This is a genomic window from Streptomyces griseoflavus (genome assembly GCF_014649995.1).
GTDB classification, from domain to species: Bacteria; Actinomycetota; Actinomycetes; order Streptomycetales; family Streptomycetaceae; genus Streptomyces; species Streptomyces griseoflavus.
This window is the reverse complement of sequence record NZ_BMUC01000011.1, coordinates 56,582-233,915: the sequence shown is the minus strand read 5'-3', so window position 1 is coordinate 233,915 and position 177,334 is coordinate 56,582. Positions and strand designations below refer to the sequence as shown.

At 73.6% G+C, this 177,334-nt stretch carries 165 protein-coding genes and 3 pseudogenes (1 of these 168 only partly in view); 93 read left to right on the top strand and 75 right to left on the bottom strand.

Going from position 1 to position 177,334, the window contains the following annotated elements; genetic code table 11:
- Together IE172_RS23545 and IE172_RS23540 are read right to left on the bottom strand one after the other, a co-directional pair.
- On the bottom strand, positions 1-555 hold a 555-nt coding region (locus IE172_RS23545), incomplete at its 3' end, for a maltotransferase domain-containing protein (protein ID WP_190099283.1).
- Positions 556-628: 73 nt separating this feature from the next.
- Positions 629-931 carry a DUF5133 domain-containing protein gene (locus IE172_RS23540; RefSeq protein WP_190099282.1) on the bottom strand — a complete coding sequence of 101 codons (303 nt, stop codon included), beginning with the start codon at positions 929-931 and terminating at the stop codon, positions 629-631.
- A gap of 371 nt (positions 932-1,302) precedes the next feature.
- Here IE172_RS23540 and IE172_RS23535 point away from each other — a divergent pair, with 371 nt between their 5' ends.
- On the top strand, positions 1,303-1,815 hold the full coding sequence (locus IE172_RS23535) for a pep a2 (RefSeq protein WP_190099281.1): 513 nt from the start codon (positions 1,303-1,305) through the stop codon (positions 1,813-1,815).
- Complete coding sequence (gene glgX / locus IE172_RS23530; protein ID WP_190099280.1) at positions 1,812-3,956, top strand: glycogen debranching protein GlgX; 2,145 nt, start codon at positions 1,812-1,814, stop codon at positions 3,954-3,956. The genes IE172_RS23535 and glgX overlap by 4 nt, the downstream gene beginning before the upstream one ends.
- Positions 3,957-3,974: 18 nt before the next feature.
- Here glgX and IE172_RS23525 read toward each other — a convergent pair whose 3' ends face one another.
- Complete coding sequence (locus tag IE172_RS23525; protein WP_190099279.1) at positions 3,975-4,775, bottom strand: VOC family protein; 801 nt, start codon at positions 4,773-4,775, stop codon at positions 3,975-3,977.
- A 246-nt stretch (positions 4,776-5,021) separates the two neighbouring features.
- Here IE172_RS23525 and IE172_RS23520 point away from each other — a divergent pair, with 246 nt between their 5' ends.
- On the top strand, positions 5,022-5,342 hold the full coding sequence (locus IE172_RS23520; protein ID WP_435808671.1) for an ANTAR domain-containing protein: 321 nt from the start codon (positions 5,022-5,024) through the stop codon (positions 5,340-5,342).
- 45 nt (positions 5,343-5,387) lie between these two features.
- Here IE172_RS23520 and IE172_RS23515 read toward each other — a convergent pair whose 3' ends face one another.
- A complete protein-coding gene (locus tag IE172_RS23515) occupies positions 5,388-6,179 on the bottom strand; it encodes an RNA polymerase sigma factor SigF (RefSeq protein ID WP_190099277.1) in 792 nt (263 codons plus the stop codon).
- Between the two features lie 507 nt (positions 6,180-6,686).
- Here IE172_RS23515 and IE172_RS23510 point away from each other — a divergent pair.
- Positions 6,687-7,208 carry a hypothetical protein gene (locus IE172_RS23510; protein WP_190099276.1) on the top strand — a complete coding sequence of 174 codons (522 nt, stop codon included), beginning with the start codon at positions 6,687-6,689 and terminating at the stop codon, positions 7,206-7,208.
- A 7-nt stretch (positions 7,209-7,215) separates the two neighbouring features.
- Here IE172_RS23510 and hemC read toward each other — a convergent pair whose 3' ends face one another.
- The 3 genes from hemC to ligD all read right to left on the bottom strand — a co-directional run bounded on the left by hemC (position 7,216) and on the right by ligD (position 10,110).
- The gene (gene hemC, locus IE172_RS23505) at positions 7,216-8,151 is read right to left on the bottom strand and encodes a hydroxymethylbilane synthase (protein WP_190099275.1); all 936 of its coding nucleotides are present in this window, start codon (positions 8,149-8,151) and stop codon (positions 7,216-7,218) included.
- Positions 8,152-8,231: 80 nt separating this feature from the next.
- On the bottom strand, positions 8,232-9,008 hold the full coding sequence (locus IE172_RS23500) for an NPP1 family protein (protein ID WP_190099274.1): 777 nt from the start codon (positions 9,006-9,008) through the stop codon (positions 8,232-8,234).
- Positions 9,009-9,153: 145 nt separating this feature from the next.
- A complete protein-coding gene (gene ligD, locus IE172_RS23495) occupies positions 9,154-10,110 on the bottom strand; it encodes a non-homologous end-joining DNA ligase (RefSeq protein WP_190099302.1) in 957 nt (318 codons plus the stop codon).
- Between the two features lie 166 nt (positions 10,111-10,276).
- Here ligD and IE172_RS23490 point away from each other — a divergent pair, with 166 nt between their 5' ends.
- The 4 genes from IE172_RS23490 (at position 10,277) to IE172_RS23475 (ending at position 14,102) form a co-directional block, all read left to right on the top strand.
- Positions 10,277-10,783, top strand: a complete 507-nt coding sequence (locus IE172_RS23490; protein ID WP_190099273.1) for a MarR family winged helix-turn-helix transcriptional regulator — start codon at positions 10,277-10,279, stop codon at positions 10,781-10,783.
- 77 nt (positions 10,784-10,860) lie between these two features.
- Positions 10,861-11,241 carry a DoxX family protein gene (locus tag IE172_RS23485; protein ID WP_190099272.1) on the top strand — a complete coding sequence of 127 codons (381 nt, stop codon included), beginning with the start codon at positions 10,861-10,863 and terminating at the stop codon, positions 11,239-11,241.
- Entirely contained in the window at positions 11,238-11,705 is a 468-nt protein-coding gene (locus IE172_RS23480; protein WP_190099271.1) for a peroxiredoxin, read from the top strand. Before IE172_RS23485 ends, IE172_RS23480 begins: the two co-directional genes overlap by 4 nt.
- Before the next feature lie 60 nt (positions 11,706-11,765).
- On the top strand, positions 11,766-14,102 hold the full coding sequence (locus IE172_RS23475) for a SpoIIE family protein phosphatase (protein ID WP_190099270.1): 2,337 nt from the start codon (positions 11,766-11,768) through the stop codon (positions 14,100-14,102).
- Between the two features lie 60 nt (positions 14,103-14,162).
- On the opposite strand, the gene IE172_RS23470 is transcribed toward IE172_RS23475, so the two are convergent.
- Positions 14,163-14,993, bottom strand: a complete 831-nt coding sequence (locus tag IE172_RS23470) for an aldo/keto reductase (protein ID WP_190099269.1) — start codon at positions 14,991-14,993, stop codon at positions 14,163-14,165.
- A 181-nt stretch (positions 14,994-15,174) separates the two neighbouring features.
- On the opposite strand from IE172_RS23470, the gene IE172_RS23465 reads away from it, so the two are divergent.
- On the top strand, positions 15,175-16,149 hold the full coding sequence (locus IE172_RS23465; RefSeq protein WP_190099268.1) for a TauD/TfdA dioxygenase family protein: 975 nt from the start codon (positions 15,175-15,177) through the stop codon (positions 16,147-16,149).
- Between the two features lie 11 nt (positions 16,150-16,160).
- Here the strand turns inward: IE172_RS23465 and IE172_RS23460 are convergent, their stop codons facing one another.
- The 3 genes from IE172_RS23460 to IE172_RS34690 form a co-directional block, all read right to left on the bottom strand.
- Entirely contained in the window at positions 16,161-17,669 is a 1,509-nt protein-coding gene (locus tag IE172_RS23460; protein ID WP_190099267.1) for a metallophosphoesterase family protein, read from the bottom strand.
- Positions 17,670-17,832: 163 nt separating this feature from the next.
- The gene (locus IE172_RS23455) at positions 17,833-18,606 is read right to left on the bottom strand and encodes a dienelactone hydrolase family protein (protein ID WP_229886303.1); all 774 of its coding nucleotides are present in this window, start codon (positions 18,604-18,606) and stop codon (positions 17,833-17,835) included.
- Complete coding sequence (locus IE172_RS34690; RefSeq protein WP_229886302.1) at positions 18,603-19,223, bottom strand: L-threonylcarbamoyladenylate synthase; 621 nt, start codon at positions 19,221-19,223, stop codon at positions 18,603-18,605. The genes IE172_RS23455 and IE172_RS34690 overlap by 4 nt, the downstream gene beginning before the upstream one ends.
- Before the next feature lie 159 nt (positions 19,224-19,382).
- On the opposite strand from IE172_RS34690, the gene IE172_RS23450 reads away from it, so the two are divergent.
- From IE172_RS23450 to IE172_RS23415, 7 genes are all read left to right on the top strand, one after another.
- Positions 19,383-20,873, top strand: coding sequence for a helix-turn-helix domain-containing protein (locus IE172_RS23450; RefSeq protein WP_229886300.1), 1,491 nt, complete (start codon positions 19,383-19,385; stop codon positions 20,871-20,873).
- 342 nt (positions 20,874-21,215) lie between these two features.
- The gene (locus tag IE172_RS23445; protein WP_190099264.1) at positions 21,216-21,452 is read left to right on the top strand and encodes a hypothetical protein; all 237 of its coding nucleotides are present in this window, start codon (positions 21,216-21,218) and stop codon (positions 21,450-21,452) included.
- A gap of 332 nt (positions 21,453-21,784) precedes the next feature.
- Positions 21,785-23,443, top strand: coding sequence for a catalase (locus IE172_RS23440; protein WP_190099263.1), 1,659 nt, complete (start codon positions 21,785-21,787; stop codon positions 23,441-23,443).
- 340 nt (positions 23,444-23,783) lie between these two features.
- Positions 23,784-24,107, top strand: a complete 324-nt coding sequence (locus tag IE172_RS23430) for a hypothetical protein (protein WP_190099262.1) — start codon at positions 23,784-23,786, stop codon at positions 24,105-24,107.
- A 73-nt stretch (positions 24,108-24,180) separates the two neighbouring features.
- Positions 24,181-24,714: a DoxX family protein gene (locus tag IE172_RS23425; protein WP_190099261.1), complete on the top strand. Its 534-nt coding sequence runs from the start codon at positions 24,181-24,183 to the stop codon at positions 24,712-24,714.
- Between the two features lie 93 nt (positions 24,715-24,807).
- Positions 24,808-25,371, top strand: a complete 564-nt coding sequence (locus tag IE172_RS23420; protein WP_190099260.1) for a hemerythrin domain-containing protein — start codon at positions 24,808-24,810, stop codon at positions 25,369-25,371.
- 204 nt (positions 25,372-25,575) lie between these two features.
- Positions 25,576-26,985, top strand: a complete 1,410-nt coding sequence (locus IE172_RS23415) for an MFS transporter (RefSeq protein WP_438817024.1) — start codon at positions 25,576-25,578, stop codon at positions 26,983-26,985.
- A 60-nt stretch (positions 26,986-27,045) separates the two neighbouring features.
- Here IE172_RS23415 and rfaE2 read toward each other — a convergent pair whose 3' ends face one another.
- The 8 genes from rfaE2 to IE172_RS23375 form a co-directional block, all read right to left on the bottom strand.
- Positions 27,046-28,470, bottom strand: a complete 1,425-nt coding sequence (rfaE2, locus tag IE172_RS23410; protein ID WP_190099258.1) for a D-glycero-beta-D-manno-heptose 1-phosphate adenylyltransferase — start codon at positions 28,468-28,470, stop codon at positions 27,046-27,048.
- Positions 28,467-29,093 carry a D-sedoheptulose-7-phosphate isomerase gene (locus tag IE172_RS23405; protein ID WP_190099257.1) on the bottom strand — a complete coding sequence of 209 codons (627 nt, stop codon included), beginning with the start codon at positions 29,091-29,093 and terminating at the stop codon, positions 28,467-28,469. The genes rfaE2 and IE172_RS23405 overlap by 4 nt, the downstream gene beginning before the upstream one ends.
- A 92-nt stretch (positions 29,094-29,185) precedes the next feature.
- Positions 29,186-30,463 carry a glycosyltransferase gene (locus IE172_RS23400; RefSeq protein ID WP_190099256.1) on the bottom strand — a complete coding sequence of 426 codons (1,278 nt, stop codon included), beginning with the start codon at positions 30,461-30,463 and terminating at the stop codon, positions 29,186-29,188.
- A complete protein-coding gene (locus IE172_RS23395) occupies positions 30,460-31,425 on the bottom strand; it encodes a glycosyltransferase (RefSeq protein WP_190099255.1) in 966 nt (321 codons plus the stop codon). The genes IE172_RS23400 and IE172_RS23395 overlap by 4 nt, the downstream gene beginning before the upstream one ends.
- Positions 31,426-31,474: 49 nt before the next feature.
- Complete coding sequence (locus tag IE172_RS23390; protein ID WP_190099254.1) at positions 31,475-32,539, bottom strand: glycosyltransferase family 2 protein; 1,065 nt, start codon at positions 32,537-32,539, stop codon at positions 31,475-31,477.
- Positions 32,536-34,203 carry a carbamoyltransferase family protein gene (locus IE172_RS23385; protein ID WP_190099253.1) on the bottom strand — a complete coding sequence of 556 codons (1,668 nt, stop codon included), beginning with the start codon at positions 34,201-34,203 and terminating at the stop codon, positions 32,536-32,538. Before IE172_RS23385 ends, IE172_RS23390 begins: the two co-directional genes overlap by 4 nt.
- Positions 34,204-34,269: 66 nt before the next feature.
- Positions 34,270-35,232 (bottom strand): NAD-dependent epimerase/dehydratase family protein, encoded by a 963-nt coding sequence (locus IE172_RS23380; RefSeq protein ID WP_190099252.1) that lies wholly within the window; start codon positions 35,230-35,232, stop codon positions 34,270-34,272.
- A 275-nt stretch (positions 35,233-35,507) separates the two neighbouring features.
- Positions 35,508-36,002 (bottom strand): hypothetical protein, encoded by a 495-nt coding sequence (locus tag IE172_RS23375; protein ID WP_190099251.1) that lies wholly within the window; start codon positions 36,000-36,002, stop codon positions 35,508-35,510.
- 172 nt (positions 36,003-36,174) lie between these two features.
- Between IE172_RS23375 and IE172_RS23370 the strand changes: the two genes are divergently transcribed.
- The 6 genes from IE172_RS23370 to IE172_RS34680 all read left to right on the top strand — a co-directional run bounded on the left by IE172_RS23370 (position 36,175) and on the right by IE172_RS34680 (position 41,363).
- Positions 36,175-37,446 (top strand): cytochrome P450, encoded by a 1,272-nt coding sequence (locus IE172_RS23370; RefSeq protein ID WP_190099250.1) that lies wholly within the window; start codon positions 36,175-36,177, stop codon positions 37,444-37,446.
- A gap of 112 nt (positions 37,447-37,558) precedes the next feature.
- The gene (locus tag IE172_RS23365) at positions 37,559-37,744 is read left to right on the top strand and encodes a hypothetical protein (RefSeq protein ID WP_190099249.1); all 186 of its coding nucleotides are present in this window, start codon (positions 37,559-37,561) and stop codon (positions 37,742-37,744) included.
- A gap of 22 nt (positions 37,745-37,766) precedes the next feature.
- Complete coding sequence (locus IE172_RS23360) at positions 37,767-38,459, top strand: hypothetical protein (protein ID WP_190099248.1); 693 nt, start codon at positions 37,767-37,769, stop codon at positions 38,457-38,459.
- Positions 38,456-39,451, top strand: coding sequence for a DUF6895 family protein (locus tag IE172_RS23355; protein ID WP_190099247.1), 996 nt, complete (start codon positions 38,456-38,458; stop codon positions 39,449-39,451). Before IE172_RS23360 ends, IE172_RS23355 begins: the two co-directional genes overlap by 4 nt.
- Positions 39,448-40,365 carry a DUF6895 family protein gene (locus tag IE172_RS34685; protein WP_229886298.1) on the top strand — a complete coding sequence of 306 codons (918 nt, stop codon included), beginning with the start codon at positions 39,448-39,450 and terminating at the stop codon, positions 40,363-40,365. Before IE172_RS23355 ends, IE172_RS34685 begins: the two co-directional genes overlap by 4 nt.
- Complete coding sequence (locus IE172_RS34680; RefSeq protein ID WP_229886296.1) at positions 40,362-41,363, top strand: serine hydrolase domain-containing protein; 1,002 nt, start codon at positions 40,362-40,364, stop codon at positions 41,361-41,363. The genes IE172_RS34685 and IE172_RS34680 overlap by 4 nt, the downstream gene beginning before the upstream one ends.
- Positions 41,364-41,428: 65 nt before the next feature.
- Here the strand turns inward: IE172_RS34680 and IE172_RS23345 are convergent, their stop codons facing one another.
- Together IE172_RS23345 and IE172_RS23340 are read right to left on the bottom strand one after the other, a co-directional pair.
- Positions 41,429-42,799 carry a trypsin-like serine protease gene (locus tag IE172_RS23345; protein ID WP_190099246.1) on the bottom strand — a complete coding sequence of 457 codons (1,371 nt, stop codon included), beginning with the start codon at positions 42,797-42,799 and terminating at the stop codon, positions 41,429-41,431.
- A gap of 161 nt (positions 42,800-42,960) precedes the next feature.
- Positions 42,961-44,622: an alkaline phosphatase D family protein gene (locus IE172_RS23340; protein WP_190099245.1), complete on the bottom strand. Its 1,662-nt coding sequence runs from the start codon at positions 44,620-44,622 to the stop codon at positions 42,961-42,963.
- 260 nt (positions 44,623-44,882) lie between these two features.
- On the opposite strand from IE172_RS23340, the gene IE172_RS23335 reads away from it, so the two are divergent.
- On the top strand, positions 44,883-45,686 hold the full coding sequence (locus IE172_RS23335) for an SAM-dependent methyltransferase (protein ID WP_190099244.1): 804 nt from the start codon (positions 44,883-44,885) through the stop codon (positions 45,684-45,686).
- 49 nt (positions 45,687-45,735) lie between these two features.
- Here the strand turns inward: IE172_RS23335 and IE172_RS23330 are convergent, their stop codons facing one another.
- Genes IE172_RS23330 through IE172_RS23320 form a run of 3 tightly spaced genes read right to left on the bottom strand, consistent with a single transcriptional unit; the run spans position 45,736 to position 47,492 of the window.
- A complete protein-coding gene (locus tag IE172_RS23330) occupies positions 45,736-46,491 on the bottom strand; it encodes a metallophosphoesterase family protein (protein ID WP_190099243.1) in 756 nt (251 codons plus the stop codon).
- Positions 46,488-46,775, bottom strand: coding sequence for a hypothetical protein (locus IE172_RS23325; protein ID WP_190099242.1), 288 nt, complete (start codon positions 46,773-46,775; stop codon positions 46,488-46,490). Before IE172_RS23325 ends, IE172_RS23330 begins: the two co-directional genes overlap by 4 nt.
- 21 nt (positions 46,776-46,796) lie before the next feature.
- A complete protein-coding gene (locus IE172_RS23320; protein WP_190099241.1) occupies positions 46,797-47,492 on the bottom strand; it encodes a nucleotidyltransferase family protein in 696 nt (231 codons plus the stop codon).
- 219 nt (positions 47,493-47,711) lie between these two features.
- Between IE172_RS23320 and IE172_RS23315 the strand changes: the two genes are divergently transcribed.
- The 7 genes from IE172_RS23315 to IE172_RS23285 all read left to right on the top strand — a co-directional run bounded on the left by IE172_RS23315 (position 47,712) and on the right by IE172_RS23285 (position 57,439).
- Positions 47,712-48,299: a hypothetical protein gene (locus IE172_RS23315; protein ID WP_229886294.1), complete on the top strand. Its 588-nt coding sequence runs from the start codon at positions 47,712-47,714 to the stop codon at positions 48,297-48,299.
- Between the two features lie 23 nt (positions 48,300-48,322).
- Positions 48,323-52,648, top strand: a complete 4,326-nt coding sequence (locus IE172_RS23310; RefSeq protein ID WP_190099240.1) for a cation-translocating P-type ATPase — start codon at positions 48,323-48,325, stop codon at positions 52,646-52,648.
- Positions 52,649-52,833: 185 nt separating this feature from the next.
- Positions 52,834-53,907, top strand: a complete 1,074-nt coding sequence (locus IE172_RS23305; RefSeq protein WP_190099239.1) for a zinc-dependent alcohol dehydrogenase family protein — start codon at positions 52,834-52,836, stop codon at positions 53,905-53,907.
- Positions 53,908-54,045: 138 nt separating this feature from the next.
- Positions 54,046-54,645: an Rv1733c family protein gene (locus IE172_RS23300; RefSeq protein WP_190099238.1), complete on the top strand. Its 600-nt coding sequence runs from the start codon at positions 54,046-54,048 to the stop codon at positions 54,643-54,645.
- 139 nt (positions 54,646-54,784) lie between these two features.
- Entirely contained in the window at positions 54,785-56,521 is a 1,737-nt protein-coding gene (locus tag IE172_RS23295) for a SulP family inorganic anion transporter (protein WP_229886293.1), read from the top strand.
- Positions 56,518-56,940, top strand: a complete 423-nt coding sequence (locus IE172_RS23290) for an ATP-binding protein (RefSeq protein WP_190099236.1) — start codon at positions 56,518-56,520, stop codon at positions 56,938-56,940. Before IE172_RS23295 ends, IE172_RS23290 begins: the two co-directional genes overlap by 4 nt.
- Before the next feature lie 148 nt (positions 56,941-57,088).
- The gene (locus IE172_RS23285; protein WP_190099235.1) at positions 57,089-57,439 is read left to right on the top strand and encodes an ArsR/SmtB family transcription factor; all 351 of its coding nucleotides are present in this window, start codon (positions 57,089-57,091) and stop codon (positions 57,437-57,439) included.
- Positions 57,440-57,579: 140 nt separating this feature from the next.
- Here IE172_RS23285 and IE172_RS23280 read toward each other — a convergent pair whose 3' ends face one another.
- On the bottom strand, positions 57,580-58,233 hold the full coding sequence (locus IE172_RS23280) for a class I SAM-dependent methyltransferase (protein WP_229886311.1): 654 nt from the start codon (positions 58,231-58,233) through the stop codon (positions 57,580-57,582).
- Between the two features lie 111 nt (positions 58,234-58,344).
- Here IE172_RS23280 and IE172_RS23275 point away from each other — a divergent pair, with 111 nt between their 5' ends.
- Positions 58,345-58,797 carry a flavodoxin family protein gene (locus IE172_RS23275; RefSeq protein WP_190099233.1) on the top strand — a complete coding sequence of 151 codons (453 nt, stop codon included), beginning with the start codon at positions 58,345-58,347 and terminating at the stop codon, positions 58,795-58,797.
- 61 nt (positions 58,798-58,858) lie between these two features.
- Here the strand turns inward: IE172_RS23275 and IE172_RS23270 are convergent, their stop codons facing one another.
- Positions 58,859-59,986 (bottom strand): YihY/virulence factor BrkB family protein, encoded by a 1,128-nt coding sequence (locus IE172_RS23270; protein ID WP_190099232.1) that lies wholly within the window; start codon positions 59,984-59,986, stop codon positions 58,859-58,861.
- A 106-nt stretch (positions 59,987-60,092) separates the two neighbouring features.
- Here IE172_RS23270 and IE172_RS23265 point away from each other — a divergent pair, with 106 nt between their 5' ends.
- The 3 genes from IE172_RS23265 to IE172_RS23255 all read left to right on the top strand — a co-directional run bounded on the left by IE172_RS23265 (position 60,093) and on the right by IE172_RS23255 (position 63,896).
- Positions 60,093-60,725 (top strand): GNAT family N-acetyltransferase, encoded by a 633-nt coding sequence (locus IE172_RS23265; RefSeq protein WP_190099231.1) that lies wholly within the window; start codon positions 60,093-60,095, stop codon positions 60,723-60,725.
- A gap of 183 nt (positions 60,726-60,908) precedes the next feature.
- Positions 60,909-61,583, top strand: coding sequence for a lytic polysaccharide monooxygenase auxiliary activity family 9 protein (locus tag IE172_RS23260; RefSeq protein WP_190099230.1), 675 nt, complete (start codon positions 60,909-60,911; stop codon positions 61,581-61,583).
- A 282-nt stretch (positions 61,584-61,865) separates the two neighbouring features.
- Entirely contained in the window at positions 61,866-63,896 is a 2,031-nt protein-coding gene (locus IE172_RS23255) for a DUF1996 domain-containing protein (RefSeq protein WP_190099299.1), read from the top strand.
- Between the two features lie 84 nt (positions 63,897-63,980).
- On the opposite strand, the gene IE172_RS23250 is transcribed toward IE172_RS23255, so the two are convergent.
- Positions 63,981-66,245 (bottom strand): MMPL family transporter, encoded by a 2,265-nt coding sequence (locus IE172_RS23250; RefSeq protein WP_190099229.1) that lies wholly within the window; start codon positions 66,243-66,245, stop codon positions 63,981-63,983.
- Between the two features lie 196 nt (positions 66,246-66,441).
- On the opposite strand from IE172_RS23250, the gene IE172_RS23245 reads away from it, so the two are divergent.
- Positions 66,442-66,633 (top strand): hypothetical protein, encoded by a 192-nt coding sequence (locus tag IE172_RS23245; protein ID WP_190099228.1) that lies wholly within the window; start codon positions 66,442-66,444, stop codon positions 66,631-66,633.
- 64 nt (positions 66,634-66,697) lie between these two features.
- Here IE172_RS23245 and IE172_RS35155 read toward each other — a convergent pair whose 3' ends face one another.
- A complete protein-coding gene (locus IE172_RS35155; protein WP_190099227.1) occupies positions 66,698-69,268 on the bottom strand; it encodes a SpoIIE family protein phosphatase in 2,571 nt (856 codons plus the stop codon).
- A gap of 165 nt (positions 69,269-69,433) precedes the next feature.
- Between IE172_RS35155 and IE172_RS23235 the strand changes: the two genes are divergently transcribed.
- On the top strand, positions 69,434-70,018 hold the full coding sequence (locus IE172_RS23235) for an AMIN-like domain-containing (lipo)protein (protein WP_229886291.1): 585 nt from the start codon (positions 69,434-69,436) through the stop codon (positions 70,016-70,018).
- Between the two features lie 28 nt (positions 70,019-70,046).
- Here the strand turns inward: IE172_RS23235 and IE172_RS23230 are convergent, their stop codons facing one another.
- Positions 70,047-70,739 carry a GAF and ANTAR domain-containing protein gene (locus IE172_RS23230; protein WP_229886289.1) on the bottom strand — a complete coding sequence of 231 codons (693 nt, stop codon included), beginning with the start codon at positions 70,737-70,739 and terminating at the stop codon, positions 70,047-70,049.
- Positions 70,740-70,907: 168 nt separating this feature from the next.
- Between IE172_RS23230 and IE172_RS23225 the strand changes: the two genes are divergently transcribed.
- From IE172_RS23225 to IE172_RS23190, 8 genes are all read left to right on the top strand, one after another.
- Positions 70,908-71,705 carry a restriction endonuclease gene (locus IE172_RS23225; RefSeq protein WP_229886287.1) on the top strand — a complete coding sequence of 266 codons (798 nt, stop codon included), beginning with the start codon at positions 70,908-70,910 and terminating at the stop codon, positions 71,703-71,705.
- A gap of 35 nt (positions 71,706-71,740) precedes the next feature.
- Positions 71,741-72,007, top strand: coding sequence for a hypothetical protein (locus IE172_RS23220; protein ID WP_190099226.1), 267 nt, complete (start codon positions 71,741-71,743; stop codon positions 72,005-72,007).
- Between the two features lie 85 nt (positions 72,008-72,092).
- Positions 72,093-72,965 carry an oxygenase MpaB family protein gene (locus IE172_RS23215; protein WP_190099225.1) on the top strand — a complete coding sequence of 291 codons (873 nt, stop codon included), beginning with the start codon at positions 72,093-72,095 and terminating at the stop codon, positions 72,963-72,965.
- Positions 72,966-73,061: 96 nt separating this feature from the next.
- The gene (locus IE172_RS23210; protein WP_190099224.1) at positions 73,062-73,568 is read left to right on the top strand and encodes an SRPBCC family protein; all 507 of its coding nucleotides are present in this window, start codon (positions 73,062-73,064) and stop codon (positions 73,566-73,568) included.
- Positions 73,561-75,210, top strand: a complete 1,650-nt coding sequence (locus IE172_RS23205; protein ID WP_190099223.1) for a phytoene desaturase family protein — start codon at positions 73,561-73,563, stop codon at positions 75,208-75,210. Before IE172_RS23210 ends, IE172_RS23205 begins: the two co-directional genes overlap by 8 nt.
- A gap of 49 nt (positions 75,211-75,259) precedes the next feature.
- Positions 75,260-75,733: a hypothetical protein gene (locus tag IE172_RS23200; protein ID WP_190099222.1), complete on the top strand. Its 474-nt coding sequence runs from the start codon at positions 75,260-75,262 to the stop codon at positions 75,731-75,733.
- The gene (locus tag IE172_RS23195; RefSeq protein WP_190099221.1) at positions 75,730-76,614 is read left to right on the top strand and encodes an SDR family oxidoreductase; all 885 of its coding nucleotides are present in this window, start codon (positions 75,730-75,732) and stop codon (positions 76,612-76,614) included. Before IE172_RS23200 ends, IE172_RS23195 begins: the two co-directional genes overlap by 4 nt.
- Before the next feature lie 131 nt (positions 76,615-76,745).
- Positions 76,746-77,477, top strand: coding sequence for a class I SAM-dependent methyltransferase (locus IE172_RS23190; protein ID WP_190099220.1), 732 nt, complete (start codon positions 76,746-76,748; stop codon positions 77,475-77,477).
- A gap of 13 nt (positions 77,478-77,490) precedes the next feature.
- Here IE172_RS23190 and IE172_RS23185 read toward each other — a convergent pair whose 3' ends face one another.
- The 6 genes from IE172_RS23185 to IE172_RS23160 all read right to left on the bottom strand — a co-directional run bounded on the left by IE172_RS23185 (position 77,491) and on the right by IE172_RS23160 (position 82,237).
- The gene (locus IE172_RS23185) at positions 77,491-77,886 is read right to left on the bottom strand and encodes an STAS domain-containing protein (RefSeq protein WP_190099219.1); all 396 of its coding nucleotides are present in this window, start codon (positions 77,884-77,886) and stop codon (positions 77,491-77,493) included.
- Positions 77,883-78,962: a cobalamin B12-binding domain-containing protein gene (locus IE172_RS23180; RefSeq protein WP_190099218.1), complete on the bottom strand. Its 1,080-nt coding sequence runs from the start codon at positions 78,960-78,962 to the stop codon at positions 77,883-77,885. The genes IE172_RS23185 and IE172_RS23180 overlap by 4 nt, the downstream gene beginning before the upstream one ends.
- Before the next feature lie 43 nt (positions 78,963-79,005).
- A complete protein-coding gene (locus IE172_RS23175) occupies positions 79,006-80,646 on the bottom strand; it encodes a PP2C family protein-serine/threonine phosphatase (protein WP_229886285.1) in 1,641 nt (546 codons plus the stop codon).
- A 183-nt stretch (positions 80,647-80,829) separates the two neighbouring features.
- The gene (locus IE172_RS23170; protein WP_229886283.1) at positions 80,830-81,513 is read right to left on the bottom strand and encodes an adenosylcobinamide amidohydrolase; all 684 of its coding nucleotides are present in this window, start codon (positions 81,511-81,513) and stop codon (positions 80,830-80,832) included.
- A gap of 75 nt (positions 81,514-81,588) precedes the next feature.
- Positions 81,589-82,014 (bottom strand): ATP-binding protein, encoded by a 426-nt coding sequence (locus IE172_RS23165; protein WP_190099216.1) that lies wholly within the window; start codon positions 82,012-82,014, stop codon positions 81,589-81,591.
- 73 nt (positions 82,015-82,087) lie between these two features.
- Positions 82,088-82,237, bottom strand: coding sequence for a hypothetical protein (locus IE172_RS23160; protein WP_163013459.1), 150 nt, complete (start codon positions 82,235-82,237; stop codon positions 82,088-82,090).
- Between the two features lie 269 nt (positions 82,238-82,506).
- Here IE172_RS23160 and IE172_RS23155 point away from each other — a divergent pair, with 269 nt between their 5' ends.
- Both IE172_RS23155 and pgm read left to right on the top strand, forming a co-directional pair.
- Positions 82,507-82,935, top strand: a complete 429-nt coding sequence (locus IE172_RS23155) for a hypothetical protein (RefSeq protein ID WP_190099215.1) — start codon at positions 82,507-82,509, stop codon at positions 82,933-82,935.
- A 151-nt stretch (positions 82,936-83,086) separates the two neighbouring features.
- Positions 83,087-84,727 carry a phosphoglucomutase (alpha-D-glucose-1,6-bisphosphate-dependent) gene (gene pgm, locus IE172_RS23150; RefSeq protein WP_190099214.1) on the top strand — a complete coding sequence of 547 codons (1,641 nt, stop codon included), beginning with the start codon at positions 83,087-83,089 and terminating at the stop codon, positions 84,725-84,727.
- Between the two features lie 50 nt (positions 84,728-84,777).
- Here pgm and IE172_RS23145 read toward each other — a convergent pair whose 3' ends face one another.
- The gene (locus IE172_RS23145; RefSeq protein WP_190099213.1) at positions 84,778-85,284 is read right to left on the bottom strand and encodes a hypothetical protein; all 507 of its coding nucleotides are present in this window, start codon (positions 85,282-85,284) and stop codon (positions 84,778-84,780) included.
- A 348-nt stretch (positions 85,285-85,632) separates the two neighbouring features.
- Here IE172_RS23145 and IE172_RS23140 point away from each other — a divergent pair, with 348 nt between their 5' ends.
- The 6 genes and pseudogenes from IE172_RS23140 (at position 85,633) to IE172_RS23115 (ending at position 92,491) form a co-directional block, all read left to right on the top strand.
- Complete coding sequence (locus tag IE172_RS23140) at positions 85,633-86,043, top strand: hypothetical protein (protein WP_190099212.1); 411 nt, start codon at positions 85,633-85,635, stop codon at positions 86,041-86,043.
- Between the two features lie 64 nt (positions 86,044-86,107).
- Positions 86,108-87,373, top strand: coding sequence for a glycosyltransferase family 4 protein (locus IE172_RS23135; RefSeq protein ID WP_190099211.1), 1,266 nt, complete (start codon positions 86,108-86,110; stop codon positions 87,371-87,373).
- Positions 87,370-88,215: a transferase gene (locus IE172_RS23130; RefSeq protein ID WP_190099210.1), complete on the top strand. Its 846-nt coding sequence runs from the start codon at positions 87,370-87,372 to the stop codon at positions 88,213-88,215. Before IE172_RS23135 ends, IE172_RS23130 begins: the two co-directional genes overlap by 4 nt.
- Positions 88,216-88,748: 533 nt before the next feature.
- Complete coding sequence (gene ssuE, locus IE172_RS23125) at positions 88,749-89,309, top strand: NADPH-dependent FMN reductase (RefSeq protein ID WP_190099209.1); 561 nt, start codon at positions 88,749-88,751, stop codon at positions 89,307-89,309.
- Between the two features lie 256 nt (positions 89,310-89,565).
- Positions 89,566-90,585 carry a hydroxyacid dehydrogenase gene (locus tag IE172_RS23120; RefSeq protein ID WP_190099208.1) on the top strand — a complete coding sequence of 340 codons (1,020 nt, stop codon included), beginning with the start codon at positions 89,566-89,568 and terminating at the stop codon, positions 90,583-90,585.
- Positions 90,582-92,491 (top strand): annotated as a pseudogene (locus IE172_RS23115) (DUF2264 domain-containing protein). The gene IE172_RS23120 and the pseudogene IE172_RS23115 overlap by 4 nt, the downstream one beginning before the upstream one ends.
- Before the next feature lie 7 nt (positions 92,492-92,498).
- On the opposite strand, the gene IE172_RS23110 reads toward IE172_RS23115, so the two are convergent.
- Positions 92,499-93,221 carry a hypothetical protein gene (locus tag IE172_RS23110; RefSeq protein WP_190099207.1) on the bottom strand — a complete coding sequence of 241 codons (723 nt, stop codon included), beginning with the start codon at positions 93,219-93,221 and terminating at the stop codon, positions 92,499-92,501.
- A gap of 730 nt (positions 93,222-93,951) precedes the next feature.
- On the opposite strand from IE172_RS23110, the gene IE172_RS23105 reads away from it, so the two are divergent.
- A complete protein-coding gene (locus IE172_RS23105; RefSeq protein ID WP_229886281.1) occupies positions 93,952-94,806 on the top strand; it encodes a L,D-transpeptidase family protein in 855 nt (284 codons plus the stop codon).
- 43 nt (positions 94,807-94,849) lie between these two features.
- On the opposite strand, the gene IE172_RS23100 is transcribed toward IE172_RS23105, so the two are convergent.
- Both IE172_RS23100 and IE172_RS23095 read right to left on the bottom strand, forming a co-directional pair.
- Entirely contained in the window at positions 94,850-95,857 is a 1,008-nt protein-coding gene (locus IE172_RS23100; RefSeq protein ID WP_190099206.1) for an MASE1 domain-containing protein, read from the bottom strand.
- 52 nt (positions 95,858-95,909) lie between these two features.
- The gene (locus tag IE172_RS23095; protein ID WP_190099205.1) at positions 95,910-96,740 is read right to left on the bottom strand and encodes a PP2C family protein-serine/threonine phosphatase; all 831 of its coding nucleotides are present in this window, start codon (positions 96,738-96,740) and stop codon (positions 95,910-95,912) included.
- A gap of 186 nt (positions 96,741-96,926) precedes the next feature.
- Between IE172_RS23095 and IE172_RS23090 the strand changes: the two genes are divergently transcribed.
- Positions 96,927-97,277 carry a hypothetical protein gene (locus tag IE172_RS23090; RefSeq protein ID WP_190099204.1) on the top strand — a complete coding sequence of 117 codons (351 nt, stop codon included), beginning with the start codon at positions 96,927-96,929 and terminating at the stop codon, positions 97,275-97,277.
- A gap of 229 nt (positions 97,278-97,506) precedes the next feature.
- Positions 97,507-99,558 (top strand): discoidin domain-containing protein, encoded by a 2,052-nt coding sequence (locus IE172_RS23085; RefSeq protein WP_190099203.1) that lies wholly within the window; start codon positions 97,507-97,509, stop codon positions 99,556-99,558.
- A gap of 10 nt (positions 99,559-99,568) precedes the next feature.
- Here the strand turns inward: IE172_RS23085 and IE172_RS23080 are convergent, their stop codons facing one another.
- Both IE172_RS23080 and IE172_RS23075 read right to left on the bottom strand, forming a co-directional pair.
- On the bottom strand, positions 99,569-101,149 hold the full coding sequence (locus IE172_RS23080; RefSeq protein WP_190099202.1) for a glycerol-3-phosphate dehydrogenase/oxidase: 1,581 nt from the start codon (positions 101,147-101,149) through the stop codon (positions 99,569-99,571).
- Positions 101,146-101,754 carry a TetR/AcrR family transcriptional regulator gene (locus IE172_RS23075; RefSeq protein ID WP_190099201.1) on the bottom strand — a complete coding sequence of 203 codons (609 nt, stop codon included), beginning with the start codon at positions 101,752-101,754 and terminating at the stop codon, positions 101,146-101,148. The genes IE172_RS23080 and IE172_RS23075 overlap by 4 nt, the downstream gene beginning before the upstream one ends.
- A 74-nt stretch (positions 101,755-101,828) precedes the next feature.
- Here IE172_RS23075 and IE172_RS23070 point away from each other — a divergent pair, with 74 nt between their 5' ends.
- The 8 genes from IE172_RS23070 to IE172_RS23035 all read left to right on the top strand — a co-directional run bounded on the left by IE172_RS23070 (position 101,829) and on the right by IE172_RS23035 (position 109,755).
- On the top strand, positions 101,829-103,421 hold the full coding sequence (locus IE172_RS23070) for an FAD-binding oxidoreductase (protein ID WP_190099200.1): 1,593 nt from the start codon (positions 101,829-101,831) through the stop codon (positions 103,419-103,421).
- Between the two features lie 63 nt (positions 103,422-103,484).
- Positions 103,485-104,366 (top strand): YegS/Rv2252/BmrU family lipid kinase, encoded by an 882-nt coding sequence (locus tag IE172_RS23065; RefSeq protein WP_190099199.1) that lies wholly within the window; start codon positions 103,485-103,487, stop codon positions 104,364-104,366.
- Positions 104,367-104,510: 144 nt separating this feature from the next.
- Complete coding sequence (locus tag IE172_RS23060) at positions 104,511-104,948, top strand: Fur family transcriptional regulator (RefSeq protein WP_190099198.1); 438 nt, start codon at positions 104,511-104,513, stop codon at positions 104,946-104,948.
- A 33-nt stretch (positions 104,949-104,981) separates the two neighbouring features.
- On the top strand, positions 104,982-107,213 hold the full coding sequence (gene katG, locus IE172_RS23055; protein ID WP_190099197.1) for a catalase/peroxidase HPI: 2,232 nt from the start codon (positions 104,982-104,984) through the stop codon (positions 107,211-107,213).
- A 140-nt stretch (positions 107,214-107,353) separates the two neighbouring features.
- Positions 107,354-107,584 carry a hypervirulence associated TUDOR domain-containing protein gene (locus tag IE172_RS23050; RefSeq protein ID WP_190099196.1) on the top strand — a complete coding sequence of 77 codons (231 nt, stop codon included), beginning with the start codon at positions 107,354-107,356 and terminating at the stop codon, positions 107,582-107,584.
- A gap of 5 nt (positions 107,585-107,589) precedes the next feature.
- Positions 107,590-107,928, top strand: coding sequence for a DUF3140 domain-containing protein (locus tag IE172_RS23045; RefSeq protein ID WP_403381667.1), 339 nt, complete (start codon positions 107,590-107,592; stop codon positions 107,926-107,928).
- Positions 107,929-108,116: 188 nt separating this feature from the next.
- Positions 108,117-109,082: a YihY/virulence factor BrkB family protein gene (locus IE172_RS23040; protein ID WP_190099195.1), complete on the top strand. Its 966-nt coding sequence runs from the start codon at positions 108,117-108,119 to the stop codon at positions 109,080-109,082.
- 166 nt (positions 109,083-109,248) lie between these two features.
- Entirely contained in the window at positions 109,249-109,755 is a 507-nt protein-coding gene (locus IE172_RS23035) for a hypothetical protein (protein WP_403381494.1), read from the top strand.
- A 158-nt stretch (positions 109,756-109,913) separates the two neighbouring features.
- Here the strand turns inward: IE172_RS23035 and IE172_RS23030 are convergent, their stop codons facing one another.
- Complete coding sequence (locus IE172_RS23030; RefSeq protein ID WP_190099194.1) at positions 109,914-110,336, bottom strand: DUF350 domain-containing protein; 423 nt, start codon at positions 110,334-110,336, stop codon at positions 109,914-109,916.
- A 243-nt stretch (positions 110,337-110,579) separates the two neighbouring features.
- On the opposite strand from IE172_RS23030, the gene IE172_RS23025 reads away from it, so the two are divergent.
- The 5 genes from IE172_RS23025 to IE172_RS23005 all read left to right on the top strand — a co-directional run bounded on the left by IE172_RS23025 (position 110,580) and on the right by IE172_RS23005 (position 115,483).
- On the top strand, positions 110,580-110,936 hold the full coding sequence (locus tag IE172_RS23025) for a hypothetical protein (protein WP_190099193.1): 357 nt from the start codon (positions 110,580-110,582) through the stop codon (positions 110,934-110,936).
- Positions 110,937-111,105: 169 nt separating this feature from the next.
- Entirely contained in the window at positions 111,106-112,347 is a 1,242-nt protein-coding gene (locus tag IE172_RS23020; protein WP_190099192.1) for a glycoside hydrolase family 16 protein, read from the top strand.
- A 187-nt stretch (positions 112,348-112,534) separates the two neighbouring features.
- Positions 112,535-113,089: a tellurite resistance TerB family protein gene (locus IE172_RS23015; protein WP_190099191.1), complete on the top strand. Its 555-nt coding sequence runs from the start codon at positions 112,535-112,537 to the stop codon at positions 113,087-113,089.
- Between the two features lie 88 nt (positions 113,090-113,177).
- Entirely contained in the window at positions 113,178-114,629 is a 1,452-nt protein-coding gene (locus IE172_RS23010; RefSeq protein ID WP_190099190.1) for a WGR domain-containing protein, read from the top strand.
- A 131-nt stretch (positions 114,630-114,760) separates the two neighbouring features.
- Positions 114,761-115,483 (top strand): FAD binding domain-containing protein, encoded by a 723-nt coding sequence (locus tag IE172_RS23005; protein WP_190099189.1) that lies wholly within the window; start codon positions 114,761-114,763, stop codon positions 115,481-115,483.
- A 94-nt stretch (positions 115,484-115,577) separates the two neighbouring features.
- On the opposite strand, the gene IE172_RS23000 is transcribed toward IE172_RS23005, so the two are convergent.
- The 15 genes from IE172_RS23000 to IE172_RS22935 form a co-directional block, all read right to left on the bottom strand.
- Entirely contained in the window at positions 115,578-116,030 is a 453-nt protein-coding gene (locus tag IE172_RS23000) for a universal stress protein (RefSeq protein ID WP_190099188.1), read from the bottom strand.
- Between the two features lie 74 nt (positions 116,031-116,104).
- Positions 116,105-117,172 (bottom strand): hydrogenase expression/formation protein HypE, encoded by a 1,068-nt coding sequence (gene hypE / locus IE172_RS22995; protein ID WP_306432802.1) that lies wholly within the window; start codon positions 117,170-117,172, stop codon positions 116,105-116,107.
- The gene (gene hypD / locus IE172_RS22990) at positions 117,165-118,304 is read right to left on the bottom strand and encodes a hydrogenase formation protein HypD (protein WP_190099187.1); all 1,140 of its coding nucleotides are present in this window, start codon (positions 118,302-118,304) and stop codon (positions 117,165-117,167) included. Before hypD ends, hypE begins: the two co-directional genes overlap by 8 nt.
- Positions 118,301-118,603, bottom strand: coding sequence for a HypC/HybG/HupF family hydrogenase formation chaperone (locus tag IE172_RS22985; protein ID WP_190099186.1), 303 nt, complete (start codon positions 118,601-118,603; stop codon positions 118,301-118,303). The genes hypD and IE172_RS22985 overlap by 4 nt, the downstream gene beginning before the upstream one ends.
- Positions 118,604-118,613: 10 nt before the next feature.
- Positions 118,614-121,022: a carbamoyltransferase HypF gene (gene hypF, locus IE172_RS22980; RefSeq protein ID WP_229886280.1), complete on the bottom strand. Its 2,409-nt coding sequence runs from the start codon at positions 121,020-121,022 to the stop codon at positions 118,614-118,616.
- Entirely contained in the window at positions 121,019-121,714 is a 696-nt protein-coding gene (gene hypB, locus IE172_RS22975; RefSeq protein WP_190099185.1) for a hydrogenase nickel incorporation protein HypB, read from the bottom strand. Before hypB ends, hypF begins: the two co-directional genes overlap by 4 nt.
- 2 nt (positions 121,715-121,716) lie before the next feature.
- A complete protein-coding gene (locus IE172_RS22970) occupies positions 121,717-122,112 on the bottom strand; it encodes a hydrogenase maturation nickel metallochaperone HypA/HybF (RefSeq protein ID WP_190099184.1) in 396 nt (131 codons plus the stop codon).
- A 100-nt stretch (positions 122,113-122,212) separates the two neighbouring features.
- Positions 122,213-122,329 carry a DUF6893 family small protein gene (locus IE172_RS35455; RefSeq protein WP_403381470.1) on the bottom strand — a complete coding sequence of 39 codons (117 nt, stop codon included), beginning with the start codon at positions 122,327-122,329 and terminating at the stop codon, positions 122,213-122,215.
- Entirely contained in the window at positions 122,326-122,877 is a 552-nt protein-coding gene (locus IE172_RS22965; protein WP_190099183.1) for a hydrogenase maturation protease, read from the bottom strand. The genes IE172_RS35455 and IE172_RS22965 overlap by 4 nt, the downstream gene beginning before the upstream one ends.
- Positions 122,874-124,289 carry a hypothetical protein gene (locus IE172_RS22960; RefSeq protein WP_190099182.1) on the bottom strand — a complete coding sequence of 472 codons (1,416 nt, stop codon included), beginning with the start codon at positions 124,287-124,289 and terminating at the stop codon, positions 122,874-122,876. Before IE172_RS22960 ends, IE172_RS22965 begins: the two co-directional genes overlap by 4 nt.
- Positions 124,286-124,924: a DUF6084 family protein gene (locus IE172_RS22955; RefSeq protein ID WP_190099181.1), complete on the bottom strand. Its 639-nt coding sequence runs from the start codon at positions 124,922-124,924 to the stop codon at positions 124,286-124,288. The genes IE172_RS22960 and IE172_RS22955 overlap by 4 nt, the downstream gene beginning before the upstream one ends.
- Positions 124,921-125,562 (bottom strand): DUF5947 family protein, encoded by a 642-nt coding sequence (locus tag IE172_RS22950; RefSeq protein ID WP_190099180.1) that lies wholly within the window; start codon positions 125,560-125,562, stop codon positions 124,921-124,923. The genes IE172_RS22955 and IE172_RS22950 overlap by 4 nt, the downstream gene beginning before the upstream one ends.
- Entirely contained in the window at positions 125,559-126,143 is a 585-nt protein-coding gene (locus tag IE172_RS22945; RefSeq protein WP_190099179.1) for a NifU-related iron-sulfur-binding protein, read from the bottom strand. Before IE172_RS22945 ends, IE172_RS22950 begins: the two co-directional genes overlap by 4 nt.
- A complete protein-coding gene (locus IE172_RS22940; protein WP_190099178.1) occupies positions 126,140-127,921 on the bottom strand; it encodes a nickel-dependent hydrogenase large subunit in 1,782 nt (593 codons plus the stop codon). Before IE172_RS22940 ends, IE172_RS22945 begins: the two co-directional genes overlap by 4 nt.
- Before the next feature lie 66 nt (positions 127,922-127,987).
- Positions 127,988-129,076 carry an NADH-quinone oxidoreductase subunit B family protein gene (locus IE172_RS22935; protein ID WP_190099177.1) on the bottom strand — a complete coding sequence of 363 codons (1,089 nt, stop codon included), beginning with the start codon at positions 129,074-129,076 and terminating at the stop codon, positions 127,988-127,990.
- A gap of 528 nt (positions 129,077-129,604) precedes the next feature.
- Here IE172_RS22935 and IE172_RS22930 point away from each other — a divergent pair.
- Positions 129,605-129,991: a hypothetical protein gene (locus IE172_RS22930; protein ID WP_190099176.1), complete on the top strand. Its 387-nt coding sequence runs from the start codon at positions 129,605-129,607 to the stop codon at positions 129,989-129,991.
- 54 nt (positions 129,992-130,045) lie between these two features.
- Here the strand turns inward: IE172_RS22930 and IE172_RS22925 are convergent.
- Positions 130,046-131,523: pseudogene (locus tag IE172_RS22925) on the bottom strand (glutamate-cysteine ligase family protein).
- A gap of 281 nt (positions 131,524-131,804) precedes the next feature.
- Here IE172_RS22925 and IE172_RS22920 point away from each other — a divergent pair.
- The gene (locus IE172_RS22920) at positions 131,805-132,251 is read left to right on the top strand and encodes a DNA-binding protein (protein ID WP_190099175.1); all 447 of its coding nucleotides are present in this window, start codon (positions 131,805-131,807) and stop codon (positions 132,249-132,251) included.
- Here the strand turns inward: IE172_RS22920 and IE172_RS22915 are convergent.
- Positions 132,203-132,919 (bottom strand): lysophospholipid acyltransferase family protein, encoded by a 717-nt coding sequence (locus IE172_RS22915; protein ID WP_190099174.1) that lies wholly within the window; start codon positions 132,917-132,919, stop codon positions 132,203-132,205. The two genes, IE172_RS22920 and IE172_RS22915, sit on opposite strands and share 49 nt — an antisense overlap.
- Positions 132,920-133,121: 202 nt before the next feature.
- Between IE172_RS22915 and IE172_RS22910 the strand changes: the two genes are divergently transcribed.
- The 5 genes from IE172_RS22910 (at position 133,122) to IE172_RS22890 (ending at position 137,542) form a co-directional block, all read left to right on the top strand.
- A complete protein-coding gene (locus IE172_RS22910; RefSeq protein WP_190099173.1) occupies positions 133,122-133,316 on the top strand; it encodes a DUF2795 domain-containing protein in 195 nt (64 codons plus the stop codon).
- Between the two features lie 98 nt (positions 133,317-133,414).
- Positions 133,415-133,828, top strand: a complete 414-nt coding sequence (locus tag IE172_RS22905; RefSeq protein ID WP_190099172.1) for an SRPBCC family protein — start codon at positions 133,415-133,417, stop codon at positions 133,826-133,828.
- A 22-nt stretch (positions 133,829-133,850) separates the two neighbouring features.
- Complete coding sequence (locus IE172_RS22900) at positions 133,851-134,402, top strand: 2Fe-2S iron-sulfur cluster-binding protein (protein WP_190099289.1); 552 nt, start codon at positions 133,851-133,853, stop codon at positions 134,400-134,402.
- Entirely contained in the window at positions 134,403-135,422 is a 1,020-nt protein-coding gene (locus IE172_RS22895) for an FAD binding domain-containing protein (protein ID WP_190099171.1), read from the top strand.
- The gene (locus tag IE172_RS22890) at positions 135,419-137,542 is read left to right on the top strand and encodes a xanthine dehydrogenase family protein molybdopterin-binding subunit (protein ID WP_190099170.1); all 2,124 of its coding nucleotides are present in this window, start codon (positions 135,419-135,421) and stop codon (positions 137,540-137,542) included. The genes IE172_RS22895 and IE172_RS22890 overlap by 4 nt, the downstream gene beginning before the upstream one ends.
- On the opposite strand, the gene IE172_RS22885 is transcribed toward IE172_RS22890, so the two are convergent.
- From IE172_RS22885 to IE172_RS22850, 8 genes are all read right to left on the bottom strand, one after another.
- On the bottom strand, positions 137,520-138,356 hold the full coding sequence (locus tag IE172_RS22885) for a pentapeptide repeat-containing protein (protein ID WP_190099169.1): 837 nt from the start codon (positions 138,354-138,356) through the stop codon (positions 137,520-137,522). The two genes, IE172_RS22890 and IE172_RS22885, sit on opposite strands and share 23 nt — an antisense overlap.
- A 166-nt stretch (positions 138,357-138,522) precedes the next feature.
- Positions 138,523-139,314, bottom strand: coding sequence for an enoyl-CoA hydratase/isomerase family protein (locus tag IE172_RS22880; RefSeq protein WP_190099168.1), 792 nt, complete (start codon positions 139,312-139,314; stop codon positions 138,523-138,525).
- Positions 139,311-140,576, bottom strand: coding sequence for a cytochrome P450 (locus tag IE172_RS22875; protein WP_190099167.1), 1,266 nt, complete (start codon positions 140,574-140,576; stop codon positions 139,311-139,313). Before IE172_RS22875 ends, IE172_RS22880 begins: the two co-directional genes overlap by 4 nt.
- A gap of 103 nt (positions 140,577-140,679) precedes the next feature.
- On the bottom strand, positions 140,680-141,978 hold the full coding sequence (locus IE172_RS22870; protein ID WP_190099288.1) for a cytochrome P450 family protein: 1,299 nt from the start codon (positions 141,976-141,978) through the stop codon (positions 140,680-140,682).
- Between the two features lie 103 nt (positions 141,979-142,081).
- The gene (locus IE172_RS22865) at positions 142,082-142,684 is read right to left on the bottom strand and encodes a GTP-binding protein (protein WP_190099166.1); all 603 of its coding nucleotides are present in this window, start codon (positions 142,682-142,684) and stop codon (positions 142,082-142,084) included.
- The gene (locus IE172_RS22860; RefSeq protein ID WP_190099165.1) at positions 142,659-143,033 is read right to left on the bottom strand and encodes a DUF742 domain-containing protein; all 375 of its coding nucleotides are present in this window, start codon (positions 143,031-143,033) and stop codon (positions 142,659-142,661) included. Before IE172_RS22860 ends, IE172_RS22865 begins: the two co-directional genes overlap by 26 nt.
- Entirely contained in the window at positions 143,030-143,431 is a 402-nt protein-coding gene (locus IE172_RS22855; RefSeq protein WP_190099164.1) for a roadblock/LC7 domain-containing protein, read from the bottom strand. Before IE172_RS22855 ends, IE172_RS22860 begins: the two co-directional genes overlap by 4 nt.
- Positions 143,428-144,630 (bottom strand): ATP-binding protein, encoded by a 1,203-nt coding sequence (locus IE172_RS22850; protein WP_190099163.1) that lies wholly within the window; start codon positions 144,628-144,630, stop codon positions 143,428-143,430. Before IE172_RS22850 ends, IE172_RS22855 begins: the two co-directional genes overlap by 4 nt.
- A gap of 469 nt (positions 144,631-145,099) precedes the next feature.
- Here IE172_RS22850 and IE172_RS22845 point away from each other — a divergent pair, with 469 nt between their 5' ends.
- The 8 genes from IE172_RS22845 (at position 145,100) to narI (ending at position 155,802) form a co-directional block, all read left to right on the top strand.
- Complete coding sequence (locus tag IE172_RS22845) at positions 145,100-145,798, top strand: response regulator (protein WP_190099162.1); 699 nt, start codon at positions 145,100-145,102, stop codon at positions 145,796-145,798.
- Between the two features lie 407 nt (positions 145,799-146,205).
- Positions 146,206-147,237, top strand: coding sequence for an Acg family FMN-binding oxidoreductase (locus IE172_RS22840; protein WP_190099161.1), 1,032 nt, complete (start codon positions 146,206-146,208; stop codon positions 147,235-147,237).
- 114 nt (positions 147,238-147,351) lie between these two features.
- Positions 147,352-148,602, top strand: coding sequence for an MFS transporter (locus IE172_RS22835; protein WP_190099160.1), 1,251 nt, complete (start codon positions 147,352-147,354; stop codon positions 148,600-148,602).
- A 27-nt stretch (positions 148,603-148,629) separates the two neighbouring features.
- Positions 148,630-148,860: a hypothetical protein gene (locus tag IE172_RS22830; RefSeq protein WP_190099159.1), complete on the top strand. Its 231-nt coding sequence runs from the start codon at positions 148,630-148,632 to the stop codon at positions 148,858-148,860.
- A 130-nt stretch (positions 148,861-148,990) separates the two neighbouring features.
- Positions 148,991-152,674, top strand: a complete 3,684-nt coding sequence (locus IE172_RS22825) for a nitrate reductase subunit alpha (RefSeq protein ID WP_190099287.1) — start codon at positions 148,991-148,993, stop codon at positions 152,672-152,674.
- Position 152,675: 1 nt separating this feature from the next.
- On the top strand, positions 152,676-154,373 hold the full coding sequence (narH, locus tag IE172_RS22820; RefSeq protein ID WP_190099158.1) for a nitrate reductase subunit beta: 1,698 nt from the start codon (positions 152,676-152,678) through the stop codon (positions 154,371-154,373).
- Entirely contained in the window at positions 154,370-155,038 is a 669-nt protein-coding gene (gene narJ, locus IE172_RS22815; RefSeq protein WP_190099157.1) for a nitrate reductase molybdenum cofactor assembly chaperone, read from the top strand. The genes narH and narJ overlap by 4 nt, the downstream gene beginning before the upstream one ends.
- Entirely contained in the window at positions 155,035-155,802 is a 768-nt protein-coding gene (narI, locus tag IE172_RS22810; RefSeq protein ID WP_190099156.1) for a respiratory nitrate reductase subunit gamma, read from the top strand. The genes narJ and narI overlap by 4 nt, the downstream gene beginning before the upstream one ends.
- A gap of 48 nt (positions 155,803-155,850) precedes the next feature.
- On the opposite strand, the gene IE172_RS22805 is transcribed toward narI, so the two are convergent.
- Positions 155,851-156,360: a nucleotide triphosphate diphosphatase NUDT15 gene (locus IE172_RS22805; protein WP_190099155.1), complete on the bottom strand. Its 510-nt coding sequence runs from the start codon at positions 156,358-156,360 to the stop codon at positions 155,851-155,853.
- Between the two features lie 228 nt (positions 156,361-156,588).
- On the opposite strand from IE172_RS22805, the gene IE172_RS22800 reads away from it, so the two are divergent.
- Positions 156,589-158,106, top strand: a complete 1,518-nt coding sequence (locus tag IE172_RS22800) for a PTS transporter subunit EIIC (RefSeq protein WP_190099154.1) — start codon at positions 156,589-156,591, stop codon at positions 158,104-158,106.
- A 192-nt stretch (positions 158,107-158,298) separates the two neighbouring features.
- A complete protein-coding gene (locus IE172_RS22795) occupies positions 158,299-159,165 on the top strand; it encodes an endonuclease/exonuclease/phosphatase family protein (protein WP_190099153.1) in 867 nt (288 codons plus the stop codon).
- Positions 159,166-159,171: 6 nt separating this feature from the next.
- On the opposite strand, the gene IE172_RS22790 is transcribed toward IE172_RS22795, so the two are convergent.
- The 5 genes from IE172_RS22790 to IE172_RS22770 all read right to left on the bottom strand — a co-directional run bounded on the left by IE172_RS22790 (position 159,172) and on the right by IE172_RS22770 (position 164,933).
- A complete protein-coding gene (locus IE172_RS22790) occupies positions 159,172-159,504 on the bottom strand; it encodes a putative quinol monooxygenase (protein ID WP_190099152.1) in 333 nt (110 codons plus the stop codon).
- A gap of 12 nt (positions 159,505-159,516) precedes the next feature.
- Positions 159,517-161,067, bottom strand: a complete 1,551-nt coding sequence (locus tag IE172_RS22785; RefSeq protein ID WP_190099151.1) for an MFS transporter — start codon at positions 161,065-161,067, stop codon at positions 159,517-159,519.
- Between the two features lie 86 nt (positions 161,068-161,153).
- Complete coding sequence (locus IE172_RS22780; protein WP_190099150.1) at positions 161,154-163,883, bottom strand: cation-translocating P-type ATPase; 2,730 nt, start codon at positions 163,881-163,883, stop codon at positions 161,154-161,156.
- 103 nt (positions 163,884-163,986) lie between these two features.
- Positions 163,987-164,340, bottom strand: a complete 354-nt coding sequence (locus tag IE172_RS22775; RefSeq protein ID WP_190099149.1) for a MazG-like family protein — start codon at positions 164,338-164,340, stop codon at positions 163,987-163,989.
- 50 nt (positions 164,341-164,390) lie between these two features.
- Positions 164,391-164,933 carry a DoxX family protein gene (locus tag IE172_RS22770; protein WP_190099148.1) on the bottom strand — a complete coding sequence of 181 codons (543 nt, stop codon included), beginning with the start codon at positions 164,931-164,933 and terminating at the stop codon, positions 164,391-164,393.
- Between the two features lie 130 nt (positions 164,934-165,063).
- Between IE172_RS22770 and IE172_RS22765 the strand changes: the two genes are divergently transcribed.
- The 6 genes and pseudogenes from IE172_RS22765 to IE172_RS34655 all read left to right on the top strand — a co-directional run.
- The gene (locus tag IE172_RS22765) at positions 165,064-165,390 is read left to right on the top strand and encodes a nuclear transport factor 2 family protein (RefSeq protein ID WP_190099147.1); all 327 of its coding nucleotides are present in this window, start codon (positions 165,064-165,066) and stop codon (positions 165,388-165,390) included.
- A 350-nt stretch (positions 165,391-165,740) separates the two neighbouring features.
- Positions 165,741-166,949 (top strand): S8 family peptidase, encoded by a 1,209-nt coding sequence (locus tag IE172_RS22760; protein WP_190099146.1) that lies wholly within the window; start codon positions 165,741-165,743, stop codon positions 166,947-166,949.
- Between the two features lie 174 nt (positions 166,950-167,123).
- The gene (locus tag IE172_RS22755) at positions 167,124-170,498 is read left to right on the top strand and encodes a pyruvate carboxylase (protein WP_190099286.1); all 3,375 of its coding nucleotides are present in this window, start codon (positions 167,124-167,126) and stop codon (positions 170,496-170,498) included.
- A 219-nt stretch (positions 170,499-170,717) separates the two neighbouring features.
- Positions 170,718-171,530: an SAM-dependent methyltransferase gene (locus IE172_RS22750; RefSeq protein WP_190099145.1), complete on the top strand. Its 813-nt coding sequence runs from the start codon at positions 170,718-170,720 to the stop codon at positions 171,528-171,530.
- 47 nt (positions 171,531-171,577) lie between these two features.
- On the top strand, positions 171,578-172,321 hold the full coding sequence (locus IE172_RS22745; RefSeq protein ID WP_190099144.1) for a class I SAM-dependent DNA methyltransferase: 744 nt from the start codon (positions 171,578-171,580) through the stop codon (positions 172,319-172,321).
- Positions 172,322-172,356: 35 nt separating this feature from the next.
- Positions 172,357-172,576: pseudogene (locus IE172_RS34655) on the top strand (3-keto-alpha-glucoside-1,2-lyase-like domain-containing protein); the annotation flags it as partial.
- Positions 172,577-172,667: 91 nt separating this feature from the next.
- On the opposite strand, the gene IE172_RS22740 reads toward IE172_RS34655, so the two are convergent.
- Entirely contained in the window at positions 172,668-174,308 is a 1,641-nt protein-coding gene (locus tag IE172_RS22740) for an MFS transporter (RefSeq protein ID WP_229886278.1), read from the bottom strand.
- Between the two features lie 217 nt (positions 174,309-174,525).
- Positions 174,526-175,302, bottom strand: a complete 777-nt coding sequence (locus IE172_RS22735; RefSeq protein ID WP_190099143.1) for an IclR family transcriptional regulator — start codon at positions 175,300-175,302, stop codon at positions 174,526-174,528.
- Between the two features lie 72 nt (positions 175,303-175,374).
- On the opposite strand from IE172_RS22735, the gene IE172_RS22730 reads away from it, so the two are divergent.
- Positions 175,375-176,535 (top strand): cupin domain-containing protein, encoded by a 1,161-nt coding sequence (locus IE172_RS22730; protein ID WP_190099142.1) that lies wholly within the window; start codon positions 175,375-175,377, stop codon positions 176,533-176,535.
- Between the two features lies 1 nt (position 176,536).
- Positions 176,537-177,334, top strand: the 5' portion of a protein-coding gene (locus tag IE172_RS22725; RefSeq protein ID WP_190099141.1) for a fumarylacetoacetate hydrolase family protein. The gene runs 30 nt beyond the window's last position; the window shows 798 of its 828 coding nt (coding positions 1-798); the start codon lies at positions 176,537-176,539; the stop codon falls past the right edge of the window.

The following is a 177,334-nucleotide window of genomic DNA, read 5'->3' as shown; positions in this document are numbered from 1 at the left end:
GCTGGTGACCAGCTCCCGCAGCGGATACCGGGCCAGCACCGCCTCCACCTCCGGCGTCAACGCCGCCGCCAGCCGGGTGGCACAGGGGAGGGAGTCGTCGCTCAGCTTCTTCGCCGCGGCCAGCACCACGTCCCGCCCGTCGTCCCGCGGCACCCCCGCCGCCGCACGCTCGTGGAGATCGGCGCCCTCCTCCAGGACCAGCCCGGTGTCGATGCCCGCCGGGACCTTGATGCCGGCGGTCCTGCGCCAGGTGGTCACGGGGTCGCTCCATGCCTCGACCCGGTAGGTCCACCGGCCGGGGCCGTCCGCGACGACCTCGGCGCCCCACCGGTCCGTGCCGGGCGCGAGCTCCCGCATCGGCGTGAACGGCCCAGGACGCCCGTCGGGATCCTCCAGCACCACGTCGGCGCCCACCGCGTCGTGCCCTTCCCGGAACAGGGTGGCCGTGACCTCGAAGGTCTCACCCACGACGGCCTTGGCCGGCCGCCTCCCGCCGTCGACGGACGGCCGGACGTCCCGTACCGGGACACGACCGATGGTCCGGGTCGTCTTCATGGGGTGGTGCACCTCCGCCGTGCTCGACGCCCGGGCGGGCGCCCGGGCGTGGGACCAGACAGCGGCGGGAAGGTCATTGCCTTCCCGCCGGGGAGCGCCGCTCCACGGCCGGCGGGCCCCGCCGGACCGTGGCGGCGGGACGGGGCCTGCCGTCCTGTTCCTGCAAGTAGGTGACGACGGTGGTGCGCAGATACCGTTCGGCGGCGTCGGCGGCCTCCCGCGCGCAGCGCTTCCCCATCAGCACACAGAGGGTGTAGCCGGAGTCCTCGAAGGTGGCCCGCACCGTACGGTCGGTGGGCGCCGCCAGCATCACGCGTTCCCAGGCCCGGTAGCGACGCAACTGCCGGGCAACTTCGGCTTTTGCGGGTAGCAGCATGCGCCGTTCACCCTTCCGGGGCTCGATGGAGACGCGTTGTCCCGACGGTCGGGCGGAACCGTGCGCAGCGGTGCACGGACCCGTAACGGCGATCGAGGTCTTCACACATGGTGCACGGGCGGTGACCCGACGTCTTGTTGGATATTCAACCAACGGGGGGTGGGCTCCCCGGGTCGTCCCGCACGCGGTTTCCGCCCCTCCCTGCCCGTTTGTCGCCCCACGCGTCCCGCCCGGCGCTCGTGTTGCACGAATGGACCAACCCCCTCACGCTGAAGGTGACTCAGAAGCCATACCCGCTCACGTTCCGTGACCGGGGGCTCGCCCCGCGGGGCGAGGAGGAGCGAGAGTTTCGCGGTGAGGAGCCGACGACGATGAAGACCGCAGTGCCCTGCTACTACCACCTCGACGTGGAAGTGAGCCCGGAGAAAGTGGGACAGGTCAGCCGCATCATGGCCGCCCACCTCCGGTTCTGGGACCTGGAGAACCTGATGGAACCCGTCTGCGGCGGCGCCGAGATGCTGCTGCGCGCCATCGCCGAGCACGCCACCGACCGGAACACGTCGATCGAGATGTGGTGGAACGGACAGCACCTCATCACGGCCATCGGGGAGAACAACCGCGCCCTGCGCCCGGACCAGGAACTGCGCGGCTGCCTGCAGCACATCGCCGCGTGCAGCGACGGCTGGGGCTGCTGCGCCACCGAGAGCGGAGCCAAGGTCATCTGGTTCTCCCAGCGGGCCCGCGCCGGCGAACGCGTCCCCCTCGTGCCCACCACACCCGACCCGCGCGAGAGCGAGGGTCTCGACCTGCCCCGCGAGCTGAGCGTCACCCTGCTCACGGGCCGGGTACGAACGCCCGGCGGCCTCCTGGAGGAGGCCCGGTGACCCGGCGACAGACCCGGAAAGGGGCGCCCGCGTGGAGCGGGCGCCCCTATCCACTGGGTGCGGCCTACGACGGCGAGGGCACCAACTTCGCCCTCTTCAGCGAGGTCGCCGAACGCGTCGACCTGGTCCTGGTGGACGACGACGGCCGCCACCGGACCGTACGGCTCACCGAGGCCGACGGATTCGTCTGGCACGGCTACCTCCCCGGCATCGGCCCCGGACAGCGCTACGGCTACCGGGTGCACGGCCCCTGGGCCCCGTCGGCCGGCCACCGCTGCAACCCGGCGAAACTGCTCCTCGACCCCTACGCCACCGCGGTGGACGGGCAGATCGACAACCATCCCTCGCTGTACGAGCGCGACCCGCACGGCCCCGACCCGGCCGACAGCGCCGGCCACACCATGCTCGGCGTGGTGACCGACCCGGCGTTCGACTGGGGCGACGACGCCCCGCCCGGCCGCCCCTACTCCGACACGGTGATCTACGAGGCCCATGTCAAGGGCATGACCCGCACTCACCCCGACGTCCCCGACGAACTCCGGGGCACCTACGCCGGACTGGCGCACCCCGCCGTGGTCGGGCACCTGACCTCGCTGGGCGTCACCGCCGTCGAGCTGATGCCGGTGCACCAGTTCGTCCAGGACGGTGTGCTGCAGGGCCGCGACCTGGTCAACTACTGGGGATACAACACCATCGGCTTCTTCGCCCCGCACAACGCCTACGCCGCCCGCGGTACGCGCGGACAGCAGGTCACCGAGTTCAAGAACATGGTCAGGACCCTCCACGCCGCCGGGCTGGAGGTGATCCTCGACGTCGTCTACAACCACACCGCCGAGGGCAACGAGAAGGGCCCCACGCTCTCCTTCCGAGGCATCGACAACTCCTCGTACTACCGCCTGGTGGACGGCGACTGGCGCCACTACTACGACACCACCGGCACCGGCAACAGCCTGCTGATGCGCCACCCCTACGTCCTTCAGCTGATCATGGACTCGCTGCGTTACTGGGTGACCGAGATGCACGTCGACGGCTTCCGCTTCGACCTCGCGGCCACCCTGGCACGGCAGTTCCACGAGGTGGACCGGCTGTCGGCGTTCTTCGACCTCATCCAGCAGGACCCGGTGATCAGCCGCGTCAAACTGATCGCGGAACCCTGGGACCTCGGTGAGGGCGGCTACCAGGTGGGCAACTTCCCGCCGCTGTGGTCGGAATGGAACGGCCTCTACCGCGACGCCGTACGGGACTTCTGGCGCGGGGAGGAGCACACGCTCGGCGAGTTCGCCTCCCGGCTGACCGGCTCCTCCGACCTGTACGCGCACCACCGGCGCAGGCCCCGCGCCAGCGTCAACTTCGTGACCGCACACGACGGTTTCACCCTGCGTGACCTCGTCTCGTACCATGACAAGCACAACGAGGCCAACGGCGAGGGCAACCGGGACGGCGAGAGCAACAACCGGTCCTGGAACTGCGGCGCCGAGGGCCCCACCCGCGACCCGGCCGTGCTGGAACTGCGCGCCCGCCAGCAGCGCAACTTCCTCGCCACGCTGCTGCTGTCCCAGGGCATCCCGATGCTCTCCCACGGCGACGAACTCGGCCGCACCCAGCGCGGCAACAACAACGCCTACTGCCAGGACAACGAGATCAGCTGGATCGACTGGCGGCTCACCGGTGAACAGCGCGCCCTGCTGGACTTCACACGCACCCTCATCTCGCTGCGCGTCGCCCATCCCGTACTGCGCCGCCGCCGCTTCTTCCGGGGCGAGACGGTGCGCCACCATGACCAGCCGCTGCCCGACCTGGTGTGGCTGCTGCCGACCGCCCAGGAGATGACCGACGACGACTGGGGGCGCTCCGACGCCCACTCGGTCGGCGTGTTCCTCAACGGCGACGCCATCGCCGAACCCGGCCCGCGCGGGCGGCGCCTGGTCGACGACTCGTTCCTGCTGCTTCTCAACAGCCACTGGGAGCCGGTCGACTTCCGGCTGCCGGACGCCTCCTACGGCGAACGCTGGACGGCCCTGATCGACACCGCGGACCCGGACGGCACCCCCGACGAGTCGGAACACAAGGCGGGCACGACCCTCACCGTCGACGCCCGCAGCCTGGTGCTGCTGTCCCGCCCGTCCCGCGCGCCGCGCTGACCGGCGGGTCCGGGGAGGTCAGCGCTCCCGGCGCGAGGTCACCGTGAACTGGGCGCCCTCGTTGTCACGGAGCACGGCCTCCTCGGGCCCCTCGGACAGCACGCTGCCGCCGTGCCGTTCGGCGGCACGGGCGCAGGCCGCCACGTCCCTCACCGCGAAGTGGACCTGCCAGTGGGGCCGGATGGTGGGGTCGGGAGCCGATCCCAGCGCCCCCGACTCGATGCGCGCCACCACGTTCCCGCCGCTGCGCAGCACCACTTCCTCGCCCTCGTAGCCGACCTCGCAGTAACCGGGTTCGCTGGAGGCCCAGTCGAAGACCTCGCCGTAGAAGATCGCGGCGTCGAAGGCGTCCCGGGTGTGCAGCCGGATGAACGCCGGCCGCGCCCGGTGCCAGGCCACCCAGTCGCTGAACAGCTCCCCCTCCCACACCCCGAACGTCGCCCCGTCACGGTCGGCGAGCAGCGCCGCGCGCCCGGGCGGCAGCGAGAGCGGGCCGACCGCCGCCGTCCCGCCGCGCTCCTGCACCCGCGCCGCCGCCTCGTCGGCACTGCGCACCGCGAAGTACGGGGTCCACGCCACCGCCATCTGCCACATGTCGGCGACGGCGGCGATCCCGGCCACCGGCCGGCCGTCGGCCAGGGCGACCCGGAACCGGTCGCCCAGGCGCACCGGACGCCACTCCCAGCCCAGCACCGCCCCGTAGAACTCCTCGGTCGTCCGCACGTCGCGGCTGGTCAGACTCACCCAGCAGGGCGCGCCGTAGACGGAGTGCGTGGAGAAGACCTCCGTCGCGGCGGAGGAGGGCATGTCGTGGTTCATGGCAGTCGTGTCCTGATCTCGTCGGCAGCCACCCGGATGGCACCAGTGTCGGCCGGGCACCGGCCCGGGCGCCTGCCGAGTACCCCGGCGGGACCCCCGAAACGGTGCCCCCGCACGCCCCCGGACCACCCCGGTGGCACAGGGCGGCCCCAGTAGCGACGATGGAGGAGTCCGACACTGGGTGAAGGCACTCAAGCACCCTGCGAAGGCACGACGAGAGCGGACACACCGGACCCGGAGGTGACCATGCCCACGGACGGGGGCGCGGACCGGATTCTCCAGCTGGAGGAAGAGGTGCAGCAGCTGAAGGACGCGGTCGTCTCGCACGCGGTGGTGGACCAGGCGATCGGCATGATCGTCGCACTGGGACGGGTCTCGCCCGACCAGGGCTGGACGGTCCTCAAGGAGGTCTCCCAGCGCACGAACATCAAACTCCGCAGCGTCGCCGACATGATCCTCGTCTGGGGCCGCACCGGCCTGCTGCCCGTCGAGGTGCGCACCGTGCTGGAGGAGGTCCTGGACCGGCTCGGCCCCACCCGGCTGCCCGGCGAGCCCCCCGAGCGCTGACCGCCCGCCGAGCGGCCGGGTGGCGTGGCGCCGGTGCCGGCCCGGTCAGCCGGCCTCGGTGCGCAGTTCCTCGCGCAGCTGCGCGAAACAGCTGCTGAGCAGCCGGGAGACGTGCATCTGCGAGATGCCGAGCTGCTCGGCTATGCCGCTCTGCGTCATCCCCTTGAAGAAGCGCAGGTAGAGGATGAGCCGTTCGCGTTCCGGCAGCGCCTCCAGACAGGGCCGTACCGCCACCCGGTCGACGACCGTGTCGTAGGCGGGGTCCGGTCCGCCGATCGCGTCCCCGAGGGCGTAGCCGTCGGTGCCCGGCATCTCCGCCTCCAGCGACAGCGCGGAGAAGCACTCCAGGGCCTCCGCCCCGGTGCGCACCTCGTCCTCGCTCAGCCGGGCGTACGCGGCGATCTCGGGGACGGTGGGGGAGCGGCCGGGGGTCGTCTGGGCCAGCTCCTTCGCCGCGTGCCGCACGCGGTTGCGCAGGTCCTGGACCCGGCGCGGTACGTGCAGGGTCCACATGTGGTCGCGGAAGTGCCGCTTGATCTCACCGGTGATGGTCGGCACGGCGTACGCCTCGAAGGCGTTGCCGCGCGCCGGGTCGTAGTGGTCGACGGCCTTCACCAGACCGAGGGCCGCCACCTGGTACAGATCCTCCAGTGCCTCACCGCGCCCGCGGAACCGGACGGCGATCCGTTCGGCCATGGGCAGCCAGGCGGTGACCAGTTCGTCGCGCAGCGTCCGGCGCTCGGGCCCTTCGGGGAGCCCGGCCAGACGCGCGAAGTCCCCCGCCGTGTCGGGGGCGTCGTCGTGGGAGTGCGGCTTCCTGGGACTGACGGTACGCATCAGCGCACCTCCCTGAGCGGGATGCCGGATGGACGGACCCCGTGGGAAGCGGCTGCACGGACCGGGCGGGCCCGGGGCCGGCGATCCGGTTCCCACGGACGTGCCTCCTGTCCGAAGCACTGAGCATTCCATTCCCCGTGTGCCGTCCTTTCAAAACGGCTTCCGGAATTCACGGTCATTCACCGGGTCCGCATTCTGGGAGGAGTACGTTCTGGAATCGGAGGAATTCAATGCGTGAAATGCCGGCCCGGAGCGGCGGACGGTCCGCGGCCGCGGTGTGGCCGGTGGCGCGGCGCGCCACCGCGGCGCTCCGGTGATCATCGCGGCGGACGTGATGTGCGGCACGCCGCCGCGGCGGGCCCGGCGGGTCGGCCGGGGATTCCTCCAGCGCAGCGCTTGATCACTGATCAGGCCGGGCGAACTGCCTGACCACGGCGCATTCCGCCCATTTGACAGTGCGCTGAGCCCACAGATAGGAAACAGCGGACAGAAGTCGAGAGGTGCACTGTGTACGAGCCGAACGTGGTCGGGGACTGGCAGGAGTACGACGAGCATGCCGGTCTGCGGGTCCGCGTCCATCGTCTGGAACCGGGGGAGCCGCCCCGCGGACGGGACGACGCGGCCGACGGGCTGGCGTACTTCAGTGTCCGCGTGACCGTCGAGAATCGCGGGAACCGGCCTTTCTGCATTCACCTCGAGGACGGCCAGATCGACGTACGGACCGGTTCCGACGGCGAGAGCGCGTTCATCGACTGGCGCAACTCGCAGTTCATCGAGGGATTCGACGTCCACCCGCTGCGCCGTGCCACCGCCGTGCTCTACGCGGCGGGACCCGAGGCGTCCCTGGACCAGGTCGACGTCCAGGTGCAGCTGCGCGCCGACGAGGAGTGGGCCGGCCGCCGGCTGTGGAGCGGCGGCGTCGGGGTGCGCGAGTGCTCCGCGGGCACGCCCGTCGGCGCCGGCCGGGACAGCCTCGCCCAGCAGGTGAGCGTCTTCCTCCAGGAGCAGGCGGAGGAGGGCACCGCCTGACCCGGAGTCAGTGCGGGATGCCGTCGATGATCTCGCGGGCGCCCTGACGCAGCAGTGCCACGGCGACCGAGGTGCCGAGCGTCGCCGGGTCGAGCCGTCCCGCCCACTCGTGCGCGTTCAGCCGTGTCTTGCCGTCCGGCGTGAAGACGCAGGCGCTCAGGGACAGTTCGCCGCCCCGGTCCACCCGCGCGTACCCGGCGATCGGGCTGTTGCAGTGCCCCTGCAGCACATGCAGGAACATGCGTTCGGCGTCGGCCTCGCGATGGGTGTCCGGGTGGCCGAGGACGCCGACCGCGTCGATGAGTCCGCTGTCGCCCTCGCGGCACTGCAGGGCGAGGATGCCCGCGCCGATGGGCGGCATCATCGCCTCCGGGGAGAGCACCTCGCTGATCACGTCGGCGCGGCCGATGCGTTCCAGCCCGGAGACCGCGAGCAGCAGCGCGTCCGCCTCGCCGTCGGCGAGCTTGCGCAGCCGCCGGTTGGCGTTGCCGCGCATCGGTACGCACCGAAGGTGCGGGTGGGTCGCGGCGAGCTGGGCGACCCGGCGCACCGAGGAGGTGCCGATCCGCGTTCCCGGCGCGAGTTCGTCCAGGGTGAGCCCGCCCGGATGCACCAGGGCGTCACGGATGTCGTCCCGCTTCAGGAACGCGGCGAACACCGTGCCCGCCGGGAGCGGCCGGTCGGCGGGCACGTCCTTCACGCAGTGCACGGCGACGTCCGCCTCGCCCGCCAGCAGTGCGGCGTCCACCTCCTTGGTGAACGCGCCCTTGCCCTCCACCTGCGACAGATCGCCCAGCCACTTGTCACCCGTCGTCCTCACCGGGACGACCTCCGTGCGCACACCGGGCCGGGCGGCGGCCAACTCCTCGCGCACCCGCTCCACTTGGGCGAGCGCCATGGGGGAGTCGCGGGAGACGATGCGGATGGTTCCGGGGACGGACATGGCGACACGATAGACCCTCACGGCCCGTCCGGTGCCGGGAACGACGAAGGGGTTCCCGGCACCGGACGGGGCCGCCCCGCTCAGCCGTTCGGGTCGAACGGGATGCCCGACGGCTTGGCCGCCGCGAGATGGGAGGCGAAACTGCCGTCCTTCAGGCCGAAGTGGGCGCTGCCGAAGTCGTGGGCGACCAGTGCGTCGCGCAGTCCCGCCGGGTAGCCGTTCCATCCGACCAGGGCCGGGTACTGCCAGCTGCCCCGGTGGTTCTCCGGCGGTTCGTCGCCCGCGCCGGCCAGGCGGAAGCAGTGGGTGCCGATGCCGTCCTTGTGGTAGACGATCTTCGGGTGCGTGCCCTCGAAGCGGACCGCCGACCGCGCGTGGACCGTGAACGAGCCGTGGTTGGACGTCGCGACGTACTGGGCCGTGTCGTCGTGCACCCACACCACGACGTGCTCCCAGTCGTGGCGGTGGCCCCCGAGGCCGATGCCCGGCAGGGCCTGGTCCTTCTCGAAGTACAGGGCGTAGACGACGGCGCACCATCCGTTGTTGCACCTGGAGCGGGCGTAGCCGTTGGTGTCGGCCAGGTCCGAGGCGTCACGGCAGTTGCCGTTGAGCGCGCCCGTCGGCTTGAGGCCGGGATTGACCGTGCCGTCCGGGCCGATCGCGGCCGTGGGGTAGCAGCCGTCGGTGTCGTAGTCGTAGGCAGGCTGGAAGGTCCGCTCCAGGGCGTCGGCACTGGCCGGCAGGGCGGGCGGGGGAGCGGCGAAGGCGGTGGCGGGGAAGGCGAGGACGAGCGCGGCCGCGCCGGCCGTGCCGGTCAGCCATCTCCTGCGGTGTGTTCGGGGCGTGCTCGACGACACTGCGTCTCCCTCTTGGTCCGGGCGCGGACCAACGGCTGTGGGGGATGGGGGAGTTCAGCATCCCGGCTGGACGCATGCATGCCAAGAGGGGTCGCGGGTGCCCCCGGTGGAGCGCGGCGCGACGCTCACGGCGCCAGGGTGCGGATCAGACCATGTCGTCCGGAATGTCGGCCGCCGCCTCCTCCGGGGCGAGGTCCGGCCGCAGGCGCAGCCAGGACGGCTGGCGCAGCATGCCGTCCCGGGTGCGGGTGCTGTAGCGCACCTCGCCGACCAGCCGGGGCACCACCCAGTGCGCGCCCGGGACGGCCGGTACCGGGTCGAAGGGGCAGACGTCGGTCGCCGCGGCCCGCAGCAGCGCGGCGAGTTCGGTCCGTTCGGCCTCGCTCCAGCCGGTGCCCACGCCGCCGACGTAGCGCAGCCGGCCCCCCGCCCGCTGCCCGGCCAGGACGGCGCCCGGCAGCCCGCTCAGCCGCCCCCTGCCGGGCAGCCAGCCGCCCACCAGGACGTCCTCGCTGCGCATGTTGCGGATCTTGATCCACGCGCGGGAGCGCACGCCCGGCTCGTACACCGAGTCCAGCCGTTTGCAGACCAGGCCCTCCAGGCCGTGCTCCAGGGTGGCCCGCAGGGCCTGCCGGCCGTGACCGACGATCGCCGACGGGGTGGACCAGGCGGGCCCGTCGAGAGCGAGGTCCAGCAGCGTCTCGCGGCGCCGGACGTAGGGCAGCCGGACCAGTGACCGCCCGTCGAGGTGCATCACGTCGAACAGCACCAGATGGACCGGCACCGCCGCCGCGCGCCGCGCCGCCCTGGCGGGGGCGTGCGCCAGGCCCATCCGGGACTGCAGCAGCTGGAAGCTCGCGCGGCCCTCCTCGTCGAGGGCGAGCACCTCGCCGTCCAGCACCGCGGGTCTGCCGCCGAGGGCGGTGGCCAGCGGACGGAGCTCCGGGTAGGCACCGGTGATCTCCTGCCCGGAGCGGGCCCGCAGGGCGAGCGTGCCGTCCCCGGGGAGGTAGACCACCGCCCGCTGCCCGTCCTGCTTGGTCTCGTAGGCCCAGCGGGAATCCGCCGCGGGAGGGGGCAGCGAGCCGGACGTGGCGAGCATGGGCGGGATCAGCGGCAGGGTCGTCACGGGGGAGGTGTGGACGCCCGGGCCGGACGCCACGCGCCCGCCGCGGTGCTTTCGCCCGAACGGCCTCCGACGGGGCCGGGCGCGGCCCGGGCGCGGGGGCGATTGATTGAGTTACGCAATGAGATGGTAAAGTTCCGGTATGGCCACACCCCCGCTCCCCGACGTTCCCGCTTCCCCGGAAGTGGCCGAGATCGAGCGCGCGCTGCACCGCATCACGTATCTGAGCTCGCGCGCCCGTCGGCACGAGCGGCTGACCGCCCTGGCGGGGGTACCGCTGGACCGGGCCGCGGTCGCGCTGCTGCGGAAGATGGCCGACGCCGAGCCGATGCGGCCGGGGGAGCTGGCCGCGCAGCTGGGCGTGGAGGCCTCGCACGTCACCCGTACGGTGCAGCAGCTGGAGAAATCCGGCCACGCCACCCGGGTCCCCGACCCCGACGACCGGCGCGCGCAGCGCATCGAGCTCACCGACGCCGGACGCGAGGCCATCGCCCGGCTCCGCCAGACCGGCGTCCGGGGCATGCAGGCAGCCCTCGCCCACTGGTCGCCCGACGACCTGCGGCAGCTCGCCACCCTCTTCCACCGCATGGTCGACGACTTGCTCACCTACGCCGCCGACGAGGACGCGGAATCCGGGGCCACCCGCTGACCCGCGCCGCGGATCCGGCATCCGACGGCTCCTTACCGTCCGGTAATATCGCGCGGCAGGCCACCGGAGGAGGAACCGTGTCACGGTCCGAACGCTCGCCCCTGCTGCTCGCCGGCCTGCTGGCCGCCGCGGGCACCGCGCACTTCGCCGTCCCACGCCAGTTCGACCACACCGTGCCGCGCTCGCTGCCCGGCTCACCGCGCACCTGGACCTACGCCAGTGGCGCCGTGGAACTCGCGCTGGCCGCCGGCCTGGCGCTGCCCCGCACCCGCAGGACCGCGGCCCTGGCCTCGGCGGCGTTCTTCGTCGGGGTCTTCCCCGCGAACGTGAAGATGGCCGTCGACTGGCGGCACCGCCCCGCGCCGCAGAAGGCCGCGGCCCTCGCCCGGCTGCCGCTGCAGGTGCCCCTCGTGCTCTGGGCGCGCGGCGTCGCCAGGAACGCGGAGGGCCGGCCGTGAGCGGGCGCCCGGAGAAGGGCGACACGGTCGAGGACTTCGCCCTGCCGGACGAGACCGGCACCGTCCGCAGGCTCTCCGACCTGCTGTCCGAGGGGCCGGTGGTGCTGTTCTTCTACCCGGCCGCCCTCAGCCCCGGCTGCACCGCCCAGGCCTGCCACTTCCGCGACCTGGCCGCCGAGTTCGCCGCCGTCGGCGCCCGCCCGGTCGGCATCAGCGGGGACCCGGTCGAGCGCCAGGCCGAATTCGCCGGACGGCACACCCTCGGCATGCCGCTGCTGTCCGACCCCGACGGCACCGTCCGCGAGCGCTTCGGCGTCAAGCGGGGGATCGCCCTGGCGCCCACCAAGCGGGCCACCTTCGTCATCGGGCGGGACCGCACCGTCCTGGAGGCCGTCCGCAGCGAACTGCGGATGAACACCCACGCCGACCGTGCGCTGGCCGCCCTGCGCGACCACCGGGCGTGACAGGGCCCCGGGTGCCCCGCCGCGGTTGAGAGGGCGCGGCCCCGGGTCGATGCTGGACCAATGGAGGAAGCCTCCGCCGCGGTGACCGTCGACACCCGCTCCATCGTGACCTGCTGGAGCGAGGGTGCCCGGCGCCTGACCGGCCACCCGGCCGAGGACGCCGTGGGGCGGCCCGTGCGGGAACTGCTCACCGAGCACGTGCCCGCGGGCTCCGGGCCGCTGCCGCCGAGGACCGTCGAAGTGCGCCACCGCGACGGTCACCCCGTACTGCTGCGACTGGCCGCGCAGCCCCTGCTGGACGCGCGGGGCGCACCGGCCGGACACGTGATCACCGTCGAGCCGTCCGAAGCGGGGGACGCCTCCCTGGCGGGGCTGGTGCTCCGGCAGGCGCCCCTGGGGATGTCACTCCTGGACACCGAACAGCGCTATCTGAGAGTCAACGACGTCGCCTGCCGGATGCTGGGCACACCCGAGTCGGACCTGGTCGGACGCGGCTATCTGGACATCATGGGGGAGTCCGAGGCCAGCCGCGGCTTCAGCAGACACCTCCGCCGGGTCGTCGAAACGGGTGAACCCGTGCACCTGGAGGACTTCACCCGGCTTCCCACCGGCACCCGGCTGCACGCCTGGCACATCGAGATGTGGCCGGTCCGCGACACCTCCGGCACGGTCATCGGCACCGCCGTGGCGGCGCTCGACAGCAACACCCAGCTCCGCGCCCGAGAACGCCTGGTGATGCTGAACGAGGCCGCCGCACGGATCGGCACCACCCTGGACGTGGTGCGCACCGCGGAGGAACTCGTGGAGATCCTGGCGCCGGGATTCGCCGACTTCGCCGCCGTCGACCTGCTCGACGAGGTCATCGCGACGGGCGGACCGCCGGACCGCCGGCCGGACGGCTTCCCGCTGCGCCGCGTGGCGCACCGCTCGGCCACCGAGGGAACACCCGAGTCGGCCGTCCGCATCGGCGAGATCGACGGACACCTGGCCGACTCGGTTCCCGCACGGGACCTGCGGGAGGGCCGGGCGGTCCTCCGGGGCGCCGGCGATCCTGACTTCGACCGGTGGCTGAGCGGCCGGGGCACCTCCCCGCGGGAGGAGGGCCCCACGGTCCCCGCCGACACCCACTCGCTGCTGAGCGTGCCGCTGCGTGCCCGCGGGACGACGCTCGGCGTCGTGGTCGCCGCGCGCACCACCCACCCCGACGCCTACACCGCCGACGACACCCTCCTCGCCGAGGAACTCGCCAGCCGGGCCGCCGTCTGCGTCGACAACGCCCGCCGTTTCGTCCGCGAGCGCACCACCGCGCTGGCGCTCCAGCGCAGCCTGCTGCCGAAGGGGCTTCCCGGCCAGGCCGCCGTCGAGGTCGCCCACCGCTACCTGCCCTCCGCGTCGGCGGCCGGCATCGGCGGTGACTGGTTCGACGTCATCCCGCTGGCCGGCAGCCGGGTGGGCCTGGTCGTGGGCGACGTCGTCGGTCACGGCATCCCCTCCACCGCGGCCATGGGGCGGCTGTTCACCGCCGTGCGCACGCTCGCCGACGTGGACCTCCCGCCCGACGAACTCCTCACCCACCTGGACGACCTGGTCCTCCACCTCGCCACCGACGAGAGCGGCGAGGACGTCGCCGAGCTGGGAGCCACCTGCCTCTACGCCGTCTACGACCCGGTGTCCCGGCTCCTGACCGTGGCGGCCGCCGGACATCCGCCGCCCGCCGTGGTGCTGCCCGACGGGACGAGCCGGCTCCTGCCCGTGAACACGGGTCCTCCGCTCGGCGTCGGCGGGCTGCCGTTCGAGGCGACGGAGCTCCGGCTGCCCGAGGGCTCCGTCGTCGCCCTCTACACCGACGGCCTGATGGGGCACCGCGACCTCGACCACGCCACCGAGGAGCTGCGCCGGGCCCTGACGGCGCCCGCCGACTCGCTGGACGCCCTGTGCGACAGCGTGCTGAAGGCCGTGCTGCCGGAGGAACCCGACGACGACGTGGCCCTGCTGCTGGCCCGCACCCGGGCCCTCGGCGCCGACCGGGTGGCCACCCGGGAGGTGCGGCCCGACCCCGAGGAGGTGGCCGCCGTCCGTGAGTGGACCTCCGCCATGCTGAGCGCCTGGGAACTGGACGAGATCGCCTTCGTGACCGAGCTGGTCGTCAGCGAACTGGTCACCAACGCCATCCGGTACGGGGTGCCCCCCGTCCAGCTGCGGCTGATCCGCGACCGTACCCTCATCTGCGAGGTCTCCGACGCCAGTTCGACCTCGCCGCATCTGCGCCGCGCGCACGTCTACGACGAGGGCGGCCGCGGACTGCTGCTGGTGGCCCAGCTCACCCAGCGCTGGGGCAGCAGGCAGACCGACCACGGCAAGACGATCTGGGCGGAACAGCCGCTGCCACGCCGCTGATCCGCCGCCGGTGCCCCGCGCCGTGGTTCCGCACGACGGCGCGGGGCGCCGGTCACCCGCTCAGAACTCCTCGTGCACCTCCGGGTCGCCGCCGATGCGCCGGTGCGCGCGTCCGGAGATCGTCCGCATCTGGGCGGCATCCAGTTCAAAGCCGAACACGTCGAGGTTGGCGCGCTGCCGCGCGGGATCGGACGACTTGGGGACCGGCAGTACGCCCAGCTGGACGTGCCAGCGCAGGACCGCCTGGGCCGGGGTGACGCCGTGCGCCTCGGCGACGGTGGCGACGGCGAGGTCGTCCAGCAGCCGCGAGCCACGGCCCAGCGGGCTCCAGCTCTCGACGAGCACGCCCTTGTCCGCGTGGTGGGAACGCAGCTCCTCCTGGGGGAAGAAGGGGTGCAGCTCGATCTGGTTGACCGAGGGCAGCACCCCGGTCTCCTCCTCCAGCCGCTCGATGTGGGCGGGCGTGAAGTTGGAGACGCCGACCGACCTGACCAGCCCGTCCTCGCGCAGCTTGATCATGGCCCTCCAGGAGTCGACGTACCTGTCGACGCGGGGGAGCGGCCAGTGGATGAGATAGAGGTCGACGTACTCCAGGCCGAGCCGGGCCCGGGACTCCTCGAAGGACGCGAGGGTCTCCTCGTAGCCGTGGTGCCGGCCCGGGAGCTTCGTCGTCACGACGATCTCCTCACGGGGCACCCCGGAGGCGGCCACGGCACGGCCGACACCGGTCTCGTTGCGGTAGTTCGTCGCCGTGTCCACCAGGCGGTACCCCGTCTCCAGGGCCGTTCCGACCGCCCGCTCCGCCTCTGCGTCGTCCATCGGCCAGGTGCCCAGGCCCAGGGCCGGGACGGTGGTGCCGTCGTTGAGGGTGTGGCTCGGAATGCTGATCACGAGGGGGCCTTCCCGTTGACGGTGTCGTCCTCCCAGCGTCGGGGACGACGGGGGCGGTGATCAAACGGAGCGGGTCCCGGCGCGCGGGAGGCCCTGTCGCCAGGCCCGCGCTCCGCTGCCACGATCTTCCCGGGAGCCGGTCCGTACCGGGCCGGCGGGGCCACCGACGGAGAGGGCGAGCATGACGACGGACAGGGGCGGCGCGGCGGACGGGGCACGGACCGGGCCCATGGAGGTGCGTCCCGCCGCCGGGCACATCGGGGCGGACATCACCGGCGTCGACCTCGCCGGGAACCTCGACGAGGAGGTGGTCGCCGGGATCAGGGCGGCGCTGCTGCGCTGGAAGGTGGTGTTCTTCCGCGGTCAGCGACTCGACCACGCCGCCCACGTGGCACTGGCCCGCCGGTTCGGCGAGCCGGTCGTGCTGCCCCGTCGCGGGAAGGCCTCCCCGCCGGACTTCCCCGAGGTCGAGACGACCGCCGACCGGCTGGAGCTGGGCGGACGGTTCGGCATGGAGCACGAGGAATGGCTGCGGCGGCGCCGCCACACCCTGCTGCGCGGCTGGCACTGCGACCACGGCGCCCGCGTCGACCCGCCGGCCGCGACGATCCTGCGCGCCGAGACCGTCCCGCCCCACGGGGGCGACACCACCTGGTCGAACCTCGCCGCCGCCTACGCCGGACTGTCCGCTCCGCTGCGCGAGTTCGCCGACCGGCTGCGCGCCGAGCACCGGCTCGGGGTCGGCTACCAGCCCCGCCCCGGTGACGACGCCTACGTGCGCCATCTGCTGGACCGGCAGACCGCCTCCGAGCACCCCCTGGTGCGCGTCCACCCGGAGACCGGGGAGCGGGTGCTGTTCGTCAACGGCTACTACGTCGAGCAGATCACCGGGCTGTCCCGCCCCGAGAGCGCGGCCGTCCTGGAGATGCTCCTCGAACAGGCCACCCGCCCCGAGTACACGGTGCGTCTGCGGTGGGAGCCGGGCACCGTGGCGTTCTGGGACAACCGGGCCACCATCCATCTGGCGCCGGGCGACACGGCCCACCTCGGCCACCCGAGGATCATGCACCGCGTGATGCTCACCGGTGACGTCCCCGTGGGCGTGGACGGCCGGCCGTCCACGGCCCTCACCGGGACCGCGCCCGGCCGCTGGTAGCGGGCCCGCGCTCACGTCAGCGGGATGGTCACCTCGTCCTCGACGGGCGGGGCGACCTCCTGCGCGAGCAGTCCGGTGGCCGCGTGGCAGCGCAGCCGGACCGCCTCCGGGCTCACGTCCAGGCGCAGGAAGCTCTTGAAGAACGGCGGGCTGTACGTCGCCGAACCCGGTGAGAAGAGCGACGTGTAGGCCTTGCGCACCGGCAGCCGCAGCCGCTTGCCCCGGTCCGGGCGGCGGCCGGTGCCCAGCAGACCCGCCACCAGCCGCATCCGGCGGGTCACCCGGGGCGCGGGGCCCGGCGCACGGGTCGGGCCGATGCCGAGGCGCTCGGCGATCACGGCCATCGCCTCGGCGTCGGTGAGGGCGAAGAGGCGCCGCAGCCGCAGCCGCCGTCCGTAGAGGGCGCTGTAGAAGGCGAGGGAGTCGCCGCGCAGCGGGTAGCAGCGGAAGTCCCGCTCGGTGACCCCGGCGACGTCGACCCGGGGGATGGTGTGGGTGGCGTGGGTGAACGCGCCCGAGCCGCCCGCCACCACGTACTGCAGGGTGCGGCCGTCCTCCAGACGCACCGGGTAGCGCTGGTAGTTGTGGATGTCGCCGCCTATCGCGGCCACGTAGTGGTGGGCGGGATCGCGGACGACGGCGTCGACGGTTCCGCCGCCCTCGATCGGACACGGCCGGTGCTTGCCGTCGACGTACAGCGGCGAACCGGTGACCAGGATCTTCGGGCGCGGCCCCCGGGACACCTCCCGCAGCCAGGCGCCCTGCTCGGCGTCGAGGGTGCCCAGCAGCCCGGTGTCGATGCCGACGATACGCACCGGGCCGGCGTCGATCGCCCAGTACGGTCCCGGCTGCACCGCCCTCTGCTCCGGCCCGGAGCGCAGCCCGCGCGCCTCGTCGAGCTCCCCGCCGTCCCCGGGGCGCGGCCGGTGCCACAGCAGGCCGCGCAGCCAGGCCCGGGTGAGGGGGCGCGGCGCCGGCCCGGGCGGCAGCGGCGGGGCGTCGTCGCAGAAGACGCGCATGAAGCCGCCCAGGTCCTCGTACCAGTCGTGGTTTCCGGGGATCGCGTAGATCGGGGCCCGGTAGTCCCGGTACGGGCGGAAGAACTTGGGGCCGTAGTCGTCGGCGCTGCCCACCGGATAGATCACGTCGCTGGCGAGCACGGCGAAGGCGGTGCCCCGCCCCACGTTCAACAGGCCCGGCACGACCGCGTACTGGGGCTCGCCGCCCTCCCCGGTGTCGCCGATCACCAGGAACGAGAAGCGGTCCGGGTCCTCGCGCCGGATCACCTTGTCGGCCGGGGCGCCGGCCGCCGCCCGCTGGGCCACCCAGCGGGCGCGGACCTCTCCCGTGGGGTCCCCGAACAGCGTGGCCAGGACGCCGTTGCGGGCCGCCCACAGCGTTCTCGGATCGAGCCAGGAGATCCTGCTGCCGGCCCTGTGCGGCATCAGCCGCCGGTACGCGCCGTGTTCGGCGGCGCCCCAGCCGGCACCCTCGGAGGTATCGCGTGAAGAGTCGGACACCGGTGCACCGTAACAACGGTGCACGGAGGGGCCGTTGACCGGGTGCCCCGGCGGGGGCGGCGAACCCCCGCCGTGAGCGGCCGTGTCGAGGAAGGAGAACGCGAGGGGTGCCGCGTCCGCCGTGCGGGGCACCGCCGTCCGCCCGGGCACATCCCCGGGCGGGTCAGAAGGTGCGCTCCAGCAGACCGAGCAGCGCCGCCCAGTGGCGTTCGTCCGCCTCCTCGTCGTAGGCGGCCGTGTCGGACTGGGTGAAGCCGTGCCCCGCGCCGGGGTACACCTCGCAGCGGTGCCGGACCCCGGCGTCCGTCAGGGCCCGTTCCAGGCGCTCGATCTGCTCCGGGGGCAGCGACGGGTCCCGGTCGGCGTGCCCGAAGAACAGCTCGGCGGTGATCCGGCCGGCGAGGAGGTGGGGGCTGTCCGGCGCGTCCGACGCCAGCCGGCCCCCGTGGAACCCGGCCGCGGCGGCCACCCGCTCCGGATGGGCGGCGGCGGTGCGCAGGGACAGCGCCGCACCCATGCAGTAGCCGGTCACCGCTACCGGGCCGTCGGCCGCCGCCGGGCAGCCGGCCAGCCATCGCAGATACGATCCCGCGTCACGCTCCGCCCGCTCGGGCGTGAGCTGCCGCATCACCGGCATCAGGCGCCGCAGCAGCCGGCCCCGCGCCGCGTCGTCGATGAACGCGGGCAGCTCGGCCACGGGGGCGGGACCGCGCCGGTAGAGCACGTTCGGCACCAGGACGGTGTAGCCGGCCGCCGCCAGCCGGTCGGCCATCGCCCGCAGCGCCGGACGCAGGCCGAAGGCGTCCATGTAGAACAGCACCGCGGGCCGGGGAGCCCCGTCGGCGGGACGGGTCAGGTAGGCGTCGGCCGTCCCGTCCTCGGTGGGGACGTCGACGCCGGTCCCCGCCACGGCGCCCGCGGCCGGACGCCGGGTCACTCGAACCGCGAGACGTCGCCCGCGCCCCTGCGTACGATCTCCGCCTCGCCGCCGGAGAAGTCGATCACCGTGGTGGGTTCGGTGCCGCAGTCGCCGGAGTCGAGCACCGCGTCCACCTGGTGGTCGAGCCGGTCCTTGATCTCCCATCCCTGGGTCATCGGCTCGTCCTCGCCGGGCAGCAGCAGCGTGCTGGACAGCAGCGGCTCACCGAGTTCGGCCAGCAGCGCCTGGGTGACGACATGGTCGGGGATGCGCACGCCGACGGTCTTCTTCTTGGGGTGCTGGAGCATGCGCGGCACCTCCTTCGTCGCGGGCAGGATGAAGGTGTAGCTGCCCGGGGTCGACGCCTTGACCGCGCGGAACACGTCGTTGTCGATCCGTACGAACTGACCGAGCTGCGCGAAGTCCCGGCACACCAGGGTGAAGTGGTGCCGGTCGTCCAGCTTGCGGATGGAGCGGATCCGGTCGATGCCGTCCCGGCTGCCCAGCCGGCAGCCGAGCGCGTAGCAGGAGTCCGTGGGATAGGCGACCAGGGCGCCGGAGCGGATGCTGTCGGCGACCTGGCCGATGGTGCGGGACTGGGGGTTGTCGGGGTGCACGTCGAAGTACTTCGCCATTCACCGAGCTTATGCCGCCCGCGCGGGAGCACCGCGCACACGGGTCCGTGGCGCCGCCCGGGCCCGGACGCCCCGCCGCGCCGGGATGAGCCGCGCGCACGGGTGGGGTAACGTCCCCCGCCTATGCCGAGGCGGCGAGGAGACGAGAGGAACACCGAGGTGGCAGGCCGTGGGGACGGGATCCGGCGGACGCCGGGAGCGGCCGGGGAGCCCTCCGGCTGGGCGCGGGAACTGCTCGGGCATCTGCGGCCGGCCGGGCGGGACGCCCGCAGGGTGGTCGACTGGCTGGCCGCGACCGTGCGGGCGGAGGTGACCCTCCAGGACGGCGACGGCACGGTCCTCGCCGGCACCCGGCTGCGGCTGGAGGAGTCGCTCGTCGCCGACCTGGGCTCCGGCCGCATCGCCTCCGCCGCCTGGGAGGGGGAGGGGCGCCACCAGCGCCTGGTGCGGATCGGCCGTCCGTCGGGCACCTGCGTGCTGGCCGTCTCCCGCGAGACCCCCTTCGACCGGCACGCCGCCGACGTCGTCACGCACACCGCCCAGGTGATCGAACTCCTGCTGGCCGCCCACGAGACCACCGCGGCCGGGCACCGGCTCCAGCGGGCCACCGCCGATCTGCGGCTGGCGATCCTGCAACTGCTCATGGTGGAGGACGCCGTGGCCGCCCGCCGCGTCGCGGCCGGGCTCTGGCCGGGCCTGCTGGACGCCGACACGGCGTGCGTGTACGTCGTCGAGTCCGCGCCCGAGCGGCGCGAACGGCTGGTGGCGGAGTGCCTCGACGACACGCGGGACGAGGCGCTGGTCGTGCGGTGCCCCGCCATGGACGGGCACGTCATCGTCGTCAGCCCCCGCGAGAGCACGGCGTCCGAGCTGCGGGCGCTGGTCGGGCGGCACCCCGACACGTTCCTCGGCGGCAGCGTGTGGCAGAGCCTCGCCCGTACCGCCACCGCCTACGGACAGGCCGTCAGCGCGCTCGCGGTGGCGCGCTTCCGCGCCGACAAGACAGCGGTGTACGCCGAACGCACCCATCCCGAGCGGCTGATGGACCCCGCCGTCCTGCGCGGCTGGACGGGCCGGGTGCTGCGGCCACTGGACACGCTCCCGCACCACACGCGCGCCGAACTCCTCGCCACCACCCGGCTGGGGCTGGAGTTCACCGCGGTCAACACCGCCAAGATCCTCGGCGTCAGCCGCAACACGGTGCGGGCCCGCATGGAGCGCGTCGAGGCCATGCTCGGCGCCGACTTCGACGACCTCACCACCCGCGCCGTCGTCCATCTGGCACTCCACACCCAGATCAACCTCCTCGACGGACAGACGGGCCCCGACCGGGGCGCGCCCTCACCCGGACTCTCCGGCCTGCTGTCCGGCCCCGCCGTCGGCGCCTGGGCGCGGGAACTGCTGGGGCGGCTGGACCGCGACGCCCGCAACGTGCGCCGCACCCTGCGCGCCTGGATAGCCTCCGGCGGCAACGCCGAACGGGCGGCGCAGAGTCTGGGTGTCCACCCCCAGACCGTCCGCGAGCACGTGCGCAGCGCCGAACCGGTCCTGGAACGCCAGCTGCTGGCCGCCGGAACCGGCCTCTACGAGGTCGTGCTGGCCCACCTCGCGGTGGGCGATCTGGAACAGCCGGTGCTCACAGCGGGGTGAAAAAGGGTGTTTCCGGACTCGGTTGTGCACGGATGAGCCCTCCGGCGGCCGCAGCGGGCACCGGTGCGGTACACAGGCACGCTCCGTTCCGTTTAGTTTCGAGCCACGGCGGGGGCACGACCGGAACGGGGGACCGGTCGCGCCCCCCGCCCTTCGCTCCCCGCCCTTCGCTCCCCGCGCCGTCGCGCCGCGAGCCCTCTCCCCTCCCTCCTCGTGCGCCCTCGCCCGCTTCTCCGTGTGTCCTCGCCCCGGGCGGGTACCCGGCCGCGGCTGTCAAGGCCCGCCCCCTCCGCGACCCGTGACGGGGCGGGCGGTGAACGAGCACCGCGAAGAGGAGATCCGATGACCGGCCAGACGGAGACCGGCGGCGCCACCGGCACGCAGGACAAGGACTACAACCTGATCTGGTACGTCGAGGCGTGCCTGAGCAACGCCCTGCGCCTGCAGGGCTACATCGAGGACGCCGAGCGCGCCGAGGACACCGAGGTCGCCGACCTGTTCCGCAAGGCCCAGGCGGACAGCCGCAAGGGCGCGGAACTCGGCAAGGGGCTGCTGCGCGCCCGCCTCGGTCGCGGCTGAGCAGGCCGCCTCACCGGGCCCGGTCACCGTGCGCGGCACGGCGACCGGACCCGCACCGTGCCACGGCCGGCTCGCACCTCCCGGCCGACGGCGCCGACCGCCCCGGCGTCCCGCCCACGCCCGCACACCGGTGCCCGCAGCCCCATCGGCCGGATGGCGTACAGCCGGTCACGGGCACTTCGGGCGGCGGCGCCCGCCCCGCGGGGCGTTCACGGGGTTCCCGGCGGCGTCCGTCCGCGCCGCCGAGTCGCAGCCCGCCGTGATGCGCGGCAGCATGACCCCCGTACGCACGCGATCGGGGGGACGACGAGCAGTGCAAGGAGCCCACGATCATGACGGACGTTTCCAGCCGGGGTCCCGCTCCGGGCGACGACCGCAAGGTACTCACCAACCGCCAGGGCCACCCGGTCTACGACAACCAGAACCAGCGCACGGTCGGCGCCCGTGGCCCGGCCACGCTGGAGAACTACCAGTTCCTGGAGAAGATCAGCCACTTCGACCGGGAGCGCATCCCCGAGCGCGTGGTGCACGCGCGCGGCGTCACCGCCTACGGCTACTTCGAGGCGTACGGGAAATGGGGCGACGAGCCGATCTCCCCGTACACCCGGGCCAAGCTCTTCCAGGAGCAGGGCAAGCGCACCGACGTGGCCGTGCGCTTCTCCACCGTCATCGGCGGACGCGACTCCTCCGAGGCCGCCCGCGACCCGCGCGGCTTCGCCGTGAAGTTCTACACCGAGGACGGCAACTGGGACCTCGTCGGCAACAACCTGGGCGTCTTCTTCATCCGGGACGCCATCAAGTTCCCCGACGTCATCCATGCCCTCAAGCCCGACCCGGTCACCTTCGAGCAGCAGCCGCGGCGCATCTTCGACTTCATGTCGCAGACGCCCGAGTCCATGCACATGCTGGTCAACCTCTTCAGCCCGCGCGGCATCCCGGCCGACTACCGCCACATGCAGGGCTTCGGCGTGAACACGTACAAGTGGGTCAACGCCCAGGGCGACACCAAGCTGGTCAAGTACCACTGGATGCCCAAGCAGGGTGTGCGCTCCATGACCGAGGAGGACGCCGCCAACGTCCAGGCGGAATCCCTCGGCCACGCCACCAAGGACCTGTACGAGGCGGTCGGGCGCGGCGACCACCCCGAGTGGGAACTGCTCGTCCAGATGATGGACGACCACGACCACCCGGAGCTCGACTTCGACCCGCTGGACGACACCAAGACCTGGCCCGAGCAGGACTTCCCGCCCAAGCCGGTCGGCCGCATGGTGCTCAACCGGATGCCGGACAACTACTTCGCCGAGAACGAGCAGATCTCCTTCGGCACCGGTGTCCTCGTCGACGGCCTGGACTTCTCCGACGACAAGATGCTCGTCGGCCGGACCTTCTCCTACAGCGACACCCAGCGCCACCGGGTCGGCCCGAACTACCTGCAGCTCCCCGTCAACCAGGCCAAGAACGCCGAGGTGCACACCAACCAGCGCGACGGGCAGATGACGTACTCCGTCGACCACAGCGGGGACAACCCGCAGGTCAACTACGAGCCGTCGATCACCGGCGGACTGCGCGAGGGCGAGTACCCGACGCACGACGACCAGGGCCCGGAGATCGTGGGCCGGCTCACCCGCAAACGCATCCCCCGCACCAACGACTACCTCCAGGCGGGCCAGCGCTACTGCCTGATGGAGGACTGGGAGCGCGACGACCTGGTGAAGAACTTCACCGACCTCTTCGCGCAGTGCGACCGCGAGGTGCAGGAACGCATGGTCTGGCACTGTCTCCTCGCCGAGAACGACCTCGGCCGCCGGGTCGGCGAGGGCCTCGGCATCATGCCGGAGGACGTCGCCCACCTCGAACCACTCGCGAGCCAGACCCTCACCGACGAGGACCGCAAGCGGCTGTCCAGCCTCGGCGACAACCCGCCGCGCAACGTGGAGGGGCTCACCATGACCCACTGCGTCCCCGACGAACGGCACGTGGTCACCCGCTGAACGGTCCTCCGGCAGCGGCGGCCGGCGCCACCGCGAGCGCCTGACCGGCGCGGCCACGGCCGAAGCGCACGGCGTGCACCAGCAGCGACAGCGGCTGGTGCACGCCGACGCGTGTCCCACCGCCTCCGAGCGGCACCCCCGGCCGCAGCCTCCGCCACGTCCCCACCCGTCGCCGCCCCGGGCGGCCGCGGCGGAAGGGACGTCCCCGCGCACGGCCGCTCCCGGCCGCGCACGCGGCGGCCCGGCCTACGGGCCCGGCCGCCGCCGAAAGCTCACGCGGGACGGTGAACTCCCCGCGCACGCCGATGGAACACGGTCGCGGCGGGGGATCACTGGGACCATGACGAGTTCACCGTTCCAGCGCACCCTCACCCTGCCCGCCTCGCTCTGCGAGAACGCCGCACAGCACCTGGAGCAGGCCGTTGGACGCACGGTCGACGGGGCCGGAGTCCCGCTCAAGGCGTTCCGCGCGGCCGCCGAGAACGACTACACCCTCCCCGTCTCCGTCGTCGAACAGGCGGCGGGCTGTCTGCTGGTCCTGGCCACGGAGACCGCCCAGACCGTACGCCCGTCCGTCCTGCGCACCACCATCGGTGTCGCCCTGAGCCTGCGCGACGCCGTGGAGGCGGTCCACCAGCCCGCGCTCACCACCCGGTTCTGGTGACGGCACGCCGATTGCCCCCCTCCCCGGAGGGAACCCGGCCCGTCCGCACCACCGACACTCCCAGGAGTAGCCCATGAGTCTGTTGCGTGTCCTCGGCCGGCCGATGCTGGCGTCGATGTTCGTCGCGGGCGGGCTGGATTCCGTCCGCAACCCGCAGAACGTCGCGGGCCTCGCGGAACCCGTCGTACGGCCCGTCACCGACCGGGTTCCGCTGCTGCCCGACGGCACCGAGGACTGCGTACGCCTCAACGGCGCCGTCCAGGTCGTGGGCGGGCTGATGCTGGCCACCGGACGGCTGCCCCGCCCGGCCGCGTTCGCCCTCGCCGTCACGCTGGTGCCCACGACCCTGGCCGCGCACCGCTTCTGGGAGGAGGAGGACCCCGACCGGAAGACGCAGCAGCGCATCCACTTCCTCAAGAACCTCGCCATGCTCGGCGGCCTGCTGATCGCCGCCGACGACACCGGCTCCGCCCCCTCCCTGGTGTGGCGCGGCCGGCACGCCGCCCACGGCCTGCGGCGCGACGCCCACCTGGTACGCCGCTCCGTCCGGGCCGGCGCCGGCCCCGCGGCGGTGGCCGGCCGGGTCCGGGCCAAGCTGTCCTGCTGACCGGCCGGCCGCGCGTTAGCACCCCGCCGGCGCGGGGACCCGGGAGCGGAGTGGGCCCGGCCGGGCGCCACCACGGACCGGAAGGTGGAGGACATGGGACACGGAGGCAACGTCATCGACGAACTGGTGACCGATCACCGGGAGGTCGAGGAACTGTTCGGCAAGATCGAGGCACTGCCGCCCGGCCACAAGGACCGCAAGGTGTACGCCGACCAGGCCACGATCGAACTGGTCCGGCACTCGGTGGCCGAGGAGGCCTACCTCTACCCGGCGGTGCGCGAGCACGTGCCGGACGGGGACGCCCTCGCCGACCGGGAGCTCGAGGACCACGCGACGGCCGAGCAGACCATGAAGGACCTGGAAGGCTGTGACGCGGACGACGCCGAGTTCGACCGCCTCATCGGCTCGCTCATGAGCGAGATCCGGGAGCACATCGCCGACGAGGAGCAGAACCTCTTCCCGAAGCTGCGCGCCGCCTGCTCCACGGAGGAACTCGACCGGCTCGGTGAGAAGGTCCGGCAGGCGAAGAAGACCGCCCCGACCCGGCCGCACCCGGCCGCCCCGGACAAGCCCCCCGCGAACAAGCTCCTGGCCCCGGGTGCCGGAATGGTCGACCGGCTCCGCGACGCGCTGAGCGGACGCGGCAAGCAGGGCTGAGGACCACCGACGAGGGCCCGTCGCGGCGGCGGCGGGCCCTTCCGTGTGTCCGCTCCCTGCGAGCGACGGGTCCTTCCGTGGGCCCGCTCCCTGTGAGCAAGCCCACTCGCCGGCCCAACTCCCCGGCACCCCAACGCGCTTGACGTCTCCGGCCCGGTGGTCCCGCGGTGGTCCGGAACCGACTCGGCGCCTTCTTCTGCCACGATGGTCCGCGCCCAGTCCGGGCGACGGGAATCGCCGCGCAGCGCAGCCGGCCCTCCGCTTCCCGCGCCCCCTCGCTCCGAGCCCCGGCTCGTCCGTCCGAGTAGCGCTCCTGTGTCCTCCCCGCCCCCTCCCGCCCGGCCCGCGTCACGCTCGCCCTGGCGGTCCCTGCGGCACCGCAGCATGCGCTGGTGGTCCGTCGCCAACTTCGTGTCCAACGCCGGTACGTGGATGCAGCTCACGGTGCAGAACCTGCTGGTCCTGCAGATCACCGGCTCCGCCGCGGCCACCGGCCTGTCCATGTCCGTGCAGGCGGCTCCCGCCCTGCTGATGAGCGTCCTCGGCGGCGCGGCGGTCGACCGCTGGCCGCGGAAGCTGACGGCCGCCGTCAGCCAGGCCCTGCTGTCGGCGATCGCGTTCACCACGGCCGTCCTGGTGGCGCTCGACCGGCTCGACATGACCTCCCTGATGGTGCTGGCCGCCGTCACCGGCACGGTCGCCACCGTCGACAACCCGGCCTGCGCCCTGCTCGGCAACGATCTCGTGCCGGCCGAGGACGTGCCCTCCGCGATCGGGGTGGGCGCGCTGGTCTTCAACGCCGGCCGGCTCGCGGGCGCCGCCCTCGCCGGAGTGACGGTCGGGTTCCTCGGCACGGCCGCCGCCTACTTCGCCAACGGCTTCTCGTTCCTCTTCGTGACCGCGGTCATCCCGTTCCTGCGCCCCGCTGCGGGCGCGGTGCGGCAGGCCGTGGCCAAGGGAGAACGGCCGCAGGCCGCCCTGACCGTCCGCGAGGGGATCGCGTTCTTCGCCCGCCGGCCCCGGCTGATGGCGCTCGCCGGGGTCACCGGCGTCAGCGCGGTCTTCGGACGCAACTACGGGCTGACACTCGCCGTGCTGGTCACCGGACCGCTCGCCGGCGGCGCGGGCGCCTTCGGCACGGTGTCCACGGTCCTGGCCGTCGGCGGGATCCTCGGCGCCGTGCTCGGCGCGCGGCTGCGCAGGCCGTCGGTGCGGCTGGTCGGCGCCCTCGCGGCGACGGGCGCGCTGCTGCAGGTGGTGGCCGGGATGTCGCCGTCGCTGGCGGTGCTGCTGGTGCTGGTCCTGCCCATGGCGGTCGTCGAGTCCGTCTCCGACACCGCCGGGACGGCCGTCCTGCAGACCGACCCGCCCGCCCATCTGCGCGGCCGCGTCCTCGGCGTCTGGGGCAGCGTCGGCACCGTGTGGAGCCTGGGCGGCCCGCCCGCCCTCGGCCTCCTCATGGAACTCGCCGGCCCCCGCGGGGCCCTGGTCACCGGCGGCCTGGTCATCGCGGCCTCCATCACCGCGGGCCACCTCCTCTCCCGCCGGACGCACCTCCCCCTCACGCTCCCCGCGAAGGACGTCCCCCGCCCGGCTCTGGAGACGGCGGCCTGACCGGCCGGCCCCCGGGACACACGGGGCGGCGGGGCGGGGACATCCCTCGCGGCCGCCGCCTCACCCGTCCCCGGACCTCACGGACACCGCCGCCGCGTCGGCGGCCCGCCGCGCCAGCGACGTGGTCGACCGCCCGTCCAGGTACGGCAGTACCACCGCCTGCCCGCCCCACCCCCGCAGCACTTCCGCCTCCGGCAGGTCCTGCACCGAGTAGTCCCCGCCCTTCACCCACACGTCCGGCCGCAGCCGCTCCAGCACCGCCGCGGGCGTGTCCTCCTCGAACACCACGACGGCGTCCACGCTCCCCAGCGCCGCCAGCACCCGGGCCCGGTCCGCCGCCGGAACGAGCGGCCGTCCCGCCCCCTTGCGCCGGGTGACCGACGCGTCCGAGTTGAGACACACGATCAGACAGTCCCCGATCCGCCGGGCGCTCTCCAGCAGCCCGACGTGCCCGGCGTGCACCAGGTCGAAGCAGCCGCCCGTGGCGACGACCGTCCCCCCGCGCGCCCGCACGCTCTCCGCCAGCCCGAACGCGTCGGCCGCGTCGGCCCCGGGAGTGCGACCCGGCGCGGGGACCGCCGGCGTCTCCCAGAGGTCCGGATTGCCCGACCCGCCCGCGGCGACGAACGCGGCGGCCGCCGCCACCGCCCGTTGCAGCGCCTCCTCCGGCAGCAGCCCGTCGGCCAGCGCCGCGACGGTGGTGGCGGCGAAACAGTCACCCGCCCCGCACGGGTCACCCCCGGCCCGGAAGGGTGCCGGGATCAGCATCGGCGTCCCCCCTCCCGGCCGGGTCAGCAGCACGCCCCGGTCGCCGAGCGTCACGGCCACGCCCGCCGCCCGCCAGCGCTCCGCCAGCGACGTCCCCCGCTCGGCGAAGGCGCCCAGCGACGGCCCCGACACCCCCGGCGTACCGGCGCACAGGGCGATCGCCTCCGCCGCGTTGGGCGTGACGAGCCGCGCCCCCGGCACCGGCGGTTCACCCCTGGGATGCGGGTCCCACACCAGCGGCGTACGGCGGGCCGCGTCCTCCAGGTGCGCGCGCACCGCCCCCGCGGTGTGCCGCCCGTAGTCGGCGACGAGTACCGCGTGCGCGCCCGCGAGCGCCTCGCACACCGCGCCGTCCGGCTCCCCGGGCGTCCCGCCGCCCCGGTCGATGCGCACCACGGGCCGTCCGCCCGCCAGCACCCTGGTCTTCACCGGCAGGGTGCCGTGCAGCGGAAGCTCCAGCAGCCGGACCCGGCCGCTGAGCCCCCGGCGGACGGCCTCGCTGGCGGGGTCGTCGCCGAGGGCGGTCACCAGGACCACGTCCCGGCCGCCCCGGGCGGCGAGCGCGGCGGCCAGCCCCGCCCCGCCCGGATGCCTGCGGTCACCGGTGACGTCGACGACCGGGGCCGGGGCGTCCGGGGCCAGCCGGGTGGCGACTCCCTCGATGTCCTCGTCCAGCAGCACGTCCCCCACCACCACGAGCGGCTCGAGTGCGGTCATGACGTCCTCCCGGGGACGGCCGCCGCCCGCCGGGCGAGGGGCGTGGACACGGCGGTGTCGAACGACTCGCAGAGCAGGTGCACGGCGACCAGATGCGTCTCCTGGACGGTCGCGGTACTGCCCGCCTCCACGCACAGTGCCTCGTGGGCGGCCTCCGCCAGTGGATTGGGGCCGGGCCCGGTGAGCGCCCAGATCCGCAGCCCGGCCCGCCGGCCCGCCACGGCCGCCGCGATCAGATTGGCGCTGCGGCCCGAGGTGGACAGCAGCATCAGCACGTCGCCGGGACGCCCGTGGGCGACCACCTGGCGGGCGTACACGTGGTCGAAGCCGTAGTCGTTGCCGATGGCGGTGACGCTGGAGGTCTCCGCGTGCAGGGCGAGCGCCGAGAAGGCACGCCGCTCCCTGCGGTACCGGCCGACCAGTTCGGCGGTCAGGTGCTGGGCCTGGGCGGCGCTGCCGCCGTTGCCGGCCGCCAGCAGCCGACCTCCCCCGGTGAGGACGGAGGCGAGGTGTCCGCCCCAGTCGGCGATCCGGGGCAGGCCGTTCAGACGGAGGCCGTCGAGGGCCTCCTGGAGCGACCGGCAGTGCAGTCGCGCGGCGTCGAGCGCGGAGTGTTCGGTCATCCTGTTCCGGGCGCACCGCCTCGGTGGGGACGGCGGTGGGACCCGCACCTCCTTCCAGCTTTCGGGCGTCGGCGGTGGTCGGGGCCGGCCGGTCAGCCGGCCCGGGTCGCGGCGGGTTCCGCGTCGAGGACCTCGCAGTAGGCCGCCTCGGTGGCGGCGGCGATCCGCGGCCAGCCGTAGCGGCTGAGCACCCGGCGGCGGCCGGCCGCACCGCAGGCGGCCCGGGCCGCCGGGTCGGCGAGCAGCGCGGCGACCGCCCGGGCCAGCGCCTGAGGGTCACGGGCCGGCACCAGCCGTCCGGTGCCCGGATCCGCGACGGTGTCGAGCTGACCGCCGACCGCGCTGGCCACCACCGGACGGCCGCAGGCCATGGCCTCCAGCGGGACGATCCCGAACGGCTCGTAGTCGGCGGGGCACAGCACCACGTCGGCGGAGCGCAGCAGCGCCGGCACCCGGGCGGCGTCCACCCCGCCGGTGAAGCGGACCCGGTCGGCCACCCCGGCGTCCCGCGCGAGTCCCCGCAGCCGGCGCACCTCCGGGTCGTCGTCCAGGACGTCCCGGGGCGGACCGCCGACCACGACGAGTTCGGTCCCCGGCAGCCCGGCCAGCGCCGCCACCGACACCCCGGCACCCTTGCGGGGCACCAGCCGGCCCAGCTGGAGCAGCCGGTACCGGAACGGTCCGCGCGGGGCGACCGGCCCCAGCGGGGTGAACCGGTCGGTGTCCACCCCGCACGGCACGACGCCGATCCGGTCCGCCGGCAGCCCCATCCGGAGCAGCTCGGCCACCTCGTCCCGGCAGGTGGCGACGACCCGGTCGCAGCCCAGTCCCACCTCGGTCTCGCAGCCGATCCGTTCCGGCGGGCTGGTGTCGGCGAGCCTCTGGTGCCGCCGCTTCACCGTGCCCAGCGCGTGATACGTGTGCAGCAGCGGCAGGCCCAGTTCCCGGGCCGCCCGCAGCGAGGCGAGCCCCGACATCCAGTAGTGCGAGTGCGCCACGTCCGGGGTGCGGGCCCGCCACGCCCGGGCCAGGTGCTGCCCGAACTCCTCCATGTGGGGCAGCAGCCGGTCCTTGGGCAGCGGCCGCGCGGGGCCCGCCGGCACGTGGTGGACCTCGACGCCCTCGCGCAGCGGCACCCGGTCGGGCAGGGCGGGGTCGTCGCGGCGGGTGTGCACGGTGACGCGGTGGCCGCGGTCGGCGAGCGCCCCCGCGAGGGCGGCGACGTGCACGTTCTGCCCGCCGGCGTCCACCCCGCCGAGTGTGGCGAGAGGGCTCGCGTGCTCCGAGACCAGCGCGATGGACAGCGAGCCGGGGGCGAGGTCGTCGCCGGCGTACGGGCCGGCGGGGAGGGAGCCGGGGGGCGGGGTCATGAGCACACCTCCGTGATCAGGCGTTCCCAGTCGTCCAGGAACCGCTTGAGCCCGTACCGTTCGAGGGCGGCCTGGCGGGCCCGTGCCCCGTCCGCGGCGGCGGCCGCCGGGTCCGCGAGATAGCGGCGGGCGGCCCGGGCGAGGACGTCGGGCCGGTTCGACACGGTGCCCGCACCCTCCGGCACCGCCTCGACCGCCTCGGTGGTGGCCAGCGCCAGCACGGGCATGCCGAGGTGCATCGCCTCCAGCAGCGACAGACCGAGGGAGGTCCAGCGCACCGGGTGCAGGTACATCCGGCGCTCGGCCATTGCCGCGTGCAGGTCGCGCTGCGGCAGGTCGGCGGTGCGGCACCGCTCCGGCGGCAGGCCCAGGTGCCGGGCGAGCCCGTCGGTGCGCATGCCGAACACGTCCAGCGGCACCGCCCGGGCCAGCTCGGGCAGCAGGTCCGTACCGGTGTACCGGCCGCGGCGCAGCGGGTCGTTGACGACGACCGCGGCACGCTCCAGCCGGCCCGTGCAGCGGTGGCCGGGGTCGACGATGCCGTGCTCGACGACCTCGGTGCGGGTGCTGCCGCAGTCCCAGAACAGCCGGTTGAAGTGCGTGACGTGCACGAGCGTCAGATCGGCGCGGTCCGCCACGGGATGGCGGGTGTCGGGGACGTCGCCGTCCGGGGCGTTGTGCTCCAGGTACACGGCCGGCACGTCCCGGCCGGGGCGCCGGCCGCCGAGCCAGCGCCGGGCGAGCTCGAGTTCGTGCGGCCGTTGCAGGACGACCAGGTCGAACGGGGTCTCCCGCAGCTCCTCCGGCGTGGCCTCGCGCACCGACGCGGGCCAGGTGAAGGTCCGGGCACGGCCGAGTCCGTCCGGACCCCGGTCCGGGGTGACGGGGACGACGTAGGTGTGGGGGCCCTGGACGAACGCCGTCGTCCAGGATCCGTGTACGTGCCACAGCAGGATGTTCATACGGCGGCTCCCAGGTCCGTGCGCTCCTCCGGCTCCGGCGGCGGGCGGGTCATGACGGCAGCCGTTCGCCGGCCGGCGGCGGGTAGGCGGGGGCGGGAGCCCCGGACCGCCCGGGGCGGGGCGGCGCCGCGCGGTGGCGGAGGTGGCCCCGCAGCCGGTGGAAGACCGCCACCGGCGGGATGACCGTGCTGGTGAGGACCATGGTGGTGATCTCCTCCCGGGTGCGCGGGCCCGGGAGGATCCGGGCCAGGGCGAATTCGGCGGTTCCGGCCAGCCAGCCGCCGAAGCAGACCGCCGAGGCCCGGGGCCGGCCGGTCAGCGCGCAGGCCACGGCCGCCAGACCCGCCGCGGTCACCGCGAGGTGACCGGGCAGGCGCCCCCGTGGCGCGTCCGCCCGCTGCCACCAGTCGCGGCCGTGCAGCCGGGACATCAGCACGTCGTCGGCGTTGCCCGCCTGGGCGCGCACGGAGATCCAGCGTCCGGCCTCCCGTACCGGATGGGTGGTCAGGCGGCGGCCCCGCGCCAGCGTCCAGCCGGCGTCGAGCACCCGCAGCGCCAGGTCCGCGTCCTCGCGGAACGCCCTGCGGAACCGTTCGTCGAAGCCGCCGGTGCTCTCCAGCGCCCGGCGGCGGTACACCATGTCGGCCGTGATCCAGCGGGCCGTGGCGAGGCCGGCGGTGTTGCGCTCCCAGTCGGTGGGCCGGCGGTCCGGCGGCAGCGGGACGTCGACGCGGGCGCTGATCCCGGCGGTGGCGACGCTCGCCCCGGCGAGGTCGAGGGCCAGGTCGTCGGCCCAGGTGGGACCCGGGACCACGTCGTCGTCGAGGAAGACGATCCACGGCACGTCCCCGGCCGCCCGCCATCCGGTGTTGCGGGCGGCGGCCGGTCCCCGCCCCCCGCCGGGCACGACGAGGGTGCGCGCGCGCAGCGACGGGGGAACGGCGGCGGTCAGCGGCGCCCCGGCGGGGTCCGGGCGGTCGTCGACCACGACGACCCGGACCGGGCCCGGACCGTCCGCCTCCGCCAGCGCCCGCAGGCACCGGGCCAGGCAGGGCCGGCCGAGCGTCGGCACCACCACGGCGTACTCGCCGCTCGGAGCGGGGGACCCGGTCATCGCCGCACCTCGCTCTCGCCGGCGGAGCGGAACAGGTCCGCCCGCCGGATCGCGAACGGACCGATGGCCAGCAGGTCGACGGGGGAGGAGCCGAAGCACTCCAGGGCGTCGCGCGGGTCGTCGACCATGGGCCGTCCGGCCGTGTTGAGACTGGTGTTGACGACCACGGGCAGCCCGGTCAGCCGCTCGAACTCGCCCAGCATCCGCGCCACCAGGGGCTCGCGCGCCGGATCGACGGTCTGGATGCGGGCGGTTCCGTCGACGTGCACCACGGCGGGGATGCGCTCGCGCCAGGCGGGCGCCACGTCGTGCACGAACAGCATGTACGGGCTGGGCAGCGGCCCGTCGAAGATCTCGGCGGCGCGGTCGGCGAGCACCATGGGCGCCACCGGCCGGAACTGCTCGCGCCCCTTGACGTCGTTGAGCCGCTCCAGATTGCCCGCGTGCCCCGGATGGGCCAGCAGCGAGCGGTGACCGAGCGCCCGGGGACCGTACTCGCTGCGTCCCTGGAACCAGGCGACGACGCCGTTGCCGGCCAGCGTACGGGCCACGGTCGCGGCGATGTCGGCCGGCCGTTCGAAGGGGACGGCGGCCGTCTTCAGCCACGCCCCCAGCTCCGCGTCCGTCCAGTCCCGGCCGAGGTCGGCGCCGGTCATGGGCTCCGGTCCGTCACCGGCCCCGGCGGACAGCAGCAGGGCTCCGCCCAGCGCGGTGCCCGCGTCCCCTGCCGCCGGCTGCACCCACACCCGGGAGAACGGGCCCTCCCGGGCGATGCGGGAGTTGGCGACGCAGTTCAGGGCGACGCCCCCGGCGAGGGTGAGCACACGGTCGTGGGTGCGGCCGTGCAGCCAGCGCGCCAGGTCCAGCAGGGTCTCCTCCAGCACGGCCTGCGCGCCGGCGGCGACATCGGCGTGGTCCCGGGTCCACGGTTCGTCGGGGCCGCGCGGCGCGCAGAACTCGTGCCAGGGCACCCCGGAGGCGTGGAAGCCGCCGTCGCCGGTCGGATACACGTACCGGCGCAGTTCGGCCAGCATGCGCGGGGTGCCGTGGGAGGCGAGGGCCATCACCTTGAACTCGTCGGAGGAGCGCAGGAAGCCGAGGTGTTCGGTGAGTTCCTCGTAGACGAGGCCGAGCGAGTGCGGGAGGTCCTGCGCGCGCAGGGACTCGAGCCGGTCGCCCACCCGGCGGGCGGCGAGGTGGGAGGCGCGCTCGCCGCGGCCGTCCAGCACCAGGACCGAGCAGTCCCCGCCGCCGGGGGCGGCGAACGCGCCCGAGGCGGCGTGCGCCATGTGGTGCGGTACGAAGCGGACGGTCTCCGGGTCCAGGCCCGGCAGCGCGGTCCGCAGGAAATTCGGGGCCTCCCGCGCGTAGGTGAGCCGCAGGTGGTCCCACGGGTCGTCCAGACCCATCGCGTCGGCGGGACGGGCGAGCGCGGGGTCGAAGGAGTAGGCGACCGCGTCGAGGTCCTGGGGGCGCAGTCCGGCGCGCCTCAGGCACCAGGCGGCGGCCTTCTCGGGCAGTTCCCAGGCGGAGAACGGCAGCGGCCGCTTGCCGTGCTTGCGCCGGGAGAACCTCTCCTCCTCCGCGGCGGCGACGGTCCGCCCGTCGATCACCAGTGCGGCGGCGGGGTCGTGGAAGAGGGCGTTGATTCCGAGGATGCGCATGGCGGACGCCTTTCGCGGTTCGGGGGCGGCCTGCGGGACCGCGTGTCGCGCGGGGAACGGCCGCGCTCAGTGACCGGCCCCGGAACGGAACCAGGCGATCGTGCGGCGCAGCCCCTCCTCGGCGTCCACCCGGGGCTCCCAGCCGAGCTTGTCGCGGGCCAGCGTGATGTCGGGGCAGCGCACGGCCGGGTCGTCCACCGGGCGTTCGATGTAGCGGATCTCCGACGGCGACCCGGTGAGCCGGACGACCAGCCGGGCCAGGTCCAGCATGGTGATCTCGCCGGGGTTGCCGATGTTGACGGGTCCGCGCATGCCGTGGGCGGCCGCCGCGAGGATCCCGGCCACGGTGTCCTCGACGTAGCACAGCGAACGGGTCTGGCGGCCGTCACCGGTCACGGTGAGCGGCTCGCCGGCCAGCGCCTGCCGGACGAACGTCGGCACGGCGCGCCCGTCGTGGCCGCGCATCCGAGGGCCGTAGGTGTTGAACAGCCGCACGATGCAGGCGTCGGTGCCGTGGGTGTCGGCGTGGGCGGTGGTGAGCGCCTCGCCGAAGCGTTTGGCCTCGTCGTAGACGCTGCGCGGGCCGACCGGGTTGACGTTGCCCCAGTAGCGCTCGTCCTGGGGGTTCTGCAGCGGGTCTCCGTACACCTCGGAGGTGGAGGCCAGGACCAGACGGGCCTCGGACGCCTGGGCGAGCCGCAGCGCGTTGCGGGTGCCGAGACTGCCGGCCTCCATGGTGTGCAGCGGAAGCCGCAGGTAGTCCGCGGGGGAGGCGGGCGAGGCGAAGTGCAGGACGAGGTCGGGCCGCCGGTCCACCGGCACCTCCTCGGCCACGTTGGCCCGTACCAGGGTGAATCCGGGCCGTTCGAGCAGCGGCGTGACGTTCTCCGGCCGGCCGGTGCTGAAGTCGTCCACACACGTGACGGCGGAGCCCGCGTCGAGCAGGGCGGTGCACAGGTGGGAGCCGACGAATCCCGCGCCGCCGGTGACGACGACGTGCTCCCAGTTCCGGGATATGGCGGTGGTCATGGCGCTCAGCCCTCCGTCGGAGACGTCGGTGTCCGGGGCCGGCACGGTGCGCCGGCCACCCGGACCGAGGCCGTCGGGCCCCCGATCAGCCTGGGCCGTCGCCCTCCCCGCGGCACGGTCGCCTACTGCAATCCGGTGAATGACGCAGCGTGAGCACAGCGTGGTGTGTGCCGTCCGCGCAGGTCACGGCGGCGACGGAGGGGAAGGGCACGGAGGCCGGCGGCGCAGCCGGACGCGCGCCCTGGTTTGCGGTCCTGACGGGTTCTCCGTGCGGGTCAGGCCACGAGGGTGGTGTCGGACCCGAGGCGGGCGAGCAGGGCGGCGTGGTGGAGGGCGGACACCGGAAGCAGCAGATCGGGGTGGCGCAGCAGGGCCGCGGCGCGGCGGTCGGTCGCGTCGGGGGTGAGCAGACGGCGGAACCCGGCCGGGGTGTCCCCGTCGAGCAGGCCGACCGCGAGGCGGGCCAGTTCCGGGTCGGCCAGCAGGCCGGCCGCCCAGCTGGCCACCACCTCGTCGACCCAGGTGCGCCAGGCCGCGCCCTCGTCGCCCCCGCCGGTGACGTCGTCGAGCCGCGCCGCACCACCCGGGCCCAGCAGGGACAGCAGGGCCGCGTCCGTCGCCGAGGGGTACCGCAGCCGGGCCGCGACCGTCACCGCCTGCCGCGCCTGCGCCTCGCACAGGGCCGAGGCCAGCGCCCCGCCGGACGCGGGGAAGGAGCGGGTCAGCCACTGGGCGGTGGCCGCGATGACCGGGGAGAGATCTGTGTGCACTGCCGGGCCGTCCGAACCGTCGGGGGTGGGGGACCGGAGCGAACGGTAGCCGCCGGTCCGTCCGCCACGGCGTGACGCGTGCCTCCTTCACCGCGTGGTCTCGGCCACACCCGTACGGGTGCCCTCCCGCCGTCCGGCGTGTCCGAGGGGGCCCGGCGGGCACCCGACGGCCATGGACGTACTCAGCCGCCCCCTGGTCGACCGCACCCTCCCCCTGCTGGCGGAGGGTTACGCATGGCTACCCAACCGGATGCGCGACGCCCCCGGTCCGGTGGTCCGTACCCGGATCCTGGGCCGCCCCGCCCTCGCCCTGCGCGGACCCGAGGCGGTCCGCTTCTTCTACGACGAGCGCAACGTGCACCGGCACCGCGCCATACCCGAACCGGTGCTCGCCACCCTGTTCGGCCACGGGGCCGTGCACACCCTCGACGGCGCCGCCCACCGCGCCCGCAAGTCCCTGTTCCTGCCCCTGCTGGAACCCGGCCGGATCACCGGCCTGGTCGAACACGTCGGCGCGGCCTGGGACGAGGCCGTACCCGGCTGGGCCGGGCGCGGCTCCGTCGTGCTGTTCGACGAGGCGAGCACGGTCCTCACCACCGGGGTGCACCGGTGGGCCGGTATGCCGCCGGGGGACGCCGGGGCCGCGGCGACGGCCCGCGACATGATCGCGATGGTCGACGGCTTCGCGACCGCCGGTCCGCGCCATCTGCGCGCCCGGCGCGCCCGTGCCCGCCAGGAGGAGCGGCTGGGCCGGCTCGTGCGGGACGTACGCTCCGGCGAGGTCCCCGCGGAGCCGGACTCGGTGCTCGACTTGGTGTGCCGGCACCGCGACGCCGACGGCGAGCCGCTGGACGAGAAGACGGCCGCGGTGGAACTGCTCAACGTCGTCCGCCCGACGGCCGCGGTCGCGTGGTTCGTCGCCTTCACGGCGCACGCCCTGCACCGCCGGCCCGAACTGAGGACCCGTCTGGCGGACGGGGACCCCGCGTTCGCCGCCGCGTTCGCGCACGAGGTGCGCCGCTTCTACCCGTTCGTGCCGTTCCTCGGCGGTCTGGCCGCACGCGACCTGTTCTGGCGGGGGGAGTGGATCCCGGCCGGTGGGCTGGTGGTGCTCGACGTGTACGGGCAGAACCACGACGAGTCGCTGTGGGGCGATCCGTACTCCTTCCGCCCGCAGCGCTTCCTCGAACGGCCCGTGGGGCGCGACGAACTGATACCGCAGGGGGGCGGTGACCCGGCCGCGGGCCACCGGTGTCCGGGCGAGGGGATGACCGTCGGCGTACTGGAGGCGCTCGCGGGGCGGCTCGCCCGGCTGGAGTACACGGTGCCGGAGCAGAATCTGACCATCCCGCTGAACCGCGTACCGACCCGCCCGCACAGCGGTGTTCTCCTCGCGGGAGTACGCCCGCCGGCCGCCCGGCCGACCGCACTCGAGCAGCCGTGAACCCGGCTGTTGAAAAAGTCATGAAAGTAAGTTCCGGAAAAACGGAGTGAATTGTCCGATTTGGGTGATTCGTAAGAGGAACGTATTCGCTACGCCTCAAGGAGATGGTGTCATGCGTTCCGAGCAGACCACCGAAGAGCTGACCGGCGTCAAGGGCGTCGACATCGAAGCGGCGCTCGACCCGGTCGAGGCCGACGGTGTGTACCGCGACAGCCGGCAGTGCGCCGCGCTGGCCCTCAACTCCGGTTCCACCTCCCTGCTGCTGTCGCCCCCGACCCCGCGTCCCAAGAAGGGCTGAACGGATCGACGGGAGCAGTCAGATGGAGCAGTCAGGCACTTCGACCCGATTGCAGGCCGCGGTGCAGGACCTCGCTTCCGGTGTGGTCTCCGCCCTTCGGGGCGGGGGCCACCCGCACGTCGTCCCCCCGGGGGCCGACGGAGAAGCGGGAGACCTCGCACTCGCCGCCGTACGCGTGCTGGGCGCCGACGCGTTGCTGCCCGGCGTGCTGCTGGGCACCCCGCCCGACCCGGCGGAGGTGGCCGTGTTCCGCAAGGCCGTGGAGGCGTACCCGCCCCGCGCCGACGCCGCACCCACCGTCCGCTGGAGCCACTGGGGCATGGCGCGCGTCCTGCGCCGGCTCGACCCCTCCTTCCTGCCGGGACCGTCCGGCGAGCCGGACACCGGATGGCTCGACGGGGCGGGCTGGCAGTACCTCACCCACCAGCTCGCCGTGCTGGCACCGCTCGCGCTGCCCGCGGAGGAGTGCGCGGTGGGCGCCCTGGCGGCACGCCGCCCCGTGGACGTCGCCCGCGGATTCGTCCGCGCCGTGCGCCGCAGGGACTGGCGGCAGGCCGCCGGCGCCGGCCGCTGGCTCACCCTGCTGCCCGGTGTGCCGGACACCGTCGGCCTCGAAGCGGGCCTGGACTTCGTGGAACTGATGGGCGGACAGGACCCGTTGGTCGCCCTCCAGGTACAGGCGGCCAGGACGGCCGGGACCGGGGCGACGGTGTGACCGCGCCGGACGACGTCCGGGACGTCCGGCGGACCGCCGAGGACGCGCTGGCCTGGGTGGACACCCACCGCACCGGCTTCACGCTCGGCGAGGACGCCCTGGCGGTGGACGGCGAGGTCGACAGAAGCTGGAAGCCCCTCGGTGAACTGGCCCAGGTCTGCGCGACCGTGTCCCGTCGCACCGACCCCTCCGACCCCCTGCACGCGCGCGCCCGTTCCCTTCTGGACCTCGCCTGGCGGGAGACGGAGGAGGGCGAGCTGCTCCTGCGGCTGCAACGGCTGGAGCCGTTCGCGACCTACCCGCTGGAGGTGTACGCGGCCCTGGCGTCGGCCGGGTTCCAAAACCGCGCCTTCGAGGAGGCGGCCGCCGTGGTCGCACGCACCCGCGGCTGGCGGCTCACCGAACAGGACCCCACCCGGCGCCTCGGCGTCCTGCGCGCCGAGGAATGCTGCGGCATCCGACGGCCCTCCCCGGCACCGCCCGGGCCGCCGGCGACCTGGCTCGGCGGGCTGCCCGAGCCGTGGACCTTCGGACGCGACGCCGGATACGCCCTCACCCATGTGGTCTTCCACCTCACCGACTGGGGCCGCGAGGCCGGGGGCCTGCCGCCCGTTCTCGCCGCCTACCTGGCCGACTGGCTGCCGCCCTGGCTCGACACCTGTCTGGAAGCCCGGATGTGGGACCTGAGCGCCGAACTGCTCGCCGTGGCCGCGGTCGTGGCCCGCCCGGCCGGCGACCCGCTGCCGCTCGACGCCTGGCAGGTGCTCCGCACGGCACAGCGCCCGGCCGGCGAACTCCCCGTGGAGGAACGCGACCCACCGCCGGAGGAGTCCGGTGGCGCCGCCGAACGCCTCGACGGCGAGCGGTACTTCCTCCGCCACTACCACTCCACCCTGATGGCCGCCTTCGCGGCCGTACTGACCAGTGCCCGCCCCGCCGCCGCACCCGCCGGCACCGGCGCGCGGCACGGCGGACGAGGAGCGCCCGCATGACCGAGACCCGCCTGATCCACACCGTCGGAGCCGGCGCCCTGGAATGGCTCTGGGCCCACCGCGACGGCTTCCGGCTGGAACCCGACGCGGACCCGGAAGTGGGCTTCCTGGAACGCTTCAAGCCCGTCGGCGAACTCGCCCTGGTCTGCAAGGTGCTGTTCCGCGAGGGCGTCGCCGGCTCCCGCCAGGCGGAGCTGGCCCGCAAACTCCTCGACCACGTCTGGCGCGACACCCTGGACGGCGGCACCATGCTGGTGCGCGGGCAGCGGATGGAACCCGCCTCGCCCATCCCGTTCGAGGTGTACCTCCCCTTCCGCGAACTCGGGTACAGCCAACCCGAAGTGGAACGCGCCGCCGTACTGAACCACCGGCTCGACAGCCGGGCCGCCTTCGAGACCACCGCCACCCGGCGGCTCGGCCTCTCCGCGTTCGAGCGCCGCTTCGGGCTCACTCCCCGCCCCCCGGAGCCCGAGGCCCTGCGGGCCACCTGGCTGGCCCGCACCCCCGAACCCTGGACCGTCGAGGGCCACATCGCCTACGACATCACCCACTGCGTCTTCCACCTGACCGACTGGGGAGAGAACCCCGGCGGCCTGCCCGAGGACATCGCCGGCTACCTCGCCACCTGGCTGCCGGCGTGGATCGACGACTGGCTGGACCTGCGACGCTGGGACCTGCTCGGCGAACTCCTCGTGGTCGACGCCTGTCTGCCCCGCCCCACCCTGGACGAGCCCGCCTGGACGGCCTTCGCCGCCGCTCAGCAGCCGGACGGCGCCATGCCCGCGGTCCGCGGCATGCCCGAGGGCGACGAGGAGACCGTCTTCGACGTCGTCTACCACTCCACGCTGGTCGCCGCCTTCGCCTCCGTCCTGGCCACCTCCCGCGCCCTCACCGACCTGGCCCGGGCGTCGTGACGACGGCGTCCCGGCTCGACGCGGCCGTCGCCGCGTCCGACGCGCCCGATGTCGTCTTCGCCCTCTCCCGCCACGGCCACCGCACCGTACGCACCGGCGGGACCGCCCCGCCCCCGCCCCGCCCCCGCGACACCCTGCGCTACGAGACGGGCTCGGCGACCAAGACGTTCACCGGGCTGCTGCTGGCCGCACTGGTGGACGAAGGCCGGCTCTCCGGGGGCGAGCCCGCCGCCCCCCTCCTCGACACCGGCCGCCCGCCCGGCCCCGCCCCGGTCACCCTCGCCCACCTCGTCACCCACACCGCCGCACTGCCCGCGCTCCCTGCGGGCTTCTACCCGCGCGCCCTGCCCGCCTGGCGCAGCAACCCCTACGCACGCTTCGACGACGCCCGCGTCACCGGCGCCTTCCTGCGCCACCGCCCCCGCCACCGGCCCGGCACCCGCTGGCGCTACTCCAACTTCGGCGTCGCCGTGCTCGGCCACGCCCTGGCCGCCGCCACCGGCACCCCGTGGCAGGACCTGGTCCCCGGCCGGCTGCTGGGGCCCCTCGGGCTGCGGCACACCGCACTGCGGGCGGACACCGCCGCGGGTGTCGACGCCACCGGACACGGCAAGGACGGCACCGCGGTGCCCGCCTTCGACGCGGGCGGCTTCCAGGCGGCCGGCGCCGTCCGGGCCACCCCGCACGACCTGCTCACCTTCCTCGAGGCACACCTCGACCCCGCCCGGTGCCCCCCACTGGCCGGCGCGCTGCACGCCGTGCGCACCCCCGTGCTCCGGCGCGGGCTCGGGCACCGGCACGTGCACACCGTCGCCTGGTTCCGGCACCCCACGGACGGCGGGCCCCTCTACTTCCACAGCGGGGCGACCCTCGGCCAGCAGACCTTCCTCGGCTTCCGGCCCGGTACGGGCACCGCCCTGGCCGCGGTCTGCACCCGTCGCTTCCGCCCTCACGACCCCTTCCTCGCCACGGCGTACGCCCTGCTGGCCGAGGAGTAGGGCACACACGCCGGTGCGCCGGCCACGGCCCGGGGCCGCGGCCGGCGCACCGGCGTCTCATCCCGTCACACCCGCTGCCACAGCGCCGGGGTGCCGGCGGGCGCCCAGGCGCCCTGTGCCTGGTGCTCCTGCAGACACCGGTACGTCACTCCGTCCCGCGTCACGGTCGCACCCGCCTCGTAGACCCGGCCGGCGGTCCACGCCTGCGCGCCGCTCTCCTGCTGGTCCGGCGTCGTCTGCGCGGCCGATGTGGTCAGGGTGAGCCCGAAGTCGTTCAGGATCGGGTTGACCGGCTGGTAGAACGTCGTGCCGCCGGCGGTGCAGTCACCGGAACCGCCTGAGGTGACCCCCTGCGCCTGCGCACCCGCCACGAACGGCCCGCCCGAGTCCCCCGGCTCCGCGCACACCGTCGTCCGGGTCAGCCCGTCGACTCTGCCCTCGGCGTAGCTGACGCTCGTGTCGTGCTGCTGGACGGTTCCGCAGTGCCATCCCGTGGTCGAGCCGGAACGGCACACCGACGCCCCGACGAGCGCCTGCGCCGAACCGGTGACCTGCACCTCCTGGCCGTCCTGCGCCTTCACATCGGGCGTCGGCGTCCACTGGTCGTTCGTGGCCACCCACGCCATGTCCTTGCCGGGGAACGTGGAGGCCTGGAAGGTGCCCTGCGCGGTGCGGTCGTACCCGGTGGTCGTCGCGCCCGCCCTGCCGCAGTGCCCGGCGGTGACGAAACCCGGTTGTTGGCCCTCGGTGACGGAGAACCCGACGGAGCAGCGCGCGGAGTCGTCGATGTAGAAGGCGTCGCCGCCGGTGATGTCCTGCAGCAGCCGCGGCCGCACCGACGTCATACGGACGCCGACGTCCTCCGCCTGGAGCCCCGCGGCCTCGACGAACGCGGTGCCGGCCGCCTGACTGGCCGCCTCCAGCACGATCCGGTTCTTCGTCACGTCGACGTACCAGACGGGCGTGTCGTGCGTGTCGACGCGGGTGGCCGCCGCGTCCAGCTTCTTCTTGGCCGCCCCGAGTTCGGCGAGTGTCCGCTGCACCACCCTGGCCTTGGCGCCCTCGGCCTCGATGGCCGCCACGTCGTCGGTGCCGGTGCTCGCGACCGTCAGCTGACCGGAGGTGTCGCCGCTCACCCAGGCACCGGCGAACCGCTCGCCCAGGGCGATCCGCAGCCGGCCCGCGCGGGTCCCCGCCTCCGCCTCGTTGACCAGCCGCTCGGACGCCTGCTGCGGCTCCAGGCCCAGGTCGCGCTGGAGGGCGCTGAGCAGGTGGGGCGAGGCCCGGTCCGCGCCGAGGGTCTGGGCCGCGCTGGGCACCGGGCCCGCCGCGGGTACGGGATCGGCCGCCGCGACGGAGGGGAGTCCGGCGAGGACGAGTGCGCTGAGTGCCGTGAGGGCCGAGTGGCGCACGGCCCGGACGTGACTGGGGAGCATTCGGTACGTCTCCTTCGATCGGGGCGGCGAAGCCGCCGAGGAGACTTAGGCCTTTCCCGGCGCGCCCGGGGCGATGTCGCAACACGCCGGGGTTGACGCTTTGGAGACACGAACGGACGCCAAGTGCAGTACGGATGTGCGACGTCAGGCACCCGGACGGGTCACACGGGAGTGAGGCCGGGCGAGCCCACCTCCGTGACGAAGGAGGCGGCCGTCGAGACGGGCGCGCCCGGGGTCGTCACCGCCGGGACGATCCGGAAGTCCGCGCGGGCGTTCTTCCGGCCCAGCTCGACGCGGAGGTAGCCGCGCCGGCCGTCGTAGAACCGCAGGTGCCCGTTGGCCCGCATGTAGGTGTCCCAGTTGGCCGGGTGCTCCGCCCCGTCCATGCCGCTGGCGACGGAGGTGCAGGTCAGCTCGGTGCCCAGGGTGGGGGAGCCGGGGTCGTCGAAGTCGTCCTTGATGTCGAAGGCGTACGCGACATGGACGTCGCCGGTGAGGACCAGCCAGTTGTCGGCACCGGCCGCCTTCGCGCCCGCGACGAGCCGGCCCCGGTTGGCGCGGTATCCGTCCCAGGCGTCCATGGACATCCGGGCGTCGGCGCCCAGGTCCATCCTGCGCTGAGAGAAGGTGACCTGCTGGGGCATCACGTTCCACAGCGCGGTGGAGTTCGCCCACCCGTCGATCAGCCACCGCTCCTGGGCGTCCCCGGTGAGGCTGCGCGCGGGGTCGTCCGACTCCGGTCCGGGGACGTGCAGGGTGTCGCCGTAGGCCTGGTCGGAGCGGTACTGGCGGGTGTCGAGGATGTCGAACTGGGCGAGCGTGCCCCAGTCAAGCCGGCGGAACAGCTGGGCGTCGGGGCCGTGGGGCAGCTGGTCGGCGCGCAGCGGCTGGTTCTCCCAGTAGGCGCGGTAGGCGGCGGCCCGGCGGATCAGGAACTGGGCCGGGTCGCTGCCGTTCTCGTCGATGCCGGCCGCGTAGTTGTTCTCCGTCTCGTGATCGTCCCAGGTGACCACGAACGGGTGGGCGGCGTGCACGGCGCGCAGGTCGGGGTCGCTCTTGTAGAGCGCGTACCGCATCCGGTAGTCCGCGAGGGTGGTCGTCTCGCGGTTGAACACGGACGGCAGCACGACGTCGGTGTAGCCGCGGGCCCCGCCGGCGGAGTCGACGGCGTACTCGTACAGGTAGTCGCCGAGGTGGAAGACCACGTCGACGTCCTCCCGCGCCAGATGGCCGTGCACGGTGTAGTAGCCGTGGTGGTACGCCTGGCAGGCGACCGCCGCCAGCCGCAGGCTCGCGGTGTCGCTGCCGGCCGGGGGAGCGGTACGGGTACGGCCGGCCGGGCTGATCCAGGTGCCCGTGCGGAAGCGGTAGAAGTAGTGGCTGCCCGGTTGCAGTCCCTTCACGTCGACGCGCACGCTGTGGGCGTACTCCGGGTAGGCGAGGGCGGTTCCGCTCCGCACCACCAGGACGAAGGACTCGTCGAGGGCCACTTCCCAGGAGACCTCGACCCGCTGCTGTCCCAGACCCCCGTCGGGTTCGAACGGAGCGGGGGCGAGCCGGGTCCAGATGAGCACCGAGTCGGGCAGCGGATCCCCGGAGGCGACGCCGAGGGTGAAGGGGTCCTCGGAGATCCGGGCCGCGTCGAGCCGGGACGCGGCGAAGGCGCCGCGCGCGGGGAGCTGGGTGGTGAAGGCGAGGGCGGCGGCCGCGCCCGCGGTCAGGAAGCGGCGGCGGGCCAGATGGCGTGCCGCGGTGCGCAGTTCGGCGTCGTGCGGGGTGGAGGCGAGCGCGGACGATGGTCCGGGGCGGCCCGACAGCGCCATCTGGGGTCCTCTCCTACGGGTCAGGCGGATCGAACCGACGGGCGCGGGCCGCCGGGTCCGGGCGTACGGGGGTGAGCCCGGGGGCGCGGAGCCTGCATGGTAAGCAGACAAAATGCTCATAAGGGGTATGGCGTGCGGGCGGTTCAGGCGAAAGGCGTACCGGGGAAACGGGCCCGGCGACGGTCTTCGGTCCGCGTGAAGTCGTGCCGGTGCCGGGGTAGTTGGTCCGAGGGGGCGCAGCTCTGTGTGAAGCTTTCCCCATGACTCACCCGAGTGAAGAAGTCAGGGCCAGGCTGCAGACCGATCGCCCGCATTCCGCCCGTGTCTGGAACTACCTGCTGGGAGGCAAGGACAACTACCCCGTCGACAGCGAGGCCGGTGAGGTCATCCTGCGGACGTTCCCCGAGTTCGCCGCCGTCGCGCGGCTGCAGCGGAGGTTCCTCGCGCGCGCCGTGCGGTTCCTGGCGGGCGAGGCCGGCGTCCGCCAGTTCCTCGACATCGGCACCGGACTGCCCACCGCCGACAACACGCACGAACTGGCCCAGCGCATCGCGCCGGAGAGCCGCATCGTGTACGTCGACAACGACCCCCTCGTCCTCGTGCACGCGCAGGCCCTGCTCACCAGCAGCGCCGAGGGCGCCTGCGCCTACGTCGACGCCGACGTCAGGGACCCGGAACGCATCCTCGCCGAAGCCGCGAAGACCCTGGACCTCAGCCGCCCGGTCGCCCTGACCCTGCTGGGCATCATGGGGCAGATCTCCGACGCCGAGCGCCCCGCCGACCTGGTGAGCACGCTGATGTCGGCCCTCCCCCCGGGCAGCTACCTGGCCCTGAGCGACGGTACGGACACCAACGCGGCGCTCAACACCGCGGTCGAGGTCTACAACGGGCAGTCGGCCAACACCTACCACCTGCGGTCACCCCAGAAGATCGCCTCCTTCTTCGCCGGGCTGGAACCGGTGGAGCCGGGGGTCGTGCCCACGGCCGCCTGGCGCCCGGACGCCGACGGGGCCGACGACGACACGGCCGACGTCTCCGTCTGCGGTGTCGCGGTCAAGCGGTGACCGGACCGGCCGCCGTGAGGTGAGGCGGGCGCGGGGGCGGCGCGGAGCCTCAGGCGGTCGTCGCCTCCGCGCCGACGCGTGAGCGGACCGGCAGGTGGTAGACGTGGAAGGCGCGGCCGATGACCGGCTGCGCGACGTTGCGCACCTTGACCCCGCCCGTGGTCATGCCGTGCTCGGTGCCGGCGTGCGCGTGCCCGTGCACGGCGAGGTCCGCGCCCGCCGTGTCGATGGCCTCGGCCAGCAGATAGCTGCCCAGGAACGGATAGATCTCCAGCGGCTCCCCGGCCAGGGTCTCCGGCACGGGGGAGTAGTGGGTGAGCGCGATCCGCACGTCGCAGTCCTGCCGGGCCAGGTCCTCCAGCGCGCTCCGCAGGCCGTCGGCGCACCGCCGGGAGACCCGCACGAACTCCTTCATCACCGGCTCGCCGAACTCCCCGGCGCTGGCGCCGACAAAACCGCCGCCGAAGCCCTTGGTGCCGGCCACCCCGACCCGCGCGTCCCCCACCGGCACCACCGTCGACTCGCCCTCCAGAACCGTGGCCCCGGCGTCCCGCAGCACGGCCGTGACCTCGTCCTGACGGTCGTCGTGGTGGTCGTGGTTGCCGAGCACGGCGACCACCGGCACCCCCAGGCCGCGGATCTCGTCGGCCACCACACGGGCCTCCTCCACGGTGCCGTGCCGGGTGAGGTCCCCGGCCAGCAGCAGCAGGTCGGCGCACTCGGGCAGGGTGTCGAACGCGGGACGGAGCACGCCCCGCGTCTCGGGGCTCAGGTGGATGTCCCCGACGGCGGCGATCCGGATCATGACAGCTCCTCCGCGTGGTCGGGCGAGGAGGGCTCACTGACCACGATGTCGCAGTGCACTTCCAGGCCCGCCAGTTCCTCCCGCACCGTGCTCAGGACCTCCTCCCGGCAGTGGGCCGAGGGGACGGTCCCCGTCACCAGTACGGTCTCGCCGCGGACCTCGGTCCGCACGCCCAGTTCGCCGAGCTCGCCGGAGGCGAGCCGGTCCTGGAGGTGGGCGACGCGGTACTCGGGGCTCCGCGCGGCGTGCGTGCCGGCCGCCGGACCGGCGTCGTGGGTGCTCATCAGTGTTCCTTCCAGGGGCGTTCAGATGACGTTCAGGCGTTCCAGGAGGAAGAAGAAGGCCGCGGGCATCGGCTCGTCGCCGCTCTCCCGCCTCACCCGGTCCCAGTCGACCTTCTCGCGCAGGGCACGGGCGATGGGCAGGACCGCGCCGAAGTCGCAGTGGTGCTCCGAGAAGGCGGCCACCAGGCCGGACAGCAGATCGGTGGGCGCCAGGACCGGCATGCGGACCGACTCCACCGGCAGTTCCTGCGCCCGTTCGAGCATCTCGGCGGAGACGGGCCGGTGCGCCAGCTCGAAGATGATGTCCACGTCCTGGCCGAAACAGGTGGCCTTGATCAGCCAGTCCTCGGGCGGGGCGTAGACGGTCAGCCCGGCCTCGCGGAGCGTGGCGGCGACCGCCTCGGCGTCCTGCGGACGGACACAGAAGTCGACGTCGTGCTGGAGGTTCCCGCTGCCGCCGTGGGCACGGACGGCGACACTGCCGGCCAGGGCGAAGAGGTGCCCGCCCCGCTTCAGCACCGCGCCGACCTGCTTCGCCGCCTCCAGAATGGCCTGGTTGCGGTCGCGCGGCAGCTCCGGTGCCTCGCCCTCCCCCGGGGACGGCGCCTCACCCCGCACGTCGAGCGGGGGCACCTCACCCGGGGCGTCCGAGGCCAGACGGAGGTCCGGGACCGCCGGGCGCCGGGCGAGCGTGGTGTCCTCGCCGTTCTCCGTCATGACCACTCCCTTCGCCGGCCGGACGGTCCGTACGGCCGTTGTGTCCGGCTCCCCCGCCCGGGACAGCCCTGTCAGCCACCCCCTAGTACCCGGCGTGCCCGTTCCGACACGGACGCGTGCCGAAGGCGGTCCCCGCGGACCGCGGGGGACCGGCTCGGGCGTACTGGGAAAGCGCACAGGCCCGTCACGGACGAATATGGGGCCAAGGCAGACAAACCGATGGGTTCCCAGAGGGTCGCGCTCGTGGAGGTCGCCATGGACCAGGACACGTCTCGTTCGCCGGATCTCGCGCAGCCCCTGCGGGCGGTCGTCTCCGGGCTGCGCCGGCTGCCCGGCGCGCACCAGGTGGAGAGGATGGCCGGCGGTGCCCTCGACACGATCGGCGCGGTGTCGCCGCGCGGACGGCGGATGGCCGTCTACGCCGGCGCGGGCGTGCTCGGGGTGGCCGGACTGGTGGAGTGGCCGGTGGCGCTGACCGGCGCCGCGGTCGCCTGGCTCACCAGGCCGCGCCCCGCACAGCGGCCCGAGGGCGAGGTGACGGGTACGGACGACCGGCCGGCCGCGCCGGAGCAGGACCGTCCGCGCGCCGTCGGCGCCGGCGGCGACGAGCCGCCCGCGGGCCCCGGCGACCGGCTCACCCCCTCCCGCCACCGGAACGGCGGCACCGGCAGCACCGTGCACGAGGAGCCCGCCAAGGTGGGGGACACCGCCACCGCCGAGGGCCTCAAACAGGTGGCCGCGGCCACCACGCACCAGGCACCGCACGCGGGCCCCGAGCGGTCGCGCGACGACCGGCACGCGCGCTGATCCGGGAACCCGGGACGCCTCCGATGCTCACACTCCTCGACGCCGCCCCCCTCGCCGGTGCCGTCGCGGGTGCCGCCGCCGGCGCCGCCCGCAGCACCGCCCGGGGCATCACCTCCGTCCACGCCACCACCCGCCGCCTGGGCCACGTCACGCGCAACGCCGTCGGCGGCGACCGGCACTGGCGGGCCGGACACCGCGTCCACCTGGCCCTGCACAACCCGGGCGGCGCCGTCGCCCCGCTCGCCCGCCGGGCCGCCGCCGAACTCCTCGACCACCCCGACGTGCTGACCGCGTACTGGGACGACGGACTGTCCCGGCTCGTCGTGACCGCCGTGACGGACGCCGCCGGTGACCGCGTGACCGAGCACGCCGTCCGACTGGCCGCCCGCCTGGGGCTGACCGAGGACGCGAGCTCCGGGGAGGAGACCGGGACCGAGCATCCGGGCGACCCCCGCGACGTGCGGATCGCCGCCGCGGGGCTGCTGCTGGACGCCGCCGGCGCGGCCGGTGCCCTGGCCGGCCGGTCGCTGCGCCTGCCCCGCAGCCCCAAGGCGGTCACCGCCGCCGTCACCCTGCTGCGCGAGAACCCCCGCTTCCGTGCCCTGCTGCGCCGGCGGTTCGGCCGCGGCGGCATGGAACTCCTCCTCGCCGCCGCCAACGCCGCCGCGCACGGCGCCGGGCAGTCCCCCGTGTCCCTCGTGCTCGACGGACTGCTGCGCACCGGTCAGCTGGCCGAGGCGACCGCCCGGGCCGCCGCCTTCGAGGCGCTGCACGACGACGTCTGCGGCGAACGGCGCACCAGCCTCCCCGCTCCCGCCGGCGTCCGCCCGCCCCCGCGCGTGACACCCACCCAGGCCTACGCCGCCCACGCCGGCACCGGCAGCGTGGCGGGCGCCGCCGCCACCCTCCTCATCACGCACGACGCGGCGGAGGCGGCCGAGGCGGTCCTCGCCGGATCACCGAAGGCCGCACGCTACGGTCCCGCCGCGTTCGACGCGCTCCTCGGCGCCCGCCTCGCCGGATCCGGCGTCCTGGTGCGCAGCGGCAGGCGGCTGTGGCAGCTGGAGATCGCCGACTCCCTCGTCCTGCACGCCGACGCCCTGCGCGGCCACACACCGCCCGGCGACGACGCCGTGTTCCACGACCCCGTCGACCCCTGCGCCGAGGCCGTCCTCGACGCGGCCCGCCGGGCCGGGCTGCACGTCGTGATCACCGGCGGCTCCGACCTGAAGGACATCACCCGTCTCGCCGACGAGGTCGCCCCCGCCGACCTGCCGTTCGGCGACGTCGTACGGGCGCTGCAGAACGACGGTCACATCGTGGTGAGCGTCGCCCGGGTGCCCGCGCACGGTGCCGGCGACGTGGCGGACGGGCTGCCCGCAGGGGACGTGGCGATCGCCCTCACCGACGACCGGTCGGCCGTCGCCTGGGGTGCCGACGCCCTCGCCCCCGGCGGACTCGGCGACGTGTGGCGGCTGCTGACGGCCATCCCGGCGGCGCGCCGCGTCGGCCGCCGCTCCCAGACCCTGGCCCGGGCGGGCGCCGCCCTGTCCGGGCTGATGGTGGCCCGCGGCGGCACCCCGGGCGGCCGGCTCTGGCAGCGGCTCACCCGGCACGCCCCGGTGAACATCGCCGCCGCGGCCGCCCTGCTCATCGGCTGGACCGAGGCCGTACGCGTGGCCCGCGCCGTGCCGCCCGAGCCCCGGTGGCACGTCCCCTGGCACGCGCTCGAACCGCACGAGGCACGCGACCTGCTCCACCGCGTCCGCGTCGACGCCGAGCCCGACGGGCTCGCCCTCCTCGCCGGCCGCGCCCGGCAGCGGGCCGCCCGCCTCGCCGGCACGCCCGTCCTCGCACCCGCCCGCTGGACCTGGCAGGCGGCCGGTGCCGTACGCCGTGAACTCGACGACCCGCTCACCCCCGTCCTGGCCACCGGAGCGGTCGCCTCGGCGCTGCTCGGCTCGCTCGTCGACGCGCTGCTCGTCCTCGGCGCCATGGACATCAACGCGGTGGCGGGCGGGCTCCAGCGGCTGCGCGCCGAACGGGCCCTGGCCCGCCTGGCCGCCCGGCAGCGGCCCAAGGCACGCCGCCAGGACGGCGGCGACCGCACCGTCACCGTGGACGCCGCCCGGCTGCGGCCCGGGGACCGGATCAGCCTCGGCGCCGGTGACGTCGTACCCGCCGACGCGCGCCTGGTCCAGCAGGACGGGCTGGAGGTCGACGAGTCGTCGCTCACCGGCGAGTCGCTGCCCGTGACCAAGTCCCTCGACCCGGCGCCCGGCGCGCCCGTGCACCAGCGGACCTGCATGGTGTTCGAGGGCACCACCGTGGTGGCCGGCCGGGCCGAGGCGCTCGTGGTGGACACCGGCGACCGCACCGAGGCGGGCCGCGCCGTCGCCCTGGCCGCCCGCACCCCGCCGCCCGCCGGAGTCCAGGCACGCCTGCAGGAACTCACCCGCAAGGCCCTGCCCGTCACCTTCACCGGCGGTGCGCTGGTCACCGGACTGTCCCTGCTGCGCGGCAGCCCCGTCCGACGGGCCGTCAGCGGCGGGGTCGCGGTGGCCGTCGCCGCCGTCCCCGAGGGCCTGCCCCTGGTCGCGACCGTCGCCCAGATGGCCGCGGCCCGCCGGCTGTCCCGGCGCGGCGTCCTGGTCCGCACCCCCCGCACCCTGGAGGCGCTCGGCCGGGTGGACACCGTCTGCTTCGACAAGACCGGCACACTCACCGAGAACCGGCTCCGCCTGGTCCGGGTCGCCACCGCCGACGGCACCGTCCTCGCCCCGGGAGCGGCCGACGCGGTACCGGTCGTGCGGCTGGCGGCGCGCGCCTGCCCGCAGGAGGAGACGGCCGAGGGGCGGCGGATCGCCCACGCCACCGACGAGGCGGTCCTCGACGCGGCCCCGCCCGACGGGGCCTGGACCGCGGAGGGCGAACTGGCCTTCGAGGCCAGCCGCGGTTACGCGGCGGCGGTGGGCCGCGAGGGCGGCCCGGGCACGGGCCGGATGCTCGTCGTCAAGGGCGCCCCGGAGACGGTGCTGCCCGCCTGCCGGGACCTCCCCGAGGAGGCGGCCGGGACGGCCCACACCCTCGCCGGGCAGGGACTGCGCGTGCTGGCCGTCGCCCGGCGCCCGTGCCGGGGACCCGACGCGGACGCCGAACTCGACGCCGCGCTCGACGGCCTGGAGTTCGCCGGACTGGTCGCCCTGGCGGACGTTCCCCGCGAGACCTCGCAGGAACTGCTCACCGAACTGCGCCGGGCCGGCATCCTGCCCGTCATGCTCACCGGCGACCATCCGGAGACCGCCCGCGCCATCGCCCTGCAACTGGGCTGGCCGGAGTCCACCTCCGTGGTCACCGGGGACGAACTCGTCGCCATGGGCCGCAGCGACCGGGTCCGCGCCCTGCACGGTGCGGGGGTCGTCGCCCGGGTCGCACCCGAGCAGAAGCTCCATGTCGTGGAGGCCCTCCAGCAGGCCGGCCGGGTCGTGGCGATGGCCGGCGACGGTGCCAACGACGCCGCCGCCATCCGTGCCGCCGACGTGGGGGTCGCCATCGAGTCCCGCGGCTCCGCCGCCGCCCGCAACGCCGCCGACATCGTGCTCACCACCGGCGACCTGTCCGTCCTGGTCGACGCCGTCGGCGAGGGCCGCGCGCTGTGGCGCAGCGTCGCGGACGCGGTGAGCATCCTCATCGGCGGCAACGCGGGCGAGGTCGGCTTCAGCGTGCTGGGGACCCTCCTCGCCGGGTCCTCGCCCCTGTCGACCCGTCAACTGCTGCTGGTCAACCTGCTCACCGACATGTTCCCCGCGATGGCGGTGGCGGTGACGCCGAGCGACGACCCGTCGACGGCGGCGCACGCCGCGACCGGCCCGATGGGGCTGGACGTGCTCGGCACGCCCCTGCTGCGCTCCATCCGCCGCCGGGGCGTGACCACGTGCCTCGGCGCGGTCACGGCGTACCTGTTCGGCCGCCTCACCCCCGGCACCGAACGGCGCTCCACCACCATGGCCCTGTGCGGAGTGGTCGGCGCCCAGTTGGTGCAGACCCTGTCCGGCCGCCGCCACAGCACCCTGGTGTGGGTGACGGCCCTGGGCTCCGCGGCGGTGCTCGCCGCCCTCGTCCAGACGCCGGGCGTCAGCCACTTCTTCGGCTGCACCCCGCTCGGCCCGGTCGCCTGGCTCGGCATCGCCCTGGCCATCGCCCTGTCGGCCCTGGCCCCACGCCTGGAACGCCTGGAGGCCGTACGACACCTCTACGACCTCACCGCCCGCTTCCTCCGCCACCTGTCGGCCTCCGCGGCCCACACCCGCCACCTCCTGGACCGCGGGATCGCCCGACCGGTGGCGTGATCAGGGCGGCGGCGAACAAGCCGCAGCCGGCCCCACCCGTCCGCCCGAGCGCATCCCCCGCCTCACACCCACACTGGAAGGGCAGGGCGGTCCCGGCAGCCACCCGGGCCCCGCCGCCGAAGCGAGCGGGCGCGCGCACGCCCCGCGCCGAAGCCCGCCGCACAGCGAGAAGGGTGAGGATCGGCATGAAGGGCTATGTCTTCCACGGCCCCGGGCAGTCCGCCTGGGAAGAGGTCCCCGACCCCGAGATCAAGGACCCCGGCGACGTCATCGTGCGCGTCGACGCCGTCACCATCTGCGGCACCGACCTGCACATCCTCAAGGGCGACGTGCCCGCGGTCCGCCCGGGAACCGTCCTCGGCCACGAAGCGGTCGGCGAGATCGTCGAGGCCGGCACCGACGTCCGCACGGTACGCCCCGGGGACCGGGTCCTCGTCTCCTGCATCTCCGCCTGCGGACGCTGCGGCTACTGCCGCGAGACCAGCTACAGCCAGTGCCGGGGCGGCGGGGGCTGGATCCTCGGCCACCTCGTCGACGGCACCCAGGCCGAGTACGTACGCGTCCCGCACGCCGACCTCTCGGTCCACCCGCTGCCCGGCGCCGTGGCCAACGAGGACGCCGTGCTGCTCGCCGACATCTTCCCCACCGGCTACGAGGTCGGCGTGCTCAACGGGCGCGTCCGCCCCGGCGACACGGTCGCCGTGGTCGGCGCGGGGCCCGTCGGACTCGCCGCGATCGCCACCGCCCGGCTGTTCGCGCCCGAGCGCATCGTCGCCGTGGACCTCGCCGCCTCCCGGCTCCAGGCGGCGAAGGAGTTCGGCGCCGACGCGGTGGCCGACGCGAGCGAGGACCCCGAGCAGCTCGTCGGGGACCTCACCGGGGAACTGGGCGCGGACGTGGTCATCGAGGCGGTGGGCGTGCCGGAGACCTTCGAACTGTGCGCCCGCATGGTCCGCCCCGGCGGGCACCTCGCCAACGTCGGCGTGCACGGCGCGCCCGTCACCCTGCACCTCGAGGACCTGTGGAGCAGGAACGTCACCATCACCACCGGGCTGGTCGACACCCGCTCCACCCCCGCCCTGCTGCGGATGGCCGCCGCCGGCCGGCTGCCCACCCGCCGGATGGTCACCCACACCTTTCCGCTCGACCACATGCAGGAGGCGTACGACGTCTTCCGCAACGCCGCCGACACCGGCGCGCTCAAGGTCGTCCTGGGCGTGCCGCAGCACGAAGTGGTCCCCGCGCACCCGACGCCCTGACGGACCGGGGGCCCGACGGGCCCGCCCGGTGTGCTCCGCGCCGCGGGACGGGCCGTTCGGCCCCGTGCGGGACCGGGTGCCGAGGGTCCACCCTGGAGAAGGGGCGCCGTCGGTACCCGCGCGAGGAGGTGACCTCCCATGACCGGGACGCAGGGTGCGAGGCCGCACCGGGTGCGGCTGTGGCGGTGGCGGAGGAACCCGCTGCGCCGCCGCAGCGATCTGGCCGAGGCATGGCTGATGCTCGCCACCCTCCTCCTGGCCCTGCTCGTCGGGGTGTTCGCCGGCGGGACGGCGGCCGGCGTCGTCAACGGGTCGATCGAGGACCGGCGCGAGGGCACCCGCCCCGTCCCGGCCGTCCTCGTGGAGGACGCCGCGCACGCGCTGCCGGCGTCCGCGACGGAGGACGGCGACGGCGGTGTCTGGGCCAAGGTGCGGTGGACCGCTTTTGACGGTGCCGTCCACACCGGCCGGGCGGAGGTGGACGCGGGCGCGAAGGCGGGCGCCGAGGTCACCGTGTGGAACGACTCCGCGGGCCGGCTGACCTCCGCGCCGCCCGAGGGAGCGGAAGCACGGTTCCAGATCGTCATGGCCGGGATCACGGTCGCCGTCGCCACCGGGGGACTGGTGGTGCTCGGCGGATGGCTCTGCCGGTGCCTGATGCAGTGGCGGCGCCTGGCCGAGTGGGAGGCCGAGTGGCAGCGGGTCGAGCCGTCGTGGCGGAAACGGATGACGGGCTGAGCCGACCGCCGGGGAAGGACATCGGCACACCGGGGACATGCACGCACGGCCCTTCACGGCAGGAACTGCGGAATTGCAAAATTTCGCAAGTGACTACATGCTTATCTCGTCACAACCGTGCGAGGGGAGTCGAGGGGCCGTGTCCGTACCGTCGTCACAGGCAGGGCTCCGGTCCCGGATCACCTCGCTGCTGCCCACCCGCGCCGACCTGGACCAGATGCGGCGCCACCCCCGCCGGAACCTGCTGGCCGGACTGACCGTCGCGGTCGTCGCCCTGCCGCTCGCCCTCGGCTTCGGGGTCTCCTCGGGGCTCGGCGCCGAGGCCGGGCTCGCCACCGCGGTCGTGGCCGGGGCGCTCGCGGCCGTGTTCGGCGGTTCGAACCTCCAGGTCTCCGGGCCGACCGGGGCGATGACCGTGGTGCTCGTGCCGATCGTCGCCGACCACGGGCCCGGCGGCGTGCTCACCGTCGGGCTGATGGCGGGCGTGATCCTCGTCGGCCTGGCACTGCTGCGGGCCGGCGGCAGCATGCGCTACGTGCCCGCTCCCGTGGTGGAGGGCTTCACGCTCGGCATCGCCTGCGTCATCGGGCTGCAGCAGATACCGAACGCGCTCGGGGTGCCCGCACCCGACGGCGAGCGGGTCCTGGTGGTGGCCTGGCAGGCGGGGCGGGAGTTCGTCCGCGCCCCCAACTGGACGGCACTGGCACTGGCGCTCTCGGTGGCGGCCGTGATGCTGCTCGGGGCGCGCTGGAAACCCACCGTCCCCTTCTCCGTCCTGGCGGTGATCGCGGCCACCGTCGTGGCGCAGGCCGCCGGCCTGGACGGGGCGCGGCCGATCGGGGACCTGCCCCCCGGTCTGCCCGCCCCCTCGTTCTCCTTCGTCGACACCGCCGCCCTGGGCAGCCTGCTCGCGCCGGCCCTGGCCGTGGCCGCGCTCGCCGCCCTGGAGTCGCTGCTCTCCGCCTCCGTCGCCGACGGCATGACCGTCGGCGGGCGGCACGACCCCGACCGGGAACTCTTCGGCCAGGGCCTCGCCAACATCGCCGCCCCGCTGTTCGGCGGCGTCCCGGCGACCGGCGCGATCGCCCGCACCGCCGTCAACGTCCGCACCGGCGCCACCTCCCGGCTGGCCTCGCTCACCCACGCCGCCGTCCTCGCCGTGATCGTCTTCGCGGCCGCCCCGCTCGTCTCGCGGATCCCGCTGGCCGCCCTCGCCGGAGTCCTGCTGGCCACCGCGGTGCGCATGGTCGAGGTCGGCTCACTGCGCGCGATGACCCGCGCCACCCGCTCCGACGCGCTGATCCTGGTCCTCACCGCCGCCGCCACGCTCGTGCTCGACCTCGTACAGGCGGTGGTCATCGGGCTGGCCGTCGCGGCCGTCCTCGCACTGGGAGCCGTCGCCCGCCAGGCCCGGCTCGCCCCGCTGCCGCTGGACCGGGGCGACCACACGGAGGAGGAACACGCGCTGCTCGCCGAGCACATCGTCGCCTACCGCATCGACGGCCCCCTGTTCTTCGCCGCGGCCCACCGCTTCCTGCTCGAACTGACCGAACTCGCCGACGTACGCGTGGTCGTGCTGCGCATGTCCCACGTCAGCGTCGTCGACGCCACGGGCGCCCTGGTCCTCAAGGACGCGGTGGAGAAACTGCGACGGCGCGGCATCCTCGTCCTGGCCTCCGGCATCCGCCCGGAGCACCACCGCCCCCTCGCGTCCGTGGGAGCCCTGGAACTGCTGCGTCACGAGGGCGGGGAGTACGCCACCACACCCGAGGCGATCGCCGCGGCCCGGGCGCGTCTGGAACACGACGGTTTCCTGCGGGGAACCGCCGCACCCCGGGCCACCGCGGTGCCCGCACCGACCCGGGAGGCACCGTGACCCCGGCACTGAACTCCCTGCCGCACCGCCATGTGCTCACCCTGCCCACGCAGCCCCGCGCGGTGCGCCTCGCCCGCGAGACCGCCGAACGCGCCCTGGCGGAGTGGGGCATCGGCGACCGCCACCCGGCCGTGGGACCGGCGCTGCTCATCCTGAGCGAACTGGTCACCAACAGCGTCCGGCACGCGGCCGTGGCCTCCCCGCGGACCACGGTCGTCTACGCGGCGGGCCCCGACTGCCTGGTCCTCGCCGTGCACGACCGCCATCCCCACCGGCCCCGGCTGTCCGGCACGCACGGGGCGGGGGAGGGCGGCCTGGCCACCGTGGTGGAACTGACCCACGGCCTGGGCGGCACCGCCGTCGTCCGGGGCGACGCCGACGGCGGGGGCAAGAGCATCTGGATCACCCTGCCGCTGTGAGACCGGCGGAGCCGGCCGCCGGACGGCCGGGATGTATGAAGTTGCTAATGTCGGAAAGTGTCGAGGCGGGTGTCGACGAGCAGATGAGGCGAGGGACCGAGGACCGGCCGTCCGGGCCGTGCTGCCGCGCCGGAAAGGGGACGGCACGATGACCACGCCGCTGTACCAGCTGAAGGCCGAGTTCTTCAAGACCCTGGGCCACCCCGCCCGCATTCGCGTGCTGGAACTGCTCAGCGAGCGCGAGCACGCGGTCGCGGAGATGCTCCCCGAGGTGGGCATCGAGCCGGCCCACCTCTCGCAGCAGCTCGCGGTGCTGCGGCGGGCCAACCTGGTGGTCGGCCGCAAGGAGGGCTCGACCGTGTACTACTCGCTCACCAGCCCGCACGTGGCGGAACTGCTCCGGGTGGCCCGCACCATCCTCTCCGGTGTCCTGGCCGGCCAGGCCGAACTCCTCGCGGACCTCCAGGCCGACCGGAAGGAGCCGAAGCCCCTGCCGTGACCCCACGCGGGGCACCTTCCCGTACCGGCGCCGTGTCCGCGTCACCCGCAAGCCCGCCGGCGCCGCGGCGCCCACCGCCCGGAACGCACGCGGAGCCCCGCCGGCCGGGCAGGACACCGACGCACCGCCCCGCCCGGCCGTCAGCCGGCGCCCCGCGCGGGCTCGCGGCGGCAGTGCAGGAAGAGGTGGGGTTCGGGGCGTGCGTCGGGGTGGCTCGGGGTGAACATCACGCTCTCCTGCGACTCGACCGTCAGCCCCGCCTCGCGTACGAGGGCGACGAGGTCCTCCGCCGCGAAACTGGTGACCCGTACGGGCTGTCCCATGAACACTCCGTCGAACTCCTCGACGTCCAGCGGCACGGTGGCCAGCGCGAGCAGGCCACCCGGTCTCAGCGCCCGTACCAGCCGGCGCACCAGCGCGGACTGTTCCGCCCGGGGCATCTGCAGCAGCGCGAAGTACACGCAGACCGCGTCGAAGGAGCCGTCCTCCAGAGCCGTCCGGCGGACGTCCGCGCAGCGGAACTCGGCCTCGGGAACCTGCCGGGAGGCGATCTCCACCATCACCGGCGACACGTCCACGCCCAGCACCCGGTGCCCGGCTCCGGCGAGCACGGCGGCCGTGGGGCGGCCGGTGCCGCTGCCCACGTCCAGCACCCTGCTCCCGGGTGCCAGCCGTCCGAGCAGCCATCCCAGGGACGCGCGATGCGCCGCCGAGGAGGCGAACGCCTTCTCGTACTCGCCGCCCAGCGCGTCGAACACCGCCGCCGCCGGTGACCCGTGACCCTCGTCGACCACCACACACCCCCGTCTCCGCAGTACCGATGCCGGGCATCGTGCCACCCCCGGCCCTCCGCTCACAACGGCCCCGGCTTGCGGGCGCGGCGACCGGCACGGCAGGGTCGGCATGTGCCCACTCTGCTGATCGTCCACCACACGCCCTCACCCAACTGCCAGGCGATGTTCGAAGCGGTCCTGGCCGGTGCCACCGCCCCGGAGATCGAGGACGTGCGGGTGGTGCGGCGGGCCGCCCTGTCCGCCACCGCCACCGACGTGCTGGAGGCCGACGGCTACCTCCTCGGCACCCCGGCCAACCTCGGCTACATGTCGGGCGCCCTCAAACACTTCCTCGACCAGGTGTACTACCCGTGCCTGGACGCCACCCGGGGCCGCCCCTTCGGGTACTACGTGCACGGCGGCAGCGACGTCACGGGCGCACTGCGGGGCATCGAGACGATCACGACGGGGCTGGGCTGGCGCCGCGCGGCGGAGCCGGTGACCGTCACCGGCGAGCCCGACAAGGCCGCCACCGAGCGCTGCTGGGAACTGGGCGCCACGCTCGCGGCGGGCCTGACGGACTGAGGAGGGCCGCCCCGGCAGCCGCAGGCGCCGGGGCGGCCCTCGGTGAGGCCGGCCGGTCCCCTCAGGTGTCGTCCAGGCGTCGCCGGTCCTGCTCGTCCCAGGCCCGCGTGTCGCGCGGCCGGGTGTACGGCTCCGCCTCCGGCGGATGCCCCCCGGCGATGGCCCGCTGCCGGGCGATCTCCGCGTCGAACTCCAGCCCCAGCAGAATGGCCAGGTTGGAGATCCACAGCCAGATCAGGAACACGATGACACCCGCCATCGTGCCGTACGTCTTGTTGTACGAGCCGAAGTTGGCGACGTAGAGGGCGAACCCGGCGGAGGCGAGCAGCCAGATCACCAGCGCCAGGAAACTGCCCGGCGTGATCCACCGGAAGCCCCTGATCTTGGCGTTGGGGGCCGCCCAGTACAGCAGCGCGATCATCATCGTGACCAGCAGGACCAGCACCGGCCACTTGGCGATCGACCACACGGTCAGCGCGGTGTCGCCGAGCCCGAGCAGATCGCCCGCCTGCCGGGCCAGCCCGCCGGTGAACACCACGATCAGCGCGCTGATCACGGCCATCACCATCAGCGCGACCGTCACCCCGACCCGTACCGGCAGCACCTTCCAGACGGGGCGCCCCTCAGGCATGTCGTAGACCGCGTTCGACGAGCGCATGAACGCCGCCACGTAGCCCGAAGCCGACCAGATGGCCAGCACCAGACTCACGATCGCCACGAGCGAGCCGATGCCCGCCCGGCCCTGCAACTGCTCCACCGCCTGGGTCATGATGTCGCGGGCCGCGCCGGGGGCGGTGAGCTCCTGGAGGTTGTCCACCACCTTGTCGGTGGTGGACTTGCCGGTGAGACCCAGGATCGACACCAGCGCCAGCAGCGCCGGGAACAGCGACAGCACACCGTAGTACGTCAGGGCCGCGGCCCGGTCGGTGAGCTCGTCGTCCTTGAACTCGCGCAGACTGCCCTTCAGCGCCGCGCCCCACGCCCCTTTCGGCAGCTTGGTCAGGGAGTCCGGCGCCGCCCGCTCCACCCGGTCGCTCGGACCGGGTTCCTCCGGCTCGTGGCGCCGCGCCCCGTCGGCCGGACGGGGCGCGTCCGGTCCGTCGCGCCGCGCCCCGTCGTCCGCGCGGTGCTCGTCCGTCGCGTTCTCGTGGGCCTGTCTGTCGTTCCGCCCCGGGATATGCAGCCTCATGGACCACGAGTAACCCGCGACCGCGATGTCACGCCCCCGGCCGCGACGCCGGGCGCCGCCGCCACACCGCTTGTGGGAGCGCTCCCAAGAGGGCAGGATGCCTGGCATGACCGAGTCCCCCAGGATCCGCCCGTACCGCCGCGAGGACCGGGCCGCCCTCGACGACATCTGTGTCCGCACCGCGCACATCGGTCAGGACAGCCGTCCCCATTACCGCGACCCCGCCGTCTTCCCCGCCACCTTCGCGGCCCCCTACGTCCACCTGGAGCCCGAACTGGCCTTCGTGCTGGACGACGGGACGGGCCGGGCGGTCGGCTACGTCGTCGGAACCGCCGACACGGCCCGCTTCGCCCGCGCCTTCCGGGCCGCGTGGCTCCCCCTGGTCGCCGATCGTCACCCCGAGCCGTCCGGGCCCCCGCGGACGCCGGACGAGGAGATCGCCTGGCTGCTGCACCACCCCGAGCGCATGGTCGTCCCCGAACTGGCCGCGTGGCCGGCCCACCTGCACATCGACCTGCTGCCCGAGTGGCAGGGCCGAGGCCACGGCCGGCAGCTGATGCGGACCCTCCTCGCCGCGCTGCGGGACGGGGGAGTGCCCGCCGTCCACCTCGTCATGGTGACGGCCAACGCACCCGCCCGGGCCTTCTACGACCGCATGGGCTTCGAGGAGATCGACGCGCCGCTGGACGATTCGGTCGTCTGCCTCGGGCGTACGACAGGGGACCTCGACCGGCTCTGAGCGGCCGGGCCCGCATGTGTCGAAGGGCATCGAACGCGCCACGGCCCGCCGGGAAGTGGCGCGAATGCGCATTGCCGCTCCGTCGCGAGAGGCGCAGCCTGTGCACTGGGAGCGCTCCCACCGGCGCAGCCGGGCGACGCGCTCCCGTACCCCCACGACCCCCACAGCGGAAAGAAGGATTTCATGGTTTGGCATGCGCATGATGCGTTACCGGTCCGCTCCCGCCTCTCGCTCGTCCTGACCGTCGTGGTCGCGGCCCTGCTCTCGCTGATCCCCTGGAGCGGCACCGCCGTGGCCCACGGCTCCGTGGTCGACCCCGCGTCCCGCAACTACGGCTGCTGGCAGCGCTGGGGGAGCGACTTCCAGAACCCCGCGATGGCCCAGCAGGACCCCATGTGCTGGCAGGCGTGGCAGGACAACCCCAACGCCATGTGGAACTGGAACGGCCTCTACCGCAACGGCTCCGCGGGCAACTTCCAGGCCGTGATCCCCGACGGCCAGCTGTGCAGCGGCGGGCGCACCGAGGGCGGACGCTACAACTCCCTGGACACGGTGGGCGCCTGGAAGACGACGAGTGTGGACGACAACTTCACGGTCCGGCTGTACGACCAGGCCAGCCACGGCGCGGACTACTTCCGCGTCTACGTCACCCGGCAGGGCTTCGACCCCGCCACCCAGCCGATGGGCTGGAACGACCTGCGGCTGGTGGCCAGTACGGGCTCGTACGCGCCCGCCCAGAACTACTCGATTCCGGTGAGCACGTCCGGACTCAGCGGCCGCCACGTGGTCTACACGATCTGGCAGGCCTCGCACATGGACCAGACGTACTTCCTGTGCAGTGACGTGAACTTCGGCTGACCTGGCCTCACTTCGCCGCTCGCACCCCTCAAGTCCCCGCCGGGCGTGCCGACTCCGGTGGGGACCTGAGGTTGCCGGGCGCCGCGTTCCCCGGGACCCGGGGAAGAAATCGCGGTGCCGTTGAACACACGGTGGCCCTTCTGCGTATGGGGCGTGGGAATCCCATGCCGACCCCCCGCAACACAGCGTAGGAGTACTGCCTTGGCACGCAACACACGCAGACGCCCCAAACAGCGCGCGACGCTCGCCGCATTCGCCCTGATCCTGGGCGGAGGCGGGATGATGGCGGCCAACGTCTACGCTTCCGCGACGGAGGAGGGCGGCACGGGCGACGCGCGGGTGCTCTCCGGCGCCACGATCGACTGCCCGGACGTGGCCACCCGGCTGACCTCGGTGCCCGAGCAGGCGCGGCCGGAGGTGGACAAGGAACTCGCCGCCCTGGACGCGCAGATCGCCGACGCCTACAAGCGCATCGGGGAGTCCGCCGACGCTCTCCGGCAGGACCCGGGCTTCGCCGACAACGCGATCGCGGGACCGCTGAAGGAGAAGCGTTCCGCGACGCTCGCGCGTATCGCCACCGCGATCGACCGGGTGGGCGACCGGCCCGAGGGCCTCGACGAACTCGCCGCCTGTGCCGTGCGCGAGTCCGGCAACGCCCCCGCGCAGCCGGACGCCGGGCAGGAGGGCAACGGCGAGCAGGGCGGCGACGGGGGCGACGGCCAGGACCAGGGCGGTCAGGATCAGGGCCAGGACGGTCAGGGCCAGGACCAGGACCAGGATCAGGGCGGGAACGGCGGCCAGGCCGGCAACGGACCCGTGGCCGGCGACTACGTCGACATCAACAGCGTCCAGCCCAACGTCTCCCGGCCCCAGCAGACGGGCAACGCCTCCCGCGGCACCTTCACCAGCGAGTGCGGTGTCAACGAGAACGGCGTGTTCAACTCGGACAACGTGATCGCCGCCCCGGGTGTCAGCAACGGTGCCCACCACTTCCACGACTACATCGGCAACCAGGTCACCAACGCCTTCTCCAGCGACGAGGACCTGGCCAAGGCGGACACCAGCTGCGTGGACCAGGGCGACCGGTCGTCGTACTACTGGCCGGTGCTGCGCCTGCAGAACGGTGTCCGGGAGCAGGACGCCGACTCGCCGGGCGGCGGCATCGAGGGCAACGTGGGCGAGATCGTCACGCCCAAGGAAGTCACCCTGACGTTCGTGGGCAACCCGCAGGGCGAGGTCACCGCCATGCCGCGGCTGCTGCGCATCATCACAGGCGACGCCAAGTCGTTCGTCAACGGCCCCGGCAACGCCAACGCGTCCTGGAGCTGCACCGGTTTCGAGGACCGGCAGCTGACCGACAAGTACCCGCTGTGCCCGCAGGGCAGCGACGTGGTGCGCACCTTCGACTTCCAGAGCTGCTGGGACGGCCGCAACACCGACAGCGCCAACCACCGTACGCACATGGCGTTCATGGACGCCCAGGGCAACTGCCCGTCCGGCTTCAAGCCCGTGCCGCAGCTGGTGCAGCGCATCGTCTACGACGTCGACGCGCCGAGCCTGAACGACGGCGGGAAGACCACGCCGCTGTTCGCCGTGGACTCCTTCCCGGAGCAGCTGCACAAGCCGATCACGGACCACGGCGACTTCATCAACGTCTTCGACGAGGGCCTGATGAACGAGATGGTCGAGTGCATCAACGAGGGCCGCACCTGTGGTGCGGGCGCCGGTGGTGACGGCGGCAACGGTGGTGGCGGCGACCAGGGCGAGGAGCCCCAGCAGCCGCAGCCCACGGCCACGCCCGACGACCCGGGCCAGGGCGGCGACGGCGGCGGCAAGCCCGGCGACGACGGCAACCAGGGCGACGGCGGCGACAAGGATGGCGACAAGGGCGACGGCGGCGACAAGGGTGGCGACAAGGGCGACGGCGGCGACAAGGGTGGCGACAAGGGCGACGGCGGTCAGGAGCAGCCGTCCGGGGCCCCGGCCGACGACCCCGCCACGGAGCAGCCCGCGGGCGGCGACGCCACCGAGCAGCCCGGTGTCAAGGCCTCGACCCCGGCCGCGGACACCGGCGCCGGGAACCAGGGCGGTGACAAGGGCGGCAAGGGCGGCAAGGACGACGGCGGCCAGGCGGCCCAGGCCGCCGAGGTGCCCGGCAGCCTCCCGGAGCTCGGGGCCGAGGACCGGACCGGGGCGCAGGCCCAGGGCGGCAGCCTGGCCGAGACCGGGGCGCAGCTCTGGCCGGCCGCGCTCGGCGGAGTGCTGGTGATCTTCGGCTTCTTCGTCCTGCGGAGCGTGCGGCGCAGCGCCTGATCCCTCCGCGCCACGTACACGGCGGCAGGACCCCGCGCGGGTCCTGCCGCCTCGCGCGTCCCGGCGCCCCGTCCGCGGAGTCCGCTACCACGGGGGGCGGTCCGCGGCCGCCGGCCCGCTCCGCCCCTCCGCGTCGATGTGCGGCAGGATCCTGTCCAGCCACCGTGGTGTCCACCACGCGTGGCGGCCCAGCAGGGTCATGACCGCGGGCACCATCAGCAGCCGTACGACGGTGGCGTCGATGAGGACGCTGACCGCCAGGCCCAGCCCGAGCATCTTGACCACGACGTTCTCACTGACGACGAACGCCGCGAACACACTCACCATGATCAGCGCGGCGCAGGTGATGACCCGCGCGGTGATCTCCAGCGCGTGGGCGACCGAGGCCTCGGCGTCCCCCGTGCGTTTCCAGGCCTCGTGGACGCGCGAGAGCAGGAAGATCTCGTAGTCCATGCTGAGGCCGAAGACGATGGCGAACATCATCATCGGCACATAGCTCTCGATCGGCACCGTGCCGGAGACCCCGAGCGCGGGCCCGCCCCAGCCCCACTGGAAGACGGCGACGACCACGCCGTAGGACGCGGTGATCGACAGGACGTTGAGGACCGCCGCCTTGACGGCGACCAGCAGCCCGCGGAACACCGCCAGGATGATCAGGAACGCCAGCGCCACCACCACGGCGATGATCAGCGGCAGCCGTTCGGCGACGAGGTCGCGGAAGTCGACCTGCGCCGCGGTCGTCCCGGTGACGTACGTCCGGGCGTCCGTGCCGCGCACGGCTTCGGGGAGGGTGTCGTCCACCAGACGGTTGGTCAGGTCGGTGGTCGCGGCGCTCTGCGGGGACGCCGACGAGTACACCGTGCCGACCAGCACATCGCCGTCCTGGGTGGCCGTGAGCGGTGTGACGACGGCCGCCCCCGTCACGCCGTCCAGCGTCTTCTGGGCCTGCGACGCCAGGTCCGGGCGCTGGTCGCCGGGTACGGAGGACTGGTCGACGACGACGGTGAGCGGACCGTTGGAGCCGGGCCCGAACGCGTCGGTCATCAGGTCGTAGGCGCGCCGGTCCGTGAAGGACGTGGGGTCCGCGCCGTCGCCGATGTGGCCGAGCTGGATGGAGAACACCGGGATCGCGAGGACGGCGACCGTGGCGACGCCCGCCGCCAGGTAGGACCACGGCCGGCGCTCCACGCGCTGCGCGTACCGGTGCCAGGTGCCGCGCGGTTCGGCGCCCGGCTCCGCGTCGGTCTCCGCCACCGGCCGGCGCACGTGCCACCGGTCGACGCGGCCTCCGGTCAGCCCCAGCAGCGCCGGCACCAGGGTGAGCGCGCCGACGACGGCCGAGACGACGGTGACGGCCGCGGCCAGTCCGAGCTTGGAGATGAACGACACGCCCGACACGGACAGGCCCGCCAGCGCGATGACCACCGTGCAGCCGGAGACGAGGACGGCCCGCCCGCTGGTGGAGGTGGCATGTCCGGCGGCCCGCACCGGGTCCGTGCCGTCCATGATGTCCTGCCGGTAGCGGGTGGTCAGGAAGAGCGCGTAGTCGATTCCGACGCCGAGGCCGATCATCGTCGCCAGCGTCGGCGAGACGGTGGCGAAGGTGAACGCCGCGGCCAGCAGGCCCAGGACGGCGAGACCGCCGACCACGCCGATCAGGGCCGTCAGCAGGGGAATCCCCGCGGCGAGCACACTGCCGAAGCCGATCAGCAGCACCACGATCGCGACGCCGAAGCCGATCAGTTCGCTCACCCGGTCGTCGGGTGCCGGCCGGGCCAGTTCGCCCAGCGGCCCGCCGTACTCCACCTGCGCCCCCGCTGCCCGCAGGGGCCGCACGGCGTCGTCCACGCCGTGCAGGTAGCCGTCGCCGAGGGTCGAGGGCTGGACGTCGAAACGGACCGTGATGTAGCCGGTCTTCCCGTCCGACGACAGCGGCCCGACGTTCGGCCCCGACTGGCCGGCGGAGGAGGGGGCGGACAGGGGGTCCTGCGCCGACAGGACGTGCGGCAGCTTCTCCAGGTTGCCGACCGCGGCGGACATCTGGCTGTCGAGAGCGGTCAGTTGCCGCTGGTCGTCCCGGACGACGATCTGGCTGCTGTAGCCCCCGGCCTGTGGATCGTGTCGCTGGAGGACCTCGACGCCCTTCTGGGACTGGGCGTCCGGCAGCGTGACGTTGTCGGAATAGGTTCCGCCTGCCGAGCGGCTGGCGACCTGCAGGACCACCAGGGCCACGAGCCACGCCACGATCACGACGACGAAGTGCCGCGCGCACCATTCGCCCAGCCGCCGCAGGACCCCCGCCCCCGGCCCCGTTCCCGCCCCCGTCGTCCCCCTGCGCCTCGAAGGCATGGGCGCGCTCTCCTCTGCCCGGCCGAGCCGTTCTCGGCCCCCCTCCATTACAGGGTCGCCGCACCGGCCCGGCATCCCGGCCCGGTCACACGTATGACGCGGAACGTCCCGGCGGGGCGCCGGTGTGTGACACTGGACGGGGAGGCCGCGGTGCTGTCCGAGGGGACGCGCCGAGCGGCCGTCGAGGGGAGATGCCGTGGACCAGGGGACGACGGTACGCGCACGCGAGGACGAGGACGCGACGGCGGCCGTGCGGCACGCCCGCTTCGGACGTCTCCCGGAGCCGGTCAGGCCGGAGGACATGGTCGAGGAACGTCCGGCCACCGCCCCCGACCCGGCCCGCCACGCCTACGACCCCAACGAGTGGCTGGTCCGCTACTGCCTGTGAGGCCCCTGCCGCGCGCCGGGCACGCACCGGCGTCCCGGCGCGTCCGGCGTCGCCCCGGCCCGTCTCAGACCTCCGTGTCCCCGTCGTACGCCGTCAGCAGCAGAGCCACGTCGTCCGGCCGGTCCTCGGTCCGGCGGGCCGAGCGGATCAGCCGGTCGGCGAGGGCGTCGACGGAGTCGGTGCGGCTGTCCGCGAGACAGTCGAGCACCTCGTCGATGCCCGTCCCGATGTCGCCTCCGGGCGTCTCGACCAGCCCGTCCGTGTACAGCACGAGCACACTGCCGGGAGCCAGGGTCAGCGTCGTGACCGGGTAGTCGGCGTCCGGTTGCACACCGAGCAGCACACCGCCCGGCAGCTCCAGGCTCTCCGTCCGCCCGTCGGGGTGACGCAGCAGGGGCGGGGGATGACCCGCCCGGACCGCCACGGCGCGGCCGGTGGCCGGTTCCAGCTCGATGTAGCAGCAGGTGGCGAAGACATCCGTCTCCAGCTCCGCCAGCAGCCGGTTGGTGTGGGTGATGACTTCCTGCGGCGGACGCCCGCTGGCCGCGAAGGCGTGCACCGCGCTGCGCAGCTGCCCCATGACGGCCGCGGCGCCGACGCTGTGCCCCTCGACGTCCCCGATGACCAGGGCCACCCCGCGCCCCGTCCGGATCACGTCGTACCAGTCGCCGCCGATGGCCATGCCCTGAGTACCGGGCAGGTAGCGGCCGGTGGTGCGCAACCGGTCGATGACGGGCAGCCGGTGCGGCAGCAGACCCTCCTGCAGCCCCCGTGCCACGGCCGATTCGGCGTCGTAGAGACGGGCCCGTTCCATCGCCTGCGCCGCCAGTCCGCCCAGCGCGGTCAGCGCGCTGCGCTCCTCCGGGGTGAACCGGTGGGGCGCGTCCCAGCCGAGGATGCAGGAGCCGACCGGATGACCGGAGGCGATCAGCGGCAGGAACGCCCAGGCGCTCTTCGCGTCCACGGCGATCTCGGGATAGGTGTCCAGCAGCGCCTCGGACGACTCGAAGAACAGCGGGAGACGCGTGGTCAGCGCGTGCACGCCGGGGAGGTCCGCGTCGAGCGTGACCCCTTCGAACGGATCGAGGAAGTGCCGCGGGTAACCGGACTCCCACAGCAGGTACATCCGCCCGTCGCGGATCGTGTAGAGGGCGATCTCCTGCGCCCCGAACCCGGGCAGCAACTGCTCGGCCACGGCCCGGCACACGTCCCGCACGGTCACCGCCTCGGTCAGCACGCTGGCCATCTGCACCACGTGGTAGAGGGCGCCCGCGCGGGTCGGCGGGACCATGTCCGACGGCGTCCCGGCACCCGCGGTGACGGGCACCGGGATCCGGCCGGGGTCCGCCCCGGCGGGGGCGTCGGTGCGGAAGACGCGGCCCGTCACACCGTGCACGCCGGGATAGAGGACGAAGCCCAGCCAGACGCCCTCGGGAGCGTGCGCGAGGTACGACACCGGTTCCTGCGACAGCATCGCCGCCCGGTAGCGGTCCTCGTAGGCCGGATCGCGCAGCCAGGGCAGCACCTCCCACGGGTGGTGGCCGAGCAGGCGTTCCAGCCCGCTTCCCAGCAGTTCCTGACAGCGGCGGTTGGCGTAGATGACCCGGCCGTCCTGGTCGAGGGAGAACAGCCCGTCCGGCAGGCGCTCCGCGGCCTCCGCCGCGGTCACCCCGCCGGCCGCGTCGACCAGGGCGCCCACCAGGATGCGGGCGGCACCCTCCACCCGTACGACGTGGCCCCACAGCTCCACCGGCCGGTAACGGGGGTGGTCGTCGTCGGGCCGGTCCAGGACCCGGAAGTGCCTGGCCCTGACCTGGCCGGTCTCCTCCGCCTCCCGCCGGCTCGCCCGCAGTTCGTACAGGTCCTCGGGGCTGACCCGCGCCTCGACCTCCGCCACCGTGCCGCCGAACTCCGCCCGGGTGACGCCCAGCAGGGACAGGGCCTCGTCGTCACCGGACCAGCGGTCGCCGTCCAGGTCCCACTCGATGATGCCCACCTCCACGGCGAGGGCCGGGGGAGTGGGCAGCCTTACGTTCACCGGCTGGTCGTCGTAGTCGATGCCGTAGGCCACCGCGTCCGCGTCCGTGGCGCCGGGCATCCGCCGGGCGAACTCGGTCAGGCGCTCCTCCATGTCCCGTCCGGCCTCGCGCAGCGCCGCCCGCACCGCCCTCTCGTCCGCCGGTTCCCGGCTGGCCGAGCGCAGCACGGCCAGGACGCCCACGTTCTCGCCGCCGACCCGCACGGGGCGGTAGGCGTGCGCGAACGAGTACGGCAGGGCGGCGGTGAACTGCGGGAAACGCAGCATCGTCGCCCGCTCGTCCGGCAGCCACAGCTCCTCACTCCTGCGGTACACCTCGGCCGCGGGCACCGCCCCGCCCACGGGCAGCCGCCACCACGGCTTCAGCAGCGACCTCGCGACGCCGCAGACCACGCACAGCACCAGCGAGCGCCGGTCGCGCGAGCGCAGGTAGACCAGGCCGCCGTACCCGCCGACGTCCTGGACCGCCGCCACCACCGGACCGGCGAGCGCGTCCTCGACGCGGTGCTCCGGGTGCGCGGTCCGGCTCTCCTCGGCGTCCCCGCCGTGCACGCCCGCCGGCCGCTCCCCGTGCGGTACGGCGGCTGCATCATCCATGTCGCGCCCTCCCGGTGCGGACGCACGGGACATCCATTCGGTTGCTTCCCCTCAGGATGTGCCATGCCGGCCGGTCCGGCGACCGGCCGGAGAAAAGCCGCAACCTTCGGGGCATCCCGCTCGTCTCACCCGATATCAGAAGGTTGCGAGCCCAGGGGGCACAAAATGCTTCAAGCAAGAACAATCTGCGCGACGGTCGCACTCGCGGGCGTGGTACTGGCGGCGGGAGCGGTACCGGCCGCGGCCGCCACGGCGGCGCCCGCCCGGGCCGCGGTGACCTGCCCCACCGGCTGGGGCAGCGGCGCCAAGTCCGACAGCGACAGCACCGCCACACCGCTCAGCGACATCAGGACCGGCAGGCACGACTGCTTCGACCGGATGGTCGTCGACGTCCCCGGCGCCGCGAGCGGCGACCTCGGCTACTCCGTGCGGTACGTCGACCGTCTGTACCAGGACGGCTCGGGCCGGCACATCCCCGTCGCCGGCGGCGCCGTCCTCGAGGTGCGGGTGGCCGCGCCGTCCTACGCCCCGGAGACCGGCGAGCCCACCTACCCCGCGCGCGCCGGACACCCCCTGCCCGGCGTGAACCTCACCGGGTACCGCACGTTCAGGGACGCCCGGTTCGCCGGCAGCTTCGAGGGCGAGACACAGATCGGCCTCGGCGTGCGCGCCCGGCTGCCGTTCCGGGTCCTCGAACTTCCCGGCCGTCTCGTCGTCGACGTCGCCCACACCTGGACGGCCGGCGGCTGACCGGCCCACACCCCGCCGCGGCCCGCGCTCACTTCTCCGCGGTGCCGGTCTCGCAGACCCGGCGCGCCACCTCACGCAGCTTGGTGTTGGTGCGCTGGGACTGCGTGCGCAGGATGTCGAAGGCCTGGTCCTCCGTGATGTGATGCCGTCCCATCAGGATGCCCATCGCCTCCCCGATCAGATGCCGGGTGGCGATGGCCTCCTGCAACTGGGCGTCGGTCACGGCGGTGGAGAAGGCGACCGCCGCGTGGGAGGCCAGCAGCCAGCCCGCCGTCTCGCTGTCCTCGGTGAACGTCCCGGGCTTGCGGGAGTACATGTTGAGCGCCCCCAGCTCCTCCTCCCGCGTGTACAGCAGGAAGCCCATCATGCTGCCGACCCCCAGCTCACGGCAGCGGGGCACGAACGCCCGCCAGCGCTGCGGCTCCTCGGTGAAGTCGGTGATCCGGAAGATCCGCTCGGACCGGTCCGGCCGGGCCGCGTCGAAGCACGGCCCTTCCCCCAGACTCTCCTGGAGCCGGTCGCTGTCGGTCACGAGCTGTTCGGTGGGGGCCAGCGAACTCACCCGGCCCGCCCGCAGGACGAGGATCCCGGAGGCGTCGCAGCCGTCGACGAGGTCCACGGCGGAACGCGTGATCTGCTCCAGCGTCGCGTCGAGCGTGTGCTCGGCCAGGAGGTCACGGGCCATCGATGCCATCTGCTGAGCGAATCCCCGCCAGTCCACCGTCCGCCTCCTTGATCGCGCCACCGGCACACAGCCCACCTACCCCGCGCGCATACGCGGCACGCAGGTGAACGAACCGATCCCGGGCACACGGCGTACGTGATCTTCGGCGGCCCCGCACGGTCCGGGGGCACGCCGTGCCGGCTGCCAGAGAAGGGAACCATCACGGTGACCATGCCACAGCGCCGTACGCGTCCGCTGTACCGCCGGAGGCGCTTCGACCTGCGTGCGACCGCCATGTTCTTCGCACTGCTCGCCACGGCCCTGGTCGCGGCCGGCTTCGCGGTGCGCGCGCTGGCCGGCGCCGCGCAGCGGCGCCCCGTGTGGGTCACGATCCTGCTCTGCGTGGCCGTCGCCGCCCTGCTGGCCCACCGGCGCAGGAGGCGGCTGTCCGCCGCCCGAATAGCCCGCCGGACGGGCGAGGCACTGCACCGGGCGACGAACACGGCGCTCGACGCCCTGGACGCACCACCGCCGGCCCCCGCACCCGTGCCGGCGGCCGGGGCCCGCGCCGACGACGCGCCGCCCGCGTACGACTTCGACGCCCTGAGCCCGGAGGAGTTCGAGGAGGCGACCGCCGCCCTGTGCGTGCGCGACGGATGCGCGCGGGTGGAGGTGGTCGGCGGCGCCGGCGACCTCGGGGCCGACGTGCTCGCGCTGGCCCCCGACGGCCGCCGCATCGTCATCCAGTGCAAGCGCTACAGCGACGACAACAAGGTCGGCTCGCAGGACCTCCAGCGCTTCGGCGGCACCTGCTACACCGTCCACGAGGCGGACGTGGCCCTCGTCGTCACCACCAGCGAGTTCACCGCCCCGGCCGAGGAGTACGCCGCGCAGTGCGGCATCGTCTGCGTCCCGCGTGAGGACCTGCTCGCCTGGAGCGAAGGCCGGGCGCCGGCACCGTGGGAGACGGACACCACCGGCCCGCGGACGCCCGACCGGGAAGTCTGCGTGCCGGAGGCCTAGCACCGGTTGTCAGTGGCGGATGCCACCCTGCCGGTATGGACGAGCTGGAGTTCATGCGCGGACGGGTCTACGGGGCGGACCACGACGACCCGGGGCCGCGCGCGGGGCGGTCGTACGCGGAGCTGGCCGGCGGGCCGCTGGACGGGCTGCTGCTGGACGTCACCGGCAGCGACGGGACGGAGCCGGTGGACGGCGTCCACCTGCCCACCGAGATAGGCCGCTACGGGGCGGGAGGACGCTCGGTGTACGTGCCCCGGGACCCCGGCGGCAGGGTGTACGACTGGTGGGGCGACGTCCCCTGAGCGGTGTGGACACCCGGGGGGCGCGGGCAGACGTAAGCCATGGGCGTCCGCGGCCGTCGTGGGCGCGAAGAGGGCGGAGCGAGTCATGGGACTGCTGACGGAAGGCGGCACCGCGCTGCGCGACCGGATCGGTCACGCGATCTTCTCCAGGGTGGCCGGACCGGACGGCCCCGGCAACCGCGCGCGCATCCACGGCACGCCGGGCCCGCGCTGGTTCGGCCCCGAGCGGCCGGTGAGGAGGGTCCACGGCGACGCGTCGATGTTCATCGGTGGTCTGTCGGCCCTGCTGCTCCAGTCGCTCCACCCCCTGGCGATGGCCGCCGTCGCCGGCCACTCCGGGTTCCGCGGCGATCCCTGGGGGCGCCTCCAGCGGACCAGTACGTTCCTCGCCGTCACCACCTACGGCACCGCCGACAGCGCCCAGCGGGCCGTCGACCGGGTGCGGGCCGTCCACGAGACGGTGCGCGGCACCACCGCCGACGGTCAGGAGTACCGGGCCTCCGACCCCCGTCTGCTGTGCTGGGTGCACGTCGCGGAGGTCGACTGCTTCCTGCGCGCCCACCAGCGCTACGGAGCCCGCCCCCTGGACGAGGAGGGCTGCGACGGGTACGTCGCCGACATGGCCCGCATCGCCACCGCCCTCGGCGTGCCGGACCCGCCGGTGGACCGTGCCGGTCTCGACGAGCGGCTGGCCGCCTACCGTCCCGAGCTGCGCGCCACCCCCGAGGCGCGCGCCACCGCCCGCTTCCTGCTGCTCAACCCGCCCGTCCCGCTGCTCGCCCGGCTGCCCTACGGCGTCCTCGCCGCCAACGCGGTGTCCCTCCTGCCCGGGTGGGCCTCCCGGGCCCTGTGGCTGCCCCGCGCTCCCGCGGCCGAGAGCGTGTGCGTGCGCCCGCTCGGCACCGCCGTCACCGCGGGCATCCGCTGGGCGCTGGCCCCGGCCCGCGAATCCGCCTGACCCGGACGGACCCTTCTTCACGTCCCGGCCGGTTGAGACGGCACGCAGGGGGCACTCAGTGCTGGCCGGCGCCGGTCCGGGACACGGGAGGTCGAAGTGGCGGTTCGTCATCGTCTGATCAAAGCGAGCCCGCGGTCCGTGTGGGCCGTGCTCGAGGACGGCACTCGGTACGCCGACTGGGTCGTGGGGACCTCGTCGTCGGAGCCGGTGCGCGGACACTGGCCGCAGCTCGGATCCGCGATCGGCTACGAGATCCGCCTCGGACCCGTCGCCCTGCACAATGAGACCGTCGTCCGGCGCTGCGTACCCGGCGAGGTCCTGGAACTCGAGGCCAAGGCGGGGCCGCTCGGCACGGCCCGCATCGGCATCGAGGTGCACACCTGGGGGGACCACACCCTGGTGAAGGTGGATGAGCACCCGCTGCGGGGTGCCGGAGGCCGCCTGCACAACGTGGCCGTGGAGGCACTGATCCAGATCCGCCACCGGGCCATGCTCGCCCGCCTGGCGGAACTCTGCGAGGCCGAGGCCGAGGAGGCGGAGCGACGCCGCCCCATGGGCCAGGTCGTCCCCCCGCACTCCGGCACGGGAGGCGCCCGTGCCTGACGCCGTGGTGATCGGGGCCGGACCCAACGGACTGGTCGCGGCGAACCTGCTCGCCGACGCCGGCTGGAGCGTGGAGGTGCTGGAGGAGCAGCCGGAGCCCGGCGGCGCCGTCCGTCACGACCGGGGCGTCGAGCCCGACTTCGTGAGCGACCTCTGCAGCTCCTTCTACCCGCTGGCGGCCGCCTCCCCGGTCGTCTCCGGGCTGCACCTGGAGCGCCACGGCCTGCGCTGGAGCCACGCCCCGCACGTCGTCGCCCACCCGCTCAGCGACGGCCGGTGCGCGGTGCTCGACCGCCGTGTCGACGTCACCGCCGACTCGCTGGACGCCTTCGCGCCCGGCGACGGCGCGGCCTGGCACCGGCTGCACGACGTGTGGGAGACCCTGCGGCCCGACCTGCTGGACGCCCTGTTCACCCCGTTCCCGCCCGTCCGCTCCGGCGCCCGGCTGGCCCTGCGGCTGCGCGGCACGGGAGGGCTGCGCATGGCCCGCACCCTCGTCCTGCCCGTGCGCCGCATGGCGGAGGAGGAGTTCCGGGGCGAAGGGGGCGGACTGCTGCTGGCCGGCAACGCCCTCCACGCCGACCTGGCGCCGGAGGCCGCGGGCAGCGGCGGCTTCGGCTGGCTGATGTCGATGCTCGGACAGACCTACGGCTTCCCGGTGCCCGCCGGCGGCTCCGGAGCGCTCACCCGGGCTCTGGTGCGGCGCCTGGAGACGCTCGGCGGAGTGCTGCGCTGCGGGCAGCGCGTCGAGCGGGTGGTGGTGCGCGACGGCCGGGCCACCGGGGTGCGCACGGCGGGCGGCGAGACGGTCGCGGCCGACCGCGCTGTCCTCGCCGACGTGGCCGTCCCCGCCCTGTACGGGGAACTCGTCGGCCCCGAGCACCTGCCCGCCCAGTTGCTGGCCGACCTGCGGCGCTTCCAGTGGGACTTCGCCACCTTCAAGGTCGACTGGGCGCTCGACGGGCCGGTCCCCTGGACCTGCGAGCAGGCCGCGGGCGCCGGCACCGTCCACCTCGCGGACGGAATCGACGAACTCACCCGCTTCGCGGCCCAGCTCGCCACCCGCCACGTCCCGGACCGGCCCTTCAGCCTGTTCGGCCAGATGACGACCTCCGACGCCTCCCGCTCACCCCGGGGCACCGAGTCCGCCTGGGCGTACACCCACGTGCCCCACGACGTCGTGGGCGACGCCGGCGGGGACGCCCTCACGGGCACCTGGGACGCCAAGGAGCAGGAGATCATGGCCGACCGCGTCGAACGCCAGGTGGAACGCTTCGCCCCCGGCTTCCGGGCCCGCATCCGGGCCCGGCGCGTCCTGGCCCCGCCCACCCTCCAGGCCCTCGACCGGAACCTGCACGGCGGCGCCATCAACGGCGGCACCGCGGCCATGCACCAGCAGCTGTTCTTCCGCCCGTCCCCCGGCGCCGGGCGTCCCGAGACCCCCGTCAAGGGCCTGTACCTGGCCTCCGCCGGCGCGCACCCGGGCGGCGGCGTGCACGGCGCGCCGGGCGCCAACGCGGCCCGCGCCGCCCTGCGCCGGCCACTGGCGCCGGCCCTGACCGGGATCCAGCGCCTGCTGGCCCACCGCGACCGCACGGGCCGCAGGCAGCCGGACACGGGCGGACCGGCCGACGGCGGATGACCGGCGCACCGGCCCCGGAACACCATCGAGCACAGGCGGAGACGAGACGATGACCGCACACCACGACGGCCCCGACCGCGCCCACCGGCGCCCCGAAGGCGTCAGCGACGAGACGGTGGAGGCGCTCGGATCGCTGTCGAAGGCCCTGGAGACCACCGAGCGCGCCCGGGGACACCTCTACAGCTTCCACCAGCTCACCGGCACCGCCGATCTCGAACTCGACCGCGCGGTCGAACTGCTGCACAAGGCCGGACACGCCGACTGGGCCGAGACGGTGCGCACCCAGGTCCTCGGCCGCAACGTCATCCCGGGCCACTGGACGTTCCAGATCGTCGAGGCCTACGACACCACCTACTACCGGCCCTTCAAGGAGATCGAGCAGGGCGCCGTCGAGGAGCTCGCCGACGGCCGGGACCACTTGTACGAGGCCGAGATGAAGGAGTCCCGCCGCACGACCGGTCACCCCGACCACACGGCCCGCCCCGGCTCCGCCCCGGAGCCCCGCGACGGGGACGCCCGATGAGGAGCCCCGCCCCGCTGCACGGCCGCACCGTCGTCGTGACGGGCGCGGCGCGGGGCATCGGCGCGGCACTGGCCCGCGACCTGGCCCGGCGCGGTGCCCGTGTCGCTCTCCTCGGTCACGAGAGGACCCTGCTGGAGGCGGTGGCCGCCGGCCTGCCCACGACGGCACTGGCACACGAGGTCGACGTCACCGACGATGCCGCGCTGGACGCGGCCGCCGAACTGGTCAGGACCCGCCTCGGGGCCCCCTCCGCCGTCGTCGCCAACGCCGGCGTCGCCGAGGGCGGCCCGTTCGCCACCTCCGACCCGCGGGTGTGGCGACGCGTGATCGACGTCAACCTGACGGGCAGCGCGGCCACGGCCCGTGCCTTCCTCCCGGACCTCATGGCCATGAAGGGCTACTACCTCCAGGTCGCCTCGCTGGCCTCGATCGGCGCCGCGCCGATGATGAGCGCCTACTGCGCCTCCAAGGCGGGCGCCGAGGCCTTCGCCCACGCCCTGCGCGCGGAAGTGGCGCACCGCGGCGTGGCCGTCGGCATCGGCTACCTGAGCTGGACCGACACCGACATGATCCGCGACGCGGACCGCTACCCCGTCCTGCGGGAGCTGCGCGGCCGGATGCCGCCGCCGGCCAGGCGGCTGCACCCCGTGGACGAGGTCGCCGTCCGGCTCGGGGAGGCCGTGGAGCACCGGCGCAGGGCCGTCTACGCACCGCGCTGGCTGCGTCTGGCACAGGCGGCGCGCACCACGCTCCCGCCGGTGGTGCTGCGCGCGACCCGCCCGAGGCTGGCCCGCCTGGAAGCCCGGGACCCCCTGCGCCACACCGGCCTCCTGGGCGCCGGCGGCGCCGCCGACCGCGCCCCTTCCCGCCCCGCCCGGTGATCCGGCCGCTCCCGCCCGGCAGCTGGGGCCCGGCCCTCGCGAGGGGGAACACGGTCCGCGGGCCCCGCGCCCGCCCGTCCGACCGCCCCGGGCCACCGGCGCCCGCCCGCCCCACCGCCCCAGGAGACCGCATGATCCTGCTGCGCGACGGCCGTCTCGCCACCGCGTTCGACCACGCGTCCCGCAGTTACGACGCCCTGGTGGCCGCCAACCCCGGCTACCACGCCCACCTGCGCCGCTCGGCACGCCGCCTGGGGCTCCCGCGACGCGGTGAGGGACTGCGCGTCCTGGACCTCGGCTGCGGCACCGGCGCGTCGACCGCCGCGCTCGCCGCCGTACTGCCCGGCGCGCGCATCGTCGGCGTGGACGCCTCCGCCGGCATGCTCGAACGGGCCGCGGCCAAATCCTGGCCGGACCGGGTGACCTTCCTCCGGGCACCGGCGGAGGCACTGGAGGGGGCCGGAGTACGCGGCCCGTTCGACGCGGTGTTCGCGGCCTACCTGCTGCGCAACGTGGCCGACCCCGACGCGGTCCTCACCACCGCGCGCCGGCTGCTGGCCCCCGGCGGGCGGCTCGGCGTGCACGAATACACCCTCGGCGGCCGGCGTTCGGACCGCCTGGTGTGGAACCTGGTCTCCCGAGGCATCGTCCAGCCGGCCGCCACCGCGCTCGGCGACGGCGAGCTGTACCGCCATCTGCGGCGCAGCGTCCTGGAGTTCGACACCGCGGGCCGTTTCGCCGCCCGGGTGCGCGAGGCGGGCTTCGACGCGGTGCGCGCCCTGCCGATGCCGGGATGGCAGACGGGCATCACCCACACGTTCGTCGGCCGCCGCCCCCGCAGCGGGAGCGGGCCCGCCCGGTGACACGCCGGCCGGGCTACCCCCCGCAGGGGCCGGAGACCTCACCGGAGCCCGACGGGACCGGCAGCGTCTCCGCGGGGTCCGCGGCGGTGAGATGGTCCAGGACATTGGTCTGGCGCAGGAGGCGTTCGAGGGCCGCGGGCCGGTTGTCCAGGTGCAGCACCGCACGCGCGGCACTGGTGTGACGGCGGATCATGAGCAGCGCGGCCAGCCCCAGCGCGTCGACGCCCACCAGCTCACGGAAGTCCAGCCGCACGGCCCGCGACGGCGCCGGCCCGCTCAGGTGCGCCACCACGACGGCGGTGAGCTCCGCGCCGCAGGTGTCGTCGAGCTCACCGCTCACGCGCACCGTCAGCGTGGCCGCCGCGGGGTCCCGCACCGGGTGGACACCGGCGTGACGCGCCCCGGTCATACCGCGGTGCCGACAGCGCCGGCCGCCGCCCCGTCGCGCAGGGCGGCCGCGCCCTCGCGAACGAGACGCAGCGCCCGCGGGAAGTCGTGCAGCTGTTCACCGATGATGTCGAGCCCCGACCGCAGGGAACGCACCGGAACCCCGCGCGCCGTGAGCACCTCGGCGGTCCACCGGAGGAACCCGGTGAACACCTCCGCGTCGTCCAGGTACAGGGCGGTGGCCAGGAAGTCCATGATGTGGACCAGGTCCTCGGCGGTCCGCTCCCGCTGCGCGTCGCTGTAGGCGCGCAGCGCCGGGAACCCGCTCTCCAGGTCCACCAGCACCTGCTTGACCAGGCGGCTGCGGGACCGGACGACCATGGTGTACTCCTGGTCCGCCAGGTGCGGCAGGTCGTCGACGGTGTCGCGGACCGCCGCGGGGCGTGCCAGACCGGCTTCCAGCGCGGCGGCGGCGCCGCGGGCGTCCGGGGCCCATGCGTCGGCGCCCAGCGCCCGTGCGTACCGGCCGTCCGGGCCGAAGGCCCTGCCCCCCGCCACCACCGGCACTCCGACCGCCTGACAGGCCGTGATCGCCGCGTGCGCGGCCGGCAGGTGCGTGGAGATCGACCCGGAGAGGAGGACGGCGTCGGAGTTGGTGCGGTGCTGGTGGGCGACGAGATGGGGGGTCGGCGTCTGGGCGCCCAGGTAGTCCACCTGCCAGCCCCGCAGCCGCAGCACCTCGGCGACGAGGCGGGCCGGGAAGGCGTGCCACTCGCCGTCGACGCAGCTGACCGTCACCCGCCCGCGGTACGAGCCGGCGGGTCGGTTCGCCGGCTGACGGTGGACAAGGGCGGTGATCACGCGCTCGTTGATGGCCGTGGCGGCGTGTTCCTGGGCCACGGTGATCCGGTCGGCGGCCCATTCGGCACCGATCCGCTCCTGCACCGACGCGACGACGTCGAGCAGCAGTGCCTCCTCCTCCCACCCGGCGTCGAGCCCGGCGCGTATCGCGTCGACGGCCTCGTACTCGCCGCCCTCGAGCACTGCCTGCCACAGCCGGTCGCGCAGCTCCGCGGCCGACAGGGGGGTCCCGCTCACACCGTCCTCCTCACGTGGCCGTTCCCGCTCGCCGGTCCTGACCTCACCGGCGGGCCGTGCGCGGCGCGCTGATGGCGACGGTGGCCATGTCGTCGTGGTTGCCGGTGCCCAGCCACTGCGCGGCCAGCATCTGCACCCGCTCCACCACCGCTTCCCCCGGCATGCCGGCGCATTCCCGCAGGGCCTGCCGCAGCCGGTGTTCCCCGAACAGCTCGTCGCCCAGGGGGCCGCCCCGCGCCTCGGTGATGCCGTCGGTGTAGAGCAGGCAGGTCTCGCCGGGGGCGAGCCATTCCTCCGCCGTCCGCACCGAGACCGAGGGCAGCGCTCCGACCAGGGTGCCGTGGGTGGCCGCCTCCTCGACGCGTCCGTCGGCGCGGACGATGAGGGGTGGCATGTGTCCCGCGCTGGTCAGCCGGAGCCGGACCCGGCCGTCGTCCTCACGCCTGACGCAGGCCAGCACCAGGGTGGCGAAGCGCGTGTGGTGCGAACTGAGCAGGGCCCCGTTGAGCAGGGTGAGGACCTGCTCGTGGTCGGACGCCAGCGGCAGCAGCGCGTGCAGCGTGTTGCGGATCTTCCCGGTGAGGACGGCCGCTTCGAGCCCCTTGCCGGCCACGTCCCCGAGCACGACGAACGTCTCCCGCGAGGCGTCGGCCCCGGGGTGGACGTCGTAGAAGTCACCGCCGATCCGCTCGTGGTCGCTGGCGGCGCGGTAGCGCCCCGCGTAGTCCACCCCGTGCACGTTCTCCAGGGTCGGAGGCAGCAGCTCCCGCATGAGCGTGGCCGTGATCGCGCTCTGCTCGCTGTAGAGGCGCGCGGCCGACAGGGCGGCGCCGGCGCGGGCGGCGAAGAGACGGGCGAACTCCTCCTCGTCCGGGCCGAACGCCTGCTCGGTGCTGGAGCGGAGCAGGATGAGCGCGCCCGCGGGCACCCCGTGACCGGGAAGCGCCGCGACGATGACGGAGCCGACCGCTCCGCCGAAGCCCGCCGGCACCACCCACTCGGGAAGGGCGGCGGGATCGATCCAGCGCGCCGGCACCGGGGGGTACCCCTGGAGCGCCTCGGCCAGCCCCGGTACGTCCCGGGGATCGACCAGACGTGAGGTGTGCACGGCGGGTCCGCCGCGCACCGCGTGGGTCACCGCGTAGCGGCGCCCGACGGGCGGCAGGACGAGCAGTGCCGCGTCGGCGAGGTGCTCCGACGCCGTCCGCGTGGCCACCTCGGCGCAGCGCGGCACGTTCAGCGACGACAGCAGGGTGCTGGAGACCATGGCACGGACCTCGGCCTGCCTGCGGGCGCCGAGCAGGGACCTCTCCGCCTCGCGGCGGCCGGTGACGTCGGTCAGCCACCAGGTGGCGCTCCCGTCGGTGACCGGGCCGGGGCGCGCCTCGAAGAACCGGCCGGCGATCTCCCCGGCGGCACGCGGGGTCGTCGACGGGACGCCGGTCCCGTCGGTCAGGCTCCGGTGCGCGTCCGCCAGCCAGGACGGCGCCTCGTCGCGCCCTGCCGCTGCCCCGCGACGGTCCGCCAGCACCTGCCGGGCGGACGGATTGAGGTCCACGACCCTGCCGTCCGCGCCGAGGACCAGGACCGGGTAGGGGGCGTCCTTCCACGTCGGGCCCTCACGGAGGTCCGTGGCGCGCGGGTGGGCGGGTGAGCCGGGGGAAGGAATCACAAGCGCAGGCACGCGTCGTGCGCACCCCACCACCTCTCTGCCGGGAAAATCCGTTCGGCTGCCACGGTCCCTCATCCGTCGCCGCGAAAGCAACCGACCCGGGCGCCGGCGTGCTCGCCGGCGGCTGCGTACCCCGGAACGCGACGTCCACTCCGGGTGGTCCCGGCTCCTCCGGGTGGCGCGTGACGGGAGGCCTCAGGGCACCGTCACGGCCGCCCGCACGGCCTGGTGGACGGCGCGGGCCAGCCGCGCCCCCCACAGGGAACGGGGCCCGGCGAAGGCGTGCGCCTCCTCCTCGGGGACAGGTGTGAGAGCCATCACGCACACCGCGTCGGTGGGGGTGCCCGAAGAGTCGTGACCGGTCTCCACCAGAGCCTGCACCTTCGCCTCCGTGGCCGTGGCCACCGCGTTGACCAGGGCGGAGTCGGTCAGCGGCACCGGTACCGCCGCGACGATGTTGATCGTGCCGGGCGGCTGCGGTGCGCTCCCGCCCGCGCCCGGTACGGCGGCCCAGCCGCGCACGTCGATCCCGGCCGTGACGAACGCGTCCGCGCCCTCGTCGTGTCCGTGGGCGTACGCGGAGACGTCCGCCGCCGTCATCAGCCCCACCCCCGGACCGCGGGCTCCGGCGGCGGAGGCGAGGCCGGCGAGATGCCGGTCGGGGTCGGTGCGCCGGTAGCCGTGGGACACCTGCGCGTTCAGGATCCAGGCCCGCTCGCCGATGCCGCCGCCGAGCACCGCGCTGCTGATCATCCGCCGGCCCGGGCCCGGCGCCCAGAACAGCGCGTGCAACCGGTCACCGTCCTCCTCCCGGGTCAGACGCCGCGGATGCGGGAGCGTGACGGCGGGGGTGCGGGGCGGAGGGAGGACGGCGGTCACCGGGCGGGGCTCCTTGCGGGATCGGACCGGCCGATCGTACGGCGGGGCGGCGGTCCCGCCGCGCACGGGGTCCGGTCAGTGCTGTCCCGGCCCCGCGGTCCCGGGCCCGTGGAAGCAGGCGGTGATGGTCTTGCCGTGGGGGCAGGGATGCGCCTCCCACGCGTCGGCCAAAGCGTCGACGAGGAACATGCCGCGCCCTCCGATCCGCTCGGTGCTCGGCCCCCGGGGCGCCGGCAGTGTGGCCGAGGTGTCGTGCACCGAGATGTGCAGACACCGCTGGTCCCACGTCATGATCAGCTGGGCGTTGCTGTGGGCGTGCCGGTGGGCGTTGGTGACGAGCTCGGACACCGTCAGCAGCACGGCGTCCACCGCGTCGGGGGCGGTGGTGGTCCAGCCCAGTGCGTCCAGGTGCCCGCGCGCCCAGTCCCGGGCCGCCTTCACCTCGCTGTCCAGCGGCAGTGAGCGCGCCCAGCCCACGGCACGGACCGACGATTCGGTCATGGTGGTCCTTTCCGGTCACGGTGGCACGGCCCGGCCGAGGTGTGCCGGACCGTGCGCGGGGGAGGGGCGGTGCTCAGCGGTGACCGCCGCGGAACCTGCCCAGCAGACGCTGCGCCTGGGCCCGGCGCCGAGGGTCGGCCGCGGCCCTGCGTACCTGTTCGGCCGTACGCCGTCCCTGGGGGCTCCTGGCGAACTGCTTGATGCGCTCCATCATGCTCGGCATGGGTGCTCCTCTCCGCGGGGGTCCGCTGTGATGCCTGCGGTTCTTCGCCTACCCCCTGCGGACGGACTCAGCCCTGTGCCCGGGCCGAGAGGCACGGGTGTCGCGCGAACGGCGTACACCCCACCGCCGCGCCGGTGCCGCGACGACCGCCCACGTGGACATCTCCTTCCGCCCCGCGGCGCATTGGCCGACGGCGCCCGGAACCGGCCGGGCAACCCCCGTGCGAAAGGGCGTGTTTGGCGCCGGGGACAGCGGCAAGTCGGGTGTCCATGAGTGAACAGAAGAACGCCAACCAGAAGACCACGACGACCGCCCGCTCCGCCGCGTCCAAGACGCGTCAGGCCGCGGACAAGGCGACCGCCCCGGCCGGAAAGGCGGCGGACACCGCCGCCGAGAAGGCGAGTGACGCGGCGTCGGCGACCGCGTCGGGCGCCGGGCGCGCGGCGCAGGCGGCGAGCGGAGCCGCACAGACCGCGGCCAAGGGTGTCGAGGCGGGCCGCCGCGTGGTCGTCGCCACCTCGGGACAGGTCGCGGCGGGCGCCAAGACCGCCTGGACGGTGATCGCCAACCGCAGGCTCGTCGCCGCCGGGGCCGCGGCCGGCCTGACCGCGCTGACCGCCGCCTCCTACGCGGTGGGCCGCCGCGCGGAACGCCACACCCACGGCCCCCTCACCCGGATGACCGGCGGGCGGATCTGATCCCGCCAGGGGAACAGACCCGGGACGGACGGATCCGGCCACGGTACGCGGAGCCGGGCCCGGCGCGGCCGGGCCCACTCGCGCGGTGCGGCCCCGGAGAGGAAAGATGTCTCCGCAAGCGAAGAATCAACCCATGCGGAGGAGTGGGCACATGCAGCACGAGCGAGCGGGCGGCCAGGCCGGCCCCGAGGATCTCGTCGACGTCGCTCGGCTGGTCACGGCGTACTACGCGCTGCACCCCGATCCCGGGGATCCGGGACAGCGCGTCGCCTTCGGGACGTCGGGACACCGCGGTTCGTCCCTGACGGCCGCGTTCAACGAGGACCACATCGCCGCGACCAGCCAGGCCATCTGCGAGTACCGTGCCGGACAGGGCACCGACGGTCCGCTGTTCCTCGGCGCCGACACCCACGCGCTCTCCGAGCCCGCCCGGGTCACCGCGCTGGAGGTGTTCGCGGCCAACGGGGTCACGGTGCTCATCGACAGCGCCGACGGCTACACCCCGACCCCGGCCGTCTCGCACGCCATCCTCACCCACAACCGGGGCCGCACCACGGGCCTCGCCGACGGCGTCGTCATCACCCCGTCCCACAATCCGCCCGCCGACGGCGGATTCAAGTACAACCCGCCCAGCGGCGGACCCGCAGGTTCGGACGCGACCGGATGGATCCAGGACCGGGCCAACGACATCATCCGCGGCGGTCTCCAGGACGTCCGCCGCATCCCCTACGCCCGCGCGCTCGCCGCGCCCACGACCGGCCGCCACGACTTCCTCGGCACGTATGTCGCGGACCTGCCCAGCGTGCTGGACCTGGATGCGGTCCGCGCGGCCGGTGTGCGCATCGGCGCCGATCCGCTGGGCGGGGCGTCCGTCGCCTACTGGGGCCGGATCGCCGAACAGCACCGTCTCGACCTGACGGTGGTCAACCCGCTCACCGACCCCACCTGGCGGTTCATGACCCTGGACTGGGACGGCCGGATCCGCATGGACTGCTCGTCGCCGTACGCCATGGCGTCCCTCATCGGCCGGCGCGACCGCTTCGACATCGCCACCGGCAACGACGCCGACGCCGACCGGCACGGCATCGTCACCCCGGACGCCGGGCTGATGAACCCCAACCACTACCTCGCCACCGCGATCGGCTACCTCTACGCGCACCGCGAGCGGTGGCCCGCGGCGGCCGGGGTCGGCAAGACACTGGTGTCCTCCGCCATGATCGACCGGGTCGCCGCCGACCTGAAACGCGAACTGGTCGAGGTGCCCGTCGGGTTCAAATGGTTCGTGGACGGTCTGGTCGACGGCTCCCTCGGCTTCGGCGGCGAGGAGTCGGCCGGGGCGTCCTTCCTGCGCCGGGACGGCTCGGTGTGGACCACCGACAAGGACGGCATCATCCTCGCGCTGCTCGCCTCCGAGATCACGGCGGTCACCGGCAAGACGCCCTCCGAGCACTACGCGGCGCTCACCGCCCGCTTCGGCGAGCCCGCCTACGAGCGCGTCGACGCCCCCGCCACCCGAGAGGAGAAGGCCCGCCTGGCGAAACTCTCCCCGGCCCAGGTCACCGCCGACACCCTCGCGGGAGAGCCGGTCACCGCGGTGCTCACCGAGGCCCCGGGCAACGGCGCGTCCATCGGCGGCATCAAGGTCACCACGGACAGCGCCTGGTTCGCCGCCCGCCCGTCGGGCACCGAGGACGTGTACAAGATCTACGCCGAGTCGTTCCAGGGACCCGGGCACCTCCGCCAGGTGCAGGAGGAGGCCAAGGCCGTGGTCCTCGCGGCACTGGGCGGCTGATCCCCGCCCCGCGCGGTGTCCCGGTCGCCTCACGGGGCGGCCGGGACGCCTCAACCGGCCCGGACGGCGGGGCCGGACGGGGAGCCGGGCCCGGACGGTTCGGGCGCCCCCGTCGGGACGTCCGCCGGGGTCACTTCCGACTGCTGCAGGACGGTGTCGCCGCCGGGGCTCTCCGACGGAGTGCCCGCGCCGGTGGACAGCAGCGACCACGCGCCCAGCGCCACGGCGATCGCGGCCGCCGTGCCCACCACGCGGCCGCCGCGGCGCAGTTTGGCCCTGCGGTCCAGGTCCCGCCAGGACGGGCCCTCCCACGGATCGTCAGGACACCACAGATCACCGACCGGTGCCCGGGCGCCGTCGTCCGCCCCCGGTACGCCGTCCCGCGAGGGAGGCCGCTGGGGTGCCGTGCGCTGGTGCGCCGAGGGCTCCTTGGGCGCGGTGGCGCGGATGGCGTGCTCGGTGTCGGTGAGGAACCGCTGCCAGACGTCCTCCGGCACGGACGGCGTACCGCCGTGCTCGTCCGGCGGTCCGCCGGCGTCCGGGCTCTGCGCGGTCACGGTCCCTCATTCCTCTCGTGCGCGTCGGGGAGACCGCGTCGGCCTCGGCCTCACGGCCGGATCGCCGGTGTCCCCCGGGGGCAGGATCATCGCACAGCGTGAAAACCGGGGGACAGAGGGCCGGGCCGCCCACCGCACCCGGTTCCGCCGGCGCGCCGACACGGCCGGAACCGCTCCCGCGCGACGGACGTCGCGTCCCAAGTCGTCCCGCCCCCGGGGCCGTACGCGCCAGTGAGGAGACGCGGCGGGACACCGCTCCGCCGCGCCCCCCGCCCGCGGTGCTAGGTTCGTCCCCGCGCGGCGCACCCGGGCAGCCGCGCGTACGGGCACAGGGGACGGTGACACCTCATGACGTCAGAAGGCAGCGGTACACCGCCTGCGGACCTCCTCCTCCCGCGGATCCTGTGCGACACGGCCGAGCTGGCCGCCGGGGCCGGCGACGCGTCCGCCGGGGCCCTGTGGCGGCTCGCGGAGTCCGGCCGGCAACTCGACGCCAACGTCGTACACCTCCCGGCGGAGCACCGGGTCGACACCCACCGCGAACCCGAACTGGACGTGCTCCTGCTGGTCCTCGACGGCAGCGGAACCCTCACCGCCCCCGACGGCCCGCACGCCCTCGCCGGCGGCACCCTGACCTGGCTCCCGCACGGCTCCACCCGGAGCATCGCCGCCGGCCCGGACGGGCTGACGTATCTCACCGTGCACCGCCGCCGTCCCGGGATGCGGATCGGGCACGGGGACCCGGCGGCCCGGTCATGATCATCACCGCCACAAAGTGGTAACAGCGGGCAACTTCTGAGGTGGTCGTGCGGTCTTGACCGCCATGAAGGTTTCCTTTCTGATCCACAACGCCTATGGGATAGGGGGCACGATCACCACCACGTTCAACCTGGCGGGCGCTCTCGCCGAACGGCACGACGTGGAGATCGTCTCGGTGTTACGGCACCGGGAGCATCCCCACCTCACTCCGCACCCGGGGGTGCGATTGCGGGCGCTGGTGGACCTGCGCCGGGAGCAGGACCACCCCCTGCACCGAAGACCGGCCCAGGTGTTCCCCGCCGCCGAGTACCGCCACCGCCAGTACAGCGAACTGACGGACCGGCGGATCGCCGAGAGCCTCGCGGACACCGGCGCCGACGTGGTGATCGGCACCCGGCCCGGGCTCAACGTGCACCTCGCCCTCCAGGCCCCCCGGCACGTCGTCCGCGTCGGCCAGGAGCACCTCACCCTGGACAACCATTCGCCCGCACTGCGCACCGCGCTGCGCCGCGCCTACTGCGGGCTCGACGTGCTCACCACCGTCACGGAGGCGGACGCCGCCTCCTACCGGCGCAAGATGAGGCTGCCCGGGGTTCGGGTGGAGGCCCTGCCCAACAGCGTCCCCGATCCCGCGCTGCCCACGGCCGACGGCACCGCCAAGGTCGTGGTGGCGGCCGGCCGGCTGGTCCCGGTCAAGCGGTTCGACCTGATCGTCGAGGCGTTCGCCCGGGTCGCCGCCGAGTTCCCGGACTGGCAGCTGCGCATCTACGGCAAGGGCGAGGAACAGGACCGGCTGCGCGCGCTGATCGAACGGCTCGGCCTGTGGAACAACGTTTTCCTCATGGGCGCGGCGACACCCATGGAAGCCGAGTGGGTCAAGGGCTCGATCGGCGTGGCCGCCTCCGACTTCGAACCGTTCGGCATGACCCTCGTCGAGGCGATGCGCTGCGGACTGCCCTTCGTGAGCACCGACTGCCCCTACGGCCCCGCGGAGATCATCAAGGACGGTGAGGACGGCCGGCTGGTGCCGGTCGGCGACAGCACCGCCTTCGCCGAAGCGCTCCTCGGCCTGGTCCGCGACGACGCACTGCGCCGCCGCATGGGCCGGGCGGCGCTGCACAACGCGCGCCGCTTCGCCCCCGGCCCGGTCGTCACCCAGGCCGAACGCATGCTCCAGGAGGCCATCGAGGCCCGCGGCGGCGACCGCCCCGGCGCACCGTCACGGACCGGGATGCACCGCACCCTCGTCAGCCGGGGCCACGCGGCCCGCGACCTCGCCCGCGCCGCCGCCTCGAGCGCGCTGCGCACCGTACGGAAGGGACGCACGTGAGCACCGTCCTGCGCACCCGCTGCACCGTCGACGCCGACGGCCGGATCACCTTCCGGCTGTCACCGCCCGAGGCCACGCGTCCCGAGCTGGTTCTGGTACTGCGCCCGAAGAAGGGCCGCCCCGAGGAGACGACCCACACCCTCGGCCTCGAACCCGAAGGCGGCGAAGGGGAGTTCCACGCCGTGCTGGAGCCGCACCCCCGACTGGCCGAGGGCCGCTGGGACGTGTACCTGCGGTCCGGTCCGGACACCGTGCGCGAGCGGCTGCGCCCCGGCCCGCGGGACGTGCGGGTACTCGTCGACGGCGCCCTGCGCGACCGGCCGTCCCCGGTGGCCGTCCGGGTGCCGTACACGACCAAGGACGGTTTCCTCGCGATACGGACCTGGCTGCGCACCGCCCACGCCGAGGCCGGCCCCCTCGTCATCGCCGACGGTGCCATGACGGTGCGCGCCCGCCTCCACGGAGCCGAACTGGCCGACGAAGCAAAGGTGTTGCTGCGGCTGCGAGCCGACCGGGACACGGTGCTCACCGTCCCGGCGCGGCCGGCCGGGGAAGGCGGCGGCACCTTCTCCTTCACGGTCGCCTACGGAGAGCTCACGGGGACCGGCAACCGGATCTGGGACGCCTTCCTCCGCCCGGCGGCCGACGCGCCCCCGGTCAGGATCGGCCGCCTCCTGGACGACCTGGCCGACCGCAAGGGCGTCTTCGTGTATCCGGGGGTCACCGTCGACGGCGCGGCGATCCGCCCGTACTACACGGTCGACAACGACCTGTCCGTCGAGGTCACCGCCGCCGTCCGAACCGGCGGTCCTCCGCGTGAGCCAGGTGCGCGCGGGACCTGACCGCGGCGCACCCTCCGCCGGCCGGGGCCGGGGCGCGTCGCACGGGGAAGGTTCCGGCCCGGGGCCGGGTCGCCGCCGCCCCCGAGGGCCGGGCGGCTCCGGGCCCCGCCCCGACCTGCGGCTAAGCGGCGGACGGTGCGTCGTCCCGCTGAACGAGACGCCACCGGGGGTCCATTGACAGTCCTCGAGAGGTGCCCGCAGGATGTGGGGCATGCACACGACGCACCCCGGTGTGGTGTGCCGCTACGTGGACCTGCGGCGCACCAGCAGCGCCCTCTGTCGCTGAACACCCGCCGCATCCGGTCTTCCCCGCACGCGACCGCCCTTCCCGCCGGCCCGTCGCGCCGCTGAGCCGGGCCCGGCGTCACCCCTGTCGCGTTCTCCGCGCCGTTTCCCACCCCCGTCCGGTCGAGCCCGGTGCGTCCGCTGCCCGGCAAGGGCCTCGCACCCCTGCCCCGAGCCGGCGCCGGTCCGCCCGCCGACAGCCGGTGGACGGCGCCGGTCCGGCCGTCCCCGATCCGAAAGGTGCCGTCATGGCCACCATCCTCTCCGTCTCCGGCAGCCCCTCCGCCACCTCCCGCACCGCACGGCTCCTGCGCCACCTCGACGACCGGCTCGGGCAGCAGGGCCACGACGTGACGCCGCTCGACGTCCGGACCCTTCCCGCGGACGCCCTGCTGGGCGCCGACTTCCGCCATCCGGCGATCGTCGAGGCGACCGCCCTGTTCGCGCGGGCGGACGCCGTGGTGATCGGCACACCCGTCTACAAGGCCGCCTACTCGGGCCTGCTCAAGTCGCTGCTCGACCTGCTCCCGCAGTACGCCCTGGCGGGCAAGACCGTCCTTCCGCTCGCCACCGGCGGTACCACCGCCCACGTGCTCGCCATCGACTACGCCCTGCGCCCGGTGCTCATGTCCATGGGGGCCGCGCACATCGTCCAGGGCTGGTTCACCCTCGACAAGGACATCACGGTGGGCCCCGACGGCGCACTGAGCGTCGCACCGGCCGCCGCCGAGGCGCTGACGGCGGTCACGGACCGCTTCTCCGCCGCGGTGGGCGGCCGCACTCCCGCGCTGCCGGTGCCCGTCGGCTGAGCCCGCCCGCGGGAGGGCGGCGGCCCGGCCCCGGTGACGACGGCGTCCGGGGCCATGGCGTCGCCCGCTCCGGGGGAGGCGCTGCCGGGAGAAGGTGTCGCCCGCTCCGTTTCCCTCTGAACGGTCCATTGACCGTCCGCCGGGCGGACACCGACGATTTCGGTGTCCCGCACAGTCGTGTCCCGCACAGCCGTGTCCCGGTACGCGCGGGAACCGCGGGGAGGCACTCTGCCCTGACGAGGAGTTCCCCACCACCATGACCGAGTCCCCGTCCCGCCCCCGCGCCGCGCTGGCCATGTCCCCGGACGCCGCCTCGGCGGTCCTCGACGACGAGTCGCTCACCGCCCTCACCGCCCTGTGCGACCTGGCGCCGCTCCCGGCGCTGGACGACCTGACCACGTCCCGGGCCCGTGCCGTGCTCGCCGGCGTCGACCTGCTCGTCACCGGCTGGGGCTGCCCGCCCCTGACCGCGGACGTGCTGCGGGCGGCGCCCCGGCTCCGGGCCGTGGTGCACACCGCGGGCAGCGTCCGCGGCCATGTCACCGACGCCTGCTGGGAGCGCGGCATCGAGGTGTCGTCGGCGGCCGCGGCCAACGCCGTCCCGGTCGCGGAGTACACCCTCGCCATGATCCTGCTCACCGGCAAACGGGTCCTGGAGACGGCGCGGGACCACCGCTCCTCGCGCACCGCGCCGGACTGGCTGCGCACCCCCCGCACCGTCGGCAACCACGGCCGCACCGTCGGCATCCTGTCCGCGTCCCTCATCGGCCGCCGGGTCATCGACCTGCTCCGCCCGCACGACGTCGAGGTGCTGCTGCACGACCCGTACGTCGACGACCGCGAGGCCGGGGAACTCGGTGTGGAACGCGTCGGGTTGGCGGAGCTGTTCCGGCGCGGCGACACCGTGAGCGTGCACACCCCGCTGCTGCCCGGGACCCGGGGACTGGTCGGCCGTGACCTGATCGACTCCATGCGCCCCGACGCCGTACTGATCAACACGGCCCGCGGCGCGGTCGTCGACCAGGACGCCCTCACCGACGCCGCGCTGGCCGGACGGATCCGCGCCGTCCTCGACGTGACCGACCCCGAACCGCTGCCGCCCGACCACCCGTTGTGGCGGTGCGACAACGTGCTCCTCACCCCGCACCTCGCCGGTTCCCAGGGCAACGAGTGGCGCCGCCTCGCGGATCTCGCCCTCCGTGAGATCGCGCGCTGGACCTCCGGCGAGGGCTTCCACCACCCGGTACGACGCGAAAGGCTGGCCTTCCTGGCATGAGCATCCCGTTCGCACTGCCCGCCGACGACCGCGCCCTGAGCCCCCGCACCGGTTACACCCGCGCCCACTGGGAGGCGGTGGCCGACGGACTCCTCGACGCGGCCTGGCGCTGGAGCACCCCCGGCGGCGCCCTGCTGGACCTGCCCGGACGGCCCTCACGCTCGGGAGTGCGCTCCGACGGACTCGAAGGCTACGCCAGGACGTTCCTCGCCGCCGCGTTCCGCACGGCGGGCGCGGACGGCCACGACCCGCACAACCTCCTGGAGCGCTACGCGGGCGGCCTCGCCGCCGGCACCCTCACCCGGGCCGCGACGACACCGAGTCCTGGCCGCCGGTCCTCGACTTCGACGTGCGGGGACAGCCGATGGTCGAAGCGACCTCGGTCGCGCTCGGCCTGCGGCTGACCGCACCCTGGCTGTGGAGACGGCTCGACGCCGGTGTGCGGGACCGCGCGGAGGAGTGGCTGCGGGGCGCGCTGCGGCACACCCCGGCGCCCAACAACTGGTACCTGTTCCCGTACACGGTCGCCGGGTTCCTGGAGTCCGTCGGCCGCGGCGACGCCGAGACGGCCGCCGCACGGCGGCGCGCGGCGGAACTCCTGGAGAGCTGGTACCGGGGCGACGGCTGGTACGCCGACGGGGACGGACGCGCCTTCGACCACTACAACGGCTGGGCCCTGCACCTCTACCCGGTCCTCGACGCCCACCTCGCCGGCGACGGCGAGGCCCTGGCCCACCACGGCGCACGTCTGCGCGCCCACCTGGAGAGCTACGCCCTGATGTTCGCGGCGGACGGGGCGCCCCTGCACTTCGGCCGGTCGCTGACGTACCGCTTCGCCGCCTCGGCGGCCGTCTCACTGGGCGCCCTGACCGGCAGCACCCCGCTGACACCGGGCGCCTCGCGCCGGGTCGCCAGCGGCAGCCTTCGCCACTTCCTCGACCGGGGCGCGCTGACCGCCGACGGCCTGCTGAGCCTCGGCTGGTACGGGCCGCACGAGGCCGGACTGCAGAGCTATTCGGGCCCGGCGTCGCCGTACTGGGCGTCGAAGGCGTTCGTCGCGCTGCTCGCCCCCGCCGGACACGACTTCTGGACGGCGCGCGAGGAGGCCGCGCCCGTGGAGGAGGCCGACCGGGTGCTGGCGCTGCCCGCGCCCGGACTGCTCCTCCAGGCGACCCGGACCGACGGGATCGTACGGCTGCACAACCACGGCAGCGACCATGTGCGCCCGCACGAGGGCGAGTCGGCGGCCGGGGACGACCCGCACTACGGACGCCAGGCCTATTCCACCCGCACCGGTCCCACCGCACCGGGGAACACCGCCGACAACCATCTGTCGGTGGAGTCCGGCGGGCGGCGCAGTGTGCGCCGCCGCATCCACCCCCTCGGCGCCGGACACGGCGACGGCTGGGGCTGGGCGGCCTCCTGGCACCGGCCCGTCTTCCCCTCGGGCCCGCCGATGGTGCCGGGCCTGCGCGTCGAGAGCGTCACCGTGGCGCGCGGCCGCCACGAACTGCGGGCGCACCGGGTGGTGGGGGCGCCGCCGGGGACCCGGCTCACCCACACCGGCTGGGCCACCGGCCCCGGGGAGTCACTGACCTCCGCCCTGTACGGACTGCACGGCTGGGACGGTGCGGTCCCGGAGCTCGTCAGCGCCCCGCAGGGCACGGCCTGGACCCCCTGGGCCCGCGTCCCGCGCCTCACCGGCCGCTGCGAGGGCACCTCCGTGCACGTCGCCCTGGCCTCCCTCACCGCGGAACCCTCTCCGGCGCCGTTGCCGGACGCCGTGGAAGACGTGCTGGTCGAGGACGGGGCGATCGAGGTCGTGTGGGCCGACGGCACGGGCCGTACCCGGATCACCTTCGATCCGGTGGACGTGCGTCACTCCCCGCCCGCGGCGGGCGGATGAGCCGGTGTCACGAACCTGCCTCGCCGGCCTTCGGGGTCTGCCCGTCGGTGTCGGGCGCGGTGTAGAACACCGACGTGCCCTGCTTGGTGCGCTGCGCCCGGTTGCGGGCGACCAGACCTTCCAGGGTGTTGCGCACCACCGTGGTCCTGAAGGTGCGCTCGGGGTGCGCCTCACCCAGCGCCCCGGCCACCTCCGCCGCCGAACGCGGTTCGCTCTGCCCGTCCAGGTGCGCGCGGACGAGTTCCACCAGCTTGGGACCGTCCGTCCGGCCCTCCCGTGCCCCGGCCGACCGTGCCCCGGCCGGACGGGTCCTGCCCGCCTTCGCCTTGGGGCGTTCCGCCTTGGCCGGGGCCGGCTTGCGGGTGGCCTTGGCGGGGGTGGCGCGCACGGTCTCCTTCTTCGCACGCTTCGGCTTGTGGTCCCCCGGCCCGGTGCCGCTCCGCCCGCGCTGCGCGGGGACGGACGCTCCGCCCGGTGCCGTCTCCGCGCCGGACGCGTCCCCGGACTCGTGCACGGGCGCGGGCCCGGCGGGCGCCGCGGCAAGGCCCAGCGCCTGCTGCATGTTCACCAGGATCGTGTGGTCGTGCTGAAGCACCGTCAACTGCTCCTGCAGCGCGGCGATGTCGGCGGTGACCCGCTCCTGCTCCTTGACGTTGCGCTCCAGGTCGTTCGCTACCTGGGCGGTGTACTGCGAGGTGAGGTCGGTGGCGGCGGTGGAGTTCTCGGACACGAAGTGCCCCTTTCTTCCCGTTGGTTCACCTGATGACCAGCCATGGTACGGCCGGGTGCGGTTGACCGTTTCTGCTGTGGGGTTCCCGGTTGACGTCCTCCGGCGGCGCGGCGGACGGCAGGGGCTTCCCGGACGCACCGTGCGCCCGCCGGCGACGCCCGCACCGGCCACCGTGCACCTCACGCCCCCCGGCGACGCACGCTCGCTCCGGATGAGCGCCGCCATCGAAGAGGACGGCGCTCCGCGCACCCGTCGAGGTGTCCTCCACAATTCACCCGTTCGTGGCGCCCCGCGCCAACGGCGCTCGCGTGAGGCCTTCCTGAGGCCCCGGCAGCCACCCCGCCGGGCCGGACGCCGACGCCCGCCTCAGCCGACTCCAGCGTCCCCGCCTCAGCCGACTCCGGCGTCCCCGCCTCAGCCGGCTCCCGCGCCCCGCCGTGGGGCGGCGTCCGCGGCGCCGCCCACCCCGATGGACGTCACCATCACCGGTTCGGCCCAAGGGGACGTGGCCGTCGAGCGGGGCTCACGGTTCGTCGTCGACCGGCGGCGCCACATCGGCGCGCTACTCCGTCCGGCGGGCCGGTACTCCACCCGGAGTGCGCTTCCCTCACCCGTCCGGGTGCCGTTCGGGGCCGGGCGACGCCACAAGGGAGCGGCGCAGACGGGGGACTTCGCCGGACTCGCGCCGGGAGCTGAGGCGAATCCGGCGAGTCGAAGTCAGGCTGAGACCATGGTTTCATCCTTCGACTGCCCGCACCGTCCGCGTCTTCGAGCTCCGTCCCGGGCCGGAGGCCGAGCCGCGATCCCGGCCCGGGCACGCGGCCGTGTGCGGTCGGCGGCCGTCGTCCTCCTCGTCCTGGCGGCCCTGACCGGATGCGGGGCGGGCACCGGCGGCCCGACCGCGGACACCGCGGGGCGCACCGGGCCGGCCGCCGGGCCGCCCGGCACCGCGAACACCGCCCAGGGCCGCAGCGGCGCCGGGGCGGAGACGCGCGCGCCCGCCCACATCCCCGGCCTCGGCCCCCGGACACGGGCATGGCTCCCGGAACGGGCCCGCCAGGTGCTCGTGGTGACCGGCAGGGGCAAGGACGCCAACCGCTCCGAGGCCGTGCTGTACGAGCACACCGGTTCCGGCTGGGAGGCGGGACCGGCGTGGCCCGCGCGCAACGCCCTCAAGGGCTGGACCGACGACCACTGGGCGGGCGACCTCCGCTCACCGATCGGCGTCTACACCCTCACCGACGCCGGGGGACTGCTGCCCGACCCCGGCACCGACATGCCCTACGACCGGTCGGACGGGTTCAGCGTCAGCGGCACCGGCTTCCAGGGCGAACCTCTGGCGGGGTCCTTCGACTACGTCGTCGCCATCGACTACAACCGCGAGCCGGGCACCACACCATTGGACCTGACCCGTCCCCTCGGCGGCGACCGGGGCGGCGGCATCTGGCTGCACGTCGACCATCAGGGGCCCACCCAGGGATGCGTCAGCCTCCAGAAGCAGCACATGCGGGACCTGCTGCGCGCCCTCGACCCCGACCGGAGTCCGGTGGTGGTGATGGGCGACGCCGTGTCCCTGAGCGAGTGACGCCCGGGCCGGGGACGGCAAGGGGCGCGGGGGACGAAGGACGCTACGACGTGTCCCGCGGCCGCCCGCCCCCCTCCCGCGGCGCCGGCCCGGCCGCGGACTCCCCCGCCGTCAGATGCTCCAGCACCTCCACCAACTCCTGACAGGCCCGCTCCACCGACCGCCGTGTGTTGCGCTGTTCGGTGATCACCGCGGACAGCAGCAGGGAGGTCAGCGCCATCGCCCCGTTGAAGGCCTGCAGATTGGCCATCACCTGGACCTCGGTCAGGTGCGCGAAGGGACCGATCCCCTCGGTCGCCGCCACCGTGGCCATGACGGACGCGAACAGCGCGCAGAGCATGCTGCCGGGCAGCTCGAACCGCAGCGCCGCCCAGATCAGCAGCGGATAGACCGAGAAGAGCAGACTCGCAGGACTGCGCGTGGCCAGCGGCACGAGGCAGCCGGCGACCACCGCCAGCCCCACCGCCTCCTGCCATCTCGACCAGCGCGGTGGGCGGCGCAGCCGGGGGAGCAGGAGCAGGACCGGGGTGATGAGCAGTACGCCCATCGCGTCGCCCACCCACCAGGCCAGCCACACCCCCCAGAAGTCCCTTCCGGGAAGGTCACCCGTGGCGACGAGGAGTGCGGCGCCGGTCGACGAGCTGATCAGCATGGCCGCGAAGGCGGCCAGGAACACCAGGGCGAGACAGTCGCGTAATCGGCTGAGATCCGTACGGAAGCCGACCCTGCGCAGCAGGAGGTATCCGGCCACGGGCGCCGCGGTGCTGCCCACGAGGACGCCCACCGAAGCCGGCTGCGGGGAGGTGAGGTGCAGGAGGACGAGCAGGGCGCCCAGCGCGATCCCCGCCCAGCAGCGCGGCCCGAGGAGCAGCAGGCCGGCGACGGCCACGCCGGTCGGCGGCCACACGGGCGACACCACGGCACCGGCGACGGTGAAGTCCCTCAGCAGCCCCAGCCGTCCCCCGGCGTAGTAGCAGGCGGCGACGGCCAGCGTCTCGAGCACGAAGACGGCCGGTGTACGGAGATCCTGGCGAGCCACCACACCAGCCATCACACACCGGTGCCGCCGTGTCGGCGAGGTGGGACCGCGGGTCCTGTCGGCCCTATGGATGACTGTCCAGCCTCTCGTGTCCGATCACCAGGACGGCCGCGTCGTCGTCGTGCCCCACCCGCTCCGCGCCCTTGATCAGGGCGGCGGCGAGCGCTTCCGTGTCCATGCCCGCGACCGCCGCCGTACCCGCGAGCCGCGCCGCCCGGTGCAGGCCCTCGTCGAGCGGCATGGACGGCCCCTCCACCACCCCGTCGGTGAGCATCACGAACATGCCGCCGGTGTCGAGCCGGTACCGGGTGACGGGGTAGTCCATGGCGGACTGGACCCCGAGCGGCGGGCCGCCCTCGTCCCGGGTCACCCCGCTGTGGCCGTCCGCGGTCGCCCACACGCACGGCAGATGCCCGGCGCGGGCACTCTCCAGCAGCCGGGTGTCCGGGTCGAGCCGCAGGAAGGTGCAGGTGGCGAACAGGTCGGAGCCCAGCGACAACAGCAGTTCGTTCGTCCGGGCGAGGAGCTCGCCGGGGTCGCTGTCCACGGAGGCCAGCGCCCGCAGCCCGGCCCGGACCTGCCCCATGAAGGCCGCGGCCTCGATGTTGTGCCCCTGCACGTCGCCGATGGACAGACCGAGCCGGCCGTCGGGCATGGTGAACGCGTCGTACCAGTCCCCGCCCACGTTGAGACCCTGGTTCGCGGGCGCGTACCGCACGGACAGCCGCACGCCGTCGGCGGCCGGCAGCCCCCTCGGCAGCATGCCGCGCTGCAGGGCGACGGCCAGTTCCACCCGGGAGCGCTGCAGCTCGGCCTGCGCGCGTGCCTGCGCCGTCAGCGTCCCGAGCCTGATCAGCAGCTCGTCGCCGTCGTCCGTGGAGCCGGTGCGGGACATGGATCACTCACTGGGGCGAGGACACCAACGCGCGGTGGCCGCCGTCGGGGGACGTAGCGCGCATTCGCATACGGAAGGAATGATAGTCGGCGAAACGGCGGCTGGGCCAGTCGCGTTCGGGCCCGCCGCGGGGCCCGGACCGCCGTTCCCGCCCGGCCGGTCGCCGCCTCTGTCTAGGCTGTGCCCATGGAACAGCGGGAGATCATGCAGCGGAGCGTCGGCATCCTCACCGAGGCCCTCGAAATGCGGCGCCGGCTGCGTGAGAACCCCGACGCCGACGTGGCCGGGAACGGAGCGGTCGCCACCCTCCTGGAGGAGATGCTGCCGCACGTCCAGCTGCCGGCCGACGCGTCCGCGCGCGAGGTGGCGGACATCGTCACGGCGAAGCTCGGCCCCGCCATCGTCCAGATCGCCTCGTCCCTCACCTTCGCCTTCGTCCAGCTCGCCGAGATCCACGACGAGGGCCGCACCGACGTGTCGTCCGCCGACGTCCTGCGTTCCATCTCCCTCCACTACGAGACCGGCGGCGAGGACTAGGAGTCTCCCGGGCGCGCGGGAGTGGCGCGGGGGCGGGGCCCGGCCGGCGCCTGTGAGGGGTGCGCGGACCGCCCTCGCGGATGTCGCCCCGGCGGGTTTCCCGCCGCCCGGCCCCGATCTCCCGACGGCCGGTGACGCGCGCACCCTTGACGCCCTACGCGTCAGTAGCGATTCTCGGCCCAGGGCCTTGTGCCGCTCATGACAACTCCATGACGGAGGGACGTGCGCCATGACCACGAACCGCACACGACGACACCTCGCGGTCGTCACGCTGCTCCTCCTCGTGCTGGCCGCGGCCCTCACCCCCACGCCCGGCTCCGCTGCCGACGGGGGCTGGTGGGAGCCCACCGCCCGGCCGGCGCCGGACTCCGGCGTCGACGTCACCGGCGAGCCCTTCACGGGAACCGGCGCGAATGGTGAGGTGCGCGGGTTCGTCGACGCGCACAACCACATCATGTCCAACGAGGCCTTCGGAGGCCGGCTCATCTGCGGCAGGGCGTTCTCGCCGAAGGGCGTCGCCGACGCGCTCAGGGACTGCCCCGAGCACTACCCCGACGGCTCCCTCGCCGTCTTCGACTTCATCACGGGCGGCGGCGACGGCTGGCACGATCCGGCCGGCTGGCCCACCTTCCGGGACTGGCCCGCCCACGACTCGCTCACCCACCAGCAGAACTACTACGCCTGGATCGAACGGGCCTGGCGCGGCGGCCAGCGGGTCCTGGTGAACGACCTCGTCACCAACGGCGTGATCTGCTCGGTGTACTTCTTCAAGGACCGAAGCTGCGACGAGATGACGTCGATCAGGCTCCAGGCGAAACTGACCTACGACATGCAGGCGTACATCGACGGGATGTACGGCGGCCCGGGCAAGGGCTGGTTCCGCGTCGTCACCGACAGCACGCAGGCGCGGGACGTCGTCGCCCGGGGCAAGCTCGCGGTCGTCCTCGGAGTCGAGACCTCCGAACCCTTCGGCTGCAAGCAGATCCTGGACGTCGCGCAGTGCGACCGGGCCGACATCGACGCCGGACTGGACGAGCTGTACGCGCTGGGCGTGCGCAGCATGTTCCTCTGCCACAAGTTCGACAACGCGCTGTGCGGCGTGCGCTTCGACCCGGGCGCACTCGGCACCGCGATCAACGTCGGGCAGTTCCTGTCCACCGGCACCTTCTGGAGGACCGAGAAGTGCACCGGGCCGCAAGCCGACAACCCGATCGGCGACGCCCCGGCGGCCGAGGCGGAGAAGAGGCTCCCCGCCGGCACGGAGGTCCCCTCGTACGCCGCCGACGCACGGTGCAACGTACGGGGGCTCACGGAACTCGGCGAGTACGCCGTGCGCGGCATGATGGAACGCAACATGATGCTCGAGATCGACCACATGAGCGTCAAGGCCACGGGCAGGGTGCTGGACCTCTTCGAGGCCGAGTCCTACCCCGGCGTCCTCTCCTCGCACAGCTGGATGGACACGGACTGGACCGGACGGCTCTACGGACTGGGCGGTTTCACCGCCCAGTACATGCACGGCTCCGAGGGCTTCGTCGCGGAGGCGAAGCGCACCGAGGCCCTGCGCGACACGTACGGAGTCGGGTACGGGTACGGAACCGACATGAACGGCGTCGGCGGCTGGCCGGCCCCGCGCGGCGCCGACGCCCCGAACAAGGTGACCTACCCCTTCCGGAGCGTCGACGGCGGCTCCGTCCTCGACCGGCAGACCACCGGCGAGCGCACCTGGGACCTGAACACCGACGGAGCGGCGCACTACGGTCTCGTCCCCGACTGGATCGAGGACATCCGCCGCGTCGGCGGACAGGACGTGGTGGACGACCTCTTCCGCGGCGCCGAGTCTTACCTCGACACCTGGGGTGCCTCCGAGGCGCACCGCGCCGGGACGAACCTCGCCGAGGGCGCGACGGTCACCGCGAGCTCGGCCGAGTGGAACCCGTTCACCAGCTACGCGCCCGGCCGGGCCGTCGACGGCGACCGGGGCACCCGCTGGGCGAGCGACTGGAGCGACGACCAGTGGCTCCGCATCGACCTCGGCGAGACCCGCCGGGTCGGACGGGTCACACCGGACTGGGAACGGGCGTACGGCACCGCGTACCGCGTCGAACTGTCCACCGACGGCACGAACTGGCGCACCGCGTGGTCCACCACCTCCGGCGACGGCGGCCTGGACACGGCCGTGTTCCCGCCCGCGTCCGCCCGCTACGTCCGCCTGCGGTTCCTGGACCGGGCGACCGACTGGGGTTACTCGCTGTACGAGGTCGGGGTCCGGGCACGCTGACCCCGTGTGCTCAACCGCCCTGTGACGACGCCCCGTCCAGCAGGACGCGTACCGCCTCCAGCGCCGCGGCCCGGTCGGCGGGGACGAGCCCGATGCGGGTGCGGCGGTCCAGGACGTCCCCCTCGTCGAGCGCGCCCTCGTGGCGCAGGGCCCAGAGCAGTTCGGCCCGGGTGACCGGATACCCGGGAAGCACCGGTTCGCCGAGGCCGGGATCACGCACGCCGAGCGCGTGCACGGCCGGTGCCTCGGTGCCGTAGAGCCGGACGAGCCGGCGCGGCGCGGGCAGCGAGGAGAGGACGTGCGGCGACGCGGCGCCCACCAGGGGCAGGGCGGCGGTGGGGGAGGGGCCGGCCCCGAGACCGCGGAGGCGGACGGCGGCGTCGACGGCGTCCTCGGCCATGCGCCGGTACGTGGTGAGCTTGCCCCCGACGACGGTGACGACGCCCTCGGAGGAGGTGAGCACCGCGTGCCGCCGCGAGAGGTCGGCGGTCCTCGGCTCCGTGCCGGAGGACCCCCCGGTGGTGTCCAGCAGGGGCCGCAGTCCGGCGAAGGCGCCGACGACGTCGGCCCGGCGCACGGGGACGTGCAGCACGGAGCACAGGACGTCGAGGAGGAAGCCGACATCCGTCTCCGGCGCCTCGGCGACGTCGGGGATGTCGCCGGCCACGGGCTCGTCGGTGAGGCCGACGTAGACCCGGCCGTCGTCCTGGGGCAGGACGAGCACGAAGCGGTTGCTCTCCCCGGGGATCGGGATGTGCAGGCCCGCGGTCAGTGCTCCGAGGCTCTCGGGGCGCAGGACGAGGTGGGTGCCGCGGGAGGGCCGTATCCGTACGCCGTCGACGAGGCCGCCCGCCCAGACACCGGACGCGTTGATCACCGCCCGGGCGCGGATCTCGCCCTCCTCGCCGGTGAGTTCGTCCCGGACCCGGGCCCCCGTCGAGGTCAGTCGCAGGGCCCGGACCCGGGTGAGGACGCGTGCCCCGCGCGCGGCGGCCGTCCGGGCGAGGGCGGTGACCAGACGGGCGTCGTCGGTGAGCCGGCCGTCCCAGGACAGCAGGCCGCCGCGCAGTCCGTCGCGCCGCAGGGCGGGTACGAGGTGGCGGGTCTCCACCGCGCCGAGGCGACGGGGCGCGGGCAGCGTGGCCCGGGCCGTGCGGGCGGCCAGCCGCAGCGTGTCACCGGCGTGGAAGCCGGCCCGGGCCAGGGCGGCCTGCCCGCGGGAGACGAGCGGAGTGAGCGGCAGCACGAACGGCTGGGGCCGGACGAGGTGGGGAGCGGTGCGCTCCATCAGCACCCCGCGCTCGACGGCGCTCTCGTGGGCGACGTCGAGCCGGCCGGACGCGAGGTAGCGCAGCCCTCCGTGAATGAGCTTGCTGCTGAACCGGGAGGTGCCGAAGGCCAGGTCGTGGGCGTCGACGGCGACCACGCTCAGCCCGCGGGCCGCCGCGTCCAGGGCGGCCCCCGCACCGGTGGCGCCGAGACCGACCACCAGGACGTCGACCGCGGGTCCGCCCACGGAGCCGGCCAGCTCACGGGCGCGCCGGGCGGAGGACAGGGACGAGGCGGAGGGGTGTTCGCCGGGGGTGTTCATGGCGTGAGGGTCCTCTCCAGGATGTCGCGCAGTTCGCCGAGGAAGGCCTCGGTGGCGAGTTCGGCGTCGTCCTCCTCGGTCATGGTCCGCAGGGACAGCGTGAAGGACTGCACGATCAGCAGCACCGACCTGGCCTGCCGCTCCGGATGGGCGGCGCGCACCGAGCCGTCGGCGTGCCCGTCACGCAGGGAACCGGCCAGCAGCTCCAGCAGTGCCTCCTGGCTCGCCCCGCGGCGGTCCAGTACGTAGGGCAGGAGCAGTTCGGGGTCCACGTCGAGGATCTTGCGGAACAGCGGATGGGCGTCGAAGGCGCGCACCGCCGTCACCAGCCCTTCGGTGATCACCTCGCGCGCGGTCACCCCGGGTGCGTGCGCGGGGATGGCGTCGGTGGCCACCGCGATCCACTCCCGCGTCATCAGGTCACCGACCAGCGAGCGCACATCGGGCCAGCGCCGGTACAGCGTCATCCGGGAGACCCCGGCGCGGCGGGCCACGTCCGTGAGCGTGGTGCGGCGGACACCGACGGCCAGGACGCAGTCCCGTACCGCGTCGAGCACCGCGTCGTTGTCCGAACCGCCGGAAGCGTTGTGACGAATAGGCGTCATGTGTCACAGTGTAACGCCACGTGAGGCCGTCGGTCGACGGCATCGCTCGTTTCCGACCGGTGAGGACGACAGCCATGGACATGCTGTGGAACGGCTGGGGGGACCCGGCCGAGGCGACGCCGCTGCCCGACACGGTGATCGGGCTGTTGCGCGATCTGCTCGGGGTCACGCCCCGCGAGACGGCCCCCGTGACCATCGAGGACCTGGCCGTCCCGGACAGTCCGCTGACGCCCGAGGCGCGCCGCGCCCTGACCGCGGCCCTGGGCGACGAGGCCCATGTGCGCACCGACGCGGAGACCCGCGTCCGGCACACCCGCGGCAAGTCCACCCCCGACCTGCTGCGCATCCGCGAGGGCGACACGACCGCCGTTCCCGCGGCCGTACTGCTGCCCCCGGGACACGACGAGGTCCTCGCCGTCCTGCGGGTGTGCGCCGAACACGGCCTGGCGCTGGTCCCGTTCGGCGGCGGCACCTCCGTGGTCGGCGGGCTCGCCCCCGAAGCGCGGGGCGCCTTCGTCGCCCTCGACCTCCGGCGCATGGACGGCCTGCTCGACCTCGACCCGGTCTCCCGCACCGCCACCCTGCAGGCCGGCCTGCGCGCCCCGCGGGCCGAGGCGCTCCTCGCCGAACACGGCTTCACCCTCGGCCACTTCCCCCAGTCCTACGAGTGGGCCACCATCGGCGGCTTCGCCGCGACCCGCTCCAGCGGCCAGGCCTCGGCCGGCTACGGCCGGTTCGACGACATGGTGCTGTCCCTCACCCTCGCCACCCCCGAGGGAACCCTCGACACCGGCCGCGCCCCCCGCTCGGCCGCCGGACCCGACCTGCGCCAGCTCGTCCTCGGATCGGAGGGCGCGTTCGGCGTCATCACATCGGTGACCGTGCGGATCCGGCCCGTCCCGCGCACCAGCGTCTACGAGGGCTGGCACTTCCCCTCCTTCGAGGAGGGCGCCGCCGCGCTGCGCCGCCTCGCCCAGGACGGACCGCGGCCCACCGTGCTGCGCCTGTCCGACGAGACCGAGACGTTCATCGGTCTGGCGAATCCGGAGGCGATCGGCTCCGGCGCCCAGCAGCCCGCCGGCTGCACGGCCGTCGCCGGGTACGAGGGCACGGACGAGGACACCGGGTACCGCAGGGAGCACGCCGCGGCCGTGCTGCGCGCGTGCGGCGGCACACCGCTGGGGGAGGAACCGGGCAGGCGCTGGGTGCACGGCCGCTACTCGGCCCCGTACCTGCGCGACGCGCTCCTCGACGCCGGGGCGTTCGCCGAGACCCTCGAGACGGCGACGTTCTGGTCCCGGCTCCCCGGCCTGTACGCGGCCGTCCGTGACGCGCTGACCGACACCCTCACCGCGGCCGGCACCCCGCCCCTGGTGATGTGCCACATCTCCCACGTCTACGAGAACGGCGCCTCGCTGTACTTCACCGTCGTCTCCGCCCAGGGCGAGGACGCCGTGGCGCACTGGACCCGCGCCAAGCACGCCGCCAACGAGGCGATCCTCACCGCCGGGGGCACGATCAGCCACCACCACGGGGTCGGCACCGACCACCGGGACTGGTACGCCCGTGAGGCGGGCCCGCTGGGCATCGACGCCCTGCGTGCCGTGAAGCGGAGGCTGGACCCGGCGGGACTGCTGAACCCCGGCGTCCTGCTGCCCGACGACTGACCCGCCCGCCCCCTTCGCCCCCCGCCCGTCCCCCTTCCGTCGGCCAGCCCCGGAGGCACCCCGATGCGCCAGTTCACCGCCGTCGTCAACCCCACCGCGGGCGCGGCCACCGGAGCGGCAGCCCTGCTCGCCCTGGCCCGGCACCTGCGGGAGGAGGGCGCCGAACTGCGGACCGAGTACAGCCGCAGCCTGGACCACGCGCGGGAACTGGCCCGCGACGCCGGACAGCGGGGGAGCGTGGTCCTCGCCGTCGGCGGGGACGGCATCGCGGGGGGCGTCGGCGGAGCCCTCAGCGGCACCGGCGCGACCCTCGGCCTCGTCCCCGCCGGCCGCGGCAACGACTTCGCCCGCGCGCTCGGCCTGCCCCACGACCCGCGCGCCCTGGCCCGCATCCTGCTGCACGGCCAGCCGCGGCCGGTCGACACCGTGGAGGTCGGCTCGGCCGTCCACGACCGCACCGTCGTCCTCGGCAGCGTGTACGCCGGGGTCGACGCACTCGCCAACCGCCACGCCAACCGCTCCCGGCTGCTGAGAGGTTCGGCCTCCTACTACGCCGGCGGCCTGCGGGCCGTCACCACCTGGCGGCCCGCCCGCTACCGGGTCACCGTCGACGGGGAGGAGCACACCCACACCGGCTACACGGTGGTGGCCGCCAACTCCGGCTTCTACGGATCCGGCCGCATCATCGCCCCCGACGCCCGCGTCGACGACGGCCTGCTGGACGTCGTCATGATCGAACACGCGCCCCGGCGGCTGTTCTTCGCCCTGATGAACGAACTGCGGACCGGTGCGCACGTCCGCCGCCCCCAGGTGCGGATCCTCCGGGGCGGCGAGATCCGCATCGAGGCCGACCGGGAGGTCCCCTACGGCACCGACGGCGAAGTCGACGCCGTCCTCCCCGTCACGGCGCGGGTCCTGCCCGGAGCGCTGAACGTGCTGTACTGACCGGCCGTCAGGGCCGGTGGGACCGCGCCCGGCGGGACACTGCGGCACGCAACCCGGGAGCCACCCGCCGTTACCGGACATGACCCAAGACTGGACTCGTTCGTTCTCTGGAATTATTCGTCTCTGCGCCTATAGGTTCTGCGCATGACCGCATCCCGGCCGCCCACCGCAGCCGAGGAGCTCCGCGGCGCGGGCCTGCGTGCGACGGCCGCCCGCGTCGCCCTCCTCGACACCGTCCGCCAGGGCGGCCACCTCGGAGCCGAGGAGCTCGCCTCCGAGGTGCGCCGGCGCACGGGGCACGTCTCCCTGCAGGCGGTGTACGAGGCGCTCCACGCGCTCGCCGGGGCGGGGCTGGTGCGCCGCATCGCACCGGCAGGCGGCCCCGCCCGCTACGAGGGACGCGTGGGCGACAACCACCACCATCTGGTCTGCCGCTCCTGCGGTGTCGTCGCCGACGTCGACTGCGCGGCCGGTGCGGCACCCTGTCTCACCGCCTCCGACGCACACGGCTTCGCGGTCGACGAGGCCGAGATCGTCTACTGGGGCCTGTGCCCCGGCTGTTCCACCTCCCGCAGCACCTGAACTGCGCGAACCTCTTCGCCCGGAAGGACTCCCATGACCGAGAACCACGACGCGATCGTCACCGAACCCAAGGCGGAGGAAGCGGGAGGCTGCCCGGTCGCGCACGGACGCGCCCCGCACCCCACCCAGGGCGGCGGGAACCAGCGGTGGTGGCCCGAGCGCCTCAACCTGAAGATCCTGGCCAAGAACCCGGCCGTGGCGAACCCGCTCGGTGAGGACTTCGACTACGCCGCGGCGTTCCAGAGCCTCGACCTCCCCGCGGTGAAGCGGGACATCGCCGAGGTCCTGACCACCTCCCAGGACTGGTGGCCGGCCGACTTCGGTCACTACGGCCCGCTCATCGTCCGCATGGCCTGGCACAGCGCCGGCACCTACCGCATCAGCGACGGCCGAGGCGGCGCCGGGGCCGGACAGCAGCGCTTCGCCCCGCTCAACAGCTGGCCGGACAACGCCAACCTCGACAAGGCCCGCCGACTGCTGTGGCCCGTCAAGAAGAAGTACGGCAAGAGCCTGTCCTGGGCCGACCTGCTGATCCTCTCCGGCAACGTCGCCCTGGAGTCGATGGGCTTCACGACCTTCGGCTTCGCCGGCGGCCGCGCCGACGTCTGGGAGCCGGAGGAGGACGTCTACTGGGGCCCCGAGTCCACCTGGCTCGGAGACGAGCGCTACACCGGCGACCGCGAGCTGGAGAACCCGCTCGGCGCGGTCCAGATGGGCCTCATCTACGTCAACCCCGAGGGTCCGGGCGGCAATCCGGACCCGATCGCCTCCGCCCGGGACATCCGCGAGACGTTCGGCCGGATGGCGATGAACGACGAGGAGACGGTCGCCCTGATCGCCGGCGGCCACACCTTCGGCAAGACCCACGGCGCGGGCCCGGCCGACCACGTCGGCGACGACCCGGAGGCGGCCGGCTTCGAGGAGCAGGGCCTGGGCTGGAAGAACACCTTCGGCACCGGCAAGGGCGCCGACACGATCACCAGCGGTCTCGAGGTCACCTGGACCGACACGCCGACCACCTGGGACAACAGCTTCTTCGAGATCCTCTTCGGCTACGAGTGGGAGCTGTTCCGGAGCCCCGCGGGCGCCCAGCAGTGGCGGCCGAAGGACGGCGCCGGGGCCGGCACCGTACCCGACGCCCACGACCCCTCCAGGACCCACCAGCCGACGATGCTGACCACGGACCTCGCGCTGCGCTTCGACCCGGTCTACGGCGAGATCTCCCGGCGCTTCCTGGAGAACCCGGACGAGTTCGCGGACGCCTTCGCCCGCGCCTGGTACAAGCTGACCCACCGCGACATGGGACCCAAGTCGCTCTACCTCGGCCCGGAGGTGCCCGCCGAGACGCTGCTGTGGCAGGACCCGCTGCCCGAGCGCACGTACGACCTCGTCGACGCCGACGACATCGCCGTCCTCAAGCAGCGGGTCCTCGCCTCCGGCCTGTCCGTGTCCGACCTGGTGTCGACGGCATGGGCGTCGGCCTCCTCCTTCCGCGGCAGCGACAAGCGCGGCGGCGCCGACGGCGCGCGCATCCGCCTGGAGCCGCAGCGCGGCTGGGAGGCCAACGACCCCGACCGGCTGGCGACGGTCCTGCGCACCCTGGAGGCGGTCCAGGAGTCCTTCAACTCCGCGCAGACCGGCGGCAAGGGAATCTCCCTGGCCGACCTGATCGTCCTGGCGGGAGCCGCCGGCGTCGAGAAGGCCGCCAGGGACGGCGGCCTCGACATCGAGGTCCCGTTCACGCCGGGCCGCGTGGACGCCTCCCAGGAGCAGACGGACACGGAGTCCTTCTCCGCCCTCGAGCCGTCCGCCGACGGCTTCCGCAACTACCTGGGCAAGGGCAACCGCCTGCCGGCCGAGTTCCTGCTGCTGGACAAGGCCAACCTGCTGACCCTGAGCGCACCCGAGATGACCGTCCTCGTCGGCGGCCTGCGCGTCCTGGGCGCGAACCACGGGGAGTCGTCGCACGGCGTCCTCACCGCCGCCCCCGGCACCCTGACCAACGACTTCTTCGTCAACCTGCTGGACATGGGAACGACGTGGCAGGCGACGTCCGGGGACCAGACCCTCTTCGAGGGCCGGGACTCGGCCACCGGCGAGGTCAGGTGGACCGGGACCCGTGCCGACCTGGTCTTCGGGTCGAACTCCGAACTGCGCGCCCTCGCCGAGGTCTACGCGAGCGACGACGCCGGGGAGAAGTTCGTGAAGGACTTCGTCAAGGCGTGGGACAAGGTCATGAACCTCGACCGGTTCGACCTCGTCTGATCCGTCCGACCCACTGATCCGGGCCGGTCCCCCCGGGGGCCGGCCCGGACGTGCGTGCCGCCCCCTCCCCGAGATGCGCGCGGGCCGCCCTGCGACCAGGGTGGAAGCGAGACGACCGCCACGCCGAGGAGGCGCCAGGGATGGGCAAGGGAAGCGACCGCCGCGAGGACCTCCACCAGGGCGACGAGGTCGCCTGGAGCAGCCACGGCAGCGAGACCACGGGCAAGGTCGAGAAGAAGATCACCGAACGCACCGAGGAGGCCGGACGCACGGTCGCCGCCTCCGAGGAGGAACCGCAGTACGAGGTGCGCAGCGACAAGTCGGGCCGCTCCGCGGTCCACAAGCCCTCCGCGCTCAAGAAGAAGAAGTGAGCGCGGTGGTGCCGCCGCGGGAGCGGGAGACCTCGGAGGAGTTCCACGAGCTGGTCAACATGAAGCCGGCCGACCTCGAGCGGTGGCTCGAGACGGAGGAGTCCCGCGCCGCGGGGCAGCACAAGGACGGCGGTGAGTCGACCGGCCACGCCTCCGGGCGCCGCATCGTGGCGATCCTGCGCGCCGGACGCGAGGACCTCTCGGACGACGACTACGCGCACATGCGCAAGGTCGTCGGCTACATCCGCCGCCACCTCGCCCAGCAGCCGTCCGGCGACGTACGCGACACGCGCTGGCGCCACTCCCTCATGAACTGGGGCCACGACCCCCTCGCGGGCGACTGACGCCTCTTCCACGGCACCCGGACGAGCCTCGCCCCTCGCGCGGCCCGGCCCCGGCTCCTGCGGCCTTCCCCTCACGCCGTCGGGCGATCCTCCGGACGCCCCCCGCTCGTCACCCCAAGAGGTGTGACTCCGGGAAACAGGGCGATCAGTGAGTGAGGCAAGCCAGTCGAGGCGAGGAAGGTCCGCGTATGGGAACCGTCGTCCGTGTTCCGCAGACCCGGGACATGATCGGTGACGAACTCTCCGGAGACGAGGCGTTCGCGGCGCTGCGGCACTACGGAGGGCTGCGGCTGCTGAGCGACTCCTTCAGCCGCTTCCGCTACGCGGACGGATTCACCAACGCGCGGGCCCTCGCCTTCCAGGTCGTCCTCGGCCTGGTGCCGTTCACCGTGGCACTGGTGGGCCTCGCGACCTCCACGCACACCGAGAGCGTCGGCCGTGTCATCGAACTGGCCCTCGGCCACATCGTGCCGGGCGCCAGTGCCGACGTCGTCGAGGACGCCTTCGACGGGACCCGGCGCACCGCCCACGACGACCTCGCGAGCACCCTGGCCCTCTGGCTCGGTCTGGGCTTCGCCGTACTGAACCTCGCCTCCGCCATGGGCCAGGTCGAGCGGGGTGCCAACCGCATCTACGGCATCGAACGGGACCGCCCCTTCCCCCGCAAGTACGGCCGGGCCGTCGTCCTCGCGCTCGCCGCGGGACTGCCGATGGTGCTCGGCTTCGTCGTGCTCGTCGCCGGGGACGCCGTGAGCCGGGCGGTGGCCGAGGTGGTCGGCGGCCGGGGCAGCGACGCGGGCTGGTGGGGGGCGCTGGACGTGCCGGTGGGGCTGCTGCTCGCGTGGGTGGCCTCCGCGGTGCTCTTCCGCTGGTCGCCCCGCCGTGCCCAGCCGGGCTACACCTGGCTGGCCTTCGGCTCCGCCGTCCACCTCCTGCTGTGGGTCGCGGCGACGTGGCTCCTCGCGCTGTACGTCGAGGGCAGCGGGGCCTTCGGCGCCCTGTACGGGCCGCTGACCGCCTTCATAGCCCTGCTGCTCTGGGCGAACCTGACCGCCGTCGCCCTCTTCCTGGGCATCGCGTTCGCGGCCCAGCTGGAGGCGGCGCGCGCCGGTGTCGAGGCGCCGGTGGGTCCGGACCCCGGGCCCGGCGGCTGAGCGCCGTGCCGGCGGCCTCCGGGTGCCTCCGGGTGCCTTGGGTGCCGCCGCCGGCACGACACGCCGGCACGGGAACGGGGCGGGCTCCTCCCTCGTTGTCGGTGTGAGGTTGCACAATGATCGGAAAAGGAGATCAACTCCGGCGCGGTGCTGGGTAGACGGTCTCGTGTCCGGCTCCGGAAAGGTCCTGCTGATGCTCTCCACCGTCGACCGCTCGAGGTCCCTCGTCGCCCTGCCGACGGCGCGCCGCCGGCATTCCCGGGGAGGCGCCGGCCCGGCGCCGGCGGGCCGCCCGTCGGGCGCCGCCGCCGACGCGCTGCGCATCATCGCCGACCCCAGGACCCCCACGTACGTCACGGTGTACGCCAACGGCCGCCGCAGATACAGCTACTGGCGCCCCCTGGACTCCACCACCGGCGCCGGCGGGTGCTACGCCGCCCTGCCCACCGCCGAGTGCGACGAACTGCAGGCGGCGGGACGGATCACGCTCGGCGAGCCCGTCGTGGACCCCAACCGCACGACGTACCGGGTCCGCCCGGCCACCCGCGCCCAGTCGGTGCCACGCGCCCAGCCGGTCCCGCGCGCCGAGCCGGTCGTCCGTACCGGACCGGCCACCCGGGTGCGGCCCGAGCCGGTGCGCGGCGGTGCCCGGGAGCGGAGCCGGGTGGCGTGAGGGCGGGGCGCTGCCGCCCCGCTCAGCGGTGCCGCGCCCAGGCGTCGGACTTCCGGCAAGGGACAGGAGGGCGATCGCCCCGCAGATCACCGGCGTGCCGGCCGCCACACCCGCTCCCTGCCCTCGACGGCCCGTACGGACTGTCGTCCGGCGGCGCGTCAGGCGATGGCCGCCGAGACGACGGCCGACACCGCGAGATTGCACGACGCCGTCACCCACACCGCCGGGTGGGGTTCCGGCTCCACCAGCGTGGCGCCCAGACGCCCGGGGGTGATGAGGTCCACGACCAGGAACGCCACCGCCATCATCACCAGGCCCAGCAGCCCGAACGCGGCGGTCGACACCAGCCCCTTGCCGAAGTCGTCGTACGTCGTCCAGATCGACGTGAAGACGATGCCGCCGATGCCGAGCAGCGAGGAGCTGAGGACGACGGCGGCGTTGCGGTTGCGCTCCTGCCAGATCTGCCGGCCGAGCTTTCCGGGCGTCAGGACGTCGACCAGGACGATGCCGAGGACCAGCAGGACCAGTCCGAGCGCGCCGTAGGCGGTGGCCCGGCCGAGTCCGTTGACGATGTCGCTCATGGGTGTGCCGGCTCCGTAGCGTGAGGGATCGTGAGGTGATCGCGGTCAAGCGCGTGCAAAATGTAGCGCACCCGTTCGGCCGCCCGGCCCGTGCCCCGTCACCGTTCCCCGGTGGCCGGGCGGCACACAGGAACGGCGGGCCGCTCCACTGCCGGCAGGGGACTCGGCCGGCTTTCCGGTGACCAGTCATGCCCCGGCACTTGCGGGGCATCAGAAGTCCACCGGAGAGAAGGAGAAGGAGCCATGAGCAGGGGCAGCCGCACGCTCACCGTCCTGTACGTCGCCGTCGCCCTCTGGCTCTCCTTCTGCACGGTGCGCACCTGGGGCACCGTGCCCGTCTGGACCACCCTCGCCATGGCCGTCGCCGCCCTCGCCCCCGTCGTGGGGGTGGTCCGCGAGACGGTCATCGCCGACGAGCGGCGCACCGTCGCCGTCCTGCGGGAACGGGAGGGCCGCCGGGCGGCGTGGCGCGACGCGGCGGCGGCCGCCCTCGCGCGGGCCGAGGTGGAGGCCGCGTGCTGCGAACGCTGGTGGACGTCCTGCGCGACGGAGCACGACCCGAGCTGCGCACACCGGACCTCGTGGGGCACAACGGCGTGAACCGCCGGACGGGGCCACGGGCCCGGCCGGCCCGGCGTGAATTCCTGGTCCGTACCAGGGTCTTGACGCCGTCTTATCTCATCCCTTGAATCAAGTCGTTGCGCAATCAACCCCCACAACCTCGGTCGGCGCGCCCGTGCAGTCGGGCCGCCGTACGGAAGGGAGAGCCATGTTCTCTCCGCGCACCCGCCGCAGATGGCTGATCGCCGCCCTCTCCGCCGTCCTGGTCGCCTCCGGCGCGGCCGGGACGACCGCCCAGGCCGACCCGGCCGGGCCGGCCCCCGCCGCCGCGGCGGCCGTGACCTTCTCGGACACCTTCGACGGCCCCGCCGGCGCGGCGGTCGACTCCTCGAAGTGGCAGCTCGAGACCGGCGACAACGTCAACAACCACGAGCGGCAGTACTACACCTCCGGCACCAGGAACGCCGCCCTCGACGGCCAGGGCCACCTGGTCATCACCGCCCGCAAGGAGAACCCGGCCAACTACCAGTGCTGGTACGGCACCTGTCAGTACACCTCGGCGCGGCTCAACACGGCGGGGAAGTTCACCGCGCAGTACGGGCACGTCGAGGCGCGGATGAAGGTGCCCCGCGGTCAGGGCATGTGGCCGGCGTTCTGGATGCTGGGCACGCCGGTGAACTGGCCGGACTCGGGCGAGATCGACATCATGGAGAACGTCGGCTTCGAACCGTCCACGGTGCACGGCACCCTCCACGGCCCCGGCTACTCGGGTTCCGGAGGCATCGGCGCCGGTTACACCCTGCCGGGCGGCCGGGCCTTCGCGGACGACTTCCACACCTTCGCCGTCGACTGGGCGCCGGACTCGATCACCTGGTCCGTGGACGGCAACGTCTACCAGCGGCGCACCCCCGCCGACCTGGGCGGCAGGCAGTGGGTGTTCAACAGGCCGTACTTCCTGATCCTCAATCTGGCGGTGGGCGGCTACTGGCCCGGCGACCCCGACGGCTCGACCGTCTTCCCGCAGCAACTCGTGGTCGACCACGTGTCGGTGACGACGAACGACGCGCCGGCCGTCGGCGCGATCCGCGGCCTGGCCGGCAAATGCGTCGACGTCGCGGGGGCGAACACCGCCAACGGCACCCCGGTGCAGCTCTACGACTGCAACGGCACCTCCGCCCAGCGCTGGTCGGTGGGCGGTGACGGCACGATCCGGGCACTCGGCAAGTGCCTGGACGTCGCTTCCGGCGGCACGGCGGACGGCACCCCCGTCCAGTTGTGGGACTGCAACGGCACCGCGGCCCAGCGGTGGGTCGTCACCGGGGCGCGCGACATCGTCAATCCCCAGGCCGACAAGTGCCTGGACGTGACGGGCAACAACTCGGCCAACGGCACCCGGCTGCACCTGTGGACCTGCTCGGGCGGCGCGAACCAGAAGTGGACGGTGGGCTGACCCCGGCCGGCACCCCTGGACGACGGCGACCGCCCCGGACCCCGTAGGTCCGGGGCGGTCGCTTTTGCCTTTCTTTTGCCATCCGGGAACACGGCCGGGGCCACGTCCGTTTGACCGGGCGAACCGGAAGACCCGGGACTGACTACCAGGACCGGGCGGACAGCGACACGACCCGAGGTGGCACCGAATGGCGATGTGGGACCGGCTCAAGGACCAGGCCAGGACGCTCCAGCAGTCCCAGGGCGCGCAGGCGGGGGGCGCACGGCAGCAGGGGCACGGCTCCACCTCCTCCGCCGGCGGCTCCAAGGCCAAGCTGATGGGGCTGTTCAAGTCGCAGCTCGCCGCGGCCAAGACGGAACTGAAGAGCGGCGCCTACCGGGACGCGAGCATGGCGATGTGCGCCCTGGTGGCGGCGGCCGACGGACGGGTCGACCCGGTCGAGCGGCAGCGGGTGGAGGAGCTGATCGTCACCAACGAGGTGCTGCAGAACTTCCCGCCGGACCAGCTCCGCCGGCTGTTCAACGAGCACGTGGACCGGCTCACGGCCCACTTCGAGCAGGGCAGGGCACGGGCGCTGGAGGACATCGCCAAGGCGGCGAAGAAACCGGTCGAGGCGCGGGCCGTCGTCCAGACCGGCATGGTCGTCGCCGGCGCCGACGGCAGCTTCGACCCCTCCGAGCAGTACGCCGTCCGCGAGGCGTGCGTGGCGCTCGGACTCCCGCCGCACGAGTTCGGCGTCTGACCGTCACCCCGTTGTCGGTGCCACCCCCTACGGTGTGATCAATGGGCCCGCAGGAGCGGCCGCGGGCCCGTCAGGGGAGGGGTGTGCCATGTCTGCCGGGACCACGGTGTCGACGACGTATCTGGAGCTGTCGCAGGAGGGCGGCGGCGCGCACAAGTTCTACGAGGTGCAGGTCGACGGCCAGGTGGTGACGGTGCGGTACGGCCGGATCGGCGCGGCCGGCCAGACCCAGACGACGACGTTCGCCACCGTGGCGAAGGCGCGCGCCGCCGCCGCGAAGAAGGTGGGGGAGAAGGTCCGCAAGGGCTATGCGCCGGCGGTGCCCGGCGGGCGGGCGCCCCGCGCGGTGACCCGGCGTCAGGTGGTCTCGGCCCCCTCCACCGCGCGGGCCGTGGCCCCCGTCCTGTGGCGCTTCGGGACGGGCTCCGCGGCGTTCGGCATCCACGTCGACGACGACCACTGCTGGGTCGGCAACCAGTCCGGCGACGTCTACACCCTGGACCACGAGGGCAACGCACTGGCCCGCTTCAGCCTGCCGGACGGCGTGAAGTGCCTGGTGGCCGACGACTTCTGGATCTACGCGGGCTGCGACGACGGCAGCGTCTACGACCTGTCCTCGAAGCTGCCGTTCGCCGCCTACGACATCGCGGCGGACGTCGACATCTTCTGGCTGGACATCCACGAGGGCGTGCTCGACGTCTCGGACCGGGACGGCCGCCTCACCGTCATCGACCACGAGGACGAGCACCAGTGGACCCGCCGCAGCCAGGGCGACCACGCCTGGATGGTCCGGGCCGACGACCGGGCCGTCTACCACGGCCACCACCGGGGCGTCACCGCCTACGCGCCCGACGGCAGCGGCGAGTTGTGGCACACCCCCACCCGGGGCGGCGTGCTCTTCGGCTGGCAGGAGGACGACACCGTCTACGCGGGCACGGCGCACCGGGTGGTGCAGCGGCTGTCGAAGGCGACCGGGACCATCGAGGCCACCTACGCCTGCGACAGTGCCGTCTACTCGTGCGCGACCGCGCCGGGCGGGCGGTTCGTCTTCGCCGGCGACGCCGCCTCGTCCGTCTACTGCTTCGACCGGGACGGCACGCGGTTGTGGAAGCTCGGTACCGGCGGCGGATCGGCGCTGTCGATGCAGTACCGCGACGAGCGGCTGTACCTGGTGACGACGGACGGCTCGCTGGTGTGCGTGGACGCGAGCGAGGCGGCCGTCTCCGCGGCGCAGCAGGGATCGGTGCCGGTCGTACGGGACGTCAAGCTCGCCGCGGCCCTGCCCACCTACGCCCCGGCCACGACCGCGACCGCGGTGGCCACCGTCGCCCAGGCACCGTCCGGTGCCGTGGTCGTGGAGTGCGTCCGCGACGACGGGCGGCTGCGCGTCCACGTCGTGTCCGAGGGCTACGACGGTTCCTGGAACGTGCAGTTCCCACGGGCGATACGGGAGCCCGGCGCGCGCTATGTGGTGGACGCGCTGCACCCGGCGGCCGGCGGCTTCTACCGGGTGCGGGGTGAGATCCGGCGACTGCGCTGACCGGCAGGCGCACGCGGCGGATCCGTGAGCCCTGGACGCGCCCCCGGGGCCGTGCGGAGAATGCAGTGCTCCTGATCGCCCCGTGAAGTGCCGTGTCTCCCGCCCTCGTCGAGGAAAGCAGGTAGAGCGTCGTGCTGCTGCGTCTGCCCACGTCACTGTCCGAAGCACAGCGGTCCCTGGCCGAGGGCGCGGTGCCCGTCGGCGGCGCCACCCTCGTGTGGGCCCTCTGGCAGCGCGACGGCTTCCCCGAGCAGGCGATGTCCCTGCGCGAGCTGCCCGAGGCCAACCTGATAGAACGCCAGGCGCTCGGCGCCGCGGTGCTGCTGCACCAGGTGGACGACCGGGTACCGGAAGTGCTGCGCCGGGCGGCCTCCACCGTGGGCACCGGAGCCGTCCGCCGGACGGCCACCGTCGGCGGCAACATCGTGGGCAGCACGCTGCGCTGCCTGCTCCCGGCGGCGCTGGCGCTGGACGCGCGCGCGACCGTGCTCGACCGGGACGGCACCTACGAGACCGACCTGGGCGAAGTGGTGGCCAAACGCCATCTGCTGCTCACCCTGCGCTGGCACGCCCCCGTGGTCAGCCGGTACTACAAAGCGCCCGGTGAAGCGGGCGGCCCGCCGCCCCTCGTGGTGGCCACCGCCGTCCACGCCGACGACGACGGACGGCACCGGCTCGTCGTCGCCGTCCGGGACGGCTACGAGGTGATCAGCGCGAGCACCGACGGCCGCAGCGGCGCGGAGCAGGCGCTCCAGGACCTGGAGCGCACCGGTCTGGTGTCGCTGCCCACGCCGGCGCGCGAAGCCGTACACCGGGAGGTGACCGGCATCCTGGGCGGCCCCGCGGACCGCTGACCCGGCCGCGCCACCGGCGCCACCGCCCCGGCCCGGGCGGTCCGAACGGCCCGGGCCGCACCGGAACACCGGCCACCGCGTCCGGCCGGCGGGTTCAGCCGCCCGCCCCCCGCCGGTGCCGGACCACGACGACCGGGCAGGACGCGTGCTGGGCACAGCGCTGGCTGACCGAGCCCAGCATCACCCGGGCGAACCCACCGCGTCCGCGATGGCCCACCACCAGCAGTTCCGCCCCTTCCGAGGCGCGGATCAGCACCTCCGAGGGATCACCCTCGACCAGCCGTTCCCGCAGGCCGGCGGGCCGGTCGCCCGGGAAGGCGGTGCTCAGCGCCTCCGCGAAGCGGTGCCGTGCCTGTTCCGCGTCGAAGTCCGGTTCGATCACGGGACCGGCCCATCCGGTGGACGACGGCGTCTCCCAGGCGTGGACGGCCTCCACGATCCCGCCGAGCGCACGGGCGTACCGTACGGCCCAGCGCAGCGCCTCGTACGACGCGGGAGATCCGTCCACACCCACGACGATCCGCGGTGCCGGCTCAGTGGCTTGCATGGTCACCTCACTCACCAGTCGATGTCCGTGCCCCGGTGCCCCGTGCCTTCCGGCCCGGCGCCGGGGTTGCCGGGTCAGCAGATGCGCGGAAGCTGTTCACCCATCGGCAGATCCACCACCCGCGTCCCCCCGAGCCCGGTCCGCGCGACGACCGTCCCCGGATGCTCCGCGACCGCCTCACCGATCACGGCGGCGCCGGAACCCAGGGGGTGTGCCCGCATCGCGGCCAGGACCGCGTCGGCGTGTTCCCGGGGCACGAAGGCGACGAGCTTGCCCTCGTTCGCCACGTACAGGGGATCCAGCCCCAGCATGGCGCAGGCGCCGGCCACCGGGGGCGGCACCGGGACCGCACGCTCCCGGACGACCACCCCGCACCCCGAGGCCACCGCGATCTCGTTCAGCGAGGCGGCCAGACCCCCGCGGGTCGGGTCGCGCAGCACATGCAGATCCGGTGTGACCGACAGCATCGCCTCGACGAGGCCGCCGAGCGGCGCGCAGTCACTGACGACCTCCACCTCGAACCGCAGGTTCTCCCGCCGGCTCATGACCGCCACGCCGTGCACGCCGATGTCGCCGCTCACCAGCACCACGTCACCGGGAACCACCCGCTGCGGACGCAGGTCGACCCCGGCGGGGACCACCCCGACACCGGACGTGTTGACGTACACGCCGTCACCGTGACCGGCCTCCACGACCTTGGTGTCACCCGTCACCACGCGCACCCCGGCGGCACGGGCCGCACGCCCGAGTGCCTCGGCGACCCGCCCGACGGTGTCGATCTCGACACCCTCCTCCAGGATCAGGGCGCACGAGAGGTACGCGGCGCGCGCCCCGCTCATCGCGAGGTCGTTGACCGTGCCGTTGACCGCCAGGTCACCGATGCTGCCACCGGGGAAGAACAGCGGCCGGACCACGAAGGAGTCGGTGGAGAACGCCAGCCGGGCGCCGCCGAGTTCGACCACGGCGGAGTCGGTCAGCGCGGCCGGAGCCGCCCCGCCCAGCCCCGGCAGGACCACCTGCTCCACGAGTTCGGCGGACAGCGCGCCGCCACCGCCGTGGCCCATCACCACACGCGGCCGGTCACGCAGGGGCGCCGGACAGCTCCAGGAGAGCATGTCGGGCGCGGCGGTGGTGTCAGACAACGGAGCTCGCCTCCCGGTCCGCGGCGGCCGGGGCGGCCGCCGGCAGTTCCAGCCGCCGGTACAGGTAGTAGGCGGCGCAGGCGCCCTCACTGGACACCATGGTGGCTCCCAGCGGGGTGCGCGGAGTGCACGTCGTCCCGAAGGCCTCGCACTCGTGCGGCTTCAGCAGCCCCTGCAGCACCTCGCCGCTGCGGCACTCCGCCGGTTCCAGCGTGGCGATGTCCCCCACCTGGAACCGGTGCTCGGCGTCGTAGTCCCGGTAGCGCTCCGACAGCCGCCAGCCGCTGTCCGGGATCACCCCGATGCCGCGCCAGGCGCGGTCGGCCACCTCGAAGACATCGTCCAGCATCGCCCGCGCGGCGGGGTTTCCCTCCGCCCGCACGGCGCGCGGATAGGCGTTGTCGACGGTGTGCTCGCCGCGCTCCAGCTGCCGCACGGTCCGCCGTACGCCCTCCAGGACGTCCAGCGGTTCGAACCCGGTCACCACGATGGGCACCCCGTACCGCTCGGCGAGCGCCGGGTACTCCCGCGTCCCCATCACGCTGCACACGTGCCCGGCCGCCAGGAAGCCCTGCACCCGGCAGTCGGGTGACTGCATGATCGCCTCGATCGCGGGAGGCACCCGGACGTGCGAGACCAGGAGGCTGAAGTTGCGGATCCCGAGCCTGCGGGCCTGATGCACCGTCATCGCGTTGGGCGGTGCCGTGGTCTCGAAACCGATGCCGAAGAAGACCACCTCCCGGTCCGGGTTCTCCCGCGCGATCCGCAGCGCGTCGAGCGGGGAGTACACCACGCGGACGTCGCCGCCCTCCCCGCGGACCTGGAACAGGTCACGTCCCGTGCCCGGCACCCTCAGCATGTCGCCGAACGAGCAGAAGACGACCTCCGGCCGCGAGGCGATCGCCAGCGCCTTGTCGATCACCTCCAGCGGCGTCACGCACACCGGACAGCCCGGCCCGTGGATCAGCTCCACCTCGTCGGGCAGCAACTGGTCGATGCCGTGGCGGATGATGCTGTGCGTCTGGCCGCCGCACACCTCCATCAGCGCCCACGGCCTGGTCACCGACGCCCGGATGTCGTCGAGCAGGCGGCCCGCCAGTTCGGGGTCCTGGAACTCGTCGATGTACTTCACCGCCGCACCTCCCGCGCGAGGTCGTCGCCGCCCGTCTGCGCGGCCTGTTCCCATGGGTCGCCGAACTCCTCCTGGAGCATGCCGAGGTTCTCGAACAGCTCCAGGGTCCGGCGGGCCGACTCCTCGTCCAGCCGCTGCAGGGCGAAGCCGACATGGACGATCGCGTACTCACCCACCTCCAGGTCGGGCAGGTACTCCAGGCACACCTCCTTGACCACGCCGCCGAAATCGACGGTGGCCATCCGGGTGCCGTCCCGTTCCTCGACTCCCAGCACTCTGCCGGGTACCGCCAGACACATGCGGATCTCCTCACTTGTCGCGCGGGACGCCCGCGCACCTGGACCGGTCGGTGGCTTCCGCCCGGGCGGCCACGATCAGCTGGCCGAGTGCCAGTCCGCCGTCGTTCGGCGGGATGTCGCGATGGCGCAGCACGGTGAACCCGTCCGCCCGCAGTTCCCGGGCGCAGGCCGAGGAGAGCAGCGCGTTGGAGAACACACCCCCGGTCAGGGCGACCGTCCCGGGGCCGGCCGCCCGCCGCGCCGCCGCGCACACGTCCCGCACCAGCCGGGCCACGGCCAGATGGAAACGCGCGGCGATCACGGCCGCCGGCACCAGGCCCCGTACGTCCTCGGCCACCGCTCTCAGCAGGGGACCCGGCGTGGCGGTCAACGGCCCCGCGCGGTCCGTGAGTCCGAAGGCGTAGCGGGGGTCGTGCGGCTCGTCCTCACCGGCCGACACCGCCGCCGCCTCCAGCTCGATCGCGGCCTGCGCCTCGTACCCCGCGTGGTGACACACCCCCGCCAGGGAGGAGACCGCGTCGAAGAGCCGGCCCATGCTGGAGGTGGGTACGCAGTTAAGCCCTCGCGCCAACTGCGCGCGCAGCACGTCGAGTTCGTCCGGCGGGCAGGCGGCCGTGCACGGCAGGTCCGGGCCGGCGGTGATGCCGGCGGCGTGCAGGTGTGCCAGCGCCATCCGGTACGGACGCCGCACCGCCGCGTCACCGCCGGGCAGCGGTACGGGGGCCAGGTGCGCGAACCGGTGGAACCCGTCGTAGTCCGCGAGGAGGAACTCACCGCCCCACACGGTGCCGTCGTCCCCGTACCCGGTGCCGTCGAAGGCGACCCCGATCACCCGGCGGCCCTCCGCCACCCCGTGCTCGGCCAGGACGGAGGCGATGTGCGCGTGGTGGTGCTGCACCCGGGCCACCGGGCGGCCCCGGGCGTGCCGCCGCGCCCACGCGCCCGACCGGTATCCCGGATGGCTGTCGGCCGCCAGCAGCGTGGGCCGCACACCGGTCAGCGACTCCAGGTGCCGCTCGGCCCGGCCGAACGCCTGCTGCGTGGCGAGGTCGTCCATGTCCCCGACGTGGGCGGACAGCCAGGCCCGTGTGCCCTGCCCGAGGCAGAAGACGTTCTTGAGGTCGCCGCCGACCGCCAGCGCCGGCACCACCGCGGCCGGCAGGGCGACCGGCAGCGGCGCGTAGCCGCGTGAGCGGCGCAGCACCAGCGGCTCGCCGTCGATGACGCGGACGACGGAGTCGTCGCACGGCACCTGGACGGGGCGGTCGTGCGTCAGCCATGCGTCGGCCAGCCCGGCCAGCCGCTCGAAGGCCTCCTCGTCGTCCGTCACGATGGGCTCACCGGACACGTTGCCGCTCGTCATCACCAGCAGCCGGGGCGCCCCCGCCAGCAGCAGGTGGTGCACGGGCGAGTACGGCAGCACCACCCCGAGATCAGGGCTGCCCGGCGCGACGCCGTCGGCGGGCACGAGCGCGCCGGGGGCGGGCCGGACGCCGGTGCGCCGCCGCATCAGGACCACGGGCCGGACCCGCCCCGTGAGCAGCTCCCGCTCCACCGGGCCCATGCGCACCAGATGCTCGACGTCCCGCGCGCCCGGGGCCATGACGGCGAACGGCTTGTCCCCGCGGGCCTTGCGGCGGCGCAGTTCCGCCACCGCCTCCGGCAGGGTCGCGTCGCAGGCGAGGTGGTAGCCGCCGACGCCCTTCACGGCGAGCACCGCGCCCGCGGCGAGCAGCGAGCGGGCCCCGGCGAGCGGATCGCCGTCGGCGGGCAGCGGCCCGCCGGGGCACCCGGGCCCGGTGACGAGCCGCAGCCGCGGACCGCAGGCGGGGCAGGCGACGGGCTGCGCGTGGAAGCGGCGGTCACGCGGGTCGTGGTATTCGCGGGCACAGTCCGGGCACAGGGGGAAGCCCGCCATCGTCGTGTGCGCACGGTCGTAGGGCAGTCCGGTGACGATGGTGAAGCGGGGCCCGCAGTGCGTGCAGGTGATGAAGGGATGGCGGTGGCGCCGGTCGCCGGGGTCGCGGAGTTCGGACAGGCAGTCGTGGCAGGTCGCGGTGTCGGGGGCCACCAGCGTGCGCACGGGGCCGCCGGTCCGGGACACCACGATGCCGAATCCGCTGTCCCCGGTCACGGGCAGTTCGGCCCGCTCCACCGACTCCACCACCGCGAGCGGCGGCGCGTCGGCCGCCAGACGCGCACAGAACCGGTCGACCGCCGAGGACGCGCCCTCGACCTCCACCACCACGCCGTCACCGGTGTTCGTCACCTGCCCCGCCAGCCCGAGACCGGTCGCCAGCCCGTACACGAACGGCCGGAAGCCCACGCCCTGCACCACACCCCGCACGACGACCCGGGCACGCCGCACGGGCCCCGCCCCGTCGGCCGGCGCGGGGCGGACACCGGGAGCGGTGCTCACGCCCCGGCCCGTGCCATCACCGGCGCGTGGACACTTCCCCCGTCGGCCGCCGCGAGCGCCCGGTCCAGGAGGATCCCGGCGCCCTCGCCGGTCCGTACGGAGGTGAGCACCACCTCGACGCCCGGGTTGACCCGCTGCACATGGGCGCGGAAGGCGGCCTCGTCGAAGGCGGCCGGGCCGGCCAGGTCGGACTTGGTGACGATCACCAGCTGGGCCAGCCCGAACGCCGTGGGGTACTTCAGCGGCTTGTCCTCGCCCTCCGTGACGGACGCCAGGACCACCCGCAGGGACTCGCCCAGGTCGTAGGAGGCGGGACACACGAGGTTGCCCACGTTCTCCACGAAGAGCAGCCGGGTGGGGTCGGGCAGCCAGTCGTGCAGATGCCCGGCGAGCATGTCCGCCTCCAGGTGGCACAGGCCGTCGGTGAGCACCTGCTTGACCGGGACACCGGAGCGGGCCAGCCGGGTGGCGTCGTTCTCGGTGGCGAGGTCCGCGGTGAGGGCCGCGGTCGCCACCCCGCGCTCCCGGGCCAGCAGCAGCTCGCGTTCCAGCAGGGCCGTCTTGCCGCTGCCCGGGCTGGACAGCAGGTTGACGACGGTCGTGCCCCGGGCGGTGAGTTCGGCGCGCAGGACACGTGCCGCCATCGTGTTCTTGGCGAGCACGGCCTGCCGGAGGTCGACGGTGCGGCACATGGTCAGTTCTCCTGGTGTCGCGGTACCGGTGTGGGGTCGGGTGCGGTGGGCAGCGCGGACCAGTGCACCTCGGTGATCCGCAGGTCGCGGCCCGAGAGCAGTCCGGTGGCGCCCCCGCGGCAGCCCGCGCAGATCATGTCCGGCGGCATGCCGGTGTCCCAGGCGCGCCCGCACGGTGCGCAGGCGGCCCGGCCGGGCACGGACCGGGTGACGAGCTCGGCGCCCTCCAGCAGCGTGCCGGCGCAGGCGAGCTCGAAGCAGAAGGCGAGCGCGCCGGGGACGACCCCGGCCAGCTCGCCGATCTCGACGGTGACACGGCGCACCCCGCGCGCGCCGCCGGGCCGTGCGGCCTGCTCGACCTGGTCCACGACCGACAGGGCGACGGACATCTCGTGCATGGCCGCTCCGTCCTGGCCGGGGTGGGGTCGCTGTCATTGAAGGCAGCCCCGGTGCGATAGGCGGCCCGGCGCGCCGGGACCGTAGCCCGATCGGACGGCCTCACATGCTGCGGATGCGCAGGTACCGCCGCACGTCGGGCCAGAGGCCCGCGGCGACCGCCGCGAGTGCGGACATGCCGAGGACGGTGGCGACACCGCCGATGAGGCGCTTGCTCATGGTGTTCTCCGAAGGGGGGAAGGGGGTTGCGGGCCGCGCCGGACGACGGTTTCGCCGCCGGTCAGTCCGACGACCAGGCGCACCGCCTCGGGCACCGCCGCGGCCGCCTGCGGGCTGAGACCGATGCCTTCCTCGACGGTGGCGGGCTCACAGCCCACCACCAGCGTGCGCCGGGGCGGCAGGGCGCCGGTGCCCGCGCACAGGGTGTCGAGCAGGGCGAGCACGGCGTCGGGTGACATGCGGTGGCCGTCCAGGGGAACGCCGTCCGGTGGTCGCCGGCTGCCGGGTTCCGCCGCGTCGATCACGTACAGGGTCCCCGGTTCACCGCCGCGCGCCGTCGCGTCGAGGACGATCAGCGTGTCGTAGCCGTCGAGGAGCCGGTAGGCCAGATGGACACCGCGGATGCCGATGTCGGCGACCTCCACGCCCTGCGGCAGCGGGTGCCCGGTCAGCGCCCGGGCGGCCTCGACCCCGAAGCCGTCGTCGCCGAGGAAGATGTTGCCGACCCCGGCGACCAGGGTGCGCGGGAGTGCGCCCCCGCCGGTCACGGCGTCTCCACGTCGAGCTCGTCGGGCTGGAAGTACAGGTACCGGCCCTGCTCGCGGCGGATGTCGGCGCCCGGATCGTCCTCGACGGTGACCGCGATGTGCACACCCCCGTCGACGTCGTGCAGGACCGCCTCGACCAGGGCGCGCCGCCCGGTCAGGAACAGGTCCTGGGCGTCGGTGTGCCGCAGCCGGGGCCGCAGGACGACGCGGCTGCCCGCCCGCACCTCCCGTCCGTCGACCAGCACGTGGTCGTGGGCCGGGTCCACCGAGGCGTCCGCGCCGGGATCCCACCAGGGGACGTCCGGCCGGGCGATACCGCCGTCCGCGCCGGCGGACACCGGTGCGCAGAGGGCGGGCGCGGTCACCTCACGCAGGCCGCGGACGGCGCCGTGCAGCCGCTCCAGGACCTCCGCCGGCATCGACTCGGTGAGGTCGATCACCGCCGCCGCCCGGTCGTCCGTCCCCCTGGCCTCACGCTTCTCCTCGTCGGTGAGGGCCGCGGTGCGCAGGGCGAGGATCTCGTCGATCTCCGTGGCGTCGTACAGGGGGCCCGGGCTCTCCGGAGCGATGGCCGGGTGGTCCTCCAGGATGATCGGGGAGGAGAGCACCAGGTCGCGGGAGGCCGGTTCACCGGCCCGCACGGGCCAGGTGTGCAGGTTGCGGCAGGCCGCGGCCGCGGCCCTGGCCCACTCCGGGGGATCCGTCAGCGACAGGAAGTGCCCGGCGTCCAGGTGCAGCAGCGTGTGCGTGGCGACCAGGGACCGGGACAGCACCGCGTCCCGTCCGGCTCCCTCCTCGGGCAGCCACGCGGTGGTGTTCTCGACGACGACGCTCAGCCGCTGCGTCGTGTACGGGCCGTCCAGCGGGTGCGCGGACAGGCGCAGGACGCCGTCGACCGCCTCACGGCGCCGCACCAGGCGCCCCACCACCGTCCCGGCGGCGTCGGTGACCGGTTCGCTCTCCTCGCCCGCCGGCCGGCCGAAGGGGACCACGATGCCCGTGCCCGCCAGCTCCCCGACGGGGACCGTGACCCGTACCCGCTCCTCCCGGCCCTCGTCCCAGGGGACCACCACCCGGTCCTCCAGGCGCAGTTCGCCGACGGTCTCGAATCCGCCGTCCGGCCGGGCCCGCTGGACCGTGCGCCGCTGGGCGTGCAGGAAACGCACCTCGACCGAGAGGACGGCGCCCCGGCGCGGCTCCATCAGCACCTCGGTGTGCTGGAAGTCGTGCTCCGCGGCCGCCGCCGTCCAGGACGGCGGCACCAGCACCCCGAACTGCCAGCGCAGCCGGTTCTTGGCGGCCGACGCACGGTACGGGTAGAGCACGTAGCCCTCGAACAGCACGGCGTCGGCGACCTGGCGCGCCACCGCCAGCCGTGCCTCGGCCGCGGAGGTGAACGTCGTGGTGGTCATGGTGTCCTCTCACCCGCCGCTTCCAGCAGCCGTTCGACGGCCGCCTGCCAGGAGGGCAGGGCCTGCCGCGACCGGTAGGCGAGCAGCGCGTCCAGCGTGTCCCCGGGCAGCCTGATCCAGCCGGAGCCCGGGAAGTGCTGGTCGACCATCTCCCGCCAGGTCTTCACCGGCATCCGGAACACGGCCTCCCGGTCCCAGGGGACGGGCTCGACCCGGAAGCCGCCGGTGCCGGTGAAGGCGGTGCCGGAGAAGAGCATCCGCAGCGGTACCTCCCCGTCCGCGAGGGCGTGGAAGTAGCGGGAGGCGGCGACGTCCATGTCGTAGGTGCAGGGCACCACCACGTCGGTCTCCGTCTCACCGGTGAACCCCTTGACCATCACCGGGACCTGGGCGAACTCCATCGGATGGAGGCTGCTGCCCCAGCGGGAGCGGTCGCCGAAGAGATCCGTCAGGGCGGCGGCCTCGGCGTCGTCGTAGCCCCGGCGGGCGGGCTCGATCCGGATCTGGCAGCGCAGCGCCACCGCGTGCACCGGGACGCCGGGGGAGGAGGTGACCCGCAGCCGGAAGACGAGCGCCGGACCCACGGCGTACGGGTCGGCGCGCACCCCCGTGCAGGTGAAGCCGAACTCGGTCACGGTCTGTTCCTCCCGGGGACACGGGCCCGCTCGCGCACGTGGCCGAAGAACTCCTCCAGATCGGCTCGCGCCTCGGCGCCCCCGTCGAAGCCCTGCCACCGCAGTCGCATGCGCCCCACCAGTTCGTAGCAGATGTCGATGGGCACCAGATGGCACTCCACCCGTCCCTCGTGGCGCCGCAGCAGCAGCGCCTCCACGTCGGGCCGCAGGAGCCCGGTCAGTTCGGAGGCCGCCAGGAGGCACTGCCAGGCCTCCGGTTCCAGTTCGCTCTCGGTGGCCCCGGCGGGGCTCGGATAGAGGGCGACCGGGCGGTCGAGGGCGGAGTTGTGGAAGAAGAAGGCGACACCGACGGGGACGCGGAGCCTTTCCCACGCCGCCTCGTCCAGGCCGTGGTCCGGGTCGCTCAGATAGCGTCCCGGCACGGCGCGGAACCTCCCCCCGGACGCGTCCGGCCGGTCCAGCAACTGCGCGCACGGGTCGCAGGCGCAGGTCAGCACCCGGTTCTCGGTGTCGACGAGATGACGGTGGCCGGGGTCCGGCAGCGCGGCGGAGCACAGTTCGCAGCGCTCCTCGCGGGGGGCCCTGGGCGCGGTGAACCGGAACAGCCCCCTGACCGGAGCGGGTGGGCGCCCGGTCACGGTGCCGTGGTGGCCGGCGGGCGGCCGCTCGGTCCGGACGGGGGCGCGCCGGGCGGGCCGGCGCCGATCTGGAGCAGCACCGGCCCGGGTGCCGCGTCCGGCTCCAGGGTCACCGCCGTCACCTCCGGCGCGACACCGGCGAGGGTGTCGCGGACCGCCTGCTCGACGGCGTCCCGGGAACCGCCGCGGCCGCAGCCGCCGGAGCCGGTGAGCCGCAGCCGCAACTCGCCCGTCGCCGGGTCGAATCCGGTGTTCTCCACGGCGTGCGGGAGAGCGTCGAGGGCCCGGGCGATCCGGGTCGGCGCGTCGTGCGGGTGCAGCCCGTGCAGGACCAGCAGGCCGGCGACGAGCTCGTCGCGGAGCAGGGCGTCGACGGCCTCGTGGGCGGGCCGGTCCGCACGGCGGCCGAGCAGTTCCATGGTCCGGGCGAATCCGCCGCCGTAGAACTCCATGAGCGCCCGGACGAGTTCCTCGGCGGCCTCGCGGGCCGCACGGTCGGCGGAGGTGGCGAGCCGGTCGAGGACCTCCTCCACCCTCCGCCCGGCCGCCGCCGCGTCCGGGCGCGCGTCCGCGGCGGTCATCCGGCCAGTCCGCTCAGGCCGGTGGGGACGTGCATCGACTTCACCGTCCGGCCGTCACCGACGTACATGTGGACGCCGCACGGCAGACACGGATCGAAGCTGCGCACGGCGCGCATGATGTCGATGCCCTTGAAGTTCTCCGGGGAGTTCTCCTCGAAGATCGGCGTGTTCTGCACCGCGTCCTCGTACGGGCCCGGGGTGCCGTAGGTGTCACGGGTCGAGGCGTTCCACGGGGTCGGCGGGTAGGGGTGGTAGTTGGCGATCTTCCCGTCCCGGATCACCATGTGGTGCGACAGCACACCGCGCACCGCCTCGGTGAAGCCGACGCCGATCGACTCGTCGGGCACCTCGAACTTCTCCCACGTCTGGGTGCGTCCGGCGCGCACCTCCGCGAGGCCCATCTCCGCGAAGTGCAGGGCCACGGCGGCGGAGTACGCCTGGAAGTAGGTGCGGGCGCGGTTGCGTTCCAGCGCGTTGGACCACCGCGGGATCTTCCACTCGAAGGTGGTCTCCGGCTTGGTGAGGGTGCGCGGCAGGTTGATGACGACGCTGTGCCCGGTGGCCTTGACGTACCCGAGGTCGACGAGCCCGGACAGCGCGGTGGACCACAGGCGGGCGAGGGGGCCGCCGCCGGTGTCGAGCGGCAGGTGGTCCTTGCCGTCGAACCAGCGCGGGGACATCACCCAGCTGTACTTGTCGTCGAAGTTCCGCTTCTGCGGAGCGGGGATGGTGTGCTGGTTCCACGGGTGCCGCGGATCGACCGGGTTGCCGAGGGGGTCACGGGTGACGAACTGCTCCTGGCCCGCCCAGTCCTCGTAGTAGGAGCTGCCCAGCAGGATGCGGATGCCGAGGTTGATCTCGGTGAGGTCGTTGGTGACCAGCCTGCCGTCCACGATCACGCCCGGGGTGACGAACATGCGCCGTCCCCAGTCGGTCATGTTGGCGTAGGTGAAGTCGCAGTACTCGGGATCGTTGAACGCGCCCCAGCAGCCCAGCAGCACGCGCCTGCGGCCCACCTCCTCGTAACCGGGGAGGGCCTCGTAGAAGAAGTCGAACAGGTCGTCGTGGAGCGGCACGACCCGCTTCATGAACTCGCAGTAGCGCATGAGGCGGGTCATGTAGTCGGTGAAGAGCTGCACCGAGCCGATGGTGCCGACACCGCCCGGGTAGAGCGTGGAGGGGTGCACATGGCGGCCCTCCATCAGGCAGAACATCTCCCGCGTGTACCGGCTGACCTGGAGCGCCTCCCGGTAGAACTCGCCCTCCAGCGGGTTGAGCGAGCGCATGATGTCGGCGATGGTGCGGTAGCCGTGGTCGCCGGCGTGCGGGGCCTCGGTGCGTTCGGCGAGTTCGAGGACGCCCGGGTTGGTCTCGCGGACCATCTTCTCGCAGTAGTCGACCCCCACCAGGTTCTCCTGGAAGATGTTGTGGTCGAACATGAACTCCGCGGCCTCACCGCAGTTGATGATCCACTCGCCGAGGTGCGGCGGCTTCACGCCGTACGCCATGTTCTGCGCGTACACCGAGCAGGTGGCGTGGTTGTCGCCGCAGATGCCGCAGATGCGGCTGGTGATGAAGTGCGCGTCACGCGGGTCCTTGCCGCGCATGAAGACGCTGTAGCCGCGGAAGACCGACGAGGTGCTGTAGCACTCGGCGACCCGCTTCTGCTTGAAGTCGATCTTCGTGTGGATGCCGAGGCTGCCCACGATCCGGGTGATCGGGTCCCACGCCATCTCCACCAGGCCGGTGCCGTCACCGGTCGTCGTCGAGGTCGCCATTGTGTCGGTGCTGCCCTTCGGTCGTTCGGGTCGGTGAGCGGGTTGCGGGTCGACGTCAGCTCGTGGTCACCAGGGCGGCCGGTAGCCGGTGGTGAGTTCCCGGCCGGTGTGCCGCCACTTGGGCTCCTTGTCCACCGTCCGCGCGGTGATGGTCCGCAGCTTGCGCACCACCGCTCCGTAGGCGCCGCTGGCGGTGCTGGAGACCTTCGCGCCGGGCGGCTCGTCCATGAACGGCATGAATTTGTCGGGGAAGCCGGGCATGGTGCAGGCGATGCAGATGCCGCCGACGTTCGGACAGCCGCCGATGCCGTTCATCCACCCGCGCTTGGGCACGTTGCACTTCACCACGGGACCCCAGCAGCCGATCTTCACCAGGCACTGCGGGGAGTCGTAGGAGGTGGCGAACTGGCCCTGCTCGTAGTAGCCGGCCCGGTCGCAGCCCTCGTGCACGGTGGCCCCGAACAGCCAGGTGGGGCGGAGCTTGTCGTCCAGCGGGATCATGGGCGCCGAACCGGCCGCCTGGTAGAGCAGGTAGGTCAGGGTCTCGGCGAAGTTGTCGGGCTGGATGGGGCAGCCCGGCACGCAGACGATCGGGATGCCGGCCTGTGACGTCCAGTCCCAGCCCAGGTAGTCCGGCACACCCATCGCCCCGGTCGGGTTGCCGGCCATGGCGTGGATGCCGCCGTAGGTCGCGCAGGTGCCGATGGCGACGACGGCGAGGGCCTTGGGGGCGAGCCGGTCGATCCACTCGCTGGTGGTGATGGGCTGTCCGGTCTCGGGGTTGTCCCCGAAGCCGCACCAGTAGCCCTCCTGCTTGATCGTCTCGTTCGGCACGGACCCCTCGATCACCAGGACGAACGGATCGATCTCGCCGCGCTCACCCTTGAAGAACCACTCGATGAAGGTGTCCGCGCCCCCGACCGGCCCGCACTCGAAGTCGATGAGCGGCCAGTGCACGGCGATCTTCGGCAGGCCGGGCAGACCGCCGAGCGCGATCTCCTCGATGCTGGGCTGCATGGCGGCGGTCAGGGCGACCGAGTCGCCGTCGCAACTCAGCCCTGCGTTGATCCAGAGGATGTGGATCGGCTTGTCGTCCGTGCCGACGGCGCCGGCCGTCTCCGGCTCGGCGTCCGCGACCGGGGGGCTTGCGTTCATCGAGACCTCCTGGGGAGGAATGCGGCAATGTCGATGTCTCGGTCCGTGTCAAGAGTCGGCCACACCGGGAGGAACCGCAGGCGGGACCGCCGGTGGTTGCTTCCCCGCGGACGAACGCCCCCGTGGTACGGCGCGGTGGGGTCGAAGAAGATCCTCCGCGCGTGTGCGCGTTGCCGCGCGCGTACCGCCGCCAGGGGTGTGACGGCCTCCCCGCGCCGCCCTCCGGCCTCCTCCGCCACCGGCCGCGCACGCGCCGCGGAGGAAATCCGCCCGGGGCTGGGCCGGCCGGGTGACGCCGGACGCCGGGCCGGGAACCGGCGGTGTGCGGCCCACCGAGGCACGGCCGCGGTGGGCCGCGGGAGAGCGGGAGGCGCACGGCGACGGTCCTTTCGGGGTGCCGCGGTCGTCGGCGGGAGGCGACCCGGCCGCGGAATCATCCGATATGCCCGGTAAGGGATGAGTGGGAGGCTTTTACTGCCGGGGCGCTGAGGAACGTGCCCCTACGAGAGCGGACAGGTGGGCCGACACATGCCCGAGGAACGCAAGCCGTCGCAACCGTCACGGGGTCGCGGGCCCGGTCGCCACCAGGGGACCGAACACCATGCCTGGTCACCCGACGTCGACGAGACACGGCAGGAGGAGAACCCCAGCGCCCGCCGGTCCTTCCACGCGGAGGAACACGCGCCCTCGCGCGGAGCGGGCCGCAAGCGCGCCCGGGAGGAGCGCACGCCGGTCCCGGGTGATGTCGCGCGCAGTGACGCCAAGCGGGGCGAGGAGCACGCGGACCAGGGCGAGGAGGGCAGGCGGAGCACGGGACGCCGGGGCCGTTCCGGGCGCCCGAGCGGCACGAAGGACGAATCCGCCTTCACCGGCGTCGACCCCGGCGACTCCGACACCGGACGCCGGCCGGGCTGACGCACCGCCCGGCCCGTGCGGAGCACCCCGACGGGGCTCCGCACGGTGCCCGCCTCACTCCACGGGCCAGGTGTGCACCGGGGCGTTGAGGTGCATGTAGTCGATGTACTGCTGCGTCATCCGCCGCAGCGCCTCATGACGGCCGCAGTGCGCGGTGGCGTCGATGTGGTGGAACATCTCCTTCTGCCACACCGCCCCGTTGCGGCCCACGACGCACCGCTGTTCGATGATGCCCAGCAGCGGCTCCCGCCAGGCGTCGTCCATGCCGGAGCGCTCCAGACCGCGGTGCGCCAGCGGCAGCAGCCGGCGCAGCACGAGTTCGGACGCCGGCACCTCGCCCGTCCCGGGCCAGTACAGCCGGGCGTCGATGCCGTGGCGTGCCGCCGTCCGGAGGTTGTCCTCGGCGGCCGCGAAGGACATCCGTGACCACACCGGCCGGTCCTCCTCCACCAGGGCGCGGGTGAGCCCGTAGTAGAACGCCCCGTTGGCGAGCGTGTCCGCGACGGTCGGCCCGGCCGGCAGCACCCTGTTCTCCACCCGCACATGGGGCTTGTCGCGGGAGACGGCGTACACCGGACGGTTCCAGCGGTAGATGGTGCCGTTGTGCAGCGTCAGCTCGCCGAGGTCGGGGATGTCGCCCCGCTTCAGGGTCTCCGCGGGGTCCTGGTCGTCGCACAGCGGGAGCAGGGCCGGGAAGTAGCGCAGGTTCTCCTCGAAGAGGTCGAACACGCTGGTGATCCAGCGTTCCCCGAACCACACCCGGGGCCGCACCCCCTGCGCCTTGATCTCCTGCGGGCGGGTGTCGGTGGCCTGCTCGAACAGCGGGACGCGCGTCTCGTGCCACAGTTCCTTGCCGAACAGGAAGGGCGAGTTGGCCGCGAGCGCGACCTGCACCCCGGCGATCGCCTGCGCCGCGTTCCAGTAGTCCGCGAACTGCTCCGGGGCGACCTGGAGGTGGAACTGCGTGCTGGTGCACGCGGCCTCCGGGGTGATCGTGTCCGCGTAGGCGCGCAGCCGGTCGATCCCGGTGACCTCGATGTGCAGGTCCTCCCCGCGCGCCGCGAAGATCTGGTCGTTGAGCAGCCGGTAGCGCGGGTTCTCCGACAACGCGCCCTCGCCGACGTCCTCCTGCCGCAGGGTGGGCAGGATGCCCGTCATGATCAGATGCGCGCCGACGGACCTGGCGCGCTGCTCCGCGTGGTTCAGCGCCGCCCGGATCTCGGACTCCCAGGCGTCGGGTCCGCCCGCCGTGAGCCGCCGGGCGCGATGTTGATCTCGAGGTTGAACCGGCCCAGTTCCGTGTCCCAGGCCGGGTCCGCGATCGCCTCCAGCACGTCGGTGTTGCGCATCGCGGGCTCGGCCCGGTCGTCCACCAGGTTCAGCTCGATCTCCAGCCCCACCTGCGGCCGCTCCGCCTCGAAGCGCGACTCGCGCAGCATCTGCGCCAGCGCGTCGAGGCACTCCTGCATCTTGATCCGGTAACGGCGGCGGTCCTCGCGGGTGAAGGTGAGCGCCGGGACGTCGCGTCCCATCGGTCTCCCTCCAGGTGCTCGTCCTCGGAACCTGTCCACCCCAGCCTCGCACCGGCGGGCGGGTCGGACCACGCGAAGCCGCTCGGTCCCGTGTGCCGCCGGCCAGGGGGACGGCCAGGCCGTCGAGGAGCATGGTGGTGCCCTGCTCGGCGCCGTCGCGTTCCCCGGCCGCACGTCTCGCGTCGGTGGACGGCACCGCCGGAACTCACCGGCTAGGCGGGGGTTCGATTCGTGGAGTTCAATCCGTTGACAACGAAGTGTTCACAGCGGATGCTCGTCCCATGCCCACGACACCCGGACAGCCCGCCGACGCCTTCACCCCGCCGAGCTCCGAGGCCGCCCGCGTGCGACGCGTGCACGCCTCCCTGTTCCGCATCGCCGAACGGCACGCGGCCACGGACGGACAGCGCCGTCGCCAGATTCACCCCGGCGTGCTCGGCCCTCACGAGGCCGTCCGGCTGGTGGCGTTCCTGCTCAGCGGCGCGGCACTGCTCGAAGACGGCGAGCCCGAGGTGGACCGTGCGGACATCACCGCCGCGCTGAGCCTCCTGCCGAGGGCCCGCGCCGAGATGGACGAACTCGAGGCCGGCCTGCTGCGGATGGCACGGGGACGCGGCATGACCTGGCCGGAGATCGCCTTCGGGCTCGGCCTGCGCAGCCCGCAGGCCGCCCGGCAGCGCTACGAGCGGCTGGCCGACCGCACCGACCCCGAGGGGGGCGACGCGTGACCGTGTGACGCACGGCCGGCGGCCGGCTCGCCCACCGCGCGGGCGGCCTGCCGCCAGGCGTCACCGACCGCCCGACGGGCCACCGCCGTGCCGGCCGCCGTCCCGGAGGGCAGGCGCACGGGCCGGCCGATGTGGACGTGGAACCGCGGCCGGCGCACCGGGGCGGTCAGCACACCCGCCAGCTGCTTCACGGCCGGTCCGGAGGCGAGCCGCCGGGCCCCCGCCTGCCCCACGGGCACGACCTGCGCGCCGGTGGCGGCCGCCAGCCGCGCCAGACCGGTGCGGAAGGGCCGGGGCGCGGCGCACGCCGCGTCCTCGCGCGGCGGCAGCCCTCCTTCCGCGTAGATCAGCACATGGCGCCCCGACCGCACCGCCCGCGCGGCGGCCTCCAGCGCGTCGGCCGCGCGGGCGGTTCTCCGGTGCACCGGGATGTGACCCCCCTGCGCCAGGGCGCGCCCCAGCACCGGCACGCGCCACAGCCCGGCCGCGGCCATGACGACCGGGGTCACCCCGACACCGCGCAGGGCGGCCAGCACCAGCGCCGGGTCGGCGAGCGAGTCGTGGTTGGCGACGAAGACACTGCCCGCGGCGAACGGCTCCCGGGCCTCGCGGGTGACGGTGAGCCGTCCGAACAACGGCAGCAGGACGGCGGCGGTACGGCTGAGCACGGGACGGCCTCTCGACGGACGGAAGTTCCGCCCCTCAGCCTGGTGGCCGGCGGCCGCCGGCGCCTGAGTACGCGTACCCGGGTGGACGACGCCGGTACCCGGATCCCCACCGGGTACCGGGGACGAATCACCCGTGGGTGCCCTGGGTACCCGCCACGTCCTCGCGCGGATCCGCCGCGTCGCTCCACCGAGGGAGGCCGACATGGCCGAGCTCAACCCGATCGAACTGCAGAAGGCCCTGAAGGGTGCCGCCTATCCCACGAGCCGTGACGACCTGGTCGAACTCGCGAGGAACAACGGCGCGGACAGCACTCTCGTCGAGAAGCTGACGCACAGCGGGAGCGAGCGGTTCGAGGGCCCCGACGAGGTGCAGAAGGCGGTCTTCGACAACGAGTGACGCAACCGCTGTCCGGGGTCGTCCGCGCCCGTCATGGTCTCGGCACGGCCCCGGGCACATGTCCGCCGCACGACCCGAACCGAGAGGCGGTACCGGCGATGACCGAGTACGAACGTTCACGGACGATGCCGGCACAGCCCGAGCACGTCTTCGACCAGGTGGCGAACATCGACCAGATGAGTGACTGGCTGCCCGAGGACCTCCACGTCCGCGCGGAGGACCCGCCCGCCGTCACCGTGCACGAGGACCGCACCGACGAGGACACCTCCGCCCTCCTGCGCGCCCGGCGGGACCAGATGCGGCTCGAATGGGGCACGCGCGCCCAGGGCACCTACACCGGCTGGCTCCAGGTCGCCGGCATCGGCAGCGGCGCGAGCGAGGTCACGGTGCACCTCTCCTTCTTCGACGACAGCCACGACCCCGGCGAGAAGCAGGTGGGCGACGCCCTGGAATCGAGCCTGCGACGCCTCGAGGACCAGGTACGGCTGCGCTTCGACACCGCGGCCGGCTGACCCCGTGGAACGGCATCCCGACATGGGCGCGGCACACGACGACGGCACCCGGGCCACCGGACACCACTCCGAGGTGACGCTGACGGTGAACGGGACGCCGCACACGCTCCACCTCGACCACAGGCGGGTCCTGCTCGACGTCCTGCGCGAGGACCTCGGCCTCACCGGCTCCAAGAAGGGCTGCGACCACGGCCAGTGCGGCGCCTGCACCGCCCTGGTCGACGGCCGCCGCGTCAACAGCTGCCTGCTCCTCGCGGTCACCCTGGACGGCTGCGAGGTCATCACGGTCGAAGGCCTCACCGACGGCGCCGGGGAGCCGCACCCGCTGCAGCGGGCGTTTCTGGACCGCGACGCCTTCCAGTGCGGATACTGCACCCCGGGCCAGATCTGCTCGGCCGTCGGCGTGCTCGCCGAGGCCGAGGCCGGTCACCCCTCCCACGTCACCGACCCCGCCACCGCCCCGGGGCGGCCCGTCGCGCTGGACGCCGCCGAGATCCGGGAGCGGCTCAGCGGCAACCTGTGCCGCTGCGGCGCCTACCCGCGCATCGTCGAAGCCGTCGAGGACGTGATCTGAGTGAAGCCCTTCGGATACCTGCGGGCCGGCACCGTACGGGAAGCGGCCGAGGCGCTCGCCGAGCACCCCGGTGCCCGCTGTCTGGGCGGCGGCACCAATCTGGTCGACCTGATGAAACTCGGCGTGGAACGCCCCGGACTCCTCGTCGACGTCAGCCGTCTTCCGCTGGACACGGTGGAGGAACTGCCCGACGGCTCCGTACGCGTGGGCGCCACCGTCCGCAACAGCGACCTCGCCGCCCACCCCCTGGTCCGCGACCGCTATCCCGTGCTGTCCCAGGCGCTCCTCGCGGGTGCCTCCGGACAGCTGCGCAACGCCGCCACCACCGGCGGCAACCTGCTCCAGCGCACCCGCTGCCCGCACTTCCAGGACCTGTCCAAACCGTGCAACAAGCGCACCCCGGGGACCGGCTGCGCCGCCCGGGAGGGAACGCACCGCGACCACGCGGTGCTCGGCCACTCCGAGCAGTGCGTCGCCACCCACCCCTCGGACATGGCCGTCGCCCTGGCAGCCCTGGACGCCCGCGTGGAACTCGACGACGGCCGGACCACCCGCGACCTCCCGGCGGACCGCTTCCACCGGCTGCCCGGCGACCACCCGGAGCGGGACACCGAGATCCGCCCCGGCGAACTGGTCACCGGCGTGGTGCTGCCGGCCGCCACGGCCTCGCTGCCCTCCGCCTACCGCAAGGCCCGCGACCGCGCCTCGTACGCGTTCGCACTCGCCTCGGTGGCCGCCGTCCTCAGGACGTCCGAGGACGGCACCGTCGTCCACGTCGGGCTCGCCTTCGGCGCGCTGGCCCACAAGCCGTGGCGGGCCGAACGCGCCGAGGCGGCCCTGCGCGGGGGCCCGGCGACCGAGGACGCCTTCGCCCGGGCCGTGGAGAGGGAACTCGAGGCGGCACGGCCGCTGCGGGACAACGGCTACAAGGTGCCCCTCGCCCGCAATCTCGCCGTGGACGTCCTGACCCGGCTCGCCACCGCCCGGAACCGGACCGGGACCACCGAGGAGGACTCATGACCGGCACCGGCAGCGCTCTGGGAGTTCCGGCCGAACGCCGTGAGGGACGCCAGAAGGTCACCGGCGGCGCCCGCTACGCCGCCGAGCACCCGCTGCCGGGCCGCGTCCACGCCTGGCCCGTCCCGGCGGGCGTCGCCCGCGGCCGGGTGACCGCCGTCCACACGGAGGCCGCCCTGGACCTGCCCGGGGCCCTGGCCGTCCTCACCCACGACAACGCCCCCCGGATCACCGAACCGGACGACCCCACACTGGCCGTGCTGCAGACCCCCGGGGTGCCGCACCGCGGCTGGCCCGTCGCGCTCGTCGTGGCCCGCACCCCCGAAGAGGCCCGCGCGGCAGCCGAGGCCGTCCGCGTCGAGTACGCCGTGGAGGAGCACGACGTCCGCCTCACCGCCGACCACCCCGAGGCGTACGAGCCGGAGAAGGCCAACGCCGGCTTCCCCGCCCGCCGCGAGTGGGGGGACCCCGACGGAGCCTTCGCCTCCGCGCCGGTCCGGGTGGACGTCTCGTACCACGTGCCGCCGCTGCACAACCACCCCATGGAGCCCCACACCAGCACCGCGCACTGGGACGGCGACCGTCTCGTCGTGTACACCTCCAGCCAGGGCGGCACGGCGGTACGGGCCGTGCTCACCGCGCTGTTCGAGCTCCCCGAGGACCGCGTCACCGTCGTCGCCGACCACGTCGGAGGGGGCTTCGGCTCCAAGGGGACCCCGCGCCCCGACGTCGTCCTCGCCGTGATGGCCGCCCGTGAGACCGGCCGGCCGGTCACCGTCGCCCTGCCCCGCCGTCACCTGCCCTCCGTCGTCGGCCACCGTGCCCCCACCCTGCACCGGCTCCGGCTGGCCGCGGACACCGGCGGCAGGCTGACCGCCCTGACCCATGAGGTCGTCACCCACACCTCCCGCATCAAGGAGTTCGTCGAACAGGCGGCGGTCCCCGCACGCGTCATGTACGCCACCCCCGCCAGCCGTACGCTCCACCGCGCGGTCCGCCTCGACGTGCCGAGCCCCTCCTGGATGCGCGCACCCGGCGAGTCGCCCGGCATGTACGCGCTGGAGTCCGCGATGGACGAACTGGCCGGCGCACTCGGCATGGACCCGGTCGACCTGCGTGTCCTCAACGAGCCGGAGCGCGAACCGGACAGCGGCAAACCGTTCAGCAGCAGGCACCTCACGGAGTGCCTGCGCGAGGGCGCCCGCCGCTTCGGCTGGGACCGGCGGGATCCCCGCCCCCGCGCCCGCGGCGAAGGGCCCCTGCTCCTCGGCACGGGCGTCGCGGCCGCCACGTACCCGGTCCTCGTCGGCCCGTCCAGGGCCGAGGCCCGGGCGCTGCCGGACGGGTCGTTCGTCGTGCGGGTCAACGCCACCGACATCGGCACCGGGGCCCGCACGGTGCTCGCCCAGGTGGCCGCGGACGCCCTCGGCGTGCCCCTGGAACGGGTGCGCAGCGAGATCGGTGACAGCGACCTGCCGTCCGCCCCGCTCGCCGGAGGGTCCTCCGGAACGGCCTCGTGGGGCTGGTCCGTCCACCGGGCCTGCACGGAGCTGGCGGACCAACTGGGCTCCCGTACCGGCCCGTTGCCGGACGAGGGCATCACCGCACACGCCGACACGGCCGGTCTGGCCGACGCCGACAGCCCTTACGCGCGCCACGCCTTCGGCGCGCATTTCGCCGAGGTCGCCGTCGACACCGTCACCGGCGAGGTCCGGGTGCGCCGGATGCTCGGGGTCTTCGCCGCCGGGCGGATCCTCAACGCCCGTACCGCACGGTCCCAGTTCATCGGGGGCATGACGATGGGGCTCGGCATGGCGCTCACCGAGGGCAGCACGATGGACGCCGCGTTCGGCGACTTCACGGAGGCCGACCTGGCGTCGTACCACGTGCCCGCGCACGCCGACGTCCCCGCGATCGAGGCGCACTGGATCGACGAGGAGGACGCCCACCTCAACCCGATGGGCAGCAAGGGGATCGGCGAGATCGGCAACGTGGGCAGCGCCGCCGCGATCGGCAACGCCGTCCACCACGCCACCGGGGTCCGCTTCCGGGAGCTCCCGCTGACGCCGGACAAGGTACTCGCCGGACTCGCCCGGCCGGTCACCAGTGGGCGGGGCGGCTGAGCGCGGGCGGCAGCACGGTGGCCGCGTCACCCCGCGCGGAGTTCAGCTGCGCCTGGGTGAGGAAGAGGGCACCGGTGAGGTCGGCGCCGCTGAGGTCGGCGCCGCGCAGGTCGGCCCCGATCAGATCGGCGTCCCGCAGGTCCGCCCCGCTGAGGTCGGCGGCGACGAGCAGGGCGCCGCGCAGGCTGGCCCCCCGCAGACCGGCGCCCGCCAGTTTCGCGCCGACGAGATCGGCTCCCCGGTGGTTCTTCCTGCGGCCCGGGACGTGGGCCCGGGCGAGCTCGCCGGCCCGCAGCAGCAGTGCGTTGACCTCACCGCGCAGCGCGTTCACGTCGAGGCCCGCGATCGACTCGGCGCTGCCGCGGGTCAGGCCGTCGATCCGGTCCCGCGCACGCCGCAGATCCCCGTGGACGGGGCGGGCGGGAGCGAGGCCGAGGGCTTCGCCGATGTACCAGAGCAGCTCGTGCAACTGCCGCACGACGGGGAAGACCTCGACCATGGCGCGTGCCGTCTGAGGCGCCTCACGCCAGGAGGTGCCGCCGAAGGTGACCTGGGACACCTTCTGTCCGGCGCCGAAGCAGTCGAAGACGGTGCATCCGGCGTAGCCCTCGTCGCGCAGCCGCTCGTGGACGCCGCAGCGGAAATCCGTCCGGAGGTGGGAGCAGGGCTGTCCGGCGGGCTTGGTGACGGCGAAGTCGGCGGAGCGGGCGAAGGGCAGGGCGACGCAGCACAGGCCGAAGCAGGCGGCGCAGTCGGCCCGCAGCTCCTCCCGGTTCCCGGGGGAGGGGAGGGGGACTTCGTGCTGTGACGACACCGGTGCGTGCTCCAGTCGGGCGGCGAGCGCCGCACACCGCGGCGCCGTGATCCGCCGCCATTCTCGCAGACGGCACAGCGTGACCGTCGGGCCGTGCCGACCGCCACGCGTCCCCCGGCGCGTGGCGTACCGGCGGTCAGCGTGCCGGCGGTCAGCGTGCCGATGGTCAGCGTGCCGTGCCGGTGTGGCGCTGCTCGGTGAGGATCGCCGTCAGGAGTTCGGGATCGAACACCGAGACGTCGGCGAGACGGGTGGGGGCGGCGAGGGAGTTGAGCATGGCCTTGGTGACCCGCACGGCGGAGGCCGGCCGTCGCATCACGGGCCTGGCCCAGGCCATGACGGCGGCGTCCAGCGCGTCGTGCGGCACGACCTTGTGCAGGACCGACAGACCGAGGGCCTCCTGGGCGTCGAAGACCCGTGCGGTGAGGATCAGTTCGCGGACGCGGGCGACCCCCACCTCGCTGATCAGCCGGGGGAGCAGCCCGCCCCAGGCGGGTGGCACCCCCAGGGCGAGCTCCGGCAGACGGAAGGTGGCGGTGTCGACGCCCACGCGCAGATCGCAGGCGAGCGCGAGGCCGACCCCGGCGCCGACGGCCCTGCCCTGGACGCGGGCGATGGTGACGGCCGCGTTGGTGGTGAGCGCCTCGCACACCCGCAGCGCCTTCGCGCCGGAGACGCGGATGCCACCGCCGCCGGGGTCGTCGTCGAGGTGCCGGGGGAACTCGCGGCGGTCACCGCCGAGGCAGAACTCCTCCCCCGCGGCGGCCAGTACCAGGACGCGGACCGCGGGATCCTGGTCGTCGAGGACGGTGAGGAGGTCGTCCAGCATGGCGTCGCCGACAGCGTTGCCCTCCTCCGGAAGGTTCAGTTCGACGGTGAGCAGAGGACCCTGCCGGTAGGTGCGCAGGGTCTTGAGTATGCGGTCGACGGGGAGGCCGGCGAGCGGCTGGGCGTTCATGTCGTTACTTTCAGTGAGGTGATGCGGCGGAAGACGAGCCGGGAGTTGTCGTAGGAGGGGGCACCGACGGGCCGGAGGGTGGGGAAGCGTTCGAGCACCTGGGCGATCATCTCGCGCGCCTCGAAGCGCGCGAGGGCCGCGCCGAGGCAGTAGTGGGGGCCGCTGCCGAAGGTGATGTGGCCGCCCGCGCGCAGGACGTCGAAGACGTGCGGGTCCGGGTTGCGGCGGGGGTCGTGGGCCGCCGAACCGTAGAGGATGTGGACGGTCGTGTCCTTGGCGAGCGGGGTGCCGGCGAGGATCGTGTCGTCGGCGGCCACATGGGAGTTGAGCCACACCGGGGGGTCGTAGCGGAGGGTTTCCTCCACGAGGTCCTCGATGTGTTCGGGGTGGTCCCGGAGCCAGTCCGCGCGGGCCGGTTCCCCGGTGGCGAACCGCACCGCGTTGGCCAGCAGCACCGCGCTGGTCTCCAGCGAGGCGATGGTGATGAACATCGTCAGGTGGTAGATCACCCGTGCCGCGGCGGCGGGGTCGTGCGGGTACTGGGCGTCCCAGTAGTGGATCCAGCCGGTGAGGACATCGTTGCCGGGGTGTGCCCGCCGGTGACGGATCAGCTCACCGAAGAACTCCCGCATCTCCAGCGTGGCCCGGCCCGCCTGCGCCAGTTCCTCCTTGGTGGGCAGCAGTTCCTGGGCGTAGGCCTGCCGGTGGGCGAAGTCCAGGATGTACGCGTGGTGTTCCTCCGGGATGCCGAGCCACTCGCCCACCGTGCGGACCGGGAGGAGTTCGGCGACGGTTTGGACGAAGTCGGCCTCTCCGTCGGCACGCAGGCGTTCCTCCAGGTCGTCCAGGAGGCCGGAGACCAGCGTGGCGATCCGGGGACGCATGCTTTCCAGGGTGGAGCGGTCGAACGGATTGCCCAGGGCGCGGCGTTGGCAGGTGTGCGTCGGGGCGTTGATGCGGGACAGGGTGCCCGTCAGCTCCTGCGTGGCCAGTTCGTGCCAGCGTCTCGGGTCGGGTTGCCGTTCCTGCCAGGCGAAATCCGGCACGAGCCAGTTCCTGCTGCGCAGGACCTGGCTGCATGCCTCGAACGAGGTGACGAAGTAGGCGCCCCAGGGGGCGCGTACCACGTCTCCCAGGGCGCGTAGCCCTTCCCAGACGGGAAGGGGGTTGGCCTGCCCTTCGGCCGAACGCAGATGGCGGAGAAGGGAGATGACGGCTCGCCGGTCATGGACGGACCCGCGTATGTCGCCAACGGCGGTCAAGTGGAGCTCCTTAGGCTGAACGCTACCGTTACCGCCGGAACCTACCCTTCCACCTACCCCTGTCATGTGTCGTTGAGTGTTGCACCTGTCACATGCAGTGCGGTCAGACGCGGAACACGTCCAGGAAGCTGCTCCAGAACCCCTTCCTCCGCGCCGGGTCCTGCCGGACCGGCTCGGACACGGCCGTCGGCATGGGCTGCGCGCCGCCGGACGGACTGCGGTCGCGGAGCGCCGCCGCCGTACGGGTGGCCGGTGTGGGGGTGAACGTCACCGGCAGCGCCTCCAGGGCGCGGTGGAACGGCCCGGGCCGCCACTGGAGGTCCTTCTCCGCCACGGTCAGGGTGAGGTCGGGCAGCGCGTTGAGCAGCCGCTCGATCGCGGTGGTCGCGATGACCTGGGCCGGGTCCTTCGCGGGGCAGGCGTGCGGTCCCGCACCCCACGCCAGGTGGGCGCCCTTGCTGTGCGCGCGGCGGGCCTCGTCCAGCGCGGGGTCGCCGTTGGCGCCCGCGAACGAGATGACGACCGGCGTGTTCGCCTCCGCCACGTGTCCGCCGAGATCGACGTCCTGCACCGGGTAGTGGGTGGCGTAGTTGGCGATCGGTGTCTGGTTCCACAGCACGTGATCGAGCGCCTCCTCGATCAGCATGCCGCTCTGCCTGCCGCCGCTCCCGGACAGCAGCAGCATCAGGGAACTGCTGATGAGGCTGCGTTCGGGTTCGATGCCGGCACCCATCAGCAGTACCAGCTGGTCCTTGAGCTCCTCGTCGGTCAGGCCGGCGGGGTGCTGGATGAGCCAGGAGGTGACGTCGTCGCCGGGGTTGCGCCGCTTGAGCGCGATCAGCTCCATGAGGGAGGCGGTGAGCTCCTCGTTGGCGCGCACCGCGTCCTTGCCGTCGAAGATCGCCGACACGGCGGTGGTGACGGTGTCGCCGATGTCCGCCGGGCAGCCGAACAGCTTGTTGAACAGCAGCAGCGGCAGCAGCTTGGCGTAGTCGCCGAGCAGGTCGGCCCGGCCCCGCTCGCTGAACTGGTCGATCAGGTAGTCGGCTATCGGCTCGACGTCACGCCGGATCCGCGTGGTGCTGAGCTTGGCCAGGCTGTCCACCACGGCCTTGCGCAGCCGCAGGTGCACGGCGCCGTCGGTGAACAGACAGCTGGGCCGGTACGCCATCATCGGCAGCACCGGGCTGTCCATGCCGATGCGGCCCTCGTTCAGGGCCTTCCAGCGACGGGCGTCGCGGGCGAACAGCTCCGTGTTCTGCAACACCCGCAGCGCCATCTCGTGTTCGACGACCAGGGTGGCGTCCACGCCGGGGGCGAGTTCGACCGGACCCGCCGGGGCGTGCTCGCGCAACCGGTCGTAGACCTGGTGGGGATCGGTGGCGAACGCGGCGTCGTGCATGGGGCATCTGCCGGCGGCGGCCGTGGACGTGGAGTGTGGATCCATGAAGTCTTCCTTAGTGATCCGGGGGCCGGGGCCCCCGGGCCGGGGGGACGCGGGGAGGTCAGGCCGCACGCTCGAGCAGGTGCCTGACGAGCGCGATCAGCGCCATGGCGGACGACTGCTGATCGCGGGCGTCGCAGTAGACGACCGGTGTGTCCGGCAGCAGGTCCAGCGCCTCGCGGACCTCCGCCTCGCTGTACGTGGCGGCGGGGTCGAAGCAGTTGACGGCGATGGCGTACTCCAGGCCGTACCGCTCGACGAGGTCGATGACCGGGAAGGTCTCCTCCAGCCGCGCCGGGTCGACCAGCAGCAGCGCGCCGAGCGCACCGCGTGCCATGTCCTCCCAGAGCTGCATGAAGCGCTGCTGACCGGGGGTGCCGAACAGGTACAGCACCAGGTCGTCGCTGAGGGTGAGCCGTCCGAAGTCCAGGGCGACCGTGGTGGTGGTCTTGTCCGTGACTCCCCTGAGGTCGTCGACGTGGACCGACGCCTGGGTCATCTTCTCCTCGGTGCGCAGCGGAGTGATCTCCGACAGCGAACCGATGAGGGTCGTCTTGCCCACGGCGAAGTGCCCGACGACGAGGATCTTGGCGGCGTTGGTGACCTCGCTGGAGACGTAGATGGACTTCTGCGCCGTCTCAGCCGATGAGGGATTGGAGTCCATTCAGAACCTTCTCGAGGGTCGCTCTGTCAACGTTCTGGGCCCGGGGCGGCTCGGCCCGGCGCAGCAGGTGCCCCTGTTCCGATAAATCGGTGAGCAGCAGCCGTGCCACTCCCACGGGCAGGCCGAGGTGGCCCGCCACCTCGGCGACCGACAGGTAGCCCCCCGCGCACAGTTCCCAGATCGCCTTGACCTCGGGGCCGGCCCCGAGCGGCAGCGTCCGCCCGGGAGCCAGGGTGACCAGGGTGTGCAGCGCCAGCTCTTCGGAGGAGGGCAGGTCCCGTCCGCCGGTGATGACGTACGAGCGGACGAAGTCACTGGTGACGGGTGCCTCTTCGCCGGGCGTGGTCATGCGCCGGCACCGTTGTCGGAGCGCGGCGCCACACTCATCGCCTTGCTCAGCGCCGTCACCGTCTTCTGCATGCGGAAGGACATGGCCTCCATGTCGACGTCCGGCGCCGCGGACACCGCCAGGTAGGCACCCTGCCCCGCGGCGATCAGGAAGATCCAGCCACCGTCGTACTCCAGCAGCGTCTGCTTCCAGATGCCGTGCCCGGCCCCCACGAAGCCGGCGACCGCCCGGCTGAGGGACTGCATGGAGCTCATCGCGGCGGCGTTGGTCTCCGCGTCGTCACGCGAGATGTCGTCCGAACGCTGCAGCAGCAGGCCGTCACCCGAGACGAGGACCGCGTGGCGGGCTCCACGCACCTCGAGCACGTCGTTCAGCACCCACGACAGGTCGGTGTTCACTGGTGGTCAGGTCCTTCCGTGGTGTTCGTGGTCCGTCCGAGGTGCGTGCCGCGTGCGAACGCCCCCAGTCGGGAGGCGGTCACCTCGCCGGCCGACTCGGACGCCTGCTCGTCGATGGCGGGCTCGAAGGCCGGCACCACCGAAATGGGTCCCTGACGCCGACGGCGCTTGGGCAGTCCACCGGATGTCGTGCCCACCACGTGCGACGGCCCGACCGGGACCGGGGCCAGCCGCTGCGGCGCACTCTCCTGGCTCTCCGCCGCGGGCTCCGCGGGCTCGGCGGGGGCGACGACCTCGGCCGCCAGGAGACTCTCCGGTACTCGGATCACTGCGCGCACTCCGCCGTAGGGGGAAACCGAACCGACGGAGACGGCGAAGCCGTACCGCGCTGCGAGCATGCCGCACACCGCGAACCCGAATCGCGGGGGGTCGCCGAGACCGGTGATGTCGACCGGGCCGTCGGCCGACAGCAGGGCCGCCGCGCGGTCCTTGGTCTCCTGGTCCATGCCGAGACCGGCGTCGTCGACGATGAAGCACACGCCCGTCGGCACGGCCTGGATGTTGACCTCGACGGGGGTACCCGGAGCGCTGTAGGTGGTCGCGTTGTCCAGCAGTTCCGCCAGCACCACCGCCACCGGCTCCACCGCCTTGCTGGAGACGGCGACGCTGACCTGGGCGTGGATGCTCACCCGGTTGAAGTCCTTGATGCGGCCCTGCGCGCTGCGCGCCACGTCGTAGACCGTCGCCACGCCCTCGCGCCGGCCCAGCCACCCGCCGCAGAGCACCGAGATGCCCTTGGCCCGGCGGCCGAACTGGCTGCCGGTGTGGTCCACCGCCATCAGGTCGGCCAGCACCTCGGTGTCGTTGCCGTACTTCTTCAGCAGGCCGTCGAGCAGCAACTGCTGTTCCTCGGACAGCGACTGCAGTGTGCCCATCGCCGACTTCAGCACCGCTTTGGTCGACGACTCCGCGTCCGCCCGGACGTTCGCGAGGTCACCGCGGTGCTGGTCGCCCAGAGCGGATATGTGTCCCTGGAGCTGGTCGATGCGGCCATGAGCGTGGCCCAGGTTCGTCTCCAGGTCGTTCTTCGTTCTTCGGAGCGCCAGGTTGGTTCTCCGCGCCCGCTGCACTGCGAAGACCGCAGCCACGAGCACCACAAGCAGGATCCACAGCAGTGGATCCTCGATCAATGACGTCATGAGACTCTCTTCAAGTCGCATCGCGCCGGGAGTACGGGAAGACCGCGCGTCCGTGAGACGGGTCCGGCCGTCGGACGGCGCGGATCCACGGGCGGGACCAAGCCTCAACTCCTCAGCGATGGGGCCTTAGAGACTGTCCCCCGTACGCGTTCATGACGCGCCGCCAGCCTACTGAAAGTGAAATGATCTTAGCAGTTGTGTGGCGGCAACACGCCTGCCCCAGACATTACTTGACTTCCCTCACGAGACCCACACACCGGAGTGGTTCTCCGGACGGGGGCTGAACGGGGAGCGGCCTTCCGTGCGCCGCCGGGAACGCGGGGCAGTCCGTACGAGCCCGCCGGCGGCCCCCGTACGGGTGCTCCTGGGGACGGAACCGGGAAAACGGGGCCGACCGGCCCTGGCTGTCAGGCCCTGGACAGGAAAGGATCGTGGGGGAACGCGCACGCGGACGACTGAGGAGCATGCAATGGCGGACGGCGAGCAGCCCGGCCCCGACAACCCGATCCGGGTCTTCCTGCTGGACGACCACGAGGTGGTCCGGCGCGGGGTGCACGACCTGCTGAACGACGAGCCGGACATCACCGTGGTCGGTGAGGCCGCCACCGCCGAACAGGCCCTGGTACGCGTCCCCGCCCTGCGCCCCCAGGTCGCCGTCCTCGACGTCCGGCTGCCCGACGGGGACGGCGTCAGCGTCTGCCGCGAGCTGCGCTCGCAGATGCCGGACCTCGCCTGTCTCATGCTGACCTCGTTCGACGACGAGGAGGCCCTGCTCGACTCGATCATGGCCGGCGCCTCCGGCTACGTGCTCAAGCAGATCCGCGGGTCCGACCTGGTGACGGCCGTCCGCACGGTGGCCCGGGGCCAGTCGCTGCTCGACCCGAGCGCCACCACCAAGCTGATGGCCCGGCTGCGCGGCGGACAGCGGAAGGAGGAGGAGCAGCCGGACGCGCTGCCGGGGCTCACCGACCGGGAGCGGGAGATCCTGGCGCTGATCGGCGAGGGGCTCACCAACCGGCAGATCGGCCAGCGGCTGTACCTGGCCGAGAAGACGGTGAAGAACCACATCTCCCGCCTGCTGGCCAAGCTCGGCGTGGAGCGCCGCATCCAGGCCGCCGTGATCGCCACCGAGGCCCGGGACCGGCTGCGCCACGGCGGCGGCCACTGACACCGACGGCGCCCCCGTCCGCTCGTGGGGGGGGGCGCCGTCGGTCCTCTCCCGCGGTCGGGAACCCGGTTCTCCGCGGGCGCGGCGGCCTCTCGGGCGGAACGGCCCCGGCCGGCCCCCCCGGGCGCCCGCGCGCCCGGCCGCCGCAGGGGCCGCACCTTCGGGACTTCCGCGGAGTGCCGTCCCGGGGTCTGGCGACACGTCCGCCGCGGACCTGCCGCAGCCCCGGACCGCCGGGCGTGCGCCCGGGGACGCCTCCCGTGCCGCGAACCGCCGGGCCGGCCCGGGCCCCTCGGCACCGGACCGGGGCCGTGTGGCCCTCGTCACATGAGAGTCGGCGGTGCAGGGTGGGGAGTGAAGGGCAGTCCTCCTCCACCCCGGAGGTTCCCGGACAGCGAGGAGCCATCATGCGGACCGACAAGATCGACGCCCTCGTGCTGGAGACGCTGCTGGCCGCGGCCGTCGCGGCACCGTCGATCCACAACACACAGCCCTGGCGCTTCGGCTTCGACCTGGGCACGCGGTCGGTCACGGTCCACGCGGACCGCAGCCGAGGCCTCGCGCTGGCCGACCCGGACGGACGCGCCCTCCACCTGTCCGCCGGCACGGCGGTGTTCAACCTGCGGGTCGCCGCCGCCCAGCTCGGCTGGCAACCCGTCCCGCACCTGCTGCCGGACCCCTACGATCCCGACCTGCTCGCCACCGTGCGGCTGACCCGCCCCGCCCCCGACGCAGGGCCGCCCGACTACCGCACGCTGTACGCGGCCGTGGCCCGGCGCCACTCCAGCCGGGTGCCGTTCACCGGCCGCACGGTGCCCGAGCCCGTCGTCACCGGCATGGCCGGTGCCGCCCGGGCCGAGGGCGCGCACCTCTACGTCCCGGACATCGTCCAGACGCGCCGCCTGCTGCGGGTGATGTCGGCGGCCGAGACGCGCAACGCCGCGGACCCGGCGCGCACCGCCGAGAGCCGTGCCTGGATCGCGCCGCCCGGATCGAGCCCGTACGGCATCCCCTTCACCACGTCCCGCCCGCTGGACGCGGCCGGGCGCGTGCCGATGCGCGACTTCACCGGACGGCCGCCCGGGCCCGGACGCCCCCGGCTGCGATTCGAACGGCACGTCCAGGTCGCTCTCCTGTGGACCGCCGGTGACCGGCCCCGCGACTGGCTGCTGGCGGGACAGGCACTCGAACGCGTCCTGCTGGTGGCCACCGCGCACGGCGTGCGGACCTCGCTGCTCCACCAGGCCATGGAATGGCCGGACCTGCGGGCGGCCATGCGGGCCCCCTCCGCCAAGTGGTGCAGTCCCCAGGTCCTGATCCGGTTCGGTTACGGACCCGATGCCAAGGAGGCTCCCACCCCGCGCGACGTGCCGCGTCCGGCCGGACGGCGGGCGGGATCCTCCCCGCAGGGGCCGCCGGGCCCCGGTGAGAGGGACTGACGGCCCCACGCGTCACTGCCCGCCGCCGACGATAGTGGTCGTGGGACGCCGGCACGCAGCCCCGGTGACCGCGGCACCGCCCGGGCGGGCCGCACGACGAACCGGGAGGACGGCATGCTCCAGCCGCAGGGCACGTCGAAGCGGGCACCGGACCCGGGCCCGGCCGTGCCGGGCCGGGCCTGGCTGATGCTCACCCTGGCCACCGTCGGTTTCGCCGTCAACTTCTGGGCCTGGGCGCTGCTCAGCCCGCTCGCCCCGCGGCTGCAGGACTCCCTGGGCCTTTCGTCGTTCCAGCAGTCGCTGCTGGTGGCGGTGCCGGTGATCGTCGGCTCACTGGGCCGCATCCCGGTCGGAGCGCTCACCGACCGCTTCGGCGGGCGGACGATGTTCCCCCTCGTGTCCGTGGCCACCGTCGTGCCCGTGCTCTACCTGGGCCTGGCAGGGCACTCCTCGTTCCCCGCCCTGCTGGCCGGCGGTTTCTTCCTGGGGATCGGCGGCACCGCCTTCGCCATCGGCGTGCCCTACGTCAGCGCCTGGTTCCCGCCCGAGCGCCGGGGCATGGCCATCGGTGTCTTCGGAGCCGGCATGGGCGGCACCGCGATCAGCGCCCTCACCACGGTGAAGCTGGTGGACGCGGGCGGCACGGCCGCACCCTTCCTCATCACGGCCGCCGTGCTCGCCGTCTACGCGGTGGTCTCGGCCCTCGTGCTGCGCGACGCCCCCGGACGCACCATGCCCACCGAACCGCTGGCCCGCCGGCTGGGCGCCACCTTCCGGCTGGGCGTCACCTGGCAGGCGTCCGCCCTGTACGCGGTGGCCTTCGGCGGCTACGTCGCCTTCTCGGTGTACCTGCCCACCTACCTGAAGACCGGATACGGCCTCACGCAGGCGGACGCGGCCAACCGCATGGCGGGATTCGTGCTGCTGGCAGTGGCCATGCGACCGGTCGGAGGCTGGCTGTCGGACCGCGTCGGTCCGGTACGCGTGCTCGCCGGCTCACTGGCCCTGGTGGTGGCGGGAGCGCTGGCGCAGTCCTTCTCCCCGCCGCTGGCACCCGTCGGCACGATCGCCTTCCTGGTGATGGCGGCGGCCCTCGGCGCGGGCAGCGGCGCCGTCTTCGCCCTGGTCGCCCTGCTCGCCCCGGCGAACAAGGTGGGGTCGGTCACCGGCGTCGTCGGCGCGGCCGGCGGGCTCGGGGGCTTCCTGCCCCCGCTGGTCATGGGCGCCCTGTACGGCGCGTACGGCTCCTACGCCCTGGGCCTGGTCCTGCTGGCCCTGGTGGCCGGCGCCGCACTGGCCTACACCCTGACCGGCGTCCGCCGCGGGGTCGAACGCCGCGTCCCGGCCACCGCCCGGGCCCGCTGACCGGCAGCGCCGAGGAGGAAACGCACCATGTGCGCGTACTGCGGGTCCCAGTCCCTCACCACGACCGACGAGCTCACCCGGGAACACGACGAGGTGCTCGGGCTGATCAGCCGCGTCAGGGACGCCCGGCGCGGCGGCGGCACCGGCCGGCCCGACCGGCTCGTCCACACCCTGGACCTGCCGCACCTGCACAAGGGTCTCGTGGCCGGAAGGGGCACGCCGATCCGCGTACCTGTCCGACCGTCAGGGGAGACGTGAGAGTGCCTGCAACGGCCGGGACCCGAGCGGAGATCCCACGGACGCGAGGCGTCCGGGAAGGAGCGGCGGAGTGAGTACCGAGGCGAGTGCGACACCGGAGAGGGCGGGCCGGGCGAAGCGGCCCCCGGGCATGGACGGCGAGGTGGCTCAGGCGCTGGTCGGCTCGCGACGCTTCTTCACCCGGGCCGAGATCTCCGGGGACCTGCGCTCGGTGCACCGCAAGGGCGGCCGCCAGGCGGACGAGTTCTACCGCGACCGCTGGTCGCACGACAAAGTGGTGCGCTCCACCCACGGGGTGAATTGCACCGGCTCCTGTTCGTGGAAGGTGTACGTCAAGGACGGCATCATCACCTGGGAGGCCCAGCAGACCGACTACCCCTCCGTGGGACCGGACCGCCCCGAGTACGAGCCGCGCGGCTGCCCCCGGGGCGCGGCCTTCTCCTGGTACACCTACTCGCCGACCCGGGTCCGCTACCCCTACGTACGCGGCGTGCTGCTGTCGATGTACCGGGAGGCCAGGGCCCGCCTCGGTGACCCGGTGGCGGCCTGGGCGGACATCGTCGAGGACCCCGAGCGCTGCCGCCGCTACAAGCAGGCCCGGGGGAAGGGCGGCCTGGTGCGCGCCACGTGGGCGGAGGCGACGGAGATGGCCGCCGCCGCCCATGTGCACACCATCAAGCGGTACGGACCGGACCGGCTGGCCGGGTTCTCCCCGATCCCCGCCATGTCGATGGTGTCCCACGCCGCCGGAGCACGCTTCTACTCCCTGCTCGGCGGGGTGATGCTCTCCTTCTACGACTGGTACGCCGACCTGCCCGTCGCCTCGCCCCAGGTGTTCGGCGACCAGACCGACGTGCCGGAGTCGGGGGACTGGTGGGACGCCGGTTACCTGATCATGTGGGGGTCCAACCTGCCGGTGACCCGCACCCCGGACGCCCACTGGATGGCCGAGGCCCGCTACCGGGGGCAGAAGGTCGTCGCGGTCTCCCCGGACTACGCGGACAACGTGAAGTTCGCCGACGAGTGGCTGCCCGCGCAGCCCGGCACGGACGGCGCACTGGCGATGGCCATGGGGCACGTGGTCCTCAGGGAGTTCTTCGTCGACCGGGAGACCCCCTACTTCCTCGACTACGTGCGGCGGTTCACGGACCTGCCCTTCCTGGTCGCGCTCGACGAGAGCGCGGACGAGCCGGGCACGTACACGCCCGGCAAGTTCCTCACCGCCTCCGACCTCGGCGGCGACCACGCACGGGCCGAGCACGCCGAGTTCCGGACCGTGCTGCTGGACGAGGCCACCGGGGCGCCCGTCGTCCCGAACGGCACCCTCGGCGACCGCTTCGGTGAGTCCGGCGCCGGGAAGTGGAACCTCGACCTGGGCGGCACCCGGCCCCTGCTGTCCGCCGAGGGCGGCGGCGAGCCGGGTGCGGTGGTGACGCTGCCGCGTTTCGACGCCCCGGACGGCCGCGCCGCACGGCTGCGGCGCGGAGTGCCGGTGCGCCGGGTGGCCGGGCGGCTGGTCACCACGGTCTACGACCTGCTGCTCGCCCAGTACGGCGTGGCCCGCGAGGGCCTGCCCGGGAACTGGCCCGCCGGCTACGACGACGCGGGCGAGCCGTACACCCCGGCCTGGCAGGCCGCGATCACCGGTGTGGACGCGGACCGGGCGGCGCGGATCGCCCGGGAGTTCGCCGCCAACGCCGAGGACTCACACGGCCGTTCGATGATCGTCATGGGGGCGGGGACCAACCACTGGTTCCACTCCGACACCATCTACCGGGCGTTCCTGACCCTGACCACCCTCACCGGCTGCCAGGGTGTCAACGGCGGCGGCTGGGCGCACTACGTCGGCCAGGAGAAGGTCCGGCCGATCACCGGCTACTCCGCGATCGCCACCGCCTCCGACTGGAACCGTCCCGCCCGGCAGATGATCCAGACCGCGTACTGGTACCTGCACAGCGACCAGTTCCGCTACGACCCGTTCTCCGCCGACACGCTCGCCGCGGCGGGTGCCGGCGGGCCCTTCGCCGGGAAGAGCACTGCGGACGTCATCGCCGCCTCGGCGCGGATGGGCTGGATGCCCTCGTACCCGACGTTCGACCGCAACCCGCTCGACCTCGCGGACGAGGCCGAACGCCACGGCCGGACACCGGCCGACCACGTGGTGGACGAACTCAAGTCAGGACGCCTGAAGTTCGCGGGCGAGGACCCGGACGCGCCGGAGAACTTCCCCCGGGTGCTCACCATCTGGCGGGCCAACTTGCTGGGTTCGTCGGCCAAGGGCAACGAGTACTTCCTCAAGCACCTGCTGGGCACCGACTCCTCGGTGCGGGCCACCGAGGCCCCGCCCGACGCCCGCCCCCGGGACGTGGTGTGGCACGACGAGGCCCCGGAGGGCAAGCTCGACCTGCTGCTCACCCTCGACTTCCGCATGACCAGCACCACCGTCTTCTCCGACATCGTGCTGCCCGCGGCGACCTGGTACGAGAAGTACGACCTGTCCAGCACGGACATGCACCCCTTCGTGCACTCCTTCAACCCGGCGATCGCTCCGCCCTGGCAGACCCGTACCGACTTCGACATCTTCCACACCCTCGCCAAGGAGTTCAGCCGCCAGGCCGGGGAGCATCTCGGAGTGCGCCAGGATGTGGTGGCCGCGCCGCTGCTGCACGACACCCCCGACGCGATGGCCACCCCGCACGGCAGGGTGCGGGACTGGAAGGCGGGGGAGTGCGAACCGGTACCGGGCCGCACCATGCCGAAGCTGATCACCGTCGAACGTGACTACGGCGCCGTCGCCGACAAGATGGCCGCCCTCGGTCCGCTGCTGGACTCCCTGGGCGCCACCACCAAGGGCGTCACCTTCAAGGTCGACCGCGAACTCGAGTACCTGCGGCAGAAGAACGGCACCGTGCGCGGCGGCGCCGCCGACGGCCGCCCCTCGATCGCCCGCGACGCACAGGCCTGCGAGGCGATCCTCGCCCTGTCGGGCACCACCAACGGCCATCTCGCCACCCAGGGCTTCCACACCCTGGAAGCCCGCACCGGCACCCGCCTCGCCGATCTGGCCGCCGAGCACGAGGGCAAGCAGATCACCTTCGCCGACACCCAGGCCGCCCCGGTTCCGGTCATCACCTCACCCGAGTGGTCCGGCTCGGAGACCGGCGGGCGGCGCTACTCACCGTTCACCGTCAACGTCGAGCGGTCCAAACCCTGGCACACCCTCACCGGCCGCCAGCACTTCTACCTCGACCACGACTGGATGACGGCGCTCGGCGAGCAACTACCGGTTTACCGCCCCCCGTTGAACATGCACGCGCTCTTCGACGAACCCCGTCTCGGCGAGACGGGCGAACTCGGCGTCACCGTGCGCTACCTGACCCCGCACAGCAAGTGGTCGATCCACTCCGAGTACCAGGACAACCTCTTCATGCTGTCCCTGTCCCGGGGCGGCCCGCACATCTGGATGAGCACCCAGGACGCGGCGAAGGTGGGGGTACGGGACAACGACTGGATCGAGGCCGTGAACCGCAACGGCGTCGTCGCGGCACGCGCCGTCGTCTCGCACCGCATGCCCGAGGGCACCGTGTACATGTACCACGCCCAGGACCGGCTCATCGACGTCCCCCGCACCGAGACCACCGGCCGGCGCGGCGGCATCCACAACTCCCTCACCCGGCTGCTGATCAAACCCAGCCATCTCATCGGCGGCTACGCCCAGTTGAGCTACGCCTTCAACTATCTCGGCCCGACCGGCAACCAACGCGACGAGGTGACCGTCATCCGCCGTCGTGCGAACCAGGAGGTGGAGTACTGAGATGCGCGTCATGGCCCAGATGGCGATGGTGATGAACCTCGACAAGTGCATCGGGTGCCACACCTGCTCGGTCACCTGCAAGCAGGCGTGGACCAACCGCACCGGCGTCGAGTACGTGTGGTTCAACAACGTGGAGACCAGGCCCGGCCAGGGATACCCGCGCCGCTACGAGGACCAGGAGAAGTGGCGAGGCGGCTGGGAGCTCAACAAGAAGGGCAGGCTCGCGCTCAAGGCGGGCGGCCGCTTCAAGAAACTGATCACCATCTTCGCCAACCCCGTACTTCCGTCCCTGGACGACTACTACGAGCCCTGGACGTACGACTACGAGACGCTGACCAACGCCCCGCTGCAGGAGCACACCCCGGTCGCCCGGCCCAAGTCCCTGATCACCGGCAAGGACATGAAGATCTCCTGGTCGGCGAACTGGGACGACGACCTCGGCGGATCCTCCGAGCACGGCGAGAAGGACGTCCTGCTCAACCAGGTCTCGGAGAAGATCAGGCTCGAGTTCGAGCAGACCTTCATGTTCTACCTGCCGCGCATCTGCGAGCACTGCCTCAACCCGTCCTGCGCGGCCTCCTGCCCCTCCGGCGCGATCTACAAGCGCGAGGAGGACGGCATCGTCCTGGTCGACCAGGACACATGCCGCGGCTGGCGGATGTGCGTCACCGGATGCCCGTACAAGAAGGTCTACTTCAACCACCGCACCGGCAAGGCCGAGAAGTGCACCTTCTGCTTCCCGCGCGTCGAGGTCGGCCTGCCCACCGTCTGCTCCGAGACGTGCGTCGGCCGGCTGCGCTACATCGGTCTCGTCCTCTACGACGCCGACAGGGTGCTGGAGGCAGCCTCCACCCCCGACGACACCGGTCTGTACGAGGCCCAGCGGCAGGTCTTCCTCGACCCGAACGACCCGCAGGTGATCGCCGAGGCGGAGAGGGCGGACATCCCCCGCGACTGGATCGACGCCGCCCAGCGCTCCCCGATCCACGCCCTGATCAACACGTACAAGGTGGCACTGCCGCTGCACCCGGAGTACCGCACCCTGCCCATGGTCTGGTACGTCCCGCCGCTGTCCCCGGTCGTGGACGCCGTCCGCGACACCGGACGCGACGCGGAGGACCACGGCAACCTCTTCGCCGCCGTCGACGCCCTGCGCATCCCCGTCGACTACCTCGCCCAGCTGTTCACCGCCGGTGACCCGGCACCCGTGGACGCGGTGCTGCGCCGCCTCGCCGCCATGCGCGCCTACATGCGCGACATCAACCTCGGCCGCGAACCGGACCCCTCCATCCCCGAGGCGGTCGGCATGGGCGAGGAGCAGATGTACGACATGTACCGGCTGCTCGCCCTCGCCAAGTACGACGAGCGTTACGTCATCCCCGCCGCCCACGCCGAACAGGCCCACAGCCTCGAGGAACTGGCCACCGAATGCAGTCTCGACTACGAGGGCGGCCCCGGTATGGGAGGCTCCGGCCCGTTCGGCGAGACGTCCGGCGGCGCGGCGCCCATCGCGGTGGAGAACTACCGCGCCCTGCGCGACCGCCAGCTCTCGGACAGCCCGGCGCCCCCGGACAAGGAGACCCGCGTCAACCTCCTCAACTGGGACGGCAAGGGCAGCCCGCGCGGCCTCTTCCCACCCGGGAACGGCGATCGCCCCCCTGCTCCGGACAGCGGGGAAGAGGCGGAACCGAAGCCATGAGGAACAGACGGACACTCCGGCCCGCGCACCGGGTCCAGCCCTGGCACACCTACGCCTGGCAGGTGCAGTCCCTGCTCCTGGGCTACCCGGACGCGGACCAGCCGGGACACCTGTCGATGGCACGGCGGGCGGCCCCCGCACTGCCCGCCGAGGTGCGCACACCCCTGCTCCGCTTCGTCGGGCAGGCCGAGGACACCGGCACCGACGCCCTGGCCGCCGCCTACGTGGCCACCTTTGACCACCGCAGACGCTGTTGCCCGTACCTCACCTACTACGCCCACGGCGACACCCGCAGACGGGGCCTGGCCCTGGTGCGGCTGAAGCAGACCTACGCCAGGGCCGGCTGGCGCCTCACCGACGACGAACTCCCCGACCACCTGGCGGTCGTCCTGGAGTTCGCCGCCACCGAACCGGCGACCGGTCTGCGCCTGCTCACCGGGCACCGGGCCGGCCTGGAACTGCTGCGTCTGGCGCTTCGCGACGACGACGCCCCCTGGGCCGCTCTGCTGGAGTCCGTCTCTGCGACCCTGCCGCCGCTCGCCGGCGACGAACGCGACGCGGTCGCCCGGCTCGCCGCCGAGGGGCCGCCCGGGGAGCAGGTGGGCCTCGACCCCTACGCACCGCTCCCGTACCCGCCCGCCCCGTCCGCCGGAGGTCCTCGATGACCGCGTCCCAGCAACAGCTCACCCTGGCGGTGGAGTCCGGCACCGGCGACATCCTGCTGTGGGTCGTGCTGCCCTACATCAGCCTCGCGGTGTTCGTCCTCGGCCACATCTGGCGCTACCGCTACGACAAGTTCGGCTGGACCACCCGCTCCTCCCAGCTCTACGAACGCCGCCTGCTGCGCCTCGGCAGCCCGCTGTTCCACTTCGGCATCCTCGTCGTGCTGCTCGGACACATCGGAGGACTGCTCGTCCCGGAGAGCTGGACCGACGCCGCGGGCATCAGCGAGCACACCTACCACGTCGTCGCCGTCGTCCTCGGCACCGTCGCGGGCGTCTGCACGCTCGGTGGCCTGGCCGTCCTGATCTACCGTCGGCGCACCGTCGGCCCGGTCTTCTCGGCCACCACCCGCAACGACAAGGCGATGTACCTCTCCCTGACCGTGACCATCGTGCTGGGCCTGGCCGCGACCGTGGCGGCGAACGTCGTCGGCGGGGGCTACAACTACCGGGAGACCATCAGCCCCTGGTTCCGCTCGATCTTCTACCTCCAGCCCGACCCGGACCTGATGTCCGGCACCCCGGTCCTCTTCCGGCTCCATGCCCTGAGCGCCCTGCTGCTCTTCGCCGCCTGGCCCTTCACCCGGCTCGTCCACATGCTCACGGCGCCCCTGGGGTACCTCACGCGCCCCTACATCGTCTACCGCAGCCGCGACAGCCGGCTCGGCTCGCGCGCACCGCACCGCGGCTGGGAGCGCATCCGCTGACAGGGAAGGGGGGGCGCGTGTCGCCCCCGGGGAGCGCGAGGTCGCCGTTCACGGCGGTGTGATCCGCGCGACGTCGCCGGCGACCCGGTAACGGCGTACGTCCGCCGCCCCGCGGGGAGTCGCCCCGGGCCACAGGCAGTCCAGGACCGATGCGGACGGGGCGAACAGCGCGGCAGGCACCTCCTCGCGCGCGAACCACTCCCAGCGCACGATCTTGTCCGGTTCGGTCGCCCGGGGTGTGCCCACCGCACCTTCGGTGACCGCCGCGGCCGTGACGCGGGTCAGCCCGGGGAGGCCGTCGACGACGACCGCCAGGATCCGCACGGCCGTCACGGGCACCGAGAGTCCCGTCTCCTCCGCCAGCTCCCGTGCGGCGGCGGTCTCGAAGTCCTCCCCGGCGTCCACCTTGCCGCCGGGAAGTTCCCACCTCCCGTCGTGGCCGAGCCCGAGCAGGACGCGCCCGGCCCGGTCGAGGACGGCCAGACCGACTCCGGTCAGACTCTGGGGCGTGGGGCGGGCGCGTTCGGGGCGCTCGGCGCCGTGCTCGTCGGTGTTCATGCCGCCATTCAAGCGGCAGTCGCCGAGGCGACGGGAACGGGGATCTCCCGGGACGCGGCGTGCACCGCCGTCCCGGACGGGTCTTGACGGCCGCGAGCGCTGAAAATATCTTTCACCTTCAGGCGGAACGATCGAAAGAAAGTTTCTGACAGGTGTCCGCCCGCCGCCCGAGGACTCCGCAGCAGCCTGACGCAAGAGCCCCACCTCACAGCAAGGCACGAGCGCACCATGAGCGACGAGAACAAGCACCACGCCACCGCCGCCGCCCTCCTTCCCCTGGTCGGAGGCGCGGACAACGTGACGTCGGTGGCCCACTGCATGACCCGGCTGAGGCTGGGACTGCGCGACCGGTCCCTGGTCCAGGACGAACGGCTCAAGGCACTGCCGGCGGTCATGGGCGTGGTGGAGGACGACACGTACCAGATCGTGCTGGGTCCGGGCGCGGTCGCCCGCGTCACCCCGGAGTTCGAGGCCCTGGTCGTGGCGGAGCGCGGCGGGTCCGCCGAGGCCGCGCCGGAGCAGGGAACCGGCGCGGTGACGGCCGAAGGGCTCGCGGTGCAGGGGGCGGCGATGAGGGCGGAACGCAAGAAGAGGAACGCCACACCGTTCAAACTGTTCCTGCGCCGCATCGCCAACATCTTCGTACCGCTGATTCCCGCGCTCATCGGCTGCGGCATCATCGCGGGCCTGAACGGCCTTCTGATCAACCTGCACTGGCTGCCCGCGACGACTCCGGCGCTGGCGGCCATCGCCTCCGGGTTCATGGCGCTGATCACCGTGTTCGTCGGCCACAACACCGCCAAGGAGTTCGGGGGCACACCCGTTCTCGGCGGCGCCGTCGCGTCGATCGTCGTCTACGCCGGGGTCGCCGACGTGGAGGCGTTCGGCCGGCACCTCTCCCCGGGCCAGGGCGGTGTGCTTGGTGCCCTGGGTGCCGCGTGGCTCGGCGTGCTCGTGGAGAAGTGGTGCCGCCGCCGGGTGCCCGAGTCCGTCGACGTCCTGGTGACGCCCACCGTCACCGTGCTCGTGGCCGGGCTGGCGACCCTCTTCGGCCTGATGTTCCTCGCGGGCGAGGTGTCCGCCTGGATCGGTGACGCCGCCGACTGGCTGCTGACCCACGGCGGCGCGGGCGCCGGATTCCTCCTCGGCGGTCTCTTCCTGCCGCTGGTCATGCTGGGTCTGCACCAGGCACTGATCCCCATTCACACGACGCTGATCGAGGGTGCGGGCTTCACCGTGCTGCTGCCGATCCTCGCGATGGCGGGCGCGGGACAGGTCGGCGCGGCGATCGCGATCCACGTGCGGCTGCCCCACAACACCTCCGTCCGCGCCACGATCAAGTCGGCGCTCTGGCCCGGCTTCCTGGGCGTCGGGGAGCCGCTCATCTACGGCGTCTCCCTGCCCCTGGGCCGCCCGTTCGTCACCGCCTGCGCCGGCGGTGCCTTCGGCGGAGCGTTCGTCGGCCTCTTCAACCAGCTGGGCACGGACGTGGGCTCCACCGCGATCGGCCCCTCGGGATGGGCGCTGTTCCCGCTCCTCGACGGCAACCACGGCCTGGGGCGGACGGTCGCCGTCTACGCCGCCGGCCTCCTGGTCGGCTACGTGGCGGGCTTCCTCGCGACCTACTTCTTCGGCTTCACGAAGACCATGCTCAGGGAACTCGACGCGGCACCCGACACTTCCGCGGCCGCGGGAGCGGCCGCACAGCCGCCCGCACCCGCGGGCCGGGTGACCGAAAGGGTCTGATGAGCGGCCCCGGGGCGGTCGCGCGGCCCACGAGCCCCTGCCGTGAACGGAGTCGGGCCCCGGGTGCCCGGGTCGTGCCGAAGCCCGGTGGCCGGGCACGCACCTGTGCTTCCATGCTGCGGGTGGCCGGACACCCGGTCGCCCAGCCCGCCCGCTCGGAACCGTCCCGCCCCGACGCGACCTGGAGAAGGCATGCCCGGATCACGACGCCCCGCCCGTGCCACCGCCGTACTCGCCACCGTGCTGCTGGCCACGGCGGCACCCGCGACAGCCGCGGCCGCCGGAGCGCCCGGCTCCCGCGCCCCCGCGGTCCCGCTGCGGGTGGCGACGTACAACATCCACGCGGGGGCGGGGCAGGACCAGGTCTTCGACCTCGACCGCACCGCGGACGCCCTGCGCGCGCTGCACGCCGACGTGATCGGCCTCCAGGAGGTCGACGTGCACTGGGGTGCCCGGAGCGACTTCGCCGACGAGGCGCGCGCACTGGCCGGGAAGCTGCGCATGCGGGTGTTCTTCGCCCCGATCTACGACCTCGATCCCGCCGGCCAGGACGGCGAACGCCGGCAGTACGGTGTCGCGGTGCTGAGCCGCCACCCGGTGCTCCACGCCGAGAACCACGAGATCACCCGGCTCTCCACCCAGTCACCCGACCCCGTGCCGGCCCCGGCTCCCGGTTTCGCCGAAGTGGTGGTCGGCGTGCGGGGCGCACGGGTGCACGTCTACTCCACGCACCTCGACCACCGGGCCGACCCCTCCGTCCGCGCCGCCCAAGTGGCGGACATGCTCGCGGTGATGTCGGCGGACCACGGCCCGAAGGTCCTCGTCGGCGACTTCAACGCCGAGCCCGGCGCACCCGAGTTGGCGCCCCTGTGGCACCGACTGCGCGACGCAGCACCGGACGCGGGCGACACCTATCCCGCGGCCGGTCCCGTCAAGCGCATCGACCTGGTCACCGTCTCGCCGGGCATCGTGGTGCGCGGCGCCCGCACCGTGGCGACGGAGGCGTCCGACCACCGGCCGGTGGTCACGGACCTGAGGGTGCCCCGGCGCGGCCGCTGAGACGGTTCACCCCTGCCCGGACACACTCATCTCGCCCAGCTCCGACCAGTCGTCCTGCGGGACCGACGCGTTCACGATCCGCGGCGTCGCGGCCAGGTGCGGCGGCAGGGCCCGCTGCGCGGCCCGGAAGTGCTCCGACCGCACATGGGCCGCGCCCGCCTCCTCGTCGCGGAACGCCTCGACCAGGACGTACTCCGTGGGGTCCTCGACGCTGCGGGACCACTCGAACCACAGGCAGCCCGGCTCCGCACGGGTCGCCGCGGTGAAGTCCGCGGCGATCCGCGGCCACTCGTCGGCGTACTCGGGACGGACGGGGAACTTGGCGGTGATGAAGATCATCGCTCTCCTTCCTCACCCCGGACCGGGCATCGCGCCACCCTGGAGGCGCTGCAGGTCGGAGGGGCGTACCTGAATGGCCAGTACGGCGATCAGCGCGGCCACCGCGGCGAAGACGGCCGCCGTGACGAACGCGGCGGAGATACCCGCGGTGAGTATCTCGTCCGCCCAGGGCGACGGCAGTTGCCCGGTGCGCCGGAACTGCAGGCGTTCGGCGGGCGAGGCCTGCCGCAGGAAGAGCGGTATCTGTTTCTCCGCCTCGTTCCCGCTCGCCGTGCCGTACATGGTGACCAGGATGGACAGGCCGAGCGAGCCCCCGACCTGCTGGGTGGCGTTGAGCAGGCCGGAGGCGGCGCCCGTCTCCCGGACGGCGACGTTCGACAGCGCCATCAGCGTCAGCGACACGAACTCCATGCCCATGCCGAGGCTGAACACCAGCATCGGGCCGAGGACACTGCCCGCGTACGTGGAGTGGACGTCGGTCAGGGTCAGCCAGGCCAGACCCGCCGCCGCGAGGAGGCCGCCCCCCACCATGAAGGGTTTGGGCCCGTACACGGGCAGGAACCGTGAGGCCAGTCCCGCGCCGACGGCGATGACCGCGCTGACCGGCAGGAAGGCGAGTCCCGCGCGCAGCGGGCTGAAGTCCAGCACGTTCTGCACGAACAGCGTCAGGAAGAAGAACATCCCGAACATCGCCGCGGCCAGACACAGCATGATGCCGTACGTGCCCGCCCGGTTGCGGTCCGCGAACATGTGCAGCGGGGTGATCGGCTGCCTCGACCTCCGCTCGACCAGCACGAACACGGCGAGGACGACGACGGCCGCCGCGAACGAGACCAGCGTGAGGGTGTCCCCCCAGCCGTCCTGGGCGGCCCGGATGAACCCGTAGACCAGCAGCACCATGCCGACGGTCGAGGTCAGCGCGCCGGTGACGTCGAAGTGGCCCGGGTGGCGCTGCGACTCCTTGATGAAGCGCGGGGTGGCGAGGGCGATGAGGAGCCCGATCGGGACGTTGACGAACAGCACCCACCGCCAGTCCAGCCACTCGACCAGGATGCCGCCGGCGAGCAGTCCGATCGCGCCGCCGCCCGCCGACACGGCGGCGAACACCCCGAAGGCCCGGTTGCGTTCCGGCCCTTCGCGGAAGGTGGTGCTGATGAGCGCGAGGGACGTGGGCGAGGCGATGGCGCCCCCGACACCCTGCAGGGCGCGGGCGGCCAGCAGTTGGCCGGGGTTCTGGGCGAGCCCGCCGAGCAGGGACGCCAGGACGAACAGCAGCACGCCGAAGACGAAGACGCGCCGTCTGCCGAGGATGTCACCGGCCCGCCCGCCGAGCAGCAACAGCCCGCCGAAGGTGAGGGTGTAGGCGTTGACCACCCAGGAGAGGCTGGTGGTCGAGAAGTCCAGGGAACGCTGGATGTCCGGCAGCGCGATGTTCACGATGGTGATGTCCAGCACCACCATCAGCTGACACGACGCGATGACCAGCAGAGCCATCGCGTTCCCGCCGCCGCTGTCACGGGAGGCGTGCTGCGGCGCGGAGGTGGGGCGGGGCCGACTGGTCATGCGGGGGCGCCCTTTCGGGAATCCACCGTTCGACCGTACGCGCGCCCGGGGACCTCCACCACTCGATCACCACGGCACCGGGCGGTTCAGGATCGCGCGCGAACCCGCAGCACGGCCTTGAGGACTTCGCCCGCCACGAGGATCGCCGAGCCCACCGCCGCGCACACCAGCCACTGGCCGGCGGTCAGGTCCGTCGTGGTGAAGAACCCGTGCACCGCGTCCACCTCGACCACCAGCGCCAGCAGCAGGATCACGGCGCCGGTGGCGACGAAGGCCGACGTGTTGGACAGCGTCTCGCGGCTGAGCACACTGCGGGTGGGGTGACGCACGTTGAGCAGGTTGAACGCCTGGAAGAACACGAACGTCACGAACGCCATGGTGCCCGCGGTGGTCGCCTCACCCAGCACCGGCTCGGGTCCCGGAGCCAGCGCCAGCACCGCGAGGGTGCCGGCCGCCATCACGGAACTCGCCAGCAGGATCCGCCTGAGCCGCTCGCGGGTCAGGATCCGCTCGCGCGCCGGGCGCGGCGAGCGGGTCATCGCGTCGTGGCTCACGGGGTCGACGCCCAGCGACATCGCGGGCGGCCCGTCCATCACGAGGTTGACGAAGAGGATCTGCAGCGCGGTGAACGGCGCGCCGCCCGCGATCCCGGTCAGCGAGGCGATCAGGAAGACGAGCACGAAGCCGAGCGCGGTCGACAGCTGGAAGCGGGTGAACTTCACGATGTTGTCGTAGATGCCCCGGCCCTCGCGGACGGCGCTGACGATCGTGGCGAAGTTGTCGTCGGTCAGGACCATCGTGGAGGCTTCCTTGGTCACCTCCGTGCCGCTGCGCCCCATGGCGACGCCGATGTCGGCCTTGCGCAGCGCCGGGGCGTCGTTCACCCCGTCGCCCGTCATGGCGACCACGTCGCCCCGCCCCTGCAGCGCCCGCACGATACGGATCTTGTGGGCGGGCGAGACCCGGGCGACGACGCCGGTGTCGTCGAGGCGGCGGGCGAGCTCGCCGTCGTCGTCGATCCGGTCGAGGTCGTCACCGGTGACGGCGCCGCCGGGGATGCCCAGCTCCCGGGCGATGGCCGCGGCCGTCACCGCGTGGTCCCCGGTGATCATCCGGACCCGGATGCCCGCGTCCCGGCACTCGGCGATGGCCTGCTTGGCCTCCGGCCGCGGCGGGTCGACGATCCCCACGAGCGCCATCAGCACGATCCGGCCGAGCAGGTCCTTGAGGTCGCCGGGCCCGTCGACGTCCTCGGGCGCGAAGTCCCGCACGCCCACGGCGAGCACGCGCATCCCCTGCTCGGCCAGCGCCGCGTTGGCCCGGTTGTACCGCTCGCGCTCCGTCTCCCCGAACGGCGTGACACCGTCGCCGGCGAGGTACCGGTCCGCGCGCCCGGCCAGGACGTCCGGAGCGCCCTTGACGAAGCAGCGCACGACGTCGCGTCCGGTGTCGTCCGTCCAGTGGTGGAACGTCGCCATGAACTTGTGGTCGGAGTCGAACGGGATCTCGCGCACCCGGGGCCGCCGCGAGCGCAGCGCGCCGACGTCGACACCGCCCTTCTCCGCCAGCACCACCAGGGCACCCTCCGTCGGGTCACCGACGACGTCGCCGTCCCTCAGTTCGGCGTCCGAGCACAGCGCCATGGCGATCAGTGCCTCGTCGACCGCGCCGGGCAGGGGCTGCCCGTCGGTCGTCCTGATCCGCCCCTCGGTCGAGTAGCCCTCGCCCGAGACCGTGAACCTGCGGTCCGCGAACCTCAGCTCCCGGGCCGTCATCTGATTGAGCGTCAGCGTGCCCGTCTTGTCGGTGCAGATCTGCGACGTGCTGCCGAGCGTCTCGACGGACGCGAGCCGTTTGACGACGGCGCCGCGCGCCGCCATCCGGCCGGTGCCCATGGCGAGGGTGAAGGCGACGACGGCGGGCAGCCCCTCCGGGATGGCGGCGACCGCGAGGGAGACGGCGCTGATGAACAGGTCACCGAAGTCCTGGCCGCGGACGAGTCCCAGAACGAAGACGACCACGATGACGGCGCCCGCGATGAGGGCGAGCGTGCGGCCGAGGGCCGCGATCTGCCGCTGCAGCGGAGTCGGTTCCGGCTCCGCCTCGTGCAGCATGTGGGCGATCCGACCGGTCTCGGTGTGCATCCCGGTCGCGGTGACCAGGAACTCGCCGCGTCCCCGGGTGACGGTCGTGTTCATGAAGACGGCCGTCGTACGGTCGCCCAGCGCGGCCCGCGCGGCCACCTCGGCGTGAGCCGACTTCGGGACGGACTGCGCCTCGCCGGTGAGTGAGGACTCCTGGATCTCCAGCGCGGTCGCCGACAGCAGCCGTCCGTCCGCCGGCACCCGGTCCCCGGCTTCCAGCACCACCACGTCCCCGGGCACGAGTCCGGCGGCGTCCAGCCGGACCAGGTGGCCGTCACGCCGTACGGCCGCCGTGGTGACGAGCATCTTCTTCAGCGCTTCCAGCGACGCCTCGGCGCGCGACTCCTGGACGAACCCGATGGTCGCGTTCAGCAGCACCACCAGGGCGATGACGGCCGGTGTCTCCCACTCCCGGGTCACCACCAGGCTGACCACGGCGGCGACCAGCAGGATCACGATCAGCAGGTCCTGGAACTGACGCAGGAAGGCGCGCCACCGCGGCTCGCGCGGTGCCTCGGCGAGCCGGTTGGCGCCGTGGCGCTCCTCGCGCCGGGCCGCCTCGGCCGAGGACAGGCCGGCGGACGGCTCCACCCCGAACCGGTTCAGGGCCTCGGCGGGAGGGAGGGCGTACCAGGGCTGGGGCTCCCCCGAGCCCGGCAGGGTTTCGACCATGGGTCCATGATCTCCCGGACGCGGCCGCCCGTGGAAGGCACCCGGGCGGAAGACACCGGGCCCGCGACGGAACCGGGCCCCGGACGGCAGCCTCGCACCCGCGCTACGTGCCGAGGGAGCGACGGGTGACGGCGTCCAGGTGCCGGGTGAAGACCTCGCGTGCGTCGGGGGTGAGCGTGCGCAGCGCCACCAGGGCCGTGACGGCCACGTCGCACAGCTCGGACCGGACGTCCTCCCACGTGTGTGTGGTGCCCTTGCGCGGGTTCTGACCGGTCGCCCCGACCACGGCCTGGGCGACCTCGCCGACCTCCTCGGAGAGTTTCAGGATGCGCAGCAGCACGGCGTCCGGGCCGTCGGCGGGACGGTGGGCGTCCAGCCAGCCGCACAGCGCGTCGATGGCCTCCCACAGGTCCTCACCGGCCGCCCGGGGCGGCGCAGGACACAGTTCATCGCTCATGGGCGAAGCCTGGCACGGACCACTGACATCGCCCGGCCGGCCGTGCCCCGCTAGGCGAACAGGGCTTCCTGCTCGCCCTCCTTGGCCTTGCGGAGCCGCCGGTTGCGCGCCCCCAGCATCACCGCCGTGCCCGCTCCGATCGCCGCGAAGGCCGCCGGGAGCATCCAGTTCCGGTTGGCCGTGTGGCCGAGGACGTGGTCCAGGGAGAGGCGGCCCGGCCCCGTCACGGCGAGACCGGCGGCCGTCAGGCCGAGCGACGCGGCGTACTCGAAGCCGCCCTCCTGGTTGAAGAACCCGTTGGGCGCGTGCACGGCGGACGCGCCCGCCATCGCGCCGGCCGCCGCGGCGCCCGCCGCCGGGGTGGCGAGCCCCAGGGCGAGCAGTGTGCCGCCGCCCGCCTCCGCGAGACCCGCCACCGTGGCGCTGGCCCTGCCGGGCGCGTAACCGATGGACTCCATGAACTGACCGGTGCCCTCGATACCGCCGCCGCCGAACCAGCCGAACAGCTTCTGCGCGCCGTGCGCCGCGAGGACGCCGCCCGTTCCCAGCCGGAGCAGCAGCAGTCCCAGATCGCGTCGGTCGTAACAGGTCACGTCGTCTCCCCTGGGAGCGGTGGCTTGGCCCGACCACCGTCGCACTCCCCCCACGGGGCGGGCGCGCCGCCGGTCGCCGTTCGGGTGACGCGGGTGGCGGGGCCCGGTGGGCGGTACGACGCTGGCAGACATGACCATTCAGATCACCCGCCTCAGCGACCCGGCCGTGCGCGCCTTCGTCGCTGCCGTCAACCACCATGACCGGGAGGCCTTCATGGCCCTCCTCGCGCCCGGCGCCACCATGGCGGACGACGGCACCGAGCGCGACCTCGCCGAGTGGACCGACCGGGAGATCTTCTCCTCCCACGGTCACCTGGACGTCGACAACGAGTCCGACGGCGGCCGGCGTCTCGTGGCCCGCTACCGCAACGACACCTACGGCGAGATGCGCACCCGCTGGAGCTTCACCGTCGACGACGACGGCCGCATCTCCCGCTTCGAGACCGGCCAGGCCTGACCGCCCGGCGGACCGGCGGGGGAGAGGGGCAGCCGTGCCCCGGCCTCCCGCCGGTCCGCCGCACCGCGGCGGTCACGACAAACGTCGTCGCGGTGAGAGGTGGGTGAGGGGATGGTCACCGTTCTCGCCCAGTCGCTCGTCGAGGGTTTCGGGCAACGCGCTCAGCTCGGCTTTTGTCCGGTGGTTGGCCCGGACTTGGGCGGACGTTGTGGAGATCGACCGTCGCACCGCCCCGGCCGCCGAACCGGCCCATTGAACTGACCGCGACAAAAAGTCAGTCTTCTCGTCAGCTTCCGCGTGACACCGCGCCGGAGGCCAGCCCCCCACACCTGACGAGGAGATCCCTCTCCATGACGCATCAGACGCGTACCGTCGCACTGAAGGTCACCGCCGCAGCGTGCGCGGTGACGGCCGCGACAGCGACAGCCCTGCTCGGGGCGTCGTCGGCGCAGGCCGTCGAACCCGCCCAGGGCACCGTGTTCGGCCTGGACGCCGAAGGAGCGGTCGCCGGCAGCTACATCGTGCTGCTCGACGAGGAGACGACGTCCGCCGGCAAGAAGGACCTGGCCGAGGAGTACGGCGGTGAGCTCAGCCGGTCCTACCGGGCGGCCCTCGACGGGTTCGCCGCGGACGGTCTGACCGAGACCGAGGCCGAACGCCTCGCCGCCGATCCGGCCGTCGGCGCGGTCGTGGCCAACCGCACGTTCCGCACCACCGCCACCCAGGACGACCCGCCGTCGTGGGGTCTGGACCGGGTCGACCAGACGGACACCGCGGGCGACAGCAGGTACACCTACCCCGACCGGGCCGGCGAGGGCGTCACCGCCTACGTCATCGACACCGGCGTACGCGTCACGCACCAGGACTTCGGGGGCCGGGCGACCCACGGCTACGACGCCGTCGACAACGACGACACCGCCGACGACGGCAACGGACACGGCACGCACGTAGCCGCCACCCTCGCCGGCTCCGCGCACGGAGTGGCGAAGAAGGCGAAGGTGGTGGCCGTCAGAGTCCTGGACGACAACGGCTCCGGTACCACCGAGCAGGTCATCGCCGGCATCGACTGGGTCACCGAGAACCACACGGGCCCCTCCGTCGCCAACATGAGCCTGGGCGGCGGCGCCGACCCCGCCCTCGACGCGGCGGTCCGGAAGGCCATCGCCTCCGGGGTCACCTTCGCGGTCGCGGCCGGCAACGAGTCCGCCGACGCGGGGCAGGGCTCACCCGCCCGGGTCCCCGAGGCCCTCACCGTCGCCTCCAGCACCAGGGACGACGCCCAGTCCGGCTTCTCCAACTACGGCGCGGCCGTGGACCTCTACGCGCCCGGCTCCGACATCACCTCCGCCTGGAACGACGGCGACGACGGGACCAGGACGATATCCGGCACCTCGATGGCCTCCCCCCACGTGGCCGGCGCGGCCGCCGTGTACCTCGCCGGGCACCCCGACGCCGGCCCCGCGGCGGTGGCGAGCGCGCTGACCGCGGGAGCCACCGCGGACAGGATCGGCGACCCCGGCTCGGGCACCCCGAACAGGCTGCTGAGGATCACGGAGTAGTGAGCCACCCGGACGGGAGCCGCTGACGCGTGTGAGGGGCCGCGGTGGGGAAACGTTCCTCTGCGGTCCCTCACACGCCTCGGTGGCCAGGTGTGAGTGGCCCGGCTCACATGGCGTACCGGACCTGCCACCGACACGATGGTCTTCGTCAACGGCAGGCTGAAGGGATCGAGAATGTTCCGCAAGGTGCTGGTCGCCAACCGCGGTGAGATCGCGATTCGGGCGTTCCGCGCGGGCTTTGAACTGGGCGCCCGAACCGTCGCCGTCTTCCCCCACGAGGACCGCAACTCGCTGCACCGCCTGAAGGCGGACGAGGCGTACGAGATCGGCGAGCAGGGGCACCCGGTGCGGGCCTACCTCTCCGTGGAGGAGATCGTCCGCGCCGCGCGACGGGCCGGGGCCGACGCCGTCTATCCGGGCTACGGCTTCCTGTCCGAGAACCCGGAACTGGCCAAGGCGTGCGAAGAGGCGGGCATCACCTTCGTCGGACCCAGCGCGGAGATCCTGGAACTGACCGGCAACAAGGCCCGTGCCGTGGCCGCCGCCCGGGAGGCGGGCGTGCCCGTCCTCGGCTCCTCGCAGCCCTCCACCGACGTCGACGAACTCGTCCGCGCCGCCGACGGCGTCGGCTTCCCCGTCTTCGTCAAGGCCGTCGCGGGCGGCGGCGGACGGGGCATGCGCCGCGTCGAGGACCCCGCCCAACTGCGGGAGGCCATCGAGGCGGCCTCCAGGGAGGCGGCGTCGGCGTTCGGCGACCCCACGGTGTTCCTGGAGAAGGCCGTCGTCGAACCCCGCCACATCGAAGTGCAGATCCTCGCCGACGCGGAGGGCGACGTCATCCACCTGTTCGAGCGGGACTGCTCGGTGCAGCGCCGCCACCAGAAGGTGATCGAACTCGCGCCCGCCCCGAACCTCGACCCGGAACTGCGCGACCGCATCTGTGCCGACGCCGTGCGCTTCGCCCGGCAGATCGGCTACCGCAACGCCGGCACCGTGGAATTCCTCCTCGACCGGGACGGCAACCACGTCTTCATCGAGATGAACCCGCGCATCCAGGTCGAACACACGGTGACCGAGGAGGTCACCGACGTCGACCTGGTCCAGTCGCAGCTGCGCATCGCCGCCGGCGAGACGCTCGCCGACCTCGGTCTCTCGCAGGACTCCGTCACCCTGCGGGGCGCCGCCCTGCAGTGCCGCATCACCACCGAGGACCCGGCCAACGGGTTCCGCCCGGACACCGGCCGGATCAGCGCCTACCGCTCGCCCGGCGGCTCCGGCATCAGGCTGGACGGCGGCACCACCCACGCCGGTACGGAGATCAGCGCCCACTTCGACTCGATGCTGGTGAAGCTGACGTGCCGGGGACGTGACTTCGAGACCGCGGTGCGCCGGGCCCGGCGCGCGGTGGCCGAGTTCCGCATCCGCGGCGTCGCCACCAACATCCCCTTCCTCCAGGCGGTCCTCGACGACCCGGACTTCCGGGCCGGACAGGTCACCACGTCCTTCATCGAGCGGCGCCCGGAACTGCTCACCGCACGCCACTCCGCCGACCGCGGCACCAAGCTGCTCACCTACCTCGCCGACGTCACGGTGAACAAGCCGCACGGCGAGCGGCCCGAGCTGATCGACCCGCTGAGCAAGCTGCCGCCGCTGCCCGCCGGCGAACCGCCGGCCGGCTCCCGGCAGCGGCTCAGGGAACTCGGTCCCGAGGGCTTCGCGGCCCGGCTGCGATCCTCCCCGTCGCTCGCCGTCACCGACACCACCTTCCGTGACGCCCACCAGTCGCTGCTCGCCACCCGGGTCCGCACCAAGGACCTGCTCGCCGTCGCCCCCGTGGTGGCGCGCACCCTGCCCGAGCTGCTCTCCCTGGAGTGCTGGGGCGGCGCCACGTACGACGTCGCCCTGCGCTTCCTCGCCGAGGACCCGTGGGAGCGCCTGGCCGCCCTGCGGGAAGCGGTGCCCAACATCTGCCTGCAGATGCTGCTGCGCGGCCGCAACACGGTGGGCTACACCCCGTACCCGACCGAGGTCACGGACGCCTTCGTGCAGGAGGCCGCGGCCACCGGCATCGACATCTTCCGGATCTTCGACGCGCTGAACGACGTCTCCCAGATGCGGCCCGCCATCGAGGCGGTGCGCGAGACGGGCACGGCCGTCGCCGAGGTGGCCCTGTGCTACACCTCCGACCTGTCCGACCCGTCCGAGCGGCTCTACACCCTCGACTACTACCTGCGCCTGGCCGAGCAGATCGTCGAGGCGGGCGCCCACGTGCTGGCCGTCAAGGACATGGCGGGCCTGCTGCGGGCGCCCGCGGCGGCGACCCTCGTGTCGGCCCTGCGCCGGGAGTTCGACCTGCCGGTACACCTGCACACCCACGACACCGCGGGCGGCCAGCTCGCCACCTACCTCGCAGCGGTCCAGGCGGGTGCCGACGCGGTCGACGGGGCGGTGGCGTCCATGGCCGGCACCACCTCGCAGCCGTCCCTGTCGGCGCTCGTCGCGGCGACCGACCACTCGGAGCGGCCCACCGGCCTGGACCTGGCGGCCGTGGGCGATCTGGAGCCCTACTGGGAGAGCGTCCGCAAGGTCTACGCCCCCTTCGAGGCCGGTCTGGCCTCACCGACCGGCCGTGTCTACCACCACGAGATCCCCGGCGGCCAGCTCTCCAACCTGCGCACCCAGGCCATCGCGCTCGGCCTCGGTGACCGTTTCGAGGACATCGAGGCCATGTACGCCGCCGCGGACCGGATGCTGGGCCGCCTGGTGAAGGTCACCCCCTCGTCGAAGGTGGTCGGTGACCTGGCCCTGCACCTGGTCGGCGCGGGCGTGTCCCCGCGGGACTTCGAGGAGGACCCGGACCGGTTCGACATCCCCGACTCCGTCATCGGTTTCCTGCGCGGCGAACTCGGCACCCCGCCCGGTGGCTGGCCGGAGCCCTTCCGCAGCAAGGCGCTGCGCGGCCGCGCCGAGCCCAAGCCCGTCCAGGAGCTGTCCGCGGAGGACCGGGAAGGGCTGGCGAAGGACCCCCGGCCCACCCTCAACCGGCTCCTCTTCCCGGGCCCCACGCGGGAGTTCGAGACGCACCGGCAGACCTTCGGCGACACCGGCGTCCTGGACAGCAAGGACTTCTTCTACGGGCTGCGCCCGGGCAAGGAGTACAGCGTCGACCTCGACCCCGGTGTCCGGCTCCTCATCGAGCTCCAGGCGGTGGGCGACGCCGACGAACGGGGCATGCGGACCGTGATGTCCACGCTGAACGGCCAGTTGCGGCCGATCCAGGTGCGGGACCGGGCGGCGGCCTCCGACGTCCCGGTCACCGAGAAGGCCGACCGGGCGAACCCCGGCCATGTCGCGGCGCCGTTCGCCGGCGTGGTGACCCTCGCGGTCGCCGAGGGCGACGAGGTGGAGGCCGGGGGCACGGTGGCCACCATCGAGGCGATGAAGATGGAAGCCTCCATCACCGCCCCGAAGTCCGGCACGGTCGCCCGGCTGGCGATCAACCGCATCCAGCAGGTGGAGGGCGGCGACCTGCTCGTCGAACTCGGCTGAGCGGCGAACCCGCCCGCTCCGCGCGGAGCACGGGGTGCGGCACCGGGCACCGCCCGCCGCACCCCCGGGACGCCGGACCCGCCGGCCGGGGCCACCCGCGCCGGCCGGTCCCCGCGAAGTCGGCCGGGCGTCCTGTCGGACAAGCCTGCGCCGACGAGCTGTGGGAACGTAGATTGTGCGTTGGCCAGAACAGCCCACGAACGACTACGGACGGTACTCATGACCGACCCTGCCGCGGCGCCCGGATCAGCGCAACAGAAGATCGACACCTCGGTGCCGCACTCGGCCCGCATCTGGAACTACTGGCTGGGAGGGAAGGACAACTATCCCGTCGACGAGGAAGCCGGTGACGCCTACACCGCCGTCTTCCCCGGCATCGTCACCATCGCCCGCAGCAGCCGGGGCTTCCTGCAGCGCAACATCACCTATCTGGCCGCCGAGCAGGGCATACGCCAGTTCCTGGACATCGGCACCGGGCTGCCCACGGCCGACAACACCCATCAGGTCGCCCAGCGGATCGCACCGGACTCCCGGATCGTCTACGTCGACAACGACCCGATGGTGCTGGCGCACGCCCGCGCGCTGCTCTACTCCACTCCGGAAGGGGCGACGGCGTACGTCGACGCGAACGTCCTGGATCCCGACCGCATCCTGGAGGCCGCGGGGCAGACACTGGACTTCACGCGTCCCACCGCCCTCATCCTCAGCAACATCCTCGGACACATCGCGGACTACGGCCAGGCCCGTTCCATCGTCACCCGGCTGATGGCCGCGCTCCCGTCCGGCAGCTACCTCTCGATCAACGACGGCTCGCGCGGCATCGACCCGGACTTCGAACAGGCCCAGGACGGGTACAACAAGAGCGGCGCCGTCCCCTACAACCTGCGCACCGTCGAGGAGATCACGACGTTCTTCGACGGGCTGGAACTCGTCGATCCCGGCGTCGTCTCGGTCCAGCTCTGGCGTCCGGACACCACCTCGCCCGCGCCGGTGACCATCGCCGAGCACGGCGGCCTCGCCCGCAAGCCCTGACGTAAACCATTGGACAACGCCCCCGCCCGGCGGGGAGCGTTGGCCCGATGGACCGGGAGAAGATCTGGAACGCCGATGCCGCCGGGCGCTACGACACGCCCGGCACCGGCATGTTCGCGCCCGAGGTGCTGGAGCCGGCCGTGGATCGGCTGGCCCGGCTCGCCGGGGGCGGCGCGGCCCTGGAGTTCGCCATCGGCACGGGCCGGGTGGCCGTTCCGCTCGCCGGCCGGGGAGTGCCCGTGACGGGCATCGACTCGTCACGCCCCATGGTGGAGCGGCTGCGCGCCAAGGCCGGGGAATCGGCGATCCCGGTGGTCATCGGTGACATGGCGACCACCACCGCCCCCGGTGAGTACACCCTCGTCTACCTCGTCTACAACACCATCTCCAACCTGCTCACCCAGGCCGAGCAGGTCGAGTGCTTCCGCAACGCCGCCCGCCACCTCGAACCCGGCGGGCGGTTCGTCATCGAGCTGTGGGTGCCCGAACTGCGCACGCTGCCTCCGGGCCGCCGGGCCACGGTCTGGCAATCGGCTCCCGGCCGCATCGGCCTGGACACGTACGACGTCCTCCGTCAGCACGTCGTCTCACACCACTTCCGGTTCGACGAGACCGAACAGGCCCGGCTGTACCGCAGCCCTCACCGCTACATCTGGCCGTCCGAACTCGACCTGATGGCCCAACTGGCGGGCTTCCACCTGGAGTCCAGGCACGCCGACTGGAACGAGGCCCCCTTCACCGCCGATTCGCCCTCCCACGTCTCGGTCTACCGCCTGCCCTCAGCCCCCTAGCGCGCGGCTGCCACGGAACCGGAACACACGGCAGACGGGTGTACGACATCGTCTTCCGCGCCGCGCTGTGACGCCGAGGGCGTCAAGACCTCCGACGCTCGCGTCACCGTGGTGTGGAACGGCCGGAAGATCCACGACGACGTCGCGATCGACGGCCCGACCGGGGGCGGAGCGCCGGAAGGTCCCGCGGCCGGAGCGATCCGGCTGCGGGACCACGGGAACGCGGTGCGCCACCGCAACATCCGTAGAGAACCGCCCGGTCAGGAGCCTGTCCGGCGGATCCTGCCGGAGACGCGGGGGCGCGAGGCGCCGTCGCCTTCCTCCGACGTGATCCGCCGGTCCTGCCCTAGCGCGCGGGGACCGGGTCCGGCGCCGTGCCGTCGTGGGCGGACGACGCGGCGTCGGACTCCTCGTCCTCGACACTGCCCGAACCGCGCAGACCGATCATGCCGAACGCGGTCAGGGCGGCGGCGACGGCGGCCGCCACGGCGCACACCAGGTACGCGGTGCTGAAGCCGCTGCCCAGTGCCTCCAGGGCGACACCGTGCGCCTCCGAGCCCGGGGTGCCGGGCGGCAGGCTGTTCACGGCGATCGGACCGCCGGCGGAGGCGATCTCGCGGGCAGCCGCCGTCTGACCGCCGTTCAGGCCCGCGCCGGGCAGGTTCGCCATGAACGCCGAGCCGGCACCGCTGAGGGCGACGGCGCTGACGACGACCGGACCGAGCGCGAAACCGAGGTCGCGCAGCATGTTGGTGGTCGCGCTCGCCATGCCGGCCAGGTGCCGCGGGACGCTGTTCAGCGCCACGGCCGTCACGGAGCTGACGGTCAGGGCGAAGCCGATGCCGATCAGCAGGGACGGAGCGACGAAGGCGCCGAGTCCGGTGTCGGTGACGTCCATCCGGGCGAACAGCAGACAGCCGATCGCCATCAGGACGAACCCGGAGGTCAGCAGCCAGGTCGCGGCGACCCGGTGCAGCAGGCGCGAGACGACCGGGATCAGCAGGAAGGCGGGCCCCTGGAGCAGCAGGAAGGGGATGGCGACCCGGATCGGGTCCTGGTGCTGCACCGGACCCAGCCACATGCTGGTGGAGAAGCAGGCGCCGAGGAAGGCGAGCATGCCGATCACCGCGACGACCGACGACACGGTGAAGGCCCGGTTGCGGAACAGCTTCAGGTCGAAGATCGGGGACGGTGCGCCCAGCTCCACCAGGACGAACGCGGCGAGGAAGCACGCGCCGACTCCGAAGGCGAGCATCACGGGCAGCGTGGTCCAGCCGGACTCGGGGCCCTCGACGGCGCCGTAGAGGACCAGGATGAGGCCGACGGCGAAGGTGATCTGGCCCGGGACGTCGAGCTTGCGGCCCTCGGGCGCCTTCGACTCGGTGGCCAGCAGCGCCGTCACCACCATGCTGACCAGGGCGAGCCCCACCAGCACCCAGAAGGAACCGCGCCACGAACCGACCTTGGCGAACATGCCGCCGAGCAGCGGCGACACGGCGGCACCCGCGGACAGGAAGCCGCTCCAGAGCGCCACCGCGTGGGCCCGTTCCCGGGTGTTGCGGGTGACGGCGGTGATCGCCGTGAGGGAGCCGGGGAACATGGCACCGGCGCCCAGGCCGTTGAGGGCGGCACCGATCCACAGCACCTGGACGGAGGGGGCGAGCGCGGCCACCGTGCTGCCCGCGGCGACCAGGGCCGTGCCGGCCACGACGAGCCTGCGCCGGCCGAAGAGGTCACCGAGCACACCGAAGGTGAACTCGAAACAGACCACCGCGATCATGAACGCCGCGGTGATCCAGGTGAGCTGGGAACCGTGGGTGTTCAGGTCCTGCTGGAGGAGACCGTTCAGCGAGGCCGGCAGCGCGTTCGCGACCTGGGCCACGAAGACCGCGCCGCAGGCGGCGGCCAGCGTTCCCGCATAGCCCGGCGTCCGGGCGGCCCCCGCGGTCGGGCCCTGGGACGTCCTCGCCCCGTTGTTGAGCGTCATTGCTGTTTCTCCCTGGCTGGGAAAGCGGGTGACCCGCAAACGGGCACCCTGAGAGCGTCAAAGCTCGGCTCTGCGTACGCGGTGGGGGAGGGGGCACGACGCGAGTCCGGCGTGGTGCCGTGGAGAATGGCACTTCGCTTTACGTCACGTCAATGAAATCTGCACAACTTAAGGTGAGCAACCGACATGTAAGACGAAATCGCTGGCGGGGGCGCGCTCAGTCCTCCCCGGCCAGGTCCGCCTCCAGGGCGCGCGCCGCCGTGTCCAGGGTGGCCACCAGGGGCTGAAGACGGTGCGGGTCGTAGCGCGCGCCGGGCATGGACACCGACAGGCCGGCGAGTGCCGTGCCGTCCCGGTCGCGAACCGGTACCCCCACGGCGACGAGACCGCGCTCCGACCGCTCCTGGTTGACGGCGAACCCGTTGCGGCGCAACCGCGCCAGCTCGCTCCGCAGCCGCGCCAGGTCGGGCCGGTCCCCCGGGCGGTCCCGGTAGCGCTCGGGTGCGTACACCTCGTCCAGCTCCTCCTCGGACAGCCCGGCGAGCAGCAGCAGGCCCGCCGTCGTGCGGTGGGCGGGGAAGACCATGCCCTCCCGGGAGCCGACCCGCAGGGCCTGCCGGGACTCGACACTGGCGATGAAGCGGGCCGTGTCCCCGGTGCGCACGATCAGGTTCGTGGTCTCGTCCAGCAGGTCGACGACCCGGCGCAGATGCGGCAGGGCGGCGGCGCGCAGCCGCGACACCAGGGACTGGGAGTGCGCGGCGAGCTCCAGCACCGGACCCGCCCGGTAGACCCGGTCCTCCCCCTGCACCGCGAAATCCCGGTACACGAGCATCGCCAGGAGCCGGTGGGCGGTCGACCGGGCGACGCCCAGCCGCTCGGCCATCTCGGACACGGTCGCGCCACCCTCCATCTGCAGGATGGTCGCCGCGCGCAGCGCGTGGTCGACGCTGGCGATGGGATAGGGCGGCGGTGTCTTGAGCGGTTTGTCCATGTCGGGAGCCTCCGGATTCTGCTCTCCAGAATCTACATGTTCTCCAGAGAGACACGATGCAGGGTGAGTGCTGTGACTCAGTCCTCTTTCGCCCAAGACATCGCTACGGGTTCCCCGGTCCGTCTCCAGGCTGTCGCCGCGGAGGGGCAACCCGAGGTCACCCCGGCGCTCGAAGAGCTGTACCGGGGCTTCGAGCAGGAACTGCTCGTCCCGCTGTGGACCGAGATCGGCGACCTGATGCCGGCCCACCCGCGCTCCCGTGCCGTGCCGCACCTGTGGCGCTGGGAGAAACTGCGGGAACTGGCCGACCGGGCCGGCGGCCTGGTCCCGGTCGGCCGGGGCGGCGAGCGCCGCGCCATCGCGCTGGCCAACCCCTCCCTCGGCGGCCGCCCCTTCGCCACCCCGACCCTGTGGGCGGCCATCCAGTACCTCATGCCCGGTGAGGACGCCCCCGAGCACCGTCACACCCAGCACGCCTTCCGCTTCGTCGTCGAGGGCTCGGGCGTGTGGACGGTCGTCGGCGGCGACCCGGTCCCGATGAACCGCGGTGACTTCCTCCCGCAGGCGGGCTGGAACTGGCACGCCCACCACAACGCCACCTCCGAGCCCATGGCCTGGATCGACGGCCTGGACATCCCCTTCCAGTACGTCACCGAGGCACAGTTCTTCGAGTTCGGCCGCGACGAGATCAGCGACGCCGAGCGGACCACCCCCGAGCGGTCGCGCTCCGAGCGCCTGTGGGGCCACCCGGGCCTGCGCCCGCTGTCGGCCGCGCCCGCCACCCCGGGCAGCCCGCTGCTGTCGTACAAGTGGGAGTACACCAACGCCGCCCTGCGCGACCAGCTGCTGCTGGAGAAGGAGGGCTTCGACGGCACCGTCGAGCCCGGCCACGCCGCGGTGCGCTACGCCAACCCGCACGACGGCTCCGACGTGCTTCCCACCATCCGCGCCGAGTTCCACCGCGTCGCCCGCGGCGCCGAGACCGCCCCGGTGCGCGAGACCGGTTCGTCCGTCTACCAGGTGTTCGACGGTTCCGGCGTCGTCACCGTCGGCGACAGGTCCTGGACGGTGACCCGCGGCGACCTGTTCGTCGTCCCCTCCTGGGAGCCGTTCTCCGCCCGGTCCGAGGCCGGCGCCACCGACTCCGACGAGGGCGCCCTCGACCTGTTCCGCTTCTCCGACGCGCCCGTCTTCGAGGCGCTCAAGCTCGACCGCACCCAGAAGGACGCCTGACATGAAGCTCGCCACCATCCGCACCGCCGACGGCACCCGCGCGGTCCGCCTCGACGGCGACAGCCTCGTCGACCTCGGACACGCCGACCTGGGCGCGCTGTTCGCCGAGGCGGACTGGCAGGACAAGGCCGCCGCCGCCTCCGGCACCACCTACCCGGTCGACGGCGCGGACTTCGCCCCGGTCGTCCCGAACCCCTCCAAGGTCGTCTGCGTCGGCCACAACTACACCAACCACATCAAGGAGATGGGCCGGGACCTGCCCAGCTACCCGACCCTCTTCCCGAAGTTCGCCGAGACCCTGCTGGGCGCCAACGACGACATCGTCAAGCCGGCCGAGACCGAGGCGTTCGACTGGGAGGTCGAGCTGGCCGTCGTGATCGGCAAGGCGGTGCGCCGCGCCGACGAGCAGCAGGCCGCCGACGCCATCGCCGGCTTCACCGTCATGAACGACATCTCGGTGCGCGACTGGCAGTTCCGCACCATCGAGTGGACCCAGGGCAAGATCTGGGAGGCCACCACCCCGGTCGGCCCCTACGTCGTGACCCCCGACGAGGTCGGCGGCGTCCGCCCCGCGCTCGAGGTCAGGACGGTCGTCGACGGCGAGGTCATGCAGCAGGACGACACCGGCACGCTGCTGTTCGACCCGGTCTTCCTGGTGCAGTACATCTCCACCGTCATCACCCTGAAGCCGGGCGACATCATCGCCACCGGCACCCCGGCCGGCGTGGGCAACGCCCGCGACCCCAAGGTGTTCCTGCTCCCCGGCCAGCACGTGGTCACCGAGATCTCCGGTCTGGGC

Excerpts from the sequence above, each read along its gene's own strand:
- IE172_RS22890 (WP_190099170.1), top strand. The coding sequence starts at position 135,419 with ATGACCGGCACCGGCAGCGCTCTGGGAGTTCCGGCCGAACGCCGTGAG.
- IE172_RS22745 (WP_190099144.1), top strand. The coding sequence starts at position 171,578 with ATGGACCGGGAGAAGATCTGGAACGCCGATGCCGCCGGGCGCTACGAC.
- IE172_RS23380 (WP_190099252.1), bottom strand. The coding sequence starts at position 35,232 with ATGACCACCGCCATATCCCGGAACTGGGAGCACGTCGTCGTCACCGGC.
- IE172_RS23360 (WP_190099248.1), top strand. The coding sequence starts at position 37,767 with ATGGAGCAGTCAGGCACTTCGACCCGATTGCAGGCCGCGGTGCAGGAC.
- IE172_RS23165 (WP_190099216.1), bottom strand. The coding sequence starts at position 82,014 with ATGACCGAATCGTCGGTCCGTGCCGTGGGCTGGGCGCGCTCACTGCCG.
- hemC (WP_190099275.1), bottom strand. The coding sequence starts at position 8,151 with ATGTCCGTCCCCGGAACCATCCGCATCGTCTCCCGCGACTCCCCCATG.
- IE172_RS23490 (WP_190099273.1), top strand. The coding sequence starts at position 10,277 with ATGGCCACACCCCCGCTCCCCGACGTTCCCGCTTCCCCGGAAGTGGCC.
- IE172_RS23420 (WP_190099260.1), top strand. The coding sequence starts at position 24,808 with ATGGGACACGGAGGCAACGTCATCGACGAACTGGTGACCGATCACCGG.
- IE172_RS23025 (WP_190099193.1), top strand. The coding sequence starts at position 110,580 with ATGAGCAGGGGCAGCCGCACGCTCACCGTCCTGTACGTCGCCGTCGCC.
- IE172_RS23365 (WP_190099249.1), top strand. The coding sequence starts at position 37,559 with ATGCGTTCCGAGCAGACCACCGAAGAGCTGACCGGCGTCAAGGGCGTC.
- IE172_RS23255 (WP_190099299.1), top strand. The coding sequence starts at position 61,866 with ATGGCGGCCAACGTCTACGCTTCCGCGACGGAGGAGGGCGGCACGGGC.
- IE172_RS23015 (WP_190099191.1), top strand. The coding sequence starts at position 112,535 with ATGGCGATGTGGGACCGGCTCAAGGACCAGGCCAGGACGCTCCAGCAG.
- IE172_RS23440 (WP_190099263.1), top strand. The coding sequence starts at position 21,785 with ATGACGGACGTTTCCAGCCGGGGTCCCGCTCCGGGCGACGACCGCAAG.
- IE172_RS23060 (WP_190099198.1), top strand. The coding sequence starts at position 104,511 with ATGACCGCATCCCGGCCGCCCACCGCAGCCGAGGAGCTCCGCGGCGCG.
- IE172_RS23405 (WP_190099257.1), bottom strand. The coding sequence starts at position 29,093 with ATGACCGAACACTCCGCGCTCGACGCCGCGCGACTGCACTGCCGGTCG.
- IE172_RS22750 (WP_190099145.1), top strand. The coding sequence starts at position 170,718 with ATGACCGACCCTGCCGCGGCGCCCGGATCAGCGCAACAGAAGATCGAC.
- IE172_RS23135 (WP_190099211.1), top strand. The coding sequence starts at position 86,108 with ATGAAGGTTTCCTTTCTGATCCACAACGCCTATGGGATAGGGGGCACG.
- IE172_RS22850 (WP_190099163.1), bottom strand. The coding sequence starts at position 144,630 with ATGACGTCATTGATCGAGGATCCACTGCTGTGGATCCTGCTTGTGGTG.
- IE172_RS22935 (WP_190099177.1), bottom strand. The coding sequence starts at position 129,076 with ATGAACGCAAGCCCCCCGGTCGCGGACGCCGAGCCGGAGACGGCCGGC.
- IE172_RS23070 (WP_190099200.1), top strand. The coding sequence starts at position 101,829 with ATGGACATGCTGTGGAACGGCTGGGGGGACCCGGCCGAGGCGACGCCG.
- IE172_RS22845 (WP_190099162.1), top strand. The coding sequence starts at position 145,100 with ATGGCGGACGGCGAGCAGCCCGGCCCCGACAACCCGATCCGGGTCTTC.
- IE172_RS23140 (WP_190099212.1), top strand. The coding sequence starts at position 85,633 with ATGACGTCAGAAGGCAGCGGTACACCGCCTGCGGACCTCCTCCTCCCG.
- IE172_RS23155 (WP_190099215.1), top strand. The coding sequence starts at position 82,507 with ATGAGTGAACAGAAGAACGCCAACCAGAAGACCACGACGACCGCCCGC.
- IE172_RS23200 (WP_190099222.1), top strand. The coding sequence starts at position 75,260 with ATGACCGCACACCACGACGGCCCCGACCGCGCCCACCGGCGCCCCGAA.
- IE172_RS23325 (WP_190099242.1), bottom strand. The coding sequence starts at position 46,775 with ATGAGCACCCACGACGCCGGTCCGGCGGCCGGCACGCACGCCGCGCGG.
- IE172_RS23235 (WP_229886291.1), top strand. The coding sequence starts at position 69,434 with ATGCTTCAAGCAAGAACAATCTGCGCGACGGTCGCACTCGCGGGCGTG.
- IE172_RS23520 (WP_435808671.1), top strand. The coding sequence starts at position 5,022 with ATGCCCACGGACGGGGGCGCGGACCGGATTCTCCAGCTGGAGGAAGAG.
- ligD (WP_190099302.1), bottom strand. The coding sequence starts at position 10,110 with ATGCTCGCCACGTCCGGCTCGCTGCCCCCTCCCGCGGCGGATTCCCGC.
- IE172_RS23300 (WP_190099238.1), top strand. The coding sequence starts at position 54,046 with ATGACCGGGACGCAGGGTGCGAGGCCGCACCGGGTGCGGCTGTGGCGG.
- IE172_RS23065 (WP_190099199.1), top strand. The coding sequence starts at position 103,485 with ATGCGCCAGTTCACCGCCGTCGTCAACCCCACCGCGGGCGCGGCCACC.
- IE172_RS22865 (WP_190099166.1), bottom strand. The coding sequence starts at position 142,684 with ATGGACTCCAATCCCTCATCGGCTGAGACGGCGCAGAAGTCCATCTAC.
- IE172_RS22860 (WP_190099165.1), bottom strand. The coding sequence starts at position 143,033 with ATGACCACGCCCGGCGAAGAGGCACCCGTCACCAGTGACTTCGTCCGC.
- IE172_RS23515 (WP_190099277.1), bottom strand. The coding sequence starts at position 6,179 with ATGCGTACCGTCAGTCCCAGGAAGCCGCACTCCCACGACGACGCCCCC.
- IE172_RS23190 (WP_190099220.1), top strand. The coding sequence starts at position 76,746 with ATGATCCTGCTGCGCGACGGCCGTCTCGCCACCGCGTTCGACCACGCG.
- IE172_RS22840 (WP_190099161.1), top strand. The coding sequence starts at position 146,206 with ATGCGGACCGACAAGATCGACGCCCTCGTGCTGGAGACGCTGCTGGCC.
- IE172_RS23080 (WP_190099202.1), bottom strand. The coding sequence starts at position 101,149 with ATGAACACCCCCGGCGAACACCCCTCCGCCTCGTCCCTGTCCTCCGCC.
- katG (WP_190099197.1), top strand. The coding sequence starts at position 104,982 with ATGACCGAGAACCACGACGCGATCGTCACCGAACCCAAGGCGGAGGAA.
- IE172_RS23160 (WP_163013459.1), bottom strand. The coding sequence starts at position 82,237 with ATGCCGAGCATGATGGAGCGCATCAAGCAGTTCGCCAGGAGCCCCCAG.
- IE172_RS22940 (WP_190099178.1), bottom strand. The coding sequence starts at position 127,921 with ATGGCGACCTCGACGACGACCGGTGACGGCACCGGCCTGGTGGAGATG.
- IE172_RS34685 (WP_229886298.1), top strand. The coding sequence starts at position 39,448 with ATGACCGAGACCCGCCTGATCCACACCGTCGGAGCCGGCGCCCTGGAA.
- IE172_RS22765 (WP_190099147.1), top strand. The coding sequence starts at position 165,064 with ATGACCATTCAGATCACCCGCCTCAGCGACCCGGCCGTGCGCGCCTTC.
- IE172_RS23340 (WP_190099245.1), bottom strand. The coding sequence starts at position 44,622 with ATGGCGCTGTCGGGCCGCCCCGGACCATCGTCCGCGCTCGCCTCCACC.
- IE172_RS23430 (WP_190099262.1), top strand. The coding sequence starts at position 23,784 with ATGACGAGTTCACCGTTCCAGCGCACCCTCACCCTGCCCGCCTCGCTC.
- IE172_RS22830 (WP_190099159.1), top strand. The coding sequence starts at position 148,630 with ATGTGCGCGTACTGCGGGTCCCAGTCCCTCACCACGACCGACGAGCTC.
- IE172_RS23000 (WP_190099188.1), bottom strand. The coding sequence starts at position 116,030 with ATGCAAGCCACTGAGCCGGCACCGCGGATCGTCGTGGGTGTGGACGGA.
- IE172_RS23040 (WP_190099195.1), top strand. The coding sequence starts at position 108,117 with ATGGGAACCGTCGTCCGTGTTCCGCAGACCCGGGACATGATCGGTGAC.
- rfaE2 (WP_190099258.1), bottom strand. The coding sequence starts at position 28,470 with ATGACCGCACTCGAGCCGCTCGTGGTGGTGGGGGACGTGCTGCTGGAC.
- IE172_RS23540 (WP_190099282.1), bottom strand. The coding sequence starts at position 931 with ATGCTGCTACCCGCAAAAGCCGAAGTTGCCCGGCAGTTGCGTCGCTAC.
- IE172_RS23390 (WP_190099254.1), bottom strand. The coding sequence starts at position 32,539 with ATGACCGGGTCCCCCGCTCCGAGCGGCGAGTACGCCGTGGTGGTGCCG.
- IE172_RS23265 (WP_190099231.1), top strand. The coding sequence starts at position 60,093 with ATGACCGAGTCCCCCAGGATCCGCCCGTACCGCCGCGAGGACCGGGCC.
- ssuE (WP_190099209.1), top strand. The coding sequence starts at position 88,749 with ATGGCCACCATCCTCTCCGTCTCCGGCAGCCCCTCCGCCACCTCCCGC.
- IE172_RS23220 (WP_190099226.1), top strand. The coding sequence starts at position 71,741 with ATGGACGAGCTGGAGTTCATGCGCGGACGGGTCTACGGGGCGGACCAC.
- IE172_RS22835 (WP_190099160.1), top strand. The coding sequence starts at position 147,352 with ATGCTCCAGCCGCAGGGCACGTCGAAGCGGGCACCGGACCCGGGCCCG.
- IE172_RS23400 (WP_190099256.1), bottom strand. The coding sequence starts at position 30,463 with ATGACCCCGCCCCCCGGCTCCCTCCCCGCCGGCCCGTACGCCGGCGAC.
- IE172_RS23185 (WP_190099219.1), bottom strand. The coding sequence starts at position 77,886 with ATGACCGGGGCGCGTCACGCCGGTGTCCACCCGGTGCGGGACCCCGCG.
- IE172_RS22880 (WP_190099168.1), bottom strand. The coding sequence starts at position 139,314 with ATGAACGCCCAGCCGCTCGCCGGCCTCCCCGTCGACCGCATACTCAAG.
- IE172_RS22790 (WP_190099152.1), bottom strand. The coding sequence starts at position 159,504 with ATGATCTTCATCACCGCCAAGTTCCCCGTCCGTCCCGAGTACGCCGAC.
- IE172_RS22755 (WP_190099286.1), top strand. The coding sequence starts at position 167,124 with ATGTTCCGCAAGGTGCTGGTCGCCAACCGCGGTGAGATCGCGATTCGG.
- IE172_RS22930 (WP_190099176.1), top strand. The coding sequence starts at position 129,605 with ATGCCCGAGGAACGCAAGCCGTCGCAACCGTCACGGGGTCGCGGGCCC.
- IE172_RS22960 (WP_190099182.1), bottom strand. The coding sequence starts at position 124,289 with ATGACCACCACGACGTTCACCTCCGCGGCCGAGGCACGGCTGGCGGTG.
- IE172_RS23105 (WP_229886281.1), top strand. The coding sequence starts at position 93,952 with ATGGTTTCATCCTTCGACTGCCCGCACCGTCCGCGTCTTCGAGCTCCG.
- IE172_RS23425 (WP_190099261.1), top strand. The coding sequence starts at position 24,181 with ATGAGTCTGTTGCGTGTCCTCGGCCGGCCGATGCTGGCGTCGATGTTC.
- IE172_RS23050 (WP_190099196.1), top strand. The coding sequence starts at position 107,354 with ATGGGCAAGGGAAGCGACCGCCGCGAGGACCTCCACCAGGGCGACGAG.
- IE172_RS22870 (WP_190099288.1), bottom strand. The coding sequence starts at position 141,978 with ATGCACGACGCCGCGTTCGCCACCGATCCCCACCAGGTCTACGACCGG.
- IE172_RS35455 (WP_403381470.1), bottom strand. The coding sequence starts at position 122,329 with ATGAGCAAGCGCCTCATCGGCGGTGTCGCCACCGTCCTCGGCATGTCC.
- IE172_RS22780 (WP_190099150.1), bottom strand. The coding sequence starts at position 163,883 with ATGGTCGAAACCCTGCCGGGCTCGGGGGAGCCCCAGCCCTGGTACGCC.
- IE172_RS22910 (WP_190099173.1), top strand. The coding sequence starts at position 133,122 with ATGGCCGAGCTCAACCCGATCGAACTGCAGAAGGCCCTGAAGGGTGCC.
- IE172_RS23100 (WP_190099206.1), bottom strand. The coding sequence starts at position 95,857 with ATGGCTGGTGTGGTGGCTCGCCAGGATCTCCGTACACCGGCCGTCTTC.
- IE172_RS23465 (WP_190099268.1), top strand. The coding sequence starts at position 15,175 with ATGACGACGGACAGGGGCGGCGCGGCGGACGGGGCACGGACCGGGCCC.
- IE172_RS22825 (WP_190099287.1), top strand. The coding sequence starts at position 148,991 with ATGGACGGCGAGGTGGCTCAGGCGCTGGTCGGCTCGCGACGCTTCTTC.
- IE172_RS23020 (WP_190099192.1), top strand. The coding sequence starts at position 111,106 with ATGTTCTCTCCGCGCACCCGCCGCAGATGGCTGATCGCCGCCCTCTCC.
- IE172_RS23415 (WP_438817024.1), top strand. The coding sequence starts at position 25,576 with ATGGTCCGCGCCCAGTCCGGGCGACGGGAATCGCCGCGCAGCGCAGCC.
- IE172_RS23010 (WP_190099190.1), top strand. The coding sequence starts at position 113,178 with ATGTCTGCCGGGACCACGGTGTCGACGACGTATCTGGAGCTGTCGCAG.
- IE172_RS23030 (WP_190099194.1), bottom strand. The coding sequence starts at position 110,336 with ATGAGCGACATCGTCAACGGACTCGGCCGGGCCACCGCCTACGGCGCG.
- IE172_RS22785 (WP_190099151.1), bottom strand. The coding sequence starts at position 161,067 with ATGACCAGTCGGCCCCGCCCCACCTCCGCGCCGCAGCACGCCTCCCGT.
- IE172_RS23195 (WP_190099221.1), top strand. The coding sequence starts at position 75,730 with ATGAGGAGCCCCGCCCCGCTGCACGGCCGCACCGTCGTCGTGACGGGC.
- IE172_RS23285 (WP_190099235.1), top strand. The coding sequence starts at position 57,089 with ATGACCACGCCGCTGTACCAGCTGAAGGCCGAGTTCTTCAAGACCCTG.
- IE172_RS22740 (WP_229886278.1), bottom strand. The coding sequence starts at position 174,308 with ATGACGCTCAACAACGGGGCGAGGACGTCCCAGGGCCCGACCGCGGGG.
- IE172_RS23075 (WP_190099201.1), bottom strand. The coding sequence starts at position 101,754 with ATGACGCCTATTCGTCACAACGCTTCCGGCGGTTCGGACAACGACGCG.
- IE172_RS23090 (WP_190099204.1), top strand. The coding sequence starts at position 96,927 with ATGGAACAGCGGGAGATCATGCAGCGGAGCGTCGGCATCCTCACCGAG.
- IE172_RS35155 (WP_190099227.1), bottom strand. The coding sequence starts at position 69,268 with ATGGATGATGCAGCCGCCGTACCGCACGGGGAGCGGCCGGCGGGCGTG.
- IE172_RS22900 (WP_190099289.1), top strand. The coding sequence starts at position 133,851 with ATGGGCGCGGCACACGACGACGGCACCCGGGCCACCGGACACCACTCC.
- IE172_RS23445 (WP_190099264.1), top strand. The coding sequence starts at position 21,216 with ATGACCGGCCAGACGGAGACCGGCGGCGCCACCGGCACGCAGGACAAG.
- hypB (WP_190099185.1), bottom strand. The coding sequence starts at position 121,714 with ATGTGCCGCACCGTCGACCTCCGGCAGGCCGTGCTCGCCAAGAACACG.
- IE172_RS23330 (WP_190099243.1), bottom strand. The coding sequence starts at position 46,491 with ATGATCCGGATCGCCGCCGTCGGGGACATCCACCTGAGCCCCGAGACG.
- narI (WP_190099156.1), top strand. The coding sequence starts at position 155,035 with ATGACCGCGTCCCAGCAACAGCTCACCCTGGCGGTGGAGTCCGGCACC.
- IE172_RS23250 (WP_190099229.1), bottom strand. The coding sequence starts at position 66,245 with ATGCCTTCGAGGCGCAGGGGGACGACGGGGGCGGGAACGGGGCCGGGG.
- IE172_RS34690 (WP_229886302.1), bottom strand. The coding sequence starts at position 19,223 with ATGGCGAAGTACTTCGACGTGCACCCCGACAACCCCCAGTCCCGCACC.
- IE172_RS23320 (WP_190099241.1), bottom strand. The coding sequence starts at position 47,492 with ATGACGGAGAACGGCGAGGACACCACGCTCGCCCGGCGCCCGGCGGTC.
- IE172_RS23395 (WP_190099255.1), bottom strand. The coding sequence starts at position 31,425 with ATGAACATCCTGCTGTGGCACGTACACGGATCCTGGACGACGGCGTTC.
- IE172_RS23310 (WP_190099240.1), top strand. The coding sequence starts at position 48,323 with ATGCTCACACTCCTCGACGCCGCCCCCCTCGCCGGTGCCGTCGCGGGT.
- IE172_RS22905 (WP_190099172.1), top strand. The coding sequence starts at position 133,415 with ATGACCGAGTACGAACGTTCACGGACGATGCCGGCACAGCCCGAGCAC.
- narH (WP_190099158.1), top strand. The coding sequence starts at position 152,676 with ATGCGCGTCATGGCCCAGATGGCGATGGTGATGAACCTCGACAAGTGC.
- IE172_RS23305 (WP_190099239.1), top strand. The coding sequence starts at position 52,834 with ATGAAGGGCTATGTCTTCCACGGCCCCGGGCAGTCCGCCTGGGAAGAG.
- IE172_RS22795 (WP_190099153.1), top strand. The coding sequence starts at position 158,299 with ATGCCCGGATCACGACGCCCCGCCCGTGCCACCGCCGTACTCGCCACC.
- IE172_RS23085 (WP_190099203.1), top strand. The coding sequence starts at position 97,507 with ATGACCACGAACCGCACACGACGACACCTCGCGGTCGTCACGCTGCTC.
- IE172_RS22805 (WP_190099155.1), bottom strand. The coding sequence starts at position 156,360 with ATGAACACCGACGAGCACGGCGCCGAGCGCCCCGAACGCGCCCGCCCC.
- IE172_RS23370 (WP_190099250.1), top strand. The coding sequence starts at position 36,175 with ATGGACGTACTCAGCCGCCCCCTGGTCGACCGCACCCTCCCCCTGCTG.
- IE172_RS22970 (WP_190099184.1), bottom strand. The coding sequence starts at position 122,112 with ATGCACGAGATGTCCGTCGCCCTGTCGGTCGTGGACCAGGTCGAGCAG.
- IE172_RS22945 (WP_190099179.1), bottom strand. The coding sequence starts at position 126,143 with ATGACCGCCGCGGACGCGCGCCCGGACGCGGCGGCGGCCGGGCGGAGG.
- IE172_RS23270 (WP_190099232.1), bottom strand. The coding sequence starts at position 59,986 with ATGAGGCTGCATATCCCGGGGCGGAACGACAGACAGGCCCACGAGAAC.
- IE172_RS23335 (WP_190099244.1), top strand. The coding sequence starts at position 44,883 with ATGACTCACCCGAGTGAAGAAGTCAGGGCCAGGCTGCAGACCGATCGC.
- IE172_RS22985 (WP_190099186.1), bottom strand. The coding sequence starts at position 118,603 with ATGTGTCTGGCGGTACCCGGCAGAGTGCTGGGAGTCGAGGAACGGGAC.
- IE172_RS23315 (WP_229886294.1), top strand. The coding sequence starts at position 47,712 with ATGGGTTCCCAGAGGGTCGCGCTCGTGGAGGTCGCCATGGACCAGGAC.
- IE172_RS23260 (WP_190099230.1), top strand. The coding sequence starts at position 60,909 with ATGGTTTGGCATGCGCATGATGCGTTACCGGTCCGCTCCCGCCTCTCG.
- IE172_RS23475 (WP_190099270.1), top strand. The coding sequence starts at position 11,766 with ATGGAGGAAGCCTCCGCCGCGGTGACCGTCGACACCCGCTCCATCGTG.
- IE172_RS23215 (WP_190099225.1), top strand. The coding sequence starts at position 72,093 with ATGGGACTGCTGACGGAAGGCGGCACCGCGCTGCGCGACCGGATCGGT.
- IE172_RS23120 (WP_190099208.1), top strand. The coding sequence starts at position 89,566 with ATGACCGAGTCCCCGTCCCGCCCCCGCGCCGCGCTGGCCATGTCCCCG.
- IE172_RS22800 (WP_190099154.1), top strand. The coding sequence starts at position 156,589 with ATGAGCGACGAGAACAAGCACCACGCCACCGCCGCCGCCCTCCTTCCC.
- IE172_RS22775 (WP_190099149.1), bottom strand. The coding sequence starts at position 164,340 with ATGAGCGATGAACTGTGTCCTGCGCCGCCCCGGGCGGCCGGTGAGGAC.
- pgm (WP_190099214.1), top strand. The coding sequence starts at position 83,087 with ATGCAGCACGAGCGAGCGGGCGGCCAGGCCGGCCCCGAGGATCTCGTC.
- IE172_RS23345 (WP_190099246.1), bottom strand. The coding sequence starts at position 42,799 with ATGCTCCCCAGTCACGTCCGGGCCGTGCGCCACTCGGCCCTCACGGCA.
- IE172_RS22920 (WP_190099175.1), top strand. The coding sequence starts at position 131,805 with ATGCCCACGACACCCGGACAGCCCGCCGACGCCTTCACCCCGCCGAGC.
- IE172_RS23535 (WP_190099281.1), top strand. The coding sequence starts at position 1,303 with ATGAAGACCGCAGTGCCCTGCTACTACCACCTCGACGTGGAAGTGAGC.
- IE172_RS22760 (WP_190099146.1), top strand. The coding sequence starts at position 165,741 with ATGACGCATCAGACGCGTACCGTCGCACTGAAGGTCACCGCCGCAGCG.
- narJ (WP_190099157.1), top strand. The coding sequence starts at position 154,370 with ATGAGGAACAGACGGACACTCCGGCCCGCGCACCGGGTCCAGCCCTGG.
- IE172_RS23095 (WP_190099205.1), bottom strand. The coding sequence starts at position 96,740 with ATGTCCCGCACCGGCTCCACGGACGACGGCGACGAGCTGCTGATCAGG.
- IE172_RS23525 (WP_190099279.1), bottom strand. The coding sequence starts at position 4,775 with ATGAACCACGACATGCCCTCCTCCGCCGCGACGGAGGTCTTCTCCACG.
- IE172_RS22735 (WP_190099143.1), bottom strand. The coding sequence starts at position 175,302 with ATGGACAAACCGCTCAAGACACCGCCGCCCTATCCCATCGCCAGCGTC.
- IE172_RS23385 (WP_190099253.1), bottom strand. The coding sequence starts at position 34,203 with ATGCGCATCCTCGGAATCAACGCCCTCTTCCACGACCCCGCCGCCGCA.